The sequence below is a fragment of the Rhodococcus sp. MT28 genome, assembly GCF_058792695.1.
This window is the reverse complement of the sequence record NZ_JBXAFD010000003.1, coordinates 199,868-430,553: the sequence shown is the minus strand read 5'-3', so window position 1 is coordinate 430,553 and position 230,686 is coordinate 199,868. Positions and strand designations below refer to the sequence as shown.

214 protein-coding genes and 7 tRNA genes (2 of these 221 cut by a window edge) are annotated in these 230,686 nt (G+C 63.2%); 103 read left to right on the top strand and 118 right to left on the bottom strand.

What is annotated here, in order from left to right:
• On the top strand, nt 1-326 hold the final stretch of the coding sequence (locus tag AC1Q6C_RS14770; protein ID WP_230359837.1) for a hypothetical protein. It extends 910 nt beyond the left edge of the window; only the last 326 of its 1,236 coding nucleotides appear in the window; its start codon lies beyond the left edge, outside the window; its stop codon occupies nt 324-326.
• Nucleotides 327-338: 12 nt separating this feature from the next.
• On the opposite strand, the gene AC1Q6C_RS14765 is transcribed toward AC1Q6C_RS14770, so the two are convergent.
• The 4 genes from AC1Q6C_RS14765 to AC1Q6C_RS14750 all read right to left on the bottom strand — a co-directional run bounded on the left by AC1Q6C_RS14765 (nt 339) and on the right by AC1Q6C_RS14750 (nt 3,981).
• Nucleotides 339-1,328 (bottom strand): malate dehydrogenase, encoded by a 990-nt coding sequence (locus AC1Q6C_RS14765; RefSeq protein ID WP_064112875.1) that lies wholly within the window; start codon nt 1,326-1,328, stop codon nt 339-341.
• Between the two features lie 66 nt (nt 1,329-1,394).
• Complete coding sequence (locus tag AC1Q6C_RS14760; protein WP_007732974.1) at nt 1,395-2,024, bottom strand: hypothetical protein; 630 nt, start codon at nt 2,022-2,024, stop codon at nt 1,395-1,397.
• Complete coding sequence (gene hisS, locus AC1Q6C_RS14755; protein WP_007732972.1) at nt 2,014-3,285, bottom strand: histidine--tRNA ligase; 1,272 nt, start codon at nt 3,283-3,285, stop codon at nt 2,014-2,016. Before hisS ends, AC1Q6C_RS14760 begins: the two co-directional genes overlap by 11 nt.
• A 15-nt stretch (nt 3,286-3,300) precedes the next feature.
• Nucleotides 3,301-3,981 carry an MBL fold metallo-hydrolase gene (locus AC1Q6C_RS14750; protein ID WP_058227934.1) on the bottom strand — a complete coding sequence of 227 codons (681 nt, stop codon included), beginning with the start codon at nt 3,979-3,981 and terminating at the stop codon, nt 3,301-3,303.
• Between the two features lie 195 nt (nt 3,982-4,176).
• Here AC1Q6C_RS14750 and AC1Q6C_RS14745 point away from each other — a divergent pair, with 195 nt between their 5' ends.
• Both AC1Q6C_RS14745 and AC1Q6C_RS14740 read left to right on the top strand, forming a co-directional pair.
• A complete protein-coding gene (locus tag AC1Q6C_RS14745; protein ID WP_003943303.1) occupies nt 4,177-5,058 on the top strand; it encodes a peptidylprolyl isomerase in 882 nt (293 codons plus the stop codon).
• Nucleotides 5,058-5,870, top strand: a complete 813-nt coding sequence (locus AC1Q6C_RS14740) for a peptidylprolyl isomerase (protein ID WP_412770929.1) — start codon at nt 5,058-5,060, stop codon at nt 5,868-5,870. Before AC1Q6C_RS14745 ends, AC1Q6C_RS14740 begins: the two co-directional genes overlap by 1 nt.
• Before the next feature lie 52 nt (nt 5,871-5,922).
• Here the strand turns inward: AC1Q6C_RS14740 and AC1Q6C_RS14735 are convergent, their stop codons facing one another.
• The 10 genes from AC1Q6C_RS14735 to AC1Q6C_RS14690 form a co-directional block, all read right to left on the bottom strand.
• Entirely contained in the window at nt 5,923-8,334 is a 2,412-nt protein-coding gene (locus AC1Q6C_RS14735) for a RelA/SpoT family protein (protein WP_003943344.1), read from the bottom strand.
• A gap of 98 nt (nt 8,335-8,432) precedes the next feature.
• A complete protein-coding gene (locus AC1Q6C_RS14730) occupies nt 8,433-9,011 on the bottom strand; it encodes an adenine phosphoribosyltransferase (protein ID WP_007732962.1) in 579 nt (192 codons plus the stop codon).
• Entirely contained in the window at nt 9,008-10,738 is a 1,731-nt protein-coding gene (locus AC1Q6C_RS14725; RefSeq protein ID WP_328512029.1) for an ABC transporter substrate-binding protein, read from the bottom strand. The genes AC1Q6C_RS14730 and AC1Q6C_RS14725 overlap by 4 nt, the downstream gene beginning before the upstream one ends.
• Before the next feature lie 2 nt (nt 10,739-10,740).
• Nucleotides 10,741-11,964 (bottom strand): protein translocase subunit SecF, encoded by a 1,224-nt coding sequence (gene secF, locus AC1Q6C_RS14720; protein WP_007732958.1) that lies wholly within the window; start codon nt 11,962-11,964, stop codon nt 10,741-10,743.
• Nucleotides 11,961-13,682, bottom strand: a complete 1,722-nt coding sequence (gene secD / locus AC1Q6C_RS14715) for a protein translocase subunit SecD (protein WP_007732956.1) — start codon at nt 13,680-13,682, stop codon at nt 11,961-11,963. Before secD ends, secF begins: the two co-directional genes overlap by 4 nt.
• Before the next feature lie 197 nt (nt 13,683-13,879).
• Nucleotides 13,880-14,227, bottom strand: coding sequence for a preprotein translocase subunit YajC (yajC, locus tag AC1Q6C_RS14710; RefSeq protein WP_003943339.1), 348 nt, complete (start codon nt 14,225-14,227; stop codon nt 13,880-13,882).
• 138 nt (nt 14,228-14,365) lie between these two features.
• Nucleotides 14,366-15,463 (bottom strand): Holliday junction branch migration DNA helicase RuvB, encoded by a 1,098-nt coding sequence (ruvB, locus tag AC1Q6C_RS14705; protein ID WP_003943304.1) that lies wholly within the window; start codon nt 15,461-15,463, stop codon nt 14,366-14,368.
• Nucleotides 15,460-16,059, bottom strand: coding sequence for a Holliday junction branch migration protein RuvA (gene ruvA, locus AC1Q6C_RS14700; protein ID WP_007732953.1), 600 nt, complete (start codon nt 16,057-16,059; stop codon nt 15,460-15,462). Before ruvA ends, ruvB begins: the two co-directional genes overlap by 4 nt.
• On the bottom strand, nt 16,056-16,625 hold the full coding sequence (ruvC, locus tag AC1Q6C_RS14695) for a crossover junction endodeoxyribonuclease RuvC (RefSeq protein WP_003943325.1): 570 nt from the start codon (nt 16,623-16,625) through the stop codon (nt 16,056-16,058). The genes ruvA and ruvC overlap by 4 nt, the downstream gene beginning before the upstream one ends.
• A gap of 124 nt (nt 16,626-16,749) precedes the next feature.
• Nucleotides 16,750-17,502, bottom strand: coding sequence for a YebC/PmpR family DNA-binding transcriptional regulator (locus AC1Q6C_RS14690; protein WP_007732951.1), 753 nt, complete (start codon nt 17,500-17,502; stop codon nt 16,750-16,752).
• Nucleotides 17,503-17,647: 145 nt separating this feature from the next.
• On the opposite strand from AC1Q6C_RS14690, the gene AC1Q6C_RS14685 reads away from it, so the two are divergent.
• Together AC1Q6C_RS14685 and AC1Q6C_RS14680 are read left to right on the top strand one after the other, a co-directional pair.
• Nucleotides 17,648-18,004 carry a GntR family transcriptional regulator gene (locus AC1Q6C_RS14685; RefSeq protein WP_003943322.1) on the top strand — a complete coding sequence of 119 codons (357 nt, stop codon included), beginning with the start codon at nt 17,648-17,650 and terminating at the stop codon, nt 18,002-18,004.
• Nucleotides 18,001-18,921, top strand: coding sequence for a hypothetical protein (locus tag AC1Q6C_RS14680; RefSeq protein ID WP_064112870.1), 921 nt, complete (start codon nt 18,001-18,003; stop codon nt 18,919-18,921). The genes AC1Q6C_RS14685 and AC1Q6C_RS14680 overlap by 4 nt, the downstream gene beginning before the upstream one ends.
• Nucleotides 18,922-18,934: 13 nt before the next feature.
• On the opposite strand, the gene AC1Q6C_RS14675 is transcribed toward AC1Q6C_RS14680, so the two are convergent.
• Both AC1Q6C_RS14675 and AC1Q6C_RS14670 read right to left on the bottom strand, forming a co-directional pair.
• The gene (locus AC1Q6C_RS14675) at nt 18,935-19,636 is read right to left on the bottom strand and encodes a GAP family protein (RefSeq protein ID WP_064112869.1); all 702 of its coding nucleotides are present in this window, start codon (nt 19,634-19,636) and stop codon (nt 18,935-18,937) included.
• 1 nt (nt 19,637) lies between these two features.
• The gene (locus AC1Q6C_RS14670; RefSeq protein WP_003943331.1) at nt 19,638-19,838 is read right to left on the bottom strand and encodes a hypothetical protein; all 201 of its coding nucleotides are present in this window, start codon (nt 19,836-19,838) and stop codon (nt 19,638-19,640) included.
• A 111-nt stretch (nt 19,839-19,949) separates the two neighbouring features.
• Between AC1Q6C_RS14670 and AC1Q6C_RS14665 the strand changes: the two genes are divergently transcribed.
• Together AC1Q6C_RS14665 and AC1Q6C_RS14660 are read left to right on the top strand one after the other, a co-directional pair.
• Nucleotides 19,950-21,164 (top strand): sensor histidine kinase, encoded by a 1,215-nt coding sequence (locus tag AC1Q6C_RS14665; RefSeq protein ID WP_230359835.1) that lies wholly within the window; start codon nt 19,950-19,952, stop codon nt 21,162-21,164.
• On the top strand, nt 21,119-21,796 hold the full coding sequence (locus AC1Q6C_RS14660) for a response regulator (protein WP_058227942.1): 678 nt from the start codon (nt 21,119-21,121) through the stop codon (nt 21,794-21,796). The genes AC1Q6C_RS14665 and AC1Q6C_RS14660 overlap by 46 nt, the downstream gene beginning before the upstream one ends.
• Nucleotides 21,797-21,821: 25 nt before the next feature.
• On the opposite strand, the gene pdxT is transcribed toward AC1Q6C_RS14660, so the two are convergent.
• Both pdxT and tesB read right to left on the bottom strand, forming a co-directional pair.
• On the bottom strand, nt 21,822-22,427 hold the full coding sequence (pdxT, locus tag AC1Q6C_RS14655) for a pyridoxal 5'-phosphate synthase glutaminase subunit PdxT (protein WP_007732937.1): 606 nt from the start codon (nt 22,425-22,427) through the stop codon (nt 21,822-21,824).
• Nucleotides 22,427-23,296, bottom strand: a complete 870-nt coding sequence (gene tesB, locus AC1Q6C_RS14650; protein ID WP_007732935.1) for an acyl-CoA thioesterase II — start codon at nt 23,294-23,296, stop codon at nt 22,427-22,429. The genes pdxT and tesB overlap by 1 nt, the downstream gene beginning before the upstream one ends.
• A gap of 79 nt (nt 23,297-23,375) precedes the next feature.
• On the opposite strand from tesB, the gene AC1Q6C_RS14645 reads away from it, so the two are divergent.
• Nucleotides 23,376-23,999, top strand: coding sequence for a nucleoside/nucleotide kinase family protein (locus AC1Q6C_RS14645; protein WP_003943324.1), 624 nt, complete (start codon nt 23,376-23,378; stop codon nt 23,997-23,999).
• Nucleotides 24,000-24,034: 35 nt separating this feature from the next.
• Here the strand turns inward: AC1Q6C_RS14645 and AC1Q6C_RS14640 are convergent, their stop codons facing one another.
• The 3 genes from AC1Q6C_RS14640 to AC1Q6C_RS14630 all read right to left on the bottom strand — a co-directional run bounded on the left by AC1Q6C_RS14640 (nt 24,035) and on the right by AC1Q6C_RS14630 (nt 27,032).
• Complete coding sequence (locus tag AC1Q6C_RS14640; protein WP_003943337.1) at nt 24,035-24,856, bottom strand: acyl-CoA thioesterase; 822 nt, start codon at nt 24,854-24,856, stop codon at nt 24,035-24,037.
• A gap of 113 nt (nt 24,857-24,969) precedes the next feature.
• Nucleotides 24,970-26,481, bottom strand: a complete 1,512-nt coding sequence (locus AC1Q6C_RS14635) for an HNH endonuclease signature motif containing protein (RefSeq protein WP_230359834.1) — start codon at nt 26,479-26,481, stop codon at nt 24,970-24,972.
• A gap of 128 nt (nt 26,482-26,609) precedes the next feature.
• Complete coding sequence (locus tag AC1Q6C_RS14630; protein ID WP_064112867.1) at nt 26,610-27,032, bottom strand: NUDIX domain-containing protein; 423 nt, start codon at nt 27,030-27,032, stop codon at nt 26,610-26,612.
• Between the two features lie 162 nt (nt 27,033-27,194).
• Here AC1Q6C_RS14630 and AC1Q6C_RS14625 point away from each other — a divergent pair, with 162 nt between their 5' ends.
• Nucleotides 27,195-27,671 carry a RidA family protein gene (locus AC1Q6C_RS14625; RefSeq protein WP_050656607.1) on the top strand — a complete coding sequence of 159 codons (477 nt, stop codon included), beginning with the start codon at nt 27,195-27,197 and terminating at the stop codon, nt 27,669-27,671.
• A gap of 101 nt (nt 27,672-27,772) precedes the next feature.
• On the opposite strand, the gene pdxS is transcribed toward AC1Q6C_RS14625, so the two are convergent.
• From pdxS to AC1Q6C_RS14580, 9 genes are all read right to left on the bottom strand, one after another.
• A complete protein-coding gene (gene pdxS / locus AC1Q6C_RS14620) occupies nt 27,773-28,681 on the bottom strand; it encodes a pyridoxal 5'-phosphate synthase lyase subunit PdxS (protein WP_003943338.1) in 909 nt (302 codons plus the stop codon).
• A 171-nt stretch (nt 28,682-28,852) separates the two neighbouring features.
• Nucleotides 28,853-29,875: an NUDIX hydrolase gene (locus AC1Q6C_RS14615; RefSeq protein WP_042951805.1), complete on the bottom strand. Its 1,023-nt coding sequence runs from the start codon at nt 29,873-29,875 to the stop codon at nt 28,853-28,855.
• Complete coding sequence (locus AC1Q6C_RS14610; protein WP_003943332.1) at nt 29,872-30,999, bottom strand: glycosyltransferase family 4 protein; 1,128 nt, start codon at nt 30,997-30,999, stop codon at nt 29,872-29,874. Before AC1Q6C_RS14610 ends, AC1Q6C_RS14615 begins: the two co-directional genes overlap by 4 nt.
• A complete protein-coding gene (locus tag AC1Q6C_RS14605; RefSeq protein ID WP_230359833.1) occupies nt 30,996-31,898 on the bottom strand; it encodes a phosphatidylinositol mannoside acyltransferase in 903 nt (300 codons plus the stop codon). Before AC1Q6C_RS14605 ends, AC1Q6C_RS14610 begins: the two co-directional genes overlap by 4 nt.
• Nucleotides 31,895-32,572, bottom strand: a complete 678-nt coding sequence (gene pgsA, locus AC1Q6C_RS14600; protein ID WP_007732918.1) for a phosphatidylinositol phosphate synthase — start codon at nt 32,570-32,572, stop codon at nt 31,895-31,897. The genes AC1Q6C_RS14605 and pgsA (AC1Q6C_RS14600) overlap by 4 nt, the downstream gene beginning before the upstream one ends.
• Nucleotides 32,573-32,653: 81 nt before the next feature.
• Nucleotides 32,654-33,208 carry an ATP adenylyltransferase gene (locus AC1Q6C_RS14595; protein WP_003943307.1) on the bottom strand — a complete coding sequence of 185 codons (555 nt, stop codon included), beginning with the start codon at nt 33,206-33,208 and terminating at the stop codon, nt 32,654-32,656.
• Entirely contained in the window at nt 33,205-35,262 is a 2,058-nt protein-coding gene (gene thrS, locus AC1Q6C_RS14590) for a threonine--tRNA ligase (protein WP_007732914.1), read from the bottom strand. Before thrS ends, AC1Q6C_RS14595 begins: the two co-directional genes overlap by 4 nt.
• A 133-nt stretch (nt 35,263-35,395) precedes the next feature.
• On the bottom strand, nt 35,396-35,848 hold the full coding sequence (locus AC1Q6C_RS14585) for a TIGR02611 family protein (RefSeq protein ID WP_030536868.1): 453 nt from the start codon (nt 35,846-35,848) through the stop codon (nt 35,396-35,398).
• Between the two features lie 171 nt (nt 35,849-36,019).
• Nucleotides 36,020-36,091 (bottom strand) — tRNA-Val (locus AC1Q6C_RS14580).
• Nucleotides 36,092-36,384: 293 nt separating this feature from the next.
• Here AC1Q6C_RS14580 and AC1Q6C_RS14575 point away from each other — a divergent pair.
• The 5 genes from AC1Q6C_RS14575 to AC1Q6C_RS14555 all read left to right on the top strand — a co-directional run bounded on the left by AC1Q6C_RS14575 (nt 36,385) and on the right by AC1Q6C_RS14555 (nt 36,888).
• Nucleotides 36,385-36,457: transfer RNA gene (locus AC1Q6C_RS14575), tRNA-Gly, on the top strand.
• Between the two features lie 25 nt (nt 36,458-36,482).
• Nucleotides 36,483-36,553, top strand: a tRNA-Cys gene (locus AC1Q6C_RS14570).
• Nucleotide 36,554: 1 nt separating this feature from the next.
• Nucleotides 36,555-36,629, top strand: a tRNA-Val gene (locus tag AC1Q6C_RS14565).
• Nucleotides 36,630-36,721: 92 nt separating this feature from the next.
• Nucleotides 36,722-36,797, top strand: a tRNA-Gly gene (locus tag AC1Q6C_RS14560).
• A 16-nt stretch (nt 36,798-36,813) separates the two neighbouring features.
• Nucleotides 36,814-36,888, top strand: a tRNA-Val gene (locus AC1Q6C_RS14555).
• 146 nt (nt 36,889-37,034) lie between these two features.
• On the opposite strand, the gene AC1Q6C_RS14550 is transcribed toward AC1Q6C_RS14555, so the two are convergent.
• Entirely contained in the window at nt 37,035-37,511 is a 477-nt protein-coding gene (locus tag AC1Q6C_RS14550) for an alpha-isopropylmalate synthase regulatory domain-containing protein (protein WP_003942597.1), read from the bottom strand.
• A 174-nt stretch (nt 37,512-37,685) separates the two neighbouring features.
• Complete coding sequence (locus AC1Q6C_RS14545) at nt 37,686-39,071, bottom strand: GH1 family beta-glucosidase (RefSeq protein WP_065352430.1); 1,386 nt, start codon at nt 39,069-39,071, stop codon at nt 37,686-37,688.
• 116 nt (nt 39,072-39,187) lie between these two features.
• Between AC1Q6C_RS14545 and AC1Q6C_RS14540 the strand changes: the two genes are divergently transcribed.
• Together AC1Q6C_RS14540 and AC1Q6C_RS14535 are read left to right on the top strand one after the other, a co-directional pair.
• On the top strand, nt 39,188-40,384 hold the full coding sequence (locus AC1Q6C_RS14540; RefSeq protein ID WP_007732911.1) for an MFS transporter: 1,197 nt from the start codon (nt 39,188-39,190) through the stop codon (nt 40,382-40,384).
• A 67-nt stretch (nt 40,385-40,451) separates the two neighbouring features.
• Nucleotides 40,452-40,985, top strand: coding sequence for a GNAT family N-acetyltransferase (locus AC1Q6C_RS14535; RefSeq protein ID WP_003942603.1), 534 nt, complete (start codon nt 40,452-40,454; stop codon nt 40,983-40,985).
• Between the two features lie 12 nt (nt 40,986-40,997).
• Here AC1Q6C_RS14535 and zapE read toward each other — a convergent pair whose 3' ends face one another.
• A complete protein-coding gene (zapE, locus tag AC1Q6C_RS14530; RefSeq protein WP_492666681.1) occupies nt 40,998-42,014 on the bottom strand; it encodes a cell division protein ZapE in 1,017 nt (338 codons plus the stop codon).
• Between the two features lie 43 nt (nt 42,015-42,057).
• Here zapE and AC1Q6C_RS14525 point away from each other — a divergent pair, with 43 nt between their 5' ends.
• Genes AC1Q6C_RS14525 through msrB form a run of 4 tightly spaced genes read left to right on the top strand, consistent with a single transcriptional unit; the run spans nt 42,058 to nt 46,165 of the window.
• Complete coding sequence (locus AC1Q6C_RS14525) at nt 42,058-42,807, top strand: pyrimidine reductase family protein (protein ID WP_064688822.1); 750 nt, start codon at nt 42,058-42,060, stop codon at nt 42,805-42,807.
• A 19-nt stretch (nt 42,808-42,826) separates the two neighbouring features.
• On the top strand, nt 42,827-44,380 hold the full coding sequence (locus AC1Q6C_RS14520; RefSeq protein WP_209923004.1) for an alpha/beta fold hydrolase: 1,554 nt from the start codon (nt 42,827-42,829) through the stop codon (nt 44,378-44,380).
• Between the two features lie 60 nt (nt 44,381-44,440).
• Nucleotides 44,441-45,724 carry a glycosyltransferase family 87 protein gene (locus AC1Q6C_RS14515; protein WP_230359832.1) on the top strand — a complete coding sequence of 428 codons (1,284 nt, stop codon included), beginning with the start codon at nt 44,441-44,443 and terminating at the stop codon, nt 45,722-45,724.
• Between the two features lie 9 nt (nt 45,725-45,733).
• Nucleotides 45,734-46,165, top strand: coding sequence for a peptide-methionine (R)-S-oxide reductase MsrB (gene msrB, locus AC1Q6C_RS14510; protein WP_003942631.1), 432 nt, complete (start codon nt 45,734-45,736; stop codon nt 46,163-46,165).
• Between the two features lie 54 nt (nt 46,166-46,219).
• Here msrB and AC1Q6C_RS14505 read toward each other — a convergent pair whose 3' ends face one another.
• The 7 genes from AC1Q6C_RS14505 to hemE all read right to left on the bottom strand — a co-directional run bounded on the left by AC1Q6C_RS14505 (nt 46,220) and on the right by hemE (nt 53,486).
• Nucleotides 46,220-47,140, bottom strand: a complete 921-nt coding sequence (locus tag AC1Q6C_RS14505; RefSeq protein WP_003942627.1) for a WXG100-like domain-containing protein — start codon at nt 47,138-47,140, stop codon at nt 46,220-46,222.
• The gene (locus AC1Q6C_RS14500) at nt 47,140-47,451 is read right to left on the bottom strand and encodes a hypothetical protein (RefSeq protein WP_230359831.1); all 312 of its coding nucleotides are present in this window, start codon (nt 47,449-47,451) and stop codon (nt 47,140-47,142) included. Before AC1Q6C_RS14500 ends, AC1Q6C_RS14505 begins: the two co-directional genes overlap by 1 nt.
• Nucleotides 47,444-47,917 carry a YbaB/EbfC family nucleoid-associated protein gene (locus AC1Q6C_RS14495; protein ID WP_223304570.1) on the bottom strand — a complete coding sequence of 158 codons (474 nt, stop codon included), beginning with the start codon at nt 47,915-47,917 and terminating at the stop codon, nt 47,444-47,446. Before AC1Q6C_RS14495 ends, AC1Q6C_RS14500 begins: the two co-directional genes overlap by 8 nt.
• 82 nt (nt 47,918-47,999) lie before the next feature.
• Nucleotides 48,000-50,276 carry a molybdopterin guanine dinucleotide-containing S/N-oxide reductase gene (locus tag AC1Q6C_RS14490; protein ID WP_064112891.1) on the bottom strand — a complete coding sequence of 759 codons (2,277 nt, stop codon included), beginning with the start codon at nt 50,274-50,276 and terminating at the stop codon, nt 48,000-48,002.
• A gap of 54 nt (nt 50,277-50,330) precedes the next feature.
• Nucleotides 50,331-51,026, bottom strand: coding sequence for a hydrogen peroxide-dependent heme synthase (gene hemQ / locus AC1Q6C_RS14485; protein ID WP_003942644.1), 696 nt, complete (start codon nt 51,024-51,026; stop codon nt 50,331-50,333).
• Nucleotides 51,027-51,030: 4 nt separating this feature from the next.
• The gene (locus AC1Q6C_RS14480; RefSeq protein WP_003942589.1) at nt 51,031-52,392 is read right to left on the bottom strand and encodes a protoporphyrinogen oxidase; all 1,362 of its coding nucleotides are present in this window, start codon (nt 52,390-52,392) and stop codon (nt 51,031-51,033) included.
• On the bottom strand, nt 52,389-53,486 hold the full coding sequence (gene hemE, locus AC1Q6C_RS14475; RefSeq protein ID WP_003942625.1) for a uroporphyrinogen decarboxylase: 1,098 nt from the start codon (nt 53,484-53,486) through the stop codon (nt 52,389-52,391). The genes AC1Q6C_RS14480 and hemE overlap by 4 nt, the downstream gene beginning before the upstream one ends.
• A gap of 168 nt (nt 53,487-53,654) precedes the next feature.
• On the opposite strand from hemE, the gene AC1Q6C_RS14470 reads away from it, so the two are divergent.
• The 5 genes from AC1Q6C_RS14470 to AC1Q6C_RS14450 all read left to right on the top strand — a co-directional run bounded on the left by AC1Q6C_RS14470 (nt 53,655) and on the right by AC1Q6C_RS14450 (nt 60,501).
• A complete protein-coding gene (locus AC1Q6C_RS14470; protein WP_003942604.1) occupies nt 53,655-54,245 on the top strand; it encodes a DUF3000 domain-containing protein in 591 nt (196 codons plus the stop codon).
• A gap of 60 nt (nt 54,246-54,305) precedes the next feature.
• Nucleotides 54,306-55,712, top strand: a complete 1,407-nt coding sequence (locus AC1Q6C_RS14465; RefSeq protein ID WP_003942594.1) for a WS/DGAT/MGAT family O-acyltransferase — start codon at nt 54,306-54,308, stop codon at nt 55,710-55,712.
• An 11-nt stretch (nt 55,713-55,723) separates the two neighbouring features.
• On the top strand, nt 55,724-57,013 hold the full coding sequence (locus AC1Q6C_RS14460) for an HRDC domain-containing protein (RefSeq protein WP_230359829.1): 1,290 nt from the start codon (nt 55,724-55,726) through the stop codon (nt 57,011-57,013).
• Between the two features lie 161 nt (nt 57,014-57,174).
• Nucleotides 57,175-58,395, top strand: coding sequence for a thiolase family protein (locus AC1Q6C_RS14455; RefSeq protein ID WP_003942598.1), 1,221 nt, complete (start codon nt 57,175-57,177; stop codon nt 58,393-58,395).
• Nucleotides 58,396-60,501 (top strand): 3-hydroxyacyl-CoA dehydrogenase NAD-binding domain-containing protein, encoded by a 2,106-nt coding sequence (locus tag AC1Q6C_RS14450; protein ID WP_007732875.1) that lies wholly within the window; start codon nt 58,396-58,398, stop codon nt 60,499-60,501.
• A 66-nt stretch (nt 60,502-60,567) separates the two neighbouring features.
• Here the strand turns inward: AC1Q6C_RS14450 and AC1Q6C_RS14445 are convergent, their stop codons facing one another.
• Entirely contained in the window at nt 60,568-62,139 is a 1,572-nt protein-coding gene (locus tag AC1Q6C_RS14445) for a GMC oxidoreductase (RefSeq protein WP_230359828.1), read from the bottom strand.
• Nucleotides 62,140-62,241: 102 nt separating this feature from the next.
• On the bottom strand, nt 62,242-62,793 hold the full coding sequence (locus AC1Q6C_RS14440; protein ID WP_042920005.1) for a TetR/AcrR family transcriptional regulator: 552 nt from the start codon (nt 62,791-62,793) through the stop codon (nt 62,242-62,244).
• 124 nt (nt 62,794-62,917) lie between these two features.
• Between AC1Q6C_RS14440 and AC1Q6C_RS14435 the strand changes: the two genes are divergently transcribed.
• Together AC1Q6C_RS14435 and AC1Q6C_RS14430 are read left to right on the top strand one after the other, a co-directional pair.
• Nucleotides 62,918-63,934 carry an iron-siderophore ABC transporter substrate-binding protein gene (locus AC1Q6C_RS14435; RefSeq protein WP_058227947.1) on the top strand — a complete coding sequence of 339 codons (1,017 nt, stop codon included), beginning with the start codon at nt 62,918-62,920 and terminating at the stop codon, nt 63,932-63,934.
• Nucleotides 63,935-64,284: 350 nt separating this feature from the next.
• Nucleotides 64,285-65,727: a sugar porter family MFS transporter gene (locus AC1Q6C_RS14430; protein ID WP_007732869.1), complete on the top strand. Its 1,443-nt coding sequence runs from the start codon at nt 64,285-64,287 to the stop codon at nt 65,725-65,727.
• Between the two features lie 88 nt (nt 65,728-65,815).
• Here AC1Q6C_RS14430 and dxs read toward each other — a convergent pair whose 3' ends face one another.
• A complete protein-coding gene (gene dxs / locus AC1Q6C_RS14425) occupies nt 65,816-67,762 on the bottom strand; it encodes a 1-deoxy-D-xylulose-5-phosphate synthase (RefSeq protein ID WP_230359826.1) in 1,947 nt (648 codons plus the stop codon).
• A 252-nt stretch (nt 67,763-68,014) separates the two neighbouring features.
• Between dxs and glsA the strand changes: the two genes are divergently transcribed.
• Together glsA and AC1Q6C_RS14415 are read left to right on the top strand one after the other, a co-directional pair.
• On the top strand, nt 68,015-69,841 hold the full coding sequence (gene glsA / locus AC1Q6C_RS14420; RefSeq protein ID WP_230359825.1) for a glutaminase A: 1,827 nt from the start codon (nt 68,015-68,017) through the stop codon (nt 69,839-69,841).
• A gap of 9 nt (nt 69,842-69,850) precedes the next feature.
• Nucleotides 69,851-70,516, top strand: coding sequence for an SIMPL domain-containing protein (locus tag AC1Q6C_RS14415; protein WP_050656624.1), 666 nt, complete (start codon nt 69,851-69,853; stop codon nt 70,514-70,516).
• A 51-nt stretch (nt 70,517-70,567) separates the two neighbouring features.
• Here the strand turns inward: AC1Q6C_RS14415 and AC1Q6C_RS14410 are convergent, their stop codons facing one another.
• The 4 genes from AC1Q6C_RS14410 to AC1Q6C_RS14395 form a co-directional block, all read right to left on the bottom strand.
• The gene (locus tag AC1Q6C_RS14410) at nt 70,568-72,202 is read right to left on the bottom strand and encodes an MDR family MFS transporter (RefSeq protein WP_193777210.1); all 1,635 of its coding nucleotides are present in this window, start codon (nt 72,200-72,202) and stop codon (nt 70,568-70,570) included.
• Nucleotides 72,203-72,207: 5 nt separating this feature from the next.
• Nucleotides 72,208-72,696, bottom strand: coding sequence for a MarR family winged helix-turn-helix transcriptional regulator (locus tag AC1Q6C_RS14405; protein WP_054828244.1), 489 nt, complete (start codon nt 72,694-72,696; stop codon nt 72,208-72,210).
• Between the two features lie 154 nt (nt 72,697-72,850).
• Entirely contained in the window at nt 72,851-74,119 is a 1,269-nt protein-coding gene (locus AC1Q6C_RS14400; RefSeq protein WP_230359823.1) for a class I SAM-dependent RNA methyltransferase, read from the bottom strand.
• 48 nt (nt 74,120-74,167) lie between these two features.
• The gene (locus AC1Q6C_RS14395) at nt 74,168-76,162 is read right to left on the bottom strand and encodes an APC family permease (protein ID WP_007732857.1); all 1,995 of its coding nucleotides are present in this window, start codon (nt 76,160-76,162) and stop codon (nt 74,168-74,170) included.
• 171 nt (nt 76,163-76,333) lie between these two features.
• Between AC1Q6C_RS14395 and AC1Q6C_RS14390 the strand changes: the two genes are divergently transcribed.
• The 3 genes from AC1Q6C_RS14390 (at nt 76,334) to AC1Q6C_RS14380 (ending at nt 78,075) form a co-directional block, all read left to right on the top strand.
• Nucleotides 76,334-76,999: a potassium channel family protein gene (locus AC1Q6C_RS14390; RefSeq protein WP_003942587.1), complete on the top strand. Its 666-nt coding sequence runs from the start codon at nt 76,334-76,336 to the stop codon at nt 76,997-76,999.
• A gap of 86 nt (nt 77,000-77,085) precedes the next feature.
• Entirely contained in the window at nt 77,086-77,748 is a 663-nt protein-coding gene (locus tag AC1Q6C_RS14385) for a potassium channel family protein (protein WP_003942632.1), read from the top strand.
• Between the two features lie 33 nt (nt 77,749-77,781).
• Nucleotides 77,782-78,075, top strand: a complete 294-nt coding sequence (locus tag AC1Q6C_RS14380; RefSeq protein WP_003942641.1) for a GNAT family N-acetyltransferase — start codon at nt 77,782-77,784, stop codon at nt 78,073-78,075.
• Here AC1Q6C_RS14380 and AC1Q6C_RS14375 read toward each other — a convergent pair.
• Both AC1Q6C_RS14375 and AC1Q6C_RS14370 read right to left on the bottom strand, forming a co-directional pair.
• Entirely contained in the window at nt 78,068-78,781 is a 714-nt protein-coding gene (locus tag AC1Q6C_RS14375; RefSeq protein WP_003942611.1) for a DUF3159 domain-containing protein, read from the bottom strand. The two genes, AC1Q6C_RS14380 and AC1Q6C_RS14375, sit on opposite strands and share 8 nt — an antisense overlap.
• A 52-nt stretch (nt 78,782-78,833) precedes the next feature.
• On the bottom strand, nt 78,834-79,208 hold the full coding sequence (locus tag AC1Q6C_RS14370; RefSeq protein ID WP_003942613.1) for an OB-fold nucleic acid binding domain-containing protein: 375 nt from the start codon (nt 79,206-79,208) through the stop codon (nt 78,834-78,836).
• A 138-nt stretch (nt 79,209-79,346) separates the two neighbouring features.
• On the opposite strand from AC1Q6C_RS14370, the gene AC1Q6C_RS14365 reads away from it, so the two are divergent.
• On the top strand, nt 79,347-80,072 hold the full coding sequence (locus AC1Q6C_RS14365) for an alpha/beta fold hydrolase (protein ID WP_230359822.1): 726 nt from the start codon (nt 79,347-79,349) through the stop codon (nt 80,070-80,072).
• A gap of 11 nt (nt 80,073-80,083) precedes the next feature.
• Here AC1Q6C_RS14365 and AC1Q6C_RS14360 read toward each other — a convergent pair whose 3' ends face one another.
• The gene (locus AC1Q6C_RS14360) at nt 80,084-80,923 is read right to left on the bottom strand and encodes a DUF3710 domain-containing protein (protein WP_003942585.1); all 840 of its coding nucleotides are present in this window, start codon (nt 80,921-80,923) and stop codon (nt 80,084-80,086) included.
• A gap of 3 nt (nt 80,924-80,926) precedes the next feature.
• Nucleotides 80,927-81,421 (bottom strand): dUTP diphosphatase, encoded by a 495-nt coding sequence (gene dut, locus AC1Q6C_RS14355; RefSeq protein ID WP_003942635.1) that lies wholly within the window; start codon nt 81,419-81,421, stop codon nt 80,927-80,929.
• A 41-nt stretch (nt 81,422-81,462) separates the two neighbouring features.
• Here dut and AC1Q6C_RS14350 point away from each other — a divergent pair, with 41 nt between their 5' ends.
• Nucleotides 81,463-81,960, top strand: a complete 498-nt coding sequence (locus tag AC1Q6C_RS14350; RefSeq protein ID WP_214926234.1) for a DUF3093 domain-containing protein — start codon at nt 81,463-81,465, stop codon at nt 81,958-81,960.
• Between the two features lie 80 nt (nt 81,961-82,040).
• Here the strand turns inward: AC1Q6C_RS14350 and AC1Q6C_RS14345 are convergent, their stop codons facing one another.
• A complete protein-coding gene (locus tag AC1Q6C_RS14345; RefSeq protein ID WP_003942593.1) occupies nt 82,041-82,343 on the bottom strand; it encodes a DUF4193 domain-containing protein in 303 nt (100 codons plus the stop codon).
• Nucleotides 82,344-82,876: 533 nt separating this feature from the next.
• Between AC1Q6C_RS14345 and cei the strand changes: the two genes are divergently transcribed.
• Nucleotides 82,877-83,560 carry an envelope integrity protein Cei gene (gene cei / locus AC1Q6C_RS14340; RefSeq protein WP_003942618.1) on the top strand — a complete coding sequence of 228 codons (684 nt, stop codon included), beginning with the start codon at nt 82,877-82,879 and terminating at the stop codon, nt 83,558-83,560.
• A gap of 6 nt (nt 83,561-83,566) precedes the next feature.
• Here the strand turns inward: cei and AC1Q6C_RS14335 are convergent, their stop codons facing one another.
• Complete coding sequence (locus AC1Q6C_RS14335; RefSeq protein ID WP_412770928.1) at nt 83,567-84,484, bottom strand: inositol monophosphatase family protein; 918 nt, start codon at nt 84,482-84,484, stop codon at nt 83,567-83,569.
• A gap of 130 nt (nt 84,485-84,614) precedes the next feature.
• Between AC1Q6C_RS14335 and ppgK the strand changes: the two genes are divergently transcribed.
• On the top strand, nt 84,615-85,382 hold the full coding sequence (gene ppgK, locus AC1Q6C_RS14330) for a polyphosphate--glucose phosphotransferase (protein WP_492666680.1): 768 nt from the start codon (nt 84,615-84,617) through the stop codon (nt 85,380-85,382).
• A 112-nt stretch (nt 85,383-85,494) separates the two neighbouring features.
• Nucleotides 85,495-86,919 (top strand): RNA polymerase sigma factor, encoded by a 1,425-nt coding sequence (locus AC1Q6C_RS14325; protein WP_370333980.1) that lies wholly within the window; start codon nt 85,495-85,497, stop codon nt 86,917-86,919.
• Nucleotides 86,920-86,988: 69 nt separating this feature from the next.
• Here AC1Q6C_RS14325 and AC1Q6C_RS14320 read toward each other — a convergent pair whose 3' ends face one another.
• From AC1Q6C_RS14320 to AC1Q6C_RS14305, 4 genes are all read right to left on the bottom strand, one after another.
• Complete coding sequence (locus AC1Q6C_RS14320) at nt 86,989-87,798, bottom strand: tyrosine-protein phosphatase (RefSeq protein WP_230359820.1); 810 nt, start codon at nt 87,796-87,798, stop codon at nt 86,989-86,991.
• Nucleotides 87,799-87,819: 21 nt separating this feature from the next.
• Complete coding sequence (locus AC1Q6C_RS14315; RefSeq protein WP_003942634.1) at nt 87,820-88,992, bottom strand: cation:proton antiporter; 1,173 nt, start codon at nt 88,990-88,992, stop codon at nt 87,820-87,822.
• A 7-nt stretch (nt 88,993-88,999) separates the two neighbouring features.
• Nucleotides 89,000-89,482: a cation:proton antiporter regulatory subunit gene (locus tag AC1Q6C_RS14310; protein WP_021344116.1), complete on the bottom strand. Its 483-nt coding sequence runs from the start codon at nt 89,480-89,482 to the stop codon at nt 89,000-89,002.
• 86 nt (nt 89,483-89,568) lie between these two features.
• Nucleotides 89,569-89,946, bottom strand: coding sequence for a DUF952 domain-containing protein (locus AC1Q6C_RS14305; protein ID WP_007732832.1), 378 nt, complete (start codon nt 89,944-89,946; stop codon nt 89,569-89,571).
• Between the two features lie 234 nt (nt 89,947-90,180).
• On the opposite strand from AC1Q6C_RS14305, the gene AC1Q6C_RS14300 reads away from it, so the two are divergent.
• Entirely contained in the window at nt 90,181-90,372 is a 192-nt protein-coding gene (locus AC1Q6C_RS14300) for a DUF7455 domain-containing protein (protein WP_003942643.1), read from the top strand.
• Nucleotides 90,373-90,505: 133 nt separating this feature from the next.
• Here the strand turns inward: AC1Q6C_RS14300 and AC1Q6C_RS14295 are convergent, their stop codons facing one another.
• Nucleotides 90,506-92,284 (bottom strand): DEAD/DEAH box helicase, encoded by a 1,779-nt coding sequence (locus AC1Q6C_RS14295; protein ID WP_003942642.1) that lies wholly within the window; start codon nt 92,282-92,284, stop codon nt 90,506-90,508.
• Between the two features lie 256 nt (nt 92,285-92,540).
• Here AC1Q6C_RS14295 and AC1Q6C_RS14290 point away from each other — a divergent pair, with 256 nt between their 5' ends.
• The gene (locus tag AC1Q6C_RS14290; RefSeq protein WP_030536891.1) at nt 92,541-93,803 is read left to right on the top strand and encodes a YihY/virulence factor BrkB family protein; all 1,263 of its coding nucleotides are present in this window, start codon (nt 92,541-92,543) and stop codon (nt 93,801-93,803) included.
• Here AC1Q6C_RS14290 and AC1Q6C_RS14285 read toward each other — a convergent pair.
• Nucleotides 93,776-94,012 (bottom strand): DUF3039 domain-containing protein, encoded by a 237-nt coding sequence (locus AC1Q6C_RS14285; protein ID WP_003942602.1) that lies wholly within the window; start codon nt 94,010-94,012, stop codon nt 93,776-93,778. The genes AC1Q6C_RS14290 and AC1Q6C_RS14285 overlap by 28 nt on opposite strands.
• Before the next feature lie 83 nt (nt 94,013-94,095).
• Between AC1Q6C_RS14285 and AC1Q6C_RS14280 the strand changes: the two genes are divergently transcribed.
• The 3 genes from AC1Q6C_RS14280 to AC1Q6C_RS14270 all read left to right on the top strand — a co-directional run bounded on the left by AC1Q6C_RS14280 (nt 94,096) and on the right by AC1Q6C_RS14270 (nt 97,112).
• Nucleotides 94,096-94,455 carry a DUF3099 domain-containing protein gene (locus AC1Q6C_RS14280; protein WP_003942638.1) on the top strand — a complete coding sequence of 120 codons (360 nt, stop codon included), beginning with the start codon at nt 94,096-94,098 and terminating at the stop codon, nt 94,453-94,455.
• Nucleotides 94,456-94,481: 26 nt separating this feature from the next.
• Complete coding sequence (locus AC1Q6C_RS14275) at nt 94,482-95,981, top strand: DUF7782 domain-containing protein (RefSeq protein ID WP_075833058.1); 1,500 nt, start codon at nt 94,482-94,484, stop codon at nt 95,979-95,981.
• A 159-nt stretch (nt 95,982-96,140) separates the two neighbouring features.
• Nucleotides 96,141-97,112: a sigma-70 family RNA polymerase sigma factor gene (locus AC1Q6C_RS14270; RefSeq protein WP_003942639.1), complete on the top strand. Its 972-nt coding sequence runs from the start codon at nt 96,141-96,143 to the stop codon at nt 97,110-97,112.
• A gap of 124 nt (nt 97,113-97,236) precedes the next feature.
• Here AC1Q6C_RS14270 and AC1Q6C_RS14265 read toward each other — a convergent pair whose 3' ends face one another.
• Together AC1Q6C_RS14265 and AC1Q6C_RS14260 are read right to left on the bottom strand one after the other, a co-directional pair.
• Nucleotides 97,237-99,948 carry a bifunctional acetate--CoA ligase family protein/GNAT family N-acetyltransferase gene (locus AC1Q6C_RS14265; RefSeq protein WP_030536893.1) on the bottom strand — a complete coding sequence of 904 codons (2,712 nt, stop codon included), beginning with the start codon at nt 99,946-99,948 and terminating at the stop codon, nt 97,237-97,239.
• Nucleotides 99,941-101,212: an acetoin utilization protein AcuC gene (locus AC1Q6C_RS14260; RefSeq protein WP_003942159.1), complete on the bottom strand. Its 1,272-nt coding sequence runs from the start codon at nt 101,210-101,212 to the stop codon at nt 99,941-99,943. Before AC1Q6C_RS14260 ends, AC1Q6C_RS14265 begins: the two co-directional genes overlap by 8 nt.
• A gap of 176 nt (nt 101,213-101,388) precedes the next feature.
• Here AC1Q6C_RS14260 and AC1Q6C_RS14255 point away from each other — a divergent pair, with 176 nt between their 5' ends.
• Nucleotides 101,389-102,075 (top strand): iron-dependent transcriptional repressor DtxR, encoded by a 687-nt coding sequence (locus AC1Q6C_RS14255; RefSeq protein WP_003942150.1) that lies wholly within the window; start codon nt 101,389-101,391, stop codon nt 102,073-102,075.
• 8 nt (nt 102,076-102,083) lie between these two features.
• A complete protein-coding gene (gene galE / locus AC1Q6C_RS14250; RefSeq protein ID WP_003942257.1) occupies nt 102,084-103,073 on the top strand; it encodes a UDP-glucose 4-epimerase GalE in 990 nt (329 codons plus the stop codon).
• Here galE and AC1Q6C_RS14245 read toward each other — a convergent pair.
• The gene (locus tag AC1Q6C_RS14245; protein ID WP_230359819.1) at nt 103,070-104,203 is read right to left on the bottom strand and encodes a DUF4192 domain-containing protein; all 1,134 of its coding nucleotides are present in this window, start codon (nt 104,201-104,203) and stop codon (nt 103,070-103,072) included. The two genes, galE and AC1Q6C_RS14245, sit on opposite strands and share 4 nt — an antisense overlap.
• Nucleotides 104,204-104,358: 155 nt before the next feature.
• Nucleotides 104,359-105,114 carry a sensor domain-containing protein gene (locus tag AC1Q6C_RS14240; protein WP_042919947.1) on the bottom strand — a complete coding sequence of 252 codons (756 nt, stop codon included), beginning with the start codon at nt 105,112-105,114 and terminating at the stop codon, nt 104,359-104,361.
• Between the two features lie 355 nt (nt 105,115-105,469).
• Here AC1Q6C_RS14240 and AC1Q6C_RS14235 point away from each other — a divergent pair, with 355 nt between their 5' ends.
• The 3 genes from AC1Q6C_RS14235 to AC1Q6C_RS14225 all read left to right on the top strand — a co-directional run bounded on the left by AC1Q6C_RS14235 (nt 105,470) and on the right by AC1Q6C_RS14225 (nt 110,179).
• Complete coding sequence (locus tag AC1Q6C_RS14235; RefSeq protein ID WP_003942198.1) at nt 105,470-106,429, top strand: proteasome assembly chaperone family protein; 960 nt, start codon at nt 105,470-105,472, stop codon at nt 106,427-106,429.
• Nucleotides 106,430-106,610: 181 nt separating this feature from the next.
• The gene (locus AC1Q6C_RS14230; RefSeq protein WP_007732813.1) at nt 106,611-107,648 is read left to right on the top strand and encodes an alpha/beta fold hydrolase; all 1,038 of its coding nucleotides are present in this window, start codon (nt 106,611-106,613) and stop codon (nt 107,646-107,648) included.
• Nucleotides 107,649-107,674: 26 nt separating this feature from the next.
• Complete coding sequence (locus AC1Q6C_RS14225) at nt 107,675-110,179, top strand: DEAD/DEAH box helicase (RefSeq protein WP_003942173.1); 2,505 nt, start codon at nt 107,675-107,677, stop codon at nt 110,177-110,179.
• Between the two features lie 53 nt (nt 110,180-110,232).
• On the opposite strand, the gene AC1Q6C_RS14220 is transcribed toward AC1Q6C_RS14225, so the two are convergent.
• Nucleotides 110,233-110,640 (bottom strand): DUF5997 family protein, encoded by a 408-nt coding sequence (locus AC1Q6C_RS14220; RefSeq protein WP_007732807.1) that lies wholly within the window; start codon nt 110,638-110,640, stop codon nt 110,233-110,235.
• A 56-nt stretch (nt 110,641-110,696) separates the two neighbouring features.
• On the opposite strand from AC1Q6C_RS14220, the gene AC1Q6C_RS14215 reads away from it, so the two are divergent.
• Together AC1Q6C_RS14215 and AC1Q6C_RS14210 are read left to right on the top strand one after the other, a co-directional pair.
• Nucleotides 110,697-111,545 carry a LysR substrate-binding domain-containing protein gene (locus tag AC1Q6C_RS14215; protein ID WP_050656878.1) on the top strand — a complete coding sequence of 283 codons (849 nt, stop codon included), beginning with the start codon at nt 110,697-110,699 and terminating at the stop codon, nt 111,543-111,545.
• Between the two features lie 122 nt (nt 111,546-111,667).
• On the top strand, nt 111,668-113,068 hold the full coding sequence (locus AC1Q6C_RS14210; protein ID WP_116056797.1) for an FAD-binding oxidoreductase: 1,401 nt from the start codon (nt 111,668-111,670) through the stop codon (nt 113,066-113,068).
• Nucleotides 113,069-113,096: 28 nt separating this feature from the next.
• Here AC1Q6C_RS14210 and AC1Q6C_RS14205 read toward each other — a convergent pair whose 3' ends face one another.
• Nucleotides 113,097-114,017, bottom strand: a complete 921-nt coding sequence (locus AC1Q6C_RS14205) for a hydrogen peroxide-inducible genes activator (protein ID WP_047269357.1) — start codon at nt 114,015-114,017, stop codon at nt 113,097-113,099.
• A gap of 229 nt (nt 114,018-114,246) precedes the next feature.
• On the opposite strand from AC1Q6C_RS14205, the gene AC1Q6C_RS14200 reads away from it, so the two are divergent.
• From AC1Q6C_RS14200 to AC1Q6C_RS14190, 3 genes are all read left to right on the top strand, one after another.
• A complete protein-coding gene (locus AC1Q6C_RS14200; protein ID WP_003942119.1) occupies nt 114,247-114,834 on the top strand; it encodes a peroxiredoxin in 588 nt (195 codons plus the stop codon).
• A gap of 2 nt (nt 114,835-114,836) precedes the next feature.
• Nucleotides 114,837-115,376 carry an alkylhydroperoxidase, AhpD family gene (gene ahpD / locus AC1Q6C_RS14195; protein ID WP_003942122.1) on the top strand — a complete coding sequence of 180 codons (540 nt, stop codon included), beginning with the start codon at nt 114,837-114,839 and terminating at the stop codon, nt 115,374-115,376.
• A gap of 79 nt (nt 115,377-115,455) precedes the next feature.
• Nucleotides 115,456-116,136, top strand: a complete 681-nt coding sequence (locus AC1Q6C_RS14190) for a PhzF family phenazine biosynthesis protein (protein WP_003942237.1) — start codon at nt 115,456-115,458, stop codon at nt 116,134-116,136.
• On the opposite strand, the gene AC1Q6C_RS14185 is transcribed toward AC1Q6C_RS14190, so the two are convergent.
• Entirely contained in the window at nt 116,131-116,820 is a 690-nt protein-coding gene (locus AC1Q6C_RS14185; protein ID WP_230359818.1) for a hypothetical protein, read from the bottom strand. The two genes, AC1Q6C_RS14190 and AC1Q6C_RS14185, sit on opposite strands and share 6 nt — an antisense overlap.
• A gap of 17 nt (nt 116,821-116,837) precedes the next feature.
• Here AC1Q6C_RS14185 and AC1Q6C_RS14180 point away from each other — a divergent pair, with 17 nt between their 5' ends.
• Entirely contained in the window at nt 116,838-117,104 is a 267-nt protein-coding gene (locus AC1Q6C_RS14180; RefSeq protein ID WP_054188520.1) for a hypothetical protein, read from the top strand.
• 2 nt (nt 117,105-117,106) lie between these two features.
• On the opposite strand, the gene AC1Q6C_RS14175 is transcribed toward AC1Q6C_RS14180, so the two are convergent.
• Nucleotides 117,107-118,330: an aminotransferase family protein gene (locus tag AC1Q6C_RS14175; RefSeq protein WP_047269349.1), complete on the bottom strand. Its 1,224-nt coding sequence runs from the start codon at nt 118,328-118,330 to the stop codon at nt 117,107-117,109.
• 132 nt (nt 118,331-118,462) lie between these two features.
• On the opposite strand from AC1Q6C_RS14175, the gene AC1Q6C_RS14170 reads away from it, so the two are divergent.
• The gene (locus AC1Q6C_RS14170; protein ID WP_054188522.1) at nt 118,463-118,780 is read left to right on the top strand and encodes a DUF2322 family protein; all 318 of its coding nucleotides are present in this window, start codon (nt 118,463-118,465) and stop codon (nt 118,778-118,780) included.
• Here the strand turns inward: AC1Q6C_RS14170 and AC1Q6C_RS14165 are convergent.
• Nucleotides 118,751-119,380 carry a Pr6Pr family membrane protein gene (locus AC1Q6C_RS14165; protein ID WP_230359817.1) on the bottom strand — a complete coding sequence of 210 codons (630 nt, stop codon included), beginning with the start codon at nt 119,378-119,380 and terminating at the stop codon, nt 118,751-118,753. The two genes, AC1Q6C_RS14170 and AC1Q6C_RS14165, sit on opposite strands and share 30 nt — an antisense overlap.
• A 101-nt stretch (nt 119,381-119,481) precedes the next feature.
• Between AC1Q6C_RS14165 and hrpA the strand changes: the two genes are divergently transcribed.
• A complete protein-coding gene (hrpA, locus tag AC1Q6C_RS14160) occupies nt 119,482-123,387 on the top strand; it encodes an ATP-dependent RNA helicase HrpA (protein ID WP_230359816.1) in 3,906 nt (1,301 codons plus the stop codon).
• 286 nt (nt 123,388-123,673) lie between these two features.
• On the opposite strand, the gene nrdR is transcribed toward hrpA, so the two are convergent.
• Together nrdR and AC1Q6C_RS14150 are read right to left on the bottom strand one after the other, a co-directional pair.
• Complete coding sequence (gene nrdR, locus AC1Q6C_RS14155; RefSeq protein WP_030535543.1) at nt 123,674-124,171, bottom strand: transcriptional regulator NrdR; 498 nt, start codon at nt 124,169-124,171, stop codon at nt 123,674-123,676.
• Between the two features lie 194 nt (nt 124,172-124,365).
• Nucleotides 124,366-125,079, bottom strand: coding sequence for a LysM peptidoglycan-binding domain-containing protein (locus AC1Q6C_RS14150; RefSeq protein WP_030535544.1), 714 nt, complete (start codon nt 125,077-125,079; stop codon nt 124,366-124,368).
• 282 nt (nt 125,080-125,361) lie between these two features.
• Here AC1Q6C_RS14150 and lexA point away from each other — a divergent pair, with 282 nt between their 5' ends.
• Nucleotides 125,362-126,090, top strand: a complete 729-nt coding sequence (gene lexA / locus AC1Q6C_RS14145; protein ID WP_007735195.1) for a transcriptional repressor LexA — start codon at nt 125,362-125,364, stop codon at nt 126,088-126,090.
• Between the two features lie 92 nt (nt 126,091-126,182).
• On the opposite strand, the gene AC1Q6C_RS14140 is transcribed toward lexA, so the two are convergent.
• The 3 genes from AC1Q6C_RS14140 to AC1Q6C_RS14130 form a co-directional block, all read right to left on the bottom strand.
• Complete coding sequence (locus AC1Q6C_RS14140) at nt 126,183-127,325, bottom strand: acyl-CoA dehydrogenase family protein (RefSeq protein ID WP_007735194.1); 1,143 nt, start codon at nt 127,323-127,325, stop codon at nt 126,183-126,185.
• Nucleotides 127,326-127,514: 189 nt separating this feature from the next.
• Nucleotides 127,515-128,795 (bottom strand): uracil-xanthine permease family protein, encoded by a 1,281-nt coding sequence (locus AC1Q6C_RS14135; protein ID WP_020907537.1) that lies wholly within the window; start codon nt 128,793-128,795, stop codon nt 127,515-127,517.
• A gap of 75 nt (nt 128,796-128,870) precedes the next feature.
• Nucleotides 128,871-130,544, bottom strand: coding sequence for a putative PEP-binding protein (locus AC1Q6C_RS14130; protein ID WP_492666679.1), 1,674 nt, complete (start codon nt 130,542-130,544; stop codon nt 128,871-128,873).
• A gap of 191 nt (nt 130,545-130,735) precedes the next feature.
• Here AC1Q6C_RS14130 and AC1Q6C_RS14125 point away from each other — a divergent pair, with 191 nt between their 5' ends.
• The 4 genes from AC1Q6C_RS14125 (at nt 130,736) to AC1Q6C_RS14110 (ending at nt 134,938) form a co-directional block, all read left to right on the top strand.
• Nucleotides 130,736-131,503: a DeoR/GlpR family DNA-binding transcription regulator gene (locus AC1Q6C_RS14125; protein ID WP_003942134.1), complete on the top strand. Its 768-nt coding sequence runs from the start codon at nt 130,736-130,738 to the stop codon at nt 131,501-131,503.
• Nucleotides 131,500-132,495: a 1-phosphofructokinase family hexose kinase gene (locus AC1Q6C_RS14120; RefSeq protein WP_042450660.1), complete on the top strand. Its 996-nt coding sequence runs from the start codon at nt 131,500-131,502 to the stop codon at nt 132,493-132,495. The genes AC1Q6C_RS14125 and AC1Q6C_RS14120 overlap by 4 nt, the downstream gene beginning before the upstream one ends.
• An 18-nt stretch (nt 132,496-132,513) precedes the next feature.
• Complete coding sequence (locus AC1Q6C_RS14115; RefSeq protein ID WP_050655799.1) at nt 132,514-134,583, top strand: PTS fructose transporter subunit IIABC; 2,070 nt, start codon at nt 132,514-132,516, stop codon at nt 134,581-134,583.
• 97 nt (nt 134,584-134,680) lie between these two features.
• Entirely contained in the window at nt 134,681-134,938 is a 258-nt protein-coding gene (locus AC1Q6C_RS14110) for an HPr family phosphocarrier protein (RefSeq protein ID WP_003942144.1), read from the top strand.
• Between the two features lie 39 nt (nt 134,939-134,977).
• Here AC1Q6C_RS14110 and AC1Q6C_RS14105 read toward each other — a convergent pair whose 3' ends face one another.
• The 7 genes from AC1Q6C_RS14105 to AC1Q6C_RS14075 all read right to left on the bottom strand — a co-directional run bounded on the left by AC1Q6C_RS14105 (nt 134,978) and on the right by AC1Q6C_RS14075 (nt 142,253).
• The gene (locus AC1Q6C_RS14105; protein ID WP_230359815.1) at nt 134,978-136,303 is read right to left on the bottom strand and encodes an alpha/beta hydrolase; all 1,326 of its coding nucleotides are present in this window, start codon (nt 136,301-136,303) and stop codon (nt 134,978-134,980) included.
• A gap of 56 nt (nt 136,304-136,359) precedes the next feature.
• Entirely contained in the window at nt 136,360-137,349 is a 990-nt protein-coding gene (locus AC1Q6C_RS14100) for a hypothetical protein (protein WP_230359814.1), read from the bottom strand.
• Between the two features lie 10 nt (nt 137,350-137,359).
• On the bottom strand, nt 137,360-138,835 hold the full coding sequence (hflX, locus tag AC1Q6C_RS14095) for a GTPase HflX (protein WP_065455669.1): 1,476 nt from the start codon (nt 138,833-138,835) through the stop codon (nt 137,360-137,362).
• Nucleotides 138,836-138,910: 75 nt separating this feature from the next.
• Nucleotides 138,911-139,780, bottom strand: a complete 870-nt coding sequence (dapF, locus tag AC1Q6C_RS14090) for a diaminopimelate epimerase (RefSeq protein WP_230359813.1) — start codon at nt 139,778-139,780, stop codon at nt 138,911-138,913.
• Between the two features lie 32 nt (nt 139,781-139,812).
• Nucleotides 139,813-140,484, bottom strand: coding sequence for a class F sortase (locus tag AC1Q6C_RS14085; RefSeq protein ID WP_007735179.1), 672 nt, complete (start codon nt 140,482-140,484; stop codon nt 139,813-139,815).
• 84 nt (nt 140,485-140,568) lie between these two features.
• Entirely contained in the window at nt 140,569-141,504 is a 936-nt protein-coding gene (gene miaA / locus AC1Q6C_RS14080) for a tRNA (adenosine(37)-N6)-dimethylallyltransferase MiaA (RefSeq protein WP_007735177.1), read from the bottom strand.
• Nucleotides 141,492-142,253, bottom strand: coding sequence for a class III extradiol dioxygenase subunit B-like domain-containing protein (locus AC1Q6C_RS14075; RefSeq protein WP_054188530.1), 762 nt, complete (start codon nt 142,251-142,253; stop codon nt 141,492-141,494). Before AC1Q6C_RS14075 ends, miaA begins: the two co-directional genes overlap by 13 nt.
• A gap of 139 nt (nt 142,254-142,392) precedes the next feature.
• On the opposite strand from AC1Q6C_RS14075, the gene AC1Q6C_RS14070 reads away from it, so the two are divergent.
• The gene (locus tag AC1Q6C_RS14070) at nt 142,393-143,778 is read left to right on the top strand and encodes a DUF349 domain-containing protein (protein ID WP_003942193.1); all 1,386 of its coding nucleotides are present in this window, start codon (nt 142,393-142,395) and stop codon (nt 143,776-143,778) included.
• Nucleotides 143,779-143,872: 94 nt separating this feature from the next.
• Here the strand turns inward: AC1Q6C_RS14070 and AC1Q6C_RS14065 are convergent, their stop codons facing one another.
• Both AC1Q6C_RS14065 and miaB read right to left on the bottom strand, forming a co-directional pair.
• Nucleotides 143,873-144,463 carry an Rv2732c family membrane protein gene (locus tag AC1Q6C_RS14065; RefSeq protein WP_003942155.1) on the bottom strand — a complete coding sequence of 197 codons (591 nt, stop codon included), beginning with the start codon at nt 144,461-144,463 and terminating at the stop codon, nt 143,873-143,875.
• Nucleotides 144,460-146,007: a tRNA (N6-isopentenyl adenosine(37)-C2)-methylthiotransferase MiaB gene (miaB, locus tag AC1Q6C_RS14060; RefSeq protein ID WP_047271495.1), complete on the bottom strand. Its 1,548-nt coding sequence runs from the start codon at nt 146,005-146,007 to the stop codon at nt 144,460-144,462. Before miaB ends, AC1Q6C_RS14065 begins: the two co-directional genes overlap by 4 nt.
• A gap of 231 nt (nt 146,008-146,238) precedes the next feature.
• Here miaB and gluA point away from each other — a divergent pair, with 231 nt between their 5' ends.
• From gluA to AC1Q6C_RS14040, 4 genes are all read left to right on the top strand, one after another.
• The gene (gene gluA / locus AC1Q6C_RS14055; RefSeq protein ID WP_007735175.1) at nt 146,239-146,967 is read left to right on the top strand and encodes a glutamate ABC transporter ATP-binding protein GluA; all 729 of its coding nucleotides are present in this window, start codon (nt 146,239-146,241) and stop codon (nt 146,965-146,967) included.
• Nucleotides 146,968-147,093: 126 nt separating this feature from the next.
• Nucleotides 147,094-147,930 (top strand): glutamate ABC transporter substrate-binding protein, encoded by an 837-nt coding sequence (locus tag AC1Q6C_RS14050; RefSeq protein WP_020907523.1) that lies wholly within the window; start codon nt 147,094-147,096, stop codon nt 147,928-147,930.
• 99 nt (nt 147,931-148,029) lie between these two features.
• Nucleotides 148,030-148,710: an amino acid ABC transporter permease gene (locus AC1Q6C_RS14045; protein ID WP_019748198.1), complete on the top strand. Its 681-nt coding sequence runs from the start codon at nt 148,030-148,032 to the stop codon at nt 148,708-148,710.
• Nucleotides 148,707-149,603 carry an amino acid ABC transporter permease gene (locus AC1Q6C_RS14040; RefSeq protein ID WP_054188531.1) on the top strand — a complete coding sequence of 299 codons (897 nt, stop codon included), beginning with the start codon at nt 148,707-148,709 and terminating at the stop codon, nt 149,601-149,603. The genes AC1Q6C_RS14045 and AC1Q6C_RS14040 overlap by 4 nt, the downstream gene beginning before the upstream one ends.
• Nucleotides 149,604-149,718: 115 nt before the next feature.
• Here AC1Q6C_RS14040 and recX read toward each other — a convergent pair whose 3' ends face one another.
• The 8 genes from recX to AC1Q6C_RS14000 all read right to left on the bottom strand — a co-directional run bounded on the left by recX (nt 149,719) and on the right by AC1Q6C_RS14000 (nt 156,209).
• Nucleotides 149,719-150,297 carry a recombination regulator RecX gene (recX, locus tag AC1Q6C_RS14035; protein WP_050655795.1) on the bottom strand — a complete coding sequence of 193 codons (579 nt, stop codon included), beginning with the start codon at nt 150,295-150,297 and terminating at the stop codon, nt 149,719-149,721.
• An 8-nt stretch (nt 150,298-150,305) separates the two neighbouring features.
• Entirely contained in the window at nt 150,306-151,343 is a 1,038-nt protein-coding gene (recA, locus tag AC1Q6C_RS14030; protein ID WP_007735170.1) for a recombinase RecA, read from the bottom strand.
• A 273-nt stretch (nt 151,344-151,616) separates the two neighbouring features.
• Entirely contained in the window at nt 151,617-151,811 is a 195-nt protein-coding gene (locus tag AC1Q6C_RS14025; RefSeq protein ID WP_003942185.1) for a DUF3046 domain-containing protein, read from the bottom strand.
• A gap of 52 nt (nt 151,812-151,863) precedes the next feature.
• Complete coding sequence (locus tag AC1Q6C_RS14020) at nt 151,864-153,027, bottom strand: glycosyltransferase (RefSeq protein WP_230359810.1); 1,164 nt, start codon at nt 153,025-153,027, stop codon at nt 151,864-151,866.
• A 12-nt stretch (nt 153,028-153,039) separates the two neighbouring features.
• Nucleotides 153,040-154,575: a glycerol-3-phosphate dehydrogenase/oxidase gene (locus AC1Q6C_RS14015; protein WP_230359809.1), complete on the bottom strand. Its 1,536-nt coding sequence runs from the start codon at nt 154,573-154,575 to the stop codon at nt 153,040-153,042.
• Nucleotides 154,576-154,577: 2 nt separating this feature from the next.
• Nucleotides 154,578-155,216, bottom strand: a complete 639-nt coding sequence (locus tag AC1Q6C_RS14010) for a TetR/AcrR family transcriptional regulator (protein WP_003942216.1) — start codon at nt 155,214-155,216, stop codon at nt 154,578-154,580.
• Between the two features lie 73 nt (nt 155,217-155,289).
• The gene (locus AC1Q6C_RS14005; protein WP_042450681.1) at nt 155,290-156,003 is read right to left on the bottom strand and encodes a PIG-L deacetylase family protein; all 714 of its coding nucleotides are present in this window, start codon (nt 156,001-156,003) and stop codon (nt 155,290-155,292) included.
• A gap of 17 nt (nt 156,004-156,020) precedes the next feature.
• Nucleotides 156,021-156,209 (bottom strand): hypothetical protein, encoded by a 189-nt coding sequence (locus tag AC1Q6C_RS14000; protein WP_020907519.1) that lies wholly within the window; start codon nt 156,207-156,209, stop codon nt 156,021-156,023.
• Between the two features lie 225 nt (nt 156,210-156,434).
• Between AC1Q6C_RS14000 and AC1Q6C_RS13995 the strand changes: the two genes are divergently transcribed.
• From AC1Q6C_RS13995 to AC1Q6C_RS13985, 3 genes are read left to right on the top strand one after another with little or no spacing between them, the layout of a single operon-like run.
• The gene (locus AC1Q6C_RS13995; protein WP_007735162.1) at nt 156,435-157,031 is read left to right on the top strand and encodes a biotin transporter BioY; all 597 of its coding nucleotides are present in this window, start codon (nt 156,435-156,437) and stop codon (nt 157,029-157,031) included.
• 6 nt (nt 157,032-157,037) lie between these two features.
• On the top strand, nt 157,038-157,718 hold the full coding sequence (locus AC1Q6C_RS13990; protein WP_492666678.1) for an energy-coupling factor ABC transporter ATP-binding protein: 681 nt from the start codon (nt 157,038-157,040) through the stop codon (nt 157,716-157,718).
• A complete protein-coding gene (locus AC1Q6C_RS13985) occupies nt 157,715-158,320 on the top strand; it encodes an energy-coupling factor transporter transmembrane component T family protein (protein WP_230359808.1) in 606 nt (201 codons plus the stop codon). Before AC1Q6C_RS13990 ends, AC1Q6C_RS13985 begins: the two co-directional genes overlap by 4 nt.
• Before the next feature lie 38 nt (nt 158,321-158,358).
• Here the strand turns inward: AC1Q6C_RS13985 and pspM are convergent, their stop codons facing one another.
• From pspM to pgsA (AC1Q6C_RS13960), 5 genes are all read right to left on the bottom strand, one after another.
• Nucleotides 158,359-159,204 carry a phage shock envelope stress response protein PspM gene (pspM, locus tag AC1Q6C_RS13980; protein WP_020907518.1) on the bottom strand — a complete coding sequence of 282 codons (846 nt, stop codon included), beginning with the start codon at nt 159,202-159,204 and terminating at the stop codon, nt 158,359-158,361.
• Between the two features lie 31 nt (nt 159,205-159,235).
• Nucleotides 159,236-160,048, bottom strand: coding sequence for a phage shock protein PspA (gene pspA, locus AC1Q6C_RS13975; RefSeq protein ID WP_003942098.1), 813 nt, complete (start codon nt 160,046-160,048; stop codon nt 159,236-159,238).
• A gap of 156 nt (nt 160,049-160,204) precedes the next feature.
• Nucleotides 160,205-160,585: a helix-turn-helix domain-containing protein gene (locus AC1Q6C_RS13970; protein ID WP_003942191.1), complete on the bottom strand. Its 381-nt coding sequence runs from the start codon at nt 160,583-160,585 to the stop codon at nt 160,205-160,207.
• A gap of 90 nt (nt 160,586-160,675) precedes the next feature.
• Entirely contained in the window at nt 160,676-161,173 is a 498-nt protein-coding gene (locus AC1Q6C_RS13965) for a CinA family protein (RefSeq protein ID WP_492666677.1), read from the bottom strand.
• Complete coding sequence (gene pgsA / locus AC1Q6C_RS13960; RefSeq protein ID WP_003942125.1) at nt 161,170-161,811, bottom strand: CDP-diacylglycerol--glycerol-3-phosphate 3-phosphatidyltransferase; 642 nt, start codon at nt 161,809-161,811, stop codon at nt 161,170-161,172. The genes AC1Q6C_RS13965 and pgsA (AC1Q6C_RS13960) overlap by 4 nt, the downstream gene beginning before the upstream one ends.
• Before the next feature lie 120 nt (nt 161,812-161,931).
• Between pgsA (AC1Q6C_RS13960) and AC1Q6C_RS13955 the strand changes: the two genes are divergently transcribed.
• Together AC1Q6C_RS13955 and AC1Q6C_RS13950 are read left to right on the top strand one after the other, a co-directional pair.
• Nucleotides 161,932-162,456: an amino-acid N-acetyltransferase gene (locus AC1Q6C_RS13955; RefSeq protein WP_007735157.1), complete on the top strand. Its 525-nt coding sequence runs from the start codon at nt 161,932-161,934 to the stop codon at nt 162,454-162,456.
• A 58-nt stretch (nt 162,457-162,514) separates the two neighbouring features.
• Nucleotides 162,515-162,799, top strand: coding sequence for a YciI family protein (locus AC1Q6C_RS13950; RefSeq protein ID WP_003942124.1), 285 nt, complete (start codon nt 162,515-162,517; stop codon nt 162,797-162,799).
• Nucleotides 162,800-162,815: 16 nt separating this feature from the next.
• On the opposite strand, the gene AC1Q6C_RS13945 is transcribed toward AC1Q6C_RS13950, so the two are convergent.
• The 6 genes from AC1Q6C_RS13945 to thyX all read right to left on the bottom strand — a co-directional run bounded on the left by AC1Q6C_RS13945 (nt 162,816) and on the right by thyX (nt 171,132).
• Nucleotides 162,816-163,796 carry a TerC family protein gene (locus AC1Q6C_RS13945; protein WP_019748181.1) on the bottom strand — a complete coding sequence of 327 codons (981 nt, stop codon included), beginning with the start codon at nt 163,794-163,796 and terminating at the stop codon, nt 162,816-162,818.
• A gap of 45 nt (nt 163,797-163,841) precedes the next feature.
• On the bottom strand, nt 163,842-166,613 hold the full coding sequence (locus AC1Q6C_RS13940) for a DNA translocase FtsK (RefSeq protein ID WP_030535561.1): 2,772 nt from the start codon (nt 166,611-166,613) through the stop codon (nt 163,842-163,844).
• Between the two features lie 124 nt (nt 166,614-166,737).
• Entirely contained in the window at nt 166,738-167,361 is a 624-nt protein-coding gene (locus AC1Q6C_RS13935; RefSeq protein WP_003942175.1) for a TIGR03085 family metal-binding protein, read from the bottom strand.
• A gap of 59 nt (nt 167,362-167,420) precedes the next feature.
• Entirely contained in the window at nt 167,421-169,430 is a 2,010-nt protein-coding gene (locus AC1Q6C_RS13930) for a ribonuclease J (protein ID WP_492666676.1), read from the bottom strand.
• Nucleotides 169,431-170,336: a 4-hydroxy-tetrahydrodipicolinate synthase gene (gene dapA / locus AC1Q6C_RS13925; protein ID WP_003942142.1), complete on the bottom strand. Its 906-nt coding sequence runs from the start codon at nt 170,334-170,336 to the stop codon at nt 169,431-169,433.
• Between the two features lie 43 nt (nt 170,337-170,379).
• A complete protein-coding gene (gene thyX / locus AC1Q6C_RS13920) occupies nt 170,380-171,132 on the bottom strand; it encodes an FAD-dependent thymidylate synthase (protein ID WP_003942250.1) in 753 nt (250 codons plus the stop codon).
• Between the two features lie 154 nt (nt 171,133-171,286).
• On the opposite strand from thyX, the gene AC1Q6C_RS13915 reads away from it, so the two are divergent.
• The 25 genes from AC1Q6C_RS13915 (at nt 171,287) to AC1Q6C_RS13795 (ending at nt 196,540) form a co-directional block, all read left to right on the top strand.
• Nucleotides 171,287-171,766 carry a toxin-antitoxin system HicB family antitoxin gene (locus tag AC1Q6C_RS13915; protein WP_003942206.1) on the top strand — a complete coding sequence of 160 codons (480 nt, stop codon included), beginning with the start codon at nt 171,287-171,289 and terminating at the stop codon, nt 171,764-171,766.
• An 87-nt stretch (nt 171,767-171,853) separates the two neighbouring features.
• Nucleotides 171,854-172,288 (top strand): SRPBCC family protein, encoded by a 435-nt coding sequence (locus tag AC1Q6C_RS13910; RefSeq protein ID WP_003942203.1) that lies wholly within the window; start codon nt 171,854-171,856, stop codon nt 172,286-172,288.
• Nucleotides 172,289-172,469: 181 nt separating this feature from the next.
• Complete coding sequence (locus AC1Q6C_RS13905) at nt 172,470-172,862, top strand: Rv3143 family two-component system response regulator (RefSeq protein ID WP_042450864.1); 393 nt, start codon at nt 172,470-172,472, stop codon at nt 172,860-172,862.
• Between the two features lie 211 nt (nt 172,863-173,073).
• Nucleotides 173,074-173,433, top strand: coding sequence for an NADH-quinone oxidoreductase subunit A (locus AC1Q6C_RS13900; RefSeq protein ID WP_003942165.1), 360 nt, complete (start codon nt 173,074-173,076; stop codon nt 173,431-173,433).
• Between the two features lie 80 nt (nt 173,434-173,513).
• On the top strand, nt 173,514-174,068 hold the full coding sequence (locus AC1Q6C_RS13895) for a NuoB/complex I 20 kDa subunit family protein (protein ID WP_492666675.1): 555 nt from the start codon (nt 173,514-173,516) through the stop codon (nt 174,066-174,068).
• Nucleotides 174,065-174,727 (top strand): NADH-quinone oxidoreductase subunit C, encoded by a 663-nt coding sequence (locus AC1Q6C_RS13890; RefSeq protein WP_003942167.1) that lies wholly within the window; start codon nt 174,065-174,067, stop codon nt 174,725-174,727. Before AC1Q6C_RS13895 ends, AC1Q6C_RS13890 begins: the two co-directional genes overlap by 4 nt.
• Nucleotides 174,727-176,058, top strand: coding sequence for an NADH dehydrogenase (quinone) subunit D (gene nuoD, locus AC1Q6C_RS13885; RefSeq protein ID WP_007735150.1), 1,332 nt, complete (start codon nt 174,727-174,729; stop codon nt 176,056-176,058). The genes AC1Q6C_RS13890 and nuoD overlap by 1 nt, the downstream gene beginning before the upstream one ends.
• Complete coding sequence (gene nuoE, locus AC1Q6C_RS13880; RefSeq protein ID WP_003942123.1) at nt 176,055-176,879, top strand: NADH-quinone oxidoreductase subunit NuoE; 825 nt, start codon at nt 176,055-176,057, stop codon at nt 176,877-176,879. Before nuoD ends, nuoE begins: the two co-directional genes overlap by 4 nt.
• Before the next feature lies 1 nt (nt 176,880).
• Nucleotides 176,881-178,200 (top strand): NADH-quinone oxidoreductase subunit NuoF, encoded by a 1,320-nt coding sequence (gene nuoF, locus AC1Q6C_RS13875; protein ID WP_007735149.1) that lies wholly within the window; start codon nt 176,881-176,883, stop codon nt 178,198-178,200.
• Entirely contained in the window at nt 178,197-180,611 is a 2,415-nt protein-coding gene (locus AC1Q6C_RS13870; RefSeq protein ID WP_492666674.1) for an NADH-quinone oxidoreductase subunit G, read from the top strand. Before nuoF ends, AC1Q6C_RS13870 begins: the two co-directional genes overlap by 4 nt.
• Nucleotides 180,608-181,948, top strand: a complete 1,341-nt coding sequence (nuoH, locus tag AC1Q6C_RS13865; RefSeq protein WP_064112787.1) for an NADH-quinone oxidoreductase subunit NuoH — start codon at nt 180,608-180,610, stop codon at nt 181,946-181,948. The genes AC1Q6C_RS13870 and nuoH overlap by 4 nt, the downstream gene beginning before the upstream one ends.
• Nucleotides 181,941-182,528: an NADH-quinone oxidoreductase subunit NuoI gene (gene nuoI / locus AC1Q6C_RS13860; RefSeq protein ID WP_054831327.1), complete on the top strand. Its 588-nt coding sequence runs from the start codon at nt 181,941-181,943 to the stop codon at nt 182,526-182,528. The genes nuoH and nuoI overlap by 8 nt, the downstream gene beginning before the upstream one ends.
• Nucleotides 182,525-183,322 (top strand): NADH-quinone oxidoreductase subunit J, encoded by a 798-nt coding sequence (locus tag AC1Q6C_RS13855; RefSeq protein ID WP_162113594.1) that lies wholly within the window; start codon nt 182,525-182,527, stop codon nt 183,320-183,322. Before nuoI ends, AC1Q6C_RS13855 begins: the two co-directional genes overlap by 4 nt.
• Complete coding sequence (gene nuoK, locus AC1Q6C_RS13850; protein ID WP_003942238.1) at nt 183,319-183,618, top strand: NADH-quinone oxidoreductase subunit NuoK; 300 nt, start codon at nt 183,319-183,321, stop codon at nt 183,616-183,618. Before AC1Q6C_RS13855 ends, nuoK begins: the two co-directional genes overlap by 4 nt.
• Before the next feature lies 1 nt (nt 183,619).
• Entirely contained in the window at nt 183,620-185,512 is a 1,893-nt protein-coding gene (gene nuoL, locus AC1Q6C_RS13845) for an NADH-quinone oxidoreductase subunit L (protein WP_492666673.1), read from the top strand.
• Entirely contained in the window at nt 185,506-187,110 is a 1,605-nt protein-coding gene (locus tag AC1Q6C_RS13840) for an NADH-quinone oxidoreductase subunit M (RefSeq protein WP_492666672.1), read from the top strand. The genes nuoL and AC1Q6C_RS13840 overlap by 7 nt, the downstream gene beginning before the upstream one ends.
• On the top strand, nt 187,107-188,699 hold the full coding sequence (gene nuoN / locus AC1Q6C_RS13835; protein WP_492666671.1) for an NADH-quinone oxidoreductase subunit NuoN: 1,593 nt from the start codon (nt 187,107-187,109) through the stop codon (nt 188,697-188,699). The genes AC1Q6C_RS13840 and nuoN overlap by 4 nt, the downstream gene beginning before the upstream one ends.
• A gap of 4 nt (nt 188,700-188,703) precedes the next feature.
• Nucleotides 188,704-189,387 (top strand): lysoplasmalogenase, encoded by a 684-nt coding sequence (locus tag AC1Q6C_RS13830; RefSeq protein ID WP_065455660.1) that lies wholly within the window; start codon nt 188,704-188,706, stop codon nt 189,385-189,387.
• Between the two features lie 30 nt (nt 189,388-189,417).
• Nucleotides 189,418-190,002, top strand: a complete 585-nt coding sequence (locus AC1Q6C_RS13825; protein WP_063316531.1) for an RNA polymerase sigma factor — start codon at nt 189,418-189,420, stop codon at nt 190,000-190,002.
• On the top strand, nt 189,999-190,715 hold the full coding sequence (locus tag AC1Q6C_RS13820) for a hypothetical protein (RefSeq protein ID WP_047271430.1): 717 nt from the start codon (nt 189,999-190,001) through the stop codon (nt 190,713-190,715). The genes AC1Q6C_RS13825 and AC1Q6C_RS13820 overlap by 4 nt, the downstream gene beginning before the upstream one ends.
• 20 nt (nt 190,716-190,735) lie before the next feature.
• Nucleotides 190,736-191,362, top strand: a complete 627-nt coding sequence (locus tag AC1Q6C_RS13815; protein ID WP_492666670.1) for a class I SAM-dependent methyltransferase — start codon at nt 190,736-190,738, stop codon at nt 191,360-191,362.
• A 104-nt stretch (nt 191,363-191,466) separates the two neighbouring features.
• Nucleotides 191,467-191,537 (top strand) — tRNA-Cys (locus AC1Q6C_RS13810).
• Nucleotides 191,538-191,657: 120 nt separating this feature from the next.
• Nucleotides 191,658-192,449, top strand: a complete 792-nt coding sequence (locus AC1Q6C_RS13805) for an ABC transporter ATP-binding protein (RefSeq protein WP_492666669.1) — start codon at nt 191,658-191,660, stop codon at nt 192,447-192,449.
• A complete protein-coding gene (locus tag AC1Q6C_RS13800; protein ID WP_492666668.1) occupies nt 192,446-194,071 on the top strand; it encodes an ABC transporter permease in 1,626 nt (541 codons plus the stop codon). Before AC1Q6C_RS13805 ends, AC1Q6C_RS13800 begins: the two co-directional genes overlap by 4 nt.
• Before the next feature lie 1,020 nt (nt 194,072-195,091).
• Nucleotides 195,092-196,540: an MFS transporter gene (locus AC1Q6C_RS13795; RefSeq protein ID WP_492666667.1), complete on the top strand. Its 1,449-nt coding sequence runs from the start codon at nt 195,092-195,094 to the stop codon at nt 196,538-196,540.
• Here the strand turns inward: AC1Q6C_RS13795 and AC1Q6C_RS13790 are convergent.
• The 9 genes from AC1Q6C_RS13790 to AC1Q6C_RS13750 form a co-directional block, all read right to left on the bottom strand.
• Nucleotides 196,489-197,334 carry a siderophore-interacting protein gene (locus tag AC1Q6C_RS13790; RefSeq protein WP_047271424.1) on the bottom strand — a complete coding sequence of 282 codons (846 nt, stop codon included), beginning with the start codon at nt 197,332-197,334 and terminating at the stop codon, nt 196,489-196,491. The genes AC1Q6C_RS13795 and AC1Q6C_RS13790 overlap by 52 nt on opposite strands.
• The gene (entS, locus tag AC1Q6C_RS13785) at nt 197,331-198,632 is read right to left on the bottom strand and encodes an enterobactin transporter EntS (protein WP_007735127.1); all 1,302 of its coding nucleotides are present in this window, start codon (nt 198,630-198,632) and stop codon (nt 197,331-197,333) included. The genes AC1Q6C_RS13790 and entS overlap by 4 nt, the downstream gene beginning before the upstream one ends.
• Complete coding sequence (locus tag AC1Q6C_RS13780; protein ID WP_003942170.1) at nt 198,629-199,642, bottom strand: Fe2+-enterobactin ABC transporter substrate-binding protein; 1,014 nt, start codon at nt 199,640-199,642, stop codon at nt 198,629-198,631. The genes entS and AC1Q6C_RS13780 overlap by 4 nt, the downstream gene beginning before the upstream one ends.
• Before the next feature lie 40 nt (nt 199,643-199,682).
• On the bottom strand, nt 199,683-212,144 hold the full coding sequence (locus AC1Q6C_RS13775; protein ID WP_492666666.1) for an amino acid adenylation domain-containing protein: 12,462 nt from the start codon (nt 212,142-212,144) through the stop codon (nt 199,683-199,685).
• Nucleotides 212,145-212,353: 209 nt separating this feature from the next.
• Nucleotides 212,354-212,806, bottom strand: coding sequence for a flavodoxin family protein (locus AC1Q6C_RS13770; protein WP_065455657.1), 453 nt, complete (start codon nt 212,804-212,806; stop codon nt 212,354-212,356).
• 47 nt (nt 212,807-212,853) lie between these two features.
• On the bottom strand, nt 212,854-213,501 hold the full coding sequence (locus AC1Q6C_RS13765; protein ID WP_492666665.1) for an isochorismatase family protein: 648 nt from the start codon (nt 213,499-213,501) through the stop codon (nt 212,854-212,856).
• A gap of 36 nt (nt 213,502-213,537) precedes the next feature.
• A complete protein-coding gene (locus AC1Q6C_RS13760; protein WP_007735122.1) occupies nt 213,538-215,202 on the bottom strand; it encodes a (2,3-dihydroxybenzoyl)adenylate synthase in 1,665 nt (554 codons plus the stop codon).
• A gap of 41 nt (nt 215,203-215,243) precedes the next feature.
• Nucleotides 215,244-216,044 (bottom strand): 2,3-dihydro-2,3-dihydroxybenzoate dehydrogenase, encoded by an 801-nt coding sequence (locus AC1Q6C_RS13755; RefSeq protein ID WP_024487614.1) that lies wholly within the window; start codon nt 216,042-216,044, stop codon nt 215,244-215,246.
• Nucleotides 216,032-216,262: a phosphopantetheine-binding protein gene (locus AC1Q6C_RS13750; protein ID WP_003942230.1), complete on the bottom strand. Its 231-nt coding sequence runs from the start codon at nt 216,260-216,262 to the stop codon at nt 216,032-216,034. The genes AC1Q6C_RS13755 and AC1Q6C_RS13750 overlap by 13 nt, the downstream gene beginning before the upstream one ends.
• Before the next feature lie 199 nt (nt 216,263-216,461).
• Here AC1Q6C_RS13750 and AC1Q6C_RS13745 point away from each other — a divergent pair, with 199 nt between their 5' ends.
• Entirely contained in the window at nt 216,462-217,619 is a 1,158-nt protein-coding gene (locus AC1Q6C_RS13745; RefSeq protein WP_020969440.1) for an isochorismate synthase, read from the top strand.
• 7 nt (nt 217,620-217,626) lie between these two features.
• On the opposite strand, the gene AC1Q6C_RS13740 is transcribed toward AC1Q6C_RS13745, so the two are convergent.
• Nucleotides 217,627-218,025, bottom strand: a complete 399-nt coding sequence (locus AC1Q6C_RS13740) for a DUF1801 domain-containing protein (protein ID WP_020969439.1) — start codon at nt 218,023-218,025, stop codon at nt 217,627-217,629.
• 200 nt (nt 218,026-218,225) lie between these two features.
• Between AC1Q6C_RS13740 and AC1Q6C_RS13735 the strand changes: the two genes are divergently transcribed.
• Complete coding sequence (locus tag AC1Q6C_RS13735; RefSeq protein WP_492666664.1) at nt 218,226-219,173, top strand: hypothetical protein; 948 nt, start codon at nt 218,226-218,228, stop codon at nt 219,171-219,173.
• Nucleotides 219,174-219,221: 48 nt separating this feature from the next.
• Nucleotides 219,222-219,878, top strand: coding sequence for a thioredoxin-like domain-containing protein (locus AC1Q6C_RS13730; protein ID WP_003942235.1), 657 nt, complete (start codon nt 219,222-219,224; stop codon nt 219,876-219,878).
• Nucleotides 219,879-219,912: 34 nt separating this feature from the next.
• Here the strand turns inward: AC1Q6C_RS13730 and AC1Q6C_RS13725 are convergent, their stop codons facing one another.
• Both AC1Q6C_RS13725 and dapB read right to left on the bottom strand, forming a co-directional pair.
• Nucleotides 219,913-220,377, bottom strand: a complete 465-nt coding sequence (locus AC1Q6C_RS13725; RefSeq protein WP_003942246.1) for a hypothetical protein — start codon at nt 220,375-220,377, stop codon at nt 219,913-219,915.
• Nucleotides 220,374-221,129: a 4-hydroxy-tetrahydrodipicolinate reductase gene (gene dapB / locus AC1Q6C_RS13720; protein ID WP_007735114.1), complete on the bottom strand. Its 756-nt coding sequence runs from the start codon at nt 221,127-221,129 to the stop codon at nt 220,374-220,376. Before dapB ends, AC1Q6C_RS13725 begins: the two co-directional genes overlap by 4 nt.
• A gap of 111 nt (nt 221,130-221,240) precedes the next feature.
• On the opposite strand from dapB, the gene AC1Q6C_RS13715 reads away from it, so the two are divergent.
• Nucleotides 221,241-223,280, top strand: coding sequence for an ATP-binding cassette domain-containing protein (locus AC1Q6C_RS13715; RefSeq protein WP_003942253.1), 2,040 nt, complete (start codon nt 221,241-221,243; stop codon nt 223,278-223,280).
• A complete protein-coding gene (locus AC1Q6C_RS13710; RefSeq protein ID WP_042450697.1) occupies nt 223,277-224,011 on the top strand; it encodes an energy-coupling factor transporter transmembrane component T family protein in 735 nt (244 codons plus the stop codon). The genes AC1Q6C_RS13715 and AC1Q6C_RS13710 overlap by 4 nt, the downstream gene beginning before the upstream one ends.
• Here the strand turns inward: AC1Q6C_RS13710 and AC1Q6C_RS13705 are convergent.
• The gene (locus AC1Q6C_RS13705; RefSeq protein WP_492666663.1) at nt 223,977-224,633 is read right to left on the bottom strand and encodes a TetR/AcrR family transcriptional regulator; all 657 of its coding nucleotides are present in this window, start codon (nt 224,631-224,633) and stop codon (nt 223,977-223,979) included. The two genes, AC1Q6C_RS13710 and AC1Q6C_RS13705, sit on opposite strands and share 35 nt — an antisense overlap.
• 225 nt (nt 224,634-224,858) lie before the next feature.
• On the opposite strand from AC1Q6C_RS13705, the gene AC1Q6C_RS13700 reads away from it, so the two are divergent.
• Both AC1Q6C_RS13700 and AC1Q6C_RS13695 read left to right on the top strand, forming a co-directional pair.
• Nucleotides 224,859-225,806 (top strand): metal-dependent hydrolase, encoded by a 948-nt coding sequence (locus tag AC1Q6C_RS13700; RefSeq protein ID WP_030535581.1) that lies wholly within the window; start codon nt 224,859-224,861, stop codon nt 225,804-225,806.
• Complete coding sequence (locus tag AC1Q6C_RS13695; RefSeq protein WP_116056818.1) at nt 225,806-226,966, top strand: DUF7802 domain-containing protein; 1,161 nt, start codon at nt 225,806-225,808, stop codon at nt 226,964-226,966. Before AC1Q6C_RS13700 ends, AC1Q6C_RS13695 begins: the two co-directional genes overlap by 1 nt.
• A 45-nt stretch (nt 226,967-227,011) precedes the next feature.
• On the opposite strand, the gene lplAB is transcribed toward AC1Q6C_RS13695, so the two are convergent.
• Nucleotides 227,012-228,061: a lipoate-protein ligase LplAB gene (lplAB, locus tag AC1Q6C_RS13690; protein WP_492666662.1), complete on the bottom strand. Its 1,050-nt coding sequence runs from the start codon at nt 228,059-228,061 to the stop codon at nt 227,012-227,014.
• A gap of 276 nt (nt 228,062-228,337) precedes the next feature.
• Between lplAB and AC1Q6C_RS13685 the strand changes: the two genes are divergently transcribed.
• Nucleotides 228,338-228,493, top strand: a complete 156-nt coding sequence (locus tag AC1Q6C_RS13685; protein ID WP_003942131.1) for a hypothetical protein — start codon at nt 228,338-228,340, stop codon at nt 228,491-228,493.
• A gap of 19 nt (nt 228,494-228,512) precedes the next feature.
• Here AC1Q6C_RS13685 and AC1Q6C_RS13680 read toward each other — a convergent pair whose 3' ends face one another.
• The 3 genes from AC1Q6C_RS13680 to AC1Q6C_RS13670 all read right to left on the bottom strand — a co-directional run.
• Nucleotides 228,513-229,328, bottom strand: a complete 816-nt coding sequence (locus AC1Q6C_RS13680) for a MerR family transcriptional regulator (protein WP_052027951.1) — start codon at nt 229,326-229,328, stop codon at nt 228,513-228,515.
• Between the two features lie 52 nt (nt 229,329-229,380).
• Nucleotides 229,381-229,887, bottom strand: coding sequence for a VOC family protein (locus AC1Q6C_RS13675; RefSeq protein WP_042922656.1), 507 nt, complete (start codon nt 229,885-229,887; stop codon nt 229,381-229,383).
• Nucleotides 229,888-229,958: 71 nt separating this feature from the next.
• Nucleotides 229,959-230,686, bottom strand: partial view of a GDSL-type esterase/lipase family protein gene (locus AC1Q6C_RS13670; protein ID WP_492666661.1) — the 3' portion only. Its footprint extends 454 nt past the window's final position; 728 of the gene's 1,182 nt are visible here — the last part of the coding sequence; the start codon falls outside the window, past its right edge — the gene reads right to left on this strand; the stop codon is at nt 229,959-229,961.

Below are 230,686 nucleotides of genomic sequence, written 5' to 3'. Positions count from 1 at the left end.
CTGGCGGAGCATGGGTGAGCGGAAGCGGTGGCACTACCGGCGGAATGGTGAGTGGTGCAGCGGGAGTTGCTGCAGTTCAACCGGTTCCGGTAACAACGCCCGGCCTGGGTGCACCATCGTCGGCAGTCGGCAGTAGCGGCATGTCGCCGGGCGGCATGCCGGGCGGTGGACCCCGCGGATCTCGGGACGACGAGTCGTCACGCACTACCCCGAGGTATCTCGTCACTGCCGGCGACGAGAATTCGATGGTCGACGATCTGCCGATGGTGTCGCCGCCCGTGCTCGGGGCTGACGATCCCGATCAGTACCTGTTCCGAGATCTCTGATCAAGACAAACCTCAGACGAAGCCCAACTCCCGCACCGCCGCACGCTCCTGCTCCAGTTCGCTGACGGACAGGTCGATCCGTTCGCGTGAGAAGTCGTCGATCGCGAGGTCGGGCACGATAGCGAACTCGCCATCGGCACAGGTCACCGGGAAGGAAGAGATCAATCCTTCGGGCACTCCGTAGGAACCGTCCGAACAGACGGCCATGGATACCCAGTCGTCCTCGACGGTACCGATCACCCAGTCGCGGACGTGGTCGATCGACGCGCTGGCCGCACTCGCCGCAGAGGACGATCCCCGCGCAGCGATGATGGCGGTGCCTCGCACCTGCACAGTCGGGATGAATTCGTTCTCCACCCAGTCGCGGTCGTCGATCACCGCGAGTGCAGGCTCACCTGCGACAGTCGCGTGGGACAGGTCCGGGTACTGCGTCGCCGAATGGTTTCCCCAGACGGACACCTTGCGCACCGACGACGCACGAACCCCGGTCTTCTTCACGACCTGCGCGATCGCTCGGTTGTGGTCGAGACGTGTCAGCGCACTGAACCGAGTATCGGGCACGTCCGGTGCATTGTTCATCGCGATGAGCGCGTTGGTGTTGGCCGGGTTTCCCACGACCAGCACCTTGACGTCCGAGGCTGCGTTGTTGTTGATCGCCTTCCCGTGCGCTGTGAAAATCGCGCCGTTCGCACTCAGCAAGTCGGCACGCTCCATCCCCTTGCTCCGCGGACGTGCGCCGACCAGCATCCCGACGTTCGCGCCGGAGAAGGCGACATCGGGATCGTCGGTGATGTCGATGGAGCTCAGCAACGGAAATGCGCCGTCTTCGAGTTCCATCGCAACGCCTTCGGCAGCGGACACGGCGGCAGGAATCTCGAGCAGTCGAAGTTTGATCGGGACGTCAGCGCCGAGCATCTCCCCCGCAGCTATGCGGAAAAGCATTCCGTATGCGATCTGACCCGACGCTCCGGTTACCGTGACGGTTACGGGCGCAATACTCATTGCCGACTCCTCACCTGCCGTTTTCACGACTGTCCGTTCTACAACGCTGTAAGAACGGTTTCCACGCTAGTCGAGTAAACCGGCCACTTCGTGGTCTGTCAGTGTGGTTCTCGGCACTCGTCCCTCCGCCGTCACGAGTTCGACGGCGCGGTAGAGCGGACGCTCGGCGAGTCCGGCGCCGCGGGCTTCGGCACGCAACTGTTCGATCAGCACCGAGGACAACGCGGCAGCCGGTACCAACTCGCTGGCCGCCAGCGCGTCCGCGAGCTTGCGGAGTGCAAGGATCTCCAACTCGCGCCCACCCCCCGCGGTATACAGCGCGAGCGGGATCCGCACGGTGGACCGTCCGTCGCCGAGCGTCAAGCTGACTTCGCTGATCCGGCCGGATCTCACCGTCAATGCCGCCGTGAGTACCTCGGCCACGTCGACGACGTTGGTTCGAAAACCAGCTTGCGCACGAACTCTGTTGCCGTACAACGTGATGTGCCGGCGCAGCGTCATCAGGATCGCCAGTGACGTCGGCACCGCAATGACGGCGCCGACGATCACTCCAACGGTCGCCGTCGAGAACACACTGACGATCAACCCGACGACCACGCCGAACACCACGACAACAACGGCGAATTTCTTCAGCCGCGGCGCGATCAACGCCACGGGAACCAGATCGAGCGAAACCGGTTCGGCCTCAGTGCTCAACGAGTTCCCCGAGCTTGTCGACAACCTGGTCGAGCGCCACTGTCTCCTGCTCACCTGTTGCCAACTGTTTGACAACGACAACGCCCTCTTCGAGTTCACGCTCGCCGAGAACCAAAGCGATCGCGGCACCCGAACGATCAGCTGCCTTCATCGAGCCCTTCACGCCACGGTTTCCGTACGCCAGGTCGACGCGAATCCCATTGGCACGCAACTGATGTGCGATCTTCACCAGTGCAGCCTTCGCCTCGGCACCCATCGGTACACAGAAGACGTCGACACGCGCCGGTGGCGCAACGGACTTGCCCTCGGCCTCGAGCGCGAGAACCGTGCGGTCGACGCCGATTCCGAACCCGATGCCCGAGAGCGGCTGTCCACCCAGCTGTTCCATCAGACCGTCGTAACGACCACCACCACCGATTCCGGACTGCGCACCCAGTCCGTCGTGCACGAATTCGAAGGTTGTCTTGGTGTAGTAGTCGAGGCCGCGGACCATGCGCGGGTTGACGACGTACGGAACGCCCAATGCGTCCAGGTGCGCTAGCACCTCGTCGAAGTGCGCCTTGCAGCTCTCGGACAGGTGATCGAGCATGAGCGGTGCGCCCGCAGTCATCTCGCGTACATCCGGGCGCTTGTCGTCGAGCACGCGGAGCGGGTTGATCTCGGCGCGTCGACGCGTGTCTTCGTCGAGTGGGAGTGCAAAGAGAAACTCCTGCAGCAGTTCGCGATACTGCGGCCGGCAGGTGTCGTCACCGAGAGAGGTGATTTCGAGGCGGAAGCCGTCGAGCCCCAAAGACCGGAATCCGGCGTCGGCGATCGCGATGACCTCAGCGTCGAGCGCGGGGTCGTCGATCCCGATGGCTTCGACGCCGACCTGCTGCAACTGGCGGTAGCGACCGGCCTGCGGGCGCTCGTAGCGGAAGAACGGGCCCGCGTAGCTGACCTTGACCGGCAACTGTCCACGATCGAGGCTGTGCTCGATGACCGCACGCATGACTCCGGCGGTTCCCTCGGGACGCAACGTCACCGAACGGTCACCGCGGTCGGCGAATGTGTACATCTCTTTGCTGACGACGTCGGTCGACTCACCGACACCGCGAGCGAACAGGCCGGTGTCCTCGAAGATCGGCAATTCGATGTGGCCGTATCCGGCCAACCTCGCGGCGCGCGTCAAACCGTCACGAACGGCGACGAATTCGGCTGACTGCGGCGGAACGTAGTCCGGAATGCCCTTGGGTGCAGAGAAGGTGCTGGCTTTACTCACGAGAGGTACTTTTCCTTATTCTTGTGCGCTGAGTCCAACGAGAAACGGATTCGAGCTTCGCTCGGCGCCGATCGAACTGTTGCCGCCGTGCCCGGGCAGGACCACTGTCTCGTCACCGAGTACCAATAGCTTGCGGGCGATCGAAGCGAGCAACTGCTCGTGATTTCCGCCGGGCAGGTCGCTGCGCCCGATGGAACCCTGGAACAGGGTGTCACCGGTGAACGCCAAATCCACGGGCCCGCTCTCGGTGTTCGCCTGGGTGCGGAACACCACCGATCCCTGCGTGTGCCCGGGTGTGTGGTCCACGACGAACGTCATTCCGGCCTCGGTGATCTTGTCTCCGTCGGCCAGTTCGATCACCTCGTCCGGCTCCACGAACGTCATGCCTTGAATGAATTCCTTCATCGTCGGGCCGATCCCCCGTGCCGGATCGCTGAGCATGTAGCGATCCTCGGGATGGATGTACGCGGGTACGGAATACCGCTCACAGACCTCGCGGGCCGACCACACGTGATCGAGATGACCGTGCGTCAGGAGGACCGCCGTGACCGACATGTCCTTGGAGTCCAGATATTCGAAGAGCGGCTCAGCTGCATCCTGACCCGGATCTACGACTACGCACTCGCACGCGTCGTTCTGAGCGAGTATGTAGCAGTTGGTTTGGAACATCCCGGCCGGAAAACCAGTGACGAGCACGGGGGCAACTCCTCTTCGAAGGGTGGAAACGAACAACACGCTGTCGGTTACAGCCTAAGCTGCTGCCCCGCCAGTAAGTTCTCAGGTTGCAATGGGAGACTCTGACGACGAGTAGAGCCGCTTGCCGAAGCCGACCCCCAGGGTGTCGCTCGGCCGGCCGACCACGATCCACCCGCGATACGGAGGACTACAGCAGTGCCGAGTAACGAGCAACGCCGCGAGGCGGCGAAACGCAAGCTCGAGCGTCAGCTCGAACGTCGCGCAGAACGTGCCCGCAAGCGCAAGCAGATGACGATAGCCGGAACTGCGCTCGGCGTGGTCGTCGTAGTCGGCGTCGTCGGTGGACTCATCTGGCTGAGCAATCGCAGTGACGACGACGCGAACACCACCAACACTGCTGCCGACGACTCGAGCCTCACGCCACAGACCGCGGGTGCAATGCCGGCCGGTCTGTCGACGCCACTGGCCGACACGGTTTCCTGCTCGTATCCAGCCGACGGCGCTACCGCGTCCAAGGCCAACAACCCTCCTCGTACCGACGGGATTCCCACCACCGCGCCGGACGCGACGCCGAGCATCAGCGTCGAGACCTCGCAGGGAAACATCGGGCTCACACTCGACGGAACGAAGTCTCCGTGCACGGTCAACAGCTTCGTGAGCTTGGCGCAGCAGGACTACTTCAACGACACCACCTGCCACCGCATGACGACGAGCCCCTCGCTCCAGGTGCTGCAGTGCGGTGACCCGTCCGGCACCGGCACCGGCGGACCGGGCTACGGCTTCGACAACGAATTCCCCACCACGGCGTATTCCACCACCGACCCGGCAGCGCAAGAGCCCGTCACCTACGCGCGCGGCACGGTTGCGATGGCCAACACCGGGGCACCCGGTAGCAACGGCAGCCAGTTCTTCCTCGTCTACGGCGACTCACAACTCCCCCCGCAGTACACGGTTTTCGGCACGATCGACGAAACCGGGCTCGCCACTTTGGACAAGGTCGCGGCCGGCGGATCGACGCCAGAGGGTGACGGCAAGCCGAATCTGACCACCGACATCAAGACAGTAAGGCTCGACTGATGCGACGTAATCCTGTGATGCGCTTTCCTGTAGTTATTGCCGCCGCCAGCGCCGCGGCGCTGCTTCTGGCTGGTTGTTCCAGTGATTCCGGTAGCTCGGACTCGCCGTCCAGCACCTCCAAGGCGAAGTCGACAACGGCTGCCATGCCGCCGCTCGACATGTCACAGTTCGACGCACTCCCGCCTGTCCCGACTCCGGCCTCGGCGACCGTCGACTGCTCGTACCCGAGCGCGGCGGGTGCAGCAAAAACCGTCAATCCGCCGAACTCCACGGGTGTGTCCACCGAGGGAACCGTCAACGTCGCGCTCACGACTACGGCCGGCCCGATCGGGATGGAACTGAACCGGGCGGAAGCCCCCTGCACGGTCAACAGCATCGTGAGCTTGACCGAGCAGAAGTACTTCGACGACACCCCGTGCCATCGACTCGTCACCACACCCGGTCTACAGATCCTGCAGTGCGGCGATCCCTCGGGCAAGGGCACGGGCGGACCAGGCTATGGCTTCGACAACGAGTACCCGACCACTGCCTACCCGGCTAACGATCCGGCACTCTCCTTGCCTGCCGTCTACCCCCGCGGCACGCTGGCAATGGCCAACTCGGGTAAACCGGGCAGCAACGGCAGTCAGTTCTTCCTCGTCTACGAGGATTCGGTCTTGCCGCCCAACTACACGGTCTTCGGAAAGATCGACGACGCCGGCCTGGCGACGATCGAGAAGATCGCGGCCGACGGCGACGACGGTGGCATGGGAGCAACCGGCGGCGGTGCACCCAACACCCCGATCACCATCGAGACTGCAGTAGTCGCCTGACCCCCTGTGCGCCTTTATTAACCGCCCGCGGTTAATAAAGGCGCACAGCAGTTTACGAAGCAGAGGTCACGCGGTAGACGTCGTAGACGCCTTCCACGTTACGAACCACGTTGAGAACATGACCCAAGTGCTTCGGGTCGCCCATCTCGAAGGTGAACTTGCTGATCGCCACCCGGTCGCCGGACGTGGTGACCGAGGCCGACAGGATGTTCACCTTCTCGTCTGCCAACGCCTTGGTGACGTCGGAAAGCAACCGATGACGATCGAGCGCCTCGATCTGGATCGCGACCAGGAACACCGATGTCGCTGACGGTGCCCATTCGACGTCGATGATTCGCTCCGACTGATCGTGGAGCGAGTTGGCGTTGGTGCAGTCGGTACGGTGCACGCTGACCGCGCCGCCACGCGTGACGAAGCCCAGAATCGAATCGCCCGGTACCGGCGTGCAACACTTCGCGAGTTTTGCCACCGTGCCCGGTGCTCCGGGAACCAGAATTCCGGAGTCACCCGTACTGCGGGTGCGCACCGGCATGGTCGACGGCGTCGAACGCTCGGCCAGTTCCTCCTCGACGGCGCCGACGCCGCCCAGATGAGCAACCAGTCGCTGCACGACGTGGTGCGCCGACACCTGACTCTCGCCTACGGCCGTGTACAACGCCGAGACGTCGGGATAGCGAAGTTCGTGCGCGATCGTGCTCATCGATTCGGCATTCATCAACCGCTGCAACGGAAGTCCCACACGGCGGACTTCCTTCGCGATCTGATCCTTGCCGGACTCGAGCGCCTCTTCGCGGCGTTCCTTCGCGAACCACTGACGGATCTTCGCCTTGGCACGCGGCGAGACGACAAACGTCTGCCAATCTCGGCTCGGCCCGGCGGTGGCAGCCTTCGACGTGAAGACCTCCACCACTTCGCCGTTTTCGAGAGTTCGTTCCAGCGCGACCAGTCGGCCGTTGACCCTGGCACCGATGCATCGGTGCCCGACCTCGGTGTGCACCGCATACGCGAAATCGACGGGAGTCGATCCGGCAGGCAACGTGATCACGTCACCCTTTGGCGTGAAGACGAAGATCTCCTTGACCGCGAGGTCGTAACGCAACGATTCGAGGAACTCCCCCGGATCGGCCGCTTCACGTTGCCAGTCGAGTAGCTGACGCATCCACGCCATGTCGTCGACCTCGGCGATGTCGCCCGCGTGCTTGCCCTTGGTCTCCTTGTACCGCCAGTGCGCGGCGATACCGAACTCCGCGGTCCGGTGCATGTCCTGGGTCCGGATCTGGACCTCCAGGGGCTTGCCTTCCGGTCCCACGACGGTGGTGTGCAGCGACTGGTAGACGCCGTAGCGCGGTTGTGCGATGTAGTCCTTGAAGCGTCCGGCCATCGGCTGCCACAGCGAGTGGACAACACCGACCGCGGCGTAACAGTCACGCACTTCTTCGCACAGAATGCGCACGCCGACCAGATCGTGGATGTCGTCGAAATCGCGGCCCTTGACGATCATCTTCTGGTAGATCGACCAGTAGTGCTTGGGCCGGCCCTCGACGATGGCATTGATCCGCGAGGCGGACAGAGTCGAGTTGATCTCGGCGCGAACCTTGGCCAGATAAGTGTCTCGAGAGGGCGCGCGATCGGCGACCAGTCGAACGATCTCGTCGTACTTCTTCGGGTGCAGGATCGCGAACGAAAGGTCCTCGAGTTCCCACTTGACGGTCGCCATTCCGAGCCGATGCGCAAGTGGTGCAATGACTTCGAGAGTCTCACGCGCCTTACGTGCCTGCTTTTCGGGCGGCAGGAATCGCATCGTGCGCATGTTGTGCAGACGATCCGCAACCTTGATCACGAGCACGCGCGGGTCCCGCGCCATCGCGATGATCATCTTGCGGATGGTTTCGCCCTCGGCTGCGGTGCCCAGAACGACCTTGTCGAGTTTGGTGACTCCGTCGACAAGGTGAGCGACCTCGTCACCGAAATCCTTGGTCAACTCTTCGAGTGAGTAACCGGTGTCCTCGACGGTGTCGTGCAGAAGGGCTGCGACGAGGGTGGTGGTGTCCATTCCCAGCTCGGCCAGAATGCTCGCGACGGCCAACGGATGCGTGATGTACGGATCGCCGGACTTGCGCCGCTGGCTCGAATGTCTGTCCTCGGCGACGTCGTACGCACGCTGGAGCAGCGCGAGGTCGGCCTTCGGATACAGCTCACGGTGGAGGCTGACCAACGGCTCGAGCACCGGGCGGATGGTGGCGTTGCGCTGACCGGTGATGCGTCGAGCAAGCCGAGCGCGCACCCTACGGGAGGCGGAAGCGGGCACGGCCAGATTCTGCCCACCCCGATTGCCGGTAGTTTGCGCAGATCCCGAATCGTCGGGCACCGCGGACTTCGATGGTGTCGTCTCCGGAGCCGGAACTGCACCCGTCTCCTGCGACACTGCACCCGAGTTCTGTGATCGATCAAGATTCGACGTCATGTCGCCACCTCCTACCACCGAGTTGGTTGAGGCAACCGCCCTGCATCGGGTAATTGCCCTGGAGGTCTAACTCGACCCCCAGGAGACAACTTTAATACTCAGACCTTCACCAGTGATGTCAGTGGGTACTTCAAGAAGCGATCTCGACCGCGCAGTTCCTCGATCTCGAGCACCACTGCGACGCCGACGACGTTCGCTCCACCCAACTCGACCAACTGTACAGCCGCCTCGAGTGTCCCTCCGGTAGCCAGAACGTCGTCGATCACCAGAACATTCCGCCCCGTGAGATCGAAGCCGTTTGCGGGAATCTCGAGAGTCGAGGATCCGTACTCGAGGCTGTACGAACGAGAGAGCACCGGCGGCGGCAGTTTGCCGACCTTCCGCACGGCAACGACTCCCGCACCCATCTTCGCGGCCGCACCGGCACCGAGCAGGAAACCGCGAGCATCGACGGCGGCGATCGTGTCGGCGTCCGGAGCACAGGCGACAAGGGCATCGAGCACGGCCCCGAACCCCTCGGCGTCGGCGAACACCGGAGTCAGATCGGCGAACCGAACACCGGGACCGGGAAAGTTGTCCGCCCAGCGGGTCAGCCGAACAACGGCGTCACCGGCAGCCCGGTGGATTGCGATCAATTCTTCAGTCGTGTGCAAGGCAACACCATTCGAGACGCTCATCTGCGTAGTACCCATCTGTCCATGTTCCAGCCGGTAGCGGCCCGAGTCGGATTGACCAACACTGCCGACATGCCTGGAGCTACAGCGACAGTTCGTAGTTGATTGAACAGTGGAATCGTAGGCACCTGGGTCCACAGGATGTTCTCCGCCTCCACCGAGAGTCCCAATTGCGCACTCGTGCTCGCATCCACGTTCAACTGATCGATGATCTGATCGATCCTGGCATTTCCGTACGTACCGAGGTTTGCGCCGTTGCCCGATCGCAGCGCTCCGCGCGCGTCGATCATGCTCGCTGTTCCGCCTGCCCCGACTTTGCCTGCCATGCCGGAAAGCACAGCGTCGACTCCCCCGGACTGCAGACTCGCAGGATCGAAGCTGTCGGTACTCGCGTCCTCGATCGTAATTCCCGCCGGAGCACACGCGGCTTTCGCTTCAGAGACGATCTGCGCCCGCACCGGGTCCGGTGCGAGGTACCCGACCCGGACGGTCAACTGGTCGAGATCGGCTTCCGACAACGACGTCTTCGCGGCATCGACGTCGGCATTGGCGTACCGGTCACCGTCGACCGCAGCGGCGTCGCTGTACACGAGTGAATCCGGCGCCATCAGTCGCGAATCGACCACGCCGGAACCCAGACCAGCCTGCGGCGCGTTATCCGTCTGCCCGAACTTCTCGAACAGAGTTGTCCGCGGAACACAATGCGCGAACGCTCGACGGGCGGCTTCGTCGCCCAGCGAACCAGAGGTCGCGAGAACGAACTGCTCGATCGACCGCGACGGAATCTGTTGGACGTCGAACCCGGACGGAGTACCGAGTTCGCCGGCCGACCCGGAAGCGACGTCGACGACCTCGATCGAGTTCTTGTCGAGATCCTCGGTCAGATTCACACCACGTGGCCAGACGACGATGCGATCGGTCGCCGGCTTGTTGCCCCACCACCGCTCGTTCGCGACCAGCACCAGGCCGTCGTCGGCACTGTACGAGTCGATTCGATACGGACCAGCGGAGGGCAGTACGGAGGTGTCCACCTGACCTGGAGTCAGGTTCCACCCGGTGTTCCAGAAGTCCGCGATCTTCGACAACGCTTCGGTGTCACCGGCATTCACCGCGCTCACCACGTCGCCCACTCCGGCGCGCTGCGTCACGATGTGTGAAGGCATCAGCGCAGTCGCACCGAACAACGACCGCCAATCGGTGAACGATCGCCCGGGTTTGAAGAACACCGTCGCGTCCTTCGCCCCGCTCTGGCAGTCGATCCGGTCGATGTCCGCGTATCCGAGATTGTTCGCCGTGTCGAACATGGGCTTCACGGCACCATCGACGTCTTCGGTGAACTTGCCACTCGACGCCGCCCAGGTGAGGACGAGATCGTCACAGGACATCGGAATCCCGTCGGAGTACACGGACGCCGGATTGAGCTTGTACGAGACCGTGAGCACGTCACCGGGCAACTCCGACACCGTTCCGATGTCCGTGTCGGAGACAGGTGCTCCGGCCGGGCCGGTGAACGTGAAGCCGGGAAGCACCCGGCCGAACGCGGCCATCGCCCCGGACACCGATCCAGCTGTCGTGTTGGCGTTGTACGTGGAGATGGAGTTGTCGATGGCATATCCGATGGACGGAACCTGCTCGGCGCTTTCCGAGCAGGCCGCCAACGAACCCGCAGCCACAGCGGTGGCCGCAACGAACGTCATCGATCGAACCAGTGTGCGTGTTCTTGGGAGCATGTTCAGTGCCCCTTCTTGTTTCGCTTTCCGGTCGGCCGCGCACCCGGCTGCGGAGCAACCGGCGCACGGCGTGCAACTGGTGCGCCGACGGCAACCGTCTGCGTACCTTTCTCGGCCAGCGTAGCCCGGCGCGAGAGCACCTTACGAGTGTGCGCGGCAACGGGTCCCCAGCGTTCCTTCATCGACACCAGGAGCGGCGTCGCGAAGAAGATCGAGGAGTACGCACCCACGATGATGCCGACGAGCTGAACGAGCGCAAGGTCCTTGAGTGTGCCGACGCCGAGCATCCAGACCGCGACAACCATCAGAGCGATCACCGGGAGCACGCTGATGACCGTCGTGTTGATCGATCGCATCAAGGTCTGATTCACCGCGAGGTTGGCCTGCTCGCCGTACGTCCGGCGCGTCAGATGCAGAACACCGCGGGTGTTCTCTTCGACCTTGTCGAACACCACCACGGTGTCGTACAGCGAGAAGCCGAGAATGGTGAGCAAACCGATCACCGTCGCGGGCGTCACCTCGAAACCGACGAGCGAGTAGACGCCGGCAGTGACGATGATGTCGAAGAACAACGCAACGATCGCAGCTACCGCCATGTCCCGCTCGAAGCGGATGGCGATGTAGATACTCACGATCACCAGGAACACAATCAGCGCGATCAGCGCCTTCTTGGTGATCTGGCCGCCCCAGGTTTCACTCACGTCCGCAAAACTGATGGCTTGCGCCGACGGGTTCCCGTTCTTGTCCTTGGGCTGGAACTCGTCGAAGAGAGCCGACTGAAGATCGTTGATCTGCGTCGCGTTCAACGTCTCCGACCGGATCTGCACGGTTGCGCTGGCACCCGAGCCGACTGTCTGCACGCTGACCGGTTCGAACCCGAGTGTGTCGGAGTAGACGGTTTCCACCGCCGACGTCTCGACTCCGCCCTCGGCAGGGAACTGAATGCGTGATCCGCCTTCGAAATCGATACCGAAGGTGAAGCCGCGCAGGATGATGCTCAGCAGCGCAATGGCGACCAGAGCGCCGGTCAGTCCGTAGTAGAAGCGACGCTTGCCGACGACCTCGAACGCACCCGTTCCGGTGTACAACCGCGAGAGCCAGCTGTGCTTGGGCATCGCGCCCTGATCGACGCCTGAGTCGGTGATCTCCGACCGGGCCGCCGCATCGGCGGACTCGGCGGCGGAACTGTTGGTGGACCCCACCGGGGAGTTGTTGGACTCGCTCATGCTCGTGTCTCCTTAGCCGACGCAGCGGCGGCAACCTTACGTTCGCGGGCAACCTCTTGCACTGCGCCGAGACCGTTGACGCTGGGCTTGGACCAGAACGCCGAACGGGACGCCATGCTGACCAGTGGCCACGTCACGAGGAACACGACAATCACGTCGAGAATGGTCGTCAGACCCAAGGTGAAGGCGAAGCCTCGCACCTGTCCGACCGCCAGCACGTACAGAACTGCAGCGGCGATGAAGCTCACCGCGTTGCCGGAAAGAATTGTTCGGCGTGCTCTTGCCCAACCGCGTGGCACCGCCGAGCGGAAGCTACGGCCCTCACGCATTTCGTCCTTGATGCGTTCGAAGAACACGACGAACGAGTCGGCGGTCATACCGATACCGATGATCAGACCAGCCATGCCGGCCAAGTCGAGCGTGAAGCCGATGTATCTGCCGAGCAGAACCATGATCGCGTAGACCATGACTCCGGAGAGAATCAGCGACAACGCCGTCAGGACGCCGAGCATGCGGTAGTAGACGAGGCAGTACAGCAGAACGAGAACGAGACCGACCGCGCCGGCGATCAATGCCGCCTGCAGTGAGGCCAGGCCGAGCGTGGCCGAGACCGTCTCGGCCTCAGAGGCTGCGAACGAGAGCGGAAGCGAACCGTACTTCAGTGTGTTGGCAAGTTCTTTGGCACTCTCGGCAGTGAAACTGCCCGTGATCGAGGTGGCGCTACCCGCAGGCGTTGCACCTTGAATCGTGGGAGCGCTGACGACCTTCGAGTCGAGCGTGAACGCTGCCTGCTTGCCGATGTTGGCTGAGGTGAACTCGGCCCAGGTGTTGCTGCCGGTCGTCTTGAACGAGAGGCTGATCTCGTGGCGCGACTGCTGCGAGTTGAAGACCGAAGACGCGTCGGCAATCTCCTGTCCGTCGATGATCGAAGGACCGAGGAGATAGATGTTCAGTCCGTCTTGCGAGCAGGCGACCAGCGGCAGGGTCGGGTCGTCGTTTCCACGGAGCGGATCCGCGACGGAGCAGTCGAGGTTCGCCACTGCTTGCTGCTGCACTGTCGGATCGCTGCTCTGTCGGAGGGCGCGCGCTGCGGCGATTTCCGCTGCTGCTGCGTCGCCTTCGTCGGTGCCGTCGCTCGGCGCGTCCCCGGTGGGGGCCGGAGTCGTTGTCTGCGGCGCGGGCGTTGCCTCGGGAGTAGTCGGGTCCTGAGCCAGGAACGGACGGTTCTGCGGCGTCTGCGTCCCGTCAGCGGGTGCTTCGGGGGCCGGTGCATCAGTGGCCGGAGTTTCGGCCGCCGGCGCCTCGGGCGTAGCTGTCCGATTCGCGTCACGGGTGGCGACGTCGATCGAACCCGTCACCGGGCGGATGTACAGACGAGCGGTCTGGCCGAGCGAGCGAGCCTGCGCACTGTCGTCGCCGGGAACGGTGATGACGAGGTTGTCACCGTCGACAACGACCTCGGAACCGGAAACGCCGAGACCGTTGACGCGGGTCTCGATGATTTCCTGAGCCTGCTTGAGACTGTCCTGACTGGGAGCGCTGCCGTCCGGGGTACGAGCGGTCAACGTGACGCGCGTTCCACCCTGCAGGTCGATGCCGAGTTTCGGCGTGGCCGACTTGTCTCCAGTGAAGAACACCAGGGCATACAGTGCCACTACCAGGACCCCGAAAAGGGCCAGGTAGCGGACCGGATGCACCGTTCCGGTGGAAGGTGCCACGATCTTTAAGTCTCCTCGGTAGGTGCAGAGCTTCAGTAAGTGCACGGCTCGGGTGGTCGACGACCACCCGAGCTGCGGCGTTCGAACTGCAACGATTGATCAACGGGGTGAACTGAGCTGCTGGTGTAAGAGCGGACAAACCGATCTGGACGTGTGTCCGAGTTCACAACTCTAGAACACGTACCAGTTCGACGAAGTCAGGACTCCTTGGTGAGCCGGATTTCGGTGTCGGCAGCAGACTCTTCGATCTCGGAAATCGAGTCGTCGTCATACTCGTCGGTCTCGGTCGTCTCGACGACGCGCTCACGGATGACCAGACGCGACCAGGTGGTGATGACACCGTCCGCGATCTCGAGGTCCACGGTGTCGTCGTCCAGGGAAGCGATCGTGGCGTAGAGCCCGGCCGTGGTCTGCACCCGATCGCCGACCTGCAGCGAGTCCTGCATCTCGGAAGTCGCGGCCAAGGCCTTCTTCTGCTTGCGCATGCCCAGGAACATGGGCACCAGCAGTGCGAGGATCAAGAGGGGGAAAAGCAAACTCGACATGTGTTGATCAACCTCGGTTGTGTTGCACGTTTTACGCCGCGATGGTCCCGGATGGACCTACGCAATACACCAGTGTGCCATTAGTTGCTGAGGATTCCTGACAGATCGGCCGTTCAAGTAGGCCTTTCCAGTCGAAATTCACTCGCCGTTCGGATCGAACAACGTGGCCTGCGGTTCGTTGACACGAACCTCGATACCGCCCGCTGCGGCATCCGGCGGCGGTGTCATTCCGAGTTGAGTCCAGGCAGCGGCGGTAGCCACACGTCCTCGCGGCGTCCGGGCGATCATTCCGGCCCGGACCAGGAACGGCTCGCACACTTCTTCCACCGTCGACGGTTCCTCGCCGACGGCCACCGCAAGCGTCGACACGCCGACGGGCCCGCCGCCGAACGAACGCACCAAAGCACTCAGTACCGAACGGTCGAGACGGTCCAAGCCCAACTGGTCCACGTCGTAGACGGCCAAGGCCGCCTGAGCGACGTCCATGGTGACGATTCCGTCGGCGCGCACCTCGGCGAAGTCGCGAACCCGGCGCAGCAATCGGTTCGCGATACGCGGTGTCCCCCGCGAGCGTCGTGCGATTTCGGCACCGGCGTCAACTTCGAGATCGACGCCCAGAATTCCGGCCGAACGCATCAGAATCTGTTGCAGCTCTTCGGGTTCGTAGAAATCCATGTGAGCGGTGAACCCGAAGCGGTCGCGTAACGGACCGGTCAGCGCACCCGACCGCGTAGTCGCACCGACCAGCGTGAACGGTGCAACCTCCAGAGGAATCGACGTGGCGCCCGGCCCCTTACCGACGACGACGTCGACACGGAAGTCTTCCATGGCCAGGTACAACATCTCCTCGGCCGGACGAGCGATTCGGTGAATCTCGTCGATGAACAACACGTCGCCCTCGACGAGGTTGCTCAGCATCGCAGCCAGGTCTCCGGCGCGTTCGAGCGCCGGTCCGGACGTCAACCGCAGAGAAGAGCCCAACTCCCCCGCGATGATCATCGCCATCGACGTCTTGCCGAGCCCGGGGGGACCGGACATCAGGATGTGATCAGGCGTGCTGCCACGAAGTTTTGCTCCGGTGAGCACGAGCTGCAGTTGTTCGCGAACACGAGGTTGACCGATGAAGTCGTCGAGACTCTTGGGGCGCAGACTCGCTTCGACATCACCGTCTCCCGCCACCAATTCGGCAGAGACCTGCGACTCGTCGTCGAAATCGTCGATCGGGTCGAAGTTCATCGAGTCTTACCGAGCAGCGACAGAGCAGAACGCAGTGCGACCGACGTGGTGGCCTCGGGCGATTCCGCCAGAACCGAATCCGTGGCCTGCTCAGCCTGCTTGATCGGGAAGCCCAGACCTTCGAGAGCCTCGACGATCTGATCACGGATCGAACTGCCGACGACGACACCGGACGCCGCGCCGGCCGTCGTCGCGACGGCGTCGACCTTGTCGCGCAGTTCGACAACCATGCGCTCGGCGCCGCGTTTTCCGATACCGGGGACCCTCGTCAACGCCGTCAGGTTGCCTTCCGAGAGCGCCCGCCGCAGCGCGTCCGGTTCGAGAACTGCAAGAGTTGCCATCGCCAGGCGCGGTCCGACTCCGGAAACCGTCTGCAGGAGGCTGAACAGGTCCTTCGACTCGGTATCGGAAAAACCGTACAGCGTCATCGAGTCTTCGCGAACGATCATCGTCGTGAACAGTCGCGCTTCGCTTCCCCGGTGCAGCGCACCGAGAGTCACCGGGGTGGCATTGACCCGATAGCCGACACCTGACGCTTCGATGACCGCGTGATCGAGCGCAATATCGAGTACCTCGCCGCGTACCGACGCGATCATCGTGAACCTGCCTTCTTCGTCTCGGCCAATTTTGCCTGATACTTACGCATTTGTTCAGCGGCCATCGCCTCGGCGCGGGCCATCCGCTCGATCATCGGTGCTCGCCAGCAGTGACAGATCGCCAGCGCCAGAGCGTCGGCAGCGTCAGCCGGTTTCGGCGCCGTCTTCAAATTCAGAATTCGCGTCACCATCGCAGTGACCTGCGCCTTGTCGGCGTTACCGCTGCCGGTGACGGCGGCCTTCACCTCGCTGGGCGTGTGGAAACACACCGGAATGCCGCGTCTGGCGGCAGCGAGCGCGACAACTCCGCCTGCTTGCGCCGTCCCCATCGCGGTACTGACGTTGTGCTGCGCGAACACGCGCTCGATCGCGACCACCTCCGGCTTGTACTGCTCGATCCACAGTTCAGCCGCATCGGAGATCCGCAGAAGCCGAGAACCGAGGTCCATCTCGGCCGGAGTCCGCACCACGTCGACCGCAATGGGGCGCACTTTCCTGCCGTTGCTCCCGTCGACCACTCCCAACCCGCAGCGAGTCAAGCCTGGGTCCACTCCGAGCACGCGCACTTGTCACACCTCTCCATACCGAACAGCTGTTCGATAGCTTAGCGGTGCGCGGGACTACTACCCCGCATCAACACGCAACCCGGCCCGGACGCGGACGTCAGGACCGGGTTGAGTTGAAAAACAATCAGTCTTCGAGAGCCGCGAGAACCTCGTCGGAAAGATCGATGTTGGTGTAGACGTTCTGCACGTCGTCAGAATCTTCGAGCGCGTCGACGAGCTTGAAGATCTTGCGTGCGCCGTCGACATCCAAGGGAACCTCGACGGAAGCGCGGAAATCGGCTTCAGCGGAGTCGTAGTCGATGCCGGCTTCCTGAAGTGCCGACCGTACGGCAACCAGATCCTGTGGCTCACTGACGATTTCGAAGGTTTCACCGAGATCGGTGACTTCCTCGGCACCGGCGTCGAGCACAGCCATCAGGACGTCGTCCTCCGACTGGCCGTTCTTCTCGAGCGTGACGACACCCTTGCGAGCAAACAGGTAGGAGACGGAACCCGGGTCAGCGAGGTTGCCACCGTTACGGGTCATCGCGGTGCGAACTTCACCGGCTGCGCGGTTGCGGTTGTCGGTGAGGCACTCGATCAGAACGGCGACGCCGTTGGGTCCGTAGCCCTCGTACATGATGGTCTGCCAGTCTGCGCCGCCCGCTTCTTCACCGGCGCCGCGCTTGCGCGCACGCTCGATGTTGTCATTGGGAACAGACGTCTTCTTCGCCTTCTGGATGGCGTCGTACAAGGTGGGGTTGCCCGTGGGATCGCCACCGCCGGTTCGTGCCGCCACCTCGATGTTCTTGATCAGCTTCGCGAAGGATTTGCCACGACGTGCGTCGATCACAGCCTTCTTGTGCTTGGTGGTGGCCCATTTTGAGTGGCCGCTCATGCGATTCAAGCCCCTTTCCTGCTGCGTTGCGCACGCCGAATGCGCGTCTTTCAGCTCTGCCGATGTTACCCGTCCCACGTCACAACTCGCTGCATCCCCCGACACGAATTAGTCAAACCACGCATTGTTTGCATAGAATGCAAACATGTTGGTCCGAATAGATCACGCCTCCACAACTCCACTCGCGGAGCAGATTGCAGCCGGGGTTCGTGGCTCGGTCATCCGCGGTGAGATCGGACCAGGTGACCGCCTGCCGTCCGCTCGCGCTCTCGCCGAGTCGATCGACGTCAATCTCCACACGGTTCTTCGTGCGTACGCAACACTCCGCGACGAAGGCCTGATCGACCTCCGACGCGGACGTGGCGCCGTCATTCGCGCCGAATTCGACTCGGGAAGAACAGCTCTCAACGAATCTGCGCGCGAGTTCGTACGGCAGGCCCGAAATCTCGGACTCGACACTGCGCACATGCTCGACCTCATCAAGGAGACCAGCACACAATGACGACCAGCAAGATCCGACTCTGGACAGCAGCTTCGCTGACTCTGATCCCGACCCTGATCCTGGTTCTCGCACGCTTCGCGTGGGGTGACCGCCTACCCGAGACCGTCGCGAGCCATTGGTCCGGATCGACCCCGGACGGCTTCAGCACCACGACGACGTTTTTCGCCATCGCGCTGGTGATTTCTCTGGTGGCTGTCGTTTGCGCCTGTGTCGTCGCGGCCCGTTCGAGCGACAACGCGCCCCTGTTTCTGGCCGTCTCCTCGATCTCGAGTGCGACACTGGCGACGATCTGGATTCTGAGCGTCGCCCTGACGATCGACGCCGGGTCGCCGGAAGCCGCGCGTATCGGCTGGTGGATTCTTGCGCCGATCGCGGCGGTACTCGTAGGAGTTCTGGCATACGCGCTGCCTGACCAGCAACGAAGCGGCCCGGAGTCGCCACTGCCGACCCCGACGCTCGACACTCCGCTGACGGCCTCCGAACGTGCAGTGTGGGTCGGGCAGGTCCGCAGCGTCTGGCCGTGGATCGTTACAGCCGGCCTCGTAGTTCTCGTGATCGCGACTGCCGCGTACTCGGATTGGTGGGTTGCCGTGATCCTGGGTGTGTCCACCCTCGCCGTCACAGCATTCGCGTCGGTCACCGTGCGCGTCGACCGTCACGGTGTCGGCATCAGTTCCTGGGGCGTTCGATGGAAGAAGATCCCCATCTCGAAGGTGAAGTCCGCATCGGTCGACGCGATACGTCCGGCCGAATGGGGCGGATGGGGTTACCGAATGACACCGCGCGGAACAGCCGTCACTCTCCGCTCGGGTGAGGCCATCGTGGTCACTCTCGAGAGCGGACGACTGTTCGCCGTAACCGTCGATCACCCGGAAGACGGTGTGAAGCTGATCAATTCGTTGGTTCAGGCTGGTTGATTCACGAACAACGTCAATTCACGAACAACACGGCAGCGGCATTGCCGGCGAGGTAGAAACCGGCAATGCCGAATACCCAACCCATTGCGCTGTCGCCGTAGCGAGACATCAGCGAGTCCACTCGGCGCAGCGGCTTGTCGAGGCGGTTGCCGGCCACGACCCGCCCGCACAACAGAAGCACTGCGGGCATGGCCATGATCAGGCAGTATCCGGCAAGTATCGACGCAGACGCGACTGCGGGCAGCCCAGCAGCGGTGATCATCGCGATCGCCGCCAAGTAGGGCAACATCGTCACCAATTCGGCGGTTCCCGCAGCAATCGCGAGAAGTACAACACTTCTCGCGGAACTGGCCGAGCCGAGCACCCGCTCTCGCCAAACATGGGTTCGATCGGCCTGACCGGATGTGCGCCTCTTCTCGGAATCGAATCGAAAGCTCCACGCGAACAACGCGATACCGAGAATCAACTGCGCACCGCGGGCGGCGGGGGTTTCGAGCAGCGGGGCGACGACAGGCATGCCTGCCCGTGCCGTCGTCCAGACTGCCACCCCGACAACAAAATAGAACGTCGTGATGACCACCAGATACGTCAGCAGCCTGCGAACCTGCGGTCGTCCCGGCATCAACAACATCCAGACCGGGACGACCAATGTTCCGATGCTCGTACTGTCCAGCAGGGCGAGCCCGCCCAGCGTGGTGAGCAGGACGAGTTCCACGTCAGTCGTTTCGGCGCTCGGGTATCGCTGTCTCCCTCGTTCGGACTGCATTCACGATGTCGAAGGCACCGATGATCGCGAGGATCACGCCGAGTGGTCCGCCGCGAAACCAGAAGAACTCGGCGTCACGCGCGAACAGCCACAGACAGCCGCCACCGACGACCAAGAGAATGCCGATCATCAACTCGAAGCGAATTTTCATACGTCGAGCCTGTCTTCTCTCTCGAATCCGCACATCAGCCATCGGAACAACGCCGACCTCATCATTTGGTATGACAAGTCAGGCGCCCCGATGTGCTCTGATAAGTCTGTGGTGACCAGAAGTCGGAGTGTCGGCAAGTGGAACGATCCGCTCATCGCCTTCGGCCTGTTCGCGATCGGGGTACTCCTCTACCTGGTCGGCCTGTACCAAATGTGGACCGATGTCGGAGGTGTCGCCGACGTTCCCGCCGGGGTTCGGATCGGGATGCTGGCTCTGCTGTGTGCGATCGACTCGTTCCGGCGGGTGCGTCCGGCAACAGCTTTGGCGGCGGGGGCCGTCATCGTCGCGGTCGACGCTGCCCTGGGACCCACTCTGCCGATGTGGCTGGTCCTCTCGGATCTCACCTACGCCGCAGTTCTGTACGGGACGGCGCGGCTGGGCCGAGTGGTGTGTTCTCTGACCGCGGTGACGGTTGCCGCGCTCACCGCACTCGTCTACCTGTCCACCCAGGACGTCCGCGCTGCGGCTGGGGCAGGCGTGGTGACCGCTCTGTTCTTCGGTACACCGGTGTGGTGGGCACTGGTCATCCGTCGACAAGTCGAACTGACCGAGGCCGAACGCGAGCGTTCCAGAGTCCACGAAGCACTCGCCACTCTGGACCGCGAGGCCGCAGTCGCTCACGAACGAGCAACCATGGCGCGCGATCTGCACGACGTCATCGCAAGCCACCTCTCCGCCATCGCAATCCATTCCGAGGCGGCACTGTCCACCTCAGCTCTCTCCGGTGAACGGGGCCAACCAGACGACGGATTGAGGGAGATGATCGGAGCGATCAGATCGAGCAGTCTCGCGGGCCTTTCCGAGATGCGGTCGATGATCGAACTGCTCCACGCCGGGGACGACGAGACCCCGGACCCGCGTTCCTCTCCCCCGCGGCTGACCGAGTTGCCCGTCGTCCTGGACGCAGTTCGGGCAGCCGGCGCCGCCGTGCACGTTGCGATCGACATCGATACTGCCGACCTGCCGAGCGTGGTCGATCACACGGCGTACCGGATCACCCAGGAGGCGTTGACCAATGCGCTCAAGCATGCGCCTGGTGCACCGATCTCGATGTCGATCTCTCTCCAGCACAATGCATTACAGATCGAGATCCGAAACCCCATCGGTCGCGACACATCCAGTTTTCGGGCGGGAACGCACGGACTTGCAAACATGCGTCACCGCGCCGAACTGCTGGGCGGTTCACTCGACGCACTTCCGGTCGACGGAGAATGGACGGTATGCGCACAGATACCGGTCCCCGCGCCGAACGGAACGGATCGGTGATCACCGTCGCCCTGGTCGACGACCACGCCGCGATCCGGTCGGGACTCGCGATGATCCTGCGGCAGCACGACGACATCGATGTCGTCGCAGAAGCCGGTGACGGAGCGTCGGCGATCACCGTCACCCGCACACATCAACCCGACGTCGTACTCATGGACGTCCGGATGCCAGGCACCGACGGCATCGAGGCGACGCGTCAGATCATCGGGACGACCCGCAGCCGGGTTCTGGTGTTGACCACCTTTGACCTCGACGAATACGTCTTCGCGGCCCTGCGCGCCGGTGCGTCGGGATTCCTGCTCAAGACTGCGACAGCGGACGAACTGACCCGCGCTATCCGCAATGTCGCAGCCGGAGATGCAGTGCTCGCTCCTCGTGCGGCGCGTGCACTGATCGGCGAGTTCGTGCAGCGCGCACCCAAACCCACCGAACCGCTGGGATTGAGCGAGCTCACCGACCGTGAACGCGAGGTCCTCGCGCTGTTGGGGACGGGTATGTCCAACGCCGAACTGTCGCGTGAACTCGGAGTCGGTGCTCCGACGGTGAAGTCGCACGTGTCGCGAGTTCTGTCGAAGTTGCACCTCACCTCACGCGTCCAGGCGGCGATCCTTGCCCGCGAACTGGAGCTGTAGGTTCGGCCGAGGCTGACTACTCCAGTTATCCGCGAACCAGATCGACGAACATCTCGTGCACTCGACGGTCCCCGGTAACCTCGGGATGGAAAGAAGTGGCGATCACCGAGCCCTGCCGAACCGCGACGATCCGGCCCGCGGCCTCCCCCGCGGCGGCGGGAACCTGCGCAAGGACCTCAACGCCCGGCCCAACTCGCTCCACCCACGGCGCGCGGATGAAGACAGCGCGAATGGGATCACCGATGATGCCCTCGAACTCCAGGTCGGACTCGAAAGAATCGACCTGCCGACCGAAAGCGTTGCGGCGCACCGTCATGTCGATGGCGCCGAGATGCTCGGCGTCCGGCCGGGTGTCTAGTACCTCGCTGGCGAGCAGAATCATGCCCGCACACGATCCGTAAGCCGGCAGCCCGCCGCGGAGTCGCTCACGAAGCGGTTCCAGCAGCTCGAATACCTGCAGAAGCCGGCTCATCGTGGTGGATTCGCCACCGGGGATCACGATGCCGTCGACCTTGTCGAGTTCCTCCGGGCGCCGGATACCCACCGCATCCGCTCCCGAATCATCGAGTGCGGCAAGGTGTTCGCGAACATCACCTTGGAGGGCGAGTACACCGATCAACGGACGCGTCATCACACAGTTCCTGTCTTGTTCTCACGGCTGTTCTTGCTCTCATGGCTGTCGGGTTCGCGTTCGAGACGCGTCAAACCCTCCTGAACCACCGCTGCCACCATGTTGCCATCGCGATCGTAGATACGCCCCTGAGTGAGCGCGCGACCAAAACCTGCCGACGGCGACGTCTGGTCGTAGAGCAACCACTCGTCGGCCCGGAACGGACGCAGGAACCACATCGCGTGATCGAGCGAAGCAGTCTGCGTCTTCACGCCGCGGTGCGGGACTTTGGAAGTTCCGAGCAGGGTCATGTCACTGAGGTACGCGAGGGTGCAGATGTGCAGCAGCGGACGATCCGGCAGAGCCTCGCGGTAGCGCATCCACACGCGTTGTTGCGCGGCGAGATCCGGCGCTGACGCGCTCTGCTCAGCGGGCACAATTCTGATGTCCCAGTTCTTCCACTCCTGATAGAACTGCGATTCAGCCAACTTCGGAACGGTCTGCGCGTCCGGCAAGTCCTCCGGCGCCGGAACGGAGGGCATCCGGTCCTGGTGCTCGATACCTTCGTCGTCGACGTGGAACGAGGCCGACATCGTGAAGATCGTCTTGCCGTCCTGAACTGCATTCACCCGGCGGGTGCAGAACGAGCGCCCGTCGCGGATGCGGTCCACCAGGTAGACCGTCGGAATCTTCGGATTGCCCGGGCGCAGGAAATATCCGTGCAACGAGTGCACGTGGTAGCTCTCGTCAACGGTGCTCACGGCAGAAACCAACGACTGCCCGGCAACCTGCCCGCCGAACGTCCGTTGAAGTGCGGTGGGATGGACCGCACCACGGAAGATGTCCTTCTCCAGGTGTTCGAGCGCGAGGATCTCCTCGATACCAACCATGAGTCCTCCGAAAACATAGACCGCCGCACTGGGCGCGATGACGGTTCACAATATCGCCTCGGCGAGCGGGCACGGCACCATGGTGGGCGTGAGTACATTCATCCCGTCCAGTCCCCTCGCCTTGGCCGAGCAGATTGCAACGCTGAGCGGATCGTTTCCGTCGGTGGCGGTAGTAGCGATCGACGGACCTGATTGTGCACAGCCGTCTCGGCTCGCGGAACTGGTCGGCACCGCCGTCGAGTCGCGCAACAGGCCGAGTGCTGTTGTGTCACTGCACGACTACGTACGGCCGGCTTCGCTGCGATACGAGTTCGGCCACGAGGATGCGCTGAGTTACCGCACTATCTGGTTCGACTATCCGGCACTCGATCGTGAAGTGATCACCGCAGCCCGCACAAAACGGGCGTTCTTGCCGAAACTCTGGGACGAACCCACCGATCGATCGGCTCGGTCGACCCGTATCCCCGTCCATGAGCGCGCGGTCATCGTGATCGCCGGTCCGATGTTGCTCGGGCGCGGGCTGGAGTTCGACGTCAGCGTCCGCCTGGACATGAGCGAACCTGCCATGCGGCGGCACACACCGGAGGCAGATCTGTGGACCGTCGAGGCACTCCTCGAACACCGATCAGAAGTGTCCGAGGAGGTCGATTTCGAGGTCAGATACGACCATCCGGCCCGGCCTGCGGTGCGGTCTCGCCAGTGAAGGTCTCACTGCGATTGATCTCACGTCGGACGACCTCACTTCGGGCGATACAGCCTGGTCAGACCCTCCTGGACGACTGCAGCAACCATATTTCCTCGGCTGTCGAAGATTCGTCCCTGCGTCAGTGCGCGACCGAAGCCCGCTGACGGCGACGTCTGGTCGTACAACAGCCACTCGTCGGCGCGGAACGGCCGCAGGAACCACATGGCGTGATCGAGCGAAGCGCTTTGCATGGCGACGTCCATGTGGGGGCCGCGGGAAGATCCGAGCAGCGTCATGTCGCTCATGTAGGCAAGCGTGCACACGTGAAATACCGGGTCGTCCGGGAGTGCCTCGCGGGAACGGAACCACACTTGCTGCTGCGCGGCAGCGCCCGGACGTTTGTCGATGTCGGCCTTCGGCACCATTCGAAGGTCCCAATCGGACCACTCACGCGCCAGCCACGCAGTCTCGGGATCCTCCGAATCCTGGGCGATGGCCAAGGTCTCGGGGTCAGGAACGGGTGGCATCTCGTCCTGGTGCTCGATGCCTTCGTCTTGGACGTGGAAGGACGCCGACATCGTGAAAATGGCTTGCCCGTCTTGAATTCCGGTGACCAAGCGGGTCGCGAACGATCGACCGTCCCGAACACGATCAACCAGAAAAACCGTCGGCTCCATCGGATTTCCCGGACGCAGGAAATATCCGTGCAACGAATGAACCGAGTAGGCCGGATCGACCGTGCGTACCGCCGACACCAATGCCTGTCCGGCGACCTGGCCGCCGAAAGTGCGGGTCAGGGTGGTCTCCGCGATGATTCCTCGAAAGATGTCCCGCTCGAGGCGTTCCAACTCCAGAATTTCTTCGATCCTCGCCATCGATGCTCCACATCTTCCCGTGTACCGACGTCTACCGACCTTCACACAATGCCTGACGCACCCCCGGCCACCAAAGTGGGCATACAAAATCATGGAGTTGCATGCCGCCCTACTCAGAATGGGGGTGGATCGCCTCCGCCGTCGAAGGTCCTCCTCCGGGCCTTCTTCTTCATTCGGAGGTGCATTCGTAACCGCTGCCGCCGGCGTTCACCCCGCACACGAGCGGCTTTGTTTTCCAGACGTGTGCGCCGACGCCGACCACCCTCGGGCAGCACAGGCTCGAGCATTCCCGCCAGCAGACCTGACGGCCTGGTTCGGTAGCAATGTCCGGTCGGCGAGGTCAGCATGACGCTGCGGTCCGGGTTCGAGGTGTGCACCCACTGACCGGAGTGCTTGAGGCGGTGATGGTTTCGACAATAGGCACTCAAGTTTGAGGCCACGGTCTTTCCACCACGAGTGGGATCGCGATGATCAAAGGGTTCAGTGTGATCAAGATCTGAATTCCACGCAGCGACATCGCAGTGCAACCACTGGCAGCTTCCTGCGATCACCCGCACCCAGGTGTCGAGGACAGCGCCCGGGCGGTACACGAACGCAGAAGGAACGACGGGCGAAGGTACTGGCTCGCCCATACCGGCAGCCTCGAGCGCGGCGTCGGCTGGTACCTTCACATTCCGAATCAGCGCACCCGCGGCGATGTCACGTGCATGCTCTGCACTGATCACTCCATAACCGTCGAGGTGAGCGGGTTCGTCTGCACCTGGTGCGTCACCGCCCTGAAGCGTTGATTCCAGCATGACCACGTGAACCAACGGCCGACGCACCACCACAATCCCGCTTCGATCTTGTGGGCACTCGTCCCGGCCGCAATCGCACGGCAGAATCGTCGACCCGGATACCAACGCTCCCAATGCGTCAGCTCGTCGTTGCTCGTACTTACGGGAATCGTGTCGACACACCGACATCGCCAACTCACGTAACCGACTATCGAAAGCCCGTGCTTCCTCCGCCGGAATACTCCCCAATATCCGCGCCATTCCGTCCTCGGCAGCGCTCACACCCACGAACCGATCAGCCAGGGCGCGGCGTCGACGTTCGCGTATCCCCTCGGGATCCACCACGGCGACGATCCGGTCGATAGCCGCTGTCAATCTGCGACCCGTCAAGCCGGTACCGCCAGGCATCGGTGGCGCCGAGATCTTTTCGAGGAGTTGCCGTTCCACCTCGTCGATCAAATCGTCGGCTACGTTGGCCGTAGCGGAGTCGATCAATCCGACTCGATACAGATCCAGTTCTCCGCGCGCCATGGCGGCACGCGTGCGATGGAGGCGAGTCTTGAGAGAAAAGCCGAGACCGATCAACTTTCCCGCTGCGGCACGGCCCATGGTCAATGCCGCGCCGAGCTCGGCCTCAGCCAGTTCGTGAGCGGTAGACGACCAAGCACCGTTATCAGTGTGGTCAGCGCTGCGACGCTCGAAAAACTCGGCAATGGCAGCCAGTTTCCGTTCCACGAGCATCGATTCGCGCGCATGCAGATCGGCGATGAGATCGATGAGGGCGCAGTCGGATTCAGCACCGGACAGCTGCGCTGCGGTACCCGAACTTCCTACTCCGTCATCGAACATTCCTCAACATTATTCGAATATACGTTCGATATCCATGATTTCCAGGAATCAGTCCGAACAATCCTGATTGACCGAAAATTGTTGCGGAGCAACCTTTGCGGCCACTCGTGTTCCGGCAACGGATTCCCCTACTGAACCAGGGCGTTGATAATGCGGGCAGCTTCGGCCGGGTAGATAGGGCGGTCGGACCCACCACTCAATACCCAGTGGACTGGACTACCTTCGCCTAGGACTCGGAGTTGCACGTCGAGCGGAAACGCATCGATGTCAGCCGAGTCGACTCCAAAGACATGGACAATCTCATGCCCAGGTCGCCCCTCGAACTCGAAGATGTTCTCGACGACCTCGAGCAACTCGACGCTTCCCAGCCTGACACAGAGTTCCTCCGCGAACTCGCGTCGCAGCGCTGCCTCGGCCGTCTCACCGAACTCGATACCGCCACCGATCAATCGATGAAAGTTCTCCCCCGTGACAGAGTCCGTGCCGTCGAGCATGAGTACGTGACCGGAACGGACAGGTATCCCCAGTGAGATGTTACGAATTGACGACATACGACACAGTTTAGGTGGCCAACTCGAACACCATTTTGAATCCGACGACGGCGAATATCACCAAAAGTGATGGGGTGGGCACAAATACGACTTGGACTTGCAGAGAGCCCCGATGGCAGACTCGAACACCATTCCCGGACAAAAGAACCCATTGAGGAACCGATGAACGACGCCAGTACCTGGACCGCACGACTCGCCGCACTCGACCTGACCCTCCCGCCTGTTGCCACCCCCGCAGGCTCATACCTTCCCGCCGTTCAGACGGGGTCATACGTCTATACATCGGGGCAATTGCCGCTCGTCGACGGCACTACGACGTGCATCGGCAAGTTGGGCGAGGGCGTCTCCGTCGAAGACGCCGCCCAGGCGGCGCGGTTGTGCACTCTCAACGGACTCGCGGCAGTCGATGCCTTAGTCGGGCTCGATCGCATCGTTCGGGTCGTCAAGGTCGTTGGATTTGTTGCGTCCGGATCCGGATTTTCGCAGCAACCCCAGGTGATCAACGGTGCGTCCGACCTGCTGGCCGAGATCTTCGGTTCGGCTGGACAACACGCCCGCTCAGCGATCGGCGTCGCCGAACTACCCCGAAACAGTGCCGTCGAGGTCGAGTTCGTGTTCGAGGTATCGGACAGCATCTGATCGGTCTGCCACACCCCGAAGGGGCGGCGGTTGCCAACGCAACCGCCGCCCCTTCGTCTGTGAGGACTTTCAGGCACTGAGCCCGGTCGTCGAACCTGCTGTCACCAACCGCGCTCTGCGAGGCGGTGTCCGACGGGCAGGTCGTCGACGTTGATACCGACCATTGCCTCACCGAGTCCGCGCGAGACCTTGGCGAGCACGTCCGGGTCGTCGTAGAACGTGGTGGCCTTGACGATGGCCTCCGCGCGCTGCTTCGGGTTGCCGGACTTGAAGATGCCCGATCCGACGAACACGCCCTCGGCGCCGAGCTGCATCATCATCGCAGCGTCTGCCGGGGTGGCGATGCCGCCGGCAGTGAACATGGTGACCGGCAGCTTGCCGGCCTTGGCGACCTCGACGACCAGTTCGTACGGCGCCTGCAGTTCCTTGGCGGCCACGTACAGTTCGTCCTCGCTCAGCGAGGTCAACCGGCGGATCTCGCCGCGGATGGTGCGCATATGGGTGGTGGCGTTGGAGACGTCTCCGGTGCCTGCTTCACCCTTCGAGCGGATCATGGCCGCGCCTTCGTTGATGCGACGGAGCGCTTCGCCGAGGTTGGTGGCGCCACAGACGAAGGGAGCGGTGAACTTCCACTTGTCGATGTGGTTGGCGTAGTCGGCCGGGGTCAGGACCTCGGACTCGTCGATGTAGTCGACGCCGAGGCTCTGCAGGATCTGCGCTTCGACGAAGTGACCGATGCGTGCCTTGGCCATGACGGGGATGCTGACGGTGGAGATGATGCTGTCGATCATGTCCGGGTCACTCATGCGCGAGACGCCGCCCTGTGCGCGAATGTCTGCGGGGACCCGCTCGAGTGCCATGACGGCGACGGCGCCGGCGTCTTCGGCGATCTTGGCCTGCTCAGCGGTGACCACGTCCATGATCACACCGCCCTTGAGCATTTCAGCCATGCCGCGCTTGACGCGGGCGGTGCCGATGGCGGTGGTGGGGGCAGAGTCGGGGGTGCTCACAGCAAACTCCTGCAGTAGTGGCGTGACGAAAGAAACAAGGCACGGCGAACACACGAGTTCATTCGCGCGGAGGCCTCTGGCCAGAACTCTAGGACGAACCGGCCTTCGATTCCGTATCCAATTTGCCATTGCTGGCCTTAAACTGCCCGCGAGCACTGAACGACCGAACGATCAGCGGATGGAACGCACTTCCGGATCCTCGGAACCGTCCGCAATCGTCGCGGCCTCCACCAGGAGGTTTGCCAGATCCAACGGGTAGACGGGCTCACCGGACTTGGCCAGTCGGCGGATCTCGTCGGCGCTGCACCAGCGATGGCCGGTGATGGCACGCTGTTCCAATTCCGTGTGGCCTTGGAAGACCGGCTCGAAGCCGTGAGTGCGCGTAGCGAAGAACAGCTCTTCCGAACGGATCAGCTCACCGTCGAACGGGAAGATCGCCACCCGACGCCAAAGCGGACCTCGCAGATTCTCCGGCGCTACCTTGAACCCCGTTTCCTCCTCGATCTCACGAACCGCGGCCGCTCGCAGATGTTCGCCGCGTTCGAGCCCGCCGCCAACGGTGAACCAGAAGTAAGTGTTCGGGATCTTGGGATCGTGCCCGCGCAACAGCAGCACCCGATCTTCCTCGTCCAGCATCACCACGCGGGCAGAGGTCCGTGACGTATCCACGGTGATGCCCTCGGGCACCGCCGCCGCGGTCGTGCGCTCCGATATCTCGAAGTACTGAGGTAGCGGTGCCGTTCCCCCGAGGTGCAGCCAGCGAACAAGTCGACGCGTACGCAACGCGAGAGTGTCGCGCACCGCGTCGTTGTGGAACCGCCGAGCGATCAGGACCCTCGCCTCGGCATCGGCCAACTCGGCCACCAGTTGAGGTCGCAGCGACGTCGTGCCGTAGGCAGCGAGAGCATTGGACAGCCGGTTCTCGGCAAGCTCGCGATCCTGACGATCCGCACGTTCGGCGGCGTCCGCCAAGGTGACGAATCTGCGGGCGTCGTCGGCGCTCATGTCCACAGCCGCCGCGCGGACAACCGCGGCACGACGGGACAGAGCCGCATCGAGCGCCAACCACGACTGATCCGAACGCACATGCAGTCGATCGAGTCGGTTCGCCGTCCCGTACGCCCACAGTCCGACGACCAGGACGACGGCAGCGACGAGCCCGAGAATGAAGATTGTCAGAGCGGAGAAGGTCATGAACCCACCACGCGTACGCCGGTGCCGCCAACCGTGACGGTCTCGTAGACACGCAGGATCTGTTCGGCCACCACCGGCCAGTCGTATTCGGCAACAACACTTGTCGCGGTGTTGACCAGCGCGCGTCGTCGATCCGGGTCACCGAGAACGGAATCGATTGCCTCGGCCAAGGCATCGGAGTTCCCGATGGGGACCAGCAAGCCGGCCTGACCGTCGCGAAGAACACGGCGAAAAGCGTCCAACTCACTGGCCACGACGGCAGTGCCAGCCGCCATGGCCTCGACCAGCACGATCCCGAAGCTCTCACCGCCGAGATTGGGCGCGCAGTAGACGTCCGCACTGCGAAGCGCCGACGCTTTCTCCTCGTCACTGACCTGCCCGAGCAGGCGGAGATGCTTGAAGTACTTACCCGCCTCTTTGCGGAGTTTCTCCTCGTCGCCGCGTCCGACCACGATCACTTCGAGGTCCGGATGACGCTCGACCAACTCCGGCAGCGCACCGAGGAGGACGGCCATCCCCTTGCGCGGTTCGTCGTAGCGACCGAGGAACAGAATGGTTCCGCCCTCGCGCGGGTAGCCGGGCAACAGATCGGCCTCGGCAAACGCTGCGACATCGACGCCGTTGGGGATCTCGACCGCGTCGGATCCGAGAGACTCGACCTGCCAACGACGCGCCAACTCCGAGACTGCGATCCGGCCGCTGATCTTCTCGAGATACGGAGCCAAGACACCCTGAAACGTGCTCAGCACCAACGACTTCGTGGTCGACGTGTGGAAGGTGGCGACGATCGGGCCTTCCGCGATGCGCAACGCGAGCATGGACAGACTCGGCGCATTGGGTTCGTGGATATGTAGAACGTCGAAGTCACCTTCCGCGATGAACTTGCGGAGGCGGTTGTTCGCCGTCGGGCCGAAAGACAACCGCGCAACAGAACCGTTGTAGGGAATCGCGACGGCTTTACCTGCGGAAACCACAAAATCCGGCAACTCGTCGTCATCGGACGACGGCGCAAGCACACTCACTTTGTGACCACGTTCGATCAGCACCTCGGCCAGATCCACCACGTGCGCCTGGACGCCGCCGGGGACGTCGAAGGAGTACGGGCAGATCATGCCGATTTTCATTCACCCTCCATGCGGGCGAGCCGCGATTCGGAAAGGTCCGAGCGCCACAGCGGTTGAAGCATGTGCCAGTCAGCGGGGTGCGCTGCGATGTTGACCGCGAAACGGTCGGCAAGTGCTTGCGTGGCCGGGCCGACTCCGCCGGATACGTCGATCGGCGGGTCGATCTTGAAGCCCCATCCGTCGGGTGTGAACCAGCAGTGGACCGGTAGCAGCGGCGCGCCGGTGTCGATCGCGAGCTTCGCCGGGCCGGCGGGCATGCGAGTGGGTTCTCCGAAGAACGTGACGGGCACACCCTTCTTCGCCAGATCGCGCTCCCCCAACAGGCACACGATCTTGTTCTCGCGCAGATGCTTGGAGAGTTCGACGAAAGGAGGATGCTCCCCGCCGCTGAGCGGGAAGATCTCGAAGCCGAGACTCTCGCGATAGTCGACGAACCGTTCGTACAGGGATTCGGGCTTGAGCCGCTCGGCAACGGAGGTCAACCCGCCCCACTGCTGAACGCACCACACGCCGGCCATGTCCCAATTACCGCTGTGAGGCAACGCCAATACCGCGCCATGACCTGCCGCCATTGCCTTTTCCAGATGTTCTTGGCACTCGACCAGCGCATGCAGCGCCTTACCTGTCGCGACCAGGTCCATCGACGGAAGACGAAACGCCTCACGCCAATACCGGGCGTACGAGCGCATCGAATCCTTGATCAACTGATCCGGAACTTGCTCCGGCGTCGTGCCCAGAACTCTCGCGAGGTTCTTCCTGAGTTGTTCGGGTCCGCCCTTGCGTACCGCGAAATCCGCTCCGGCGTCGAACAGCTTGACCGCCACCGATTCCGGCAGGCTTCGCACCAGACGCCAACCCGCGGCGTATCCCAGATCTGTTGCACGCTCGGCAAAGCTCATTTCTCTGCCTCGCCGTCCGTGTCCGGCGCACCTTCGACCGTCGATGCGGCCGGGGCGATCGGCAGAAGTTCCCGAGCGCCAGGCGAATTGCGCACCGCGAGCACTCGTTGGAAGACCGTCACGATACTTCCGGCGGCAAGTACCCACATCGCGATGTGAATCGCCCACGGTAGACCCATACCTGTCAGGCCAGATCCGACCAACACGATGATCAGTCGGTCCGGGCGCTCGATCCACCCGCCGTCCGCAGTCAGCCCGCTCGCCTCCGCGCGCGCCTTCGCGTACGAGATGACCTGCGAGGTGACGAGGCAGATGAGCGTCGCGACGAGCAGCCACTTGCTGTTCTCGTGGTAGACCGCCCACCAGGCCAGGCCGGCAAAAATCGCGCCGTCGGCGACGCGGTCGCAGGTCGCGTCCAGTACCGCCCCGTACCGCGTTCCGCCGCCGCGAGCACGAGCCATTGCGCCGTCGAGCATGTCGAACATGACGAAGAACCAGATGAACATGGTTCCCCAGAACAGATGTCCGGACGGAAACAGCGTCACCGCACCGGCGACGCTTGCCACCGTGCCGATCACCGTCACCGAGTCCGGCGTCAGACCGGTCTTGACCAGCGCCTTCCCCATAGGTGCCGTCACCTTGGACACCGATGCGCGCCCGAAGAAGCTCAACACCGCAGGAACCCTCCCCGTCGTGAGTTCCGGTTCGGAACTCGTTGCAGCAATGCATCCTGCCATGAAGCCGGATGCGTCAACCTATTGTTGCCAGGCACCGGCGAGTAGTCCCCTGGTCTCCCGCAGCAATTGCGGCATCACCTTGACCCCACCGAGCACGGTGATGAAGTTGGCGTCGCCGCCCCAACGTGGCACTACGTGTTGGTGAAGGTGCTCGGACAGCGAACCGCCCGCAGCGGCACCGAGATTCAGGCCGACGTTGAATCCGTGAGGATTCGACACGCTCTTGATCACCCGCAACGCCTGCTGGGTGAACGCCATCAACTCGGCGCTCTCCTCCGGCGTCAGGTCTTCGAGTGCCGCGACCTTGCGGTACGGAACCACCATCAGGTGCCCCGGGTTGTACGGATACAGGTTCAGAACCGCATAGACATGCTCACCGCGGGCAACGATCAGTCCTTCTTCGTCCGACATCTTCGGAATGTCGATGAACGGTTCACCTGTCGTGCCCGGGGTGTTGGGCGCCTCGGTGATGTACGACATCCGATGCGGCGACCAAATGCGCTGCAAATGGTCAGGGTCACCGACGCCGTGGTCGATCAGCGAACCCGGACCGTCGTCACCGGGGGCGCTCACTGCGCCACGCTTGGCTGCACCAGTTCGGCTGTCGGCGAGGCGTTCTCGCGGCGGCCGATCCACTCGGTGATGATCCGGACGGCGTCGTCGACGGGAATGCCGTTGATCTGCGTGCCGTCACGGAAACGGAAGCTGACCGCGCCGGCCTCCACGTCACGCTCGCCCGCGAGGAGCATGAACGGGACCTTTTGCGTGGTGTGGTTACGGATCTTCTTCTGCATACGGTCGTCACTGAAGTCGACCTCGGCGCGAACACCGGCTGCCTTGAGCTTCTTCGTGACGTCGAACAGGTGATCGGCGAACGCCTCGGCCACCGGGATTCCGACGACCTGCACCGGCGCCAGCCACGCCGGGAACGCGCCCGCGTAGTGCTCGGTCAGGACACCGAAGAACCGCTCGATCGAGCCGAACAGCGCGCGGTGGATCATGACCGGACGAGTCTTGACGCCGTCGTTGCCGGTGTATTCGAGCTCGAACCGCTCGGGCAGGTTGAAGTCGAGCTGGATGGTCGACATCTGCCAGGTGCGGCCGAGTGCGTCCTTGACCTGAACGGAGATCTTGGGACCGTAGAACGCGGCTCCGCCCGGATCCGGCACCAGAGTCAGGCCGGAAGCTTCGCCGACCTCGGCGAGCGTTGCAGTTGCCTCTTCCCAGACGTCGTCGCTACCGACGAATTTGTCCGGGTTCTTGGTGGACAGCTCGAGGTAGAAGTCGTCGAGGCCGTAATCCTTGAGCAGGTTCAGCACGAACTGCAGCGTGGTGGTCAGCTCGTCGCGCATCTGCTCACGGGTGCAGTAGATGTGAGCGTCGTCCTGGGTCATGCCGCGCACGCGGGTCAGGCCGTGGATGACGCCGGACTTCTCGTAGCGGTAGACCGAGCCGAATTCGAAGAGCCGCAACGGCAATTCACGGTACGAGCGTCCGCGAGCACGGAAGATCAGGTTGTGCATCGGGCAGTTCATCGGCTTGAGGTAGTAGTCCTGGCCCGGCTTGCGCACGGTGCCGTCCTCGTTCAGTTCCTCGTCGACGTGCATCGCCGGGAACATGCCGTCGCGGTACCAGTCGAGGTGACCGGAAACCTCGTACAGATGCCCCTTGGTGATGTGCGGAGTGTTGACGAACTCGTAGCCCGCCTCGATGTGACGGCTGCGCGAGTAGTTCTCCATCTCGGTGCGGATGATGCCGCCCTTGGGATGGAACACCGGCAGACCCGAACCGAGCTCGTCGGGGAAGCTGAAGAGGTCCAGTTCGGTACCGAGCTTGCGGTGATCACGACGCTCGGCCTCGGCGAGCAGTTCGAGGTATTCGTCCTGAGCCTCGGTGGACTCCCACGCGGTGCCGTAGACACGCTGAAGATCGGCGTTGTCCTGGTTGCCACGCCAGTAGGCGGCGGAGCTTCGGGTCAACTTGAAGGCCGGGATGTGCTTGGTGGTCGGAATGTGCGGGCCGCGGCACAGATCGGACCAGATCTTGTCGCCGGTACGAGGATCGAGATTGTCGTAGATGGTCAGCTCGTTGCCGCCCACCTCCATGATCTCGGGATCGTCGATACCGGACTTGTCGTCGATCAATTCGAGCTTGAACGGCTCGTCGGCCAACTCGACCCGAGCGTCTTCGATCGAATCGACCACTCGACGCGAAAAGCGCTGTGATCCCTTGATGATCTGCTTCATACGCTTTTCGAGCTTGGCCAGATCCTCCGGAGTGAACGGGCGGTCCACCGCGAAGTCGTAGTAGAAGCCGTCCTTGATCGGCGGACCGATGCCGAGCTTCGCGTCGGGGAATTCTTTCTGAACCGCCTGCGCGAGGACGTGGGCCGCGGAGTGCCGGATGACGCTGCGGCCGTCTTCGGTGGATGCTGCCACCGGCTCGACGTCGACATCGACCTCAGGTGTCCACGACAGATCCTTGAGCGTTCCCTCGCCATCGCGGACAACGACGATCACGTCGGGCCCCTTCGTGGGGTATCCGGCTTCGCGCACTGCAGTCCCGGCGGTCGTCCCCGCGGGCACCCGAAGTGGGGCGGCTGAGTGCTCTGGCGCGGGACTGGTCACGGCGATGTGCTCCTAAAGGTATTGCGACAAGTTAGACAGGCGTCGTACCCACTACGAGCACGCGCACGATCATGTTATCGGCCCTACCGACATGGTGAGACAACCGAGTGAAGGAAACCGGGCCGCGTTCAACTCACAGCGGCGACTCGAGCCACGAGTAGTCCAGGCCCACCCATGTCCCGATCAGGCCGAAAGTGCCGAGCACCCACAAAGTCGCCAAGACGATCACTGTGGTGAACAGAACGCCCAACCCTTTGACGAACAGCGACTGCTTGCCGAACCATTCCATGAACCGGTCGTATCGAGCCTTCGCGAAATGAAGGAGTCGATGTGCCCACGCGAACTCCGACGCCAGGATGCCGAGGCCGGCGAAAACGATGAGCCAACCGGGCCCGGGGTACGGAATAGCCACGATGCCGGCGGCGAACACGATCGTGCCCACGACTCCGACGCCGATGCGGTACGCAAGATTGAGGGTGGGCCGCGCGGCGATTCCCGCGCGCCACCGCTCCCAGCGGGACTCTGCGTCCTGGAAGACGGACAGGTCTGAATCGTCGACGGAAGAATCGACCTTTTCGGTACTCAAAGCAGTCACCTTTTCGGTCGCGAAATGTCTCTTCGACCAGGCTACCGAAATCGTCGCCCGGCGACCTGCGACGACGGTCTGCATCCCGAAATAACCGTGCCCTCGAACAGCTGTGCTCTCAAATGACTGAAGGCGTCCCCGATGATCGGGAACGCCTTCAGTGTTTTTCTGTGGTCCCGGCTGGGATCGAACCAGCGACCTTCCGCGTGTGAAGCGGACGCTCTCCCACTGAGCCACGGGACCGTAAGTCATACGAACGCATGCGCTCGAACGAGTTGGAACATTAACACGGCTGCGCGATGAATACGAATCACCAGGTTGGCATTCGTTTTGCTCCAGGCCGCTCCGAAATCTACGAATTCGAACTGATTTCAGACCGTATTCATCGCCAAGACGGACAGTTGCAACGCGCGCGACGGGCCGATTCGACTCCGAACACGCCACTGAGCTGGTGATTTGTGTGTATCCGACACGGTCGGCTAATGTTTCCAACGCACCGAGGAGAGCGAGCAGCTCCCCAAGCAACACGGTGCGATGCGGACGTGGCGCAGCTGGTAGCGCACAACCTTGCCAAGGTTGGGGTCGCGGGTTCGAATCCCGTCGTCCGCTCGAGAGGTGTGACTCAACCTTTTACGGTGGAGTGGCCGAGTGGTGAGGCAACGGCCTGCAAAGCCGTGCACACGGGTTCGATTCCCGTCTCCACCTCGCGCGATTAGCTCAGCGGGAGAGCGCTTCCCTGACACGGAAGAGGTCACTGGTTCAATCCCAGTATCGCGCACCACGTCAGGCCCTAGGGCCTGATGGTCAAGACCTGCTTGCAGGTCTGATAAGTTAGAAAAGTACTGAGTTCCGGTAACGGAGTTCATTGCTCATGCGGACGTGGCGCAGCTGGTAGCGCACAACCTTGCCAAGGTTGGGGTCGCGGGTTCGAATCCCGTCGTCCGCTCCATTTTTCTCCAGAACCCGCGCGATTAGCTCAGCGGGAGAGCGCTTCCCTGACACGGAAGAGGTCACTGGTTCAATCCCAGTATCGCGCACCATTTGAGAATGCAAGAAGCCGGAACCTCAGGGTTCCGGCTTTTTGCGTTCGAGCGCCGAACACACGGGCCGCAGTACTGACGCAAGCCCCCTCGGGAATCCACGTCAGTACTGCGGTTGATGTAGCTGATCAGATTGTTGTAACTGCTCAGTGAGAGAAGCGGTTCGCTGCCGAAGTCATCGCGCGCAGCGAGGACTCCGTCGACGACTCCGCAATACCCATCGCCCAGCTCCGACGGCCGTCGCACTCGGTGAAGATGAACGTCGCAGTGCGGTGGCCGATCTGGTGCTGATGGAAAGACAGGATCTCGAGCGAGATTCCCGCGTCGTGCAGCATCGACGTCATGGCCGAGATCGCGCCGGTCGAGGTGGCGGACGCTTTCTGGATACGCTCCCCCAGACCGAGAGTCGCTTCGAAGGTCCAACGACCCGGCGCAATCTTCTCGGAGGACCACGCACCCAGACGGATCGGGCCGCTCATAGCCGCATACGTGGACTCGAACTCGGTCCACGACATCGCTGAGCATTCGGCACGCAAGCCGGCGGGCAGAGATTTGCCGTGACGCGCCGCGAAGGGATCAGCAGCAGAAGAAGAATCAGAAGCGAAAGCGAAGTTGTAAGTCATGATCGTGGTCTTCCTGGAATGAAGTGGAGGACCAACTGGTAGCAAGACGACCCGCAGCGAGGGGTCGGTCCGATTCAGACCCCGCTACGGCGGCTTACTACGAGAATTCGCTTCATGAGAGACGAGGCTAGGCGGCCCGGTTCGAGAATGCAACCCAGACCGCCTCCGCACAGGTCAGACCTGAGCCGCTTTGTGCTCGGCGATGAGGGCGCGATACCACTCGAACGAGGTCTTCGGAGTGCGCTTCTGGGTGTCGAAATCGACGTGCACCAGGCCGAATCGCTCTTTGTATCCCGCAGCCCATTCGAAGTTGTCGAGAAGTGACCACACAAAATAACCGCGGACGTCGACACCGTCGTCCATTGCCGATCGGAGGGCGCGAAGGTGCGCATCGTGGTAGTCGATTCGTGCTTCGTCGTCGACGACGCCTGCGGCATCCGGGGCGTCGTGGAATGAACATCCGCTTTCGGTGATGTAGATCGGCGGCAGTGCGTCACCGAAGCGGGCGTGGAACGTCCGCAAGATCTCGCCCAGCCCCTCGGGAACGATCGGCCAACCGAAATCGGTTGTGGGATAACCGGTAATCGCGACAGGGGCAAAGGGCAGGCCCGGGGGCAGGTCGACTTCGAGCACACCTTCGGTCCCCTGGCCTTCCACCGGAGCAGCAATCATCGTCGGCTCGTAGTAGTTGATCCCGTACCAGTCGAGCGGCGCCCCGATGATTTTCAAGTCCTCGTCGACAGGACCGCTGAGCAGCTGAGCGAATTCGTCGGCCGGGTACTTCCCGACCAGAACCGGGTCGGCGAACATCCAATTGACGACGTGGTCGTAGATGTCGGCAGCCATCACGTCTTCCGGCGAATCCGAAGCGGCACGCACCGGAGCATGGTTCGAGGCGATTCCGATGTTCGTGCATCCGGTTGCCCGAAGCGCTTCGACAGCGAGGCCATGCCCGAGCAGCTGGTGATGTGCGGCTTGGAAAGCCTCGAACCCCAAGGCCAGTCCGGGGGCGTGAACTCCGAGGGCATGCCCGTAAAGCGTGTGCACAACTGGTTCGTTGAGCGGCATCCACATTCCGACCCGATCCGACAGCCGCTCGCCGACGACCTGCGCATACTCCCCCAGCCGATACGAGGTGTCGCGGTTCATCCAGCCGCCCTGCTCCTGCAAGGCAAGGGGCAGATCCCAGTGAAAGAGCGTGACAGCGGCAGTAATTCCCGCCGAACACAGTCGGTCGATCAGGCGGTCGTAGAAGTCGAGCCCCTTCGCATTCACTGCCCCCGTTCCGGTGGGCAGAATGCGCGACCACGACAGAGACAGCCGATAAGCGTCGAGCCCGAGCTGATTCATCAGCTCGATGTCCGACTCCCAGCGGTGATAATGATCGGCAGCGACCGTCCCGGTGTCGCCCCCAACGACAACACCGGGACGGTCACAGAACTCGTCCCAGATCGACGGTCCGCGACCGTCTTCGGCCACAGCTCCTTCGATTTGATAGGCCGCAGTGGCGGTTCCCCAGACGAAGGAAGTCGGAAATTCTGGTGTCGGCTGCCGAGTCATGTCGGTCAGTTAATCAAAGAACCGTGCAAAACACGCAGCTTTGTTGGACACTCGACCAGTATCAAGATCCAGTACCGTTCGGCCTAACCGAACGAACGAGACAAAGGCCCTGCTTGATGACGGATAACACCCGCACCCTGACGAGGGCTCGGATCGCCACTTCGGTGGCCTTCGGACTTCAAGGATTTCTGCTCGCCGCCATTCTGACGCAGCTGCCGCAGTACAAGGACTTGTTCGAGCTGAGCGAGACACTGGTTGTGGTTGCGGTTGTCACCGTGTCCGTCATCGCCGGGCTCGGCAGCGTGCTCGCCGAGATGCTGGCCGTGAGAACGTCGAGCAAGATGACCCTGCGAACTGGGCTCGCCGTCATCGCAGTCTTCGGCGGGGCAACCGGAATTGCGCCCAACGCAGCGATGTTCTTCGTCTTCCTGGCGATCTACGGCATCGGACTCGGCATGGTCGACGCGGCCGCCAACATGCAGGCAGTCTCGATCCAACACGCCAAGGGCCGCTTCATCCTCTCCTCGTTCCATGCTTCCTGGAGCGTCGGAGCGATTGTCGGCGCCCTGTTCATCTCTGCTACCGCAGGCCTCGACATTTCGATCCGCGTCACGCAGGTGATCGCTGGAGTTGTTGTCGGACTGATGCTTCTGGCCTTCGGCCCGCAACTGCTCGATCGGTCCGAGTCTCCGGTTGCCGAGGCAAACATCACGAGCACCGCGAAATTCGCGGTACCCACCCGCGCCTTCGTCCTCCTCGGCGTCGCGATGGCATTGTTCTACGCGGTCGACTTCAGCGTCGGAAACTGGTCGACTCTGTACGTCAAGGACGAACTGCTCGCCGACGCCGGGACCGCTGCCCTTTCCGTGGCGGCGTATCAGATCGCGGCACTTGTCGCACGACTGACCGGGGACTACTGGGTCGGGAAATTCGGTGAGACCACCGTCGTGCGGATCGGCTCTCTCATCGGCGTAGTCGGTATGACAGTTGTCGTCCTCGCGCAATCTCCCGCCGTTGCCATCGCCGGGTTCCTCATCGTCGGGCTCGGGGTACCGGTGATCGCTCCGATCTGCTTCAGCGCTGCCGGCAGGATGGCTCCCCCGGATCAGGTCGATGCGGTGATCGCACGCATCAACCTCTTCAACTACGTCGGCACAGTCGTCGGCGGCGGCATCGTCGGCGCGGTCGCTGCCTTCAGTGACCTTCGAATCGGGTTCCTGATTCCGCTGGCGTTCTGCGCGATCTTGATAGTTCTTGCTCCCGCGTTCGCACCGAAACGAGCCACAACTCCGGTCGCCGAGAACGCCGCTTGAGCATTGCGCCCGAGGAAAGTGGTGTACTTGATCGACCGAATTGTGTGCGCGAGAGGCAGAAACTGACGTGACGATCACCGTTGACCGGGCCGGGATCTGGGATTCCGAAGCAATCGCCGACGTGGCAGCGGTGACATTTCCACTGGCGTGTCCGCCGGACGCGTCGGACGACGACATCAGTGCCTTCATCGACAACGTTCTCTCCGTCGACAAGTTCTCCGAGTACCTGACCGATCCGACACGAACCGTTCTCAAGGTCATTCGCGACGGTTCGATCGTCGGCTACGCGATGCTTGTCGACGACGAGCCCGCCGACCCGGACGTCAAAGCTGCTGTGACACTTCGCCCGACAACAGAACTGAGCAAGTTGTACGTGCTTCCGGGTAACCACGGAACCGGCGCGGCAGCATCCTTGATGGACGCGGTTGTCGACCACGCACGACGCAGTGGAAGTGCCGGGATCTGGCTGGGCGTCAATCAGGAGAACCTGCGCGCCCAGAAGTTCTACGCAAAGCACGGTTTCACACAGGTCGGCACGAAGACTTTCCTCGTGGGCGCACAACTCCACCACGATTTCGTGATGGAGCGCCCCGTCAGCTGACAGGCGTGCAGACTAGCCGGCCGCGACCTCGAAACGAGAAAGTGCGAGCAGGCGCGAGGTCGCGCGCAAGTACTTCTTCTTGTACCCACCGGCGAGCATCTCGGGGGTGAAGATCTCGTCGAGGCGTGCGCCGGAAACGGTGACCGGGATGCTCGCGTCGTACAGGCGGTCGGCGAGAACCACGATGCGCAGTGCAACGGACTGATCCGTTGCCGGGTGGACACCGTCGATGAACACGGCCTTCACACCCTCGACCAGCTTGTTGTACCGCGACGGGTGCAGGGTGCTGAGGTGCTTGCACAGCTCGTCGAAGTTGTCGAGCGTGGCGCCGTCGATGGCGTCGGCCCGAGAGACCAACTCCTCCGAGGAGATGGGCACGGGTGCGGGCGGGAGATCGCGGTGACGGTAGTCGGGGCCGTCGACGCGAATCGTCTCGAAGATCGAGCCGAGCTTCTTGATCTCGCGCAGGAAGTCCTGGGCGGCGAAGCGACCCTCCCCGAGCTGGCCGGGAAGCGTGTTCGACGTCGCGACGATGGACACGCCGCGCGCGGAAAGCTCCGAGAGGAGGCGGGATACGAGCATGGTGTCGCCCGGATCGTCGAGCTCGAACTCGTCGATGCAGAGAACGCTGTGGTCGGCGAGCGCTTCGACCGCCTTGTTGAAGCCGAGAGCGCCGACGACGTGCGTCAGCTCGACGAAGGTTCCGAAAGCCTTCGGCGACGGAACGCTGTGGAAGATCGACGCCAGCAAGTGAGTCTTACCGACACCGAACCCGCCGTCGAGGTACAGGCCGGCGCCGGTCGCCTGGGTCTTCTTGCCGAACAGTCCGCGGCGTCCACCACTACGGATCTTGGTGACGCGCTTGGAGAATTCCTCGGCCTTGGCGACAGCAGCTGCCTGGCTCGGTTCCTTCGGATCAGGAATGTAGGACGCAAAACTCACCTCGTCGAACATTGCGGGAGGCACCATTTGAGCTACCAGTTGATCGGCGGGTACCACCGGGCTGCGATCGACAAGACGTTCATGCATCCGTCAAGGGTATCTACGTGATGTGATCTCTCATGTGCACCGTATGGATATTGCGACCTACTTCACACCAGGCCACGAAGACGAGCTCCGCGGCTTGTACGCCTATCCGGAGAACCTCTCGCAACCCTGGATGCGCGTGAACTTCGTTTCCAGCATCGACGGGTGCGTCTCCGTTGACGGAGTGAGCGGTGGACTGGGCACACCGGCAGACAAGTCGGTATTCGGGATCTTGCGCGAACTTTGTGACGTCGTCGTGGTCGGCGCAGGCACAGCGCGAGCCGAGAACTACGGGGGTGTGCAGGTCTCGGACGCAGCTCGGGCGCGACGAAAGGCGAGCGGCCTCGCTCCGGTCCCACCGATCCTCGTCGTCTCGGCGCACGCGTCGATCGACCCCGAAAGCCGACTCCTTCGCGATACCGAAGTTCCACCGATCCTTGTTGTCGGTCGCGACGCGGACTCCGCGGCAATTTCGGCGCTGAGATCTGCCGGAGCGCAGGTGGAGGTGACGGACTCACCGAACGTCACCAGCGGCGACATCGACAGGGCCTTGTCGGCTCGCAAGCTCCGTCGCGTGCTGTGCGAGGGCGGACCATCACTTTTCGGGCAGTTGATCGAGGACAATGCCGTCGACGAACTCTGCATCACCACGTCACCTCAACTGGTGGGGAGCAAAGTCGGCCGAATCTCCCTCTCCCCCAACGCAATGCCCACAGCCATGCGTCCCGCGCACATTCTCGGTGATACGGACGGCACGATCCTCACTCGATGGGTTCGTCAGCAGCCACGTCGGTGAACCTGGCACTCTGGTCGGCATGCGCAGAGTTGCTTTGATGGCCGTCGTCCTCGCGACGTGTTGTGCGTGCGGCGCCGGTCCGTCGCTTCGGCCCGCCGTCGCGGTCGAAGGCCGCACCGACGGCAGCCCTGCCCAGAGCGAGGGACCGTCGCCCGATGCGCCGCCGGTTGACCCTGGCGTCCCGACCGATGACATACCGTGGCGAGACTGCACCGGCACGTCACTCGCCGACCAGGCTCTCGCGGCGTCGAGCGCCGGCGTCATTCTCGAATGCGCGGAATTCAATGCCCCCATCGACGTGACCGGCGCCATCGACGGCAACTTCACTGCCGGCTTGACCCGCGCTCGGACCTCGTCGACGCCTGCCGACGCGTATCCGATCGTGTTCACATCGGGCACCGATCGTTCGTCGGGAAACTCTCTGGCCATGCTCGCCGCATCCGGCTTGAACACGGTTCTCGCCGAACATCCCGTGGTTGCCCTCGATCGACGCGGAATCGACAGGTCCACCGCAATCGACTGCATGACGCCGGAAATTCGGCGTGGCCTTCACGATCTGGGCCAGTTCGACGCGGATTCCACCGGTGACGCCGCCGATGCGGTCGCCGCTCTCGGTCACGACGCCACCATTGCCTGCACCGACTACCTCGACCCTCAAGAACTGAAGTTCGGCGCGGACTCCGCTGCCGAGGACATCGACGCTCTACGTACGCGGTGGGGCGTCGAGACGATCGCTCTGTGGTCGGCAGGGTCCGGCTCGGACATCGCGCTGAGCTACGCGGCAGCCCACCCCGAGAACCTCGCGAGGTTGATCCTCGATTCTCCCGCTCCGGTGGCCACCGACGCTGCCACCGAGGCAGAGAGCCGCGTGCAGGGCGAGGAAGCGGCGTTGACCGCATTCGCTCAGCGATGTGTGGCGTTGGGGTGCTCTCTCGGACCTGATCCGAAGAAAGCGGTCACGGACCTGATGGAGCGCGCTCGGGCCGATGAATTCCAGCCGCTGTCCGCCGCTGCGGTGTCGAACGCGATTTCGGCCAGCCTGTGGACTGCCGGAACCAACCGTGAGCAGGAGACCCGCTCACTGTCCGACGCTCTGTCCGCGCTCGGTACCGGCAACGCTTCGCCGATTCGAGAACGCGCCGCCCGGGCGGAGAACGAGGTGGACGGCGACGGCCAGTTCATCGGACGGTGCACCGACGGCATGCAATGGCCGGGCATCGGGCGTGCGCGCGAGCTTGCGGACACCTGGGGCACCAACTATCCGGTGTTCGGGCGAGAAGCCGCGCTCGGGTTGCTGGCGTGCGCCAGCTGGCCGTCGACCGCCAACTCCCCCCTGCCGAATCAGTTGAAGCCCCCAGTCCTCGTGCTGAGCGGGCAGGGTGACCCGGCCGTCGGGAACTCCGGACTCTCGACCGTCACCGGCGTCGTGACCAATGCAGGATCGCGCTTCGCAACTCTGGACTGGCAAGGTGCGGGTCACCCCGCGGCACAATCCACCTGCGCTCAACAGGCGATGCGCCTCTACCTCAGCGACGCCTCCCTGCCCAGTAACGGAAGCGTGTGCCCGGCCTGACTCGGGCGCTCGTCCACCACGACCGAAAAGGGGTGCATCCCCCGATCACACCCTGCTCCGGTGTACCGTGCCGAAGTGTTCCTTCGACAGCTCGAGCCGCGTACCGGGCGGACAACCCAACAAGTCGTCAACTTCGTTTTGTGGCCGATCGCCGTGATGACAGTGCTCAATCGTGTCATCATCACAGCAGTCAACGGCGCCATCACCGATGACTTCCGACCGGTCTACAACGCCGCGCTGGCGTTCTGGAACGGGCGCGACGTCTACACCGCAGATTTCAACTCCGTAGACCCCCATTACCTGTACCCGCCATCGGGTTCCTTGTTGATGGCCCCCCTGGCGATCCTCGATCCCGAGCGCTCACGGTGGCTGTTCATCGGTGTCAATGCCGTCGCCATTCTCGTGGCTCTCTACCTGCTGTTGCGCTTGTTCGACCTGACGATCAGTTCCATCGCGGCGCCGATTCTGGTGCTCGGCGCGTTCATGTCGGAGACGGTCACCAACACGTTGGTGTTCACCAACATCAACGGCCTCGTCCTGCTCGGCGAAGTTGCCTTCCTCCTGTTGCTGATGCGCAAGAAGGATCTGTGGGCCGGCGCCGCGATCGGTCTCACCATCGCAGTGAAACCCACTCTCGCGCCGCTGCTCCTGCTGCCACTCGTTCGCGGTCAGTGGAAGGTGTTGGTCACCGCCCTGGGCATCCCGTTCATTCTCACGGTCGTGGCATGGCCGCTGGCGTCGGATCCGATGGACTTCGTCCGCCGCACCGTGCCGTACCTGCTCGAATCTCGTGACTACTTCAACAGTTCGATTGTCGGAAACGGCGCTTACTTCGGTCTGCCCGAATGGTTGATCCTGCTCTTGCGCGTCGTGTTGGCCGCCATGGTCGTCGTCTCTCTGTGGCTTCTGTACCGCTACTACCGCAACGACGAACTCTTCTTCCTCACCACCGCGACCGGTGTGATCATGACCGCGTCGTTCCTGCTGCCCTCGCTCGGCCAGATGTACTACTCGATGATGCTGCTCCCGCTCCTGATGTCCGTGGTACTCAAGAACTCGGTCATGCGGAACTGGCCGGCGTGGCTTGCGGTCTACGGCTTCATGACGTTCGACAGCTGGTGGTCGAACCGCTGGCCGACCTTCGGCCGGGCGGCCGAATACACCAAGAGCACCCTCGGCTGGAGCCTTCTGCTGATCGTGATCTTCTGTGTCCTCGGATACCGGTATCTGGTCGCGCGTCGAGAGGGCCGTTTGGATCGGGGAATCGATCCCGCGTACCTCCTCGATCCCCCACTCGATGCCGTCTCACCTGCCCACGAAGCCGAAACGGCGACAAAGCATTAGCGTGGAGGCATGAGTTCTTCACACGATGGCATCGACAGCACACCTGAGGTCACGTACACCGAGAGCGAGTGGCGCGAAAAACTGACGCCGGAGGAGTTCGCCGTCCTGCGCCAAGCCGGCACCGAACGCCCCTTCGTCGGCGAGTACACCGACACCACCACGGAAGGTGTCTACTCCTGCCGGGCCTGCGGAGCCGAACTGTTCCGAAGCACCGAGAAGTTCGAATCGCACTGCGGGTGGCCGTCCTTCTTCGATCCGGCGGATTCGGATGCCGTGATCCTGAAGGAAGACAGCTCACTCGGGATGCGCCGCGTCGAGGTCATCTGCAAGAAGTGCCACAGCCACCTCGGTCACGTCTTCGAGGGTGAGGGGTACCCGACGCCGACCGATCAGCGGTACTGCATCAACTCGATCTCGCTGGTCCTCAAGCCCGCTCAGTAGCCAGGTCGTGGGCTACCCCGTGTCACTGGTAGCCCACGATTCGAGACTTTCCACTCAGAAGTCCCAGTTCAGCGCAGTCGGGCTCAGACCGGCCGCATTCAGGTCCTCGTTGCGAGCGACAAGTCCGTCTTTGACGGAACCGATCCCGCCACCGATCGCGCCGGAAGTGATGTCAGTCAACGAGGCGTCGCCGCCCGTGACTTCCTTCGTCACGATCGCAGCGGACGCTCCCGACACCGCGTCGTCGAAGGCGCCCCGCGCGATCTCCTGCACTCTCGAACCGGTCGGGAGCGGGTTCGGGTCAGGGCCGACACGATCCGGCGTCGTCTTCAACCCTCCGTTCGCAAGTCCCTTGATGAAACCGTCGCGCCCCTCGGTCACGACCTTGCCACCGTCGATCGACTGGCGATGATCCATCGTCATCTGCCCGAGTTGAATGGCGAGGCCGGAGAAGACGGCAGCGGCAGCTTCCACTGCCGCAGCCTCGATCACTCGTATCAACAATTGCTGCAACAACATTCGGACCGTGAGTGTTGTTGCGACCTCAGCCGCCACGACCCCGGCGGTACTGACACCCAGTGTCGGGACAGCAGCCGCCACCATGGCGGCAATCTCGAGCGCCAGTGCGCCCAGCGCCGCGAGGATCGACAGTTTGGTGTACTCGATGTCCGTGCCGGTATCGGTGCATGACTGACCCAGTTCGGCCGCGGCAGAGGACAACCGCTCGAAGACCTCCGCAACTCCCCCGGCCTCGGACCAATACCGAGACAACGAGTCGCCGGCTCGACCGTCGATCGATGCCAGTACTGCCTGCAATCCGTAACCACCGGCAGCGGCCGAAGCCTCGATCCGATCGGCCGCACCTGACCAGGCATCACCCAACCTCCACAGTGCCGTTTCGTCTCCTTGCGGCCAGTCACTGCCCACCGCGACCGACGCAACCGCCTGTAACCAGCCGGGAATCTCGAGTCCCATCAGAGCCCACCCGCCATGTCGTCGGCAAGCGAGGTGTCGATCGATTCGAAACGATCGGTGATCTTGATCAGCGTGGCGGTCAATTCGCGGAGCGCGCCCGCGACCAGTGTCATCCCACCGACTGCTGACTCCGCACCGGGAACATATGCGCCTGAGAATGCGGATCCGAACTGGTCAGTGCCCCAGCAACCCTCTTCGGCGGCGACCACTGCGTCGAGAGCGCTCCGCGCCTCGTCGAGATCGGCAGCGACCACCGCGAAGGCTGGTGCAGCACTTTTCATCGCGGCCACATTCACGCCCAGTTCAGACATTGCCGGAGCTCCTCAGAACGGTGCGGTCCCAGTTCTCGTCGCAGGAAGCCGGTGTGGAGCTCGGACGAGGTTCGAGAATCTCGCGCAATCCGAGCACGCCCGGAACCAGATCCGGCAAGTCGATTCCGGCCGCCTCCGTGAGCGGCTTCGTCATCTCGGCAACCTGTCGGCGTATGTCTTCTGCCGCAGACGCGGCCGTAGCCAGGATCAGATTCCCCAACGCTGCCGGCGAATGCTTGGCGTAAGAACTCCCCGAGAGATCGACTCCCACCACCGCCCCCGAGGCGTCGACGACGATTTCCACGCTGCCGTCACTCGAACGCGCGCTCGCCGTCGCTCGAGCGATCCTCTCCTGCAAGTCCGCCAGCGATCGAGTCCGCTCCAACAGAACGTGCTGCATCGAATCGATCTGAGCCCGAAGTACTTCGACTTGCCCCCGCATCGAACCAACATCCGCTGCACTCACGATGGCCCCCACCTTCGATAGATCGTGACACCTGATTCAGGCGCTCACGAGGTTCGACGCGAGAGGTGGCCGATCGGTTCCGTCAGCGTGAACGAAGCACGGGCGGATCGAATGCCTTGACCGGCGGCAGGGCCCCGTCGAATTTCTCGATCTGCACCAGAACGTGCTGGCCGGTGCACCCGTGCGAGAGTGACGACGTGCCGACGTCCGGTGTCAGAACGTTGGGATTGCCGTGCACACACAGAGAGTCGGGATCGGCAGGATCGAGCGGGTCGTACCAGGCACCGGTGGAAAGTTGGACGACGTCGCTCCGCAAGTCCGAGTCGACGATCACACCAGCAAGGCACGCTCCGCGATCGTTGAACACCCGCACCACGTCTCCTGCCGAGACGCCGCGCGCGGCCGCTGCATCGGGGTGCATACGAATCGGCTCGCGTCCCTGAATCTTCGACGCCTGGCTCGCAGCGCCGTGATCGAGTTGGCTGTGCAGACGCGTCTTGGGCTGATTGGCGATCAAGTGAAGCGGGAATTGCGAGGCTCGCGGTCCACCCAGCCACTCGTCGGGCTCGTACCAGCGCGGATGGCCGGCGCAGTCGTCGTAGCCGAAGGACTCGATGGTCTCGGAGAAGATCTCGATCTTCCCACTCGGAGTCGAGAGCGGATATTTCTCGGGATTCTCACGGAAGTCACCGAAGAGCACGAGGTTGTCTTCGGTTCGCATCCGGTAGTGCCCTTCTGCCCAGAAGTCCTCGAACGTCGGTGTGTTGCCGCCGTCTGCATCGACGAACGGCCGCCATTGACCGTAGAGATGCTCGATCCACTCCTGTGAGGATCGCCCCTCGGTGAACTGTTCCCCGAATCCGAGCGCAGAAGCGAGAGCGGCAAACGTGTCGTAGTCGTCACGCGAGTTCTCGAAAGGTGGAACGACCTGCTGCATCGCGACCAGAAGCGGGTCGTTTCGAGTGCAGCTCAGGTCATTTCGTTCGAGCGAGGTGGTCGACGGGACAACGATGTCGGCGTTGCGGGCCATCGGCGTCCAGTACGGATCGTGAACGACGATCGTGTCCGGACGCGCAAATGCCCGTCGCAGCCTCGGGAGATCCTGATGGTGGTGAAACGGATTGCCACCGGCCCAATAGACCAACCGGATGTCGGGATAGGTCAAGCGCCGGCCGTCGTAATCGAACTCCTCCCCGGGCGAAAGCAGCAGGTCGGAAATCGCGGCTACCGGAATGAAATCCGACACCGGATTCACACCTTGCGAGAAGGTCGGCAAGGGATACGGCACCGGAGCCAGACCCGGCTCGTTCATCGAACCGTAGCCGTGCCCGAAACCTCCACCCGGAAGCCCGAATTGGCCGAGCATCGCTGCGAGTGTCACGCCCATCCACGGTGCCTGTTCACCGTGTTTGATGCGTTGCAACGACCACGTGACGGTCACCAGCGTCCGGCCAGACGCCATTCTCCGAGCCAGGTCGGTGATGAACTCCGCCGACACACCGGAGATCTTCTGCGCCCAGCGCGGATCCTTCGGTACACCGTCGGAACGTCCGAGCAGGTAGTCCTCGAAGCGTTCGTAACCGACGCAGAAACGGCCCAGGAAATCGCGATCGTGCAGGTCCTCCGACGCCAGGACAAACGCCAGGGCAAGCATGATTGCAACGTCGGTTCCCGGAACGGGTGCGATCCACTCGCAGTCACCCTCGACGTCGTCACGCAACGGACTGAAGGAGACGATCTTTCCGCCGCGGGCACGAAACGCGTCGAGCGCCCCGCGCGTCGGATGATCGCTCGTACCACCGGCATTGACTCCGGTGTTCTTGATCGGCACTCCTCCGAACGAGACGAGGAGATCGGAGTGCTTCGCGATGACGTCCCACGACGTGGAGCGCGCGAACAACTTCCAGTGCGTTCCGACCACACGCGGCATGATGACGCCGGTGGCACCGAGCGAGTAGCTGTGAACTGACTTGGTGTATCCACCCAGCTGATTCAGAAATCGGTGAACTTGGCTCTGCGCGTGATGGAATCGGCCGGCGCTGGCCCAGCCGTACGAGCCGCCGAAGATCGCGTTGTTTCCGTGCGCGTCGACCACGCGACGCAGTTCACGCGAGAGGAGTTCGGTCAGTTCGTCCCAGGAGACCGAGACGAATTCGTCGGCTCCACGTCGGTCGCTGGGACCCGGCCCGTTCTCGAGCCAACCCCGACGCACCGCCGGGCCCGAAACACGAGCCCGACTGCGCACCGAACCGGCGAGGTTCCCGAGCATCGGCGAAGGATTCGCATCACCCTCGTACGGATGCACGGCGGTCACCTCGCCGGCGACCGATTCGGCGGTGAACATTCCCCAATGGGACATGTGTTGACGACGCCGGTTCGGTGCAGTTGTCACAGAAACTACTTTCGAAGCAGATCAGGGAAGGGAAAGGACCAGCTTCTCGATGTCCACGCGCGGGCCGGTGAAGAACGGCACCTCTTCGCGAACGTGCAAGCGAGCTTCGGTGGCACGTAGATCGCGCATCAGATCGACGATACGAATGAGCTCGGGTGCTTCGAACGCGAGAATCCACTCGTAGTCCCCCAGGGCGAAGGCCGGGACCGTGTTGGCGCGAACGTCCTTGTACGAACGAGCAGCCATACCGTGATCGGCGAGCATCTTGCGACGCTCCTCGTCGGGGAGCAGGTACCACTCGTACGAGCGGACGAACGGGTAGACGCAGATGTAGTCGCCCGGATCCTCACCCGCGATGAACGAGGGCACGTGGCTCTTGTTGAACTCCGCGGGGCGGTGCACCGCCGAGTTGCTCCAGATGGGAGCACTGGCCTGTCCGAGGACGGTGGTGCGACGGAAATCCGCGTACGCGGCCTGCAGTTCCTCGATGGTGGCCGCGTGGGTCCAGATCATGAAGTCCGCGTCGGCGCGCAGGCCGGCGACGTCGTAGATCCCGCGAACCACGACGCCCTTGTCTTCGAGACCCTCGAAGAACAAGCGGGCGTCCTTGACCGCAGCTTCCCGATCATCGCCCAGCACACCGGGTTCCACCTGGAACACGGAGAACATGAGGTAACGGATTTCAGAGTTCAGTTTGTCGAAATCAAGGCGTGCCATGGGTCTATCGTGCCACTCGCTCGAATATCCGTGTAGCCGCCGTCGTGCCGACTGCGACACACGCCGGAACCCCGACGCCGTGCAGCCACGACCCGGCCAGGGCGAGGCCGTCGAACTGCGTCATCCCGGACTCGATTTCAGCCACGATTTCCGTGTGACCTGGGGCGTATTGGGGAAGACCTCCGTGCCACCGCTGTACGAAGGTCGCGCCTGGCTCCTCGGTGATTCCGGTCACGGTCTCGAGATCGGCGCGCGCGAAGTCGATCAACTCACCATCCGGCCGGTCGACGATCTCCGATGCACCGAATCGACCGAACGACACCCGAACGAGGTGCTCACCGCGATCAGCGAGGTGTGTCCACTTTCGGCTCGACAGCGTGAACGCCTTGGCGGTCAGGTCGGCGTCGGTGGCTACCAGGATCCCTGAATTCTGCGGAAGTTCGACCTGCCCGGACAACCGGAGCGCCACCACCGCGGACGACGCCAGTTCGATCCGAGCGACGGTACTCGCAACATCCGCATCGACTCCGGCCAACAGCGCCGCCGCGCGCGGCGCCGGGACGGCCAGAATCACCGCGTCGACGCTTCCGAGCGGATCGACGTTCCAACCAGCCCCGTCGCTGCGCAACCCAGAAGCCTCGCCACGGACGAAGGTCGCGTCGGCGGCCTGCTGCAGCGCATCGAGCAGGATGCCGTACCCGTCTCTGAGCGCTCCGAACACCGGCCCCGGTGCAGGCGTCGGCAATGCGGCTGCGACTGCATCCGTGAGGCTCCGAGAGCCCGCATCGAGGGCCGCAGCGAGTGTCGGCAAAGCTGCACGCACGCCGATGGTCTCCGCCAGCCCCGAGTACACCCCACCGAGAAGCGGATCCACCGATCGGCTGACCACCTGATCACCGAATCGCTGCGAAACCAGTTCGGCAACACTGCAATCGGAACCGCGGGTCCACTCCAGCGGGACGCCGGCCTCGGCCGCTATGCGCGCCAGGGTCTGCTCGTCGACAAGATCTCGAACCGACTCCGCCGAAGCCGGGATTCCCATCAGGGTTCCGGTCGGCAACCGATTCAGTGAGCCCTGAGACCAGATCAACGGACTCAGGCCCGCGGGATAGACGATCTGATCGGTCAGTCCCAGCTCGGCGAGAAGCGCAGGAACTTCCGGCCGACGGGCGATGAAAGCCTCGGCACCGATGTCGATCGGGCCACCGCCCAGATCAATCGTTCGCAGCTTCCCGCCCAGCCGCGGTGAGTCGTCGACGATCGTGATGTCCGCTTCGGAGCCCAGACTGCGCCGAAGCCGGTACGCGGCAACCAGACCGGAGATTCCTCCTCCGATCACCGCGACCGACGGCCGATTGGTCGTCACAGCGAGTGCACCAGCTCCACCGCCGCGGTGATCGCCGTGGGATCGGTGTCGGGAAGAACTCCGTGGCCGAGGTTGAAGATGTGGCCGATGGCACCGGCCTCGATCGCGCGGTCCCCTTCGGCGGCGATCCGGCGCACCTCACGATCGATCACCTCGGGGCCCGCGAACAGTACGGCGGGATCGAGGTTGCCCTGCAGCGCCTTACCCGGACCGACACGACCAGCCGCGACGTCGAGCGGAATCCGCCAGTCGACACCCACGACGTCGGCGCCTGCCTCCCCCATCGCGCCGAGAAGTTCACCGGTGCCGACACCGAAGTGGATACGCGGGACGCCGGCAGCGGCAACCTCGGCGAACACTCGCTCGGAATGCGGCAGGACAAATTCCCGATAATCGGCCAGCGAGAGCGCGCCGGCCCACGAGTCGAACAGCTGGACCGCGTCGACGCCCGCCTTGAGCTGCGCCTGCAGGAAGCAGATCGTGGTGTCGGCCAAACTTCCGAGCAACGCGTGCCAGGTCTTCGGATCGGAGTGCATGAGCGCTTTGGTCTTCTCGTGGTTCCGGCTCGGACCACCTTCGACCAGATACGACGCCAGAGTGAACGGCGCTCCGGCAAAGCCGATCAGCGGCGTGGAGCCCAACTCGGTGGTGAGAAGCCGAACGGCCTGCGCGATTGCGCCTACCTCTTCGGGAACCAGTCGCGGGAGTGCTGCAACGTCGGCGATGGAGCGAATCGGATTGGCGACCACCGGTCCGACGCCGGCAACGATGTCGAGATCAATTCCCGCGGCTTTGAGTGGAACGACGATGTCCGAGAACAGGATTGCCGCGTCCACGTCGTGACGGCGCACCGGCTGCATCGTGATCTCACAGACCAGCGCCGGATCGAAACAAGATTCCAACATGCCGATCCCGGCGCGGATCTCGCGGTACTCCGGCAACGAACGCCCGGCCTGACGCATGAACCACACCGGCCGTCGACTCGGAGTGCGTCCGGTCGCCGCGGCAAGCAACGGTGCGTCGGGCAAGACTCGCCGAGCGCTGTATTCCGCCGACCCGGTAATGCCTGAATTCATGTTGTCCAACCCGCTCATCTGTCCTCGCGCTCTCCGCCAACGTGTGTCTTCGATCGACTCAATGCTGCCACGTCCCACACTCGGGATCGGACACCCGAGCGGTTCGTGAGCGGCCACACACCCGAGCCACACTCGGTCGGCGCGCCTCCACCTCCCCGCCCGCATCCCCGACTAACGTCCTGACCTGTGACGACATCCGGATCGACAGCCGACCCGGCCGAGTTCCGTGCCGCCGTGGAGGCGATGACCGCTGCGCGGGTTCGGCCCGAGATAGAGGTCGGTCCCATCCGCCCGCCGCAGCGCCTCGCTCCGTACAGCCACGCGGTGGGGGCCGAGGTTCTCCACCCGGACTCCGACGTCGTGGCCGAGCAGTCCGAAGGTGACGCTTTCGGCCGCCTGATCCTGTTGTTCGATCCGGACGGCGACGAGGCGTGGAACGGCACCATGCGGTTGGTGGCGTACATCCAGGCCGATCTCGACGAAGCCGTCGCCGCGGATCCACTACTTCCCGAAGTAGCCTGGAGTTGGCTGGTGGACGCTTTGGAGGCCGGACCGGAACCTTTTGTGGCCCTGGGCGGTACGGTCACAGCTACAACTTCCGTGCGGTACGGCGACATCGCCGGGCCTCCGCGAGCCCATCAACTGGAGTTGCGAGCGTCCTGGACTGCAACTTCGTCCGAATTGGCTCACCACGTCGAGGCTTTCTGCGAGGTTCTCGCGTACGCGGCGGGGCTTCCGCCTGCCGGGATAACCACGCTGTCGCGGCAGAACGACTGACTCTGTCACTCGTTTGAGCATTCCCCCGGAAAAATACTAGAACCTGTTCTAGAATGAGTCATGCAACGTCTCAGCGGACTCGACGCGACCTTCCTCTACTTGGAAACACCGACCCAGCTATTGCACGTTTGTGGACTTGTCCTGCTCGACCCCACGACCATCCCGGGCGGCTACGACTACCGGAAGCTGCTTCGCGAGTTGGACTCGCGAATGGCCACCATGCCGACCTTCCGGCGCAAACTCAAAGATTCCCGTCTCAATCTCGACTACCCCGTGTGGGTCGACGATCACGATTTCGACATCGAGCGGCACTGCCATCGGACCGCGGTACCTGCTCCCGGCACACACGCGGAACTGGCAGAGCTCGCCGGACACATCGCGAGCCAACCGCTGGATCGTTCCCGACCGCTGTGGGAGATGTGGGTCATCGAGGGACTTGCCGACGGACAGATCGCCGTCATGTCGAAGATCCATCACAGCGCTGCCGACGGTGTCACCGGCGCGAACATCCTGGCTCAGCTGTGCAGTCTCGAACCGGATTCACCGGCGCTCGTGGATCCCACAGCACAGGGTGCGGGCGACGCGGGAACGCTGGACATCGCGATCGGCGGACTCATGGCCGTCATCGCCCGGCCCGCAAGAATTGCCCGTCTGGTCCCGGGCGGAATCGCCATGCTCCCGAAGTGGGTGACGCGTGCGCGAAAGGGTGAAGCGATGCCTGCTCCGTTCACCGCGCCGCGGACCTCGTTCAACGGCGCGATCACCGGTCACCGCAACGTCGCGTTCAGCCAACTCGATCTCGCGAAGGTCAAAGCCGTCAAGGACCGTCACGGCGTCAAGGTCAACGACGTGGTTCTCGCGCTCTGCGCCGGGGCACTGCGTAAGTATCTGGAGGACCGGGACGAACTGCCGGAGGACTCCCTCGTCGCCATGGTGCCGGTGTCGGTCCACGGCAAATCCGATCGTCCGGGCACGAACCAGATCTCGGGCATGTTCACGCAACTCGGCACCCAGATCGCCGATCCGGTCGAACGCCTGCACGCGATCAGCGATTACAACGCCACCTCGAAGAACCACAACGAGGCTCTGGGCGCGAACATGCTCCAGGACTGGTCGCAGTTCGCTTCGCCGGCGGTGTTCGGCGCCGCCATGCGCGTGTACTCGTCGCTCAAACTCGCCGAGCGTCACCCCGTCGTGTCCAACCTGGTCGTGTCGAATGTGCCTGGACCGCCGGTGCCGCTCTACTTCCTCGGTGCCCAGATCAAGGGAATGTTCCCGCTCGGCCCGATCTTTCACGGAGCAGGTCTCAACGTGACTGTGATGTCTCTCGACGGAAAACTCGACGTCGGCATCGTCAGTTGCTCCGATCTGGCCCCCGAATTGGACCAGCTCGCGCAAGGTTTCGGAGCCGCACTCGACGAACTGTTCGACGCTGAGGTGACAACCCCGGCCCCGACTGCGACGTAGAGTCAGTGACCATGTCCGAAGTCACCGATGATGCAACCGAGCCCACCTCCGACGTAGTTCCGCTGCTCGTTCCGCGTGACGGAGTTCCGGACGTCATCACCACTGCCGCCGGTGTCACCGACGCCGCGGCCGCGCTGGCCTCCGGCCACGGCCCGCTCGCCGTGGACGCCGAGCGCGCATCCGGATTCCGCTATTCGGCACGGGCGTACCTGATCCAGCTTCGACGCGAAGGAGCAGGATCGTTCCTGCTCGACCCGATTCCGACAGCGCAAGACCTGCAGCCGTTGGCCGAGGTGATCAACCCGTTGCAATGGGTGCTGCACTCTGCCGATCAGGATCTCCCCGGCCTCGCCGAACTGAGCCTGACGCCGGCCGAGCTGTTCGACACCGAACTGGCCGGACGACTGGCCGGGTTCGAGCGAGTCGGACTCGCCGCGATCGTGGAACGAACCCTGCGAGTGGAACTTCGCAAGGGTCACGGGGCTGCGGACTGGTCGACACGTCCGCTGCCGGACGCCTGGTTGAACTACGCCGCCCTCGACGTCGAAGTGCTTCTCGAACTGCGCGACGCAATGGAAGCCGAACTCGAATCCCAAGGCAAGCTCGAGTGGGCGAAGGAAGAGTTCGAGTACATCCGTCTGGCCGGCCCGCCCAAGCCCAAACCGGACCGCTGGCGTCGTACGTCGCACATCACCTCACTCAAGACCACCCGTCAGTTGGCGGCGGTACGGGCGCTGTGGCAGGCGCGCGAGGATCTCGCACGCAAGCGCGACGTGTCTCCGAGTCGGGTTCTTCCTGACTCCGCGATCATCGATGCCGCTCTCAAAGATCCTCGGTCGTTGGACGCGCTCCGCTCGCTTCCCGTCTTCGGCGGACCACGTCAACGCCGTTATTCGCGTATCTGGATGGATGCACTGGAAGCCGCGCGCAAGCTCCCCGACAGCGAGCTTCCGCCGAAAACCCCGCCCATCGTCGGGCCGCCCGCTGCCGGTCGCTGGGCCCGCCAGGATCCAGCGGCGGCTGATCGGTTGACCGCGGCGCGCGCAGCACTGTCGGACCTGAGCAAAGAGGTTTCGGTGCCCGTGGAGAATCTGCTCCAACCCGACCTGGTCAGGCGCCTGTGCTGGGACTGGAAACTGGAACCCGACTCGGACATCGCCGAAGTCGAGACTGCGATCGAGACCAAGCTCACTTCCGGTGGCGCACGTGGCTGGCAACGCACTTTGACCGTTCCCGTCCTCGCCGAGGCACTGAACTCCGTGGTCCCGGCCGAGCCCGAAGTGGAAGAGCCGGAATCCTGACCTGACCCCGGTGTGAGGTTGGAGCAATTCGGCACGTTAAGTTACCGGTCAGTAATGGGCAGTAGTACGCTCGATACGAGGCCGGACGCCTGGCCGTGATCGCCGAACCAACGTCTCACCGCCCTTCGGTGCGGTGGGCAGCTCCATCAGGAGGAATTCGCGTGGCTCCATCCACAAACAACCAACGCAACGTCGTCTTCGTCGACGGCATTCGCACCCCGTTCGGCAAGGCCGGCCCGAAAGGCATGTACGCCGACACGCGCGCAGACGATCTCGTCGTCAAGGCGATTCGTGAGCTGCTTCGCCGCAACCCGCAGCTCGATCCCGCACGGATCGACGAAGTTGCCGTTGCAGCCACCACGCAGACCGGCGACCAGGGCCTGACCATCGGCCGCACCGCTGCGATCCTCGCCGGTCTCCCCGAAACCGTTCCAGGATTCGCCATCGACCGCATGTGTGCCGGCGCGATGACCGCCGTCACCACGACCGCGTCGGGCATCGGCTTCGGCCAGTACGACGTCGTGATCGCCGGTGGCGTCGAGCACATGGGTCACCACCCGATGGGTGAGGGCGCAGACCCCAACCCGCGTTTCCTCGCCGACCGCCTGGTCGACCCGAGCGCCCTCGTGATGGGTAACACCGCCGAGAACCTGCACGACCGGTTCCCGACCATCACCAAGGACCGCACGGACGCCTACGCCGTCAACAGCCAGAACAAGTACGACGCTGCCAAGAAGGCCGGCTTCATCGCCGACACCCTGGTCCCCGTCGCCACCCGCAGTTCCGCGGGCTGGGGTCTGGCCACCGAAGACGAGCCGCCGCGCCCCGGAACCACCGTCGAAGATCTCGCGAAGCTCAAGACGCCGTTCCGCCCGGCCGGACGCATCACCGCCGGTAACGCAGCCGGACTCAACGACGGTGCCACCGCAGCACTGCTCGCCGGTGAGGACACCGCAGCCGAGCTCGGCCTGCCGGTCGGCATGCGCATGGTGGGCTTCGCCTACCAGGGCGTCGACCCCGCCGTCATGGGCATCGGCCCGGTTCCCGCCACCGAGAAGCTGCTGGCACGCACCGGCCTCAAGATCGAGGACATCGGACTCTTCGAGATCAACGAGGCGTTCGCCGTTCAGGTCCTCGCGTTCCTCGAGCACTACGGAATCGCCGACGACGACCCGCGCGTCAACCAGTGGGGCGGCGCCATCGCGTGTGGCCACCCCCTCGCTTCCTCGGGCGTTCGCCTGATGACGCAGCTCTCCCGCCAGTTCGCGACACGCCCCGACGTGCGCTACGGCTTGACCACCATGTGCATCGGCCTCGGCATGGGCGGCACCGTCATCTGGGAGAACCCGAACCACGCTGACTACCAGGCAGGAGTCAACTAAATGTCTGATATTGCAACAGCATTCGCCGACGAGGTCGTGACGAACGCCTACACGAAGATCATCTCGGTCCCCGGCATCGAGGGCCCGTTTGCACTGATCACCCTCGACAACGGCTTCGACCACACCAAGCCGTCGTCCTTCGGTCCCGGCGGACTCGCAGCATTCGACGCCGCCCTCGACGAAGCCTTTGCCGCCAACCCGGTTGCCATCGCCGTCACCGGCAAGCCGTTCATCTTCGCCGCCGGCGCGGACCTCAAGGGTGTTCCCGCGATCACCTCTCGTGAGCAGGGACTCGAGCTGGGCCGCTTGGGCCACAAGGTGTTCCGACGCCTGCGTGAGTCGTCCGTTCCCACGTTCGCCTTCATCAACGGTGTCGCTCTGGGCGGCGGCCTCGAGGTCGGACTGCACAGCCACTACCGCACGGTTGCCGCCAATGCGGGCGCACTGGGTCTTCCGGAAGCATTCCTCGGTCTGGTCCCCGGTTGGGGCGGAACGCAGTTGCTCCCCAACCTCGTCGGCCCGTCGAACGCCGTCACCGTGGTTATCGAGAACTCGCTGAACCAGAACAAGGTGCTCTCCCCCAAGAAGGCACTCGAACTCGGCGTCGTCGACGTCGTTCTCGACTCTGCCGACTTCATCGAGCAGTCCCTCGCCTGGGCGTCGCAGGTCCTCGCCGGCACAGTGACCCCCGCTCGCCCCGAGATCGATCGTGGCCAGGGCTGGGACGACGCGATTGCTCGTGCGAAGGCGATCGTCGACGGCAAGACCAAGGGCAACGCTCCCGGCGCCGTCAAGGCCGTCGAGTTGCTCGAACTGGCTCGCAGCACCGACATCACCGATGCCGCCTCGCTCGACAAGGGCTTCGCGGCCGAGGACGAGGCTCTTGCCGATCTTCTGCTGACGGACGAGCTCCGGGCTGGTCTGTACGCCTTCGATCTGGTGAACAAGCGCGCCAAGCGTCCCGCCGGAGCACCCGACCGCTCGCTCGCTCGTAAGGTCAGCGGCGTCGGCATCGTCGGCGCCGGCCTCATGGCCAGCCAGCTCGCGCTGCTCTTCGTCCGCCAGCTCAAGGTGCCGGTCATCCTGACCGACATCGACCAGGAACGCATCGACAAGGGTGTCGGCTACGTCCACACCGAGATCGAGAAGCTCCAGGGCAAGGGACGCCTGTCCCCCGACGCTGCGAACCGCCTCAAGGCGCTCGTCTCCGGCTCCCTCGACAAGGCCGCGTTCGCCAAGACCGACTTCGTCATCGAAGCCGTCTTCGAGAACATGGACGTCAAGAAGAAGGTCTTCGCGGAACTCGAGCAGTTCATTGCTCCCGAAACCATCCTCGCCACCAACACCTCTTCGCTCTCCATCACGGAAATGGCGTCCGGCCTCGAGCATCCCGAGCGTGTGGTCGGCTTCCACTTCTTCAACCCGGTGGCCGTTCTTCCCCTCCTCGAGATCATCAAGGGCAGCAAGACCGATGATGCCACTCTCGCAACGGCTTTCGCCACCGCGAAGTCGCTGAAGAAGTCCGCCGTCCTCTGCGGCGACAAAGCCGGCTTCGTCTTCAACCGCCTCGTCACCCGCACCTTGGGTGAGGTCATGTCCGCCGTCGACGAAGGCACCCCCTTCGACGTCGCAGACAATGCCATCGCCGAACTCGGCATGCCCATGTCGCCGTTCACCTTGCTGGCCCTCGTCGGACCCGCAGTGGCACTGCACACCGGTGAGACCCTGCAGGAGTCGTACCCGGACCGGTTCAAGAGCTCACCCGGACTCGAAGCACTCGTCGAGGCCCGCAAACCCGGCGTGTGGACCTGGGGCGAGAACGGTCAGGCCGTAGACCCCGAGGTCGCCGCACTGTGGCCGCAGGGTGACAAGGTGTCAACTTCGGAAGAGGTCCTCGAGCGCACACGTCGTGCATTTGCCGAGGAAATTCAGATCATGCTCGACGAGGGCGTCGTAGCGGCAGCCGAGGACATCGACCTCTGCCTGCTGCTCGGCGGCGGATTCGGATTCTGGAACGGCGGCATCACGCCGTACCTGGACCGGACCGGTACCTCCGAGGCCGTCAACGGCAAGCGCTTCCTCGCGCCCGGTGTTGCCAGCGTCTGAGTCAGTCGATCGACCCGTCACGGACGGCGTGCCCTCGGGTACGCCGTCCGTGGCGTTTGCGCAGGTTCAGAATAGGGTTCCCACATCGTCTTTCACGATGTTCTCGAGCGCACGCTCCGCGACGGCGGCGATGGTCATCGACGGATTGCACGCAGCGGAGTTTCCCGGCAGCAGAGCGCCGTCGAGCACGTACAACCCCCGCTGGCCCAGAACCCGCCCATCAAGATCGCACACCGAGTTCATGCAGGCACCGCCGAGGGGATGCCACGTGGAGGGCAGTATCGCGTTCGTGTCGGTGAGCAGTCCTCCTGCCGCGATCCGGTGGGCGGCCGGCCCGATGTGGCCTTGCTGGATCGCCGAATCCCCGTCCTTCGGCCAACGGAGCACCGCCTCACCCCGCGCCGAGTCGTACACGAACCGACCTCGGTCGTCGCTCACACCGAATCCGACCATCACCGTGCTGTGAGCGTCGAACGCAACGGGCGGGAACGACGCCTGAATGACGGTGAACGCATTATGCGGGTCGTCCCAGTTCCGGCTGCCGTAGACGACCGGCCCGCCCTGCGTCGCACCGAAGTTCTCGGCGAGATCCGACCAGATGTAGATCCGATCGGCATTGGTCCCCCACCCTGCGCCGAGCTCGTCCGGTAGATCCCTGATCCGCCCCGTTGCCGCGGCGCGGACCAGGAGTTTGGTGGTGTTCATGCTGCCGGCAGCCATGACGAGCGCATCCGTCGTCAAGATCTTGTTCTCGAGAATCTTGCCGGAAATGTCGGTCCGGTCCACGTACACGCGCCACCGTCCGTCGGCAGCCCGCTCGACATCGGTGACCTGGTGCAGAGTCTCCACATTCACCAATCCGGTCGCTTCCGCAGCCGCAATGTAGGTGACATCCACCGAATGCTTGCCACCGTTGTTGACACCGAGCGCGCCGTCACCGTTGGTGTAAGACGGCTTCATCTCACCCCTCAGTTCGGCCAACGCGAAGTTCCAGTCGATCGGCATCGGAATCTTCGACACGGGTAGACCGGAACGCGTTGCGTTACGCGCGAATACACGTGCCGCCTCGTAGTTCGGGCTGGAAATCAGTTCGTCTGGTGCAGTTTCCACTTGCAGCATCCGCGCCACCCGCGGGTAATGGACGCGGTCCATTCGTGCGTAATCGAGCTCCTCCGGAAAGTGCGTGTTGAAGACCGCTTCTTCCGGTTGCAGCGTCATCCCTTGGTACACAAGCGATCCGCCGCCCACACCGGCTGCGCAGATCGCGGTCATGTTCTCACCGGTCACCGTCTCCAACAACCCCGCGTATGGCTCGAAGATCGCCGGCCTGCCGAACAGAGTCGGGTTGGACTGATGCCAGAGGATGCGCTTGTCCGGGCTGGCGGGGTGCGGGAAAGTTTCGGCATTCGGCCCGGTCTGCCACCGAATCCCTCTCTCCAGCAAAGTGACCGGAACCCCCGCCTCGGCCAGGCGAAGTGCCGTCACCCCGCCGCCGAACCCCGATCCGATAACCACGACACGGTGCACTTCACGGGTCAGCGGAATCCCTGTTGCAGCCCTGGCAGTGCGTGGCGCCATCATCGCGACTCCCACGGCGGCCGTACCGGCCAAGAACGATCTACGTTTCACTCCGGACATGACTGGTGCTCCCTCGAAGAATGTCGCCAGAGAATTCCGGGCACGCCAAAACTAGACACTCTGACGCTCGAGTGTCAAGGTTTTGGCGGAGCAGGCAAGGAACTACGAGGTCGACCGGATTGCGGGCCCGAGCCACCTCGAGAGAAAGGCCCGCAAGGAGTCGTCGGAATGTACGAGGTCACTGTCGAATGCAACAACCGAAAGCCCCAGTCGCACGGCAATTTCCACTATCTCATCCAACTCCGCCTCGGTGGCGAGGCCACGTTCGACCATAGGGGTGAGCATCTGACCAGCGAAAGGTATTGCTCGACTCATCATTTCGAGATCGAAGACAGGGTTTCCCCGCTCGGCGAGGAGCAGAGTCGCGAGCACCGGGTGAGCACGCACGGCAGTTCGCGCGGCAACGATGAATTCGACGACGTATTCACACGCCGTGTCGACCGACTCCACCTGTGCCGTGATCTCCCCGAGAACCTCGACAGCGAGACCGCCCATCGCCTGGGAGACGACCTCTTCACGTGTGCCGAAAATCGAGTACACCGTCTGGCGCGAGACACCGGCCGCGGTGGCAACTGCGGCAATGTTCACAGCCTCGAATCCGCCACCTTCGATCAGTCCGAGGGCGGCACCGAGAATCTTCTGCTGTGATCGCACGAGGAAAGTATTGCCCACCGAAACGGTGCACTGAGAAACGCGGTCCAGATCCGACTCCCACCTGCATAAACGGCACAATCGGTTTCGTTTGGCTGCCGAAATTTATTAGGTTAGGCTGCCCTTCATGAAAACTTCTGTTCGGGGCTTCACTGCCCTCGGTGCGGCTGCAATCGCGGTCACCGCACTTGTCTCGTGCTCCTCGGATTCAGGCACATCCACGCCATCCCAAGGTACGGACGGATTCCCCGTCAGCATCGAGAACACCTTCGGCACCACGACCATCGACTCGAAGCCCGAGCGCCTCGTCACCCTCGGATGGAACGCGCAGGACATCCTGTACGCACTCGATCTGACTCCGGTCGGACAGCCCAAGTACACCTACGGCGCGGACGACAACGGCGTCATGCCCTGGGCGCAGGACTACTTCGACGCGGACAAGACAACGCTCTTCGACATGCCGGCCAGCGGAGAACCGCCGATCGAGTCCATCGCGTCGTTGACCCCCGACGTCATCCTCGCGCCGTACGAGGGCTTCGAGGAATCCGTCTACAACCAACTGAGCAAGATCGCACCGACGGCCGCCTACCCCGGCGCGGCCTGGCAGACATCCTGGCAGGACCAGACCCGCATCGTCGGCAAGGCAGTCGGCAAGAGCGAAGAGGCCGACAAGCTCGTCGACGGCCTCGACGCGACTCTCGCCGATACCGCCACAGCCCACCCGGAGTTCGCCGGAAAGACATTGGCAGTGGTCAACTTCGACACCGATTCGAGCAACATCAACGTCTATCTGCCCACTGATCCGCGGGTCCAGGTGCTGACCGAACTCGGGTTCGTCAACGCACCGGGCGTCGAGAAGCTAGCCGCGGACAATGCAGGTGGATCGTTCTTCAAGACGATCTCCTACGAGAACATCGCCGACATCGACGCCGATGTGATCGTCGGCTTCACCGACGGCTCCGGTGATCCGTCCGGCATACCCGCAGTCGGTGGACTCGGCGCGGTCAAGCGTGGATCCACCGCATTCCTCAGCGACACCCGGGTCATCGGCGGACTGAGCAACGTCAACGTCCTGAGCACGCCGTGGGTCCTCGGCCAGATCACACCGACGTTGAGCGAAGCCGCAAAGCGCGCCTCGGCCTAGAAACGAGATTTTCCCGACAACCCTCTCCGGCGTGATCCGTATCGAACGGCTCGCCGGAGAGGCGGGTGACCCGGAAATTCATGGCGAAGGATCTCGAAGACATCGCAGCAAAAGCCGAGCGTCTCTCGGGCGAGTAAAGCGCCCTCACCTGCACTTACCATATTGTTTGCATACTAACTGCAATCAATACGACATTACTGTGTCAAGCTGATTCTCTGCGGGAATGGACTCAGCTGGGTAACGGCGCGTGAGTCCCCGCCAAATCTGTCCCGGTGGGCGTAGCGTGCAGAGTGCTCGCGGATGGATCGGCGCATCGGGGTGTCGACCGTAGGGCCTTTGAGGGGGCAGGAATGGCATTCAGCGGAACCGCCTCCGGCGGAGGATCAGGCGCTACTCGCGCCGACGTCGGACATGCAGTGCTCTTCGCCGGCGCCGCCGCGCTCGGCGGTTTTCTGTTCGGATACGACACCGCCGTCATCAACGGGGCGGTCGGTGCGATCCGAGACAAGTACGACATCGGCGCCTCGGGCACCGGGCTCACGGTCTCACTGACTCTGCTCGGCGCAGCACTCGGCGCCTGGATCGCAGGCACACTCGCCGACCGACTCGGCCGCATCCGCGTCATGCAGATAGCCGCGGTGTTGTTCATTATCGGCGCCGTAGGCTCCGCAATTCCGTTCAGCGTCTACGACCTCACGTTCTGGCGCGTGGTCGGCGGCCTGGCAGTGGGTTTCGCGTCAGTCATCGCCCCGGCCTACATCGCGGAGATCTCCCCCGCCGCGATTCGCGGACGTCTCGGCTCGATGTACCAACTGGCGATCGTTCTCGGAATCGCCGTGTCGCAGTTGGTCAATTACGCCCTCCAAGCCGCGGCCGGTGGTGATCGCAATCAGATCGCAGGCCTCGAAGCCTGGCAGTGGATGCTGATGCTCGAGGCGGTTCCCGCAGTCCTGTACCTGATCATGACAACCACGATTCCCGAATCTCCACGGTTCCTCGTGGCGCAGGGCAAGGACGATCGTGCTCGCAAGATCATCTCCGATCTCGAAGGTGGAGATCACGACGCCGTCACCGAACGCATGAACGAGATCCGCGAATCTCTGACGGAGAAGCAAGCCAAGACCACAGTCCGCCAACTCTTCTCGAAGCGGCTCGGGGTCTCCCATCTGGTGTGGGTCGGTATTGCACTCGCCGCATTGCAGCAGTTGGTCGGTATCAACGTGATCTTCTACTACTCGAGCACCCTCTGGCAGGCGGTCGGATTCGGCGCCGACCGATCCCTGCTGATCAGCGTCGTGAGCGCCTTGGTCAACATCGTCGGTACATTTGTCGCCATCGCCGTCATCGACCGGGTCGGTCGAAAGCCGCTGTTGTTGGTCGGTTCCGCCGGTATGGCCATCTCACTGGGCACCGCGGCGTTCTGTTTCCATTCGGCAACAGTGACCAAGAACGAGATCGGCGAATCTGTGGCCACGCTGACCGGAGCGAACGCGACTATCGCACTTATCGGTGCGAACGCATTCGTATTCTTCTTCGCTCTGTCCTGGGGCCCGGTGGTCTGGGTGTTGATCTCCGAGATGTTCCCCAACCGCGTGCGTGCTGCAGCAGTAGGAATTGCGACCGCCACCAACTGGGTCGCGAACTTCCTGGTCTCCTGGACGTTCCCGGCACTGGCCGATTGGAATCTGTCGTACACCTACGCCGGCTACGCCGTCATGGCAGTGTTGTCGCTGTTCGTCGTCCTGAGGTTCGTGAAGGAAACGCGAGGCAGCACACTCGAATCCGTCCAGTAGCGAGATCTCACGGTTTCACACTGAAAAGCGGTGGCCCTCGGATTGATCCGAGGGCCACCGCTTTTCGAGATTATCGTGAGACGAGCCGTCAGCCTTGCGCGACTTCGCCCTGAGCCGACGCCGAGGACGCGTCTTCCTGGACGTGGACGCCGACGCTGCCCATCCCCGCCACCCAGCCGGTGATCTTGCGGGAGAGGTCCTGAGCCGTGAGTCCGAGTTCCTTGTGGATGGCCTCGCGGCTGGCGTGATCGAGGAACTGCTGGGGAACGCCCATGTCGCGGCACGACGTGTGCACTCCGGCTGCCCGCATCGCGGCCGAGACCGTCGAACCGATGCCGCCGTGCAGACCACCGTCTTCGATGGTGACCACGAGGGCGTACTTGTCCGCCATCTTCACCAGCGAATCCGCGACCGGCAGAACCCACCGCGGATCGACGACGGCAACCGAGATGCCCTGCTTGTCGAGCCGCTCGGCAATCTCGAGTGCCAGGGATGCAAACGGGCCCACCGCGACGAGGAGCACGTCGCCGCGCTCACCCTCGCTGGACTTGAGAACGTCGACCATTCCGTCGAGTCGCTTCACGGCCGGAATCGCTTCGGGTACAGCGCCCTTCGGGAAACGAACGACGGTTGGGCCGTCGTCGACGAGAAGTGCCTCGTCCAGCTCTTCCCGCAGTGTGTCGGCGTCACGCGGTGCCGCGACGCGGATTCCGGGGATGATTCCGAGCAGCGAAAGATCCCAGACCCCGTTATGGCTGGCACCGTCGACTCCGGTGACCCCGGCGCGGTCGAGCACGACTGTCACCGGTTGCTTGAGTAGAGCGACGTCCATCAACAACTGGTCGAAAGCCCGATTGAGGAAGGTCGAGTAGATAGCAACGACGGGGTGAAGTCCGCCCAGTGCAAGACCGGCGGCCGAGGTCATCGCATGCTGCTCGGCGATACCGACGTCGAAGATCCGATCGGGGAACTTCTCACCGAAGGCCGCGAGGCCGGTGGGCCCGGCCATCGCCGCGGTGATGGCGACGATGTCCTCACGACGCGAAGCCTGCTCGATCAACGCGGCCGAGAAGACCGACGTCCAGTCCGGCGCGGACGACTTGGTGCCGCGACCGGTGACGGGATCGATGACACCGGTGGCATGCATCTGGTCGGCCACGTCGTTCTCGGCGTGTGCGTAACCGTTGCCCTTACGAGTGACGGCATGCACGATGACCGGTCCGCCGTAGGCCTTCGCCCGGCGCAATGCCGATTCCATGGCGGCTTCGTCGTGTCCGTCCACCGGTCCGAGGTATTTGATACCGAGATCGGTGAACATGACCTGAGGGCTGACCGCGTCTTTGAGACCCGCCTTCATTCCGTGCAGGACGGAGTACGCGGTGCGCCCCACCCAGGGCAGTCTCTTGACCATGCGTCGGCCACTGTCGAGGGCGCGCTCGTAACTCGGCGCAGTGCGCAGTGCCGAGAGATGGTCGGCGAGTCCGCCGATGGTCGGTGCGTACGAGCGACCGTTGTCGTTGACGACGATCACCACCGGACGGTCCTTGCCTGCCGCGATGTTGTTGAGAGCTTCCCAACACATTCCGCCGGTCAGCGCGCCGTCACCGACGACGGCAACTACGTGGCGATTCTGACCCGTCAGCGCGAAGGCCTTCGCGAGGCCGTCGGCATAGGACAACGCGGCGGAAGCGTGAGAAGACTCGACCCAGTCGTGTTCGCTCTCGGCGCGGCACGGATACCCGGACAGTCCACCCTGCTTACGCAGAGTGTCGAACTGATCCTGACGACCGGTGAGGATCTTGTGTACATAGGCCTGATGGCCCGTGTCGAAGATGATCGCGTCCTGCGGCGAGTCGAAAATTCGGTGCAGTGCGAGGGTCAACTCCACGACGCCCAAGTTGGGCCCGAGGTGACCACCGGTCGCAGCGACCTTCAGCACGAGGAACTCACGAATCTCGTCGGCCAACTCCGTCATCTCGGCGTGGCTCAACTGACGTAGATCGTCAGGACCCTGAATGCGGGCAAGAACACCCAACGAGATCGCTCCCTCCGTGCTTCACAGCTGCACCGGTGCGCGCCGCGGCTGTCTTCGCGACAGTGCTGCCAGTCTACGGAGCGTTCCGGCGAACCGACACGCGGACTCGGCCCGATTCCGGTGTGACTTCGCGTAACAGCGAAATCCCGCGGATCGCTCGTGATCGCAATCACAGACAAATGGGATCCGTCGCGATCGACTCGGCAACTCTTCTTCCACAAAACGACCGCCATGTCAGCTTAAGGTCGACGTATGGGAACTGTGGTCGACGACCTGATAACGCGAGTGTTCGACGAAGTCCGATCACTCGACGAAGGCGAGTTGGCCGACTACATCCCCGAACTCGCGGCGGTCGCCCCCGATTCGTTCGGAATCTGCATCGCCACCGTAGACGGTTACGTCTACGAGATCGGTGACTCACGAGTCCCGTTCACCATTCAGTCGATCTCGAAGCCCTTCACCTACGCCTTGGCTCTCGCCGATCGAGGAAGCGAGGCGGTTGCCGCGAAAATCGACGTCGAACCATCCGGCGAGCCGTTCAACGAAATCAGCCTCGACCCGCTCACCGAACGGCCACGAAACCCCATGATCAATGCCGGCGCGATCACGGCTGCATCCCTGGTCGCCGGCGTCAATGCCGAGGTCCGCTTCGAGCGGATTCGCTCGGCGTACTCGCGATATGCGGGACGGGAGCTGACCTTCAACGAAGCCGTCTACACCTCGGAAGCCCGCACCGGTCACCGCAACCGTGCGATCGGCCACATGCTGCGATCCTTCGACGTCATCACCGGCAATCCCGACGAGGCCGTCGACCTGTATTTCCGTCAATGCTCGATCGACGTGACCTGCCGCGACCTGAGTCTGATGGCTGCGACGATGGCGAACAACGGTGTCAATCCGCTCACCCACGAGCGCGCGCTGGCACCCGCAGGCGTCGAACAGGTCCTCAGCGTCATGGCTACGTGCGGAATGTACGACGGCGCCGGCAAGTGGCTGGTAGAGGTCGGATTGCCGGCCAAGAGCGGTGTCGGCGGCGGAGTGCTGGCGGTTCTGCCGGGCCAGATCGGCATCGCCGTGTACTCCCCCAGGCTCGACGTTCACGGCAACAGTGTTCGCGGAGTTGCTTCTGCCCGGGCACTGTCGAAGGAACTCGAACTGCACTTCCTCCACGTGACGCGGGCGTCACGCTCGTCGATCCGGGCCAGATACAGCGTCATCGAAGCACCGTCGCGAGTACGACGCACCCCGACCGAACAAGCCGTGCTCGACGACGTCGGCAAGCGCAGCCGGGTCTACGAACTGCACGGCGATCTCCTCTTCACCGGTGCCGAATCGGCGGTCCGCGAAATCGGCTCGGTGGACGAGGGCCTCGAAGTTGTCGTCATCGACGTCCGCCGCGTCGACGACGCCAGCGACGTCGCGGTGCGCATGATCACTGCACTGCAGGTTCAACTGGCCGAGCAGGCTTGTGCGGTGGCCGTCGTCGATCCGCAAGGACTGCTGGGACAACGAAGTTCGAGCATCGACCCCGCCAGAAGAAGTGGTCGGGTTTTTGCGGACCTCGATTCCGCCATGCAGTGGTGCGAAGACACGCTGCTTGCGGTGCATTGTGAGGCCGATCGGCAGGCGTCGACGATCTCGATCGAGGACCACCCAGTTCTCGATGCTCTGTCCGCGGCACAGATCGAGGGATTCTCGGCAGAGTTGGAGACGCGAACCTATGCCCGCGGCGAGAAGATCGCCCGCCGAGGTGAATCGGCGTCTGGCTTCTACCTGATTCTCAGTGGCCAGGTCAGCACCATGTTCACCGACGCGCACGGGGTCGAGCACCGCATCACGACGCTCTCCGCCGGAATGACGTTCGGCGAGATGACGATGTTCCTCGACACTCCGTTCCTCAACGACATCCGCGCCGATTCCACGGTCACCGTCGCTGTCCTGACTCCGGAGCGATATGCAGAACTGACCGCACAGGCACCCGAGTTGAAACTTGCGCTGCTCGAACGACTGGCTGCGGGCGCCTACGAGCAATTGGACCTGATGTTGCGGAGTGCCATATCCGCCGGACGAATCGGATAGGAACCAAACGTGCCCACCACCGCCTTCACCTCGGAACCGTCCACTGTCACGGTGACCGGAACCGCCACTGCAACAGCTGTTCCCGACATCGTGCGATTGACGATCGGAGTATCGGTGACACAGACGGCCGTTTCCGACGCGTTCGACGCCGTCGCACGTCTGTCCACTGCCCTGACCGAGACCCTGCACGCGCGCGGTGTGCGCGGAGCGGACCTCACCACCGCCGGGCTGAGCGTCCATCCGCAGACTCACTGGAGCGACGGAGGCCGCCAGGAGACAACAGGATTCACGGCATCGACAACTTTCCGAGTCGTACTGCGAGAGCTGGAGCCGGAAGCGGCGAACTCCCCCGCTGCCGTCATCGCGGCATGTGTATCGGTGGGTGGCGACGCGATACGGCTCGACGGACTGGAGTTCGATCTCGACGACCGCAGCGATCTGGCGACAAGAGCACGCGAATTGGCCTGGACGGCAGCCGAATCGAAAGCCAGACAGTTCGCGGACCTGGCAGACAAAGATCTGGTCGAAGTTCTCGAGGTGCTCGAGGACTTCGACCAGATCGTGCCGATGCGCGGACGTGTCGCGGCGATGAAAGCGGATTCGGCCCCGATAGCCGTCGAACGCGGAGAGATCGAAGAATCGATCTCGGTCCGCGTTCGATGGGCTATGGCGTGACAACAGTAGTTCAGAAGACGCTGCCGGCAGTAGACCAGCCGGGCATGCGGATCAGCGAGTGAGGTTCTTCTCTTCGCGCTCTTCTTCGTACTTCTGCTCGGCGTCGGGGGTTGCCATGTCGATGGTGGTGCGCAACGGACGGTTCGGGATGAAGATGACCGACACGAGCGTGACCACGGCGACGACGGCTGCGACCAGGAAGATCCGTCCTGTTGCGTCGCCGTAGGCGAACCGAACGATCTGCGAGACGAAGTCAGGCATATTGCTCAGGTCGAGGCCGTCCTGGAGGCTCTTTCCAGCTACTGCCTGCTGCTCGGGCGGCAAGGTGGAGACCGAATCGACTGTCAGTGTCTTGACGCGGGTCGCAAGAATCGAACCGAGCACCGACACGCCGATCGCGCCGCCGAAGGTGCGGAAGAACGCCACGATACTGCTGGCCGCGCCGATGTTCTCGACGCTGACCGTGTTCTGCACGGCGAGAACGATGTTCTGCATCAGCATGCCGGTACCGAGACCCACGATGGCGATGAAGATTCCGATTGTCCACAGGCTGGTTGCGTGGTCGATCGTCGACAGCAGCCCGAAACCGACCAGCAGCAGAACTGCGCCGGCGACGATGAAGGGCTTCCACTGACCGAACTTGGTGATCAGCTGGCCCGAGCCGACCGATGCGACGAGCATGCCTGCGACCATCGGAATGGTGAGCAATCCGGCTTCGGTGGGATCGAATCCGCGTGCGGTCTGGAAGTACTGCGTCAGGAACGTCGTCGCGCCGAAGAGGCCGACACCAACTGCGATAGAGGCGATGATCGCGAGAGCCGTTGTGCGCTCGGTGATGATCTTGATCGGCAGGATCGGATCCTTGACCTTGGATTCGACGAACATCGTCAGGCCGAGCAGGGCCAGACCACCGATGACGAAGAAGGCCGACTCCTTCGAGAACCAGGCGTAGTAGTCGTCCTGACCGGCAAACGAAACCCAGATCAGCAGGACGCTGACACCGGCGGTGAGCAAGGTGGCGCCCATCCAGTCGATGGAGACGTTGTCCTTCTTCACGGTCTCGACGTGCAGTGTGCGCTGAAGCAGGAACAATGCGATGACTGCCAGCGGAACACATACGTAGAAGCACCAGCGCCAGCCGGCAGTGTCCACGAGGACGCCGCCGAGGATCGGTCCACCGGACATCGAGACGGCCATGGCCGCACCCATGTATCCGGAGTAGCGACCGCGATCTCGCGGCGGGATGATCGTGCCGATGATGGCTACGACGAGAGCGGTCAGACCACCCATACCGATGCCCTGGATGACACGCGCACCGAGCAGCAACGGAACGTTGTGCGCCGCGCCGGCGATGACCGAGCCGATCACGAAGATGACGATCGCGGTCTGGACCAGGACCTTCTTGTTGTAGAGGTCGGCAAGCTTGCCCCAGATCGGCGTCGACGCCGCGGTGGCGAGCAACGCTGTCGTGATGATCCAGGCGTACTGCGTCTGAGTTCCGTGCAGTTCACCGATGATCGTGGGAAGCGCTGTGGAAACGATGGTGCTGCTGAGCAGCGCGGTGAACAGCGCTGCGATGAGTCCGGTGAGTGCTTCGAGAATTTCGCGGTGAGTCATCGCGCCCGCTTCGCGAGCCGATCCGTCACCTCCGGTACTTGCCCGGGTTTCTCCTACTGTTGCTGCCATGTGCCTTATCTCCCAATACTTTCTACGCCCGTGTGCGGAACTGCCGGTGAGGCCTGCCGATTCGATGCGCCGAACGTCTCGTTGAGACGTTGCAGCGATGTCACTGCGGCCATGGCCTCTTCCTGGCTCCAGTCTTCGAGCATGTTGCGCAAACGCGCCGCACGCCGCTGCGTGGTTCTCCGTAAAACGTCGTGTCCCTCTTCCGATACTCGGATGCGGAACGCCCGCTTGTCAGCCGGATCGGGATTTCTCTCGACATACCCAGCGTCGACCAGATCCGACATTTGTCGGCTGAGCGACGACTGACTGACACACAGATCGACGGCCAATTCGTTCTGTCGGCACTCCCCACGCGCTGCCAGCATGAACAACACACTGACCAGCGCAGGCGGCAGCAGGCTGTCTGAACCGGTGGTGACCGCGGCTCGCAGCGATCTGCCGAACATGAAGATCGTGTCGACGAGCGCTTGGGCCGTCTCCGGCTGTACCGACATTGCCTACCCCTGAATTCGAGTGGCCCGAACGAGCCGTGACTTGAAAACGGAAAACTACTTGCAGAACGAAACTATACGATTAGTTGCGTAATGCAAGCAACTGTTGTGAACGCGAGAAGCGTCACACCGTCTCAGGGAAAGATTTCGGGACGTCTCAGCGTTCGAGAAGCGCGATGCACTCCATGTGGTGAGTCTGGGGGAACGCGTCGAACGCCCGGAGGCCACCGATTCTGAAGCCCTGCTCCAGGTAGAGGCCGATATCGCGACCGAACGACGCCGGGTCGCACCCGATATGGACTATCCGCTCAGCGCCCGTTGCGGCGAGAGCTTCCACGACCGGCCGGCCGGTCCCCGCACGTGGCGGGTCGAGCACGACGACAGCAGGCGAACGCTCCAGATCCGCGATGATGTTCTCGACGCGGGCGCTGTGGAAGCGCACCTGACCGAGATCGGACAGCGCTGCCTGCCCGTCCGCGACTGCACGCGCCGAAGATTCGACGGACTCCACCACGCCGGACGGCCCGACAAGCTCGGCGAGCACAGCTGCGAACACGCCGACACCGCCGTAGAGATCCCAGGCCGTGTCCGCGGTAGCGGCTCCGGCCCACTCCCCGACCACCTGTGAGTACGCGTTCGCAGCGCCACGATGGGCCTGCCAGAAACCGGTCGCGGCCAGCGCCCATTCTCGACTGCCGACGCGCTCGATCACTGTGTCCGATCCGATGGCAACTCGGGTCTTTCGCGGGCCGCCGCTTGCCGCTCGGCGTGCCATCGCGCCGCGTCGCCCGGGCGTCCGCCGTCCCGTCTTGGACACCGCGGGTGCCGCGATTTCCACGACGTGCCGCTCGCCGGCAGCGTCGAGAACAACCTGCAGCTCGCTACCTGGTGCCCACTGCGCACCGCCGAGACCGTCGTACGCGCTCTGATCGATCTGGGTGCACCGGAGGTCTGTGACGATCCGGTTGCTGCGGTACGCGTGGTATCCGGCGACACCGTGCCCGTCGACCGCCAACCGGACTCGCGTGCGCCAACCCGTTCCGTCTCCGGTTCCGGGCAGTTCCTCTACCTCGACGTCCGATTCGACACGAGCCAGTCGCAGAAGCTGCTCCCGCACGACCGAGGTCTTCATCTCACGTTGGACGCTCAGATCCGCATGCGAGTAGTCGCAGCAGCCCGCCCCGCCCGGGCCGGAGATCGGGCATGTCGGATCGATCCGATGCGGAGAAGCGTCGAGAACGGTGATCGCGTCGGCGCGGCAAAACGATCCGCCCTTGTCCTCGGTCACCCGGACCAGCGCACGCTCCCCCGGCAAACCGTGACGGACGAACACGACCCGCCCCTCGTGCCGGGCGACGACGAACCCGCCGTGACCGGGGTTGCCCAGATCGACCTCGAAGGTCTGTCCGGTCCAATTCTCACTCAACGAACTACGCCTGCCATTTCGATGTTGCCGATCATTTTTCGCCGGTGATCATTTCTCGCCGGTGTCGTAACCGCGACGCGTGGCACCTGCGGTCTTCTCGATGTCGAGCGGCTTCGCCTTTGCCGACGAACTCAGCTGCCACGGAACGCTGGTCACCATCACGCCGGGCTGGAAAAGCAGACGACTCTTCAGACGAAGCGCGCTCTGATTGTGCAGGATCTGCTCCCACCAGTGTCCGACGACGTACTCGGGAATGAAGACGGTGACGACGTCACGCGGAGCATCGCGTCGTACACGCTTGACGTAATCGAGAACCGGCTTGGTGATTTCGCGGTACGGCGACTCGATCACCTTGAGCGGAACCGTCACGTCGCTCTTCTCCCACTCACGCACGAGTGCACGGGTGTCCGGCTCGTCGACGTTGACCGTGATGGCTTCGAGGGTGTCCGGTCGCGTGGCTCGCGCGTAGGCGAGAGCTCGCATCGTCGGCATGTGCAACTTCGAGACGAGCACGATCGAGTGCGTGCGGCTGGGCAGTACGCCGTCCCACTCCTGCTCCTCGAGCTCGGCTGCGACGCTGTCGTAGTGCTTGCGGATCATCTTCATCACGATGAAGATCGCGACCATCGCGACGATGGCGATCCATGCGCCGGCAGCGAACTTGGTGATCAGAACGATGATCAAGACGGTGGCGGTCATTGCCAGACCGATCGAATTGATCACTCGCGAGCGCTGCATACGGGCCCGTTGCGCCTTGTCGGTCTCGGACTTCAGATGCCGAGTCCAGTGCTTGATCATGCCCGTCTGGCTGAGCACGAACGAGACGAAGACGCCGACGATGTACAACTGGATGAGCTTGGTGACCTCGGCGCCGAACACCACGACGAATGCGATGGCAGCACCGGAGAGGAAGAGGATTCCGTTGCTGAATGCCAGTCGGTCGCCGCGCGTGTGCAGCTGACGCGGTAGGTACCGATCCTGCGCCAGGATCGATCCGAGTACCGGAAATCCGTTGAACGCGGTGTTCGCGGCCAGAACCAGGATCAGTGCCGTGACGATCGCCATGAAGAAGAAACCGATCGGGAAACCACTGAACACGGCTTCGGCGATCTGCGCGATCAAGGTCTTCTGATGGTAGCCCTCCGGCGCTCCGACCAGCTGTTCCTGCGGATTGTGTGCGTAGACGATGCCGATCTTCTGAGCCAGGATGATGATGCCCATCAGCAGGACGATGGCGATCGACCCGAGCAGCAGCAAGGTCGTGGCAGCGTTGCGCGACTTCGGCTTCTGGAACGCCGGTACGCCGTTGCTGATGGCCTCGACGCCGGTCAGTGCGGCACAGCCCGAGGAGAATGCGCGGGCGATCAGGAACGCGAAGGCAATTCCGTACAGATGCGAATCCTCGGCGTTGAGCGTGAACGACGACGATTCCGCGTGCACATCCTCGCCGAGGACGTAGATCCGGAAGAATCCCCACCCGAGCATCAGGAACATGCCGACGATGAATGCGTAGGTCGGAATTGCGAACGCGGTCCCCGATTCACGGATACCGCGAAGGTTGACCGCGGTCAGCAACACGATCGCCGCAACTGCGAACAACACCTTGTGCTGCGCGACGAACGGTAGCGCCGAGCCGATGTTCGACGCAGCCGACGAGATCGACACGGCGACCGTCAGCACGTAGTCGACCATCAGCGCACTACCGACGGTCAGACCGGCGGTCGGGCCGAGGTTGACCGTCGCGACCTCGTAGTCGCCGCCACCGGAGGGGTATGCGTGGACGTTCTGGCGGTAGCTCGCCACCACCACAGCCATGACGATGGCGACGGACAATCCGATCCAGGGGGTGTACGCATACGCGGAAATACCCGCGACGGAGAGAACCAGGAAGATTTCTTCGGGGGCATACGCGACGGACGACATCGCGTCGGACGCGAAGACCGGTAGTGCAATTCGCTTGGGTAGCAGCGTGTGCCCGAGTTTGTCGCTTCGGAACGGCCGACCGAGCAGGAGCCGCTTGGTAGCGGTCGAGAGCTTAGACACGTGCAAAGCGTAAGCCGTCTCGCCCGATTCGGAGTCATCAGAGCCCCAACTTCACCTTTTGTCGTGACAACCGGCACGCGGGCGACCGCTGTACTTGCTCTTCCCGTGAGGGGCTGTACCGTTCGATTCGGCGTGCAATCGCGCCATGAGGGTCCATGAACGGAGTAGGGCGTGTATGTCGTCATCATGGGGTGCGGTCGAGTGGGTTCTTCCCTCGCCGCGTCTCTGACCAGGATCGGACATGAGGTCGCCGTCATCGACCGCGATCAGAGTGCGTTTCTGCGTCTCGATCTCGACTTCCCGGGAACCAAGGTTCTGGGAATGGGGTTCGACCGTGACGTGCTGGTCCGGGCGGGAATCGAGCGGGCCGACGCCTTTGCCGCGGTGTCCTCGGGAGATAATTCCAACATCATCGCAGCGCGAGTCGCACGCGAGACTTTCGGCGTCGAACGCGTCGTCGCACGTATTTACGACGCCAAGCGTGCCGCCGTTTACGAGCGACTCGGCATTCCCACGGTCGCCACCGTGCCGTGGTCGACGGATCGTTTCCTGCACACGTTGACCAAGGAAAGTCAGACTGCGAAGTGGCGCGATCCTTCGGGCACTGTCGCCATCACCGAACTTGCCCTGCACGAGGATTGGGCGGGCAAGCCGATCGCGCTCCTCGAGGGCGCGACCAGTTCGAGAGTCGCCTTCATCATCCGCTTCGGGACCGGCATTCTCCCCGACCGCAAGACTGTCATCCAGGCCGACGATCAGGTCTACATCGCCGCCGTGTCGGGAACCGTCGCCGAAGCTGTCGCACTGGCCGGCAACCCGCCGCCGAGCGACGACTGAGGGAGGCCGCAGATGAATGATCCGTACGCCGTCCCCCACAACAAGACTGCGACTGTGTTGCACTACAACGTGATTGGAAGTTCTCGATGAAGGTCGCCATCGCCGGAGCCGGCGCCGTAGGCCGTTCCATTGCGCGAGAGCTGATTCGAAGCTCACATGACGTCATGCTGATCGAACGCAAACTCGATCACATCGAACCGGAGTCGGTGCCCGAGGCGAAGTGGGTGCACGCGGACGCCTGCGAACTCAGCAGACTCGAGGACGCTTCGATGGAGTCGTACGAGGTCGTGATTGCCGCGACCGGAGACGACAAGGCAAACCTGGTCCTCAGTCTGCTCGCGAAAACCGAGTTCGGTGTTCGCCGAGTTGTCGCCCGCGTCAACGATCCCCGCAACGAGTGGCTCTTCGACGAGTCCTGGGGCGTGGACGTCGCCGTCTCGACACCGCGAATGCTCGCTTCGCTCGTCGAAGAGGCCGTCTCGGTCGGTGACCTGGTCAAACTGATGACACTGCGGCAGGGACAGGCCAACCTCGTCGAGATCACGTTGCCCGACAACACACCTCTTGCCGGAAAAGCCGTCAAGAAACTCGAACTTCCGCGAGACTGCGCACTGGTCACCATCCTGCGTGGCGGACGCGTGATCGTCCCGCAGATGGACGATCCCATCGAAGGCGGGGACGAACTGCTCTTCGTTGCGGCCGTCGACGCCGAGGATCAGTTGCGCGTTGCACTCCGCCTGGAGAATTGACCGACGAACACACTGACGACGAAAGGGAATCACATGGCACAAGCGCCCGAAAACACCGTAGTCACCGACAATCCGGCCCAGAGCCGGTACGAGATCCATGCCGACGGCGACCTCGCTGGGATCGAGGACTACACCACCTCCGGTGACGTCGTCTCGTTCAACCACACCGAGATCTACCCCGCCTTCGAAGGTTTCGGATTGGCCGGGGTTCTCGTCCGCCAGGCTCTGGACGACCTACGAGCACGCGGCCTCAAGGTTCACCCGGTGTGCCCGTACGTCGTGAAGTTCCTCGACAAGCACCCCGAGTACCAGGACCTGATCAGCTGAGATCGCGGTCTTCGCGCGGCTTCGTCAGATTCACCGAGCCCACCTCTTCGGACCCTGCGTCCGTGGCGGTGGGCTCGCTGCTTTCGGGCTCCACAACCGGTTCAGGCTCGACGATGCGATCGGCCTTACGCACAGCCCAGACCGTCACGAGCAGCACCAAACCGGTCAACGGCCAACCCATGCCGATACGCGCGACTGCGAGCCATCCGGTGTGGTCGGTGTCGTAGAGCTGTGACTGAACGAGATACCGCGCACCGAAGACCAACGCCCACGCTGCCGTCGCGACGTCGTAGAGCCGGACGGCGGAGCTGTGCTTGCGCCAGAGATTGCCGTGCCCGTTGAGATAGCCCCAGATGATTCCGACGAGGGGCCAGCGTACGAGGATCGAAATCAGGAAGACCGCACCGTAGGCGAGGCTCGTGTAGATACCGAAGAGGAAATATCCTTTGGCGTCGCCGGTGCGGTAGGCGATGAATGCGGAAACTCCGACTCCGAGAAAACCGGAAATAGCGGGTTGGAGGGAATCCTTGCGGAAGAGGCGCCAGGCCGCGATAGCGACAGCGACGCCCAATGCGGCCCAGATTGCCGCGGTGAGATTCCAGATGCTGTTGACCGGGACAAAAATCAGAATCGGCAAAGACGAATAGATCAGACCACTCAGCCCGCCGAGTTGGTCGATTACCGATCGCTGTTGTGTTTCAGTCACCTGTCGAGGGTGCCACAGTCACCGAGTTGCACGGTAAATGCGGGAAACGCGCCTATTCGCCGCGCAGTTCGTAGTAAGGGTTGAAGATCGCCTTGCGACCGTCACGCTCGCCCACACGACCGCGGATCAGCAGGGTCTTGCCGGTCTCGATTCCCGGGATCCGGCGACGCCCGATCCAGACGAGATTGATCACCTCGGTGCCATCGAAGAACTCGGCCTCGATGCTGGCATTTCCCGACTTGGGACACGCGTCGACGCTGCGGAGTCGGCCCACCATCGTGACTTCTTCACCGCGACGACAATCGCATGCCTTCTGACCTCCGGAAGCCTTGTTGGACTCGGCCATCTCCTGGGCGTCCAACTGGTCGACGTCCTCGGTCAGACGCTGGGTCAGTCGACGAAAATATCCTGCGGCGGCGGGTGCCATTGCGCGCTCCTGCGAACATGTGTGACGCAAGGGTTTCGCGTCACGTGAAGGGCTGTGTGATCGCCACTGTAGACCCATTACGAGCGTGTAACCACACCGGTCAGTCCGCGTCTCGGGGGCACCGGGCAAGATCAAGAGATGCAGAACTCTGAATCGGCGACCGTTGCCGTCGTTCTCCCAGGTACAGGCTCTGACGCCCACTTCGCGGACCGCGCATTCCGGGCGCCGCTGGAGGCTCTGGGTGTGCGCATCGTCGCAATTGAACCGGACCCTCGGCGTGTCGTGGACGGCTATCTGGACGCGATGGACAGAGCCGCGGACACGCACGGCCGAATCATCGTCGGAGGGGTCTCGATCGGAGCGGCCGTTGCACTCCAGTGGGCCGCCGACAATCCCGATCGAACCGTGAGTGTGTTGGCAGCGCTTCCGGCCTGGACGGGCTCGGCCGACAACGCCCCCGCAGCAGCGAGCGCGCGGTTCACCGCCGGGCAACTGCGCTCCGAAGGCTTGGAGTCGGTGATCGCTGCGATGCTCGCGTCGAGTCCGGCGTGGCTCGGAGCCGAACTCGAGCGCTCCTGGCGCTCTCAGTGGCCCGATCTCCCGGCTGCGCTCGACGAGGCGGCGTCGTACCACTCACTCGGCGAGAGCGCGCTACGGGCGGTGGGCGTTCCGGTCGGCATTGCGTCGGCGGTGGACGATCCGGTTCATCCCGCGTCAGTGGCGCAGGCCTGGGCGGCTTCACTCCCCCGCGGCGCAGTCGCCACGACGACGCTCGACATGATCGGGCGCGACCCCGCGGTTCTCGGGTCCACCTGCATCAAAGCGCTCGCGGCGATCGAATCCGATACCACCGCGAGCGCCTGAAGAAAATTCTGTTACTGACCCAATTGCTGCATGGCAGAACCGGATTCGCCGCTACGAGGCGGCGGGGTCGGCCGTGCTGGAGGTGCCGGCGGAGCGGGCGGTGCTGACTGCTGTTGCTGCTGGGCGGCGACCTGTTGCTGCTGCGCTGCCGCCAACTGCTGCTCGTGTGCGGCCGCCAACTGCTCGGCGAGCACCTGCGGGAGCACCACGGGCAGCGGTGTCCGCACCGGATGCGGCTCTGATCCTCGGTTGACGACGGTGTCACGCAAGATGTCCCGTGCGATTGCCACCAGAGGAGCGTTCGCGGCGGTGGATCCACTCGGACCCGCGACCACGCAGCGCACCATCCACCGGGGACCGTCGACGCCGATGAACCGCAAGTCCATGTTGGCCGTCACAGCAGCCAGTTCACGGCCCCACGGGCCGTTCTCGACGCTCACCGCGGAATTGTCATCGCGAAGCGACTGCGCGAGCTCGGCAACGACCTCACGCCACTGACCGGGCGATTTCGGGGCGGCGTAGGCAGCAACCGTGATGCGGCCGTGCTCGGTGACCAGGTGCACGGCCTGCGGCGAACCGTTGGGCGCCATCTCGACCTGCAACTGCCCGCCGGTCGGCATCGGCACCAGAACGGAACCGAGATCAAGACGCTGACCGTCACGGCCTGCCGTCGGATCGTCGGAATCGATCTCCGAGATGTCGTAAGGGCCTTCCGATTCGTCACCGAACTCGTCGCCGGTGACTTCGAGATCGTCTTCGACCTCGTCGATCTCCACCGACTCGTCGTTCTCGTCACCGAAGAAGCTGGTGGTTTCCTCGTCGACGTCTGTCTTCTTCTTGCGTCCGAACATGATTCAGACTCCCTCTCCGACTACCGCGCCCGGCGCATCGGTATCGAGTATCGCGTGCCCGCCGCTGGAACCGTAGCCTCCGGTTCCTCTGGTCGTGTCGTCCAGCGATTCGACTTCCTCGAAAACCGGAAGTTCGACTCGTTGAACCACGAGCTGAGCGATTCGGTCACCGCGGCGGATGTCGATGGCTGTGGCCGGATCGAGATTGATCAAGCAGACCTTGAGTTCGCCCCGGTATCCCGCGTCCACGGTTCCGGGCGCATTCACGATCGACAGTCCCGATTTGGCGGCGAGTCCGGAACGCGGATGGATCAACCCGACGGTGCCCACCGGCAAAGCGATCGCGATCCCCGTTCCGACCAGTGTTCGGTGGCCGGGTTCGATGGTGACGTCGCTGGTGGAGCACAGATCCACACCCGCATCTCCGGGATGCGCACGCTGTGGAACGGGCAGGTCTGGATCCAGTCGCTTCAAGGCGATGGAGAGATGGTCGCTCACGTGGGCCAAGACTACTCGTAGCGACGGACTATCCTTGACAGGTGCCCGAAACATCTCGACCTGACGTCGCCACCACAACGCCCCCGTCCACGACGCTGTACTCCGAGCGCCTGTGGGTGCCGATCTGGTGGTGGATCGCCGGGCTGGCCGTAGCCGGACTCCTCGCGGCCGAGGTCCACATGGGCCGCCCGGGGCTTCTCTCGTACCTGGCGTACGTCGTACTACTCCCGATCCCGATCTGGGCGGCATTCTGGCTCAGCCGGATGCGCGTCGAGGTGGTGGAGACAGCAGGGGTGAAGGAATTGCACGTGGGTAGAGCCCACCTGCCGGTCGAATTGATTTCACGGGCGGCAGCAGTGCCGGCTTCCGCGAAGAGTGCTGCGATGGGGCGCCAACTCGATCCGTCGGCGTTCGTCCAGCATCGACCATGGGTCAAGACAATGGTGTTGATCGTGCTCGACGACCCGGAGGATCCCACGCCGTACTGGTTGGTAAGCACACGTCGTCCCGCTGATCTGCTGGCTGCGCTGGGCCTCTGACCAGCGCGGTCACAGCAAAGCAGTACTTCCCGACCCTTGGTCGACCCTCGCGCTGACGGGTCGACCACCGGGAAGGGAGATCAGGCAGCGCAGTCCATGCATACGAGCTGTCCGTTGGCATCACTGGCCAGGCGGCTGCGGTGATGAACCAGGAAGCAGCTCGAACACGTGAACTCGTCTGCCTGCTTCGGAACAACTCGAACCGAGAGTTCCTCGCCGGAAAGGTCGGCACCCGGCAGCTCGAAGGACTCCGCGGTGTCCGTCTCGTCGATGTCGACGACGGCTGACTGCGCTTCGTTGCGTCGCGCCTTCAGCTCCTCGAGCGAGTCCTCCGAAACCTCGTCGGACTCTGTACGCCTCGGTGCGTCGTAGTCAGTTGCCATCTCGTCTACCCCATCCTCTTCGTGTATCCCGGTCCCGTGTGCGCCGAGAATCCGGTAGATCCTTGATGCGCATGGAAACCGCCGTGGCATCCAGATCATTCCCTGTCGCTGCATAACGCTGCAGGACCGGAATTAGTGCCCGGAAGTTCCTTCCGAGAACGTGATCTGCGCCTCATTTGGTTGTCATTTCGGCGTCCGGCCGATGCCCAGTTGAACGACCTGGGCCGCCAGACAGTAGCCGACGTGAGCACGAAAGTAGTAACCGAATCGGAAATTTCCGAAAAATGACTGCGAATTGTCACCAAGGCAAGAGCAAGCTGTGACCTTTCCACGATGTTTTCGGGCCGAATCCGGGTAGAAACAGGCCGGTAATCGGCCAACTGCCGTTTCGCAATCGACAAGGACTCGACGCGTCGAGCCTCGCTTCGGCTGTCTCGTCACACAGGCCCTCTAAGGTAGGCACCGAACGTCATGCCGGCGCCGCTCGGCCCGATGGCGAAGTAGAAGTTTCGTCAAGAAAGTCGAGGGATACCGTGGTTTCTCTGATCACCGAAGGCAGCTCTACCGATGACCAGGGACGTCCGTTCCGCCGTCGGCGCGCGTGGCCGGTGATCGCCGTGTTCGCGGTACTCGCATTGATCGGCAGTGTCTTGTGGGTCCGCATCCTGAGCGCCGAGGCGGAAGTCAGTGACACCGTCGCCTGCAACCTGCCGCAACCTTCGTCCGATCCTTCGGCAGCGGCGCCACTACCGCTGGGAACCGTCGTCGACCGCTCGAAGCTGCTCGACGTGGATCCCGCTCCCCTCGCCGCCACCAAGGTTCGTGTGTTCAACGCCAACGGTGAACACGGCCAGGCGGCCCAGGTGGCAGCGCAACTGAGCGAGTTCGGCTTCTCCAGCGCGCCGGACGTCCAGGTCGGAAACGACCCCGTCTACGTCGACCAGAACATGGAGTGCCAGGGTCAGATCCGATTCGGAGCGAACGGCCTCGCCGCCGCCAGTTCCGTCTGGCTGGTCGCCCCCTGCGCCGAACTGGTCCAGGACGGCCGCGGCGACGACACCGTCGACCTGGCTCTCGGCACGTACAACAAAGGCGCCCTGACCCCCAACACCGACGCCACCGCGATCTTGCATGCTCTGGCCGAGCAACCCGCAAACGCCGAAGTCGCCCCCATGGACATCGCACTGCTCAAAGCAGCGCGCACGGCGCGCTGCTGACAAGCCTCAGCTCGGAATCGGCTGATCTGCGCCGGTAGCTCCGAGCATGTGCGCGAACTGCTCGGCGATCGCCGGAGCGACCGCGTAAACGACATCGCCGTCAGCCGACGTGGAATTTGGCGCCGGGACGTTGATCACGGCGCCCGCTTCGGAAGCGATCAAGGAGCCGGCTGCCCAGTCCCACGGACTCAGTCCGTGTTCGAAGTGAGCGTCGACCCGGCCGGTGGCAACCATGCACAGATCCAACGCAGCCGAACCGATGCGTCGGATGTCGCGGACCTGCGGCAGGATCTGCCCGATCAACGTGCCCTGCACCTTCCGGCGATCCGCTCCGTAACCGAAGCCGGTGGCCAACAGCGCCATTGACAGCTCGGTCACTTCATTGGCTTGCAGGTCGCTGACGACGCCGTCGGCCGTGGTCATGGTTGCACCGCCGCCCCGATGCGCGGCGTACGTGGTTTCCAACGACACGTCGACGACAGCCCCGGCTACCGAGAACCCGTCGATCTGTACGGCCACCGAGATGGCGAACGCGGGGATTCCGTAGAGAAAATTCACCGTGCCGTCGATGGGATCGACAACCCATCGAACTCCCGCGGAATCGTCGGTGTCTCCGCCACCTTCCTCACCCAGGATCGAATCTGCAGGGCGCAATTGCGCCAGAAGGTCGCGAATCACCTGTTCGGTTTCGGTATCGACCACCGTGACGGGATCGGTGGGCGTGCTCTTCGCCGCAACCGAACCACCCTCGGCGGCACCGGAACCCACCAGGCCGAATACCTCGGGCCGACGCAAGCGGACGTGTTCGGCTGCGCGTTCGGCGACGGCTACGGCTACTTCCCGCAACTGTGCGGGGTCCATAGAATCAGCGGAAAAGTCGGGCAACGTTCTTTCTGAAGGGCGCACCGGACCATCGCAACACATCTCTACCGAGGGGCACCACTCGAACGTCTCGAGGCGGGCGGTTCGAGAGGACGCGCCCGGGTCCTTGTTCAGGTTAGTGTTTGCAACGGTAGATCGTGACCTCGAATTCGACACTCAGGAGCGCAGGACGATGACAACCACAGGTTTCGGGATCGACGTCGGCGGCAGCGGCGTCAAGGGCGGCACGATCGACCTGAGCACCGGGGAAATGATCGGTGACCGCATCAAGATCCTGACCCCGCAGCCGTCCACACCCGATGCGATCGCGGGCACTGTCGCCGAGATCGTCGAGCAGGCCAAGTGGACCGGTCCGGTCGGCATCACCTTGCCCGCTGTCGTGACCGGCGGCGTCGCGCGAAGCGCCGCGAACATCGACAAGTCCTGGATCGACACCGACGCCGCCGCCGTGTTCGGCAAGGCGCTGGGCGGGCGCGAGGTCACCGTCCTCAACGACGCCGACGCTGCCGGAATCGCCGAGGACTCGTTCGGAGCGGGCAAGGACACCTCCGGCGTCGTGATCTTGTTGACCTTCGGCACCGGAATCGGATCTGCCGTGCTGCACAACGGAGTTCTGTTGCCCAACACCGAGTTCGGCCACCTCGAGGTCGACGGCAAGGAAGCCGAGCACCGGGCGGCGTCGTCGGTGAAGGAGAAGAAGGACTGGAGCTACAAGGAGTGGGCGGTCGAGGTCTCGCGAGTTCTGACCACCTTCGAGAACCTGCTCTGGCCAGATCTCTTCATCGCCGGAGGCGGTATCAGCCGCAAGCACGAGAAGTGGATTCCGCATCTGACCAACCGCACCAAGGTCGTCCCCGCCACCCTTCTCAACACCGCGGGAATTGCCGGAGCTGCGCTCGCATCGGTCGGACTGACCAGGCCGGCCTCCGTCGCCGGATGAGAAAACCCGCACGTGAAAAGCGGAAAATCTACCTGTTACGGCCCGCCGTGACGTAAGAGTTTCCTGAGAGTCGTTACAATGGTGAAGTCCGGCTGCGCGCCGGCCAACAACCATTGACCTCTCCGCCGGATCACCACTCTGGCGTGACGCCGCACGACACCGTCACGAAAGGGCGTACGTGGCAGCCACCGATACACGTCAGACTGCTGATTCTCCATCAGAGTCAGAGCCACAATCTCCAGCCGTGGAGGCGGCCACCGTCACCGCTCCGGCAGCCAAGAAGGCTCCGGCGAAAAAGGCCCCCGCCAAGAAGGCAGCAGCAAAGAAGGCTCCGGCCAAGAAAGCTCCGGCCAAGAAGGCAGCAGCTAAGAAGGCCAGCCCCAAGAAGGCCGGCGATCCTGACGCCGAAGACGGCGATGTCGAGTTGGAAGACATCGACATCACGGACGGCGACCTTGCCGAGGTCGAGTCCGATGTCGTCGAGGTCGTAGCAGTCGGCGAAGACGAAGAGACCGCTGCAGAGCCGTCCGAGAAGGACAAGGCTTCCGGCGACTTCGTCTGGGACGAGGAAGAGTCCGAGGCTCTCCGTCAGGCACGCAAGGATGCCGAACTGACGGCGTCCGCCGACTCGGTTCGCGCTTACCTCAAGCAGATCGGCAAGGTCGCACTCCTCAACGCCGAAGAGGAAGTCGAACTGGCCAAGCGCATCGAGGCCGGCCTCTACGCCGTGCAGATCATGCAGGACCTCGCTGACAAGGGCGAGAAGTTGCCTGCGGCTCAGCGACGCGACATGAGCTGGATCTGCCGCGACGGCAACCGCGCCAAGAACCACCTCCTCGAGGCCAACCTCCGCCTGGTCGTCTCGCTGGCCAAGCGCTACACGGGCCGCGGCATGGCGTTCCTGGACCTCATCCAGGAAGGCAACCTCGGTCTGATCCGTGCAGTCGAGAAGTTCGACTACACCAAGGGTTACAAGTTCTCGACCTACGCCACGTGGTGGATCCGTCAGGCCATCACCCGCGCAATGGCCGACCAGGCTCGCACCATCCGTATCCCGGTGCACATGGTCGAGGTCATCAACAAGCTCGGCCGTATCCAGCGTGAGCTGCTCCAGGACCTGGGCCGTGAGCCCACGCCGGAAGAGCTCGCCAAGGAAATGGACATCACGCCGGAGAAGGTGCTGGAAATCCAGCAGTACGCGCGTGAGCCGATCTCTCTCGACCAGACCATCGGCGACGAGGGCGACAGCCAGCTCGGTGACTTCATCGAGGACTCCGAAGCTGTTGTCGCAGTCGATGCCGTCTCGTTCACCTTGCTGCAGGATCAGCTGCAGTCGGTACTCGAGACGCTGTCCGAGCGCGAAGCCGGCGTGGTTCGCCTCCGCTTCGGTCTCACCGACGGTCAGCCGAGGACTTTAGACGAAATCGGACAGGTCTACGGCGTCACGCGTGAGCGTATCCGCCAGATCGAATCGAAGACGATGTCGAAGCTGCGCCACCCGTCGCGTTCGCAGGTTCTGCGCGACTACCTCGACTAGTCACACCAGCTATGCGCACAAGAGCCGCTCTCCCGATCGCCGGAGAGCGGCTCTTGTGCGTCTGTCGCCTCAGACCAAGAGTGTGTCCCGGAGTTGTGCGACATCGTCCTCGCTCAACTTAAGGCCGTCCCGGACGTAGTTGTCGAAGTTGCCGTACACCCGATCCACCGTGGCGAAAGACGTGTCCAGCCAAGACTGTTCGACGCCGTCGATGAACGCGCTCCCCGTGCTGGGTCCGGTGAGGTACTGATTGCTGAGCATGTAATCGGCGTTCACGTCGGTGCGACTCACGCCGAGGACGGTCAGGAGAACTGCGGTCATCCAACCGGTACGGTCCTTGCCCGCCGAGCAGTGGTAGAGGACTGCACCGTCGGTGTTCGCGACGTTCACCAGCGCGTCGTGGAATGCGCGGCTCGCCCCCGGATCGGTCACCATCAACGCGTACATCGTCGGCATGTCCACCAGCGCCGGGAGGTTGGCGGGGTTGGTTCCGATGACGTCGAACCAGTTGCTTCGCGCCCCGTTCGGAAGGCGATCCTGCGAGAGCGTTCGTTCGACGACCGTACGGAAGTCGTCGACCGATTCCACTCCGCGTTCGCTCAACGACGCGAGATCCGACGGTGTCAGCTTGTCGAGGGCATTCGAGCGAAATACCTTCCCCCACCGAACGGTCTGCCCGTCCGCGGCGACGTAGCCACCGATGTCACGCGCGTTCGACGCACCCTCGAGGTGTAGCGATCGATCCGTGGCAACCTGCGCAGCTGTGGGTCCGGCGTGGTCGAGAGCGGGAATTCCACCGGCGAGCGCCGGGACCGGTGCACACGAGATGATCAGCGCACACAGAGCGGTCGCGGCGGGACGGGCGATTCTGTTCGACATCCGGACAGAATAGGACCGCAATCAGGACTTCGTACGAACCTTGATGTACAACGAGGCGACCGGTTCGATAACTCTTGCCGCCACCGGGCCGATGACCGCCATCAGGAGCACGTAAGCAGTTGCCAATGCGGCAAGTTCGGCGTCGACGGCGCCTGCGGACACCGCGAGGCCTGCGATGATGATGGAGAACTCACCGCGGGCGATCAGAGCGGCACCGGCGCGCGCCTGACCCATTCGCGCGACACCCTGACGTCTGGCCGCCCAAGCGCCGGTTACCAGCTTCGTGATCGCCGTGACCACTGCCAGGATCGCGGCCCATCCGAGGACTGGCGGAATGGAACTGGGATCGGTGTTGAGACCGAAGACCACGAAGAACATTGCGGCGAACAGATCTCGAAGGGGCTCGAGCACGCGACTGGCATTGTGCGCCGTCGACCCCGAGATCGCGATTCCGAGGAGGAATGCGCCCACAGCCGCCGACACCTGCATCGCCGAACTGATGCCGGCGACCAACAGTGCGGCACCGAGCAGCTTGAGCAGGAGCGTCTCACTGTCGGGACTGTCGAGGAGGGCGGAGACGTACCGTCCGTATCGGAGGGCCACGACAAGAACCACGGTGATGACCAACAACGAGATCCCGACCGCTTCGAGCCCGCCCATGAAGCTCACGCCCGCGAGCATCGCGGTCAGAATCGGCAGGTACAGCGCCATCGCCAAGTCTTCGAACACCAGAATCGAAAGCACGACCGGTGTCTCGCGGTTACCGAGGCGCCCCAGGTCGCTGAGCACCTTGGCGATGATTCCCGAAGACGAGATGTAGGTGACGCCGGCCATGACCGTCGCCCCCACGACGCCCCAGCCGAGCATCAAGCCGACAACCGCGCCAGGGGTGGCGTTGAGGACGATGTCGACGATGCCGGCTACCCGCGAGCGTTTGAGACCGGTGACGAGCTCGGCCGCAGTGTATTCGAGCCCCAACAGCAGCAAGAGCAGGACGATCCCGATCTCACTTGCCAGATGGGAGAACTCGCCGATGTCGCCGAGCTGGATGAAACCGCCCTGTCCGAAGCACAGGCCGCCGATCAGGTAGAACGGGATCGGCGACATGCCGACGCGAGCAGCGAGCCGTCCGAGCAGTCCGAGCGCGAAGAAGACCGCGCCGAGTTCGATCAGTGCGAGGGTGGTTGTGTCCACGCGCCAGTCAGCCGTTGGCCAAGATTTTTGCCGCTGCAGCCAAACCGTCCGGCGTTCCGACTGCCACGAGAAGGTCTCCCCCGGTGAACGTGAAGTCGGGGTTCGGAGACGGGCTCACCTGTCCTGCGCGCATGACGGCGACGATGGACACTCCGGTGCGCGTGCGCATGCCGGTGTCCCCGAGGGTCTGTCCGTCGTAGCGAGAACCGTCCTTGATGTAGAGCTGTTTGGTTCGAATGCCCGGAAGGTCACGGTGCTCTTCCTCGAGCTGAGCAACGAGCTGGGGGGCACCCAGGAGATTGCTGAGCGCTGCCGCTTCCTCGGTGGTCAGAGGCAGCGAGGCAGCACACGCGTCAGGGTCGTCTGCCTTGGAAACTATGAGGTCGGTATGACCGTCCCGATGGGTGACGACACCCACGCGACGACCGGAAGACAGAACAAAATCCTTGCGCGTCCCGATCCCCGGTAGTGGGGTGACTTCTACGTTCATATACCAACGGTAGCGCCGATCGGTGACCTGCATCGCGGGAGGGCCGTAATCCGCGGGGCACAGTTCACGACCGGCCAACCGGCGACCTACCGAACCGGCGAAAACACGCCGTTCTCGCCCGGAAAATACTCGACGACAGCGGTGACGGCTGCGACGGGAATCGGGGCGTACAGATGCGGGAATCGCATCGATTCCGGGTCCGAGGGGACACCCGGTTCGTACTTGACCTGACCGCCGAGCAAGGCCGGATCGATAGCCAGAAGGACTATGTCGTCACGGCCGGCAAAGATCCGATTGGCCGGGAGATGAACTTGCGCCGGAGTCGACATGTGGACAAATCCCTCCGCCTCGAATCCGTCGGGGATACGTTCACCGAGCTGTTGTGCCCGCGCCCACTCCTCGCGCGTGCACATGTGGAGCAACTCGACGCTCTCGTCGACAAGTGGTTCGCGTCCCGGGTTCATCCGCCCAGAATATCGGGCTGAGGTCGGCGATCCGAATCAGCTGTCAGCGAACAATCTTCACCCGAGAATGCCTGCCCAGCGCATTTCCAGTGAGACACAACACTAAGAAACGCCTTCGGGAACAACCCGTAAACCCCAAACGTCTGTAAGAGTGGATCTACCGCGCCATTCCGACGCGGCGGACCAGGCCCCAGGCACGCGGCCCGAATGCCGCAAAGCCAGTACGGAGGAGTCATGCCCGGAACACTGACCAGCCCACAGTTGACCGCTGCCGACCGGTGCGACCGGTGCGGTGCCGGAGCACGCGTACGCGCCGTGCTTCCCACCGGCGGCGAGCTTCTCTTCTGCGGACACCACGCAACCGAACACGCGGATCGACTTCGCGAGATGAATGCCGTCGTCTCCGAAAGCGAACCCGCAATCTGACCTGTCAGCCGGGGGTGGCCTCTTCACGAGGCGCGCCATGAACGCCAGAACGGGCGATCACAATCACTGTGATCGCCCGTTCTGCCGTTCCGGGGCCGCAAGCACGCGAAGCGTGCGGGACCGGTATCGGCTGCTACCAGCTGCGGAGAATCGCGATGCGTTCGGTCAGCTGATCGACAGTAGCGATGGCCGTCGGCGGACCGCCGCACACCCGGCGCAGTTCCGCGTGAATGATGCCGTGCGGCTTACCGGTGCGGTGGACGTTCATCGCCACCAACCCGTTCAGCTCCTTGCGGAGCGCACCGAGCTGATCTGCCGTGGCCGCTCGATCGGATACCACTGCCGCCGTGGGTTGCGGTGCGGCGGCCTTGGCCGAGTTGGCCTCGACCTGCGTCTGCTGGCGTTGACGCAGCAATGCCCGCATCTGATCGGCGTCGAGTAGGCCTGGCAGACCGAGGTAGTCGGCTTCCTCGTCACTTCCGGCGAATGTCGCGGTACCGAAGGAAGATCCGTCGTAGATCACCTGGTCGAGTTCGGCATCGGCGCCCAGGGACGTGAACGCCTTCTCCTCCTCGCCCAGCTCGTCCTTCTGCTTGTTCGCATCGGCGAGCAGGTCGTCTTCGAGGCCGTCCTTCTCACGGTGCGGCTTGCCGAGTACGTGGTCACGCTGAGCCTCGAGCTGTGCAGCAAGGTCGAGAAGCACCGGCACCGACGGTAGGAAGACGCTGGCAGTTTCGCCCTTACGACGCGAACGTACGAAGCGCCCGATCGCCTGAGCGAAGTACAGCGGAGTCGACGCGCTGGTCGCGTACACACCGACCGCCAGACGGGGAACGTCGACACCCTCGGACACCATGCGGACCGCGACCATCCATTTCTGGTCGCTCGCACCGAATTCGGCGATTCGCTTGGACGCGGTGGGGTCGTCGGACAGCACGACAGCCGGCTGTTCGCCGGTGATCGCGGTCAGGGCCTTCGCGTACTCGCGGGCCACTGTCTGGTCCGTCGCGATGACAAGTCCGCCGGCATCGGGCATACCGGTACTGCGCAGCTGCGCCAAACGGGTGTCTGCTGCTTGCAGCACGGCAGGAATCCAGTCGCCGGCAGGGTCCAAGGCCGTACGCCAGGCCCGAGTCGTCTGCTCGGCGCTCAGCGGCTCGCCGAGTCGAGCGGTGAATTCCTCGCCGGCGTTGTTTCGCCACCGTGCCTCGCCCGAGTAGGCGAGAAACACGACGGGGCGAACCACGCCGTCCTTGAGGGCATCCGAATATCCGTAGGAGTGGTCGGCTTTCGAGCGGAGCAGACCTTCCTTGTCCGGCTCGTACTCGACAAAAGGAATGGCACTGTCGTCACTGCGGAACGGGGTTCCGGTCAGTGCGAGACGCCTGGTCGCGTCGCCGAAAGCCTCACGAATGGCGTCGCCCCAGCTCTTGGCGTCGCCGCCGTGGTGGATCTCGTCGAGGATGACCAGCGTCTTGCGGCCCTCGGTCCGCACACGATGCTTCGACGGGTGCGAGGCAACCTGGGCGTAGGTCAGCACGACGCCGTGATAGTCACTCGAGGTCTGGCCGGTCGAGTTGGAGAACCGCGAGTCCAATGCGAGGCCGGAGCGCTGTGCGGACTCCGCCCACTGGTGTTTGAGGTGCTCGGTCGGAGCCACGACGGTTATCTGGTCGACCGTCCGGTCACGGAGCAATTCCGAAGCTACCCGCAGAGCGAAGGTGGTCTTACCTGCTCCCGGCGTTGCGACCGCCAGAAAGTCACGCGGACTGCTGGAAAGGTACTTGGTCAGTGCACGGCGCTGCCATGCACGAAGGGAACCGGTAGGGGCGCCAGGTTGGGTTCCCGCGGATTGAGCTCCGGCGGGTTCGGGCGACTTGCCGAACTCGGCTGCCACGGTCTCAGACGTCATAGGCCGCGCCTCCACTGGAATCGCACTGTTGTCTCGCGCTCCTCGAATTTTCATCAATGTCCGGCGACGAGCCTAGCCGCCGCCACCGACCAAAGCCGCACTCGAAGCGCGTACTCATGGCCGTTCTCACTCCGGCCGGCGAGGTTTCGCTTCTCTCGCATCCTGCCGACCTGCACGCGAATTGTCTCAGAAATGTGCGACACGTCGGCGCCATGGTTGGGCAACCGGGTGTGTCGTCAGGGATGCTGGAGACATCATGAGTGAAGCGCGAGGCGAGAAGTCGAGCGGAAGTGATCTGCACCACCGCAGATGGCATCCGCTACGCCGCACCGGGCAGTTGATCGGTCGAACCCTGAGCAAGGCCTGGGACGATTCCATCTTCGGAAAGGCGGCTACGGCCGCGTTCTGGCAAACGCTGTCGCTTGCTCCCCTGCTGCTCGGCCTTCTGGGAATGATCGGCTACATCGGTGGGTGGTTCGGACCCAACACCGTCGAGATCATCGAATCCAAGATCGTCACGTTCAGCGGAACGATCTTCAGCGAAAGCGTCGTCGACCAGATCATCCGCCCGACGGTGACGGACGTCCTTCAGCGCGGACGCCCGGAGATCATCTCGGTGGGCTTCCTGCTCTCCCTGTGGGCGGGATCATCGGCGATCAGTACGTTCGTCGACTCGATCGTGGAAGCACACGGGCAGCAGGATGCCCGCAATCCCATCTGGCAGCGCATCTTCGCCCTGCTGCTCTACGTGATGTTCCTGGTGATGGCGGTGTTCATCCTGCCGCTGGTAGCTCTGGGGCCGACGCTCGTCGGGCGAGCACTGCCGGCCTCCTGGTACGTGGTCGGATCGAATCTGGTCGACACGTTCTACTACCCTGCTGTCGGTCTGCTGGTGATCATCGGCCTCACGACGCTCTACAAAGTCGCTCTGCCGAAGTCGCTGCCGTGGCATCGGCTGCTCGCGGGCGCCCTGGTCGCCGGTGTGTTCTTCATGGCCGCCAGCACCGGATTGCGTTGGTACCTGGGATTCGTCACCAGCACCGGCTACACGTACGGCGCACTGGCAACGCCGATCGCGTTTCTGCTCTTCACGTTCTTCCTCGGTTTTGCCGTCGTGCTCGGCGCCGAGTTCAACGCGACGGTTCAGGAGTTCTGGCCCGCTCGTGCCACTCGGATGGAGCAGATGCGAGAGTGGCTTGCGGCTCAGAACACCGACGAAAAGACCGGTCCGGTCACCAATCTGACCTGGCACCTGGCCACCAGCCCGATCCGCATCTCGGGCGACAAAGCGGACCCGGCCACGGTCCCCTCGTACGGGCGGCCCCGCAGCAGACAAACCGAGAGCAGACAATCGGAGTCGCGCCAGAACTCGTGCGTCGACCAAGATCCCTGCGATGAACCGCACGCAGACGCGAAGAGCCCGGCGGCCGACTGCGTCGAGGCTGTCGATCCGCCGAGCTCCGGAAGTACTCCCGCTCGCCTGACCCGAGGTCAGTCGCCCTTACGGAGTCCTTCGTAAATCTTCTTGCAGTCCGGGCACACCGGTGATCCCGGCTTGGCGGACTTCGTCACGGGAAACACCTCACCGCACAGCGCGACGACATGGGTTCCCATGACGGCGCTCTCGGCGATCTTGTTCTTCTTCACGTAGTGGAAGAACTTCGGGGTGTCGTCGTCGGTCGTTTCGTCGGTGGAGACGTCGGGACGTTCCTTGGTTTGAGTGCTCACCCCTCCAATAATGCCGTCTCCGTCACAGCGGTGCGACCCACGGGTCGTGTGCAATTGTCGGCCGAGAGTGGAACAGTGGAGTCATGGCACGAAATGGCGCGTTCGGCAGGTCCGACGAGGCCGGGACTCCCGACAATCCCGTACTGATCACCGAAGCGCAGCAGTCCGTCGAAGAACAGCACAAAGCCCGAGTGCGCAAGTACATGATCATCATGTCCTTCCGGTTCCCGGCGTTGATCCTCGCGGCGATCGCGTACGGCATCTGGGCCAACGCCTGGATCTCGATGCTCATCATCGGTGCATCCATTCCGCTTCCCTGGATCGCCGTCCTGATCGCCAACGACCGACCACCGCGCACCAAGGACGAACCGAGTCGATACGACGGACGAAAGAAGACCGCAGGCGAGATCGAATCCGCGACGCACCACACCATCGAAGGCTGACAAGTTCCGCCTGCGAGAATGACAGGGTGAGAAGCGAAACGCTCCTGTCCATCACCCCTGCGCTGCGTGAGGCTCTGCTTCGCAATCGATTCGACACCGGAACCATGCTCGAGGCGTTGGGTCCCGAAGTTCACGCTGCTCTCGGTCGAAGTGAGCCGGTGCCCGTGCGCCGCGCCACCCGAGAACTCGGGGACCTGGGCGTTCTCATCAGACTGTTCCTTCTCGCCGATGACTGCCCGGCGGGCGACGTCGCCGCGGCGCTGGCTCCGCTGACAATCGCGCAGTGCGTCGACGCCGGTCTGCTCGAAGGTGAGAACTTCGACAGTGAGAATCCGCTCGTGCGGGCCGCGGTGGATCTTCGCCCCATCGACGTCGGCGACGGCGATCGTTGGGTGATCTCGGATCTCGACGGCGGAATCCGTCCCAAGAAGGCCACGGCCGATCATGTGCTGGGCGTCGGGCATGCGTCACTGTCCTTGCTGCAGGCCACGCCCACCGCGAGGGTCGGCAGCGTGCTCGACCTCGGTACGGGATGCGGCATCCAAGCCCTGCACGCGAACACGTACGCCGATTCGGTCACCGCAACCGACATCAATCAACGCGCTGTCGACCTCACGGCAGCAACCATGGCCCTCAACGGACTGGACGTCGAACTCCTTCAAGGGTCCTGGTTCGAACCCGTCGAGGGTCGAACCTTCGACCAGGTGGTCGCCAATCCGCCGTTTGTCGTCGGCGAGGCACGCGTCCATCACACGTACCGCGATTCCGGCCTCGATCTCGACGGTGCGAGCGAATTGATGATCTCGCAATCGATCGACTACCTGAACCCCGGCGGCACGGCAGCTCTGCTGGCGTCCTGGGTGCACGTCGAAGGGCAGGACTGGCGGTCGCGGATCGCGTCGTGGCTGCCGGCCCACGGCGTCGATGCCTGGGTGGTCCAGCGCGATGTCGCGGATCCGGCTCTGTACGTCGGCACGTGGCTCAAGGACGGCGGGCAGGATCCTCGAGATCCGGAAACGGCATCGAGAGCAAACGCCTGGCTGGATCACCTCGAAGAAGCCGATGTCGAGGGCGTCGGCTTCGGTTTCGTGTTTCTTCGCCGCACCGACTCCCCCACCGACCTGATGGCCGAGGACCTCATGCACGGCTTCTCGGACCCGCTCGGGGCCGAGGCGCTCGCTTACTTCGACCGTCTTGCCTGGTTGCGTGAACACGACGTCCTCGAGGAACGCTTCGTCCTCGATCCGGACACGGCTCTCGAACGCGTCTACCTCCCCGGTGACGAGGGATGGCAACAAGTAGTCACGCGTGTGCACCGCGGCAACGGACCGCACTGGCAGCACGAGATCGACGAGCTCGGTGCTGCGCTGTTGGCCGGACTCCGAGCGGATGGACTGGTGGTCGACGAATTGATCGAACTTCTTGCCGCGGCGAACGGCGAAGACCCGGACCAGCTACGTGAGGCCGTCGTCACAATGATGGTCTCGCTGGTTCGGCACGGGTTGGTGCTTCCCGTCACGAACTGAGTTCCCGGTGAGTTGCAGATTTTTGTGTTCTCAGCAACTTCTCAGGACGACTGGGAAATAACTGCAGGTCACGGCGATTTAGCGGAAATTGGCACGGGAACTTTCCCGGAACTCTCACACGTTGAACTGTGTGAGAGACCGCCGATAGGGAGGCAAGTCATGACAAGCCCCAGCACCACTACTCGCATTCGTCCGAGCGCCGCAGATCTGGACGCCCAGAGCCCGGCCGCAGACCTGGTCCGCGTCTACCTGAACGGGATCGGTCGTACCGCACTGCTGACAGCAGCAGACGAGGTCGAACTGGCGAAGCGAATCGAAGCGGGGCTGTACGCCAGCCACGTTCTTGCCACGGGAAAGCGCCTGACAGTCGCCAAGAAGAGGGATCTCGCAACGATCGTTCGCGAGGGACAGTCGGCACGTAGCCACCTCCTGGAAGCGAACCTGCGACTCGTCGTGTCGCTGGCCAAGCGCTACACCGGCCGCGGCATGCCGCTCCTCGATCTGATTCAAGAAGGCAACCTCGGACTCATCCGTGCGATGGAGAAGTTCGACTACGCCAAGGGCTTCAAGTTCTCGACGTACGCCACCTGGTGGATCCGTCAGGCGATCACCCGCGGAATGGCTGATCAGAGCCGCACCATCCGGCTCCCAGTCCACCTCGTGGAGCAGGTCAACAAGCTCGCCCGCATCAAGCGCGAACTGCACCAGCAGCTCGGGCGAGAAGCCACGGACGACGAGTTGGCCGAAGAGTCGGGCATCCCGGCGCACAAGATTGCCGACCTGCTCGACCACAGCCGCGACCCGGTAAGCCTGGACATGCCTGTGGGCAACGACGAAGAAGCGCCCTTGGGCGATTTCATCGAAGATTCCGAGGCGACCTCGGCCGAGAACGCCGTCATCGCCGGTCTGCTGCACAGCGATGTGCGCAGCGTGCTCGGGACGCTCGACGAGCGGGAGCAGCAGGTCATCCGACTTCGCTACGGTCTCGACGACGGCCAGCCCCGCACCCTCGATCAGATCGGCAAGCTCTTCGGCCTCTCGCGTGAGCGGGTTCGTCAGATCGAGCGTGAGGTCATGGGCAAGCTCCGCGTCGGCGATCGCGCCGAGAAACTGCGGTCCTACGCGAGCTGATCAAACAACACAGCACGTGCGTCAGCGCGCCACACCACTCGCGCTGACGCACCGCACAAAGCACCGGCCACCGCTACTTCCCTCCCCCTCGGGAAGGTGCGGTGGCCGGTGTTGTTCGCTGTGTCTACCGCAGCCGCCTGGGCCCCAGGTCGATTGCGCTCGGCTCAGGTCCGATTCGGACACGTGAATCGGTGATCTCCGCGCCGGTAGCCGAAGCGAGTACCGGCTCACAGGCCAGTTCGCGGACTTCGGGAATGTCGTCGGCCAGCGCCGAGATGCGCTGGACCAGATCAACCAACGCACCCTTGTTGACCGGAACGGCGTTGCGGTATCCGGATAGAAGCGGCGCGGCCTTGGGCGCGTCGATCAATTCCGTAGCAGCGTCCTCGGTGAGTGGCAGTACGCGATAGGCACGGTCACCGAGGAGATCGGAGATCACACCGGCGAGCCCGAACGAGATCAGCGAACCGAACGACGGGTCGTCTTGGACACCAACCACACATCCGATGCCCTTGGTTGCCATTTTCTGCACGTGCAGCAGCGGTTCACCCGACGCGGCCGCAAGATCTCGGTAAGCGAGGCGCACCGATTCCGGTCCACTCAGATCCAGCCTGACGCCGCCCAGATCCGGTCGGTGTCGCCACATTTCGCCGGTTGCCTTGACCGCGACCGGGTAGCCGACAGCATCCGCTGCCTCTACTGCTTCGTCTTCGCTCAGGACCGAACGGAATTCGACGACGGCGACCCCGTAACACTCGAGCAGCGCCGCCGCTTCCACATCTGAAAGCCAACGGCCAGGAGAGTTTTCAAGCCAATCTGCCACCATCTTCTGGGCTCGCTCGGAGTCGATACCCACGGGACGAACCACCTTCGACGCAGGCTTGCTGCGCCACTCCGCATATCGCCAAGCCCTCGCCAACGCCAGGGCGGCACGCTCCGGCCCCGGGTAGGACGGCACCGAACCGCGGGTCGGGTTACCGACTTCGTCACGAACTGCCAGGACGTCCGGCACACCCTCAGCTGCGAGGAACGTGGTGAGAATCGGCTTGTCCGAGCCTGCGACGGCGTCCTTGAGTGCTTTCGCGAACGGCTCGACCGGAATGGCAACCGGGGGAACGAAGACGGCGATGACGGCATCGACGTCGAACGACGCCAAAGCGTCGCGCACGGCAGTGGCGAACAGTTCCGGACTCGCCTGGGCGCCGAGGTCGACCGGGTCGCTGACCTGCAGACCTTCACTGCGGGCCGCGTCCGCAGCGAGGACACCGAGCGCGGTCGAGTTTCCGATGACCGCAAGCCGGGGGCCGGCGGGCAACGGTTGGTATCCGAAGAGCAAGGCGCAGTCGAACAATTGTGAAATGGATCCGACCTGAATGACGCCCGCCTGTTCGAAGAGGGCGCGGACGATCGAATCGTCGATCTCGACTCCGGTGGCGGCGAGCACCGGCGGAACCGCGTGCCGACCGCTCTTCACCGCGACGATCGGCTTCTTCCGCGCAACTCGACGGGCGATGCGAGAGAACTTCCGTGGGTTGCCGAAGCTCTCCAGATAGAGAAGGACCACTTCGGTGGACTGGTCGGAATCCCAGTACTGCAGAAGGTCGTTACCCGAGACGTCCGCACGGTTACCGGCGGAAACGAAGGCGGACAATCCGATTCGGCTGCGAGCGGCTTCGTCGAGAATGGCGATACCGAGCGCGCCGGACTGACAGAAGAAGCCGACGTTGCCTGCCACCGGCAAGACCGGCGCGAGCGTCGCATTCAACGAAATCGCCGGGTCGTTGTTCGCGACACCCAGCGCATTCGGGCCGATGAGGCGCATACCGTGAGCGCGCGCTGCATGGACCAGTTTGCGTTCGGACGAGCGCCCGTCCGGACCACTCTCACTGAAGCCCGACGAGACGACCACCAGCGCTTTGACGCCCTTGTCGAGGCAGTCGTCGAGTACCGAATTGATCGATTCTGCAGGTACAGCCACGACGGCGAGATCGACGTCGTCGGGGATGTCACGAACCGTCGGATATGCCCGAACGCCGTGTACCGAACGATGCTCCGCGTTGACGGGATAGACCGGTCCGGTGAATCCGCCGCGCAGCAGGTTGGTCAACACCGCGTTACCCACTTTGGCCGGGTCCGCTGATGCGCCGATCACCGCCACCGATCGCGGGCTGAGCACGTTTCCCATACTGCGGGCCTCAGCTGCCCGCTCACGCGAATTACGTACTGAAACAAGCGCTTCCGTCGGGTCGATCGCGAATTCGAGTCTCAGCACGCCACCGTCGAAAGAGCGGCTCACCTGATACCCCGCCTCACGGAACACCGTCACCATGTTGCGGTTCTCGGAGAGGACCTCGGCGACGAACATCGTCAGACCGTTCTCGGCCGCTGCCGCTGCCAGGTACTCGAGCAGGATCGGGCCGAGGCCGCGCCCCTGGTGTGCGTCGGCGACGACGAAGGCGACCTCGGCAGACTTTCCGTCACCGACGTCGAGCAGTCGCTCGTATCGACCCACCGCGATGATCTCGTCGCCGAGCATCATCACGAACGCCACGCGGTTGTGGTGGTCGACCGTCGTGAAGTTCTTGACGTCGCGCGCCGACATCGTGGGGTACGGGCCGAAGTAGCGCAGATACCGGGTGCGCTCGGAGAGTTTGCCGTGGAATTCGACGAGCTTGTCCGCATCTTCGGGAACGATGGGTCGCAACGCCACCGCTCCGCCGTCGGAGGCGAGAACATCGACTACCCAGGAATGGGGATAGGTGTGAGCGGGGTCGGTCTTCGGCGCCTGGCCGCTCGCCTCGCCGCCGGCAGCTTCGGTATCGGACTGTTCAGTCACGGGGATCCTCCGGGTCGAGTCCGAGTAGCGGGAACGAAGCGCGACGTGTCGCGATGATCGCCGAGTCGATACGGGTGAGTGCACGGTCCACCGAGGCGACACCTGTCTCCGGTGTACCACCCGGGCCGTCCCACGGCGTGTAGGCGACATCGCCGCCGTCCCCCATGGTCGGCGGGAGGTCGACGCTCGGCGCTCGCAGCTTCGTCGATTCCTTCCAGTCTTCCGGGACAGCGGTGTCGACGTCGATCTCGCGATCGAGCGCTGCAGCGATCAAGTGAGTCCATGCCCTCGGCACGACGCGCACCAGTCCGTATCCCCCGCCTCCGACTGCCAGCCACCGCCCCTCGGAGTAGCGGTCGGCGAGGTCACGCATCGCCAAAAACGCGGCGCGCTGACCGTCGACGGTGAGGGCGAGATCCGCGAGCGGGTCCTCGCGGTGCGAGTCGACTCCGCACTGGCTGATGATGATCTGCGGGCGGAAGGCTGCAATGGCTCCCGGGACGACGGCGTGAAATGCACGCAGCCACAACGCGTCGACGGTTCCGGGCAGCACCGGGATGTTCACCGCCGTACCTTCGGCGGCCCCGTCGCCGACCTCGCTCGACCATCCGGTGTTCGGCCACAAGGTTGCCGGGTGCTGATGCAGCGAGACCGTGAGCACCCGCGGGTCCCCGAGGAACGCATGTTGCACTCCGTCGCCGTGGTGAGCGTCGACGTCGATGTAGGCGATGCGGTCGTAGCCGTTGTCGAGCAGCCACGAAATCGCAACCGCCGCATCGTTGTAGACGCAGAATCCAGAGGCCCAATCCGCCATCGCGTGGTGCATGCCGCCGCCGATGCTGACCGCGCGCCTCGTACGTCCCGAAGCGATTTCCTGCGCTGCGGCCAGCGAGCCGCCGGCGAGGATCGCACTGGCTTCGTGCATGTGCGGGAAGACCGGGTTGTCCTCGGTACCGAGCCCGTGGGGAACATCCTGGCCGCTCACACCGTTGTTCGCAGAGTTACCCGCGTCTTTGACCGCTGCAAGATATGCCGGTGTGTGGATTCTGAGGAGGTCGGCATCGGACGCGGCACTCGGTTCGAGAAATTCGATGCCCTCGAGAAGTCCGAGGCTTCGCGAGAGTGCCATCGTGAGATCGAGGCGAGTGGGATTCATCGGGTGATCGGCGCTCCACCGATAGCTCAGGTACTCCGGACTCCACACCACGACTCGATTCGCTCGAGACGCCGCGGGGTCCCCGTCAGATCTGATCGACGCGGTCATGGGATCACGCTACTTCCTTCTCGTTTCGTGCTGCACACCACACTCGTGGCCCGCTTCGGAGACCGAGATCGAGTGACACGAATCCAATTCGGACACGCGCTGGACTCGCCGCGGTGGAGGCGGCACCGGAACCACGAACTGAACGGTAGAATGATCAACTGACGAAGGGGTTGAGTGTGAAGGATCTAGTCGACACCACGGAGATGTATCTCCGGACGATCTACGACTTGGAAGAAGAGGGCGTAGTCCCACTCCGGGCGCGGATCGCCGAACGGCTCGAACAGAGCGGACCCACCGTCAGCCAGACTGTTGCGCGCATGGAGCGTGACGGCTTGCTGATGGTCGCCGGCGATCGACATCTGGAACTCACCGACAAGGGTCGCGATCTCGCGATCTCTGTCATGCGTAAGCACCGGTTGGCAGAGCGCCTGCTGGTGGACGTCATCGGTCTCAAATGGGAAGACGTACATGCCGAGGCATGCCGTTGGGAGCACGTGATGAGCGAGGAGGTCGAGCGTCGGCTCGTCGTCGTTCTGAACAACCCCACGACGTCGCCCTACGGCAACCCGATTCCGGGCTTGGACCAGTTGGGACTCGACGGCCCGGTTGCCACCACCGAAACATTGGTGCGCCTGACCGATATTCCGCACGGCGCACAGACAGCTGTGGTCGTTCGGCGACTGGCCGAGCACGTGCAGTCCGATCCCGAGGTGATCGCGCAGCTGCGTGACGCCGGCGTCGTTCCCGACGCCAGGGTGACGGTCGAAACCCGTCCGGGCTCGGTGACGATCATCGTGCCGGGTCACAGCGGGTTCGACCTGTCCGAGGAAATGGCTCACGCCGTTCAGGTCAAGCAGGTCTGAGGAAGTAGATGAAACTCCTGGTCACCGGCGGCGCCGGTTACGTCGGCAGTGTGTGCAGCACTGTGTTGCTCGAGCGTGGACACGAGGTTGTCGTCATCGACGACCTCTCCACCGGAAATGCCGACGCGGTGCCTGCCGGTGCCGAGTTCATCGAAGGAGACGTGGGAGCGCTTGCTGCCGACGTCCTCGGCAGTGCGGGTTCACCGGTTTTCGACGGTGTGCTTCACTTCGCGGCGCAGTCGCTGGTCGGCGAATCGGTGCTGCACCCCGAAAAGTACTGGCGCGGAAACGTCGTCACGACCATCGAGTTGCTCGAGGCGATCCGTGTCTCCGGTACTCCGCGCCTCGTGTTCTCGTCCACCGCAGCTACGTACGGCGAACCGGAGCAGTCCCCCATCGTGGAGACCGCTCCGACCCGCCCCACCAATCCGTACGGCGCGACCAAGCTCGCGATCGATCATGCGATCACCTCGTACTCGATCGCCCACGGCCTCGGTGCGACGAGCTTGCGCTACTTCAACGTCGCAGGTGCGTACAAGTCCGCCGGCGAGAACCGGGTGATCGAAACCCACCTGATTCCACTCGTCCTGCAGGTCGCGCTCGAACAGCGGGACAAGATCTCGGTCTTCGGAACCGACTGGCCCACGCCGGACGGAACCGCGGTACGCGACTACATCCACGTGCTGGACCTCGCCGAAGCACATCTACTGGCGCTCGAATCCTCGGTTCCCGGCGAGCACCGCATCTACAACCTCGGAAGCGGTGCCGGCTTCAGCGTGCGCGAGGTGATCGCCGCCTGTGCGCGGGTCACCGGCCTGCCGATCAACGTCGAGGACGCGTCACGACGGCTAGGTGATCCGGCGGTACTGATCGCATCGAGCGACAAGGCGATTGCCGAGCTCGGTTGGACGCCCACGCGTACCGATCTCGACGTCATCGTCGCCGACGCATGGCAGTTCCTCCAGGATCTGGGCGACCGCTCACACGCTGCTCGCTAGCTTCCATTCGGCAGTGCCGGCGGCAAGCCGGTGATTCCGAGCGATTCCCCGATGGACAATCCGACGGCCGCGAGGTCACGGATTCCGTCGGGGCGCATACCGGATTGCAGCGATAGATCCAGCAATCCCGCCAAGGTGTGTTCCGAATCGGCCGACAGTGCGGCCGACAGCGCAACACCTGCCAGAGGTCCGTCGCCACGCACGTATGCAAAGAAGCCGAGAAGTGTTGCCGGCCAAGCTCGTTCGGGCAACGGGACTTCATGGGTGAGCACGAGCCACAATTGCTCAGCATGTGCCGCAACGGACGTGATCGCCAATCCCAGCACCACGTCGCGCACGCGTACGTCCGTCAATGCGACCACCAGATCGGCGTATTCCTGCGGGTCAGGGCGGTGAGCGCCTGCCTCGACACGGCGGACGTGTTCCAACACCAGATCGATCCGGCACTGAACTGCGGTTTCACCGCTCGGTTCCCCACTGTGCGCGCTCGACTCTCGTCGGCTCGCGATCAGTCGGGCAATCGTGTCGTGATTGCGAGCGGCGCCGTGTACCCACCGGACCAGTTCCTCACGCGAACGGCGAATGACCCTCCCGCCCAACACCTGTGCTGCTGCAACCGACGAAGATGCCGGGTCTGGCAGGGTGCCGCGGTGAATCGAACGCATGACGCTCGTCCACGGCTGGCCAGATTCTATTGCGGCCGTGCACAATACGTCGGCCAGCTCGACGCAGGTTCCGCCGAGCATGTCTTCGAATACCTCGGCCAGCTCGATGGTTTCATCGATCAGAGTTTCAGCTGCCGAGCAATCGGTGATCACCACGAGAACGACCGCACGCGCGCCTTCCCCGTCACAGACGGCGGCGAACTGGCGCAGCGCCGCGCTCATCTGCCTCGCGGGCTTCCCCCTGACACTGGGAAAGTAGTCGTGCCGCATCACTGGTCCGAGCGTCGAGGCAGAGGCGCCCATCAGAGACAGCGCAACCACAGAGTTGGACGGGTGGAAGCCCAGGAGTGCGGGTATTGCCGCGATCAATTCGCCTGGATCGGAGACGCGTTCGACGCATCCGAGAAGGGCGGCAAGGTCGTCGTCGGAGAATTCGAATTCTCCCGGAAGAGGTGATGTCGTCATGCACACACCGTCGCTGATCACCCTGACCCGGCCGTCTGCTCGACCAGGGAAAACAGCTGCGTCCAACTCGTCTGTGGATTACCGCATTTGTTGGGGACCAAGTACCGCGCCGCACCGAGCAGTTCCGCTACTTGTCGGACCTGTGTGCTGCGAAATCACTTGCCTGCTTTGACCTTCTGTACGGCTGCGGTGAACGCTTGATCCAGCGGTGCCGTCGAGGGCGTCGCAGAACCGAACGTCATCAGTGTTGTCGCCACCCGTACGTCGCCGACCTGCGCGATCAAGGTCAGCATCGTCTGATCACCGGCTGTGGCCTTGGGGGACACGACAGTGCGGCGAAGTGACATCGTCTTGTCGGCATCGATCGGCGACGGCGGAAGAATTTCCGTCGTCACTGTCGTAGTGACGCCGTTCGCAGTGACAGTCATGGACGGGCACTGCCGAGTTTGCGCTTCCAACTCGTCCAGTGGTGCATCGACCTTCGTGAGTTCGACCGAAATCGTTGCCCTCGTCGCGTTGTCGGTCCCGACCGCCATCACGGTCCCGTTCGGACCGTAATCCTGTTCCGGTGGCTCACATTCGGACGGATCGACGGTGGCACCGCGCGGGACGCCTACTAGATCCGGTGCTGCCATCGGAACGGCTTGCGGGGGCAGCACAACAGCGCCGAAGGGCTCGGGGAATTCCTCGGGAGTGAGCAGCAGTTCGGACAGCGGTGCCGCCGTTTTCGGAGAGGTGGATTTCGGCGTCGAGGATTTGGGTGCAGCCGTCGTACTCGGCGCCGCCGTGCCGCTGTCGGTCGCACCGGCAGTCGCCGGCGCGGAGTCCGGAACGGGTGCTCCTTGGACCGACCCGGAGCAGCCCGCGAGTAGTGCAACGGCGGCCACCGCAGCAAGTGAGCATGCGGCCACTCGCCTGGACGATCGTGGACACACCCGCATGTAAGCCTCCGCACTCGACCGATACCGACAATCGACCAATCCATTTCGGACAAATCGGCCGTGCCGACCTTGTGTTCCACTCTGCCATGTCCGAAGCCGCGCACCCGACATCTAGCGAACGCCCAGGCCAAGTGTCGAAAGATACCGCTCAGCTTCGCTCTCGGCGAACGCCCGTCTCGTCGGATCGGGAATGATCGGTCACCGACTCGGTGTTCTTACCGATGAACGTCTGATCCAGTGCTGTCGGGCACCTGACTCCGATGCTGTCGAGCGTGCGCCGATAGTGGACACTTGAGATCAAGACCGAAGAGCGAAGGGGACTGCGATGGACGAACAGTCGAGGATGTACGAGCTGGAATTTCCGGCGCCCCAGTTGGCGGCTGCCGACGGCCAGGGACCGATCCTGATTCACGGACTCGAGGGTTACTCCGACGCCGGTCACGCCGTGAAGTTGGCGACGACGCATCTGCGCGAAAGCCTCGAGACCGAGCTTGTCGCGTCGTTTGCTGTCGACGAGCTGATCGACTACCGCTCGCGTCGACCGACGATGACGTTCAAGGCCGATCATTTCTCCGATTACGACGCTCCGGCGCTCAATCTGTACGCACTGCGCGATACGGCCGGCACGCCGTTCCTGCTGCTCGCAGGGATGGAACCGGACCTCAAGTGGGAGCGGTTCACCACAGCTGTTCGACTGTTGTCCGAACAGTTGGGAGTGCGTCGAACCATCGGGCTCAACGCGATTCCGATGGCAATCCCGCACACCCGACCGCTGGGTGTGACAGCACATTCGACCAACAAGGACCTGATCCAGGACCATCAGCGTTGGTCAGGTGAACTGCAGGTTCCCGGCAGCGCATCATCACTGCTCGAGCTTCGTATGTCTCAGCACGGGCACGAGGCGATGGGCTTTTCGGTGCATGTCCCCCACTACCTCGCGCAAACGGACTACCCCGGCGCCGCAGAAACTTTGCTCGAAAACGTTTCCGAGGTTTCGGATCTGGAGTTGCCCTTGGTTGCACTGGGTGAGGCCGCGGCGCGCGTTCGGGAACAGGTTAACGAGCACATAGCCGGGAACGAAGAAGTTCAGACTGTAGTCCACGCTTTGGAGCGTCAATACGACACTTTTGTCGCCGCTCAGGAACAACAGTCGTCCCTTCTGGCCGGCGAGGCCGACCTTCCCAGCGGTGACGAGATCGGCGCAGAGTTCGAAAAGTTCCTGGCCGAACAGGCAGGAAATGACGACTTCGGCTCAGCTGGAGACCTCGATCGAGGCGACAACTGACGAAAATGTGACGGGCGGGGCGCATAATTCGACATTGTGCGCATTCCGCAACCCCTCCGTTACCTGGGCTGTTGTTCAGGACACATCCGTCGGATAGCCTCAAACTCTGTGTGATTTTCGTTGACGGCTCAACAACTGGAGCAGACAGTCAACGTGGTCACACTCCGAGCCAGGAGGCGACATGAGCAGACCACGGAACCGTCAGCTCCGACCGGTCCCCGACGAGGAACCGCGGATGATGTTCCGGACGATTCACGGCTACCGACGCGCATTTCGGATAGCCGGCGAGGGTCCGGCGGTACTGCTCCTGCACGGAATCGGCGACAACTCGTCGACGTGGACCGAGATCATTCCCCACCTCGCCAAGAAGTACACGGTCATCGCACCTGACCTGTTGGGTCACGGCCGTTCCGACAAGCCACGCGCGGATTACTCGGTAGCCGCGTACGCCAACGGCATGCGGGATCTTCTGTCGACGCTCGGCATCGAGCACGTCACCGTCATCGGGCACTCGCTCGGCGGCGGCGTAGCGATGCAGTTCTCCTACCAATTCCCACACATGGTGGATCGCCTCGTGCTGGTCTCGGCCGGTGGCGTCACCAAGGACGTCCATCCGCTGCTGCGCCTCATGTCCGTTCCGGTGGTCAACGAGGTGGTAAAGCTGCTCCGGATACCTGGTGCGATGCCGCTCGTCCGGATGGCCGGGAACCTTGCCGGCGTAGTTCACGGTTCAAATCTGCGTCCCGGCACCATGTTGCATGACACACCGGACCTGATTCGCGTGCTCGCTGATCTCCCCGACCCCACTGCCTACGAGGCCTACCTTCGTACGCTGCGGGCCGTCGTGGACTGGCGCGGACAGGTCGTCACGATGCTCGACCGCTGTTATCTGACCGAGAATCTGCCGGTTCAACTGATCTGGGGCGACGACGACTCCGTCATTCCCGTCTCCCACGCTCATCTCGCGCACGCGGCGATGCCGAACTCACGCCTCGAAGTCTTCCGCGGCTCGGGCCACTTCCCGTTCCGCGACGATCCGATGCGTTTCCTGCAGATCGTCGAAGATTTTCTTTCCAGCACCGCACCACTCGTCTTCGACGAGGCTCGCTGGCGCCACATGCTGATCTCCGGGGTCGGCGAGAACACCATCACCGGAACGTCGTCCACCCGCATGGCGGTGCTCGACGCCATGGGCTCGGACGAGCGAAGCGCAACCTGATCCACGGTTGCGGCTAGCCTGTACGAGTGCTGCTGACGGAACTTCTCCCCGACAACGCGGATCCTGATTCCGTTTTCGACGCCTTCTCTTCGTGGACCATCGAACGAGGTTTGACGCTCTACCCGGCCCAAGAAGAGGCCGTCATGGAGTTGGTCTCGGGTGCAAACGTGATCCTTGCGACGCCGACCGGGTCAGGCAAATCGATGGTGGCGATCGGCGCGCATTTCTATGCGATGTCGCTCGGCAAGCGCACGTACTACACAGCGCCGATCAAGGCCTTGGTGAGCGAGAAGTTCTTTGCACTGTGTGAGGTCTTCGGTGCCGAGAACGTCGGCATGATGACTGGCGACGCCGCCGTGAACTCGTCGGCGCCGATCATTTGTGCGACGGCCGAAATCGTCGCGAATCTTGCACTGCGCGAGGGCCCGAACTCCGATATCGGCCAGGTCGTGATGGACGAGTTCCACTTCTACTCCGAACCCGATCGAGGTTGGGCGTGGCAGGTTCCGCTCATCGAGTTGCCGCACGCCCAGTTCCTGTTGATGTCGGCAACTCTCGGTGAGGTCGACTTCTTCTCCGAAGATCTGACGCGGCGTACCGGGAAACCCACCACCGTCGTCTCCGGCACAGAACGCCCCGTGCCTTTGATGTTCTCCTACGCGACCACGCCGGTCGGCGAAACCATCGAAGATCTGGTGACCACCAACCAGTCCCCCGTCTACATCGTGCATTTCACGCAGGCCGCCGCGCTCGAACGCGCCCAGGCATTGACGAGCGTCAACTTCTGTTCCAAAGAAGAGAAGGAAGCGATCGCCGAGGCGCTGGGTGGTTTCCGCTTCACCACCGGGTTCGGAAAAACACTCTCCCGCCTGGTCCGGCACGGCATCGGCGTTCACCATGCGGGCATGCTGCCCAAGTACCGACGGCTCATCGAAGTTCTCGCACAGGACGGGCTTCTCAAGGTGATCTGCGGTACCGACACCCTCGGCGTCGGCATCAACGTCCCGATCCGCACGGTGCTGCTCACGGGTCTGGCCAAGTACGACGGCGTCCGCACTCGGCATCTGAAAGCCCGCGAGTTCCATCAGATCGCCGGCCGCGCGGGTCGTGCAGGCTACGACACGATGGGCACCGTCGTCGTCCAGGCACCGGAACACGAAGTAGAGAATCTGCGGGCAGTCGCCAAGGCCGGCGACGATCCGAAGAAGATCAAGAAGATTCAACGCAAGAAGGCTCCCGAGGGGTTTGTGTCCTGGAGCGAAGCGACGTTCGATCGCTTGGTCGCCGCCTCGCCCGAGCCGTTGGTGTCGCGATTCTCGGTCAGCAACTCGATGCTGCTCAATGTCATTGCCCGCCCGGGTAACTGCTTCGACGCGATGCGGCACCTGTTGGAGGACAACCACGAATCGCGTCCGGCGCAGCGCAAGCACATCCTCAAAGCGATCTCGCTGTATCGCGGATTGCTCAGCGCCGGCATCGTGGAACGCCTCGACGAACCCGACGAGTACGGCCGCATGGCTCGGTTGACGATGGACCTGCAACGCGACTTCGCCTTGAACCAGCCACTCTCACCGTTCGCCTTGGCGGCATTCGAACTTCTCGACGTCGAATCCGACAGTTACGCACTCGATGTCGTCTCGATCATCGAGTCGACGCTCGACGATCCGCGTCAGGTTCTGATGGCGCAGCAGCACTTCGCTCGTGGCGAAGCGGTGGCACAGATGAAGGCCGACGGCATCGAGTACGAGGAGCGCATGGAACTCCTCGAAGAGGTTACGTGGCCGAAACCGTTGTCGGACTTGCTGTTCCCGGCTTTCGAAATGTACCGGGGTGGCCACCCGTGGATCACCGAGTTCGCCCTCTCCCCCAAGTCCGTGGTGCGCGACATGATCGAACGCGCCATGACGTTTGCCGAGTTGATCAGCCATTACGGACTCACCCGGTCCGAGGGCCTCGTCCTGCGCTACCTCGCCGACGCCTACCGCGCGCTGCGACAGACCGTCCCGACGGAAGCGCGCACCGAGGAACTCGAAGACATCATCGAGTGGTTGGGTGAGCTGATCCGTCAGGTCGACTCGAGCCTGCTCGACGAATGGGAGTCACTCACCGACCCCGGAGCCGAGGCAGACACGGAAGAGGTTGCGTTCGGCGCCGACATTCCCCGTCCCATCTCGGCGAACCCGCGCGCATTCCGCGTCATGGTGCGCAATGCGATGTTCCGACGCATCGACCTCGCGTCGCGTCGGCAGTGGAATGAGCTGGAAAACCTCGAGGACGGTATCGACGCCGCCGAGTGGGAGGAGCAACTACTCCCGTACTTCGAGGAGTACGCAACAATCGGAACCGGGCCATCGGCGCGCGGGCCGGCGCTCTTCCAGGTCACCGAAGAGGGTGAGTTCTGGCGGGTGCGGCAGGTGCTCGAGGATCCGGAGGGCGATCACGGATGGGCACTGCTTGCAGTCGTCGACATCCCGGAATCGGATGCCGCGGGTGAAATCGTGTTCGACGAGCTGAGCGTCGTAGAAGGCTAGCGCCTGTGCGCCTTTCTGGTAGTCGGCGCTACCAAAAAGGCGCACAGGGGGCGTCAGCCCCTTCGAGCCTTCCGCGGCTGGTTGCGGCGAGCAGCGCGCTTTTCCTTGATGCGAACGTTCTCGGCCCGCACCTCGGCCTGAACAGCGCGTTCCTTTTCGAGCCATTCGGGCTTCTCTTCGAGGAGTGCGGCGATCTGATCCGTGGTGAGTGCTTCTTCCACGCCGCCGCGGGCCAGGCCGGCGATCGATACGCCCAGCTTGGCTGCGATGACCGGGCGAGGGTGCGGTCCGGTGCGTCGCAGCTCCAGCAGCCACTCCGGCGGATCGGTCTGCAGAGCGGTCAGCTCGTCACGAGTCACGTCGCCTTCCTGGAACTGCGCAGGTGTTGCTTCCAGGTACACACCCAGCTTCTTGGCAGCCGTCGTCGGCTTCATCGTCTGGGGAGTTTTGTTCGACGTCATGCAACAAGAGTAACCAGCCGATACGGGTGCTTTTACCAAGGCGGTAGCCTTGCCTGGTGACAGACGCGGATAGTCAGGCAATTTTTCGACTCGCGTACGCCCCGGGGGTGACGCCCACCAAGTGGGTCCGGGTGTGGCACGAGCGGCTCCCCGAGGTGCGTCTGGAACTTGTTCAGTTCCCGGTTCTCGAACTCGAAGCTGCACTTCGCGCCGGTGAAGCCGATGCAGGGTTGGTTCGACTGCCGATCGACCGGACCGGCATCAGCGCCATCTCGCTGTACGCGGAAACCCCGGTGGTGGTGGTACCGAAAGATCACGTATTCACTACTGTCGATCAGATTTCCGTCGACGATCTGGCCGACGAGATAGTGCTCGATCCTCTCGACGACAGACTCGAGTGGCCGACCCGTCCCGGAAAGACCGCCGCCGAGCGACCCGCGACCATCGCCGACGCCATCGAGTTGGTGGCCGCCGGCGTCGGAGTTGTCGTGGTTCCCCATTCGCTGGCGCGGTTCCACCATCGCAAGGACCTGACCTTCCGTCCGGTGGACGGTGCGCCCGAGGCTCCTGTGGCTTTGGCATGGATGGAGTCCAAGACCACAGATCTGGTCGAGGAACTGATCGGCATCGTGCGGGGCCGAACGGCGCAGAGTTCCCGCGGCCGAAACGGTGAGCCGGCGGAGAAGATCAAGGGCTCCGTCAAGGCCAAGATCGCGGCCCGCGAGCGTCGCGCAGAAGCTGCCAAGAACGGGCAGAAAGCTAAGGGCGCCGGCACCGCAAAGAACATATCCGGACGCAACGCCGGTTCCGGTAAGGCCAAGGCGGGCGGCAAATCAGGCAGCGGCAAGTCCGGTGGGACCAAGAGTTCGGGTGGCCGGTTCTCCGGAAAGCAGAAGGGCCGCTAGGGCTTCAACTGGCAACTCGGAGGATCGCTGCCGGACAATGCTGAACTGATCAGGCGCGACAGACTCGGGCTGTGGTCTCGCGAATTGGCGCATCGTCGAACTCCGTCGAGCATGATGAGAGTATGACTCCCGCGAGTTCTTCAGCCCTCGACGAATTGGTAGCGGCACTCCCCGAGGGAGCCGTCCTGCTGGATCCGGACGTGACCGCGGGCTACCGCCAGGACTGGGCCGCCGATCCGACCGCCGGCCACCCCGCTGCCGTGGTTCGCGCTACGTGCACCGAAGACATCCAAACCGTGATGCGATGGGCAACCGCCCACCGCGTTCCGGTGGTTCCCAGAGGTGCCGGCTCGGGCCTTTCCGGTGGATCCAGCGCCGTCGACGGTTGCATCGTGGTCAGCACCGAGCGAATGCGACAGATCACGATCGACCCGGTCGCCCGTGTGGCGGTTACTCAGCCCGGCTTGATGAATGCGGAGGTCAAGAAAGCCGCCGCAGAGCACGGACTCTGGTACCCACCTGACCCGTCGTCCTTCGAGATCTGTTCCATCGGCGGCAATGCAGCCACCAACGCCGGCGGACTCTGCTGCGTCAAGTACGGAGTTACCACCGACTACGTTCTCGGACTCCGGGTCGTGCTGGCGGACGGTACAGCTGTCAGCCTCGGAGGTCCCCTTCTCAAGGACGTCGCCGGACTCTCACTCACCAAACTGTTCGTGGGCAGCGAGGGCACTCTCGGCATCATCACGGAAATCACGTTGCGTTTGATTCCCGCGCAGCCGCCCGCATCAACCGTCGTCGCGTCGTTCGACTCGGTACAAGAAGCTGCCGACGCGGTCTTGGCGATCACCAGCAACATGCGTCCGGCGATGCTCGAGTTCATGGATCACGCCAGTATCAATGCTGTCGAGGATTCGGTACGCATGGGTCTCAACCGCAAGGCTCACGCACTACTGCTCGCGCAGTCCGACGCACCCGGCGCGGCAGGCGTGCTGGAAATCGAGACGATTGTTCAGGCGTGCGAAAACAACGGAGCCACCGAAGTATTCGCCACCGATGACCAGGCCGAAGGTGACGCTTTTGCGGCGGCACGGCGAGCGGTGTTCCCGGCCGTGCTCGCGATGGGAAGTCTGCTTCTCGAAGACGTGGGCGTTCCCATGCGCGCACTCCCCCAGCTGGTAACCGGGGTCGAAGCCATCGCAGACGACCTCGACGTCCTGATCTGCACGGTGGCGCACGCCGGAGACGGAAACACCCACCCGCTCATCGTCTTCGACCCCGCAGACCCGGACATGTCCGAACGCGCACAGATCGCATTCGGACGGGTGATGGATCTCGCCATCGCGCTCGGCGGCACGATCACCGGCGAACACGGGGTCGGTCGACTCAAGCGCGACTGGCTGCCGTCACAGTTGGGTGAAGACGTCATGGCCCTCAATCGCAAGGTCAAGGATGCGCTCGACCCGCTGGGAATTCTCAATCCCGGAGCCGTCATTGCCGCGAAAGAAGGCTCTCTCGACTAGCTTTCACGTCGACGTCGAACGAGTCACGTCATCGAGGAACCGTCGGGCTGACCGAACGGACCAGCTCGGCCAGCTGACGGAATCCTTCTGCTCGGCCACTCGACGAACGGAACACGACGCCGATCGTGCGACCTGGAGCCGGCGAAGCGAAATGCGCCGTCGACAAGTCCCCGCGTCGAACCTCCACGGCAACAGCCGATTCCGGGACCAAAGTCACCCCGAGTCCCCCGGCCACACATTGCACGACTGTCGCGAGAGAGGTAGCCCGCGTGTCGCCGGCAAGCGGATGGGCGTCTACCGAACGGCACAGATCCAACGTCTGGTCACGCAGGCAGTGGCCGTCGTCGAGCAAGAGCAACGGCAGCGCGTCGAGCACGTCCGCCGTGAGATCGACACGTCCGGCCAAGGAATGATCGTTCGGCACGACCATCACAAAATCCTCTTCGTACACAGGAACTTCCACCAGGCCAGGTGTTCCGGCAGGAAGCGCCAACACCGCGACGTCGAGCGCTCCCGATCGCAGTGCATCGAGTAGGCGCGCCGTTTGATCCTCGACTATTTGCGGCGCCAACGACGGCAACTTCTCGCGCAGCTCCGGCAACAACCCCGGAAGAATGTAGGGCGCAACGGTCGGGATCAACCCGATGCGTAGCGGTCCGGTCAGAGAGTCGCCGGAGCCGGCCGCGCTCGCGACGAAACCGTCGGCAGCTTCGAGAATCTGCTTGGCCTGACCGAGCAAGCGCTGTCCGTCCGCGGTCACGAGCACACGCCGGGTACTGCGTTCGATCAGTCTGACTCCCAGCCCCGCCTCTAGAGCTGCCAGCGCCTGCGACAGTGTGGGTTGGCTCACACCGGAACGCGCTGCGGCAGTACCGAAATGCCGATACTCGGCGACCGACACGAAGGCACGCAGCTGTGACAAGGAAGGTTGATAAGTCTGATCAGACATGCCTATCAGTGTAGTGCCACCCATCACCTTTACCTTTTGAACGGTTTGATGCAGAATGGACTCATACCAAAAAGCGCCGGTCACAACCTCGACACTCCAGTCGAAACCGTCCGACCCGCTGACGGTGACAAACCCTCTCGATCCAGCACGTTCGGCCGTCACAGTCCGAACAGCCGGATCGTGTGCGCAAGAAATTCCTGTTCACGAGACACGTAGGAGAATGAGACACATGGCTCTGCTCACAATCGGCGACCAGTTCCCCGCTTACAACCTCACGGCTGTCATCGGCGGCGACCTGTCCAAGGTCGATGCCCAGCAGCCCGATGACTACTTCACCACCGTCACCAGTGACGACTACGCAGGCAAGTGGCGCATCGTCTTCTTCTGGCCCAAGGACTTCACCTTCGTGTGCCCCACCGAGATTGCTGCATTCGGCAAGCTCAACGAAGAGTTCGCAGACCGTGACGCTCAGGTTCTCGGCGCTTCCGTCGACAACGAGTTCGTGCACTTCCAGTGGCGTGCACAGCACGAAGAGCTCAAGACCCTCCCCTTCCCGATGCTCTCGGACCTCAAGCGCGAGCTTGCCGAGGCCACCGGCGTCCTCAACGCCGACGGCGTTGCAGACCGCGCGACGTTCATCGTCGACCCCAACAACGAGATCCAGTTCGTCTCCGTCACAGCCGGTTCCGTCGGCCGTAACGTCGACGAGGTTCTCCGCGTCCTCGACGCTCTCCAGAGCGACGAGCTGTGCGCATGCAACTGGAAGAAGGGCGACCCGACCATCAACGCCGGCGAGCTCCTGACTGCGAGCGTCTGAGTATGAGCGTCGAGAACCTCAAGAACTCGCTTCCCGAGTACGCGAAGGACCTCAAGCTCAACCTGAGTTCCATTGCGCGCACGACGGTCCTGAACGAGCAGCAGTTGTGGGGAACGCTCCTCGCAACGGCCGCAGCCACCAAGTCTGCGTCCACGCTCAAGGAGATTGCTTCCGAGGCTGCCGACAACCTGTCGGCAGAGGCATACAACGCCGCTCTCGGCGCAGCGTCGATCATGGGCATGAACAACGTCTTCTACCGCACCAAGGGCTACCTCGACGGTAAGTACGACGATCTTCGTGCCGGCCTGCGGATGAACATCATCGGCAACCCGGGCGTCGACAAGGCCGACTTCGAATTGTGGTCGCTTGCAGTGTCCGCGATCAACGGCTGCAACCACTGCCTCGAAGCTCACGAGAACACCCTCCGCCAGGAAGGTGTCGACCGCGAGGTCATCTTCGAAGCGATCCGCGCCGGTTCCATCGTCGCGGGCGTCGCACAGGCTGTCGAAGCCAACGAAATCCTCTCTGCCGCACAGGTCTGATCCTCGTATCTGACTGCAGTTCGACGAGCCCTCCCCACCGTGACGGTGGGGAGGGCTTTTCGCGCGCTAGGGTGGACCGATGGGTATCGAGGTGAGTGTGGTCCGGGTCTTCACGGACGAGAACGGCAAGCACGGGAATCCGCTGGGAATCGTCGACGCGTCCACGGTTGCAGAATCGGATCGACAAGCCGTCGCGAAGGAACTCGACTACAGCGAGACCATCTTCATCGACGTTCCGGATGACGGCGCCTCGCGTGCGCGGGTCCAGATCTTCACTCCGGCAGCAGAACTCCCCTTCGCCGGACACCCGACCGTCGGTGCCACGTGGTGGCTGGGCGAACAGGGCCGTCGCGTGAGCGCCCTCGACGTTCCTGCCGGCAGTGTCGACGTCCGCCAATCCGGCGCTTTGACGTGGGTACGCGCGCGTGCCGAATGGGCACCGGAATTCGCGATCTATCCGATGGACACGGTGGACGACGTCATCGACGCAGATCCGTCCGACTACGAGGCGGATCATTCGTATCTGTGGGCGTGGCAGGACAAGCTCGAAGCTGCCATCCGCGCACGCATGTTCGCACCGGTGATGGGAATCGCCGAGGACGAGGCAACCGGATCTGCAGCGCTGCGCATCACGGACCGATTGAGGAAATCACTGCTCATCACCCAGGGACGCGGATCGGTGCTTCACACCACCTTCTCTCCGGAAGGTTGGCTCGAAGTCGGCGGCCGCGTCGTCGCCGAGCCGTCACGAACCTTATGAGTACCCGGCGGGATTGCGTCCGGCCTCGAGGTCACGTGCACTCAGTGATACCGAGATCTCGTCACCGAGCGCAACTCCCGGCGCGAGGGGCAACTGATCTCCACTCCAGAACTTGCCCGGGTCGAACCAGTTGACACGACGATTGCCGACGAGCAGACCCATCGCTTCATAGGTCTTGGCAACCACTTCGGCGCAGTAGGCGCTCTCGACGGCCACTGCCGATACGTCGGACTTCTTGCGCAGCTTCGGGATTCGGCCTCCGAACCAGCGCGAAGCAAGCTTGGCCGTCGACGGGAAAGGCGTACCGTCCAGCCGCGCGATCGTCTCGAGCAGAGCGTCTTCCTGCTCCCGGGTGATCTCGTGGTCGAGCTGGCGCAACCATCCACGCTGCCCGTACTTGGCGCCCCAAACCTGAACGGCCGATCGCAGATCGTGCAGTTGGACACCACGCTGGAAGCGTCCGGTCCACATGTCCTGCAGCGAGTGACCGAGTTCCGCATGCCACATCAGCGGCGGAAGGTCGTCGATCACGACCGACATTCCGACGTGGTTGACCGGGCTGTTGGTCAGCGTCTGGATGGCCCGGTCCGCCGTCGACTCTCCGCGGAAGATCCAGATGTCGCCCGTGCGGGTCGCCGCGGCGGCCTCGTCTAGACTCACCTGCGAAAGCAATCGTCGGTCCATGCCTCTAGCGTAGAGGGATGAAACTCACGACTCCTCTGCGCGCCTCGCACGTTTGGAAACTGGTCGGCCTCGCCGGTGCAATGGGCGTTGCCGCCACCGGGGTTCTCGTTGCGCGCGGCGAACGCCAGCGTCGGGCCTACTCTCCGGACGAAATTCGCTCGGTGCTACACGAGCGCTACACCCAGGCGTACGCCAAGCAGTCGGAACAAGAGGTTCTGGAACTCGAACCTGCGCCCAACGCAGTGCGGCGCCGAATCGAGAAACTCTTTCGGCGCCGCAACTGAACTCATCCGAGGGCTGCGAGGATCCCCGCGGCCATCTCGGCGACCTGATCGTCGGTCATCACAAACGTCGGCGAAATCTGCATCGCACCCTGACCCGCAGCGCGACCCGAAATACCGTGCTCGCGAAGCGTCTTCACGAACGGCAACGCCTCCGCCGGATCAGCCAACTGCACCGCAGCGACCGCACCGAGCCCACTACGAACCTCCGCCACCCGCGGATGCTCGGCCAACGGCTGCAGATGCGTATGCAACGACGCCTCCAGACGCTTCGACTCCGCGAGCAGATTCTCACGCTCGAGAATGTCGAGGTTCGCCATCGCCGCCGCAGCAGCACCGGCATGCCCGCCGTAGGTGTACCCATGACGCCACCACGAACCGGCATAGAACGGCTCCGCCACCCGCGGCGCGATGAACACCGCACCCATCGGCACGTAACCCGACGTCAAACCCTTTGCCGTGGTCATCATGTCGGGCTGCAAATCGAAACGGGTGGACGCGAACCACTCACCACCGATCCGGCCGAAACCGGTCACGACCTCGTCGACGACAAAGAGGATGTCGTGCTCACGGCAGATGTCACGCACCTCGGCCAGATACCCCTCCGGCGGAAGATACACCCCACCCGCACCGATGATCGGCTCCGCGAAGAACGCAGCGATCTTGTTCGCACCGACCCGCTCGATCAACTCGAGCAGACTCTTCGCATCATCCCAGCCGACCGTGGCCGCATCCGCCATCAGCTCGCCGTACCCCTCACGGTTCACCGGAATACCAGCGAGAGCTGTTCCCGCAACATGCATTCCGTGGTACGCCTTCTGACGACCGACGATGATCGCCTTCTCCGGCTGCCCCACCTCGTGCCAGTACCGACGAGCAAGCTTCGCCGCAGTGTCCACCGAATCCGAACCACCCGAAGTGAAGAAGATCTTGCTCCCGGCAACCGGCGCGATCGTCGCCAACCGCTCCGCCAACACCTGCGTGGTCTCGGGAACAAAATCACCGAAATTCGAAAAATGAGCGATCTTCGACAACTGAGCCGCCACCGCATCCGCGATCTCCGTGCGCCCGTGCCCGACATTGGTGAACCACAGGCCCGCTGTCGCATCCAGATACCGAGTGCCCTCGCGGTCCCAGATGTACGCGCCCTCACCGCGAGAGACGACAAACGCGCCGTTTTTCTCCACAGCGCCCATGTCCGCGAACCCGTGCCACAATGCCGAAGCCATCATTGTCCCCTTCGAATACAAACGATGCTGGTGTGCAAACGATGTGCTGCGACTATATCGACACCAGGAATCCGCGCACGACGGCGCTCGCCCGGCACCGGCATTTCCGGGCGCACCCGTAATCTGTCGACCATGACTTTTGCCGACAATCTCGCCGCACTGCCCACCATCGATCATCTGGCCGCCATCGAGGTACTCGACGCCGACGGAACCGTCGTCGACACCGTGGAGAACAAGCCCGGAAAGTCCGGCTCGGTCAAGGTGTACAACCATCTCGCTCAAGTCTACGGCGCGCTGACACCCGAAGCCGCCTCGGCAGGATTGACGATCTTCGCCGAGCACACCGAGGACGCGCGGGCGAACCCCGGTAAGCATCCGAACGTGGACCGACTCGATCAGGTGCTCGCCTCCGGCAATCCCCTAGGACTTCGCAGCGTTCCGTCCGCGTAGCCCGGCGCCCAACCGTCCGACGGCATTGACTGCCAACACCATCAGGGCCATCGCGATGCCCAGTACGACGAATCCGATGAACAGGGCCAGATAGCCCTGGTGGCGCGGATCCATGAACGGGTAGGGATACCAGTCGACGATCGAACCTCGGATCAACGTGTACACGCCGTACACGACCGGGAACAGCAACCACTGCAGTGAACGTGCTTCGGAGATCCTGTGCCTCGAGGCGAAGAACACCCAGTCGAGCAGCATGACCAACGGAAGAATCCGATGCAGTGCCGAGTTGATCCAGGCATCGTTCAAATTGACGTCGATATCTGCCAGGAGGACGGCATAGATGATGCCGGTGATCACCATGTACAGCGTCACCGCCCCGCGGATCGACTGCCACGCCTGCGATTGTGGATCTCGAATTGCACCGATCAGCAACACGATCACCGCAAGAATGTTGCTCTCGATGGTGAAGTAGCTCAGATAGTTCGACAGAGACAGCTCAGCCGCGTCACGGATCGGGATCCACAGCAAAGCGGCAAGTCCGAACACAGCAAACAACAGTCTCAGGGCTCGCACGGCGATCGGCGTCGACAAGACAGGCACCGATGACTCATTTGCGGTATTTGTCGTCACCGGTCGATATTTGCACATCAAAACGATCTGCGAGCGGTAGTTGTGAACGCGTTCGATAGGCTGTCATCAGCATGTCTACAACACCACCGGCCCCGCTCTCCCCCAAGCGGAGTGACCTGAAGAGCGCGCTGGCGCAGGTCTCACTCCGCGACGAGAGTCGACTCCGTCGCAAACTCGACCGTGCCCGCACACCAGACGCTTTGGTGGCGCTGGCCGAGGAAATCGAAACGGCGCGCACGCGGTTGGCCGCACGCTCCGCCAATGTTCCCGCAGTCTCGTATCCGGAAGCTCTGCCCGTCAGTCAGCGCAAGGACGACATCGCGACCGCGATCTCGGAAAATCAGGTTGTCATCGTCGCCGGCGAGACCGGCTCGGGTAAGACAACCCAGATCCCGAAGATCTGTCTCGAACTCGGACGTGGCGTCCGCGGTCTGATCGGACACACACAGCCGCGCCGGTTGGCAGCACGCACCGTTGCCGAACGTATCGCCGAAGAACTCGACACCGAACTCGGCGACGCCGTCGGATACACCGTGCGGTTCACCGACCAGGTCTCGGACCGCACCTACGTCAAGCTCATGACCGACGGCATTCTCCTCGCCGAAATTCAGCGCGACCGTATGCTCCGACGCTACGACACGCTGATCATCGACGAAGCGCACGAACGCAGTCTCAACATCGACTTCATCCTCGGTTACCTGGCTCAGCTGCTCCCCCGCCGACCCGATCTCAAGGTCATCATCACGTCGGCGACCATCGATCCCGAGCGCTTCGCCAAGCACTTCGCTGTCGACGGTAAGCCCGCGCCGATCGTCGAGGTATCCGGGCGAACATTCCCTGTCGAAATGCGTTACCGGCCACTGACCGTCGAATCCGGCGACATCACCTTCGACCGCGATCCCGTCGACGCGGTCTGCGAGGCGGTCGACGAGCTGAGCGCGGAGGGCGAAGGCGACATCTTGGTCTTCCTCTCCGGCGAACGCGAAATTCGCGACACCGCAGATGCTTTACGCGATCGGCGTCTTCGCAACACCGAAATCGTCCCGCTGTACGCGCGGCTGTCTGCTGCCGAGCAACACAAAGTGTTCTCGCCGCACACCGGCCGACGCGTCGTCCTTGCCACCAACGTGGCCGAGACCTCGCTGACCGTTCCCGGCATTCGGTACGTCGTCGATCCGGGAACCGCGCGCATTTCGCGATATTCGGTGCGCACCAAGGTTCAGCGGTTGCCGATCGAGCCCATTTCGCAGGCGTCAGCTCGTCAGCGTTCCGGGCGTTGCGGCCGCGTCGCCGAAGGAATCTGCATCCGCCTGTATTCCGAGGAGGACTTCGAGTCACGGCCGGCATTCACCGAACCGGAGATCCTGCGAACCAACCTCGCATCCGTGATCTTGCAGATGACGGCCCTCGGCCTGGGCGACATCGCGGCATTCCCCTTCGTCGAACCGCCGGACCAGCGCGCCGTGAAGGACGGAATCGGACTCCTCGAGGAACTCGGCGCCATCGCGCGAGGTTCCGAGGCCAGCCACCCCGAACTGACGCCGGTCGGCCGCGAGCTGGCCCAGATTCCGGTGGATCCGCGGATGGCACGGATGCTGGTGGAAGCCAAGAACAACGGTTGCCTTCACGAAACCCTTGTCATCGTCGCGGCGTTGTCCATCCAGGACGTTCGCGAGCGGCCCGCCGAGTTCCAGCAAGCCGCCGACGAAAAGCACGCCCGCTTCAACGTCGAGAACTCCGACTTCCTGGCCTACCTGAAACTGTGGGACTACTTACGCGAACAACGTAACGATCTGTCCTCCAACCAGTTTCGCAAGATGTGCCGGAACGAGTTCCTGCACTGGCTCCGCATCCGCGAATGGCAGGATCTGCACGGGCAACTCCGGCAGATCACCCGCGGTCTCGGCTGGACAGTGGGAGAGACACCGGCAAGCGAGAACGCGATCCATCAGTCGCTCCTTGCCGGATTGCTCTCGCATATCGGGCTACGCGAGGGCGAGAAGCGGGACTACCTCGGCGCCAGGGGCAGCCACTTCGCGATCTTCCCCGGATCGGGACTGTTCAAGAAGCCACCACGCTGGGTCATGGCCGCCGAACTCGTGGAAACGTCGAGGCTGTGGGCGCGCATGTCAGCGCGTATCGAACCCGAGTGGGCTGAAAAGCTCGCCCCGCACCTGGTGAAACGGACCTATTCCGAACCGCACTGGTCCTCCAAGCGCGGCTCGGCGATGGCATACGAGCGGGTCACTCTCTACGGAGTTCCTCTGGTAACCGGCCGCGCAGTGACGTACTCACGAATCGATCCCGAGGCCTCTCGCGATCTCTTCATCCGCCATGCGCTCGTGCAGGGCGAATGGCAGACGAACCACAAGTTCTTCCACGAAAACCGTGCACTCCTCGACAACGTCGAGGAACTCGAGAACCGCGCGCGCCGACGCGACATCCTCGTCGACGACGAAACTCTCTACGAGTTCTACGACGAACGGGTCGGCCAGGAAGCGGTGTCCGCCAGGCACTTCGACCAGTGGTGGAAGGGTGAGCGGCGCAAGAACCCCAGTCTGCTGACGTTCACTCCGGAAACCGTGGTCAACTCCGACGCGGCTGCCGTCCTGGGCGGCGAGTACCCAGACGCTTGGCGCCAGGGCGACATGCAGTTTCCGCTCACTTACCAATTCGAGCCGGGAAAGGACGACGACGGCGTCAGCGCGCACATCCCGGTCGGCCTGCTCGCGCAACTTCAGCCGGTCGGCTTCGACTGGTTGGTCCCCGGTATGCGCGTCGATCTGGTTACTGCTCTGATCAAGACGTTGCCCAAGAACATCCGACGCGCTGTCGTGCCCGCACCCGACTACGCCGCCGCAGCGTTGGCAGCAGTCAAACCTCGATCCGAGCCGTTGATGACCGCAATGGCCCGCGAACTCTCGCACTTGGGCGGGATCCAGATCGACGCCAAGGACTTCGATCCCGCCGCGCTGCCCGACCATCTTCGGATGACGTTTGTCGTCGAGGACGAATCGGGCAAGGTTCTCGCGAAGGGCAAGGATCTGGCGCAGCTACGACGCACACTCGCCCCGCGCGTGCAGAAGGAAGTGGCCAAGGCGGCAACCGGAACCGAACGGGCAGCGGCAACCGTCTGGACATCCGAAACCCTGGGCGCATTGGAACAGACCATCACTCGCTCCATCGGCGGACAGCAGGTGACCGGCTACCCAGCTCTGGTGCCGGAGAACGGCGGAGTTGCCGTTCGTGTCCTGAGTACGCCGGCCGCGCAGGCGCAGGCGATGAGGGAAGGTACGCGGGCGCTTCTCCTCGCGGCCGTTCCCACCCAACTCAAGGCAGTGACCGCCGGCTTGTCGAACACGCAGCGTCTGGCTCTCGGCCAGAATCCGGACGGCGGCTTGGAGGCCCTCGTCGAAGATTGCCGGGTGGCAGCTGCCAACGAAGTGATTGCGGCCCACGGTGGACCGGTACGCACGCCTGAAGCGTTCGATGCCCTGGTGAAGATCGCACGCTCCGAACTGGCCGGACGCGTTTCCGCGATCCTGCGCATGATTGTTCCGATCCTCGAACAAGCACACCAACTGAGCGTCGTGCTGGACCGCTCGCGCGGCGAGGCAGCCGACGACGTCCGAGAACAGTTGACCTCACTGCTGTTTCCGGGATTTGTCGCCGAACTGGGATCGGCCCGCCTACGCGATTTACCGCGGTATCTTGCCGCAGCAAAATTCCGTCTCGAAGCTCTGCCCGCAAGTGCACAACGAGATCAGCAGGCTATGGATGTCCTCGACCGGGTGTACGCAGCGTACGACCGGTTGTTGAGTTCGCTTCCCGAAGAGCGTCGCACTGCTCGAGATGTCGACGCGATCAGTTGGATGATCGAGGAACTGCGCGTGAGCCTGTTTGCGCAGTCCCTCGGTACACCCACACCGATTTCCGAAAAGCGAGTCCTGAAAGCTATCGAAGCGATCAAGCGTTGATGTTCGGCGAGAATTGCGCGATCAGTAGATTGTCTGAATGTTGACGTTGGTGAGGAAACCGCCAAAGGTGGCAACAGTGTTGGCGAACCCGAGGGTTACCAGGCTGTTCACGACTCCGAGAACTGCAACTAAGTTCATAACGCCTCCGTGAAGATCCGAGATGCGGACGAACGTACCTGGTAGACACTAAGCGAATAACGTGCCCGATTTGTTCGATTGTTCGCTTTGTGTTCTCAGCGTTACCTAAGACCGCTCTGTGCTCTCAGCGTTATCTGAGGCGAAGGCCTCAGTCGACGGAAACGGTCTCGGCGCCGGGAGCCTTCTCGGCGGCACGGGTCTCTGCATGCTCGCGCATGTCGGTGATCTCACGTTCGAAATCCGCAGCCGAGCTGAAGGACTTGTACACCGATGCGAATCGCAGGTAGGCGACTTCGTCGAGATTTCGAAGCGGATCGAGGATCGCGAGCCCTACCTCGTTACTGGGAATTTCGGCAGAACCCGAAGCTCGAACGGCATCTTCGACCTGTTGGGCGAGCAAATTCAGCGAATCGTTGTCCACTTGGCGGCCCTGGCATGCGCGACGCACACCTTTGACAACCTTTTCTCGGCTGAAAGGCTCCGTGACGCCGCTGCGCTTCACGACCGAGAGAACTGCCGTCTCGACCGTGGTGAATCGGCGGCCACACTCGGGGCACGAACGGCGCCGCCTGATCGCCTGGCCCTCGTCGGCCTCGCGCGAATCGACCACTCGGGAATCAGGGTGCCGGCAGAACGGGCAATGCATCGGGGTTCCTTCGTTGTCGCCGAAATGGCCGCAACTCAGATTCGCTACCGACTGCAAATCCTCCGACGATTTACAGAGCAGATCCACGTACTCAACGCGACCACCCGAGGTGGTGGGACTGTCAAGTGGACAGCTTACTCGCTGTGAACGGACTGCTCTCACGCTCGGTACGCCCCCGCCCGGTACGGGGTAGGTCAGCGCCCCGAGGCCGGCACGATCAGCGTTTGTCCCACTGACAGTCCGGAACTCGACATCGCATTGAGATCCATGATCTGCTCGATCACCGAACCGACAGCCTGGCCAGGTGCAACCTTGGCAGCAATATCACTGAGGGATTCACCCGCGGCAACGCGAACCACTTCGGTCGCGCCGTTTGTCGCAGCTACGTCACCACTCGACAAAGCGCCGATCCCCACCAACGCCAACACTGCGAATGCGGTGAATACGGCGCCCAGGAAAACCGTCTTCCAACTGACATCCTCGGCGGCCACTTCATGTTCGACCCGTGACACACCGACCCTGTTTCGGTGCGCGAAACTTCCTCCGTACGGGCGTGACGAATCGTGCTCGCTGTCCCACCGGCGAGGAGATTCGCGCAATGAACGCGAACCTGAAACCGCGCCCACCGCCGGAACCCGGCGAACGACGGCCGCCTGCGGTTCGTTGTCGACATCCCTGGCCACGCCATGCATTTCGGCCGCTCCGCGCCGTTCGAAGGACACAGCGTCTGCATCGGGTCCATAGAACGAGGGGTGGTACTTCAGTGCCGACGTACCGTCGAAACCAAACGCGTCGAAACCAATCGCGTCGTCGAAAACCCTGTTGCTTTTCAGTGCTGCGTTACCCATCGTGACCTCCGCTGGTCGACACCGATCGATGTGTTCGATCATGCGTTCGATGGAACGCATGTTCGAATTTCTACCACGCCTGGCCGACAATGTCTCTACTTGGAGCGACACGAATCGAACAGATGTTTGAAACCGCGAGCAAATCCGGCTAGATTCGTGTCAGACCACACAGCGGGAATTGCGAAAGCCTCCGTGTTTGTCGACAGCTCGAATGTTGGCAGGAGGCACCGACAGGTTTCTGCGCGACTTGCACCAAGCACTTTTGCAGGCAGTTTTCAGACACGACTTGTTCAGACACGACTTCTTCAGACACGACTTCTTCAGACACGGAGGCAACAGGCCATGAAGGACGATCGCTCCAGCACAGCCGCGGAGGCAGGAGCTTCTGCAGTTCCGTCTCCGTCGAGCGAGACGCTCACCGAGCGTCAGCGGCGCGTTCTCGAAGTGATCCGCGATTCGGTGACGGAGCGCGGGTATCCGCCGAGCATTCGCGAAATCGGGGATGCGGTGGGGCTTACCTCCACGTCGTCGGTCGCGCATCAACTGCGAACGTTGGAGCGCAAGGGCTTCCTTCGACGCGATCCCAATCGCCCTCGTGCAGTCGATGTTCGGGGTCTCGACGAGGTTGCGGCCGATACCGCCATCGCGTCGGTGTCGAAGCATTCCGGCGAGTACAACAGTGCCGACCCGCTGCCAGAGCCGGCGTTCGTCCCCATCCTGGGCCGCATCGCTGCCGGCGGACCGATCCTCGCCGAGGAAGCTGTGGAGGATGTGTTTCCACTCCCCCGCGAGCTCGTCGGCCAAGGTTCGCTCTTCATGCTCAAGGTTGTCGGTGAGTCGATGATCGATGCAGCGATCTGCGATGGCGACTGGGTTGTCGTCCGTCAGCAGAACGTCGCCGAGAACGGTGACATCGTGGCCGCAATGATCGACGGCGAAGCCACCGTGAAGACGTTCAAGCGTACGAAGAAGGAGGTGTGGCTGATGCCGCACAACGACCTCTTCGAGCCGATTCCCGGCAACAACGCCGTCATCTTGGGCAAGGTTGTCACGGTCATGCGGAAGATCTGAGTTCGCTCGCACCCTCGATCACAAAACTCTGGGCCCCGGCATCAGCCGGGGCCCAGAGTCTTTTCGTGACGATCAGCGGTCCATCACCCGAATCAGAGATTCAGCGAACGTCCGATGATCTCCTTCATGATCTCGGTTGTGCCCCCGTAGATGGTCTGCACACGAGAGTCCATGTACGCCTTGGCAACCGGGTATTCCTTCATGTAGCCGTAGCCTCCGTGCAGCTGGAGGCAGCGGTCGATGAGCTTGACCTGAGCTTCGGTGGTCCACCACTTCGCCATCGCAGCTTCCTGCACGGTCAGCTTCTCGGCATTGAGCTGCTCGATGAACTTGTCCACCAGGATGCGCACTGCCGTGGTCTCCGTTGCCAATTCGGCCAGTACGAATCGGGTGTTCTGGAAGCTGCCGATCGACTTGCCGAATGCCTTGCGGTCACGGCAGTACTGGATCGTGCTCTCGAGAACCGATTCCATTGCGGCGGCAGCAACGACGGCGATCGAGAGTCGTTCCTGGGGAAGGTTCTTCATCAAGTAGAAGAAGCCCATTCCCTCTTCGCCCAGCAGGTTGGCAGCGGGAACGCGTACGTCGGTGAAGCTGAGTTCGGCGGTGTCCTGAGCCTTCATGCCGATCTTGTCGAGATTGCGTCCTCGCTCGAAGCCGGGCATGTCCCGCTCGACCACGAGGAGGCTGAAGCCCTGAGCACCCTTGTCCGGGTCGGTGCACGCGACAACGATGATGATGTCGGCGTTGATTCCGTTGGTGATGAAGGTCTTCGAACCGTTGAGTACCCAGTGGTCCCCGTCGCGAACTGCTTTCGTCTTGATGCCCTGCAGGTCGCTACCGGTACCCGGTTCGGTCATCGCGATCGCCGAGATCAGCTCACCCGACGCGAATCCGGGTAGCCAACGCTGCTTCTGCTCCTCGTTGGTCAACTCCAGGAGGTACGGCGCCACCACGTCGTTGTGCAGCGTGAAGCCGATACCACTGAAGCCACCCTTGGTGGTTTCCTCGGTGATGATCGCGTTGTAGCGGAAATCCTTGACACCGCCGCCGCCGAATTCCTCAGGTACCGCGGTTCCCAGGAATCCCTGCTTTCCGGCCTCGACCCAGACGTCACGATCGACGATGTTCTGCTCTTCCCACTTCTCGTGGTTCGGTGCCACGTGCTGTGCCAAGAACTTCTGGTACGACTCCCGGAAGAGTTCATGTTCCGGTTCGAACAGGGTGCGCTCCACGCCGACTCCTTGCAATTCGATATACGGCACTTCAGTGATGTACCCGGTGGGGACGATGTACCCGGTCGGGATATTTTCGCTGAGACTGGGCACGCCGAAGTTCGCGGGCCCACGTCACTGCCTCCGACGGTAGAACCTGTTGCGATACCCGTCGATGACCCGAACGATCACGATTCGTGACTGTAGCGGTTATCTGTTACTCGAAGTACGGAATTTGGCGAGGTATCGCATGATCGGGTAGGCGACGAGGATGCCGATCGACCCCCAAGCGATGCCGCCCAGCTCGACCGAACCAATGGTCAGCGTCAGGTTCCCGATGCCGGCAACCAGTGCGGCAGCGGCGACGGTCAGGTTGACCGGATCGGTGAAGTCCACCTTCGCTTCCATCCAGATGCGCACACCGAGAATGCCGATGAGTCCGTAGAGAACCATCGTCGCACCGCCGATGACGCCGTTCGGAACCGTGAAGACCAGTGCACCGAATTTGGGCGAAAATGCCAGGATCACGGCGGTGGCGGCCGCTACCCAGTACGCCGCGGTCGAGTACACACGCGTCGCTGCCATGACACCGATGTTCTCGGCATACGTGGTGGTTCCGGATCCGCCGCCGGCGCCCGCCAAGGTCGTGGCGAGACCGTCTGCAAACAGCGCATTTCCGGCCAGGTCATCGAGGGACTTACCCGTCATGGCGGACACCGCTTTGACATGTCCGACGTTCTCGGCGACCAGAACGATCACCACGGGCAGCGCGAGCACGATCACCGACCAGTCGAACGACGGTCCGTGCAGACTCGGCAGCCCGAACCAGTCGGCTTCGCGCAGAGCGGACACTCGTTCACTGTCGAGACCACCGATGACCGCGGCGAAGACCCAGCCGATCACGACGCCGACCAGAATGCCCAACCGGCCGAGCAGCCCGGGACCGACGACCGTGACCAGCAGGATCGAAACGAGCGTGACCGTGGCGATCAGCGGCTGCGATTCGAAGGAACCGACCGCCGTCGGAGCGAGGTTGAGACCGATCAGCGCGACGACGGCGCCTGTCACTACCGGCGGCATGACGGCGTCGATGACCCGGCTGCCGATCAGACGTACGGCGACGCCGATCAACATCAACACGATGCCGACGGCCATGACGGCACCGAGCTGCGCGGCCGGGCCCGATCCTGCCGACGCTGTCAGCGGGGCGATGAACGCGAAGGACGAACCGAGATAGCTCGGGATCCGGCCCCGGGTGATGAGCAGGAACAGCGCGGTGCCGATACCCGAGAACAACAGCGTCGTCGTGACGGGGAAGCCGGTGATGGTCGGAACGAGCAGTGTCGCTCCGAACATCGCGATGACGTGCTGCATCCCGATCCCGATGGTGCGCGGCCAACTCAGTCGTTCGTCCGGCGCCACGACGGCGCCGTCGGCGATCCGCTTGCCGTCTCCGTGGACAGTCCAGCCGATTCCGCCGGCCCCGGTCATTGTTTCTCGTTCGATCACAGGTCGAAATACTAGAGGTCAGGCGCTCGGTCTCCGACCGAGACCAACGAAACCAGTTCAGCTGATTGCGTCGGCCGCCGCTTTGCGCGCTGCCACCGGATCACCGGTTGCCAGCACCGCCGCCGCAGCCGCCTCACATTGCGCCATGGTGACTGACCCGACCTTCGCTCCCACACCCGCGACCGACGCCGCAGCGCACGACAGCGAGGAAACTCCGAGTCCGGCCAGAACACACGCCAACAGTGGATCGGCGGCCGCCTCACCGCAGACGCCGACGCGCTTGCCTGCCGCCTGACCGGCCTGGGCCGTACGTGCGACAAGGGCGAGCACCGCGGGCTGCCACGGATCGGTCAGGTCGGCGAGTTCGGAGGACATCCGATCAGCGGCCATCGTGTACTGAGCGAGGTCGTTGGTACCGATCGAGAGGAATTCGACGTGTTCGAGAATCTGGTCGGCCAACAGCGCCGCCGCCGGGATCTCGACCATCACACCGGGAACAAGATCGCGTGCCCGCACCGCATCGGCAAAACGTTTCGCCTCGGCCGGGGTGGCGATCATCGGTGCCATGACCCACGGGGACGAGTTGGTCGACGCCGCGGCTGCCGCGATCGCGTCGAGCTGGCGGTCGAGAATTCCCATGTCCTGCCAGGTGATTCGGACCCCACGAACGCCGAGGGCCGGATTCGCTTCCTCTTGATGGTTGGCGAATTTGAGCGGCTTGTCCGAACCCGCGTCCAACGTGCGAATGATGACCTTCTTTCCTGCGAAGGCCTCGAGAACTTCGGCGTAGATCGCCGCCTGCTCGTCTACGGTCGGTTCGGTCTCACGGCCGAGGAAGCAGAGTTCGGTCCGGAAGAGCCCGATGCCTCCCGCTGCGGTCAACGCCGCGGCGCGAGCGCCCGCGCCGTCTTGAACATTGGCGAGAACGTCTACCGGCCGACCGTCCGACGTCCGGCCTGGTCCGGTCCACGTGCTGACGCGTTCGCGATCGATCCGGGATTGTTCGACCAGTTCGCGCGCCTGTTCGGGATCCGGCTCCGCGATCACGTCGCCGGTGGTTCCGTCGATCAGAATCGGTGTTCCGGCCGCGATGGATTCCAATTCCTTCGCAGCCACGATGCACGGGATGCCCAACTGCCTCGCGATGATTGCCGTGTGGCTGGTCGGGCCGCCGAAGATGGTCACGAGTCCGATGATCTTGGTTGCATCGAGGCCCGCGGTGTCCGCAGGAGCCAGATCGTCCGCGCACAGCACCGACGGCGTCTCGGGCATCGGAACTCCGGGTTCGGGCAATCCGGAGAGTTCGGCGATCACGCGGTCGCGGATGTCCTCGAGATCGGTGACGCGCTCGGCCATCACACCGCCGACCTTGGTGAACAGCACCACGAACTGCTCCGTCGCCGCGATCGCAGCCTGCACCGGGGGCACTCCGCCGGCGATCGACTTCTTTGCCGCCCCGATCCAGCCGCGATCGGCTGCCATCGCCGCGTTGGCCTGCAAGACCTCGGCGGCCGCGCCTGTGGCTTCGGCAGCCCGTCCGAGAAGGCGGTTCTCGACAGCCTTCGCTGCTGCGACGAAGGCGTCTGCAGCGGCCTCTCGATCGACCTCGTCGAGTGCGGGCGCATCGGTGACGAGTTCTGGTCGGCTGGACGGCCAGATAGCCGGGCCGTAGGCAATTCCGGGCACGACGGGGGTGCCGTGCACGGTGATTCGGTTGAGCTGTTCGGTCATCTGTCCTCCTTGAGCGATGGGCCCGGTGTCACACCGGATCACCTCGAGCGCGTAAAGCCCTCACCTTCGTTGTGACGAAGATTACTCCCAAGTCTTGACATGTCAACACACTCGGGCGTAAAACAACATAAAGCAACATTCACTGTGATCCACAACGCACCGTCGGATCACATTTCGGAATCGGAGAGCACGTGTACGCGGAAGAACGCCAACAAGCGATCGGCACCATGGTGTCGCAGCGCGGACGCATGTCCGTGGCGGCGCTGTCGGAAACCTTCGGTGTGACCACCGAGACCGTGCGTCGCGATCTGGCCTTCCTCGAGCGGATCGGACAGATCAGGCGTGTACACGGCGGCGCCGTTCCGACCGGATCCCTCCACGTGACCGAACCGGGCATGGCGGAACGCGATCAGACCCGCGCGCAACAGAAGGACCGGATCGCCCGCTGCGCGGTCACCTATCTCCCTCCTACCGGCGGCAGCGTCATCTTCGACGCGGGCACGACCACGGGCCGCATGATCCCCGAACTTCCGACCGAGAACGACTTCACGGCCGTGACCAATTCCGTGCCGATCGGCGCACGACTGGCATCGATGAACTCGATTTCCCTGATCCTGCTCGGCGGACGAGTACGCGGGGTGACGCAAGCCGCGGTCGGCGAGGACGCTCTGCGCCTGCTGAGCACGTTGCGGGTCGACGTCGCCTTCGTCGGAACCAACGCGATCAGCGTCGGGCACGGACTCTCCACCCCGGACAGCGAAGAGGCCGCCGTCAAACGAGCGATGGTCAAGGCCGCCAATCACGTTGTCGTGGTGGCCGATTCCAGCAAAGTCGGCCGCGAGCACTTGATCAGCTTCGCACCACTCGACAGCATCGACGTCCTCATCACCGACGAAGAGATCAGTCCCACAGACACATCCGAGTTCCACGACCACGGAATCGAGGTGGTGATCGCATGATCGTCACACTGACAGCCAACCCGAGTATCGATCGGACCGTACAACTCGAGCAACGGCTCGAACGAGGCTCCGTCCTACGCGCCCACTCCACTCGCAGCGACCCCGGCGGCAAGGGGGTCAACGTGGCGCGTGTTCTCGCCGCAGCCGACCTCGACGTGCTCGCGGTGCTGCCGGGAAACGGTGGTGACCCTCTGCTCTCGGCGCTCGCAACCGGTGGGATTCCCCACATCGGCGTCGCCACAACGGGTCCGGCTCGCACCAACATCACCATCGCGGAACCGGACGGGACCACGACGAAGATCAACGAACCGGGCGCAACGCTGTCCGGTTCGACGCTCGACGCCCTGGCACAGGAGTTGATCGCCCGCGCCGACACCGCACTGTGGTTCGCGCTGTCCGGCTCACTGCCTCCCGGCGTTCCGCTGGGGTGGTACGGCGAACTGGTCGCCGCGCTGCGCGATCACCCGTGCAAGGTGGCGGTCGACACCTCGGACGCCCCACTGACGGCACTCGCCGAAGGCTTCCCCGGCTCGGCACCTGATCTGCTCAAACCCAACGGCGAGGAACTCGCGCAACTGACCGGCGTCGACGGCCACGTCCTCGAACGTGCTGCCGAGAACGGTGATCCCGGGCCTGCAATCACGGCGGCGCAGCGATTGGTCGATCGCGGAGTCGGCAGCGTGCTCGCCACGCTCGGCGCAGCCGGGGCCGTCCTCGTCACGGCCGACGGCGCGTGGATCGCCACCGCTCCCCCGATTGTCGCAGTCAGTACCGTCGGCGCAGGCGATTCGTCGCTGGCCGGCTACATCCTCGCCGAAGCTGGCGGCGGCTCGGAATCCGAGCGGCTACGTCACGCGGTCGCCTACGGAAGCGCCGCTGCCTCCCTTCCCGGCACAACCCTTCCCACACCCGAACAGATCGATCTGGCAGCGGTTTCGGTATCTGCAGCAGATGCCGCCTCTCCCATCCCCGTCCCCACCGAACTCGCCTGACGCCCTAAGGAACCTGACATGTCCGATACCACCGCAGCCGGCAGTTCCGGCCCGGAGATCATCAGTCCCGAACTGATCTCACTCGACACCGACCTGGGTTCGACCAAGGAAGATGTCATTCGTTCTCTCGCAGCGCGATTGACTGCAGCGGGACGGGCGAGCGACGCCGCGGGACTGGTCGATGCCGCACTCGCTCGCGAAGCGCAGTCCGCGACCGGACTGCCCGGCGGAATCGCAATTCCCCACTGCCGCGCCGAGGCTGTCTCGTCCGCGTCCCTGGGGTTTGCTCGACTCGATCCGAAGGTCGACTTCGGTGCACCCGACGGCCCCGCCGATCTGGTCTTCCTGATCGCGGCCCCCGAAGGCGCCGGGGCCGAGCACATGAAGCTGCTCTCCTCGTTGGCCCGAGCACTCGTCAGGCCCGCGTTCGTCACGTCACTTCGTGAAGCGTCGACGCCGGACGAGATCGTGAGACTGGTCGACGAGGTACTCAATCCCGCACCGAAGGATCCTGCAGCGAAGGCTGCGGCAGCGACACCCCCGGCACCTGTTTCCACCGGGAAACACGCTACCGAGGAGACCCCGGCACCAGCGCCCGCGGAGCGTCACATCGTCGCGGTCACCGCCTGCCCGACCGGAATCGCTCACACCTACATGGCGGCGGACTCACTCGTCGCCGCGGGTGAACGCGCCGGCGTCAAGGTGCACGTCGAAACCCAAGGTTCGAGCGGAAGCACCCCCCTTGACCCTTCGGTGATCGCCGGAGCCGCCGCGGTCATCTTCGCCACCGACGTCGGAGTGAAGGGCCGCGAACGATTCGCCGGTAAGCCCGTCGTCGCTTCCGGTGTGAAGCGGGCAATCAACGAGCCGGACAAGATGCTCGCAGAAGCGTTGCGCGCCTCCGAGAATCCCGCCGCCGCCACCGTTGACGGCACCGCCGCAGCGGCCGCGGATTCCGATGCCGGTTCCGTAGGGTTCGGCACCCACCTCCGTCAGGTCCTCCTGACCGGTGTCAGCTACATGATCCCGTTCGTCGCGGCCGGCGGCCTGCTGATCGCACTCGGCTTCCTGCTCGGCGGATACGAGATCTCCGGTCCGGCCAAGGACATCGTTCTCAACAACTCGATCACCAACCTTCCCGACGGTGGTCTGGCCACCTATCTCGGCGCAGTGCTGTTCCAGATCGGTTCGTTGGCATTCAGCTTCCTGGTGCCCGCGTTGGCCGGCTACATCGCCTTCGCCATCGCCGACCGGCCTGGCATCGCTCCCGGCTTCACAGCCGGGGCGGTCGCCGTGTTCGTCGGTGCCGGTTTCATCGGCGGCTTGGTCGGTGGTCTCATCGCCGGTGTCGTCGCGCTCTACATCGGCCGGATCGCCGTCCCGCAGTGGCTGCGAGGCCTGATGCCGGTGGTGATCATTCCGCTGTTCGCGACGCTGGTCGTCGGAGCACTGATGTTCATCGTCCTCGGGCGTCCGCTCGCCGCGATCACCTCCGGTCTCACCGACTGGCTCAACGGACTGTCCGGCAGCTCGGCCATCTTCCTCGGCATCATTCTCGGCCTGATGATGTGCTTCGACCTCGGTGGACCGGTCAACAAGGCGGCTTACGCCTTCGCCGTCGCCGGACTCAACGTCAACGACCCGGCCACTTTGCGCATCATGGCGGCTGTCATGGCTGCCGGTATGGTTCCGCCGCTTGCCATGGCACTTGCCTCGACGGTGCTGCGTCCCAAGCTCTTCAGCGAAGCCGAACGGGAGAACGGAAAGGCTGCCTGGTTGCTGGGTTCGGCATTCATCTCCGAGGGCGCGATTCCGTTCGCCGCTGCCGACCCGCTTCGCGTGATCCCCTCGATGATGGCGGGCGGCGCGGTCACCGGCGCGCTGATCATGGCTTTCGACGTCACTCTCAGCGCCCCGCACGGCGGGATCTTCGTCTTCTTCGCAGTCGGCGGAATCGGCTGGTTCCTGGTCTCGCTCGCCGCGGGAACCGTGGTAGCTGCGCTCGCCGTCGTCGGAGCCAAGGAGTTCTTCCGCAAGGGGCCGTCCGATGCCGAACTCGACCCCGAAATCGTGCCCGCTGCGGCATGATCGACAGCAGGCAACACTGCAGTCACCACCTGAGTCACCAGATCTGCCCGAACACCCCATAACGTCCGCAACGACAGTTCTACAACGAGGAGATCCCATGCCCAGCAAGACAGTTGCCGTCGGTTCCGCAGTCGGCCTCCACGCCCGCCCCGCCGCTCTCATCGCCGAAGCAGTCGGAGCCTCCGGCGCCACGGTCACCCTCGCAGTCGCCGACGGCGAACCCGTGGATGCAGGTTCGGCACTGATGATCATGACGCTCGGAGCCGCCAAGGACACCGAAGTAACCATCGAGTCCGACGACGCCGACGCACTCGCCAAGGTCGCCGAGCTGGTAGCCGCTGATCTCGACGCCTGACCTGATGTCAGTCGGTGCTGTGCAGCGGGCCGGACACTCTCACGGAGTCAGTGCGAGTGTCCGGCCCAGCCAGTCCATTTCGAGTTCCAGAGCAGTGCCCCACACATCACCCGAGTGCCCGCCGGGAAGGGTGTAGTAGTCCACGTTCATGTCGGCGGCGCGTGCAGCCTCGAACATGATCTCCTGCTGAGGGCGGTAGATGTCGTCGTCCTCACCCGCGACAAATACACCAGACAACTGCGGATACCGATTCTGCGCCATCAGGTCTCGGGCGTTGACCGCGTCGAAAGCGTCTTCGTCGCCGTCGAACATCGCAGCCACAGTGTCCTCGTGGTCACCGGTCGACGGTTCGTCCTGGCCGGAGAAGTCCAGGAACGACGGGTATCGGTCCGGGAAGTTCACGGCCATTTCGATCGCGCATGTCCCGCCGTACGAAAACCCACCGATAGCCCATTGCGCAGCGTCCGGATTCACTTGAAGGTTCGATTCGATCCAGTTCGGGACGTCCTGGTCCAGATACGTCGCGACGTTGCCGAGCGCCGAATCCATGCAGCCGGGGTTGGCGTCGTAGTCCCCCAACGCGTCGGGCACCACCACCACGGGAGCAAGCCCGGAATGCCTCGACGCATAGGCGTCGACGGTGGTCGCGAGCCGGCCACTGTCCAGCCAGTCGCTGGGGCTGCCGGGCTCACCCGCCACCAACACCAGTACGGGCAACTCGGCACGCGGATCGGCAAGATAGGCCGGCGGGAGATACAGCGTCGCAGGCCTCGCGTCGAATCCCGAAACGTTTCCTGGAATCGCCGCTTCCGTCACGACACCGTTGCTCGGCATCCGCACCGGAACCTGCCAATGAGTTTCGGTGGGCAGTCCCCGTTGAACCCAAGGTTCGGCCCCGGGGAGCGAATCGAAGGCAACGTTCTCGACCGAGCCCACCGGCCAGTGCCCGACCAGTGAGCCGAGTGTGGGATAGGTGCCGGTCTGCGCGTTGACCTGACCTACTGCGACGATCGCGGCCAGCCCGGCGAATGCCGTCACCGAAAGGCCACGCGCAAGCCCTGGGCGCCGAAGGAGAACGAGTGCGGCGCCGATGACTCCGAACATCGCCAGCGCTATCCAGACAAAATTCGACGCCGGTAGCTGCGCGGGCAGCGGCCGAAAGCTGAGCCACACGAACATCGCACCGGTGGCTGATCCGAGCACTGACAGACCTAGCGCAACCAACGCGGCCCGACGCGGCAACCACCGAAGCAGAAGCAACGTGCCGACGCCGACGATGACGGAACCCACGAGCAGCACTGCGGTGATGTGTCCGTGCTCGAGTGACATACGCGAGAGCCGCGTCAGGAGTTGATGCCCGTGCATTCGTTCCAGTATCCACATCTACCGGCGGTCTGCGAATTCGTGGAATTATTTGGGAATCAGCGGCGTCGTCGAAATCTCACGAACGCCGCGCCCCCGATCGCACATCCTGCCGCGACCAACCCGGCCCACACGAATGTCCACGGATCGACCCCGACACCGACCGAACCGTCAGACGAGTCAGCCGTCGCTTCTGTCGCGTCCACGAGCGCTCGCATCACGTACACCGGCGGCAACGCTCCGCCGGCAGATTCAGAACCGATCAGAACATCGCCCGCATCGTTGAATGCCACCGCCTCACCCTGAGGCTCCTTCGGGAGCGGGATCCGCAGCGGTTCGGTACCGGTGAGCGTCGCGCCGATTCCGCCGTCCACGACTTCGTACAGGTACAGGTCGGAGTAACTCCGAAGTGCGATCGCCGAACCGTCCGACGACACCGCTCCCCCGGTGAACATCACCGACACGGGCTTCTCCGGTCCGAGGGACACGGCTCCGACGCGCTCGAGCGGCGTCGGGCCGGGCTGCGCCAAGTCACTCAGTTTCTGATCCCCGACCGGTGTGTAGACACTGCTTTCGCCGAACAATTCCTTGGTCACGACAAAAACGTGGCCGTCGGGGTCGAGCAGTATCGACTCGGTGTCGTGCGCACCGTCCGGGTACGTGAGGCGGTGCAACGTACCGCCACCGGAATCGAGGTCCATCGTGATGAACGCCACTGTTTCGCGGGTCCGGAGGTTGTCACCGGTGTCCGACAGAACGAGCGTTCGCCCACTCACCGCAAGATCTTCGACGTCGTAAGGGTCTATCGGGACCGGAATCTGTTTCTGGACAACACAGTTCAGGTCCATTTCGAATACGAAGTCGTCACTGCCGCCGTCGCCCATCGCGTAGATCCGATCGTCGACGACGACCATCCCCGACAACTCCTGGAGCGCAGGATCGGTAGGCGTACAGAGTGGGGCGAACTCGCTCGGTTCGAACGACGACGCCTGTGCGAGCGCTCCGGGAAGCAGTGCGGTTGCCGTAGTCGCAGCAATCACCGCGACCACGGCCCCGAAACTACGCACTAGGTGCGTAGTCGACCAATGCCGAGGCCAACATCTGTGGCACGCGTGCGTGCACCCGCGTTCCCGCCTCTTCGTGAGTCGATTCCAAAATCGTTCCGTCCGAGTGGATTCGAGCCATCAAGTCACCGCGCGTGTACGGCACCAGCACGTCGACCTCGACCTCCGGCCGAACCAGCACCTCGCTGAGATGTGCTCTTAGTTCGGCGATTCCCTCACCCGTACGCGCCGAGACGAACACGGCACCAGGCAACAGACCACGTAGTTGCGTCAACGTAACCGGATCTGCCGCGTCGATCTTGTTGACCACGATCAACTCCGGCGGAGCCTTCGAATCCGTCTCGCGCAGAACATCGGTGACGACTTCCCGCACAGCCTTGATCTGTTCTGTCGGCAACGGATCCGAACCGTCGACGACGTGCAGCAGCAGATCCGCGTCGGTTACTTCCTCGAGAGTCGAGCGGAATGCCTCGACCAACTGAGTCGGCAGGTGTCGCACGAAGCCGACCGTGTCGGTGAGTACGTACTCGCGGCCGTCGTCGAGTGCTGCGCGGCGAGTGGTCGGGTCCAAGGTGGCGAACAACGCGTTCTCCACGAGCACACCCGATCCGGTGAGCGAATTGAGCAGACTCGACTTGCCCGCGTTGGTGTATCCGACGATGGCGATCGACGGGATGTCGCTCTGCAGTCGACGTGTGCGCTTGGTGTCGCGAGCGGCCTTCATGCCCTTGATCTCGCGGCGTAGTTTTGCCATGCGCTCACGAATACGGCGACGGTCCGTCTCGATTTTCGTTTCACCGGGACCACGCAGGCCCACACCGCCGTTACTGCCGGCACGGCCACCGGCCTGGCGCGACATCGACTCGCCCCAACCACGCAGACGCGGGAGCATGTACTCCATCTGAGCAAAAGCCACCTGGGCTTTACCCTCACGAGACGTGGCGTGCTGAGCAAAGATGTCGAGAATCAGAGCTGTCCGGTCGATGACCTTGACCTTGACGATCTTCTCCAGCGCCGTGAGCTGCGCCGGCGTCAGCTCACCGTCGCAGACGACGGTGTCGGCGCCGGTCGCCAGGACTACTTCGCGCAGTTCCTGCGCCTTGCCGGAACCGATGTAGGTGGCAGCGTCGGGTTTGTCGCGACGCTGAACCAGTCCTTCGAGGACCTCGGAGCCGGCCGTCTCGGCAAGTGCGGCCAACTCGGTCATGCTCGCCTCGGCCTGCTCGGCAGTTCCCTGCGTCCAGACGCCGACCAGGACAACTCTTTCGAGTCGAAGCTGGCGGTACTCGACTTCGGTGACGTCCTCGAGCTCGGTCGACAGACCGGCCACGCGGCGCAGGGCGCCGCGATCTGCGAGTTGCATCTCACCGGTCGACGGGTTGCCCGATGCGGACGCTGCCGTGTATTCGGCTTGCGCGTACTCGGACTGCTCGTGAGCGGTGGACTCTTCGTTTTCATGTGTGTTCGTCATACAAGATCCATGGTCCCACGAAACCTGGCCACGGTGCATCCGTATTTCCTGCAGGCGTATTTCCCGCGGGCGATATCACACAAGCGATTGCCACCACGCGTCGCTGATCGTTCCGCTCGCCACCAGAACCGAGGGCCCCCGCAACGACCCTTTGCCGCCTTCGACGGTGACCTGTACCTCGCCGCCGAGCACGCGCACCAGTACCGAGCCTTCATCGCGGCCGTCGTACCTCAGCGCCGCGGCCGCAGCTGCGACCGTTCCGGTTCCGCAGGAACGAGTCTCGCCCACACCGCGCTCGTGGACGCGCATGTGAACCCCACCGTCGTGGATCGGAGTCACGATCTCGATGTTGACGCCGTGCGGGAAGAACCCGGGATCGAAGCCCGGCGAAACACTCAAATCGAGCGAACTCAACACTTCTGGCGTCACGTGCTCGTCGACACACGCCAAATGCGGATTACCGACGTCGATGCCGACGCCGGCGAAGACGCGGCCGTCGATTGTTGCCGAGCTGGTGCCGAGGTCCTTGATCGGGCCCATCGCCACGGTCACGTCACCATGCGTGGCGTCGTAGCCGTGCACCACGACCGGACGCGCTCCGGCGCGGCTGCCGACCACGAACTCGTCCTTGCTCTCCAAGCCCGAGGCCTTGAGATAGTGGGCGAATACGCGAACGCCGTTTCCGCACATCTCGGCGATGGAGCCGTCGCTGTTGCGGTAGTCCATGAACCAGTCTTCGGCAGCGACGCCGTCGGGCAGCGCACCGAGCACGCCCGCGTCCGCAAGTGCGCCTGCCCGGGCGACACGAAGGATGCCGTCGGCGCCGAGGCCACGCTGACGATCACACAACGCTGAAACTCGCGCCGACTCGAGATCGATCCGAACGTCGAGGTCAGGGAGAACAACGAAGTCGTTCTGCGTGCCGTGGCCCTTACTGAAATCCATGGTCGCCATCCTATCCGGACCTACCGAGCGACTTACGCAGGTGACGCGGTGACCACGACGTTCTGTTCGTACGTGAAGCCGGACGGCAACGAGGGGTCGGGCACGGTTGCGCCGCCGCAGGTCACCAGGACAAGCCTGGGCGCACCGGATTCGGAGAAGAACTCCGCAGGCAAAGCCACCTTTTCGTACAACTTCAGGCTCGCTGCGTGATAGGTGAACATCGTTCCGGTGTCGTCACTGACATAGATCGGTGTTCCAGGCTTCATCTGGTGCAGCCCCCACAAGGCGCCGTGCGTGCGGTCACCGTCGTCGACGTGGCCGGCAACAAGATTGGTACCCTCCGAAGATCCGAACTGCACGCCGTTGGTGAAATGCGAAACCTTGTCAGGATGCGGAAGGATCATTCCGCGGTTGGCGCCGAACCCACTGGTCACGATGTCGGCTCGCACATCCAGATCGGGAATCGCGAGCGTGTTCGGCGGCAGATCCGTTGGCGCAGGCGCCCACGTCGCCCCTGGATCGGTTGGGGCTCCCACATCGAAGGGCGCTTCGGGAACAGGTGCGCTGATGGGCTTCCCGGCCGCACTCACCGCAAAGTAGATCAGTACCCCGCCGACCGTGAGAAATGTGACGAGCAGAAGAACCAGCGGTAGCCGACCCGCGCGTCGACGTTTCGGATGCGCGTGCGCCGCGGTCTGCGCCATGCTCGTTGACCTCCAGTTCATCGCTCGCGAAACCGATCGATCGCGAAATAGCTAACTGTAAGATAGCTGATCCGCTCGATCGTGTTACAGACCGCGATCTGCGAGCGCCGCGAAGGCGGAGTTGGGCAGCTCCGGATCGGCACCGTCGAGCCAGTGCACGCGTGCGTCACGACGGAACCATGATCGTTGTCGGCGAACATAGCGCCGTGTCCCGATGAACGTCCGTTCGAGTGCTTCGGCCAGATCGTATTCACCGTCGAAATGTGCGAGCACCTGTGCGTAGCCGATGGCTCGCGGCGCGGTGACGCCATCACGCAATCCTTGCTCGACGAGCACGGCAACTTCGTCGACAAGTCCGTCTGAAAACATCAGCTCTGTTCGCAACCGAATCCGGGCGTCGAGTTCTTCCGTATCCCGATCCACGCCGAGAATGCGGGTTCCCCATCGAGGGTCACCGATCTGCGGCGCCGAGGCCGCGAACGGCAGACCTGTCAGCTCGACGACCTCGAGCGCCCGAACCATCCGCCGACCGTCCGTCGGCAGTATCGACGCCGCTGCTACCGGATCAGCAGCAACAAGCGCCGTATGCACCGCACCGACCCCTCCTTCGGCGAGCACCGCCTCCCACTTCGCACGAACTTCGGGATCGGTTGCCGGAAAGGACCATTCGTCGAGCAAAGACTGGACGTACATCATGGATCCGCCGACGATCACCGGAACCTTGCCCGCCGCGATCAGATCCTCGGCGATCGCGATCGCGTCGCTTTGATAACGCGCGACGGTGGCGGTCTCCTTCACATCGAGAACGTCGAGCAGGTGATGCGGAATCCCACGGCGCTCGGCCGGTGTCAGTTTGGCGGTCCCGATATCCATGCCGCGATAGAGCTGCATCGCGTCGATGTTGATGATTTCACCGCCGAATTCCTCGGCCAGTGCCAACGCGAGATCGGACTTTCCCGACGCTGTCGGACCGACAACTGCGATCGGGCGAAGTTCTTCAGGGACGTTCACGGCCGCCACGTCCCGACGTGGTAACCGACGCCGAACGGCGCATCGCTGTAGTCGACCGTCGCGCGAGGATGGGCCGACCGAGACGAGCACGTAAAGACACCGGCCAGGACCTGCCACGCCGCGCGCCCCTGGGCTCCGACACTGCGGCAGAGCCGCGGATCGAGAGCAAGCAGCGCCTCCGGGTCCCCGGCCGTCAGGGCGTCGTCGATGGCCGACTGCACACCCGCGGCGCGCTCGTCGAAGCTTCCTGGCGCCTTTGCCGTCAGCGTGGACGCACCGTCAGCAACGATCAGAAGCCCTTGCGGTCGGTTGTCGCTGTCGAGTTGCTTGCGCAGCTGCTGCCCGAATTCACGACATTCATTCGCCGACGCCTTTGCACTGACGACGTGCATGTCGACGGTTATCTCCACGTCTGTTCGGCCACGCAACCAGCCGGCAACAAGGGCGCACAGTTCGAGAGATGGCACCGGTTCGCCTGCCGCATCCGCGTCCAGTGACGTCCGGACATCGGCGCCGAATCCAGCGAACGTACCGATCTGCCCACGTCCGACGCCCGATCGCCAGAGTTCGCCTGCTGCTTTCTCGGGTTCTGCATTCTCGGGGCCGACACCGACGCCCACCCAGTGCACCGCCTCGTGAGCGAGCCGGCTCACGGCGGTTGTCGCTGCAGCACGCACCTGAGCGGACTCGGCCGAATCACCGGACAATTCCGGCACGAGTAACGGCGCCGAGGGGACGAGAACAGCGGAAGTCAACACAGTTGCCACGCTAGTCGACCCCGAGGTGGCGACCTCACACCCTCTTACCTGATTCAATAGTCGGAGAACGTGAGTACCGGGTTCAATGGAACCAGGAATGCGATCAGGCAGCCGTGACGCGCGGCAGAGACGAGGACCGATGACCGAGAACAGTGAACCCACCACCGGCGCCGACAGCAGTTCGGCCAGCCCGAGCCCGGCAGCACCCAAACCCGGCGCTCCCAAACCTGGTGGACCACGCCCCGGTGCGCCCCGCCCCGGAGCACCTCGCCCCGGACCAGCAGCCTCGCATGCCGTCACCGCCGCACCGGCCAGCGACCCGAGCAAGTTCGGACGCGTCGAGGAAGACGGAACCGCCTGGGTGAAGACCGCTGACGGTGAACGTCAGATCGGTTCGTGGCAGGCCGGCGACGCCACCGAGGGCCTCGCCCATTTCGGTCGTCGCTACGACGACCTCGCGACCGAGGTCTCGCTACTCGAGGCGCGACTGACGTCGGGCGCCGGAGACGCCAAGAAGACCAAGGCCGCCGCCATCGCTCTGTCCGAATCCCTCTCGACCGCTGCAGTGATCGGTGACCTCGACGCTTTGGCTCGCCGACTCGACGTGATCGTTGCCGGTTCCGACGAGGCCGCAGCGCACGCGAAGGAAGAGAAGGAACAGTCGCGCGCGGCAAGCACCGCCCGCAAGGAGGCCCTCGCAGTCGAGGCCGAGCAGATCGGCTCGGAGTCGACCCAGTGGAAGACCGCGGGTGATCGACTGCGCGAGATTCTCGACGAGTGGAAGACGATTCGCGGAATCGACCGCAAGGTCGACGACGCGCTGTGGAAGCGGTACTCCAAGGCTCGCGAGTCCTTCAACCGACGACGTGGAGCGCACTTCGCCGAACTCGACCGGGATCGTGCGAGCGCCCGTTCGACGAAGGAAGAACTGGTCGAGCGCGCCGAGAAGCTGTCGACCTCCACTGAATGGGGACAGACCGCCGGGGAATTCCGCGATCTGCTCAGCGAGTGGAAGGCTGCCGGCCGCGCACCGCGCGAGGCCGACGACAACCTGTGGAAGCGCTTCAAGGGCGCTCAGGACGTGTTCTTCGCCGCGCGCAACGCTGCTGCATCCGAGCGCGACGCCGAATTCGAGCAGAACGCAGTCGCGAAGGAAGAGCTGCTCGCTGCGAACGCGAACATCGACCCGGCGCACGGACTCGAGAATGCTCGTGCAGCGCTTCGCGACCTGCAGGAGAAGTGGGACGCGATCGGCAAGGTGCCGCGCGACCGAATGCAGGAACTCGAAGCGAAGCTCCGGGCCATCGAAACCAAGGTGCGCGACGCGGTCGACGCCGAGTGGCGTCGCACCGATCCGGAAGCACTTGCCCGGGTCGCGCAGTTCAAGGAGCGGGTGAGCCAGTTCGAGGAGCAGGCCGCCAAGGCTCAGGCTGCCGGCAAGACGAAGGACGCCGAGAAGGCTCTCGCTCAGGCCAAGCAGTGGCGTGAGTGGGCCGAAGCTGCCGAAAGCGCCGTCAACGAGTAATCGACGACGAGCTGTAAAGACAACAAAAACGCCGGCTGACTCCGAAAGGAGTCAGCCGGCGTTGTCTTGTGCTTTGGACGGACGGCCTGCTGTGTCAGCCGACGTTCCATTCCTGATGCTTCTCGGCTTCGGCCGCAGCGATCCGGCGTTGCTCCTCGGCAGCGAGCTGAATGTTGGTTCGTGTCCAGACCACCTTGAGCCAATGGAACGTCAAGAACACGACGGCAAACCATCCGATGATCAGCCCGATCGACGGTCCTGCCACATTGAAACCGGCGGGAATGGTCTGACGCGACCAGACGGCCATCATGCCGAGAGCGCTCGCCACGGCACTGCCGGCGAGTGCGACCCAGGCCAGACTCCAACGCCGCGTGACCAGCGCGAGCATCGAGAATCCGATGCCGAAGATGACGACGAACCACACGAACAAGCGTGAGAACAGTGCAATCCGTTCGGTTTCCGCGTCCTGGTTGTACGCGAGCACATCCCAGCCGTTCGCAACTCCCGCATGGGGCAGGGCAAGGGTGCCGACCAGCACGAGCACCGCAACCGCGACAACCATGGCGCGCACACCCGGATCGATTTCTCCCGCGACCTTGCGTTCCGCGTCGTCGAGATCCTTGCGGTAGCCCTCGAAGGCGTCGTCGCCCGGCTGTGGTGTCGTGTTCTCGTGTTGCGAGGTCATGCGTTGCATCCCATCTGGACGGGTTGTGGGGCCGGGGCACCGATCTTCGGTAGTCCGAGACCTACGCCGATGGGCGGGGTCTTGGGTGTGATGCCCTTTTCGAACGAATCACCGGCGCGGGTCCGACGGTGCGTGAGCACTCCGTCATCTGCCACGAGGTGATGAGGGGCTCCGTGGGTGACGACGACCGTCACCACGTCACCGGGTCGGATTGTGCCGTCGAGGTTTCCCTCGGGGCGGAAATGCACCAGGCGACCGTCTCGCGCGCGACCACTGAGACGTTGAGTCGCCGCGTTCTTCCGACCCTCCCCCGCTGCCACCAAGAGTTCGACCTCGGTGCCGACGAGCTTGCGATTCTCCTCGATGTTCACTTCTTCCTGAACGGCGAGCAATCGCATGTAGCGTTCCTGGACAACCTCTTTGGGAAGCTGATCGGCCATCTCCGCCGCCGGCGTGCCCGGGCGCTTGGAGTACTGGAAGGTGTAGGCGTTGGAGAATCGCGCCTTACGCACGACGTCCAGCGTCTCCTCGAAATCCTCCTCCGTCTCCCCCGGGAACCCGACGATGATGTCCGTGGTGATGGCGGCGTGCGGCATTGCGGCGCGCACCTTCTCGATGATCCCGAGGTACTTCGACTTGCGGTACGAGCGCTTCATCGCTTTGAGAACCTTGTCCGAACCGGACTGCAACGGCATGTGCAGCTGCGGGCAGACGTTGGGAGTGGTTGCCATCGCTTCGATGACGTCGTCGGTGAACTCTGCCGGGTGCGGCGATGTGAACCTCACCCGTTCGAGGCCGTCGATGTGTCCACATGCCTTCAAGAGGGAGGCGAAGGCTCCGCGATCGCGCGGTTGTTCCGGATCGGCGAACGACACGCCGTAGGCATTGACGTTCTGTCCGAGCAGGGTTACTTCCGAGACACCCTCGTCGACGAGTGCCTGCACCTCGGCCAGAATGTCGCCGGGACGTCGATCCACTTCCTTGCCACGCAGGGCCGGAACGATGCAGAACGTACACGTGTTGTTGCAGCCCACCGAGATGGAAACCCAACCTGCATAAGCAGATTCGCGCTTGGCTGGCAGTGTCGACGGAAACGCCTCGAGTGCGTCGAGGATTTCGACCTCGGCGCGCTGATTGTGACGCGCACGATCGAGCAGCGCGGGCAGCGAGCCGATGTTGTGAGTGCCGAAGACGACATCGACGAACGGCGCCTTCTTGACGACGGTGTCACGATCCTTCTGCGCCAGGCACCCGCCGACCGCGATCTGCATGTCGGGGTTCGCCTCCTTGTTCGGGGCGAGCTGGCTGAGGTTGCCGTACAACTTGTTGTCCGCGTTCTCGCGGACCGCACACGTGTTGAAGACGACAAGATCAGGATCGGTTCCGGTCTCCGCCTTCGAATACCCGGCGTCCTCGAGCAGACCGGACAGTCGCTCGGAATCGTGGACGTTCATCTGACAGCCGTACGTCCGCACCTCGTAGGTGCGAACAGACTTCGCAGTCGGCTCCGGAACTGCAGTCGGCTCCGGAAGTGCAGGGGACATTTCGTCGATCAGTGACACGCTTCAGCCTAGCTCACGTCCACTACGACGTGTAATAACGCCCTGATAAACAGCCGAAACGCGACATAAACGTCGTCACAGTAAAATTTCCATTACATATGGCAAGAACCATGGCGAAATCACGGGCGTCGACGCAAACTACGCCTAAGGTTCTCGTTTATGACCCAAGCCGACGATGCGACGACGCCGACCACCTCCGGCGATTCCACATCCATGATTTCGATGACCTCGGTGAACAAACACTTCGGGGAACTTCACGTCCTGCAAGAGGTCAATCTCGAAGTACCCAAGGGCCAAGTGGTGATCGTCCTTGGTCCGTCGGGCTCCGGTAAGTCGACTCTGTGCCGCACCATCAATCGCCTGGAACCCATCGACTCGGGCACCATCGCCGTCGACGGCAAGACGCTCCCCGAGGAGGGCAAAGCACTTGCCGCACTTCGTGCCGACGTCGGGATGGTCTTTCAGTCCTTCAACCTGTTCGCACACAAGACGATCCTCGAGAACGTCATGCTCGCACCGATGAAGGTCCGCAAGGCGAAGAAGGACGAAGCCAAGAAGACGGCGCAGGCATTGCTCGAGCGCGTCGGTATCGCCAATCAGGCCGACAAGTACCCGGCGCAGCTTTCCGGCGGTCAGCAACAGCGTGTCGCGATTGCTCGCGCTCTTGCGATGCAGCCGAAGGTGATGTTGTTCGACGAGCCCACCTCCGCTCTCGATCCCGAGATGGTCAACGAGGTCCTCGACGTCATGACTTCCCTCGCCAAGGAAGGCATGACCATGCTCGTGGTCACGCACGAGATGGGATTCGCCCGCAAAGCCGGCGATCGTGTGCTGTTCATGGCTGACGGCCAGGTCGTCGAAGACACCACGCCCGAAGAGTTCTTCACCCATCCCAAGTCGGATCGGGCCAAGGACTTCCTCGGCAAGATCCTCACGCACTGATTACAGTCTCCCCTCCGACAGTCCTGTCCTCGTCCACAAGACAACTTGCTCGACTGCACCGTTCACCTCGGCTGCACCGTTCATCTCGACTGCACTGTTCGTGTGTCGACAACTGAGAGGATCTTCATGAAGATCAATCGTTCCGTCCGTTTCGGAATCGGAATCATGGCCATCGCGTTCGCTGCCACGGCCTGTGGCGGCGGCGAGGAGAACAAGTCGATCACCGAGAGCGCTTCCGACGGCACTCTCACCGTCGGCATCAAGTTCGATCAGCCCGGCCTCGGTCAGCGCAACCCTGACGGCACCTTCTCCGGCTTCGACGTCGAGGTAGCCCGTTACATCGCAAACGAACTGGGCGTAAAGCCCGAAGGCATCACCTTCAAGGAATCTCCGTCAGCCCAGCGCGAGACCCTGATCCAGAACGGCGAGGTCGACTACATCGTCGCGACATACTCGATCACCGACACGCGCAAGGAAAAGGTCAGCTTCGGCGGCCCGTACTTCATCGCAGGCCAGTCGCTGCTCGTTCGCTCCGACAACACCGACATCACCGGCCCCGATTCCCTGACCGGCGGCAAGAAGCTCTGCTCGGTGTCGGGTTCGACTCCGGCGCAGAACATCCAGGACAACTACGCCAAGGATGTCCAACTCCAGCCGCTCGACACGTACTCCGCTTGTGTCGAGGCTCTGCGTAACGGCGCTGTCGACGCTGTCACCACCGACGACATCATCCTCGCCGGCTACGCTGCCCAGTACCCGGGCGAGCTGAAGGTAGTCGGAGAACCGTTCACGACCGAAAAGTACGGCGTCGGCCTGGCCAAGGACGATTCCGAGGGTCGCGGCAAGATCAACGACGCCATCGAGAAGATGATCTCCACCGGCGCATGGGAAGAAGCCTTCAACAACACCGTTGGCGCTTCGGGCTACCCCATCCCGGCACCGCCCACCGTTGATCGTTACTGACCTGCTTTTTTCACCGTCAATCTCGCTGCGGCTCCCCACTTCGGGAGCCGCAGCGCGTGACGCCACCAACGGAGATCCCGTGATCTGGGGAGACGGCAAGTGAACCTTCTGAGCAAGTACGGCGACCAGATTCTGGAAGCCTTCTGGACCACGATCCAGCTGACGTTCTTCTCCGCGATCGGCGCCGTCATCATCGGTGTCCTGATTGCGGCAATGCGCGTGTCACCGGTCCCGGTCGCCCGATTCCTGGGTACCGCGTACGTGACCGTGTTCCGAAACACCCCCCTGACACTGATTCTGCTGTTCTGCCTGTTCGGTCTTTCGCAGACGCTCGGAGTCAACCTCGCCAAGTCGGACTCACCGACGTTCTTGACAGACAACAACTTCCGACTCGCCGTACTCGGCCTCAGTGTCTACACCGCCGCGTTCGTGTGTGAGTCACTTCGATCGGGAATCAATACCGTTCCGGTCGGCCAGGCCGAAGCGGGCCGATCACTCGGTCTGTCGTTTGCACAAAATCTTCGGCTGATCGTCTTGCCTCAGGCTTTTCGCGCGGTCACAGCACCGCTGGGTAGCGTGCTGATCGCACTGACCAAGAACTCGACCATCGCCGCGGTGATCGGCGTTTCCGAAGCGTCAGCGCTGATGAAGAAGATGATCGAGAACGAAGCCGCGATCTTCGTCGTCGGTGGAATCTTCGCTGTCGGTTTCGTGATCCTGACACTTCCCATGGGCTTGATCTTCGGCAAGCTGAGCAAGCGATTCGAGGTTTCACGATGAGCAACCGCGCAACAGTTCTCTACGACGCGCCCGGTCCGAGAGCGCGAAATCTCTACCGATTCGCGTCCCTTGTCGTCGCCGCACTCATGGTGGCAATCGGGTACGTCGTCTACCGCGCGCTCGACGAAAAGGGCCAGCTGACAGCAGCGAAGTGGGATCCGTTCCTCGAATCCACCTCGTGGACAACGTATCTGATACCCGGTATCCGAGGGACGTTGATCGCGGCTGCGATGTCCATCGTCTTCGCGCTCATCCTCGGTTCTGCCCTGGGTATCGGTCGACTCTCCGAGCACAACATCATTCGGAAGATCTGCGGCGTCATCGTCGAATTGTTCCGCGCGGTACCGGTGCTGATTCTGATGATCTTCTCGTATCAGGTGTTTGCCGAATACGAAGTCTTCAAGTCGAAGTACCTCGCACTCGCCGCAGTCGTGGTGGGCTTGACCCTGTACAACGGTTCCGTGATCGCCGAGATCGTCCGCGCCGGAATCAACTCACTCCCCCGTGGGCAAAGTGAGGCCGCCAAGGCACTTGGCATGCGCAAGACGCAGATCATGGTGACAATCCTGCTCCCCCAAGCGGTTACCGCCATGCTCCCGGCCCTGATCTCGCAGATGGTCGTGGCGCTGAAGGACTCCGCCCTCGGTTACCTGATCGGGTATGTCGAGTTGGTGCGTCAGGCCCAACAGCTCGGCACCTTCTACGGAAACTTCTTGCCGGCGCTCATCGTGGTCGCAGCGATCATGATCGCTCTCAACTCGGCTCTGACCTTCCTGGCAACCAAGGTGGAGAAGCGCCTGCGTTCGGGAAAGCGAAAGGGCAAGGGCCCCATCGCGGCGCCGTCCGCCGACCCCGCCGTTTCGGTTCCGGGCATGGACTTGACCAAGCCGTGAATCAGATGGAGCCGTGAGTCGAATCCAGCCGCGTTAGCGCGAATACACAACAGGGCGGGGGTACCACCGAATTTCGGTGGTACCCCCGCCCTTTTGTTCTGAATGCTGCACTTCGCTACGAGTCGGTGACCGCCGCCATCTCGGCTTTGACCACCTCGTAGGACATCCCCGCTGAATATCCCTTGCGTGCCAGCATCGAGACCAGTCGACGCGTGGCCTTGTCGCGATCATCGACGGGCTTGTTCTTCAGCTTCCGCCGAACCAGCTCCGCTGCTCGCTCGCGTTCATCTTCCGGATCGATCTGTGACAACGCTTCGGAAGCGGTGTCCTGGTCGATTCCTTTGAGCCGCAACTCGACTGCAAGCGCACGCTTTCCCTTGCCCGAGTACGTATGCCGCGAATGAACCCACTGGTTCGCGAAGTCCGCGTCGTCGATCAACCCGATTTCCTGGAGTCGATCGAGGACCTTGGCAATGATCTCGGGCTCGAAGCCGCGCCCGCTCAGCTTGGTTTCCAGCTCGGAACGACTGCGCGCCCGGTCGGTCAGGAGGCGTAGGCAAGCATCTTTGGCCTGCGCCTCCGTCCCACCTTCTGCGCGTTGCGACGGCTTCTCGGATCGTTGACGGGATCGACGCCGAGGAGCGCCGTACTCTTCACGAGCATTCTCGCCGTTGTCACCGTCGTCGAAGCTCATGACTGAACTCAGAAGTCGGCGGGAGCTTCGTCGGTTGCAGTGACGTCAGCACCGATACCGAGCTTTTCCTTGATCTTCTTCTCGATCTCGTCGCGGATATCGGTGTTCTCCAGCAAGAACTTACGAGCATTTTCCTTGCCCTGACCCAACTGGTCACCTTCGTAGGTGTACCAGGAGCCGGACTTGCGGATGAACCCGTGCTCGACACCCATGTCGATGAGCGAGCCTTCCTTGCTGATGCCCTGGCCGTAGAGAATGTCGAACTCGGCCTGCTTGAACGGCGGCGCGACCTTGTTCTTGACGACCTTGACGCGAGTGCGGTTACCCACTGCGTCGGTACCGTCCTTGAGAGTTTCGATACGACGGATGTCGAGGCGGACCGAAGCGTAGAACTTCAGTGCCTTACCACCGGTGGTGGTTTCGGGAGAACCGAACATCACACCGATCTTCTCGCGAAGCTGGTTGATGAAGATGACGGTGGTGCCCGAGTTGTTCATGGCACCGGTGATCTTGCGCAGCGCCTGGCTCATCAGTCGAGCCTGCAAACCGACGTGGCTGTCACCCATCTCGCCTTCGATCTCGGCGCGAGGAACAAGAGCGGCCACGGAGTCGATCACGACGATGTCGAGGGCGCCTGAACGGATCAGCATGTCGGTGATTTCGAGGGCCTGCTCACCCGTATCGGGCTGCGAGACCAGGAGTGCATCGGTATCGACGCCCAGCTTGGCTGCATAGTCGGGATCGAGTGCGTGCTCCGCGTCGATGAACGCCGCGATGCCGCCGTTGGCCTGAGCATTGGCAACTGCGTGCAGTGCCACGGTGGTCTTACCCGAGGACTCCGGGCCGTAGATCTCGATGACGCGGCCACGCGGCAGTCCGCCGATACCCAGCGCGACGTCGAGCGCGATGGAACCGGTGGGAATGACGGCGATGGGCTGGCGGACACCCTCACCCAGGCGCATCACCGAACCCTTGCCGAAGTTCTTGTCGATCTGCGCCAACGCGAGGTCGAGTGCCTTGTCCCGATCAGGTGCCTGTGGTGCCATCGTGATCCCCATCCTTGTTTCAGTCTTCAGTGCCTGCCTGAGCAGACTCCGTCTCTTCAGCGCCTGCCTGAGCCGACCCTGTTGGTGTGTTGCGATCAGAGTAGATCCGGCCACCGACAGACTTTTCGATCTTGCTTTAGCGCTTGTCGATCACTGTGCTTTGTCGATAACCGAAAGTTCGCAGTTACGAAAGGAGCGTCACCACCGAACAGCTTCAGCATAGACGAACACGTGTTCGAACAGAAGATGGGAGACGTTCGACACGCCGAAGAATCAGCGGCGGGCGGGTGGTACGTCGAACTCCACACAGAGCGCACGCCACACCTCGCGAGGCTCCCAGCCTGCTTCGACGGCCTCCGCGGCAGTCATTCCGTCGAGACTCTGGAGTACATGGTCGATCAGCATCGAGTCGCCTCGTACCTGCCCGAACTCTTCGCGCACCATTTCATGAAATTCGGTCAACCGCACAGCCGCCACCGTAGTCCACAGAGCGGTGCACCTGCATTCAGGCGCAACGTGCTCACGCCGTCACACCACCGTTGACCACCTGTCGGCACACCGCCACCGGATCGGTGACCTGCGACGCAGTCGCGGCAGCCGCTCTCGCAGCTTCCGCGAATCGTTTGTCGGAGAGCACCTGCAGTACGGCATCGCGAATCGACTGAGCATCTGCGGGCCGCACGATCACCGACGTCCCTGCCCGCGCAGCGCGATTGGCCAACTCCCACTGGTCCCCGCCCCCGGGAACGACGACCGTCGGCACGCCGGCCAGCAGGGCCTTCGCCAACATGCCGTGCCCGCCGCCACATACCAACACCGACGCGTCACGCAGCATCGCGTCCTGGCGTCCGAGACCTGCACGAACCCAATCAGGATGCTCACCTTCAGCCCCGTCGAGCATCGACGCGATCAGCCGCACACCGGCTCCGTCGAGTCCTTCGACGGTGCCCTCGAACATTCCCACTGCGCCGGTGTGCGCCGTGGAGGGCGCCACCATAACCAGCGGTTCGTCACCTGGCGGTGGATCCAGAATCACCTCGGTCGGCTCCCACAGAAGCGGTCCGACGACGTGAGCGCGCTCCGGCCAGTCGGGGCGAGGCACTTCGAGTGCCGGAAGTGTTGCGATCAGCCGCGCTTGCGGACCGGGATCCAGAGCGGGCAGTCCGACACCGACACGGGCCTGGGATCGCTGGGCCAACCCTTGCTTGATCGAACGTCCCGTCGCTGCGCGCATCAGGGTATCGCGGAGTCGACCACGAATTCCGACGCCGGGCGCGAGCCCACTGCCGATCGGCGGCAACCCCCGTGAAGGTGAGTACAGCGGGTGAGGCGAGAGTTCCACCCAGGGGATGCCAAGTCTTTCGGCTGCCAATCCGCCTCCGGCAGTGAGGATGTCGGAAACGACGAGATCCGGGGAGACGGACTTCAGGTCGGGAAGCAGTTCGGTGGAAATATAGGCGGCGCGCGAATGAATCCGAGCGCCTGCATCAAGATCGTCGTCTCCCGGCCGCGGGGCCAAGCCCTTGAGCGGCTCGGCTTCCACGCCGGCTGCTCGCGCTGCCTCGACCCACCGGGTCCCCGTGTACAGGATCGGTTCGTCGCCGGCCTGGATCAACGCCAGCGACAACGCTATTGCGGGAAAAGCATGACCCGGGTCCGGCCCGGCAACAACGGCTACACGCACCGGATCAGAGTGTCACACCGAGTGAAAGGCCTGTTCCGCCGCACCCAGTGCGCGTTCGCGATCCGAAGCCACCAATCCGATTCTCGTCCTGCGATCGAGGACGTCGTCGACGTCGAGGGCGCCTTCATGCGACACCGCGAAATCGAACTCGGCACCGCAGATCTCCAAGTCCGCAACCGACCGGAGACGATCGCCGCTCGCCGCGGCAACGACCTCGGCCTCGGTGCCGTATCGCGCCACCAATGACGCGGGTGCCTTGATCTTCTTCAATTCCGCCGGTGATGCAGCGCCTACCAGCGGCAACGCGCGTGTCCGACATGCCCCGGCGCTCAGCGACCCGACCTCGACCGCAGCGTCGACGGCGTCTTCGGCCATCTTGCGGTACGTCGTGAGTTTTCCGCCTACCACCGTGACCAAGCCCGAGTCCGAACGGACTACAGCGTGATTGCGCGAGAGGTCGGCCGTCGAGCCTTCACCGGTGTCCAGCAGCGGACGCAGACCCGCGAAGGTCCCCAAGACGTCCCCACGGGTCAGCGGAACTTCCAACGCCGTGTTCACGGTGTCGAGCAGGAAGTCGATCTCGTCCTCTGACGCCGACGGCACGTCTGGCACCGGTCCCGGCGCTGCTTCGTCGGTCAACCCGAGGTAGATCCGGCCGAGCTGGGCGGGCAGGGCGAAGACGAAACGGTTGGTCTCGCCGGGAATCGGCACGGTCAGCGCTGCCGTGGGGTTCCCCAATCGCGCTGCATCGAGCACCAGGTGCGTCCCGCGGCTGGGGCGCAGGGTGATGCTGGAGTCGACCTGATCAGCCCAGACACCGGTCGCATTGACCACGACGCGGGCACGCATCAAGAACTCGGATCCGGTCAACTCGTCGCGCAAGGTGGCCGACGTTCCGGATACGTCGTATGCACCGACGCGGGTCAGGATTCGCGCGCCGTGCGACGCTGCGGTTCTGGCGATACCGACGACGAGGCGGGCGTCGTCGATGAGCTGCCCGTCGAACGCGGTCAAGGCGCCTCGTAGGTTCTCCTGCTTGACCGCGGGAGCCAATTCGCGCGCCCGCGCAGCGCTGACCGTCCGTGATCTGGGCAGCACCGAAGCCGGGGTTCGCGCCGACATGCGCAGAGCGTCACCGGCCAGGAAACCGGTACGCACCAGGGCCTTCCCGAAGAACGACGTTTCGGGCAACATCGGTACGAGTTGAGGCATGGCGCGAACGAGGTGCGGCGCGGTGCGCGTCATGAGAATGCCGCGCTCGACCGCACTTTCACGCGCTATACCGACATTGCCGGAAGCCAGGTACCGAAGGCCGCCGTGTGCCAGTTTCGAACTCCAGCGGCTGGTGCCGAACGCGAGGTCGTGCTTTTCGACCAGCGCAACACTGAGTCCACGAGTCACGGCGTCGAGAGCGACACCGACACCGGTGATTCCGCCGCCGATCACCAGGACGTCGACCGAATCGCCGTTCGCCAACTGCTCGAGTTCACGAGTACGCCGTTGTGCGTTGAGCGCTGAATCGCTGCCTGCTGAATCTAGGGGGCTCACAGCTATTCTCCCGAATTCTTGACGGGTGCCAGATAAGCAGCGACCGCATATCGAAGTTGCTCGACCGACGCATCGGAGGAAAGCTCCGGCTCGAGAGTCGGCGCAGAAATGACGACGGACTGAGCCATCAGTAGAACCATCGCCGCGATCTCGTTGACGCTTCCCTCGCGAATCGAACCATCCTGTTGGCCGGCCGCGACAACGGACGTGATCAGCTCGAGAATCGACTTCTGGCTCGCGCCGAGCCGGTCCACGATGTAGGTCGTCAGCAATTCTTGATCGGCTTGCCGAATTTTCACGAAGAGCGGATGGTCGCGAATCTGGCCGACGACGTCACCGATCGCCTCCACGAGCAACGTGCCGGCAGACCCGTTGAAGGTCACCTCGGGCAGCACCGATCGGATCTCCCGGGTGAGTAGGTCCGCGACGACAGCTCGCGTGTCCGGCCATCGCCGGTAGACCGTCGGTCGGCTCACGCCGGCGCGACGCGAGATCTCGGCAAGTGTGGTTCGCTGCATTCCGAAATCGAGGACACACGACCTTGCTGCGTCGAGAATCACGTCGTCGATCTCGCGGCTGGGGATGCGCTGACCATCTGCCTTGCGAGGGGCAATTGAGTCATCTGCGTTACGGATTACCATCGTGTGTAACACAATACCGGACAAGTCACCGGTAATCCCGTCGGGACTTGCGATTTCTCTCGCTCAGAGATCATCAGAAATAGTACAACTCGAAACCAACTGCTCGCTCGGCGTCGAAACCAGGCTTCGGTCCGCTGACCATGTCGATCTGTGCACGCGCCTGTTCCCGGATCGGCGTGGAACTCAGCGCCGCCAGATATCGCGCATGTTCCGCGAGCGAATCCACGGCGCGATCGACCGTCGACGTCACGTCGACGCAGTGTGTGGGAGTCATCGTATTGACCGCAACCCATCGAACACCGGGCCACGGCGCCAGTCCCTGCGCCGTCAACGAGGGAAAGATCCATTCGTTTGCTGCGTCGGCAGTTGCGTCGAGGACGCTGATCCCGAGTGCACGGTGATCTGCGCTGTTCAGATAGCCGGGGCCCCAGGTGTGGGAGAAGTTCATCGTCACCACCAATTCCGGACGGTGGCGGCGAATTGCTGCGGCGAGAGTCGAGCGCAACTCCAAGCCTTCCACGAGACGACCGTCGGGCAGGCCGAGGAACTCCACCTCACCGACACCGACGATCGCGGCCGAGCGACGCTCTTCTTCCTCGCGGATCGGGCCGGACTCTTCGGGCGACAGACCGGCGATTCCGGCCTCGCCGCGCGTGGCCAGGACATATCGCACGTCTTTGCCGCGATCGGTCCACTGCGCCACTGCTGCGGCTGCGCCGTATTCGATGTCATCGGGATGCGCCACGATGACAATCGCGCGCTGCCAGTCCTCGGGGAAGTTTTCCATAGGGCAGATCTTGCCCGTCAGAACCGCGAAGCGGGCGAATTGTCGTCACTTCCCGACATCGCCTTCACCAGGAAGTAGATTCCGAAGCCGACAGCGCCGACCACCAGAACCCAGAAAAGCCCCTTGATCAGGGCACCGACCACCGCGAGTGCGACCCACACCAGTACGACGGCCAAAACGATCTTCCAAAACATGCTTACCTCCAACGTGCCGTTGAATAATCAGTCGAATCGGACAGGTGCTGCGTCGTCCGTAGAACCAGCCTGACAGGTCTGGCGTGACAAAGCAGCAGCTCAGCGGCAAGTTCAGGTAAAGATCAGGGTTCACCCCGAGACCGGCCCTCACGCAGGTCAGGTGTCCAACCCATGGGAGCTTGCTCCTGGCGTAAACTCGCGAAGTTCGATCCCGTATGCCGAAGGAGCACGTCCGCAGTGTCTACGACCCGTTTCCCCGCTCGCGATCTCGCGCATGTAGCCGTCTTCGCCGCACTCATCATCGCGCTGGGCCTACCCGGGTCGATCAACATCGGCATTTCCGGCGTGCCGATCACCCTTCAGTCCATGGGCGTCATGATGGCCGGCGCTCTACTCGGACCGCGCAAGGGTGTTCTCGCCGTCCTGACGGTCATTGCTCTGGGATTGGTCGGTCTACCGGTCCTTGCCGGCGGTCGCACCGCACTCGTGTCTCTCTCGAGCCCGACAGCCGGATTCCTCATCGGTTGGATCCCGACGGCGTTTGTCATCGGATGGCTGACCGCCAAGATGCTGCCCAAGTACCGGATCATCGCGGGCATCGGCATCAACCTTCTCGGCGGCGTCGTCGTTCTCTACGCGTTCGGTATCGTAGGAATGATGGTCCGCGGACACATGAGCTTCGTTGCCGCATGGTCGGCCAACGCCGCCTTCATCCCGCTCGACGCCGCAAAAGCGGTCGTCACCGCGTTGGTCGCGTCCCAGGTTCACCGGGCATACCCGGCACTACTGCGCGACTCGGTGATCTCGTCGAACAAGACCGTGGTGGCGAATTAATCTCCGATGAGTGAGATCGTCTTCGAGAACGTCGGACACAGCTTCGGTGAACGAACGGTCCTTCAGCAGATAGATCTGCGACTGAGCGAGCAGCGAATCGGGATCGTGGGTGCGAACGGAAGCGGCAAGTCGACCCTCGCTCGCATGATCAACGGACTGGTCGTTCCGACGGAAGGACACGTCCACATCAACGGCTTGGACACGGCGAAGAAGGGCCGCGACGTACGCAAGCAGGTCGGATTCGTCTTCACCGATCCCAACCACCAGATCGTGATGCCGACGGTTGCCGAGGACATCGAATTCTCGCTCCGCCGTAGCGGATTGGGCAAAGCCGAGCGCGCCGCAAAGGTGGCCTCGGTGCTCGAACGCTACGGCCTCGCCGGGCACGCCGACCATCCCACCCACCAGCTTTCCGGTGGGCAGAAACAGCTCCTCGCGCTCGCGGCCATCATGGTGACGGAACCGAACGTACTCGTCGCCGACGAGCCCACCACGCTCCTCGATCTTCGCAACTCGCGACTCATCAGCTCGGTGTTCGAGTCACTCGATCAACAACTGATCGTCGTGACCCACCAACTCGACCTCCTCGAATCATTCGAACGGGTGTTGGTCGTCGACCAAGGCCGTGTCGTCGCCGACGGCTCCCCCGCCGACTCGATCGGCCATTACCGGTCGTTGGTCTCGTGACCACTCTCGGCGTCTACCGACCGGGCACATCGCTCCTGCACCGGATGCCGACGGGGATCAAGCTCCTCGCATTGATCATGGCGATCCTGGCCGTCTCGATCTTCGTACGTGAGCCGTGGCAACTGGCAGTTCCCACGATCGTCGTTGTGGCCCTGTACGCGATTGCGCGCATTCCTCCGATGACTGCGATCCGGCAGCTGCGTCCGGCGCTGTGGATGTTGCTCTTCATCGGGGCGTTCCAGCTGATAGTCGCGGGATGGCAGCGAGCGGCCGTCGTGTGCGGGGTTCTGATCATCTCGATCGCCTTCGCGGCGATCATGGGTCTGACCACACGGATCTCCGAGATGCTCGACGCGATCACCCGGTTCCTGACACCCTTGCGACGCTTCGGGGTCAATCCCGAACGGATCGCTTTGCTCCTCGCAATGACGATCCGGTGCATCCCGCTGATGTTCGAGGTCATCACACAGGTGTCCGAGGCACGCAAGGCGCGAGGGCTCGTATTCTCGCTGCGATCCTTCGCAGTTCCGGTCATTGTCGGCACCCTGATGACCGCGGACGCAATGGGTGAAGCATTGGCGGCCCGCGGCGCCGACGACTGAGATTTCGAACAGGTGCATCGATCAGGCGCGAGGACCGATCAGTTGTACTTGCGGGTGATGTCGTCCACCTCACCGATGGCGTCGGCAAGCGCCGAGAGTCGCTCGGCGGCCGCGTGCAGCGCCGAGAGTTCTCGGTTGAATCCCACCAGAGCCGAAGGGCTGTGAGGCGCTGTCAATGCAGCTGCGGAGGTCACCAGATCCTCGTACTGATCCAACCCCGACTGCAACTCACGAACTGCGCCGTCGATGGTGGGATCAAGAGGTTCGGTCACCTTGGGTGTAGCGGCCACGGCGCGTTCCATCGCGACGACATCCGAAGACACCGCGAACATCGCTCTCAATGCCGAATCGGCGGTAACAGTGATTTCGTCCAACTCACCGGGGTCGATGGTGTCGGCGCGCCTGAGCACACTCAAGATCTCGAACAACGAAGTCTCGGCGCCGATGAGGCGAGACATCGGGATGAACGCGCGAGACGACGACGGTGGCAAGCGCCGGCGAATCGGCGCCGACGGCGGTGGGCCGGAACTCATCGAACGGTAACGACCGACCGCAATGACGGCGGGAACCGCGAACAGTGCCGCTCCCCCGCCTGCCACGACCACCGACCACTCGGGGGCCGACGCAACCGCAAGGCCGGCCGTGCCGACCACTGATCCGCCGGACATGAAACCCCAACGCTGAGCGCGTCGACGTGCACGGGCTCGTTTGCGCTCGAATTTGGCGCGCGGGTCCTGCCACCGCCGAGCGGCATCCGCCGCAGACAGTCCGACCTCGCGCAATGTGTCCGCGGTGCGTCCCAACGCTCCGAAGGCGCCGGATACGGAAACGGGAACGGCCGACCGGGGCTCGCGCCCAGATCGGCCGTCTCGTGAAGAAAACATCAGAGCATCACTGCCGACATCGAGGATTCGGCTACTGCCCGGTCTGACCGGCAGCCGGGGGCTGCTTCTCGACGGACGGAGTCGCAGGAGTGGCTGCTGCGCCGCCGGAAGGCAGTGCCTCGCCCTTCATGGAAGCACGAATCTGCTCGAGGCGACTGTGCCCTGCCATCTGGACCGAGGCCTGCTGGACCTCCATCATGCGGCCTTGAACGGAGTTCTGGGCGAGCTCGGCAGAGCCGAGTGCGTCGGCGTAACGCCGCTCGATCTTGTCGCGCACAGCATCGAGGCTGGGTGTGTTGCCGGGAGCCGACAGCGTGCTGTCCATGGACCGAAGGGACTCGCTCACGCGCTCCTGCATCTTGGCCTGCTCCAGCTGGCTGAGCAGCTTGGTGCGCTCGGCAACCTTTGCCTGCAGAGTCATCGCGTTCTGCTCGACAGCCTTCTTGGCCTGAGCGGCGGCCTGCAAGGACTGGTCGTGCAGTGCCTTCAGATCTTCGACGCCCTGCTCGGCCGTCACCAACTGGGCCGCAAAAGCTTCGGCAGCGTTGGTGTACTGGATCGCCTTGTCGTTGTCGCCGGCAGCAGCGGCCTGATCGGCGAGGTTGACGGCCTGGCGCGCGTTGGCGTTGAGCTTTTCGACCTCGTCGAGTTGACGGCTGAGCTTCATCTCGAGTTGACGCTGATTACCGATCACCGACGCAGCCTGCTGGGACAACGCCTGATGCTGGCGCTGTGCGTCCTCGATCGCCTGCTGAATCTGAACCTTTGGATCTGCCTTCTCATCGATCTTCGAATTGAAGAGCGCCATCAGGTACTTCCAGCCCTTGACGAAAGGATTAGCCATTGGTTTGATCCTGCCTCCATCTGATGCGCCGCGCCGAACGCGACCCGGAGCGCGACCGTCGCGCACCGAAACAAGGGCTGCGCCCTATCTGCTCTGACCCCACCTGCTGGAAACCGGCGGTTACGTACAAAATCTATCGGTTACGGCCGGTAGTGGCTACGCCGCCGCCAACCTTCGAGCGTTCGGTGCCGGAATCACGACGCGGGTATCGCGTGCGATTGTCGGCGAACCGGAAGCCGAGACCGAACCGGAAGCCGACACGGCGGGTTCGGCGACCTGTCGACCAGCTACCGGAGCGCTCTTCTTCGTGGCCAGGGTCTCGCTCACGTCGACCAGCACGTCGGACAGTGGGACTGCGAGCGCATCACAGATCGCCGCCAACAGTTCGCTCGATGCTTCCTTACGTCCACGTTCCACTTCGGACAGATAGCCCAAGCTCACACGCGCGCTGTTCGACACCTCGCGTAGCGTGCGGCTCTGCGAAACGCGCGTACGCCGGAGACTGTCACCGATTGCCTCACGCAATAGCAGCGCCATCTCGCTCCTCCTTCATCCGTGACCTCATCGTGCATGGTCGTACGTCTTCACAATCGTCAACGTCCGAACACATCCGATTGGTTCCCGAGCCTATCGTGCCGCACGCTCTGCGACACGATCACGTAACCGCGACACGGCAGTTGCGACTGCGGTTGTCCGAATCTCCCACCGTTCGCCGCCGAGCGCGAGCGGTACGCATTCGGTTCCGTCCGGGCCGGCGATACCGAGAAACACCGTTCCGACCGGGTGTCCGTCCTGCTCACTCGGACCGGCGACTCCGGTCAGTCCGATACCCCAGTCGGCGCCGCACCTCGTCCGGGCGCCGAGCGCCAAAGCCACGGCGGTGCTCTCGGACACGGGGCCGTCCGTTGCCAGACGCTCGGGATCCACGCCCGCCAGCGTCGCTTTCAAGTCGGTCGCGTACACGACCAGGCCCCCACGCAGCACCGCGCTCGACCCCGGCACGGACGCGACCGCAGCCGTGAACAAGCCAGCCGTCAGAGATTCGGCGGCGGCGACAGTATGCCTCGCGGCGCCAAGGGCGTCGACGAGTTCGACCACTCCGAGTGAGAGCAGCGGGTCCGTCATGACTCGACTGCGCGAACTCCGGCGCGAAGCCTGATCGCCTGCACGATGTATTCGATTCCCGTCGCCACCGTCAGCACGACGGCAGCAGCCATCAGCAATCCGCTGACGATGTCCCAACTGCTCGGCAGCGGGCAGAGGTAGAACCCGATCGCGACGGCCTGCACGAGGGTCTTGAGCTTGCCGCCCTTGCCCGCCGGGATGACCGCGTGCCGCAGTACCGCGAACCGCAACAGCGTGATTCCGAGTTCTCTGGCGATGATCACTCCGGTCACCCACCACGACAGGTCACCGAGAACCGAAAGACCGATCAGCGCGGCGCCGATCAGTGCCTTGTCCGCGATCGGGTCCATGAGTTTGCCGAAATCGGTGACCAGACCGTACTTCCGAGCCAATTGGCCGTCGATCCGATCCGTGATCGCGGCGACGATGAACACGCCCATGGCCCCGAGACGCCACCACGTCGAGTGTCCGCCGTCGACGAACAGAACAACGAGAAAAACCGGAACGAGAACCATTCGGACCATCGTGAGAATGTTCGCGATGTTCAGCAACGGAACCGGGTTGTCCGCGACAGGTGTGCCGTCGGACGGGCCGACGGCGGCGCGATGGGCGTCGGTCTGATCGCGCGGGGTACTCATCGGATCACCGCACAGGCGGTGAGCCGAACCCGGGACAAAGCCGAGCGGCGCGGGAATTGCGTGGGGCGGACAGGCACGCGACTTAGAATATCGGTAGGGCCATTGACTAATGTGCACCACATGACTTCGACCGCGCCGACCTATACCGAGAGCCAGTTGATCGTGCGTCGCGCGCGAACGTCGGACATCCCCGAAATCAAGCGTCTGATCGACATCTACGCCGGCAAGATCCTCCTCGAGAAGAATCTCGTGACGCTGTACGAGGCAGTCCAGGAGTTCTGGGTCGCCGAGCGAGGCGGCCAGGTAATCGCTTGCGGCGCACTGCATGTGCTGTGGGCGGACCTGGGTGAGATCCGCACCGTCGCAGTCGATCCGACTGCCAAAGGCCAGGGCGCAGGTTTCCACGTCGTCGACAAACTCATCGAGGTCGCCAAGGAATTGGAGTTGGAACGGTTGTTCGTTTTGACGTTCGAGACCGAGTTCTTCCACCGTCACGGATTCGCGGAGATCGACGGCACCCCCGTCACCGCCGAGGTCTATGCGGAAATGTGTCGGTCCTACGACGCCGGCGTCGCCGAGTTCCTCGATCTGAGCTATGTGAAACCCAACACACTCGGCAATACTCGCATGCTCCTGACTCTCTGAACCGTTCAGACTCTTCACACACCACCCTCTCGATCACCAGCCCCGAAAGCGGTTCACGATGTCGTTGTTCCTCGTCGAATACACCTACGCGCCCGAGAAGAACGCTCAGCGCGACGAAGTCCGTAGCGATCACCGCGCGTGGCTCGCGGATCTGGTTTCCCGCTCGATCGTCTTGTCATCCGGCCCGTTTGCAGATGGAAACGGCGCGCTGATCATCGTCGACGCCGCAGACGCCGACACCGTTTCCCTCCTCTTCACCCACGATCCGTTCGCGATCGCCGATTTGATCGAGAAGGTCCGGATCACCGAGTGGGTTCCGGTGTTGGGTCAGTTCAGCGCCTGAGAGCCCCGGCCCCGGCTTACTCCCCCGCCCGGTCGCGAGTCTTCAACAGGCTCGCGACCGTCGTCACCGCCAATACTCCGATGATCACTCCGAGTGAGAGTGCCGTGGAGATTTCCGGGACGGAGACGTGTTCACCTCCGTTGACGAACGAGAGGGTGTTCTCGTGCAACGCGTGAAGTACCAATTTCACACCGATGAACGCCAGGATTATCGAGAGCCCGTACGAGAGATAGACCAGCCGTTCGAGCAACCCACCGATCAGGAAGTACAGCTGCCGTAGACCCATCAGCGCGAAGGCGTTGGCGGTGAACACCAGATACGGTTCCTGGGTCAGACCGTAGATCGCCGGAATCGAATCGAGCGCGAAGAGCACGTCGGCAAACCCGATTGCGATGAGCGCCAACAACAACGGTGTCACGACGCGCTTGCCGTCGATCCGGGTGATCAGTTTGTCCCCGTCGTATTCCTCGGTTGTCGGCAGCACCCGCTTCACGAGTGAGATGATGCGACTGTCGCGCTTCTCCTCGGCTTCCTTCTCATGCCCGTGATCGCGGATCAGGGTGTACGCGGTGTAGATCAGGAACGCTCCGAAGAGGTAGAACACCCAGCTGTACGCATTGATGGCGGCGGCGCCGACTCCGATGAAGATTCCGCGCATCACCAATGCGAGGACGATGCCTATCAGCAGGACTTTCTGCTGGAACTCTCGCGGGACGGCGAACGTCGACATGATGATCACGAAGACGAACAGATTGTCGACCGAGAGCGCCTTCTCCGTGACGTAGCCGGCGAAGTACTCACCGCCGTACGTGGTGCCCCAGATCCACATCACGACGAGGCCGAAGACGATGGCGATCGAAATGTAGACCGTCGACCAGAATGCGGACTCCCGGAAGGTCGGCGCATGCGGAGTGCGGACGTGGGCGAAGAAGTCGAAGACGAACAGGCCGAGGATCACCACGATCGTGATTCCCCAAGCCAACGGCGTCACATGCACGGGTTCCTCCGGTCGTCTGTCGACGGCTTCTCCGCCGAGGTGTCCCTACTCGTCTGCAGGTGCCTCATCCGGGTCGCCGCCGCGAATCGACCACAGCAGACCGTCGAGTTCCTCAGGCTTCATCAAAACCTCGCGTGCCTTGGAGCCCTCGCTGGGGCCGACGACGCCACGATTTTCCATGAGATCCATGAGTCGACCGGCCTTGGCGAACCCGACGCGCAGCTTGCGCTGCAGCATCGACGTCGAACCGAATTGACTCGTGATCACCAGTTCCACGGCCTGCAAGAGGACGTCCATGTCGTCGCCGATGTCGGGGTCGACGTCTTTCTTCTCCCCGGCCTTCTGTGCGGTGACACCTTCGGTGTACTCGGGCTCGGCTTGGTTCTTCGCGAAGTCGACAACCGCCGAGATTTCCTCGTCGGTGATGAACGCGCCTTGCATACGGGTCGGCTTGCCGGCGCCCATGGGCAGGAACAAGCCGTCACCCATACCGATGAGCTTCTCGGCGCCGGGCTGATCGAGGATGACTCGCGAGTCCGTGAGCGAGGACGTCGCGAACGCCAGACGCGAAGGCACGTTGGTCTTGATCAGGCCGGTGACGACGTCGACGGACGGGCGCTGCGTTGCCAGCACCAGGTGGATACCGGCAGCACGGGCTTTCTGCGTGATGCGGACGATTGCTTCTTCGACGTCGCGCGGCGCGGTCATCATGAGGTCTGCCAGCTCGTCCACGATCGCCAGGATGTAGGGGTACGGACGGTAGACGCGCTCGCTGCCCAGCGGGGCGGTGATTTCGCCGGACTTGACCTTGGAGTTGAAGTCGTCGATATGACGCACCCGGTTGGCCTGCATGTCCTGGTAGCGCTGTTCCATCTCCTCGACCAACCAGGCCAGCGCTGCCGCTGCCTTCTTCGGCTGAGTGATGATCGGCGTGATCAGGTGCGGGATACCTTCGTACGGCGTGAGCTCGACCATCTTGGGGTCGATGAGGATCATCCGTACTTCTTCCGGCGTTGCTCGGGTGAGCAACGAGACGAGCATCGAGTTCACGAAGCTCGACTTACCCGAGCCGGTCGAACCTGCCACCAGAAGGTGGGGCATCTTCGCGAGGTTCGCACTGACGAAGTCACCTTCGATGTCCTTGCCCAGACCTATCACCAGTGGGTGGTGATCGCGTCGGGTGCTCGGCGCGTTCAAAACGTCGGCGAGGCGAACCATTTCGCGGTCGGAGTTCGGTACCTCGATGCCCACTGCGGACTTACCCGGAATGGGGGCCAGGAGGCGGACGTTGTCGGTTGCCACGGCGTACGCGATGTTGCGGGCGAGCGCGGTGATCTTCTCGACCTTCACGCCTGGGCCGAGTTCGACCTCGTAGCGCGTCACCGTCGGTCCGCGGGTGAAACCGGTAACAGCGGCATCGATCTTGAACTGTTCTAGGACTTCGCTGATCGCCTCGATCATCGCGTCGTTCGCAGAACTGCGGAGCTTGGGCGGGTCTCCCTCGATCAGCAACGTCGTCGGCGGGAGGTTGTAGTCGCCGTCGGTGACCCGATCGGTGACGAAGTGTTCCTTCTCCTCCGGCTCCGGTTCGGGTTTCGGCACGGGCTTGGCGATGGGGACCGAACGCGCAGGCACCTTGGGGCGCGGTGCCGGCGTCTCCACGACGGGCGCTGCCGCAGCCGCGACGGGCTCGTCGGGTACTGCGGTGTCGTCGGCGTTCCACAGACCGAGGACTTCGGTCTTCTTGTCTCCGGATTCGAACTCGTCCGTCGGGTAGTTGTCGATCGGTGCGCGTCGGCTGGTCCGCTTGGCGGGCTTGAGCGGCGGCTCGGCGTAGGTGTCGACCGGGTAGCCGTCGGCGTCGAACAGTGAAGGATCGTAAGCAGATTCGCCGTAGTGGTGCTCACCGTCCTCGTCGAATTCGGATCCGTAGTCGCCGTATTCATCCGAGCGATACGAGGCGCCGAAGAAGGACTGGAACTTGCTCGGCACCTCACGCAGAGTCGTTCCGGTCAGAAGGAGGATTCCGAATCCGGCGGCGATGACCAGCAGCGGCGCAGACAGCCAGACGGTGAGCCCGTTGGTGAGCGGGCCGCCCACGACGTATCCGACAAACCCTGCGCCGTTGGAGCGACCGGTGGCGTCTGTCGGTGAACCCGAGATGATGTGCCAGAGGCCGAGCGCCGGCAGACCGACCAGCAAGGATCCCATGATCAGTCGGGGCCGGATCTCAGGTTTCGGTTCGGTGCGCATCAACAGGATCGCGAGGCCGACGCCGACGATGGGGAGCACGGCCGAGGCCGCGCCGAAGATCGCCCGCACGAGGGTGTCGATGCCGCCGCCGATCGGACCACCGGCCTTGAACCAGACGCCACCGGCGATGACGACGCTGAATGCGATCAGGCCGAGCGCTATTCCGTCGCGGCGGTGGCCGGCTTCGATCTCGCCGACCTTACTGACGGTGCGTGTGGTGGCGCCGACGCCGCGGGCAGCCAGGGACCACCCGGCTCCGATTCCCTTGCCCACAGCGGCCAACGGGCTGGCCCGCTGAGAGGTTTTCGATACCGGGCGTCGCGCGGCCGACGACGTACCGGACGCCTTCTTGGGCGCCGGCTTGGAGCCTTTGCCCGACGCGGGGCGCCCACCAGCCCTGGCCGAAGTCGTGACATTTCGAGGAGTCGATACGGTTCGCGTGGTGCGCGAGGCACGAGGTTTTGCGGTTGCGCGCGCGCTCGGAGTAGAGGCTGACGACCTGGTCGATGCCCTGGACGTAGACGTGCTTGTACTGGATCCCCGGGCGCTCGACTTACCTGCCATGGAGTTCAGGCTAGTCTGTGCGACCCCATCTGGACCATCCGCAACACCAGCAACACTGGTGGCGAGTGCGAAACGTGATCTTCACAACCCGTCTGTCGAGCTCGGCTCCGGCAGAAGGGGGCCATCAGAAACTGCGATCGAGCGCCATCACGGATTGAACGTCGGCCAGTTCACCTTTGGCTTCGATCTTCACCTCGTTGCGACCGAAAGCGTGCAGCAGCAACTCGGCGGGTTCACCCTGCAGGACAACACTGCGAGAGCCGGATTTGTGGACGACCGCACTCTCGCCGGACGGAAGTTCGAAAATGACCTCGACAGCGGCTTTGCGGTAACCCATCTTGCCGATCTGCCGGGCGTACTTCCACAGCTGAGCCTGCCGACCCTCCGACAACGGACGCGGCGCCCAGTTCAGATGTGCGCGTCGTACATCTTCGTGGTGGACGAACATTTCCGTGGTATTCACCTGCGCGTCGAGCCAGTACATCGGCGACCACCGAGGCGGCCCACTCCGAACGTCGTCGAGGATCTCCTCCCACGGACGCGCCGCTGCGGCCTTACGCACGCTCTCGGTGTGACCGGCAAGAGGGCTCAACATGATTCCGGGAGCGGCGTCGAGACGCCGCTCCCGGACTATCAGATGTGCTGCCAGGTCACGATTGGTCCACTCCCCACACAGTGTCGGAGCATCGGGGCCGAATTCGACCATGCTGTCCACCAGGGCGAGTCGTTCGTCATGAGCGAAGGTCACCTTCGCCAAAGTACTCGAACCGGACCGGGTTCGAGCGGAAGCGACCTGCTGTGCCGAATCTACGGAACCGCGATGACCGTCGGAATGATCATCGGACGGCGGCGGTACTTGTCCGCGACCCAGCGTCCGACGACGCGGCGCACCGACTGCGCGATGCGATGAGCGTCGATGACGCCTTCGCTCGCCAACCGGGCCAGGTCCGATTCCACGAGATCCGCGGCAGCCTTGAGCGCTGTCGGATCGTCGGAGAAGCCGCGACCGGACACCTCGGGGGTGCTGACCGCACGGCCCGTCGACTCGTTGATGACGATGGTGATCGCGATGAAGCCGCCCTCACCGAGCACGAGGCGATCGGACAGCGTCGGCTCACCGACGTCACCGACGGACAGACCGTCGACGTAGACGTGTCCGACCGGTACGCGTCCGACGATCTCGGCGAGGCCGTCCACCATGTCGACCACGACGCCGTCCTCGGCCAATACGATGCGCTCTTCCGGCACGCCGGTTGCCTTTGCCAGCGCGGCGTTGGCACGCAGGTGCCGCCATTCACCGTGGACGGGCATGGCATTGGTGGGCCGAACCGCGTTGTACAGGTAGAGCAACTCACCGGCGGACGCGTGGCCCGAGACGTGAACCTTGGCGCTCTGCTGGGTCACGACGGTGGCACCGCGCTTGGCCAAACCGTTGACCACGGCAAAAACGGAGTTCTCGTTGCCCGGGATCAGCGAAGACGCGAGAACGACAAGGTCGTTGGCGCGGATGTTGATCTGACGGTGTTCGCCGCGCGCCATCCGCGAGAGCGCTGCCAACGGCTCACCCTGCGAACCCGTCGAAATGAGCACCAGGCGATCGTCGGGAAGGGTGGCGGCGGTGTCGATGTCTACGACGAGGCCGTCGGGCACCGTCAGGTAGCCCAGATCCTGGGCGATCTGCATGTTGCGGACCATCGAGCGGCCGACGAAGACGATGCGGCGGTTGTACCGAGCGGCTACGTCGACGACCTGCTGGATACGATGCACATGGCTGGCGAACGATGCCACGATGACGCGCTGCTTCGCCTTGCCGATGACGTTGTCGAGCACTCCCCCGATTTCGCGCTCGGGTGTGACGAATCCCGGAACCTCGGCGTTCGTCGAGTCGACGAGGAACAGGTCGACGCCCTCGTCGCCCAGGCGGGAGAATCCGGCGAGGTCGGTCAGGCGGCCGTCGAGAGGCAGCTGATCGAGCTTGATGTCACCGGTGTGCAGTACGACGCCGGCGTCGGTGCGAATCGCGATCGCGAGAGCGTCGGGAATCGAGTGGTTGACCGCGAAGTACTCGCAGTCGAACGGGCCATGGGTGGTGGTGTTTCCCTCGACGACCTCGACCAGGTTCGGACGCAGGCGATGCTCGCGGCACTTGGCGGCAACGAGAGCGAGAGTGAACTTCGCGCCGATGACCGGAATGTCCGCGCGCAGACGCAGCAAGAACGGCAGAGCACCGATGTGGTCCTCGTGTCCGTGAGTCAAGATGACGGCTTCGACGTCGTCCATACGGTCTTCGATGTAGCGGAAGTCCGGGAGGATCAGGTCGACGCCAGGCTGCTGGTCCTCGGGGAACAGCACACCGCAGTCGACGATCAGCAACTTGCCACGGTGCTCGAACACCGTCATGTTGCGACCGATTTCGCCGATGCCGCCCAGCGCGACGATGCGCAGACCCGATGCCGGCGCCTTCGGGGGTGTTCCGAGGCGACCCGTGGGATCGACGGCCGGACGGTTCTCGGGGCGCTTGTTTCCGCGCCCGTTGCCCGGCTTCGATGCTGCCGGTCGGTTACCGCCGGAAGATTTGCGCGGCGACCTGTCTTCGGTCGACTTCTTGGGTGCAGCAGATTTGGTGGCAGTGGACTTGGTTGCTGCAGATTTGGTTGCTGCGGCCTTCTTGGGCGGGGCGGCTGCGGCGGGGGCCGCTTCTGCCGCCGGCGCAGCTGGTGCCTCTACCGGTGCGGCCTTTGCGGCCGTTTCGGGAGCCGGAGGCGAAGGCGGACCGGCTTGACGACTGGCACTACGACGTCGGGGGGGACGGGTCATTTACAAAACTCCTGCCGCATGCAGATCGGCGGCAAGACCGTCGATCTGCTCTTTAGTGGGTGCAACCTGCGGAAGGCGTGGTTCTCCGACATCGATTCCGATGAGTCGCAGACCCGCCTTCGAAGCGCTGACACCGCCGAGGCGGGCAACGGAACGAATCACAGGGATCAAACTGAGGTTTATCTCGCGTGCGCGGGCGATGTCGCCGGACACGAACGCGGTGTGAAGGTCACGGAGACGACCCGGAACAAGATGGCCGATGACGCTGACGAAGCCGGTGGCGCCGACAGCGAGCCACGGCAGATTCAGCGGGTCGTCGCCGGAGAAGAACTGAAGCTCGGTGGTGCCGATCAACTCTGCGCCGGCGTTGAGGTCGCCCTTGGCGTCCTTAACGGCCTTGATTCGCGGGTGCTCGGCGAGTCGGCGGATCGTCTCGGTCTCGATGGGAACGACGGAGCGGGGCGGAATGTCGTACAACATGACGGGCAGGTCGGTCGCGTTGGCGACGGCGGTGAAGTGTGCAAACAGTCCGGCCTGGGGCGGACGTGAGTAATACGGGGTGACGACGAGCAGACCGTGCGCTCCGGCGCGAGCCGCGTCACGTGCGAGTTCGACGCTGTGAGCGGTGTCGTTGCTGCCGGCGCCTGCAACGATCTTCGCGCGGTTACCGACGGCGTCGATCACTGCGCGGAGCAGGTCGAGCTTCTCGGACTCGGTGGTGGTGGGAGATTCACCGGTGGTACCGGCAAGAACGAGGCCGTCACAGCCGTTGTCGACGAGATGGGCTGCGAGGCGCACTCCCGCGTCGACGTCCAACTTCCCGTCGGCAGTGAACGGGGTCACCATCGCAACGGAAATGGTGCCGAACGGACGCTCGACAAGAGAAGCGGAATCACCGTAGGTCATGGTCAGAAGGTTACCCGGTTCAGCTCTTACTTCTGCACACGAGTCACGACTCGGCCGCAAATGCGCTGACGGCAATTTCCGATCCGTCGCTTCCGCGAAGAATCTCGTAGTCCCCGAACACATTTGGCGCGACATCACGAAGCTGACGCAGGCACTCGACCGCGACTCGCCGGATCTCGACATCCGCATGTTCGGTGGCACGCATCTCGACGAAGTGCCGCCAGGCCCGATAGTTCCCGGTCACGACCAAGCGCGTCTCGGTGGCGTTGGGCAGCACCGAGCGCGCAGCCTGCCTGGCTTGCTTGCCCCGCATCGGGGCACCGGGCACCGATTGCAGTTTCCCTTCGAGGGCAGTCAGCAGTTCCCCGTAAGCGCGACGGCTTTCATCGGTGGCATTCAGAAACAGTGCTTCGAGCTCGGGATCACCTTCGACAGCAGGAGGCACGACGACGTTTGCATCGTTCTCACGGACGAATCGCTGCGAGAGTTGCGAGTACGAGAAGTGCCGGTGACGAATCAATTCGTGAGTGCACGAGCGCGAGATACCGGTGATGTAGAAGCTCACTGTCGCATGCTCGAGCACCGAAACGTGTCCGACCTCGAGCAGATGCCTCAGATAGCCGGCGTTGGTTGCGGTTCGCGGATTCGGCTTGGACCAACTCTGGTAGCAGGCTCGACCGGAGAACTCGACCAGCGCTTCGCCACCATCCGCGTCCGTCTCCCACGGAATGTCCTCGGGCGGGAAGAACTCGGACTTCGCCACCAACTGCACTTTCAGTGACACCGTGTTCGGCACAACCCACTCCTCGACAAGCACGAAACGACCAGCACGAAACCCGGGCGCCGTTCGCCTCAGGTGCTGGGCAACTCTATAGCGGTCGACCGCCCTCGATACCGAGTGACGTCATCACATCCTTGACTGACGTCACTTTTGACGCCACTGTGGTGTCATGGACATTTCGGAGTACACCGCAAAGCTGCAGAACGACCTCGCCACTGCAGCCGAACTCGGCGACGATCACACGCGCCGGATTGCGGCGTCGTTGTCCGCCGCCATCGAACCCTCGGTCCGCCTGGTCTTGTTGGCCGCGGCGACGGAACTGGCCAAGGAGATCGGGGCGAAGCTGGGCGACCGAGAGGTCAAGGTGAATCTCGACGGAAGCGAATTACTGGTCGACGTCGTTCGCCCGCCGAACTCGACCGGCGGCGAGGGTGCAAACGAGAAGGCAGACGACGAGAAGAAGGACTCAACCTACTCGTTCGACGACGTCAGCGGAGATATCAGCCGGGTGACGTTGAGGATGATGGAGCAGATCAAAGCCCGCGCCGAGGAGGCCGCCAATCAGAACGGAGTCTCCCTCAACTCGTGGGTTTCACAAGCCGTCCAGGGCGCATTGCGGGACCAGATGCGCAAGAACGGCATGGACTAGCTCGACGCCAACCCGATCACCGAATGATCTAATTGCGCAACTGCAGTAATCACGAACCGTTGCCGCAAGGCGAGAAGGAGCACGTTCATGGCCGTTTCGGGCGTCAAGGAATTCGAGATCAAGGCTGATCCGGAAACGGTGATGAAGGCCGTAGCAGCCGTCGATCGGCTGCCGGAGTGGTCGTCTGCACACAAGAAGATCACCATCGAGAGCACCCACGACGACGGTCGCCCCCATCGCGTTCGCATGGCCGTGTCCATTCTGGGAATCAACGACGAGCAGGTAGTCGACTACACCTTCGAGGGCGACGAGAAGGTGACCTGGACCCTCGTGGAGAGCGGTCAGCAGAACCAGCAGGACGGCTCGTACGTCTTGACTCCCACCGACGGTGGAACCAAAGTCACCTTCGAACTGACCATCGATCCCAAGATCCCGCTGCCGGGCTTCCTGGTGAAGAAGGCACAGAAGACGGCGCTGGAAACAGCGAGCAAGGGCCTGACGAAGTTCGTCGAAAACTTCTGAGCGCACACGCAATTCAGGCGGCCCTTACTTCCGGCGTTCATCGCCGGGTAGGGGCCGTTTGCCGTGAAGCCGAGCTGTGTTTTCGCGGAAGTCCCTGCCGATGTTGAAGATTCGCCGGTAGCCAGGGACCGCCCGGAGTAACGTCGGCCGCGTGTCCGCCGAGACCGCAGAGCCCAACTCCATGGCACCCGTGCGCATCCTCGTCTACAGCGACGACGCACACACGCGCGAGCAAGTTCGGCTCGCTCTCGGAGAGCGCCCACATCCGTCGATGCCCACCATCGACTACATCGAGGTCGCGACGGCACCGATCGTCGTAGCCAAGCTCGATGCCGGCGGAATCGACCTCGCCATTCTCGACGGCGAGGCGAGTCCGGCGGGCGGCATGGGCGTCGCGAAACAACTCAAGGACGAGATCGCCGACTGTCCACCGATCCTCGTACTGACCGGTCGACCCGACGATGCGTGGCTGGCGTCGTGGTCGAGAGCGGAAGCCTCAGTGCCGCAGCCGATAGATCCGATCGAACTTGCTTCCACCGTCATCGCGCTTCTGCGTCGACAACTGAGCCGGTGAGCACCCGTTGCAGCGGTGATTCGTTGCGGCGCCGACTACTTCGGACTTTCGAGAGCGAAACTCGGCACCCCGAAAACGAACCCAATGTCGGAGGCCTCCCCTAGTGTGGGTGTCGCAGGTCACATAAGTATCGAATTGCTGGCAGTATCGAAATCGAACGGCACCTTCGGGCTGGGCGGACATCCGCACAGCGGAGAGGAGTTCGGGTGACATGAACGCTTACATCCCCATTCTCGTCCTCGGGGTCATCGCGATGGCCTTCGCTGTGGTGTCGGTTGTTCTCGCGTCCGTGGTCGGCCCGAAGCGGTACAACAGGGCGAAACTCGAAGCCTACGAATGCGGAATCGAACCGGCACCCCGTACCGCCGGTGGCGGGCGGTTTCCCGTCAAGTTCTATCTGACGGCAATGCTGTTCATCATCTTCGACATCGAGATCGTTTTCCTCTACCCGTGGGCGGTGCATTTCGATTCGCTCGGCTTGTTCGGCCTCGCGGCGATGGGCCTTTTCATAGTCAACGTCTCGGTGGCATACGCATACGAATGGCGACGAGGCGGTCTCGGTTGGGACTAGGCCAGCGGACACAGGTACAGCACACATACGTCAGACAAAACCGGTCACACCGCAGCTGTTACGACTGAAAAGAGTCGGTTATGGGTCTCGAAGAAAAGCTCCCCAGCGGATTTCTACTGACCACTGTCGAGGGCCTGGCAGGGTATGCCCGCAAAGGATCACTGTGGCCTGCCACCTTCGGGCTCGCGTGCTGCGCGATCGAGATGATGGCAACCACGTCAGGTCGCTTCGACCTGGCGCGGTTCGGCATGGAGGCATTCCGCGCGTCGCCGCGACAGGCAGACCTTCTGATCGTGGCCGGGCGGGTCAGTCAAAAGATGGGGCCGGTACTTCGTCAGGTCTACGACCAGATGGCCGAGCCGAAATGGGTTCTGGCCATGGGTGTGTGTGCGTCGTCCGGCGGTATGTTCAACAACTACGCAGTGGTACAGGGCGTCGACCACATCGTGCCGGTCGACATCTACTTGCCCGGCTGTCCGCCGCGGCCGGAGATGCTCCTGAACGCGATCATCGAACTGCACCGAAAGATCCAGGAGATGCCCCTCGGCGTGAAGCGCGAAGAGGCACGCGCGGCAGCCGAGCGCGCCGCACTGGCATCCACCCCCACCATCGACATGAAGGGGCTTCTGCGATGACCGCGGGCAACAACGGATCGAGGGGGATGTTCGGGGTCCGCGGCAGTGGTGACACCTCGGGCTACAGCCGGCTCGCCCCGCCGATCTCAGTAGAGGACAAGGCCTCTCGACCGTTCGGTGGATACTTCGACGAAGTTGCGGACTCCTTGGATGCCGCATTGCGCAGCGCGGGCAGCACTTTCACCGATGCAATCGAGCGGGTAGTGATCTTTCGAGACGAGATGACGCTGCATGTCGAACGGTCTCACCTCCCGCAGGTCGCGCGCAGACTGCGCGACGAATCGGAACTGCGCTTCGAACTTTGCCTGGGTGTCGATGGAGTCCACTATCCGCAGGACACCGGTCGCGAGCTCCACGCCGTGTATCCATTTGCTTCGATCACGCACAACCGCCGGATCAGACTGGAAGTGTCCGTGCCGGACTCCGATCCACATATTCCGTCCATCGTCGGGATATACCCCACCAACGATTGGCACGAGCGTGAGACCTACGACTTCTTCGGGATCGTCTTCGACGGTCACCCGGCCCTGACCCGTATCGAGATGCCCGACGACTGGAAGGGCCACCCACAGCGCAAGGACTATCCGCTCGGCGGTATCCCGGTCGAGTACAAGGGCGCCCAGACTCCTCCACCCGACGAGCGTAGGTCGTACAACTGATGAACGAGACGACAGGAAGCAACTCCGGTGCCACGACGGAAACCGTCGTCACAGCATCGGGTCAGGACTGGGACGACATCGTCACCGCGGCCGCTCGCCAGCGAACCGGCGAGGCCGAACGGATCGTGGTCAACATGGGCCCGCAGCATCCGTCCACTCACGGCGTCCTGCGCCTCATTCTCGAAATCGAGGGTGAGACAGTCGTGGAAGCTCGGTGTGGAATCGGCTACCTGCACACCGGAATCGAAAAGAATCTCGAATACCGGAACTGGACGCAGGGCGTCACTTTCGTTACTCGAATGGACTACCTGTCACCGTTCTTCAACGAAACCGCGTACTGCCTCGGAGTCGAAAAACTTCTCGGCATCACCGACGACATTCCCGAGCGAGCCACCGTCATTCGCGTGATGATGATGGAGCTCAATCGAATCTCGTCGCACCTTGTCGCCCTGGCAACCGGTGGAATGGAACTGGGCGCCGTGACGGCGATGCTGTTCGGATTCCGCGAACGCGAATTGATTCTGGACGTGTTCGAGACGATCACCGGACTGCGGATGAATCACGCCTACATCAGGCCTGGTGGTCTCGCTCAGGATCTACCCGACGGGTCGGTCGCGAAGGTACGAGAACTGTTGAAGGTCCTACCGAAACGGTTGCGTGACGTCGAACTGATGCTCAGCGACAACTCCATCTGGAAAGCCCGCACCCAGGGAATCGGATATCTCGATCTCACCGGCTGCATGGCGCTCGGCGTGACGGGGCCGGTCCTACGCGCCACGGGTCTCCCCCACGATCAGCGTCGAGCGCAGCCCTACTGCGGCTACGAGAACTACGAGTTCGACGTCGTGACGCACGACGGATCCGATTGCTACGGAAGGTACGTCATCCGTGTCGAGGAGATGAAGGAGTCCCTCAAGATCGTCGAGCAGTGCCTCGACAAACTGCAACCGGGGCCGGTCATGGTGGACGACAAGAAGATCGCCTGGCCTGCCGATCTCGCTGTCGGACCGGATGGCCTCGGCAATTCGCAGAAGCACATCGCCAAGATCATGGAGTCGTCCATGGAGGGTCTGATTCACCATTTCAAACTGGTCACCGAAGGAATCCGCGTGCCGCCCGGCCAGGTGTACGTCGCCGTCGAGTCCCCGCGTGGCGAGTTGGGTGTGCACATGGTCAGCGACGGGGGAACCCGGCCGTACCGCGTCCATTTCCGGGATCCGTCATTCACCAACCTTCAAGCGGTAGCGGCGATGTGCGAGGGAGGCATGGTGTCCGACGTGATCGCCTCGGTTGCCAGTATCGATCCCGTCATGGGCGGAGTGGACCGATGACCGGCCCGAACGGCTCGTCACGGGTGTTCATCGAACTCGGGCCGCGCCCGGACGAGCCCACGCAACTGGTACGCCCTGGCGCACGATCGAGTTATCCGCCTGACGTACTCGCCCGACTCGACGCCGATGCCGAAACCGTCATCGCTCGTTACCGTGAGCCTGACGCCGCGGCGACCACCAGTCGATCAGCCCTCCTGCCGCTCCTTCATCTCGTGCAGTCCGAGGACGGGTACATCACCCCGGCCGGGATCGATTTCTGCAGTGCCAAGCTGGGTTTGACCGGCGCCGAGGTTGCCGCCGTTTCCACCTTCTACTCGATGTATCGCCGTGGTCCGACGGGTGAGTATCTGGTCGGAGTCTGCACCAACACGCTGTGCGCGATCATGGGCGGAGACGACATCCTCGCAGCACTCGAAGAGCATCTCGGGTCAGCAGGCTCCAGAGACGAAGGCGGACACTCCATCTCGACGTCCGACGGCAAGATCACCCTCGAACACATCGAGTGCAATGCGGCGTGCGACTACGCCCCCGTCATGATGATCAACTGGGAGTTCTTCGACAACCAGACTCCGGAATCGGCGCGCTCACTCGTCGATGCGCTCCGCGCCGGAGAGCGCGTGACACCCAGTCGCGGTGCCACACTGTGTTCGTTCCGACAGACCGCACGCACCTTGGCCGGGTTCCCCGATACGCGAATCGAAGCAGCCGAAGCACAAACAATCGGCGGGGCAACTCTTGCCGGACTGCGTATCAGCCGATCTCACGACGACAACCCACCCGGTTCGGCCTCAGCAGCCGACGCTCCCGGCGAAGGGAAGTGACATGACACTCGCCCCCGTCCTGAGTCGCTACTGGGATCAACCGAACTCGTGGACTCTCGACAGCTACCTTCGTCACGACGGCTACCAAGCCCTACGCAAAGCGCTAGCCATGTCCCCCGACGCCGTGATCGAAACGGTCAAGGACGCTGGCCTTCGTGGGCGCGGTGGCGCCGGTTTCCCGACGGGCCTCAAGTGGAGTTTCATCCCACAGAGCACCGAAGACAAGCCAGGAGACGGCAAGCCTCACTATCTCGTCGTCAATGCCGACGAGTCCGAACCGGGCACATGCAAGGACATGCCGTTGATGATGGCGACCCCACACACGCTGGTCGAGGGAGTCATCATCGCGGCGTATGCAATTCGAGCGGCCAAGGCGTTCATCTACGTCCGGGGCGAGGTGGTCCCGGTCCTGCGACGTCTGCAGACCGCCGTGGCCGAGGCCTACGCGGCCGGATACCTGGGCCGCAACATCCTCGGTTCGGGATTCGACTTGGATCTCGTCGTGCACGCCGGAGCAGGCGCGTACATCTGTGGTGAGGAGACAGCCCTCCTCGATTCGTTGGAGGGACGACGCGGTCAGCCTCGACTGCGGCCGCCATTCCCCGCCGTCGCCGGCCTCTACGCCTGCCCGACCGTCGTCAACAACGTCGAGTCCATCGCGAGTGTGCCGTCGATCGTCCTGGGCGGCCCGGAGTGGTTCCGGTCGATGGGAAGCGAGAAGTCGCCGGGGTTCACGTTGTACTCGCTCTCTGGTCATGTCACCACTCCCGGCCAGTACGAGGCGCCGCTCGGCATCACGTTGCGAGAACTTCTCGACTACGCGGGCGGCGTTCGCACCGGGCACACCCTCAAGTTCTGGACTCCCGGCGGATCCTCGACTCCGATCTTCACCGACGAACATCTCGATGTCCCACTCGACTACGAGGGCGTCGGCGCGGCGGGATCGATGCTCGGCACCAAAGCACTGCAGATATTCGACGACACAACCTGCATCGTGCGTGCGGTGCTGCGGTGGACCGAGTTCTATGCCCACGAATCTTGCGGTAAATGCACGCCGTGCCGCGAAGGCACGTACTGGCTGGTGCAGATCCTGCGTCGGCTCGAAGGCGGAACAGGTACTGAAGCTGATCTCACCAAACTTCTCGACATCTCGGACACCATCCTCGGAAAATCCTTCTGCGCGTTGGGCGACGGAGCGACCAGCCCGATCATGTCCTCCCTGAAGTACTTCCGCGAGGAATACGTCGCGCATTTCGACGGCAACGGATGCCCGTTCGATCCTCGCCGGTCCGTTCTCGCGACAGGAGCGTTCGTCTCATGACTGCAGCCGACGCTACCAAGGCCGACACGGCACCGCCCACTGATCTGGTCACCCTCACCATCGACGGCCGAGAACTCCAGGTACCCAAGGGCACGTTGATCATTCGCGCTGCAGAGATGATCGGCACCCAGATTCCGCGGTTCTGCGATCATCCCCTTCTGGATCCGGTCGGGGCGTGCCGCCAGTGCATCGTGGAGGTCGAAGGTCAACGCAAGCCGGTGGCGTCCTGCACGACACCGGTTGCGGACGGAATGGTCGTCACCACGCAACTCACGTCGCCGGTGGCCGAGAAGGCGCAGCGGGGGGTGATGGAACTCCTGCTCATCAACCACCCGTTGGACTGCCCCGTGTGCGACAAGGGCGGCGAGTGCCCGCTCCAGAACCAGGCGATGTCGACCGGTCGCACCGAATCCCGGTTCGGTGAGGAGAAAAGGACCTACCCCAAGCCCATCCCACTCTCGTCCGAAATCCTGCTCGACCGCGAGCGTTGCGTCCTCTGCGCCAGATGCACACGGTTTTCGGGCCAGATCGCCGGCGACCCGTTCATCGATCTCCTCGAGCGCGGCGCGCTTCAACAGGTCGGGATCTACGCCAACGAGCCCTTCGAGTCCTACTTCTCGGGCAACACCATCCAGGTGTGCCCGGTCGGCGCGCTTACCAGTACGGCATACCGATTCCGGGCGCGACCGTTCGATCTGGTGTCCAGCCCCAGCGTGTGTGAACACTGCGCCGACGGATGTGCTCAGCGCACGGACCACCGTCGCGGAAAGGTTCTCCGCCGTCTCGCCGGGGACGACCCCGAAGTCAACGAGGAATGGAACTGCGACAAGGGCCGTTTCGCATTCACGTACACGACCCAAGGTGATCGGATCACCACTCCCCTGATCCGCAACGCTGACGGCGAATTGATTCCGGCGTCGTGGCCCATGGCACTCGACCTCGTTGCGCGATCCTTCGCGCAGGCCCGCGGTGACGCAGGCGTACTCGTCGGCGGACGCTCTACCTTGGAGGACGCCTACGCCTACGGCAAGTTCGCGCGAGTTGCTCTCGCTACCAACAACATCGACTTCCGAATCCGTGCTCATTCTGCCGAAGAGGCAGGTTTCCTCTCAGCACACGTCGCCGGCCGCACACTCGAAGAGTCGGTGACGTACCAGGACCTCGAGTCGGCCCCGGCCGCATTGCTGGTAGCTCTCGAGCCCGAGGAGGAGTCACCGATCATCTTCCTGCGGCTACGCAAGGCCGCACGTTTCGGCAAGACGACGGTGCTCTCCAGCGCGCCATTCGCTACGCGCGGCCTGCAGAAGATGGGCGGCTCTTTGCTTCGGACCGTACCCGGAAGTGAAGCAGCTCTGATGGATTCGTTGTCTCACCCCAGCAGCGAGGAGGGCCAGCTCCTCCGGCAGCCCGGTGCAGTGATCCTGTTGGGCGAACGACTCAGTGAGGTGGCGGGCGGCTTCGCCGCGGCGGTACGTCTCGCCGAAGCGACAGGAGCTTGTTTGGCTTGGGTCCCACGCCGCGCTGGTGATCGCGGCGCCGTCGAGGCCGGCGCACTACCGGGATTGCTTCCCGGCGGACGCCCCGTTGCGGACCCGGCAGCACGTCGGGAGGTGGAATCAGTGTGGGGGGCCTCCATCCCGGCATCCGACGGGCGCGACGCCGCGAGTCTGCTGGATCCGGGGCAGACGACTGCTGCCCTTCTTGTCGGCGGCGTCGAATTGAGTGATCTCCCGAACCCGGCGAAGGCAAGGGCCGCGATCGAAGCAGCAGGTTTCGTGGTGAGTTTGGAGATCCGTCACAGCGGAGTCACCGAACTCGCCGACGTCGTCTTCCCGGTGGCACCGGTCGCCGAGAAGCCCGGAACCTTCCTCGATTGGGAAGGCCGCGAGCGCGTGTTCGACACTGCGTTGAGAACGACAGGAGTGATGCCGGATCAGCGCGTTCTCCACGCGATCGCAGCCGAGATGGGCATCGATCTGGGCCTACCCGACGCAGATTCCGCACGCTCGGAGATACATCGCCTCGGCGATTGGTACGGATCGCGCCCCACCTCGCCTCAGGTCCCGTCAGGCACCATGCCCACACCGGCACTGGGCGAGGCAGTGTTGTCGAGTTGGCGAATGCTGCTCGACAACGGCCGATTGCAAGACGGCGAGCCCAACCTGGCGGGTACGGCACGGCTCCCACTCGTACGTTTGTCTGCCGAGACCGCTGCCGAGATCGGCGCCGACAACGGCGATCACGTTGCGGTGTCGACTGAATCCGGTTCCATCACATTACCGTTGGAGATCACCGAACTCCCGCCTCGAACAGTCTGGCTCCCACTCAATTCACCGGGTAGCACGATCTACCAAACGCTCTGCGTTACCGCGGGTTCCGTGGTGAAGATTGCGAAGGCTGGAGCGCAATGACCACCCACGAATACGGGACCGTGGCAGCTCCGGTCGACCTGTCGGCGTTCGGGCACGACCCGTGGTGGTTGGTGATCGGCAAGGCTCTCGCCATTTTCGTGTTCCTCGTACTCACACCGCTGGTGGCAATTTACGCGGAACGAAAGGTCATGGCACGCATGCAGATGCGTGTCGGACCGAACCGCGTCGGCCCCCGTGGAATGCTCCAGAGTCTCGCTGACGGAATCAAGCTCGCCCTCAAGGAGGGCATCACACCGACCGGCGCCGACAAACCGATTTATCTCCTCGCGCCCGTCATCGCAGTCGTGCCCGCGTTCATGGCCTTTGCCGTCATCCCGTTCGGTCCGCAGGTGTCGATCTTCGGAACCCTTTCACCCCTGCAACTGACCGATCTGCCGGTCGGAGTTCTCTACATCCTCGCCGTGACTTCAATCGGTGTGTACGGGATCGTGCTTGCCGGCTGGTCGTCCGGATCGACGTATCCACTACTGGGCGCACTTCGATCGACCGCGCAGGTCATCTCCTACGAAGTAGCAATGGGGCTGTCCTTCGCCGCAGTCTTCCTCTACGCCGGCACGATGTCCACGTCCGGCATCGTCAGCGCCCAACAAGGTGCCTGGTACGTCTTTCTCCTCCTGCCGTCCTTCCTGATCTACGTGACAGCCATGGTCGGCGAAACCAACAGGGCTCCCTTCGACCTTCCCGAGGCCGAGGGTGAACTGGTGGGTGGGTTCCACACCGAGTACTCCTCACTCAAGTTCGCGATGTTCATGCTGGCCGAGTACGTGAACATGGTGACGGTGTCCGCTCTGGCCACGACACTGTTCCTGGGCGGGTGGCACGCACCGTTCCCGTTCAACCTGTGGGACGGCGCCAATTCCGGTTGGTGGCCGGTGCTGTGGTTTGTCGCCAAGGTGTGGGGCTTCCTCTTCGTCTTCATCTGGTTGCGCAGCACGCTTCCTCGATTGCGCTACGACCAGTTCATGAATCTCGGCTGGAAGGTTCTGATCCCCGCAGCTTTGGTATGGGTGATGGTGATCGCGACCGTTCGTGCGTTCCGCAACGAGGGCTACAACACCTGGGTCGTACTTCTCTGCGTCGCACTGGTTCTCGGAGCTGCGCTCCTGATCGTGTTGGCCGGGACTTACCGCAGCCGACGCCGAACCGCCGCGTTGGTGCCCGATTCGGGGACCCGGCCTTTCGATGCGATGTCGGGCGGCTTCCCGGTTCCACCCCTACCTGGTCAAACGCTGCCGACCCGAAAACTACCGGGTCAGAACGTGCCACCGCCGCGGCGGACAGATGTTTCCGACACATCGGAGGACTCCCATGCCTGATTTCCTCGGACCTATCGCGGGTTTCGGAGTGACGCTCTCGACAATGTTCAAGAAACCCGAGACCGAGTTCTATCCGGAGGAGAAGCGGCCCACCGCGCCCGGATACCACGGTCGCCATCAACTCAACCGGTATGCGGACGGACTCGAGAAGTGCATCGGTTGCGAACTGTGTGCCTGGGCCTGCCCCGCCGACGCGATCTATGTCGAGGGTGCTGACAACACCGAAGAAGAACGGTTCTCCCCCGGCGAGCGTTACGGGCGGGTGTATCAGATCAACTACCTGCGGTGCATCGGCTGTGGCCTCTGCGTCGAGGCTTGCCCCACTCGGGCTCTCACCATGACCAACGAGTACGAGATGACCGACGACAACCGAGCCGGATTGATCTACGAGAAGGACCGCCTTCTCGCGCCCCTGAAACCCGACATGGCAGCGCCACCACACGCGCTGCGTCCCGGCACAACTCAGGACGACTACTACCGCGGCGACATCACAGCAGCTCCCGAACAGGCAGTACCCGCACAAGCAGCACCCGAACAGCCAGCACCCGAGCAAGAGCCGAACCCGGAGACCGAGAAATGATCGCGGCGGTCACGACCACGATCCTGGCGGAGGGAACGATGACATCGACCTCCACCGGCGAGGCGGTGCAGTTCTGGATCCTCGGAACCCTTGCGGTGATCAGCGCTTTGGGTGTGGTCGCCGCCCCCAAGGCCGTCTACTCTGCGCTCTTCCTTGCAATGACGATGATCATCCTGGCCGTCTTCTACATCGTGCAGGGCGCACTGTTCCTCGGTGTCGTCCAGATCGTCGTCTATACCGGCGCAGTGATGATGTTGTTCCTGTTCGTCCTGATGCTGGTCGGCGTGGATTCTTCGGACTCCTTGGTCGAAACGCTACGGGGACAACGCGTCAGCGCGATCGTGATCGGCGTCGGATTCGGGCTACTCCTTATCGGCGGACTCGGAAATGCGTCGATCTCGGGCTTCACCGGATTCACCGGACTCGACCAGGGCAACATCGACGCTCTCGCCGATCTCATCTTCATCCGCTACGTCTGGGCCTTCGAACTGACTGGCGCACTGCTGATCACGGCGACACTTGGTGCAATGATGCTCGCGCATCGGGAGAAGATCGGAGCCACACTCAGCCAACGCGAACTCTCGCAGCAACGATTCGCGTACCTGGGCAGCGATGAGAGTGATCCCGACAAGGGCTCGGCCACTCCCCTCCCCAGTCCCGGCGTGTACGCACGTCACAACGCAGTGGACATGCCGGCACTGTTGCCCGACGGAACGTTCTCGACGCTCTCCGTCAGCAGCGCACTCACTCCGCGTTCCCCGGATCCGAGTACCGGTGAGGAGTCTGCGCGATGAATCCCGAGAATTACCTGTATCTGTCGGTCCTGTTGTTCACCATCGGGGCTGCGGGAGTCCTCCTGCGACGCAACGCCATCGTGGTGTTCATGTGTATCGAATTGATGCTCAACGCCGCGAACCTGGCATTCGTGACCTTCGCGCGCATGCACGGCAATCTGGACGGCCAGATCTTCGCCTTCTTCACGATGGTGGTAGCTGCGGCCGAAGTAGTCGTCGGCTTGGCAATCATCATGATCATCTTCCGATCTCGGCGTTCTGTATCCGTCGACGACGCAGACCTGCTGAAGTACTGACATGTCAGGAGGAATCACGTCCGCCATCTGGTTGCTCCCCGCCCTGCCCCTGTGCGGCGCCGCTGTCCTGTTGCTGGCGGGTCGTCGCACGAACGCGTGGGGCCACCTGTTCGCCTGCGTCATGGCACTCGCGTCGTTTGTCGTCGCAGTGGTGTTTTTCATCGCCATGCTCGGCCGCGACACCGCCGACCGCACCGTCACCGAGCACCTGTTCAGTTGGGTCCCGGTCGACAGTCTTCAGGTCGAGTTCGGACTGCAGCTTGATCAACTGTCGATGTGTTTCGTCCTGCTCATCACCGGTGTAGGTTCGCTGATCCACATCTACTCGGTCGGCTACATGGCGCACGACCCCGAGCGTCGTAAGTTCTTCGCCTACCTCAATCTCTTCCTCGCTGCGATGCTGCTCCTCGTGCTCGCCGACAACTTCCTCGGGCTCTACGTCGGCTGGGAAGGCGTCGGTTTGGCGTCGTACCTGCTGATCGGTTTCTGGCAGCACAAGCCGTCGGCGGCGACCGCTGCCAAGAAGGCTTTTGTCGTCAATCGGGTGGGCGACATCGGATTGATGATCGCGATGATGTTGATGTTCAGCACGTTCGGCTCGCTCTCGTTCAGCAGCGTCTTCGCCGACGCGTCTGGTGCAAGCGAAGGTGTCCTGACGGCGCTCGGCCTGATGCTCCTCCTCGCTGCATGCGCGAAGTCGGCGCAGGTGCCACTGCAGTCGTGGCTCGGCGACGCGATGGAGGGCCCCACCCCCGTCTCGGCGCTGATTCACGCGGCCACGATGGTCACGGCCGGCGTCTACCTGATCGTGCGCTCCAATCCGATCTTCGATCTCGCACCCGACGCTCAACTCGTGGTTGTCATCGTCGGTGCCGTGACGCTGCTGTTCGGTGCGATCATCGGCTGCGCGAAGGACGACATCAAGAAAGCGCTCGCCGCATCGACCATGAGTCAGATCGGATACATGGTCCTGGCGGCGGGCCTCGGACCAGCTGGATACGCCTTCACAATCCTTCATCTGATCACCCACGGATTCTTCAAGGCAGGCCTGTTCCTCGGCGCGGGTTCGGTGATGCACGCGATGAACGACGAAACCGACATGCGGCGCTACGGCGGGCTCCGAGCGTTCATGCCACTGACTTTTGTCACGTTCGGGCTCGGATACCTTGCCATCATCGGTGTTCCGCCGTTTGCCGGGTTCTTCTCCAAGGACAAGATCATCGAGGTTGCGATCGGCGAGGGTGGCGTCAAGGGTGTTGTGCTGGGCATCGTCACCCTGTTGGGTGCGGCCCTCACTGCCTTCTACATGAGCCGCGTGATGCTGATGACCTTCCTCGGGAAGGCCCGCTGGGAGAACCAGAAACCTCACGAATCTCCGGCAGTGATGACGTCTCCGATGATCATCCTGGCCGTGGGGTCCGTCGGCGCCGGGATGCTCCTGACCATCGGGTCCAGCTTGCAGAACTGGCTCGAACCGGTTGTCGGCTCACATCACGTCGAACCGCCGATACCCGCATGGTCGATCACCGCGCTGGCGCTGCTCGCAGTTGCCGCCGGCGTCGCGATTGCGTATCGCGAGTACGCCACCCGGGAGATTCCACTTGTGGCACCGACTCCGGTTTCACCGTTGACCGGTGCGGCTCGCCGCGATCTGTACGGTGACGCCTTCAACGAGACGGTGTTCATGAAGCCCGGACAACAACTCACCAAGTCGTTGGAAGTGTTCGACACCAAGGGAATAGGCGGCGTCGTGGGCAGCTTTGCGGTGGTCGTCACCGGGCTGTCCGCGCTCACGCGGAAGCTACAGACCGGGTTTGTTCGCTCGTACGCGCTGGTGATGTTTGTCGGAGCAACACTCGTGGTCGCGACAATGATGGCGGTGACACTGTGGTGATCGAAGCGGCGGTGAGCGACTCTGTGACCAATACCGGCTTCCCTGCGCTGACGGTGCTCTGGTTGCTTCCGCTCATCGGAGCGGGTGTAGTCCTCGCTCTGCCGGCACGGTCGTACCAATTTGCGAAGTCTCTCGCATTGGCTGTGTCCGTGGCAGTCCTGGTGGTCGCCGCCGTTCTCGGAGTTGCGTTCGACCGCGGCGGCGAACAATTTCAATTTGTCGAAAGCCACAGCTGGATACCGGCTTTCGGTACCAGCTACACACTCGGACTCGACGGGATCGCACTCGTTCTGGTTCTTCTCACCGCCGTGCTGGTGCCGTTACTCCTGATCGCGGGCTGGAATGACGTCCCGGCAGACCCGGCATCACCCAAGAGAATGCCGCACACCTATTTCGCGCTGATCCTTGTTGTCGAGTCCATGGTGATGATTTCGTTCAGCGCCTTGGACATTCTCTTGTTCTACATTTTCTTCGAGGCCATGCTGATACCGATGTATTTCCTCATCGGCGGGTTCGGCGGAGTGGGCAGATCTCGCGCAGCCGTGAAGTTTCTGCTCTACAACCTCCTCGGCGGCCTGGTCATGCTCGCTGCAGTCATCGGCCTGTATGTGGTCACCACGCGCGACGAGAGTCCCTTCGCCAGCGGCACTTTCGACTTCCGGGCGATCGCCTCAGCGGCAAACAGCGGTGAACTCGGTGTGGGACCCGGGGTGCTCAACGCCTTGTTCCTCGGATTCATGTTCGCGTTCGCGGTGAAAGCACCGCTCTGGCCGCTGCACAGTTGGTTGCCGGACTCCGCGGTGGAATCGACTCCGTCGACAGCAGTGCTGATGATGGCGGTCGTGGACAAGGTGGGCACGTTCGCGATGATTCGCTACTGCCTGCAACTGTTCCCGGAGTCGTCGTCGACCTTTGCACCGTGGATCATCACGCTCGCCGTTATCGGGATCGTCTACGGCGCAATACTGGCGATCGCGCAAACAGACGTCATGAGACTGATCGCCTACACGTCGATTTCGCACTTCGGCTTCATCATTCTCGGAATCTTCGCGATGACCAGCCAGAGCCAGGCGGGTTCCGCGCTGTACATGGTCAATCACGGAGTCTCCACTGCGGCTCTGTTCTTGATTGCGGGATTCCTCGTCTCGCAGCGAGGTACTCGATCGATCGCGGCGTACGGCGGCGTCCAGAAAGTTGCACCCGTACTTGCCGGCACATTCCTCGTTGCGGGGCTGGCAACGCTGTCGCTGCCGGGTCTCGCGCCGTTCGTCAGTGAGTTCCTGGTGCTGATCGGGACGTACTCGCGATACCACGTGGCCGCTGTCGCGGCGACTGCCGCGCTTGTCCTGTCCGCGATCTACATACTCTGGCTCTACCAGCGCATGATGGGCGGACCTGTGAAGGAAGGGCAGGGAACGATCCGCGACCTCGCTCGACGCGAACTCGTGGTGGTCGCCCCTCTGATCGCACTCCTGTTGCTTCTCGGCATCTACCCCAAGCCTGCCTTGGACGTCATCACTCCTGCAGTGAGCCATACGGTCGTCGACGAGGCTCCGACCCCGCTCGTCGCCGACCACGAAGGAGGTGCCCACAAATGAGTTCCTTCAACGACGTGACCATCCTCGGCTCAGCCGGCACGGCGTCACCCAGTGTCGAATACAGCTTGCTCTCGCCAATGCTGATCGTGTTCGGTGTTGCGGTTGTGGGCGTACTCATCGAGGCATTTGCACCCCGGCGTTTTCGATACCCCGTGCAACTCGTCCTCGGTGTCGCAGGCTTGGCGGCCGCGTTCGTGGCAGTGCTTCTGCTCGCCGGCACGCGGTCGACGGCGATGGGTTCTGTAGCGGTCGACGGTCCGACCCTTTTCCTACAGGCCACGATCCTTCTCGTGTCGATCCCCGCAGTACTGCTGATCGCCGAGCGAGGCTCGGGCAACACCGCCGAGGTGATCGCGCAACACGACGCGCTCGGCGGTTTCACCCCTCAAGCGTCGAGCGTCCCCGGAAGTGTTGCGGAACAAGAAGCGGTCAAGGTCGGTATCGCCCAGACCGAGGTCTTTCCGCTCACCCTCTTCGCTGTCGGCGGCATGCTCCTTTTTCCCGCGTCCAACGATCTGCTGACGATGTTCGTTGCGCTCGAGGTGTTCTCACTACCTCTGTATCTCCTGTGTGGTCTGGCACGCCGACGTCGCATGCTCTCCCAGGAAGCTGCGCTCAAGTACTTTCTGCTCGGGGCATTTTCGTCGGCGTTCTTCGTTTTCGGAATCGCGTTGCTGTACGGCTATGCCGGGACGGTCACGCTCTCCGGTATCGCCGACGCAGCTCGCAGCGGGTCGGGTACCGACGCCTTCCTGTGGCTCGGGACAGCACTCGTGGCCGTGGGATTACTGTTCAAAGTCGGTGCCGTGCCGTTCCATTCGTGGATTCCCGACGTCTATCAAGGGGCGCCGACGCCGATCACCAGTTTCATGGCTACTGCGACCAAGATCGCCGCATTCGGTGCCATCCTTCGTGTCTTCTATGTGGCTCTGCCGAACGAGTACGTGAACTGGCGTCCACTGATGTGGGCGGTCGCGATTCTCACGATGGTTGTCGGATCGATCGTCGCTGTGACGCAAACCGATATGAAGCGGATGCTCGCGTATTCGGCCATCGCGCACACCGGATTCATTCTGACCGCTGTGGTTGCGGATTCGGATGCCGGCCTGGCCTCGGCGATGTTCTACCTTCTGGCCTACGGATTCAGCACCGTGGGCGCGTTCGCCGTCGTGAGTCTGGTTCGGGACGCAGACGGTGAGGTCGCGACGCTCTCGCGCTGGGCCGGATTGGGCCGGCGCTCACCGCTGGTCGGAGTTGTGTTTGCACTGTTCCTGTTGGCTTTCGCCGGGATCCCGTTGACCAGTGGGTTCATCGGAAAGTTCGCGGTGTTCAGCGCGGCAGCCGAGGGCGGGGCCGCACCTCTCGTGATCGTCGGTGTCCTGTGCAGCGCGATCGCCGCGTACTTCTACGTGCGAGTGATCGTGTTGATGTTCTTCACCGAATCGGCCGCAGACGCTCCGACCGTCGTGGTACCGAGTGCACTGACCAGCAGTGTGATCGGCCTCGGCGCCGGTGTCACGCTCATCCTCGGCATACTCCCCCAGCCGGCGCTCGACCTCGCCGAGCGTGCAGCGGACTTCCTACACTGAGCCGATGCGTGAATCTGATTGCGACGCCGGACTGCCGAGCACCATCCGGTCGCCATGGTTCGTCGGGTTTTCAGCGGTAGCGATTGTCCATCTGATCCTCAATGCCGCTGATGCTGCGCCCTGGGACGGGATCACCAAGGTCATGCTCGCGCCGATTCTGGCTGCCTGGGTTGTCGCCCGACGCGGACCTCGAATTGTTGCTGCTGCGCTGATTGCCTGTGCTTTCGGAGATTTGTTCCTGATCTGGGACTCCACGTTTGTCATCGGGATGGCAGCCTTCGCGATCGGTCACCTCTGCTTCATCCGATTCTTTCTCTCACACGGCGCGCTTCGGGAGATACGAAGGCGGCCATGGTTTCTGTGCGCTTACACCGTCGCTGGGATCGCTCTAGTGTCGTACACCTGGACCGGTCTCGAACCTGAACTTCGAATTGCCGTCCCCGTGTACGCCGCAATCCTGGTGGGAACCGCATCAACCGCACTGACGTACAACTCGATCACCGGTATCGGCGGCGCGCTGTTCCTCACCTCTGACGCCCTCATCCTGCTCGGCCAGGCGAACAAGTGGCAGCCCGCCGCTGCGGGCATCTGGATCATGACGCTGTACATCCTCGCTCTGTTGCTTCTGACAGTGGGAGTTCTCGGCCGGAGTAAGACGCCAAACCGTCCATTAGCTCAGCGGCTGTAAGGATCAGCAACCAGCCGGACATCTCTTCATATGACCCCGAAATCCGAGGAACAACCGCCGCCGAGCGGCGAAGACCGGTTCACCGCCCTGTGGGACGCCTACGCCGGTCGGGTGTTCGCGTATACCTGTCGCCACGTTGATCATCACAGCGCGCAGGAGGTTGTCTCCGAGACGTTCCTCGTTGCCTGGCGACGCTTGGACGAAGTGCCCGAGCCGGCACTGCCATGGCTGTTGGTGGTGGCTCGAAACACCGTGAACAACAACCGTCGCAGCGTTCGGCGCCTTGACGCGCTCACCGAGAAGATGGGACGCATCGAGCAGATTGCGGCATCGACGCCGGGCGCCGACGTCACTGTCACCGAACGCACGGAACTGCTCGAAGCACTGGCAACACTCACCGTCACCGAACGTGAAGCCCTGCTCCTGACTGCCTGGGACGGGTTGACCGCCACCGAAGCCGCGCGGGTCGCTGGGTGTTCGGTTCCGGCCATGCATGTTCGTCTCTTTCGCGCTCGGCGTCGATTGCGCGCCGGGTTGCCTTCAGAATCCGTCACCGTAATCCCGATGAACACCGCCCGACCTTGCGCTGCCGCCGAACACGGGAGTACCCCATGAGCAAAGATCTGCTGACCACGCTCGAGAAGCTGCGGCCGAGCGATACGGTTTCCGCCGAACTCTGGCCCGAGAACGTCCAAGATGCCGCACGAACCCGAATCATGGCTACCGAAAACAACATTGGGGCAACCAAAGCTCCACGCCGTCGCGTCGGTGCCATCGTTCTCGTCGCGGCGATCTGCGCAGCAGTGGTGGTGGGCTGCGCCGCTGCCACGGGGATGATGCCGAAAGCGTTCACCGACATGTACTCGGGTTGGCAGACGATGCCGGGAACCAACGGCGGAATAGATCCGTCCACCGCCGAGCGGGTCGGGTCCATTCCCGGACCTGACGGAACCTTGTTCAGCGTCTTTGTCGCCCACGGCGCCAATGGCTGGAGGTGCGTCGCCCCGGTTTTCGAGGCGTCAGCCGACATCGACAAGGTTGGTCCGTCGAAATTCATCGGCCTCGGACACGGCTGCAGATCAATTGACTTGTACGGCGCAGATTCATTCGGGGGCGGCGCCGGGTACGAGGCCGGTCCGCACGAGGCGACCTACGACGCAGGAGCGGGAGGTGCTGTCCGAGCCGAACTTCACACCGCAGACGGCCAGATCTATCCGACAATTCTTGCCGAAGACCGCTTCTACGGATGGATTCCCCTGTCGCTCACGTCCCCTCGTCCAACCCTCGTCGGATATGCCGCAGACGGGACGGTCGTCGGCACCCGGTGAGCTGTCGGTACCCTCGAAAGATGACTGCACACGCCCCGAACGAGCGCATCCCCAGCCAGTGGGAAGAGATCACTGCAGCCGACTCGACGCATTCCACACGATATGTCGAGCGTTTCCGTTCCATGAGAGCGGACGGCAAGGACATTGTCGGGGAAGCACGTTTGATCGACGCGATGCTCGGACGCGGTGGCCGGGTTCTCGATGCAGGGTGCGGGCCTGGCCGACTCGGCGGTTATCTGCACGACGTCGGGCATGTGGTTGTCGGAGTCGATGTCGACCCGGTTCTCATCGCTGCCGCAGAAGAAGACCACCCCGGACCGGCGTGGCTTGTCGGCGATCTCGCCGAACTCGATCTGCCGGCCCGCGGTGTCGAGGCAGATTTCGACGTCATCGTGTCGGCAGGCAACGTGATGGCGTTTCTCGCCCCGTCCACCAGGCAAGCAATACTGGCGGGATTCGCTCGTCATCTCGCTCCGAGCGGCCGAGTAGTCATCGGATTCGGTGCCGGCCGTGGCTACGAGTTCCCCGAGTTTCTCGCCGACGCGACCGCGAGTGGCCTCGAGGCTGATCTGCTGCTCTCCACGTGGGATCTTCGCCCGTTCAAGGAGGATTCCGAATTCCTGGTCGCGGTGTTCTCCCGCGCCTGACCCGGCACTTCCCCCGCACTCCCTGCGATCCGTTACACGGCGATCAACTCACCCTGATCACAATGGTGGCGACTGTTGTTCACTACGAACATAATTGGATCAATGCGGGTGTGGCCGAGCGGCAAGGCAGCGGTCTGCAAAACCGTCCACGCAGGTTCGACTCCTGCCATCCGCTCCCCTTGCGAACCAGCGACTCATGTCGCAACCCCCACCTAGGAATGACATTCGGTGCACGCAACCTGCATCGCTCCGCTCCGTCTCCGCGCACATGGCTCCGGACAGTTACCCTCGATCGATGCACCCTCTACCCGAGACAGGACAGTTACCTCCCGGACCGATGGCTTCGCAAGTGGAACACCTCTGCATGGCGTTCGGCGCGAAAGTTGCTGTGAACGACCTTTCTCTTGCGGTGCCCTCAGGTTCGTTGTTCGGTCTGGTGGGCCCGAATGGTGCGGGAAAAACGACCACATTGTCGATGGCTGTCGGATTGCTTCGCCCGCACTACGGTCGCAGCCTGGTGTACGGCTACGACGTGTGGAACGACCCTGTGGCAGCGAAGAGTCTGCTCGGCGTCCTACCCGACGGTCTGGCGCTACCCGCCCAGTTCACCGGTCATGAACTACTCACCTATTTCGGGCGACTGCGCGGTATGCCAGAGGACGTCATCGCGTCACGACGCGACGAACTGTTGGCCGCGCTCGATCTCGCCGATGCAGGTGGAACGGTCATCGCCGATTATTCAGCGGGCATGACGAAGAAAATCGGGTTGGCCTCGGCCTTGTTGCACGGCCCTCGCTTACTGGTACTGGATGAGCCGTTCGAAGCTGTCGACCCCATTTCTTCGGCCGGAATTCGGAGCATTCTGCTCTCGTTCGTCCACTCAGGTGGCTCGGTCATTCTTTCCAGTCACGTGATGGCCCTTGTCGAACAACTGTGTACTCACATCGGAGTCATCGCAGACGGTCGCGTCGTGGCTTCAGGAACGGTCGACGAGGTGCGCGCAGGCAACACTCTCGACGAGGCATTCGTTCGCCTTGTCGGTAGCCGCAGTCCCAGTCCCGACGGACTGTCATGGATGCGCGCATGACCACCACCAGCTTTTCACCGACACACTGGAACCCGTCGGTCTCTGTGTGGCGCACTGTTCTCCGCATGCGCATGACCCTCTACAAACGTCAGTTCACCGGTGGAAGAGCTGTAATCAAGGTCATTGCAGCGTTGTTCGGGGTTCTGGGGGCAGCGCTACTGTGCCTACGAGCTTCGGGAAAGAACGGTGTTTCCCCCGATCTCGTCAGCGGCACAACCAGTCTCGCACTTTCGGCTATCGGCGTGATGTGGATCTTGATGCCGATCATGTCTGGTCTGTCAGATGACAATCTTCACCCCAGACATTTCCAACTACTCCCCCTGGAACCCGTCCGACTCGCCAGAGCACTGTTCTCGACGTCGCTGGTCGGTATGACCGTGCCGATTACCGCGTTGGCTGCAGCAGCGATTCCAATTTATGCCGCTACACACCACCCTGCCGCACTGCCATTGGCCATTATCGCTTGGCCCGCAACGGTCCTGCTCATTGTCGGCACCTCACGGGTCGCGATGCTGGCGATGTCGCAGCTCCTGCGGAGTCGTCGCAGCCGCGAACTGGGACTGTTGGCATTCGGCACGTTCTTCGGCGGACTGTATCTGCTGCAATTTCCGCTGCAGAGTCGCCTCGGCACGGTCGTGGACGGCGACGTCACGTGGCCGCTCACGGTCGCGCATTCGATCCCGTTCGCGTGGGGAATCACCAGTGTCGACGCAGCAGCAGGAGGCGCCTGGCTCCTCGCCGCCGGAGCAGTCCTCGCCCTGGTGCTGGTCGATCTCGCACTGCTGTGGTCATGGCAACGCCTGGTCGTTCGCTACTTCAACGGGAAGGTCGCAGAATCAGCGGGCGCCACTTCCGTGCAATTGAAGAACCAGGGCCGCGACATTCGAACCGGTTGGCGCGCATCCCGACTGGGCACCGTCATCTCTCGCGAGCTTTCGCTCTGGCACGGAGACATGCGCCGACGAACACAACTGCTCTCCGTTGCCATCATGACCTTGGTCTCCGGCTTCGGACCGCTGATCTCGTCATCGATCCCCTTCTCCGCCGCATGGGGTGCCTGGTTCCTGATCTACCTGGCAATGGCAGCCGGATCGAATCTGTACGGATTCGACGGCGCATCGATCTGGCATCTGGTGATGATCCCCGAAGCCGCTGCCGCTGACGTCCGGGGCCGACAAATCGCGTGGGCGATCGTGATGACACCCTTCGTGGTCGTCGCAACAGCTGCTGTACGGATCTTCGGGGACCTCGGGACCGACCGACTGGCCGTGCCGCTCGCCGTCGGCATTTCGATGATGGGAGTCGGTGCAGGATTGGTAGTAGCGATATCCGCCAAAGCCCCCTACCCGGTCCCGGAGATGAAGAAGACGTTCTCCCTCAACACCCGCGGATCCTTCAATGGCTCGTCCTTCGGACTGATCATCCTCGCCATCGTCATCTTCGCCGCGACAACGGCGCCCGGCGTTCTACTCGGGGCGCTGCTACCGAACCCGGTGAATTATTTCGCCATCCCTGTCGCTGTTGCGATTGGTGCACTTGGTGCTTGGATCGGGGGCCGCGTCGCGATCACCCGTATGCAACGCGAGCCGGATCGGATTCTGTTCGCGGTTACCACCGCATGATCGTTGCCCAGATAGTCCGAGAATTTCTGGGCGTCAGCGCAGTAGCCGCAACTTGCACCAAAAAACTCAGTCTGGGCAATCGGATTATCAGGGATCCAGGTAGCGCAGCTCAACGGGTTCGGTCCTCGCATATCGCCGCCGGGCTTTCGTGACATAGCTTCCGCTCGAGCCGAACCATTGCCCTGGAAACATCGCACCACCAAGATGTTTGGCATGTCCCCGGAGCACTACGGTTCCGTACGTGTCGCCGAACGTCCCGGCCGATGCGGGAACTGCGCGCACCCCGCCCCTTCGCTGGAGCGTGGGTGGATCGAGCGCTGCCTCAGGTTCGCTCCGCAGCCCGCTCGGTGTGCAGAAATCCTGGTGATGGACCACTACACCGGAGCGATGGAATTCTGCCGGTGCCGACATCCGTTCCACGGGTCCTGATCGCGCCGGATCCTCGAGATCCGCTGTCGAGCCGAGTCCCTCGGCGCCCCGGCTCGACAGCGAAATCACACCTGAATCAGCTCAGCGAGCTCAGCAGCGGCTCGAGAAGCTTGTAGAGCTCGAAGATTCCGATGATCGTTGAAATAGAACCCATGATGATCCTCCGTGATTCGTGAACTTTCCGTGACGTCGCGTCACAGGCAGAAAGCTAACAAACCCGGCATTCAAACGGGGACCTTGGATGTGTCCGGCAGATGAACTCCCTGCTCGGAGAAGCATTTTGGTGACCAGCGTCATGCTCATCGAGAAATGAGCCCCATCGTCACATCACCTGACACCGACTGACGGTGGCAGCAAAAGTCTGCCCGTTGCGATCTGGCGATACATGACACCATTTCCACCCCATCCGACTCTTGCTTTGTGCGCTGAATCCGATTACATTTCTCCACAATAACGGTACGCGTAACGAAATAAAGAGACGGTCTACTTCACAGCCCGATATATCCAGTGCCACAACCCTTCCGGGCTCTTGGAGGGGCGGCGTTTCGTCGCGTCCATAAGCTCCTCACTCCCCGATCGAAAGAGAGCACGATGACCACAGAGAGCGTCTCCGGCAATCAGCCGCGACCGGTAGCAACTATCGCAAGCCTGACCCTGCTGATCGCTGCCGTGGCCGCGCTCGAAAGCATCATCGTCCCCGCACTCCCCCTGATACAGAGAGACTTCGGAGTGACGGCCGACGTCGGAGCGCTCGCATCCGTCGCTCTGACGTTGAGCACTGTCCTCGTCACGCCGATGGCCGGGCGAATAGCCGACGTGTACGGCGCCCGCCCCACCTTGCTCGCGATCACGACAATCGTTGTCCTGGGCGGCAGCGTGTCCGCTCTCGCAACGATCTTCCCGCTGTTCGTCCTCGGCCAATTTCTCCAGGGATTCGGGCTCGGGTTGCTTCCCGTGAGCTTCGTGGTCCTACGACGCACTTTGTCCTCGGACCGACTGAAGACGGCCACGGGTTTACTCGGGGCTGTCGTAGTGGCCGGCGGCGCTCTGGGAGTCGTATTGGCCGGGCCCGTCGCGGAAAACGTCTCACGCACCGCGATGTATGCAGTTCCGACCGCGTTCGTTTTGCTCGGCGCAATTGCTTTTGCCGTGAGCACACCACGAGATCACATATCGAACGTCGGCGGCCGACTCGATTGGCCGGGAGCGGGCAGATTGGCTCTGGGATTGTTGACGCTGACGGCGTGGCTGGCGAGCGCATCGAGCAACGGGTGGGGCGCACCGACGTCGATGCTGCTGCTTCTCGCTTCCGCTGCCGTGTTCGCGATCTGGGCCAAGTATCAGAGCCGGACAACCGAGCCGATGGTCGACCTGACGATGATGCGGCATCGTTCGATGTGGAGCGCCGTGGTCGTCGGCGTGGTTTTCGGGTTCACTTACGGCGCTGTTGTCTATCTACTTCCGCAACAACTCGCCGTGCCGGCAGAGAGCGGATTCGGCCGCGGTGCATCGACAAGTGCCATCGGAATCCTGCTGTGCATCGGTTACGGCGCAGCGGTGATCGCGTCGGTGATTTCCGGAAAGCTCGCACAACGGGTCGGCACGAAAGCCATTGCGGTAGCGGGAGTTGCCTTCCTCGGCCTGAGCGGCGCCGTCGGGGTCTTTGCAACCACGATGTGGCAGATCGTTGTGGTGCTGATCCTTGCGGGTACCGGCGTTGCCGCCGCGTCGACGGCAGTGTTCGTCATCTCCGCCGACAGCGCACCGGCAGACCGCGTAGGTGTCACGACGGCAATAGTCACGATCGCCAGATCGCTGGGTTCTGCTGTGGGAACCCAAATTGCCGCCGGGATCATCGCGAGCGCGACTTCATCCGGCGGCCTTCCCCAGCACTCGGCATTCGCCACAGCTTTCGGAGTGGCGGCAATCGTTGCGATTGTCGGACTCGTTGTCGCGGTGACGATGCCGAAACCGGCATCAACCGATGTTCAGTGGTCGTCGTCGTCCTCGTCGAAGTCTGCGACTCCGCGCTTCCAGTAGCCCGTGATCAGGTGGTCGCCCGAACTCAGGCCGAGTTCGTCGCGCACGAATCTGCGAATCGGCTTGAGACTGGTGGCCTCACCGGAGATCCAGGCGTAGACACGCTCGCCCTCGGGCACGGTGACCGTCCGTACTGCCTGCTCGAGCAGATCCGAGTGACCGGCTGGGACGTCACCGCGGTGCAGCCATCGCACCTCGACGCCTTCCGGAACAGTGAGTTCGATTTCCTGTGAAGGGTCGGTGATCTCGACGAACACCCACCCGGCGGCAGCAGCGGGCATCATCTCGAGCCAACGAGCAATGGCAGGAAGGGCGGTGATGTCACCGGCCAGCAGATAGCGGTCGTACGTCCACGGAACCACGACGCCACCGGGCGGACCTGCCACGTGCACCCGAGTGCCGACGGTCGCCGCCTGAGCCCAATCAGAGGCGTACCCACCTTCGTGGAGCGCGAAATCGAGGTCCAGCTCCCCCGCCTCGGCGTCGTATCGACGGACGGTGTACTCACGCGAGATCGGCAATGGACGAGGCCACTTCAGGCTGAATCCGTCGCGTTCGGGTAGACGTAAAGTTCCGTCTGCATCCGGGTAGACCAGGCGAACATGCTCGTCGGGAGCGTGCGATTCGAAGCCCGCCAACTCCGGTCCACCCAAGGTCAGACGCAACAGTCCGGTCCCGACCATTTCGCTGCGAACAACTTCGAGTTCGCGAATGCCGATGGGGTACGGCACTTTTGCGCCGGTGGTTCCCGCCAGAACTTCGGCGATGGTCGCGAGGTGGTCTCCTCGGTTCATGAACTACCTTCCTTTTCCGGCGGAGCATTCCCCACCGGCACAGTGTTTTCGGAGAGATCGACTTCGTTGATCTCCGAAGTTACCCGGCGCACCGAACCCAATGCTGCCAGGAGCACCAGGCCCAGTGTCACACCGGCGAGCCCCAAGACCAGTAGCGCGGCGCCAGGCTCGAGCCACTGCCCGAGGAACCCGGCTGCCATCGAACCGATCGCCGTACCCGTGACGGCTTGCACCATCCACAGACTGGACACGCGTCCGCGCAATTCGTCCGGAGTGTTCTGTTGAAGGACTGCAAATCTCAGAATGTCGTTGAGTGCGCGGCCGAGGCCGAATCCGGCCAGGCCCAGGAACGCGACAATCGCTGCTCCCGACGCACCCAGTACCACCAGGCCGAGAGGCATCAGCGCAACAGAGATCAACATCGCGGCGCCGTTGCGGTGGACTCGTCCGGTCCAACCGCTGGTGAGGGAACCGACCACAGCGCCGACAGCGGGGGCGCCGTAGAGCAGACCGAGCATGGTGGGTCCGCCGCCGAGGACCTGGTCGACGAAGGCAGGCAGCAACACCATCGGCCCGCTGACGAACATGACCAACAGACCGCTGATCAGGATGCCGCGAATGACTGTGTGCGTGCCGGCGAATTTCACGCCGGTCACCAGCGCGCGCATCGGGCTTTCGTGATTCGTGCCCGGTGCAGGAGAAGGGCCGATGGCTTGGAACAACGTGACAGTTGCTGCGGTGGCCACCGCAGCAACAAAGTATGTCGCGGGAATGCCGCCGGAGGCGATGATCACGCCGGCGATTGCCGGCGAGATCATCGTCCCGATGTCGGTGGTCAGCGCTACCAAAGCGCCGGCCGCAGCCATCTTGTTGCGCGGCAACAACGTCGGCATCAAAGCCATCAAGGCCGAGCTGCTGACACCGCCGGCCAAGCCGTCGACAGCTGCCGCGACGTAGATGACCCACATCGACGGGTGTGGCAAGAGCGCATTGCACCCGAGAATGACAAAGCCGAGACCCGCAGCACTGCGGGCCAACTGGATGGTGCGTCGCCGATCGTAACGGTCAGCGAGCACGCCGCCGAACAGGCTGCCGAAGAACATGGCGATGGCCATCGCCGTGGACACTCCGGCAACCTGCAAGGTCGAGCCGGTGAGCTGGTACGTCTGCGCGGGGACGGCTACGACGAGCAGTCCGATCCCGAGCAGCGAGATCAATCGCGCGGAAAAGGCGTACCTGAAGGGACGGCTGGTCCGCAAGGGTGAAACATCGATCACCAGCCCACCGAATCGAGTCATGCGAAGGTCTGGCCGATCAGGTCGAGGGTAGCCATTGCGCCGTCGTAGTCAGGACGGTAGCTGCTGGCGGGGAGCTCGAACGTCGTGCCTGCCTTGAAGGACGGCAACTGCGAGTAAAGCGGATCGGTGGCAAGTTCGGCCATCGGGCGACCGGACACCGGAATCACAAAGGCGACAGGAGCATCGGCGACCTGCGAGAGCAGTTCCGGGCTGACCTCGAACGAGTCACCCGAGCCGAAGAGCTGCGGGTTGCCGGCCTTGGCCATGACGTCGTCGGCCTTGAAACCGAGCTCGGCGAGCATCGCGGGCAGCGCGGCCGTCGGCGGAACGAGGTACGGCTTGTTGCTCGAGACCGAGAGGAAGTAGACGACGTTGCCCTCGGGAACCTTGATCTTGCCCTTGACCTCTTTGACCTTGTCCTCGTATGCGCTCATCAGTGCCGGAACCTGGTCGGAACGGCCCGCCGCGTCGGCGACGATTTCGAGCTGCTTGTCCCACGCGGCGACCGTCTTGGGGACCAAGACGGTGGGTGCGATAGCAGTGAGCTGATCGTAGAGTTCCTCGGACTGAACCGAGGTGATTCCCTGGCCACCGCCGATGATCAGGTCGGGCTCAGCCGCCGCGACGGCTTCGATGTTGAGCTGCTCGCCGGCCGGCAATTCCTTGGTGCCCTGCGCCTTTGCGGCGTCCGCCCAAGCCGGCGGGAATCCACCGTCGAGGTTCGTGACACCGAGGACGCGGGTATCGGTGGCAACCACCGGTGCGTCCAGGGCGTACAGGTATCCGGCGAGACCGCCGCTCAGAACCACGATGCGCTCCGCCGACGCGGGCACGGTGACCGAGCCCTTCTCGGTCTCGATCACGCGGGTCGTGGGCTCTGCAGCCTTGGTCGGTTCGTCGTTCGAATCGCTACTGCAACCGATCATCGCCACGAGTGCGACGATCAGCAACCCTGCGATGGCGACGAAACGTCGCCAACTCCGTATCGCGAGGGGCGGTGTGGACTTCATCATTGAGCTCCCATTGTGTTTCAACTGTGTGGTTTTCGAACTATGTAGCCGTGCGTTTCGACAAATAGCTGTCGAGCAGCGGGGCAATCGCCGCCCACCCGGCTGGGGTCACCAAACCGGCGTGGTCGTACGGCAGATGGTGTACTGCCATGTCCTGGTCCCCGCGGACTCCGCGCCAGCGATCAGCCAGCAGCTGTCCGGACGCCTCGGCGTCGGCGGTGATCAGAGTAACCGGTCCGTCGTAGGTTGTGTCGGTCGAGCTGGCCACGAGCAAACGAGTGGCATCAAAACCCGCCCGAACAGCGTCGACCAGTCCCGGTGCCTGAGTGAGGATCTCGGGTGGCAGGGCGGCGGCCAGATCTCGGTCGTCGGCATCGTCGCGACCGCGATCGTCACGATCTCCCAGTGGATGAGTATCGATCAGACCGGCGAACTCCACTGTCTCGCCGATATCGACCAGCTGAGCCGCCATCGCGGCAACGACGTTGCCACCGAACGAGTAGCCGAGCAGGTGGTACGGCCCGCTCGGTTGCACGCCGCGAATCGTGTCGACGTACATCGCTGCCAGTTGGTCCACGTTCGTCGGTTCGAGTGGCTCCCCGGCAACTGTGGGCAGTTGCAGGCCGAACAGTGGACGGTCGGCCTCGAGAACACCGGTCAAAGGCGCAAAGGGCCAAGCGAATCCACCGGCCGGATGCACGCAGAACAGTGGTTCTCCGCTGCCTTCGGCTCGCAGTGTCAGGAGGCGATCACGACTCAGATCGATTTCGGACGCCGACTCGTCAAGGTGTACTGCAAGTTCTGCAACTGTCGGACGGGCCATCAGCGTTCCCACACCGACGCTCACCGACAGGTCGTGCTCCATCTCCCCCACCAGTCGCATAGCTCGAAGCGAGTCGCCGCCGAGATCGAAGAAACTCTCTTCGGGATCGACTGCCTCGACGCCGAGTACCCGCGCAAAGACCTGGCACAGTTGCCTTTCCATCTCGGTTCGCGGTGCTCGGGCCGCTGCTCGGGCGGGGGGTGCCGGCAACGCACCGCGGTCCAGTTTTCCGTTGGGCGTCAACGGGATCGAATCCACGACGACGATGTCCGACGGAACCAGGTGTGCCGGTACGCTTTCCCGCAACGCAGCTCGCAGATCGACTGGATCAGCGCCGGGTTCTTCGATGACGTAGCCGACCAGTCGCGGCGGCGCACCGCCTTCGCTACGGACTGACGCTGCCGCTCTCAACACTCCCGGCAACGACGCCAGCGCGGATTCGACTTCACCCAATTCGATCCGAATGCCTCGGATCTTGACCTGATGGTCTGCGCGACCCAGATATTCGAGTTCGCCGTCGCGGCGACGCAGTACAACGTCACCCGTGCGGTACATGCGCTTGCCGACGGAGTAGGGATCAGCAACGAACACAGCGGAGGTCAACGCGGTCCGGTGAAGGTAACCCATCGCCGTTCCGTCTCCGGACATGTACAGCTCGCCCGCCGCTCCGATCGGTACCTCCCGCAGACCCGAATCGAGTACCCGCGCAGACGCGTTCAGAATCGGACGACCCAAGCAGGGTGTCTCGCTCCCCTGAACCGGGGATCCCATCGCGTTGATCGTGAACTCCGTCGGCCCGTAAAGGTCGTACCCGTCGACACCGTCCTGATCGCGCAATCGCGACCACAACTCGGCAGGTACAGCTTCTCCGCCGAGCATCACCAACACCGGCGTCCGCTCACCGTCGAGGAGACCGGCGGCCATCAGTTCCCTGGCATACGAGGGGGTTACATTCACGACGTCGATACCGACTTCGCGGTAATGCTTCACCAGAGACGCGGGGTCCAGTCGCGCCTGCTCGTCGATCACGTGAACTTCGTGCCCCGCGAGCAACCAGAACAGTTCCTCCCACGACATGTCGAACGAGAACGAGACTGTATGCGCGATGCGCAGACGTCGGCCACCCACACTGTTTTCGGTCGGAGTGAATATCTCGGCCTTGTGATTGTGATACATCGTCGTCAACCCGCGGTGACCCACCACGACGCCCTTGGGTTTTCCGGTACTGCCCGAGGTGTAGATGACGTAGGCAGGCTGGTCCGGTGAGGTCGGCCCGCAGACCGCAGCCTCGTCGACAACTGGTGCCGAAGACTGCCCGTCGAGTACCCCGGCCACGTCCGGGTCGTCGAGTACCAGACATGCCTGTCCATCGGGAACTACGAGGTCACGCGTCTGAGTCGTGGTGACTACCAGCGCCGCATCGCTGTCGAGGATGAGTTCGCGCAGGCGTGCCGGCGGGTGAGCCAGATCCAAGGGAAGGTAGGCCGCTCCGGTTCTCATGACGGCGAAGATTGCGACGACGTGATCGGCAGTACGCGGAAGTGCGAGCGCGACAACACGGGTCGGTCCCCCGCCTGGTACCGACTGCCCCAGCGCCGACGCGAGTATCCGTGCCAGTCTGTCCACCCGAGAGTTCATCTCGGCTGCGCTCAGTGTGACGTCTCCGAAGACCAGCGCCGTCTCGTCCGGAGTTGCCGCTGCCCTTTCGCGAAGTAGTGCGTCCACGCTACCGCCGGCCTGGTCCGGCCGTGGCATCACGACGTGCTCCGAAGCGAATTCCGCGGGGGTGCGCGAAAGCGGAACCGCCGTGTCCGCCACCGTGGCGGTATCGGAATTCGCCATCACTTCGAGAATCGTGATGGTGCGGGACAGGATGTCCTGAGCCACGTCGTGCGGAATCAGGTCAGGACGGTTTTCGAGTGTGAGCGCCATCGCCGCGTCCCCGACACCCGGATCCACGTCGAGCGTGAGCGCATAGTGCGTGCCGTCCACCGCATCGAACCCGACGATTCCACTGCGACCGAACGTGTCTCGACGTGCCTGTTCGTCGCGAGGGGTGTTGCGGAAAACGTAGAGCGTGTCGAAGAGCGTGGCGAACCCTGCACTTCGCTGCACGTCGCCGAGCCCGAGATGGTGATGCCCCAGCAGCGAACCTTGTTCACGGAACAGGCGTCCGAGCAACGCCGAGATCTCCTCGCCTGGCCGGACCCGGACACGCACGGGAATGGTGTTGAGCGCCAAGCCCACCATGCGGTCGGCGCCCTCGACCTCGGGTGAACGTCCCGAAACCGTCGATCCGAAGACCACGTCGTCACGCCCCGTCACGGCGCGCAATGCCAGGCCCCACGCCGCAGAGACGACGGTGGACAGCGTCACTCCGCTACGTCTGGCCAACTCGCGTACGTGCTCGGTGATGCTCTGTTCGAGCTGAACCCGGGTGAACACCGGCAACGGAGCGCACCCGCCTGATCCCGTACCACCCACGAGTGTGGGTTGCTCGAGATCCGCGAGGTAGTCCTTCCAGGACGAGATGGCGTCCGTGCGATCCGCTTCGGCGATCCATCGCAGGTGATCACGGAAGTCCGCAGGCTTGTCGAGCGCGCCGTCGAGTCCAACCGGGTCCGTGCCGTGTGTGCGAGCAAACTCGTAGAGCGCAAACAACTCCGCGTACATCAAGGTCTGCGACCAACCGTCGGTCAGCAGGTGGTGCTGAGTGAAGACGAGGTGCGCTCCCCCACCTGGCAACCAGACCAACACCATTCGAATGAGTGGCGGCGCACTCAAGTCGAACAGCCTGCCGAATTCAGCCTCGTCGACGGCGCGGACCTCGATATCCAAGTCCTCGGGTGCGACTGCGCTCAGATCGATTTCGCGGAAAGGCATTTCGGCTGCCCTGGGCACGAACTGCACCGGAGCGTCGAAACCGGCGTGTGTGAAGCCGGCCCGCAGGTTCGGATAGCGCCGCAAGAGCGCATCCCCCGCTGCTCGGATTGAGCGAACGTCGACGGCGGCATCGGCGGAGAACTCGAATCGCGGCTGCATGTGATAGACATCCGTGCCGCCGGCGCCGTCGAGAACCGACTGGAAGTACATGCCTTCCTGCAAGGGACCGAGTGGCAGCACGTCCTGCCAGCCCGGGCTCAGCGACTCGAGCCGTGCCCGACGATCCGCATCGACGGCTACGAGCGGGCTCTGCACGCGATCCGGCGCGGTGTCGGGCAATGCCTTCCGGTCCACCTTCCCGTTGAGGGTGAGTGGTAGTGCCTCGAGCACCGTGATGGTCTGCGGCACCATGTGTTCGGGTAGGAGCCGCGCAATCTCCTTGCGCACCAGTACCGAATCGAGCGTGGTTGCACCTTCGGGAACCACATACCCGTGCAAACTTCCGGTACCCGCCGCATCGACGCGAACGGTGGCTGCCGCGCGGAACACACCTGCCACCGATCCGAGCGCGCCTTCGACCTCGCCGAGCTCGATGCGGAAACCACGAACCTTCACCTGATCGTCAGCACGACGAAGGAAGTGCAAAACCCCTCGCCGGCGTCGGACCAGATCGCCGGTGCGGTAGAGGCGTGCCCCCGGCAGAGAAGGATCGGCGACGAACCGAGCGACGGTCAGATCGGGGCGGTTCAGGTATCCGCGGACCACCTGCGCACCGCCCAGATACAGCTCGCCCGCAACGCCTTCCGGAACCTCACGCAGGTCGTCGTCGAGGATTCGCACGTGCACATCGGTCCAGGGCTGACCGATCGTGACTCGGTCGCCGGTCGTGATGACCGAAGATGTCGCCCACACCGTGGCCTCGGTGGGTCCATAGACATTCCGGACCGAAGCAGCGTTGGCCACCAGATCGTCGGCCAGATCCTGCGGGAGGGCTTCCCCTCCCACCAGGGCTCGCACCATGGCGAGTCCGACTGCGTTCTCGTGTTCGGTGACCACTCGCCACAGCGCCGGCGTTGCCTGCATCACTGTCGCATCGCTTGCGATGATCAACGCCGACAACGCATCCGGGTCGCGAACCGTCCTGCGGTCTGCGATCACGACAGTCGCGCCCGCCGCGAGCGGGCACAGCAACTCGAGTGCCGCGATGTCGAACGACACCGTTGTCACCGCGACGATGCGATCGCCCGGCCTGATCCAGCAATCCGCGAGTACCGTGTCCGCGAAGGCTGCGAGGTTGCCCGTCGAGACCATCACGCCCTTGGGGCGACCCGTCGAACCGGAGGTGTGGATCATGTAGGCGAGGTGATCACCCGCCGCGGGCGGCGGAGGAAGCACGACGCCCGAATTGGTGAACTCACCGTCCACGAAGACGCTCGTGGCGACCGTGGACGGAAGTTGCCCTACGCTGTCGATACTGGTCAGGACACACACCGGAGCCGCGTCCTCGATCATGAACTCAAGCCGCTCAGTCGGGTAATCGACGTCGAGTGGCAGGTACGCAGCGCCGATGTGCAGTACCGCGAGCAGTCCGGCCACCAGATCCGCATTTCGATCCAGCGCGACGGCGACTACCTTCTCGGGTCCGGCGCCGACCGCGAGAAGTTCGCGGGCCAGCTCGTCGACGCGCGCCGACAGTTCCCCGTAGGTAATTCCGACCTCGCCGGAGATCACCGCGATGTCGTCGGGGTGGCGGCTGACGTGTCGAGCGAACAACTGCGAGATCCCCGACGGCGGCGTCGCGCGTCGGCCCGGGTCGCGATCCGGCTTGTTTTCTGCCAGTCGCAGATCCGCGACGACAGTGCTGATTTCGTGACCGAGGACCGCGATCACACCGTCGAGCAATGCGTCCGCAGTCGCGGCGTCGAACAGCCCGGCATCAACCGTCAATCGAAGTTCTGTTGCGGTTCGGACGAATTCGAGGTCGACGCTCTTTCCGGGCGAGTGACCGACACGGGCAGCGAACAGGCTGCTCGTCGGACGCACGAGTAGATCGGCGATTCGGTCGAGGCTGACATCGGAATGCGCAAGTGCCTCGGCGACAGCGTTTTCGACTCGCAGAACGACATCGGCAATTCTCGGCCGACCGGACAGGTCGACCCGAATCAGGGTGTCAGTCCCTTCCGAGACCAGTCCGACAGCAAGGTCCCGACCACCGCCGAAGCTGTTCAGCGTCGCCGCCACGGCGGCCAACAGCACCGCGTCGAATCCTGGTTCGTCACCGAACCGGGCATCGCGTAGCTGACGAAGGTAGGTGTGCGGGCGGTACTCTTCGCCGCGCGGGCGGTCATACGGAAGGTCCGTTTCGAGGGGCAGGTCCGCGAGCGTGCGAACCCAGTACCGCTCGTGATCAGGATTTCCCGCCACCGCCGGGGCGCGGAACGTCGCCACGGTCACGACGGGTCGATCGACGCCAACGACCGAATCCGGCGAGAACTTCGTCCGATCGACGCGTGCGGCCACGGCAAGACCGAGGGGGGTCGGGGTGTCGAAGACATCCGAGACGACGACGCGAATTCCCAGCTTGCGCAGGCTTCCCACCAACCGCATCGCAGTGAGCGAGTGACCGCCGAGAGTGAAGAAATTGTCACCCGGATCGACGTCGGGAATCTCCAACACCGTTGCGACACAGGCGCACACTGCATCCACGACCGCGGGATCGACATCGATCGCAGGATCGGGCGCGGCCACCTTTTTCGTGACAGCGACATTTTTCGCGGCAGACACCGCATCGGCAACGGACGTTGCCTGTCGGACTACCGTGAGCACCGCGGATGCGGGAGCTGTCGGCTCGGTCAGCAACCCACGCAGGATCTCCGCGAGCCGTGTGACCATTCGCTGCGCCGTGGCGTCGGAGACAACTGCCGGATCGTGGTACAGAACCAGATCCAGACCGGTGCTCGGCGGCGCCATCAACGTCATCGGATAGTGCGTGACTCCGCGGTTGGTGAATCCCTCGACCCGCAGTGTGTGCGATGCAGGCTGTCCTGCACCGGAGTTCGGGAAGTTCTCGAACACCAGGAGCGTGTCGAACAGTTGCCCGATTCCGGCGATGCGTTCGATCTCGGCCAAACTGGTGTGTTCGACGTCCACGATGTCGAATTGGGCGTTCTGCAGACCGACGAACTGATCGAGCAAAGGCCGGTGCGCGACGATGTCGAGGCGGGCCGGAATCGTGTTGCTGAACAACCCGACCATTCCCTCCACCCCCGAGAGTTCGGCAGGTCGGCCGGACACCGTGGCCCCGAACACGACGTCCCACTGTCCTGTCGCTTCGGCGAGCGCTGCTGCCCACGCACCCTGAACCAGGGTGTTGACCGTCAGCGCTCGCGCACGGCCGAGTTCGATCAGCGCTTCGGCGTCCGATGTCGCGAGAGGAACCTCGAGCGCGACGGGCACACTTCGCGGCGCTCCGGCGTCGGCAACGAGAGTCGGCGCGGTGAGCCCACGCAAACGCTCGCTCCACGCTGCGCGGGCAGAGTCCTGATCACGGCCGGCGATCCATGCCAAGTAGTCGCGATACGGCGTCGGCGCAGGGAGGCGGCTGTCGCCGTCGTGGTAGACGTTCATCAGCTCGCGCAGGACGATCGGAGTCGACCAACCGTCGGTGAGCAGGTGGTGCGCGTTGAGGACCAAACGGTGCACCCCGCCGGGCAGCCGAACCAGTAGTGCACGCAGCAGAGGCGGTGTACTGACGTCGAAGACATGCTTGGCGGCCTCGTCCTCGACCTGATCTGCAGAGCGGAATGCAGTGTCAGCTGGAACGGAGGTCAGATCGACCGAACGCCACTCGACTTTTGCGCCGCGCGGAATGATCTGAACGGGCCGTTCGAACTGCTCGTAGTGAAAAGCTGCGCGAAGGTTCGGGTGCCTGTCGATCACGGTCTCGAACGCGTCGGCCAACTTCGCCTCGTCCAGTGGCCCGGAGAGGTCGAAGCGTGCAGTAAGTGTGTAGACGTCTGCGGCTCCGTCACGGACCGCATGGAACAGGAGACCTTCTTGTAGCGGCGAGAGCGGAAGGACGTCGGCAAGCGGTCCGTGGACGGCTTCGAGTTCGTTGATCCCGGCCTGATCGACCACCGCGCCCTGGCCGAAGATCGTCGCCGAGCAATCGGAAGGCGTCAAACCACCCTCGAAGAGCGCGGCATGCGCGGTCAGGGCAGCGAGCGCACGTTCCCAATGCTCTTGCAGCTCGACGATCGTCGCGCCGTCGAGCACTGAACCCGCCGCAGTCCATTCGACCGCCAGCGTCGTCGAGTCGTCCTCTCGGACAAATACGTTGAGCGCCAGCACTTCCGACATAACCTTCGTCGCCGGCTCGATGACCGCGAATGGATCCTGCTCCGGCAATCGCCATCCGGTTCCGGGTAGGGACGGGAAGCGGCCCAGATAGTTGAGCAGCAGTTCGGGTGTAGCGCACGCGGAAAGGTCAGGTGCGGTGTCGGGATCCAGATGCCGCAGAACTCCATAGCCGACTCCGCCTCCGGGTACGGCGCGTTTTGCTTCCTTCACCGCACGAAGCAGATGCCCCGCAGCTGCTCCGCCGCTCAATGCGTCGGCAAGATCGTCCGCGGTGAGCAGTGCATCGGTGGGAACCCGAACGGGGAACTCACTGGTGAACCACCCGATGGTTCCGGCGAAGTCGGTGTCGCTGGCGAGCGCGTCGCGGCCATGACCTTCGACGGTAACTGTCTGCGCGCGCAGCCCACTCAGGCCGCGACTGTGCTGCCATGAGCGCAAGGCAAGCATCAATCCCGCGAGAAGCACTTCGTCGGTCTTGGCTCGATACGCCGCCGGAAGCGTGGTCAACAGCGCGTCCGTGACGGCCGGGGGCGCAACAGTTGTCGTGCGAGAGGCGGTTGCGGTCACGTCGATCTTCGGGTCGAGACGACGACTGCCGATCGGCTCGTCGTCCGCCTGTACCGACGCGGACTTCCAGTACTCGAGCTCTGACGCCCTGCTGCCAGAGGCCCCGAATTCCGCGAGCAACCCTGCGTATCGACGCCACGAACTTCCGCCTGCAGCCAACCGGGCCGACCTACGCTCGCGTGCAGCATCGGTGGCTTCGTGGAGGCCTGGAAGCAGAATTCGCCAGGACACACCGTCGACGATCAAATGGTGAGCTACGACGATCAATTGGTCGGGTCGACCGGCCTCGGTATTGACCAGTACGACTCGCAGGAGTTCACCGGCACGTGGGTCGAGACTCGCCGCCGACGCCTCCGCGAGGTCTCTGATCCGGGACGGCTCGGAGGTGTCGGACACCTCTCGAACGAGTCCCTCGCTGCGCACCGCGCCGGGGTCCCGGACGATCAATTCGGTAGTGCCGCTGTCGTTGTCACGGCGCAGGAGCAGGCGTAGAGCGTCATGGTGATCGAGGATCGTCTGCACGCCGGACTGCAGGTCACCCAGTGAAAGGCTGTCGTCGATGCGCACTGCTGTCCACTGCGCGTAGCCCGCGATTGCCTCGTCTGTCGGATTCTTGTCGATCAGTGCTCGAACGATCGGCGGGGCGATCACGGTGCCGGTCGCCACGTCCGCAACCGAGGCTACGGCGTCGGCGTCATCGGCAATCTCACGCGCCGCAGCGGCGATGGTTCCCAGATCTCGCTGTGCCAGTAGTTCTTTGGGAGCAACGATCAGACCACGCACCCGCAGTCGACTGCTGACACTGATCGCCGTGATGCTGTCACCACCGAGGCCGAAGAAGTCCTCGTCCACGCCGACGCGTTCGCGGCCGAGCACCTCGGCCACCACGTCACAGAGGATTTCCTCGCGCGGTGTGGATGCGGCGCGCCCTGCCGATTCGGCAGCCGGGGCAGGTAGTGCCGCACGATCGAGCTTTCCGTTCACCGTGACGGGCAGTTCGTCCAGAACGACGATTGCGGCGGGAACGAGATGATCCGGTACGCGACCGGCGAGGTCACGGCGCAATTCTTCCTGCGGCGGAAGCGTCGCGCCGGCGGCGGCTACAACGTAGCCGACGAGGCTGGGCCGTCCCCCATCCGTGCGGATCAACGCAGCAGCCGCGCCGATTCGGGGTTCCGATCCGAGAACAGCCTCGACCTCGCTCAACTCGACTCGATGTCCGCGAATCTTCACCTGCTTGTCGCTGCGACCGATGAAGTCGTAGCCCCGCCCCGGCACCCACCGCGCCACGTCCCCGGCGCGGTACATCAGATCTCCCGGAGCCCCGAAAGGATCTGCGACAAAACGCTCGGAGGTCGCGCCGGCGCGGCCGAGGTAGCCCCTGGCCAATTGCGGTCCCGCCAGGTAGAGCTCACCTCGTTCACCGTCGGCGACCGGCTCGAGCGCGCTGTCGAGCAGGTACGCACGGGTACCCGCGAGGGGGTACCCGATACGCGGTCCGGCACCTTCGACCGTGGTCGCGATCGCGTCGACCGTCGTTTCTGTGGGGCCGTACAGGTTTCGAGCCGGAACACCGGATTCGATGATCGCGTCCCACAGTGCGGGCGGTGCCGCCTCGCCACCCACGACGAGGAGCTGCAACCGCTGCGTACGCAGCAACCCGTTGTCCACCATCGCTGCCGCCATCGACGGCGTCGTGTCGACCACGTCGACGCAATCTCGCTCGAACGCCGCGACCAGAGCGACCGCGTCCTTCTGCAGTTCCTCGTCGTATACGTGCACCCGATGACCACACAGCAGCCACAACAGTTGATCGAGAGACGCATCGAAGGCGAACGACGCTGTGTGCGCGGTGTGCAGTTGGCGGTTCCCGACGCGCTCGGCGGTGTCCCGGTAGATGGTGGCGCGATGGTGGTGAAGCAGGTGCGCCAATCCACCGCCTCTGACCAGCACACCCTTGGGCTTGCCTGTCGATCCCGAGGTGTAGATGACATACGCCAGGTGATCACCATGCCGTGCTGTCGCCAGTTCACCGAGTTCGAGTGGAAGCTCGGAATTGGCACGGAGTTCTTCGCGGACTGCGTCGGAATCGAGGACGAGGGGGTCGGGCCGAGAACCTCCGACGAGTTGCTCGGCCAGAGTGGAAGTGGTGATCACGACCTTCGGCTGCGCGTCGTCGATCAGATCTCGCAACCGCTCGGCCGGGTGCTGCGGATCCAGGGCCACGTACGCTGCGCCCGCGTTCAATGTCGCGAGCAGAGCCACCACCATCTCGGAAGTACGCGGAAGCGCAAGTCCGACAATGTCGTCCGGGCCGACATCGCGGACCCGAAGCAACCGGGCGAGCTTGTGGACGCGGCCACCGAGTTCTGCGCCTGTCAAACGTTCGTCACCGCACACGAGGACTGTGTCATCCGCGTGCTCGACAACGATGCGGTCGAACACGTCGGGAACGAGTTCGACCGAGCCGGGCAGCGGTGCAGTTTCGCGGCCGGCGAGAATCCGCGCGGCTTCGGCCGCAGGCATCATCTCCACCTGACCGACGGCAGGATCTCCCTCCCCGACCATCGCGTTGACGATGCTGACGAAACCGGCGAGGCGACGCTGAACCGATTCCCGAGTATTGGTACGCGCGTCCACTTCGAATCCGAGTAGAACTTCGCCGTCCGCAATGGGCGTCACCGTCAAACCCAGGTCCTCCGGCGGTCCCCCGGCGACGTTACGCAGTACACCCACAGCGCCGGCGAAATCGAGGGCGAAGTCGAAAGCCTTGAGATTGATTCCGATCCCGTGAAGCAGTGCGCCGGTTCCGGCGACGCCCAGGTCCCGAGCAAGATTCTCACCGCGGTAGCGCTGGTGTGCGCGCAGGCTTTTCATCGTGGCGGCCACCTGCTTGCTCAGGTCACCGAGTCGATCGTGGCTGCGAATCGTCAACCGGAGAGGCAGAACGTTGACTGCCATGGCCGGCGTCTTGAGTGCCGTGCGGCCTACGCGCGCCATGAGTGGCATCGCGATGACAACATCCGTCTCGCCGAGCAGTCGGTGGAGAAACGCGCCGTAGCAGGCGATCAGTGCCTCGGCCCACGTTGTTCCCGTCGCGTCTGCCACCTCTTTGAGGCGGTTGAGGGCGTCGGCGGTAATGATCTCGCGAACCTGGATCGTTCGTTCCGCCGGACCGGTGACCTGCTGGCCGCGTCCGTCCAACGCGGGCAACGGCGTCAGGACATCACGCCAGTAGTCACGATCTTCCGCGAACTGCTCGCCAGCCCGGTACGCCTCGTCCTCGCTGACCAGATCTGTCATAGAACCGAATCGCGTTGGCGCGACCTCGGTTCCCTTCTTCGCGGCCGTGTAGTGCGCGGCGACTCGGCGCGAAATCATTGCTGCGCTGTATCCGTCGACGATCAGGTGGTGATAGAGCTGGATGCACCAGATCTCGCGATCGGAGAGCCTGATCAGCGAGTAGGTGTACAGCGGACGCTCCACCATCAGGCGGCAGTACTCGGACGCCCGGCTGCGCTCGGCGTCGACCAGTGCGTGCGCCACGGCTACGGGATCGCGCTCGTCACGGACGTCGGTGATCGGGATGATGCCAACCGGCTCGTCGGAGATGTACTGACGCGGGCCGTCCGCCGTCTCGATCATCCGCAGCCGCATGGTTTCGGCTTCACCGATCGTCGCCGTGATGGCGGCTGTCAGCAGTTCCGTGTCGATCGGTTCGTCGCCCGAGATTTCGAGCACCTCACCGACGAGGTAGCTCCGAGATTCGGGATCAAGGCTCTGTGCGTTCCAAATCCCGAGTTGAGCTCCTGTGAGAGCAAACGTAGCTTCGCTCGCCGCTCCGGAGTTCGAACCTGGAAGAACGCTCACACTGATCCCCTCGTCTGTGGACACACGTCACCCAAGGGTGACCTAACGTCGTTTTGGGTAGCCTAAACTAAATGTCAATGAATCGGGGAATCCGCCTCGCCGGTGACCCGAGAACCGACGGCTCCCGACGCGTTAATCAGAGGGCACGCGCTTCTACAACCGCTTGCGGGACAGTCTTTTTCGTGAATCGAAACGAGAAGGTGAATGAGCTAGTCCATCAAGGTCGCGGCGACGGTTCCGCCCAGTTCATAACAACCAGCGCGGACAGATTTGTCCACGCTCACAGTCACTTCGAGCGGATCCGCCACCGCGACCAATCCGAGCCCGGTGGCGAGTTTGCGCACCGAGGACACTGCACCGGCAGTGTCGTTGTTGCCGTGAACCCACAGGCCATACGGTCGATCCGAAACCGCGCCGAGGCATTGGTAGTACGTGGTGTCGAAGAAGTATTTCAGCGCGCCCGACATGTAACCGAAATTGGCGGTGGTACCGAAAAGATAGCCGTCAGCAGCGAGCACGTCGGGCACCGTCGCCGCCAACGCCGGCATCACCTTCACCTCGACGCCCTCGATCTCGGGATCGCGAGCCCCGGCCAGGACCGCATCCAACAATTCGTGGGTTGTCGGCGAGGGCGAGTGGTGAACCACCAACAATGTCTTCACACACCTGACAATACGGCGACGGGTGGCGCACCCGTCGCCGTTCACGCCTACGCCGAAACCGTTTCCGCGCTCATCGCCTTGACCAGGTCGTCGGTTCGGGTGACCGAGGCGCAGCGCCCGGCCGCGTACTCGAGCGCGCCGACATGCTCGTCCAGGGAGAAGTCGGCTACCGCGTCGCCCACGAAGAAGATCTGCACGTCTTGCATGAACCCGTCCAAAGCGGTAGTCAGGCAACCGATGTGGGCATAGATTCCGGTGATGATCAGCTGGTCACGCCCACTCTCGCGCAGCCGCTCACGCAGATCTGTCTTGATGAAAGCGCTGTAGCGCCATTTTGTGAGCATCACGTCGTCCGGATGCGGAGCCAACTCGGCGATCACGTCGGTGTGAGCGGGATTGGCCTTCAGACCCGGTCCCCAGAAATCCGACAGCAACGCGCGCTCCTCGGGATCCTGATCACCGGGTTGCGCGGTGTAGACGATCGGGATTCCGGCAGCTCGCGCCGACGAACGAAGCCGGTCGATGTTCGGAACCACGGTTTGGAGCGGGTCGACGCTTCGGTCGTACGCGTTCACGAAATATTCCTGCATGTCGTGCAGAAGCAGCACCGCTCGGGAAGGATCGAGAGTCCAGTCGACCCGATTCTGCGGAAACTCGGTGGGCATCTCGTATCGCACTGCTGTGGGTAGCGCCATGATGAATCTCCTCGAAAATGTGGGGGTGGGAACCGATCAACTCGACAGAGTCTGTGCAGCAATCGATTCGCTGAGAACACGGCGCAAGGCCGCCTTGCTGGTCTTTCCGACGCCGGTGACGGGGAACTCGGTCACGAACTCCACTCGATCCGGAACCTTGTACGCCGCAACGCCTCGGCCTCGTATGTATCGCTTGATCTCGCCGACGGTCGGGGCATCTCCGGAAATCACCAGAACGGCGCAGGTTCGCTCGCCCAGGTACTCGTCGGGAACAGCGACGACGGCCGCATCGTGGACAGCAGGATGCGAGAGCAGGTGGTTCTCGATCTCCTCGGCGGCCACCTTCTCGCCGCCGCGGTTGATCTGGTCCTTTGCGCGGCCCTCGACAATCAGGTGTCCCGTATCGGTGACGCTGACCAGATCGCCGGTGCGATAGAAACCTTCGGCGTCGAAGACCTCGGCATTGTGCGCATCCGCCCGGTAATAGCCACGGATCGTATACGGACCCCGAGTCAGTAAGTGCCCCGTGGTTCCGGGCGCGACGAGCGCGCCTTCGTCGTCGACCACACGAACCTCGTCGTCGGGTGAAATGGGCCGGCCCTGAGTGCTGACGATCAATTCTTGCGTGTCGTCGAGGCGGGTGTAGTTGACCAGCCCCTCGGCCATCCCGAACACCTGCTGGAGGGTGCAGCCCAGCTCCGTGGGTACGCGTGCAGCGGCTTCGGCGCTGAACTTCGCTCCGCCGACGCCGAGAACCCGCAAGCTCGACAGATCGTGATCTGCCTTACTGGGGGCGGCCATCCAGGCCAACGCGATCGGTGGAACCAAGGAAGCGTGCGTGACTCGCTCTGATTCGATCAGGCCGAAAGCTGTGGAGGGCATGGTGTCCGGCGCCAGAACCACGGAGCCGCCCGCGTGGAGAACACCCAGGATGCCCGGCGAACTCATCGGAAAATTATGCGCTGCAGGAAGAACCACCAACATGCGCGTCGACTCGTCGACGCCGCAGATCGGGTTGGACGCTCGCACCGAGTAGAGGTAGTCGGCGTGCGTTCGCGGAATCAGCTTCGGAACACCGGTCGTGCCACCGGAAAGCTGAAGAAAGGCGACCGACAACGGATCGACGTCGGCAAGAACGGGAACCTCGTATCCGCGCAGCGAATCGAAACCGACAAACTCTTCGGGGTCACCGGCCACGATCACAACAGGCGGAGTCTCGAGGCCTTCGTTCACCTCACGCGCCAGCGCGCGGTAGTCGAACCCGCCATGACGGTCGGCGACGATATAGGCAGCGACATCAGCGAACTGGCAGAAGTATCCGATTTCGGTTCGGCGATGCGCCGGCAACCCGAAAACCGGCAGTGCGCCGAGCTTCAGCACACCGAACAATGCTTCGACGTATTCCACGATGTTCGGTAGCTGCAGGAGCACCCGGTCACCGGCGCGAACACCCAAGCCGGACAGGCCTCCGGCCACGGCCGAGCTGCGACGATCGAGGTCGGAATACGTCAGCCGTGTCTGTGTGCCAGAGGCATCGCTGCCGACCACCGCTTCGTTGTCGGGATGCCGTGCGGCCGCGGCCGTGACGAATCCGGCCAGCGTCTCGTCAGTCCAATAGCCTCGTTCCCGATAATGCGTCACCAAATCGGGTGGATACTGTGCGACGGGTGCCAAGGGCTCGCGAGCGATCCTCGAGGTCATGCAAGTGACTCCTGTTCGAAAGTACTGTCAGCAAATACGTCTCACGCTTTGAGCGTCGCTCCACCGTCGACGTACAGCGCCTGCATGGTGATGTGGGCCGCCCGGTCGGACAGCAGGAAGTGCACCGAGTCGGCGATATCGTCTGCGGTGGCCAGTTTTCCGAGCGGAATACCCAGGCGATAGCTCGCCAGATTGCCTTCGATGACCGCGTCGGCACCCGAATCGTCGGAAGGGTCCGACCACAGTGACCGCTGCATCGCTGTGTCGGTGGATCCCGGAGCGACCACGTTGACACGAATGCCGTCAGCAGCCAGCTCCAGTCCAGCGGTTCGAACCAACATGGTGGCAGCAGCTTTGGACGAACCGTAAGCACCCATCCCGATACGTGGGACACCGGCCGCGTTCGACGAGACGACCACCATCGCCCCGGCCCGACGGCGACGCATTTCCAGTCCCACGCTCTGCAGCACGTTCAGCAATCCGAAGACGTTGACGCCGAATATCTTCCGCCACTGGTCCGGATCGGAGTCCAGCACCGATCCGGTGTCGAGAATTCCGGCGACGTGCGCGAGCGCGTCGATCCGGCCGAACGTGTCCATCGTCGAGGCCACTGCAGCGTCGACTGCCTGCCGGTCGGTCACGTCCACGACGTGACTCTCGATATCGGCGCCTTCGACGATTGTTTCTGCCAATTCCGCAGTTACCCGCTTCAATTCGACGTCGTCGCGATCGAGCAACGCCAGCGAATACCCGTCGCGCGCAAGCGTACGGGCCACTGCGGCGCCGATCCCCGCCGCAGCACCGGTGACCACGGCGATTCGGCGCTCGCTCACTGCGGGCACAGGACCTGAACCCAGGCATTGATCGTGGGCTCTTCTGCCAACTCCGCGAAGTCGGCATCCGCGCCCGCTCCCCGCCACCGTTCGACGAGCGTCATCAAGCGAACCGAGTCAAGGCCTTCGTCACCCAGGTCCGCGTCGTCGCCGAGTTGTTCTGCCCTCATCGACAGAACCTCGGCGACGTCGCGCACGATCTGGTCACGGTCCACGGTGTTGCTCATCGGTCTCCTCGAGTAGTGGTCGACGCGCTCAGATCGAGCCAACCCAACCTCGTGTCGACCCCGTCCGCACGCCTTGACTTTAGGCCAGCCTAACCATAACGGTACGGAAGTACACAACCCGGACGCTCGCAACACAAATTCACCCAAACTAAGGCTAGCCTCAACATAACAAGCAATCTGTCGAACTGGAAGGGTGTCCATGTCAGCACTCGCCGAAGTCTCCGAATTCCCGTTGCGCAACAACCGGACTGACGATGAAACGGACTCCGTTTTCCTGCTCTCACGTAGGCAAACGTCGATCCGCACTTCGGGAGTAGTCGAAGAATTCGACTCGGCCTTCGACGCTGCCGAAGCCCTCAAGACCGGGCGCATCGACTCGGTCGTCGGCGCCCTGCCGTTCTCCCCGGAGACGCCGTCCGCCCTCACCGCGCCACTGAGTTTCACACGAGTCCGCGGTGATCTATATCACTCGAACATCCCGTCATTACCCACTTCGCGGGTAGCCGGATTCGAACCCAGCCCGCAGATCCACACCGACAGGGTCCGCGGAGCCATCGAACGACTTCGAGCAGGCGAACTCGACAAAGTTGTCCTCGCACGCTCCCTGACCATCGAGGCCGAGTCCACGATCTTCCCCGCCGCCCTGGCCGAGAAACTGATTGCACTCGATCACGCGCACAACGGTTTCTGCGTCGACCTGTCCCCCGCCGGAGGAAAGTACCGCGGGCGTTCGCTGGTCGGTTCGACGCCCGAGGTTCTGATCGAAAGGCGAGGCGGCGTCGTCACCTGCCACCCGCTGGCGGGCTCGATTGCACGCCATCCGAATTCGGATCAGGACGAGGCGAATGCCGAGCAACTCCGCGCGTCGACCAAAGATCTGGCCGAACACGCGTTTGTCGTCGACTCCATCAGCGCGATACTCGGACCACTGTGCACGTCCTTCAATGCACCCAGCGCACCGGAAATCCTTCGGACACCGCAACTGTGGCATCTCGGGACCAAGATCGAAGGTGTCCTGATCGACCCGAGCCTGACCTCGCTCGAACTCGCAATGGCGCTGCATCCGACTCCCGCTGTCTGCGGCACACCGACGGTCGCCGCACGCGAGCACATCACCGCAACCGAAGCCGATCGTGGGTTCTATGCCGGTGCCGTGGGCTGGTGCGACCGGACTGGAGACGGCGAGTGGATGGTAGCTATTCGTTGCGCCGAGATCGCAGCAGACGGCCTCTCGGCGCGGGCCTACGCCGGCGGCGGCATCGTCGCTACTTCCGACCCGGAAATCGAATTGAGAGAGACCAGTACAAAATTCCGCACGCTACTCAGTGCGTTCGACCTCGCTGAACATCATCTCTGACAGGGCGTCACTTCTTCGAGGTGTTCAGGGCAATCGCGGCGTGAACGAGTGCCTTGAACGCCTTTTCGTCGACGGCTTGGCCCTCGTGGAAATCGATCGCCCGTCGCGTATTGCCCTCGAGGCTGGAGTTGAAGAGTCCTGAAGCGTCGTCGAGTGATGCGCCTTTGGCAAAGGTCACCTTCACTGCGCTCTTGTAAGTCTCACCGGTACAGATCATTCCGGCGTGGTACCACACGGGAACACCTCGCCACTTCCATTCCTCCACCACATCCGGATCCACTTCTTTGATCAGAGTTCGTATCCGGGCGAGCATCTCGCCCCGCCAGTCTCCGAGTTCCTCGATTCGCTGGTCGATCAACCGAGACGGGGAATCTGCGCCTTGCTTGTCGGACTCACTCTTCGCCATCGCTTCGTCACTTCCTGCTCGTCGCCGCCGATCTCCGGTGAGTCGAGTATCCCCTCCTGCACGCGGATTCACTCGGTGAATCACTGACGCATCACGGCGTCTCGGCAGATGCGATTTCTTGCAGTTTCGGTCAAAGTAAGACGGACGTCCAGTATTCTCTGGGTACTAAGTCCCGATTCTTCGGCCTGGAGGACTGCATCGTGATCTGGAATCGACCGCTCACCCACTCAGTCGCTTGGGCTGCCGGATCGGTTGTTCTCGCCGCCGCGATTGTCGGCGTTCACACCGTTCCTGCGGCGGCGCAACAGGCCCGCGTCTTCGACGTACTGTGCACACCCACCGATGCAGGCCTTTCCGAGCTGTCCGGACTCACCGTCACCGCGGCCGGGATGTACGCAATCGGCGACAGCGGCTCCGACGATCGGGTCGCCGAACTCGATTCGAACTGCCACGTGCAGCGCTGGATCAGCGTGGGCACCCCTCGTGTCGACGTCGAGGATCTGTCGTCGACTCCCGACGGCCATCTGTGGCTGGCAGACATCGGCGACAACAACGCGGTACGAACGTCGGTCGGGCTGATCGACCTCGATCCGGCTTCAGGTGCGGCGACCTCCTACCCCCTGGCCTATCCGGACGGCGGGCACGACGCCGAGACACTACTGATCCAGAGCGACGGAGTTCCCGTCATCGTCACCAAGGACTACCTAGGTGCAAGCGTGGTCTACACAACCGCTGAGCGACAGCAGGTTCAGGATCTGAGTACGGGCTCGCCGACCATGTTGGCCAAAGTAGGTCAGCTCAGATTTACTCCCACCCTCACACCCGGTGGGCCCGTCCCCCACGCCGGCACGATGGCTGTCACCGGCGGCGCCGTGAGCAAGGACGGCACGGTGGTAGCGCTCCGCACGTATACCGACGCTTACCTGTACGCAGCTCCCGACGGCGATATCGTGAAAGCGTTGAACACCAACCCGATTCGCGTCCCCCTTCCCGACGAGCCACAAGGTGAGGCGATCGCGTTCGACGCTGCCGGTGATCTGATCAGTGGCTCCGAGGCATACCGAGGGCCATTACCACCAATCCGAATTCTTCGCGGCGCCAGCGACATCGCACTGTCGGGCGGAGCGAGCGGCTCTCTCGGGTCGTAGTCGATTCGCGTCCCCGGGAAAGCGGACAGGCGCCGCTATCATGGCCGAGTGAACAAACAACTTCGAGCGACAGTGGTGGTCTCGGCAGTTCTCGCACTGGCTTCGTGTGCGAATTCCCTCGAAGGATCACCGCGCCCGGATGCGTTTGTTCCGAGCATCGACAACCCGGATCCGTCCGAAGCCATCGACGGAGTTGTCACGGTCGACTACCCAGCAGCCCAACACGTACGCCCGAACGAACGCGTGGCGTACACATATTCACCGCCCTTCGGCGGCCGTCATGACTCGGTCTGGGCAAACTGCACCGGAGTTGTTTATCCACAAGCGATTCGGACCGAGAATGCGGTCCATTCTCTCGAGCACGGGGCCGTGTGGATCACGTACAACCCCGACCTCGTCTCGAGCGAGGATCAGGCTCGCTTGGCACAGCGAGTCGAGGGCATGAGCTACACGTTGATGTCGCCGTATCCGACCCTGGATTCGCCGATCTCGCTGCAGTCGTGGGGCCGTCAGCTCAAGCTCGACAACGCCGCGGACGCGCGCATCGATCAGTTCGTCTCGGCTCTGCGCGTCAACCCGAACACGTATCCCGAAGTGGGCGCGACCTGTTCGGTGCCGGTGACGAGCTTCGACCCGAACAACCCGCCGCCATTCGACCCCACCACTCCGGATCCGTCATCTCCCACAACCGTTCCGGAGCGGTAGCGTCTCAGCAGGCCCCGCTCCGCGGCGTAGACACCTACTTGCCTCGTGAACGGCGTTCCAGTTCGACTGCCCGTCGCATGGTTTCCCGAGCCCGGCTTCGGTCACCGGCATAGTCGTAGGCGCGAGCAAGTCGGAAGTTCTGCTTCCAGTTGTCCGGGTCTGCTTCCCAGTCGACCTTGATCTGGGCGAACAACTCGTCGGCAGCCGCTCGCTCGATCCGGCCCGAAGGCAATTTCGGAAGCGCAGACGCATCGACAGCGAGGCCCTCGTCGTGAATCTGCTGCGCGAGGCGCTGGTGCGTGAAGCCGGCACGGAGCGTGGCGATGACGAGCCACAGCCCCAGGAACGGCAGGATCAGCACGCCGATCCCGAGACCGATCGCGGCGCCGCCACCGTCCTGGATGAGCTGGATTCCGCGCTGGCCGAGCAGCACGAAGTACACCGCGAGCGCAATGCAAATCGCGACGATCAGTGCGACGGTGCGAGTGGTCTTGTTCATAGATCGAGAAAGGAATCGATACCGACCGTCAGACCCGGACGCGAGCCGATCTGGCGGACACCGAGCAGAACGCCCGGCGCGAACGAATTCCGGTCGATCGAGTCGTGGCGAATGGTCAGCGTCTCGCCCTGAGTTCCGAGAATCACTTCCTGATGCGCGACCAGTCCGGCCATCCGCACGGAGTGAACCCGGACGCCGTCGACGTCCGCTCCGCGCGCACCCTCGAGCTCGGTCGTGGTGGCGTCAGGGCTGCGTCCCACGCCTGCTTCCGCGCGAGCCTCGGCGATCATCGCGGCCGTTCGGTATGCGGTGCCCGAGGGAGCATCTGCCTTGTTGGGGTGGTGAAGTTCGATGACCTCGACGGAATCGAAGAAGCGCGCCGCGGCAGCCGAGAAGCGCATCAACAACACAGCACCGATGGCGAAGTTCGGGGCGATCAGAACACCCGTTGCCGGCTGGGCGTCGAGCCAGGACTGAACAGTCGCAAGCCTGGACTCGTCGAAACCGGTGGTGCCGATCACTGCATGAATTCCGTTGGCCACGAGGAATTCCAGATTTCCCATGACGACGTCGGGGTGCGTGAAATCGACCACTACCTGAGTGCGGGTGTCGACAAACGTCTCGATGCGATCACCGGTGTCGACCTGAGCGACGAGTTCCAGATCGGGAGCAGCTTCCACTGCCTCGCAGATCGCTCGACCGACCTTGCCCTTGGCTCCCAGAACCCCGACCCTGATGGGTGCTGCACTCACGTCTTCCACGCTCCGTCCGATGCATTGTTTGAGGTGAAGCCTACGCAATCACGCAGATGCGCTCACCATCAGTCGGGCGGGAGTTATGTCACCACTGGCACACTGGACGTAGTGAGCAACCGTCCGCAAGTCCGCGAAACCGGCAACCTTCGACCACTCGAGTTGGCAACGGGTGCCGTCATGGCCGGATTCACGGTCGCGTTGTCCGTCATTGCCACGGTCATCCCCATGGCCAGCGCCCTCAACCTCGTGGCCGCCGTTCCGATGGGAATTGTTGCCCAGCGCTTCCGAGTCCGCGCCGTGACGACGGCCGGTATCTCGGCTACGGCAGTCGCCTTCGTCGCGGCGGGTTCGGGATCTGCGGCGGCGGTCGCATTGAGCGCTCTCCTCGGCGGAATCATCGGTACGGTCAAGCGGCGCGGTCTCGGCTTCGTCTCCGCATTGCTGTCGTCATTGGTCATCGGGCCCGCGCTGGCGTTGTTCTCCATAGTCCTGTTGCTTGTTCTCGCTCCGCTGCGCACCTTGTTGTTGACCTCGCTCGAGAACACCGCGTTGGGCGTGGCCGAGATCTTGAAGCGTGCCCCCACACTGGTCGGCGCAGCCGAATGGATCGAGAACAGCATCGGCTCGATCATCGACTACTGGTGGTTGTGGATCGGCGTGTCCATCATCTCCGGAATCGTCCTCAGTACCGTCGTCTCCTATTTCGTCCTCGGCGCCGTCCTCGACCGATTGGCTGCACTCCCTTCGGCCGACCCGCTCCAGACAGCACCCGACGACCGTCCGATCGATCCTCTGCCGGTCACTTTCGATCACGTGGGCTTCACCTATCCGGGTGCAACGACACCGGCCCTCGTCGACGTCAACTTCACCGTGCGACGAGGAGAGTTCGTCACCGTCGTCGGCCACAACGGCTCGGGCAAGTCCACACTCACCCGGTTGCTCGCCGGTCGCGCGCCGACTGTCGGGACGCTGACGAGACCCGGGTCCGCCGGTCTCGGCCGACACGGCGGAACCGCCGTCGTCCTCCAACGACCCGAAAGCCAGATCCTCGGAACCCGCGTCGCGGACGACGTCGTCTGGGGGCTCCCCCCCGAGTCGCATCCCGACGTCGATGCACTGCTGGCCGAGGTGGGACTCGCGGGCATGGGTATGCGTGAGACCTCCGGGCTGTCCGGTGGCGAGATGCAACGTCTGGCTGTTGCAGCCGCGCTGGCGCGGCGCCCCGCTCTGCTGATCGCGGACGAAGCCACCGCGATGGTCGATCAGGCCGGCCGGGAGGAATTGGTCTCGCTCCTCGCCGAACTTCCGCGACGCCACCCGATGGCCGTGGTACTGGTCACCCATCACCACGCCGACACCCGCAACGCAGATCGGGTGATTCAACTACAACGCGGACGGCAGATCGATCACCAACCCGGTTGGATGACGTCGACGTTCGGGGGTCCGCCGTCTGCGCCGTGGCCGGTCAGCACTCGAGCTGTCCTCCAACTCACCGATGTCACCCACACGTACAACGACCGGACTCCGTGGTCGCGGCGCGCACTGTCGGACGTCAACCTCACAATCGGCGACGGCGACGGGCTGCTGGTTCTGGGCGGCAACGGTTCCGGTAAATCGACTCTGGCCTGGATCATGGCGGGCTTGATCGCACCGAGCAAGGGAACCGCAGTCTTCGACGGCAAACCCGTCTCACGCCAACTCGGCACCGTCGGTCTCACGTTCCAGCATTCGCGACTGCAGCTGCAACGCCGAACCGTCGCCGAAGACATCGAGGCCGCCGGAGGTCCGGAGATCGGATCGGTGCAAGTCTCGTGGGCGCTCGACGCCGTCGGACTCGACCGTCACACCGCCGGCCGCAGCATCGACGAGTTGAGCGGCGGACAGATGCGACGCGTCGTCCTGGCCGGTCTCCTCGTGCGCCAACCGCGGGTACTCATCCTCGACGAACCGTTGGCCGGTCTCGATCCACCCGGTCGACACGAAATCCTGAACGTACTCAGGTGGATTCGTCGGAACGGAACCGCAGTAGTCGTCATCTCCCACGATGTCGACGGCATGGACGCCGTGTGCAGCAGAACAATTCGACTGTCGGAGGGTCGCATCCTCGACCCTGCCGCCAGCAGCGCCTTGGAAGGATCGACGACGTGACAACACTTCTGCGCGAAGTCCCGACTTCATCGCCGATCCACCGATTGTGGGCCGGAACGAAGATCGTTGCCGTCGTTCTCGTCAGCATCGTGGTCGTGACCGCTCCGTCCTGGCCGGCGATCGGCGTCGTACTCGGATTGTTGTTGCTGACCGCGGTGATCGGACGCATCCCCCCGACTGCAGTTCCGCGACCTCCGTGGTGGTTGTGGGCGCTGATCCTGCTCGGCGCGTTGATCAATCTTCCGATCGGCCTCGACGCAGTGTTCATCTACCTGCAAGCTGTGACGTTCGGTCTTGTATTGCTCTGCGTCTCACTGATGTTGGCATGGACCACGTCGATGAGCGATGTGGCGCCGGCACTGGCAACGCTCGGTAGACCGCTGCGATTCCTCAAGATCCCGGTCGACGAGTGGGCGATCGCGACGGCCCTCTGCATTCGTTCACTTCCGCTCTTGATCGACGAGATGCTCACCCTGGTGGCGGCGCGACGACTACGCCCGAAAGCTGTGGTGAACAGCGCTGCCGACAATTCGATAGTCGATCTGATCACCACGACCATGTCGGTGGCAATTCGGCGCTCTGCCGAGATGGGTGAAGCGATCTCCGCTCGCGGGGGCACCGGTTTGATCGCGGCGTACCCCAAGCGCCCTCAGCTCGCCGACCTGTTCGCGCTGATCGTCGTCATCGCCGCGTGCGTCAGCGCGGTAGTTTTGACTCTGGTTCTGCGCTGATCGGATCACCGCTGACAGAATTTCCCTGGGCGATGATCGCAGAACCCATCCAGCGCCGTAGGTATCGCCGCAGTTCCTCGTCGCTCCGCTTCGGGTCGCCGGGCGCGAGGAAAAACGACTGCATCGTCCGCAGGACGTATTCGACCAGTTCCTGAAGTGATGCGTCGTCGTATCCGAAACGCACCCAGTCCACGTCGAAGCGGGTGATCATCGCCATTCCGAAGGCCTGCGCCTCCTGAGAGGTCAGACCCTCGGGATGAAGACTCGAATTCGTGCTGGTGAGCAGAATGCCGAGATGCGGCGTTCGGTGGACCTGGGTCAGGGTGTAGACGACACCCTCGGTCATCGCCTCGACGGGATCTTCGATGCCGCTCACGTGTGTGGTGAGCCGATCGAGGTAGCCGTCGACCGACGCGATTGCAGCTGCCCGCATCAGAGCGTCAGCGCTGGGGAAGTATCGATACACGGTCTGCCGGATCACGCCCAGTGACTCGGCGACGTCGCCGATGCTGATTTCCGAACTCGTCCGTCCGATCAACTCGACCGCGGCCTCGACAATGCGACGAGACGCATCTTCGTCACTGTCCGGTGGATTGCCGCCCCACCCACGCCTTCGTGCCACTGCCCACTTCCTCGCTCGAACGAGGCTCGAACCATGTCTTTGCGCTCGAAGTCCAAGAGCCACAGGCTAACACAGGCAGGTTTTGCATCTGCGCCCCTCGAATTCACTCCCCTCGCCGAAAGTGAACATACAACTGCACACCAATATGTATGATTACCGCCACACGTGGCTTCGAGTGCCAGAGCGGCCACCTGACCAGCCCCTCCGAAAGACGAGGTTCGACAAGTGACCAACCTTCAACCCCGAAAAATGGACTTCGGATTCGAGGATCAGGACGTTCCCTTCCTGTGGAACCCGGAGAATCCGGCCTGGTCGAGCATGTCCAACGCGGTCTCGTTCCTGGCCATCGGTTTCGAGAAGATGATCGTGAAGATGATCATGCAGACCAAGTCGCGGATCAGCGATCCTGAAGTGGCCGAGGAAGCCGTGGCGTTCATGCGTCAGGAAGGCCATCACTCGACCGCGCACCGCCAGCATGTGAAGGCTCTGATCAGGCGCTACCCCGGACTACAGAACACGCTCGACGCTGTGATCGGTGAATTCGATCTACTGACCGAGGCGACCTCGCTGAACTACCGGCTTGCATACACCGCGGACCTGGAGGCGACCTTCACTCCGGTGTTCAAGCTGATGCTCGACAACGAGGCGACCTTGTTCCGCCCGGGAGACGACCGCGTCGCGTCGCTGTTCATCTGGCACTTCGTCGAGGAGGTCGAGCATCGCAGCTCGGCTCTGATCATCTTCAATTCCGTTGTCGGAAGCGAGCTTTACCGGATGCGGATGGCACCGTCGATCTTCGCGCACGTGATGAAGGTGATTCGTATCGCCTGCGCAGGCTTCAACCAGCACGTTCCGCTCTCCGAGCGGCAAGTCGACTCACTGTCGATGTTCGCCACCCACCGCACCAAGCAGAAGATTCTGACGTCGTTCGCTCCGTATCTGACCAAGGGCACGATGCCTCGCGCCTTCGATCACCTTCAACTCGGAGAACAACTCGTCGCACTCGGCGGTGTCTTCCGCAGCCAGATGCCCAATCACAACCCGGACCACGAGAAACTCCCCGCACTCGCCGACCAGTGGTTCAAGCGTTACGACGACGGCTACGACTGCACACGCTGGTACACCGCCGAATCTCAGGCACAAGCCGAGTCGATCACGTCAGGGGCCAACTGATGGCAGAACACTGCTCCCCCACGTTCTCCCAGCTCGCAACAGAACTCGGTTTCTCCTGTCAGGAAGCAGGTGGACTCGTCGAGTTCCGTAACCCCGCGGCGCTGGAGAACTGGACCCTGCCCGTCCTCGAATGGACCATCATCGTCGGCTCGGTGCTCGCACTGGTCCTGGCGATCGTGCGGTTGCGCCGCAACGGCGACCCCACCAATCTGGTTCTCTGGTTCGGCGCCACCGCCTACCTGTTCATCATCGAGCCTCCGCTGTACTTCCCGGCGGCGTTCGGCATCGAAGAACAAGTGGACACGATGTTCGCGCACAACGTGTTCACCGTCGACTTCATGTGGGGTCGACTGCCGCTGTACATCGTTGCCATCTATCCACTGATGGCGACGTTGGCCTTCGAAATAGTCAGAATGCTCGGCGTTTTCCGCAAATACGGTCCACTACTGGGCGCTGTCTGCGTCGGCTTCGTCCACCATGCGTTCTACGAAATCTTCGACCACCTGGGGCCCCAGTTGCGGTGGTGGGAGTGGTCGACGTCGAACCCGATCAACCAACCCATGTTCGACGCGGTTCCACTTCCCAGCGTGGTCGTCTTCGCCGCGCTGTGGCCGATGTCGTTGGCATTCTGCGTCCAGTACTTCGTCGGACGGCACGTCGATGCCGGCAAGCACTTCTCCGGACTTCAATTGGTATGGCGCACCATCGTGATCGGCCTGCTGGCCTCGCTGGGTACGTTCATTCTTCCGCTCCCGGCGACGGTCTTCGGTATGGGAAGCGACACTGTCCGCGGGTTCCTCTACGCCGCTGAACTTGCAGTCCTCACAGTGGTCGCGATCATGGTTCTCGTCCGCCAATGGACGCACCTGCGCTCGGCAGAATCGAACACTCCTGCACACACCAACAGGTTCGTGCAGATCTACAGCGTGGTGTACCTGGTTGTCATGGCCGTCCTGTGGGCGAGTGCGCTTCCCGACTTCTTCGACGCGGTCGACGGTTCCACCAGCGCTGGAGATCCCATCGGGAACCTCTGGTACACAGTGGCGTGCTTCGTCATCGCAATCCTGTGCGTGAGCGCAACTTTCACCATTCCGAAGCGGAACTCCGGGACGGCCGACGCCGAGCTCCTCGGGGCAAACTCAGCGACTCCGGCTACCTAGGCGACCGGGACGAGACCGCTCGGGTCTCGTCCCGGTTTCTCGGTTTCACGGGACGCGGTGAGTCCACTCTTCGGTTCTGAACTTCGTGTCCACCAGCTTGCGCGCCTGCTCCAACTCCGAGTCTGTGTAATCGCTGTCGTGGGTGTCGTATTGACCTCGGAAGTGCTGCGCAAACGACTCCAGGATTGCTGCACGCGTCATTCCGGTCTGCGAACGCAGCGGATCGACGCGCTTGGCCGCACTCTTGGTTCCCTTGTCCGACATCTTCTCTCGTCCGATTCGCAACACCTGCGTCATCTTCTCAGCGTCGATGTCGTAGGCCATGGTCACGTGATGGAGCACAGTGCCGGACGCGAATCGCTTCTGAGCGGCGCCGGCGATCTTGCCCTTGTCCGAGGCGATGTCGTTGAGCGGCACATACCGAGCGTTGATACCGACCTCGGCAAGCGCTCCCATGACCCACTGATCGAGAAACGCGTAGGACTGCTCGAAACTCAAACCCTCGACCACTGACGCCGGTACTGCCAACGAGTACGTGATGCAGTTGCCCGGTTCCATGAACATCGCGCCGCCACCGGAGATCCGGCGCACCACCCCGATGCCGTACCGCGCAGCCGCCTCGGAGTCGACCTCGTTACGCACGGACTGGAACGATCCGATCACGACCAAGGGCGAGTCCCAGTCCCAGAAACGCAATGTCGGCGGACGCTCACCCGATGCGACCTCACGCGCGATGACCTCGTCCAGCGCGACGTGCATCGCGGGATCGAGAACCACCGGCGGGATGAGGTCGAAGGTGTGATCCGCCCAGCTCGTGGCGTGGCCGAGTGCGCGCCGGATCGCGATGCCGACCGACTGCGGCGTGAAGCCGATCATCGAGGCGGACTCGTCGAGCGCAGTGGAGATGGCATGCGCCAACTGTTCTGCATCCGAGTCGGCGGGCATTCCGCGCAACGCCGCGTTGATGTCGTCGAGCGCGCTGTCGGGCTCGAGGAAGAAGTCCCCCGAGACTGCGACTTCGGACAGCCGACCGTCCGCCACCTCGACGTCGACCGCGACCAGTTTTCCACCAGGAACCTTGTACTCTCCACGCATCCGTCCAGCCTATCCCTGCGGGATTCTCTGCGGTGAGCGCCGTCGAAGATCACACCGCGCGCGCAGTGCGCATCTGTTCGGAAGGCAGGGCGACCAAGTAACCACACCTGTAAGTCGCTGCGGGGCTGCACAATCGCGCGGACGGGACCGCACGTGTCGACCCCTGGCAATTTGGCCGAGCAACGGCCCTGCTTCTGCCGACAGGCGAGATGATCTCTGTGGTGGGAGGATTGCCGCAACGAGCCAACTCCCTGGCGAGCCACAACGGAGGTAGACATGAAGGTCCCGGCGTTCCACTCGACGGTTCCTTCGGATCTCGACGTCTATCACGACAACGAAAGCTGCATTTTGGCCGCGCGCATCGCAGTGTCCCATCGTGCGCCCGGAGTCGACGGCCGACCGTGGTGCACTGCGTGTGCGTCTTTGGACTGACGAGCGACCACCAGCTCACTCACACCCACGTCGCCGATTCGGGGACAACCCCGTTGGCCCGAGCATTCGCATCGATGACAGCGCGGAGCCACACTGTCAGACCGGTCTCGACCTGCTCGTAGAACGCGGTGAATCCCGGATCGGCCACGTACATCCGTCCCAGACACACCTGCATCGAATGTGTGCAGTCGAAGTAAACCCCGATCGACGCTCTGTGCCGTTCTGCCAGCAAATTTGCCTCGGCGCTTCCCGGTTCGACACCGGATCGGCAGGCCAGCGCCAGATTTTCGTTGAGCGTCTCGACGCAGTCGGCGATCTTCTGCCAATCCTCAGCGGTCCTACCCGCCGACCGTTCCGCGTGCTGCGCCCACTGCGCACTGTCACCCCAACGCTCGTGCGCCTCAGGTCCCCATGACGGCTGCCAGTGTCGGCCGAAGATCGAGACCTGCTCGTGTGCCGGCAACAGCACACCCGACTTCCTGGCATCGATGATGCGATCCAAGGACTCGCCCAGTTCCTCCAAGTCGGCTATCCGTTGCCGCAACTCGGCGCGCTGCCCACGCAGCGTCTCGTCCACGTGGGCTGCGGGCGCATCGAGCAATATCCTGATCTCGTCGAGCGACAAACCCACGTCACGGTAGACAAGCACCCGGCCGATGCGGCCGAGGTCCGCGTCGGTGTACTGCCGGTAGCCCCCGTCACTGCGCCCGGACGGACGCACCAAACCGATTGCGTCCCAATGATGGAGGGTACGTACGGTTATGCCTAGTCGTGATGCGGCAGCACCGACAGTGAGAGCACTGTCTGCCTCGTCTCCGAAGAGTTGGTCCGTCACGTGATCCAGTCTGACAGACGCGGTTCGGGAGGCCACAGCGTCAGACCTCGGTTCAGTCGACGGGTCCGTCAATTCCCATGCCTCGCAGATGCTCGGCCTCGGCACTGTTCGGGTCGTACGGACGAGCGGCCGTCATGATCACACGCGCGTTCTCCGGTGTCACAATCTCCAACTCCAGTGAATTCCACGGCTTCAGATGTGGACCGCTGGTGCATCCGGGCCGCAATTCCTCACACGCCTTGGCTATCTGATCGATCTGACTCAGCACACACGCAAAGCTCACGCTGACGGACGGTGGTGAATCTGCACATTCGCCGGGCACGAGCAGAACGTCTTGAAATGCCCAGCGTCGCAGGTGCGTCAGTCGATCCGGTACCGAAAAGAGGTCGAAGAAACCGAGCCCACGGATCCAGAAGTCGGCAGATTCGGCCAGATCCGATGTCGGAACCGACACGAACATGGGCATTCCGTAGAGACCTCGGAACTGTTCCGGAGGCACGGCGTCTGTAGCGGGGACAGGGACGGGGCTGATGTCGAATGCCGGGTAAGTATCGGTCATGAAGTCATCGTGAGCCCTCACGCTACGTCAGGGTCAAATCGTGTGAAATCCGATCGAACCAGATTGCGCGATCACACCGTGCGTGCGAATGCGCCGTCGTCTGCGAATACCCGTTGGGCAAAGCGTTCGCCGATGAGACGGTGCGTCGCAGCGTCCGGATGGAGCTGATCGGGAAGCGGCAACTCTTCGTTCTCGGCCGCACCATAGAGATCGCACCCGTCGACGTAATGCAGATTGGGATCAGCCGCCGATCGCTGGGTTACGATGCGCGCCAACTCTTCCCGAATAGAGCGCAGCGTCAGCTTTCCGGCTGCACGCTCGGCGGGATCGCCGGTAGCAAAGAATCGCATTTCGCCTCTGGCAAGCGCGTCGAAATCGAATGCACCAGGTCCAGGCGTGTCTTCGTGAATCGGGCAATAGACAGGCGAGACGACCAGCAGTGGAGCCACTGGATGGCCGTCGCGGACCGTGTCGAGGAAGCCGTGCATTGCCGACGTGAAGGCCCGCAGGCGCATCACGTCGGAGTTGACCAGATTGATGCCTATCTTGATGCTGATGAGGTCGGCAGGAGTGTCTCGCATAGCGCGGGCGACGTACTGGTCCAGCAGAGCGCTGCCGCTGAACCCGAGGTTGATCAGATCCACGCCGCCGAGGGAGGCTGCGAGAGCAGGCCAAGTGCGGGAGGGACTTTCAGCGCCGGAGCCTTGACTGATCGAGCTTCCGTGATGGAGCCACACATCGCGCTTCGTGCCGACTGCGAGTTCGAGCGGGGCGTCGGTTCGCAATGCGACAAGTTCGG

Coding starts and splice junctions, on each gene's coding strand:
- AC1Q6C_RS14765 (WP_064112875.1), bottom strand. CDS start 1,328: ATGAGTATTGCGCCCGTAACCGTCACGGTAACCGGAGCGTCGGGTCAG.
- AC1Q6C_RS14740 (WP_412770929.1), top strand. CDS start 5,058: ATGCGACGTAATCCTGTGATGCGCTTTCCTGTAGTTATTGCCGCCGCC.
- AC1Q6C_RS14735 (WP_003943344.1), bottom strand. CDS start 8,334: ATGACGTCGAATCTTGATCGATCACAGAACTCGGGTGCAGTGTCGCAG.
- AC1Q6C_RS14730 (WP_007732962.1), bottom strand. CDS start 9,011: ATGAGCGTCTCGAATGGTGTTGCCTTGCACACGACTGAAGAATTGATC.
- AC1Q6C_RS14725 (WP_328512029.1), bottom strand. CDS start 10,738: ATGCTCCCAAGAACACGCACACTGGTTCGATCGATGACGTTCGTTGCG.
- secF (WP_007732958.1), bottom strand. CDS start 11,964: ATGAGCGAGTCCAACAACTCCCCGGTGGGGTCCACCAACAGTTCCGCC.
- yajC (WP_003943339.1), bottom strand. CDS start 14,227: ATGTCGAGTTTGCTTTTCCCCCTCTTGATCCTCGCACTGCTGGTGCCC.
- ruvB (WP_003943304.1), bottom strand. CDS start 15,463: ATGAACTTCGACCCGATCGACGATTTCGACGACGAGTCGCAGGTCTCT.
- ruvA (WP_007732953.1), bottom strand. CDS start 16,059: ATGATCGCGTCGGTACGCGGCGAGGTACTCGATATTGCGCTCGATCAC.
- AC1Q6C_RS14690 (WP_007732951.1), bottom strand. CDS start 17,502: ATGAGCGGCCACTCAAAATGGGCCACCACCAAGCACAAGAAGGCTGTG.
- AC1Q6C_RS14685 (WP_003943322.1), top strand. CDS start 17,648: ATGTTGGTCCGAATAGATCACGCCTCCACAACTCCACTCGCGGAGCAG.
- AC1Q6C_RS14680 (WP_064112870.1), top strand. CDS start 18,001: ATGACGACCAGCAAGATCCGACTCTGGACAGCAGCTTCGCTGACTCTG.
- AC1Q6C_RS14670 (WP_003943331.1), bottom strand. CDS start 19,838: ATGAAAATTCGCTTCGAGTTGATGATCGGCATTCTCTTGGTCGTCGGT.
- AC1Q6C_RS14660 (WP_058227942.1), top strand. CDS start 21,119: ATGCGCACAGATACCGGTCCCCGCGCCGAACGGAACGGATCGGTGATC.
- pdxT (WP_007732937.1), bottom strand. CDS start 22,427: ATGACGCGTCCGTTGATCGGTGTACTCGCCCTCCAAGGTGATGTTCGC.
- tesB (WP_007732935.1), bottom strand. CDS start 23,296: ATGGTTGGTATCGAGGAGATCCTCGCGCTCGAACACCTGGAGAAGGAC.
- AC1Q6C_RS14645 (WP_003943324.1), top strand. CDS start 23,376: ATGGTGGGCGTGAGTACATTCATCCCGTCCAGTCCCCTCGCCTTGGCC.
- AC1Q6C_RS14640 (WP_003943337.1), bottom strand. CDS start 24,856: ATGGCGAGGATCGAAGAAATTCTGGAGTTGGAACGCCTCGAGCGGGAC.
- AC1Q6C_RS14635 (WP_230359834.1), bottom strand. CDS start 26,481: ATGTTCGATGACGGAGTAGGAAGTTCGGGTACCGCAGCGCAGCTGTCC.
- AC1Q6C_RS14630 (WP_064112867.1), bottom strand. CDS start 27,032: ATGTCGTCAATTCGTAACATCTCACTGGGGATACCTGTCCGTTCCGGT.
- AC1Q6C_RS14625 (WP_050656607.1), top strand. CDS start 27,195: ATGAACGACGCCAGTACCTGGACCGCACGACTCGCCGCACTCGACCTG.
- AC1Q6C_RS14615 (WP_042951805.1), bottom strand. CDS start 29,875: ATGACCTTCTCCGCTCTGACAATCTTCATTCTCGGGCTCGTCGCTGCC.
- AC1Q6C_RS14610 (WP_003943332.1), bottom strand. CDS start 30,999: ATGAAAATCGGCATGATCTGCCCGTACTCCTTCGACGTCCCCGGCGGC.
- AC1Q6C_RS14605 (WP_230359833.1), bottom strand. CDS start 31,898: ATGAGCTTTGCCGAGCGTGCAACAGATCTGGGATACGCCGCGGGTTGG.
- AC1Q6C_RS14550 (WP_003942597.1), bottom strand. CDS start 37,511: ATGACTTACAACTTCGCTTTCGCTTCTGATTCTTCTTCTGCTGCTGAT.
- AC1Q6C_RS14545 (WP_065352430.1), bottom strand. CDS start 39,071: ATGACTCGGCAGCCGACACCAGAATTTCCGACTTCCTTCGTCTGGGGA.
- AC1Q6C_RS14540 (WP_007732911.1), top strand. CDS start 39,188: ATGACGGATAACACCCGCACCCTGACGAGGGCTCGGATCGCCACTTCG.
- zapE (WP_492666681.1), bottom strand. CDS start 42,014: ATGCATGAACGTCTTGTCGATCGCAGCCCGGTGGTACCCGCCGATCAA.
- AC1Q6C_RS14525 (WP_064688822.1), top strand. CDS start 42,058: ATGGATATTGCGACCTACTTCACACCAGGCCACGAAGACGAGCTCCGC.
- AC1Q6C_RS14520 (WP_209923004.1), top strand. CDS start 42,827: ATGCGCAGAGTTGCTTTGATGGCCGTCGTCCTCGCGACGTGTTGTGCG.
- msrB (WP_003942631.1), top strand. CDS start 45,734: ATGAGTTCTTCACACGATGGCATCGACAGCACACCTGAGGTCACGTAC.
- AC1Q6C_RS14505 (WP_003942627.1), bottom strand. CDS start 47,140: ATGGGACTCGAGATTCCCGGCTGGTTACAGGCGGTTGCGTCGGTCGCG.
- AC1Q6C_RS14500 (WP_230359831.1), bottom strand. CDS start 47,451: ATGTCTGAACTGGGCGTGAATGTGGCCGCGATGAAAAGTGCTGCACCA.
- AC1Q6C_RS14490 (WP_064112891.1), bottom strand. CDS start 50,276: ATGTCCCATTGGGGAATGTTCACCGCCGAATCGGTCGCCGGCGAGGTG.
- hemQ (WP_003942644.1), bottom strand. CDS start 51,026: ATGGCACGCCTTGATTTCGACAAACTGAACTCTGAAATCCGTTACCTC.
- hemE (WP_003942625.1), bottom strand. CDS start 53,486: ATGAGCGGGTTGGACAACATGAATTCAGGCATTACCGGGTCGGCGGAA.
- AC1Q6C_RS14465 (WP_003942594.1), top strand. CDS start 54,306: ATGCAACGTCTCAGCGGACTCGACGCGACCTTCCTCTACTTGGAAACA.
- AC1Q6C_RS14460 (WP_230359829.1), top strand. CDS start 55,724: ATGTCCGAAGTCACCGATGATGCAACCGAGCCCACCTCCGACGTAGTT.
- AC1Q6C_RS14450 (WP_007732875.1), top strand. CDS start 58,396: ATGTCTGATATTGCAACAGCATTCGCCGACGAGGTCGTGACGAACGCC.
- AC1Q6C_RS14445 (WP_230359828.1), bottom strand. CDS start 62,139: ATGTCCGGAGTGAAACGTAGATCGTTCTTGGCCGGTACGGCCGCCGTG.
- AC1Q6C_RS14435 (WP_058227947.1), top strand. CDS start 62,918: ATGAAAACTTCTGTTCGGGGCTTCACTGCCCTCGGTGCGGCTGCAATC.
- AC1Q6C_RS14430 (WP_007732869.1), top strand. CDS start 64,285: ATGGCATTCAGCGGAACCGCCTCCGGCGGAGGATCAGGCGCTACTCGC.
- glsA (WP_230359825.1), top strand. CDS start 68,015: ATGGGAACTGTGGTCGACGACCTGATAACGCGAGTGTTCGACGAAGTC.
- AC1Q6C_RS14410 (WP_193777210.1), bottom strand. CDS start 72,202: ATGGCAGCAACAGTAGGAGAAACCCGGGCAAGTACCGGAGGTGACGGA.
- AC1Q6C_RS14405 (WP_054828244.1), bottom strand. CDS start 72,696: ATGTCGGTACAGCCGGAGACGGCCCAAGCGCTCGTCGACACGATCTTC.
- AC1Q6C_RS14385 (WP_003942632.1), top strand. CDS start 77,086: ATGAAGGTCGCCATCGCCGGAGCCGGCGCCGTAGGCCGTTCCATTGCG.
- AC1Q6C_RS14380 (WP_003942641.1), top strand. CDS start 77,782: ATGGCACAAGCGCCCGAAAACACCGTAGTCACCGACAATCCGGCCCAG.
- AC1Q6C_RS14370 (WP_003942613.1), bottom strand. CDS start 79,208: ATGGCACCCGCCGCCGCAGGATATTTTCGTCGACTGACCCAGCGTCTG.
- AC1Q6C_RS14365 (WP_230359822.1), top strand. CDS start 79,347: ATGCAGAACTCTGAATCGGCGACCGTTGCCGTCGTTCTCCCAGGTACA.
- AC1Q6C_RS14360 (WP_003942585.1), bottom strand. CDS start 80,923: ATGTTCGGACGCAAGAAGAAGACAGACGTCGACGAGGAAACCACCAGC.
- AC1Q6C_RS14345 (WP_003942593.1), bottom strand. CDS start 82,343: ATGGCAACTGACTACGACGCACCGAGGCGTACAGAGTCCGACGAGGTT.
- AC1Q6C_RS14335 (WP_412770928.1), bottom strand. CDS start 84,484: ATGTGTTGCGATGGTCCGGTGCGCCCTTCAGAAAGAACGTTGCCCGAC.
- ppgK (WP_492666680.1), top strand. CDS start 84,615: ATGACAACCACAGGTTTCGGGATCGACGTCGGCGGCAGCGGCGTCAAG.
- AC1Q6C_RS14320 (WP_230359820.1), bottom strand. CDS start 87,798: ATGTCGAACAGAATCGCCCGTCCCGCCGCGACCGCTCTGTGTGCGCTG.
- AC1Q6C_RS14310 (WP_021344116.1), bottom strand. CDS start 89,482: ATGAACGTAGAAGTCACCCCACTACCGGGGATCGGGACGCGCAAGGAT.
- AC1Q6C_RS14305 (WP_007732832.1), bottom strand. CDS start 89,946: ATGAACCCGGGACGCGAACCACTTGTCGACGAGAGCGTCGAGTTGCTC.
- AC1Q6C_RS14300 (WP_003942643.1), top strand. CDS start 90,181: ATGCCCGGAACACTGACCAGCCCACAGTTGACCGCTGCCGACCGGTGC.
- AC1Q6C_RS14295 (WP_003942642.1), bottom strand. CDS start 92,284: ATGACGTCTGAGACCGTGGCAGCCGAGTTCGGCAAGTCGCCCGAACCC.
- AC1Q6C_RS14290 (WP_030536891.1), top strand. CDS start 92,541: ATGAGTGAAGCGCGAGGCGAGAAGTCGAGCGGAAGTGATCTGCACCAC.
- AC1Q6C_RS14280 (WP_003942638.1), top strand. CDS start 94,096: ATGGCACGAAATGGCGCGTTCGGCAGGTCCGACGAGGCCGGGACTCCC.
- AC1Q6C_RS14270 (WP_003942639.1), top strand. CDS start 96,141: ATGACAAGCCCCAGCACCACTACTCGCATTCGTCCGAGCGCCGCAGAT.
- AC1Q6C_RS14260 (WP_003942159.1), bottom strand. CDS start 101,212: ATGACCGCGTCGATCAGATCTGACGGGGACCCCGCGGCGTCTCGAGCG.
- galE (WP_003942257.1), top strand. CDS start 102,084: ATGAAACTCCTGGTCACCGGCGGCGCCGGTTACGTCGGCAGTGTGTGC.
- AC1Q6C_RS14245 (WP_230359819.1), bottom strand. CDS start 104,203: ATGACGACATCACCTCTTCCGGGAGAATTCGAATTCTCCGACGACGAC.
- AC1Q6C_RS14235 (WP_003942198.1), top strand. CDS start 105,470: ATGGACGAACAGTCGAGGATGTACGAGCTGGAATTTCCGGCGCCCCAG.
- AC1Q6C_RS14230 (WP_007732813.1), top strand. CDS start 106,611: ATGAGCAGACCACGGAACCGTCAGCTCCGACCGGTCCCCGACGAGGAA.
- AC1Q6C_RS14220 (WP_007732807.1), bottom strand. CDS start 110,640: ATGACGTCGAACAAAACTCCCCAGACGATGAAGCCGACGACGGCTGCC.
- AC1Q6C_RS14210 (WP_116056797.1), top strand. CDS start 111,668: ATGACTCCCGCGAGTTCTTCAGCCCTCGACGAATTGGTAGCGGCACTC.
- AC1Q6C_RS14205 (WP_047269357.1), bottom strand. CDS start 114,017: ATGTCTGATCAGACTTATCAACCTTCCTTGTCACAGCTGCGTGCCTTC.
- AC1Q6C_RS14200 (WP_003942119.1), top strand. CDS start 114,247: ATGGCTCTGCTCACAATCGGCGACCAGTTCCCCGCTTACAACCTCACG.
- ahpD (WP_003942122.1), top strand. CDS start 114,837: ATGAGCGTCGAGAACCTCAAGAACTCGCTTCCCGAGTACGCGAAGGAC.
- AC1Q6C_RS14190 (WP_003942237.1), top strand. CDS start 115,456: ATGGGTATCGAGGTGAGTGTGGTCCGGGTCTTCACGGACGAGAACGGC.
- AC1Q6C_RS14185 (WP_230359818.1), bottom strand. CDS start 116,820: ATGGACCGACGATTGCTTTCGCAGGTGAGTCTAGACGAGGCCGCCGCG.
- AC1Q6C_RS14180 (WP_054188520.1), top strand. CDS start 116,838: ATGAAACTCACGACTCCTCTGCGCGCCTCGCACGTTTGGAAACTGGTC.
- AC1Q6C_RS14175 (WP_047269349.1), bottom strand. CDS start 118,330: ATGGCTTCGGCATTGTGGCACGGGTTCGCGGACATGGGCGCTGTGGAG.
- AC1Q6C_RS14170 (WP_054188522.1), top strand. CDS start 118,463: ATGACTTTTGCCGACAATCTCGCCGCACTGCCCACCATCGATCATCTG.
- hrpA (WP_230359816.1), top strand. CDS start 119,482: ATGTCTACAACACCACCGGCCCCGCTCTCCCCCAAGCGGAGTGACCTG.
- nrdR (WP_030535543.1), bottom strand. CDS start 124,171: ATGCATTGCCCGTTCTGCCGGCACCCTGATTCCCGAGTGGTCGATTCG.
- AC1Q6C_RS14150 (WP_030535544.1), bottom strand. CDS start 125,079: ATGCGTTCCATCGAACGCATGATCGAACACATCGATCGGTGTCGACCA.
- lexA (WP_007735195.1), top strand. CDS start 125,362: ATGAAGGACGATCGCTCCAGCACAGCCGCGGAGGCAGGAGCTTCTGCA.
- AC1Q6C_RS14135 (WP_020907537.1), bottom strand. CDS start 128,795: ATGACCGGGGCCGGCGGAATCGGCTGGACTGTCCACGGAGACGGCAAG.
- AC1Q6C_RS14130 (WP_492666679.1), bottom strand. CDS start 130,544: ATGACCGAACAGCTCAACCGAATCACCGTGCACGGCACCCCCGTCGTG.
- AC1Q6C_RS14120 (WP_042450660.1), top strand. CDS start 131,500: ATGATCGTCACACTGACAGCCAACCCGAGTATCGATCGGACCGTACAA.
- AC1Q6C_RS14115 (WP_050655799.1), top strand. CDS start 132,514: ATGTCCGATACCACCGCAGCCGGCAGTTCCGGCCCGGAGATCATCAGT.
- AC1Q6C_RS14110 (WP_003942144.1), top strand. CDS start 134,681: ATGCCCAGCAAGACAGTTGCCGTCGGTTCCGCAGTCGGCCTCCACGCC.
- AC1Q6C_RS14105 (WP_230359815.1), bottom strand. CDS start 136,303: ATGCACGGGCATCAACTCCTGACGCGGCTCTCGCGTATGTCACTCGAG.
- hflX (WP_065455669.1), bottom strand. CDS start 138,835: ATGACGAACACACATGAAAACGAAGAGTCCACCGCTCACGAGCAGTCC.
- dapF (WP_230359813.1), bottom strand. CDS start 139,780: ATGGATTTCAGTAAGGGCCACGGCACGCAGAACGACTTCGTTGTTCTC.
- AC1Q6C_RS14085 (WP_007735179.1), bottom strand. CDS start 140,484: ATGGCGCAGACCGCGGCGCACGCGCATCCGAAACGTCGACGCGCGGGT.
- AC1Q6C_RS14070 (WP_003942193.1), top strand. CDS start 142,393: ATGACCGAGAACAGTGAACCCACCACCGGCGCCGACAGCAGTTCGGCC.
- AC1Q6C_RS14065 (WP_003942155.1), bottom strand. CDS start 144,463: ATGACCTCGCAACACGAGAACACGACACCACAGCCGGGCGACGACGCC.
- miaB (WP_047271495.1), bottom strand. CDS start 146,007: ATGTCCCCTGCACTTCCGGAGCCGACTGCAGTTCCGGAGCCGACTGCG.
- gluA (WP_007735175.1), top strand. CDS start 146,239: ATGATTTCGATGACCTCGGTGAACAAACACTTCGGGGAACTTCACGTC.
- AC1Q6C_RS14050 (WP_020907523.1), top strand. CDS start 147,094: ATGAAGATCAATCGTTCCGTCCGTTTCGGAATCGGAATCATGGCCATC.
- AC1Q6C_RS14040 (WP_054188531.1), top strand. CDS start 148,707: ATGAGCAACCGCGCAACAGTTCTCTACGACGCGCCCGGTCCGAGAGCG.
- recX (WP_050655795.1), bottom strand. CDS start 150,297: ATGAGCTTCGACGACGGTGACAACGGCGAGAATGCTCGTGAAGAGTAC.
- recA (WP_007735170.1), bottom strand. CDS start 151,343: ATGGCACCACAGGCACCTGATCGGGACAAGGCACTCGACCTCGCGTTG.
- AC1Q6C_RS14010 (WP_003942216.1), bottom strand. CDS start 155,216: ATGGTAATCCGTAACGCAGATGACTCAATTGCCCCTCGCAAGGCAGAT.
- AC1Q6C_RS14005 (WP_042450681.1), bottom strand. CDS start 156,003: ATGGAAAACTTCCCCGAGGACTGGCAGCGCGCGATTGTCATCGTGGCG.
- AC1Q6C_RS13990 (WP_492666678.1), top strand. CDS start 157,038: ATGAGTGAGATCGTCTTCGAGAACGTCGGACACAGCTTCGGTGAACGA.
- pspM (WP_020907518.1), bottom strand. CDS start 159,204: ATGTTTTCTTCACGAGACGGCCGATCTGGGCGCGAGCCCCGGTCGGCC.
- pspA (WP_003942098.1), bottom strand. CDS start 160,048: ATGGCTAATCCTTTCGTCAAGGGCTGGAAGTACCTGATGGCGCTCTTC.
- AC1Q6C_RS13970 (WP_003942191.1), bottom strand. CDS start 160,585: ATGGCGCTGCTATTGCGTGAGGCAATCGGTGACAGTCTCCGGCGTACG.
- AC1Q6C_RS13965 (WP_492666677.1), bottom strand. CDS start 161,173: ATGACGGACCCGCTGCTCTCACTCGGAGTGGTCGAACTCGTCGACGCC.
- pgsA (WP_003942125.1), bottom strand. CDS start 161,811: ATGAGTACCCCGCGCGATCAGACCGACGCCCATCGCGCCGCCGTCGGC.
- AC1Q6C_RS13955 (WP_007735157.1), top strand. CDS start 161,932: ATGACTTCGACCGCGCCGACCTATACCGAGAGCCAGTTGATCGTGCGT.
- AC1Q6C_RS13950 (WP_003942124.1), top strand. CDS start 162,515: ATGTCGTTGTTCCTCGTCGAATACACCTACGCGCCCGAGAAGAACGCT.
- AC1Q6C_RS13940 (WP_030535561.1), bottom strand. CDS start 166,613: ATGGCAGGTAAGTCGAGCGCCCGGGGATCCAGTACAAGCACGTCTACG.
- AC1Q6C_RS13930 (WP_492666676.1), bottom strand. CDS start 169,430: ATGACCCGTCCCCCCCGACGTCGTAGTGCCAGTCGTCAAGCCGGTCCG.
- dapA (WP_003942142.1), bottom strand. CDS start 170,336: ATGACCTACGGTGATTCCGCTTCTCTTGTCGAGCGTCCGTTCGGCACC.
- AC1Q6C_RS13915 (WP_003942206.1), top strand. CDS start 171,287: ATGGACATTTCGGAGTACACCGCAAAGCTGCAGAACGACCTCGCCACT.
- AC1Q6C_RS13910 (WP_003942203.1), top strand. CDS start 171,854: ATGGCCGTTTCGGGCGTCAAGGAATTCGAGATCAAGGCTGATCCGGAA.
- AC1Q6C_RS13905 (WP_042450864.1), top strand. CDS start 172,470: ATGGCACCCGTGCGCATCCTCGTCTACAGCGACGACGCACACACGCGC.
- AC1Q6C_RS13900 (WP_003942165.1), top strand. CDS start 173,074: ATGAACGCTTACATCCCCATTCTCGTCCTCGGGGTCATCGCGATGGCC.
- AC1Q6C_RS13895 (WP_492666675.1), top strand. CDS start 173,514: ATGGGTCTCGAAGAAAAGCTCCCCAGCGGATTTCTACTGACCACTGTC.
- AC1Q6C_RS13890 (WP_003942167.1), top strand. CDS start 174,065: ATGACCGCGGGCAACAACGGATCGAGGGGGATGTTCGGGGTCCGCGGC.
- nuoD (WP_007735150.1), top strand. CDS start 174,727: ATGAACGAGACGACAGGAAGCAACTCCGGTGCCACGACGGAAACCGTC.
- nuoE (WP_003942123.1), top strand. CDS start 176,055: ATGACCGGCCCGAACGGCTCGTCACGGGTGTTCATCGAACTCGGGCCG.
- nuoF (WP_007735149.1), top strand. CDS start 176,881: ATGACACTCGCCCCCGTCCTGAGTCGCTACTGGGATCAACCGAACTCG.
- AC1Q6C_RS13870 (WP_492666674.1), top strand. CDS start 178,197: ATGACTGCAGCCGACGCTACCAAGGCCGACACGGCACCGCCCACTGAT.
- nuoH (WP_064112787.1), top strand. CDS start 180,608: ATGACCACCCACGAATACGGGACCGTGGCAGCTCCGGTCGACCTGTCG.
- nuoI (WP_054831327.1), top strand. CDS start 181,941: ATGCCTGATTTCCTCGGACCTATCGCGGGTTTCGGAGTGACGCTCTCG.
- AC1Q6C_RS13855 (WP_162113594.1), top strand. CDS start 182,525: ATGATCGCGGCGGTCACGACCACGATCCTGGCGGAGGGAACGATGACA.
- nuoK (WP_003942238.1), top strand. CDS start 183,319: ATGAATCCCGAGAATTACCTGTATCTGTCGGTCCTGTTGTTCACCATC.
- nuoL (WP_492666673.1), top strand. CDS start 183,620: ATGTCAGGAGGAATCACGTCCGCCATCTGGTTGCTCCCCGCCCTGCCC.
- nuoN (WP_492666671.1), top strand. CDS start 187,107: ATGAGTTCCTTCAACGACGTGACCATCCTCGGCTCAGCCGGCACGGCG.
- AC1Q6C_RS13830 (WP_065455660.1), top strand. CDS start 188,704: ATGCGTGAATCTGATTGCGACGCCGGACTGCCGAGCACCATCCGGTCG.
- AC1Q6C_RS13825 (WP_063316531.1), top strand. CDS start 189,418: ATGACCCCGAAATCCGAGGAACAACCGCCGCCGAGCGGCGAAGACCGG.
- AC1Q6C_RS13820 (WP_047271430.1), top strand. CDS start 189,999: ATGAGCAAAGATCTGCTGACCACGCTCGAGAAGCTGCGGCCGAGCGAT.
- AC1Q6C_RS13815 (WP_492666670.1), top strand. CDS start 190,736: ATGACTGCACACGCCCCGAACGAGCGCATCCCCAGCCAGTGGGAAGAG.
- AC1Q6C_RS13805 (WP_492666669.1), top strand. CDS start 191,658: ATGCACCCTCTACCCGAGACAGGACAGTTACCTCCCGGACCGATGGCT.
- AC1Q6C_RS13800 (WP_492666668.1), top strand. CDS start 192,446: ATGACCACCACCAGCTTTTCACCGACACACTGGAACCCGTCGGTCTCT.
- AC1Q6C_RS13795 (WP_492666667.1), top strand. CDS start 195,092: ATGACCACAGAGAGCGTCTCCGGCAATCAGCCGCGACCGGTAGCAACT.
- AC1Q6C_RS13790 (WP_047271424.1), bottom strand. CDS start 197,334: ATGAACCGAGGAGACCACCTCGCGACCATCGCCGAAGTTCTGGCGGGA.
- entS (WP_007735127.1), bottom strand. CDS start 198,632: ATGACTCGATTCGGTGGGCTGGTGATCGATGTTTCACCCTTGCGGACC.
- AC1Q6C_RS13780 (WP_003942170.1), bottom strand. CDS start 199,642: ATGAAGTCCACACCGCCCCTCGCGATACGGAGTTGGCGACGTTTCGTC.
- AC1Q6C_RS13765 (WP_492666665.1), bottom strand. CDS start 213,501: ATGGCGCTACCCACAGCAGTGCGATACGAGATGCCCACCGAGTTTCCG.
- AC1Q6C_RS13760 (WP_007735122.1), bottom strand. CDS start 215,202: ATGACCTCGAGGATCGCTCGCGAGCCCTTGGCACCCGTCGCACAGTAT.
- AC1Q6C_RS13750 (WP_003942230.1), bottom strand. CDS start 216,262: ATGAGCAACACCGTGGACCGTGACCAGATCGTGCGCGACGTCGCCGAG.
- AC1Q6C_RS13745 (WP_020969440.1), top strand. CDS start 216,462: ATGTCAGCACTCGCCGAAGTCTCCGAATTCCCGTTGCGCAACAACCGG.
- AC1Q6C_RS13740 (WP_020969439.1), bottom strand. CDS start 218,025: ATGGCGAAGAGTGAGTCCGACAAGCAAGGCGCAGATTCCCCGTCTCGG.
- AC1Q6C_RS13725 (WP_003942246.1), bottom strand. CDS start 220,377: ATGAACAAGACCACTCGCACCGTCGCACTGATCGTCGCGATTTGCATT.
- AC1Q6C_RS13695 (WP_116056818.1), top strand. CDS start 225,806: ATGGCAGAACACTGCTCCCCCACGTTCTCCCAGCTCGCAACAGAACTC.
- lplAB (WP_492666662.1), bottom strand. CDS start 228,061: ATGCGTGGAGAGTACAAGGTTCCTGGTGGAAAACTGGTCGCGGTCGAC.
- AC1Q6C_RS13685 (WP_003942131.1), top strand. CDS start 228,338: ATGAAGGTCCCGGCGTTCCACTCGACGGTTCCTTCGGATCTCGACGTC.
- AC1Q6C_RS13675 (WP_042922656.1), bottom strand. CDS start 229,887: ATGACCGATACTTACCCGGCATTCGACATCAGCCCCGTCCCTGTCCCC.